The organism is Olivibacter sp. CPCC 100613, from assembly GCF_036959255.1.
In the GTDB taxonomy this organism is placed as follows: Bacteria; Bacteroidota; Bacteroidia; order Sphingobacteriales; family Sphingobacteriaceae; genus Olivibacter.
The window spans coordinates 1-230,686 of record NZ_JAWMTI010000001.1; the positions used below are offsets into that span (position 1 = coordinate 1).

Below are 230,686 nucleotides of genomic sequence, written 5' to 3' on the forward strand. Positions count from 1 at the left end.
TCGCCTGCTTTGCTAACTTGGCAAAGCGTCGGAGAATGCCTGATAAAAGATGCACCAGATCCAAGCCTTTTAAATCTAAAAAAACAGGTAGTGCAACAGCCACTCAAGCCAAAAGTTAAATAAATTTTATCAAGAACCTTCCCGTAGGGAAAGCTTGAATGCCTTCGAAACGAACTAATGATGAAAAAAGTTGATTAAGAAAAACCTTCTTTTTTTAAAGCGAACTCCTATTGTTTTTAGGTGTTATATCCGATATACGCTGTTAAAATAAATTTATTTGTTGGTGAAGTTCTCCATAATGGCAGCAACCGCTAACGCATCCTCTATAGGACATGGATTCGTACCTTCACCACGCAAATAGCGAACCACCGCTTCTATCATAGGTTGTTGCACATGGGGCAATGGATCGAAATGAAAATGTTGAACGCCATCTTCATTCACTAGTTCGAGTGTATGTGGCGTAAAAAAAGAAAAAACAAGTTTTCCCTTGCTACCAACGATCTCACAACGATCCATTTCTTCATTTGTATTGAAGGCCCACAACCCGTTAAAAAGCACCTTACTTTCAAATAGAATGCGACCGGTTACGACATCATCGGCCAGATACGCTTTACCTTGGTTGAGGGCCAAACCATCACTTTGTTCGATCGAACCAAAAAGTCGATAGACAATATCCAACTGATGCGGCGCTAAATCATGGAACAAGCCTCCACCCGATTTGGCCGGATCTAAACGCCAAGCGATTTTAGGATCTTGCAACATCTCTTTAGTCAACGACTTTTTAAGTAATTGCAGTGTAACTACACGCGTATTACCAATTAGTCCATCGGCAATAATTTGTTGAATTTTCTTAAAATACGGCTGTTCTCTTCGGTAATGTGCCACAGATAGGCGTCCACCTTCCTTTTGTAAATAGGCGTACAAACGTTCAGCTTCCTCTACATTGACCGTAACCGGTTTCTCCATATAAACGGCCTTTCCTGCTCGCAACGCCATGATACCGTATTGAAGATGGGTGTCAGGTGGGGTTGCAATATAAACCGCATTTACTTCATCGTCATCAATTAATTTTTGCGCATCCGTATACCACTTGCGGATACCGTGGCGTGCTGCATAATCTTGCACTTTAACTTCATCACGACGCATAACGGCCACTAAATCTGAATGGGCTACTTTTTTAAAAGCCGGCCCGCTCTTTACCTCGGTAACATCTCCCGCGCCGATCATTCCCCATTTTATTATTTTAGTCATAAGCTCCTCTTCAGTAACGCTAATGTATGATTTTTCCTCTTCTATACGAAAGGTTAGCAGTCAATATACGGTTTACAAAAAATAACGAACGTTAATGCAGGTTATTCCACCACCAACCAGGTATATCCTTCAGCCGGAATCACAATTTTTATTGCTACCTTATCATGCCGATCCAGGTGATAAGCCTTTGCCGGCCCCTCCTCCTGCCGAACAGAAACACTTCCTTCTTTACCTGTATAATACAAGGGTAGGTGGATGGTTCGTTCGATGGGCTGTTTTAGCGGATTATACAACATCGCCAAGCCTTTGATTTCCTCGGTCGGATCCATATGCAATATACCATCCCAATCCCTTCCATCAGCGCGCCGCAAATGTACGATATCAGCATTGAGCACTTTTCGGTATCTTTTATACCAGTTAATCACTTCCTGAACGGTCTTTTTGGTTTCTTCTGTATCATATAATCGAGGGCCTCGGTAGCACGCCTGAATACCCGCGCCATAATATTGCATCATCAATTGCTTGTAATCATTCAGATGCTCATTTAATGGTTCCAAGACCGATGTTGAGTCACCACCATGATAGGCGGTCAGCGGAACGAATCCCCAACCCATTGAGGGAGTTTGCTCCCAAGTACCGTCGAAGATATTCTGTCGGTTTAAAATTCGTTGGTTTTCTCGTGGCAAAGCAAAATTGACCTCTCGGTATCCGATAGCGATTTTATTCGTTCCATCCAAAAAATACCAATCCGGTGCATTTATATAAACACCTCTCGCATTGAGCCAGTGATACAGTTCCTTTTGCATCGCAAATTGTTTCCATTGGCTATCTTCCACATCCTGGTGTCCGGGATGCGATGTCGAAGCACACTGGTCGCCCGGATAGGGACCATCATTTTCCCAGATATCAAAACCTGTCTGGTCAAAAAATGTTTTGATTTTCTGATGATAAGCGATGCCCCACTCGCTTCCAAAACAGGGTGCATTTCCGAAAAATGCATCACCGGTTTTACCGGTCTTTGGATTAATGACATCATCCTTTTCGCTGATCTTTCTCGAGCTGAACAAGGAATATCCACCAATTTTAATCTGTCGTTTATGCGCATAGTCTGCTAATTCTTTCCATCGTCTTAAATTATTTGACGAGGTATCCTCCATGTTAATATGGCTACCAAAGCTTAAAATAAGAGCTTCATATCCCGTAGCTGCACATTGGTCAATCGCGCTTCTTACTTCTTGATCGTTCTTACTTACTAAATGCATAAAAATGGGATTAGCCGTGGTCCAAGGGGCGATCGTCCGATACATTTTTCGAATAGCCAGCCCACGTCGTTCCCGATCATAACTGTCCATCAGAAGCTCCCAGCTTCGAATCGATGTTAAGGAATCGTTTGAAGCTAAAGCTACCCCTACACCGTTTTCAGGATATATTTCCAGCAAGGCCGGTGTATTTAGATCATAATTTACCTGAGAGGTATAAGAGGTATCTCTTTTCCAATGCAAGGTCTGATCGCTCAAATGATAACGCATCGCGTTGTTAAAGGCAAAATTACTTTCTACATAGAGGCCATGTTGTTTAAGCATGGCTTCGGTGCTTCCAACCACTGCGCTTTCCTCCTCAACGAGTGCTAATTGTTCGTGAATAATCTGATTCACTTTAACGATACGCCCCGTCTGATTTTGGATCGTAAGCCATTTAGCGATCAGCGGAAGACCACTGTAGATTGCATAATGCACCTGAATGTGAAAACCCTTCCATTGCGGCATGGATAATTTATAATGAAAAACCAGTTCCTTTCCAGTTGCAGCTTGCTGACCCGTTGCCCACCAATTGGTTCCTTTCCAGGCTAACAAGGGCTTTAGGTCGTGCACTTCATAGTGGGAAAAAGTAAAATCGCCGGACGACTGTTGAAGTGCATCCAACCATACAGGCAAGAAATAGGCTTTTTCTTGCTGTCCCTTTAGACCGCCTACTTGATACCACTTACCGTCTAATTGAATGCGCGCTTCCGGTGTTACAGCTCGAATAAGTTGTTGACCGGTTATCAAATTGCTGAAATCATAACAGGCTACATTAGGTTGCAAGCGGAAAACTCTTCTAACAAGTCCATTTTCTAAAATCAGATCCTGTTCATCTTGGCTCTTGATCGCTATAGCCTGATAGCCATCGGAGCTTAATAGCCAATCGTCATTCTCCTTGTATGCAAGGGCTCCACATGTTATTTGCCAAGCGAACATCCAACAAATGAACATATGAAGGTGCGCAAAACGTGTGCTCATAAATCAGGTTCTTTTATCATTTTCGAATGAACATATTTACGCAAAAAAGAAAAAGAAGTATTCAACTAAATAAACTGTTTGATCAATGATCTTAGCTATTTAATGCAACCGTCTGCGTTCACTTAATCTTATCCTTTGAATTGCTGCCTTTAATTAAAAGAAAAGCGATAACCAAGCAAACTAAGCACGCATTATATTTGTTTAATCTATTATCAAATTAAAGCATCATGAAACGGCCTTCCTGCCTTCTTCTATTCGTTTTTCTTTCCTTCGTTGCTTATGCACAAAAACGAGATACAACGGATGCTTTGCAACGGATGTTGAAGAACTTGGATACCTTCCAACAAAAACATCCCCAGGAGCGTGTTTATCTGCAGACTGACAGACCCTATTATGAAACAGGCGACGATATTTGGTTTAAGGCCTATGTTACTGTCAGTCAGTTCAATTTACTTTCGGCCATTAGCAAGATTATGTATGTGGAGCTATTGAATGATCAACAAGAAGTGGTACAATCAAGACGCTTACCAGTTATTTCCGGCTTGTCCATGGGTGATTTTAAGTTACCTGAAACACTTGTTGAAGGTCGTTATCATATCCGCGCTTATACTAATTGGATGCGAAACTTTGATGAGGGCCTATTTTATCACAAGACAATTACCATCAATGATAAAAGTTCGCCGATCGTCAGTCGCAGCAGTTTTATTTACAAAAATTCATCAAAGAAAGATAAACAGGTTGATGGCACTGTTCAATTGTTAGATTTTAATGGCAAGATGCTACCGAATCGACCGGTTATTTTTGAGTTAAAGAATAAGGGTAAAACCATCGCCAAGCAACAGGTGGCAACCGACGATATCGGACGCTTGCGTTTTCAATTTCCCTATGAAAGCCGAAAAAAAGATCAGCCGGATTTGTTGATACTCAACATCGACGGCGGTAATCAGGGAACACTTGTAAAAACGATTCCGGTGGTCATTCGGCCAGACAAACGCGCTGTACACTTCCATGCTGAAGGTGGAGCTTTGCTAGCAGGTGTCCAAAATCGTGTGGGTTTCCAGGTAGTTCGAAATGTGATGGACGAAGAAGAGGAAGTGCAAGGGCAGTTAGAAAGTAGTGGGCAAGTCGTCACGAAATTTAAAAGTGATTCGGCCGGTTTAGGGAGTTTCGACTTTATTCCCGAAAGTAATAAGGAATATACGGCATTCGTCCGTTTTGCCAATGGCGACACGATTCGGACTCCCTTGCCGGAAGTTGGAAAAAGTGGATTTCATTTAGCGGTAAATAATTTAATGGAGCAAGGAGTTGCCGCTCAACTATCGGCTTCAGAAGATCATATTCAACAACAGCAAATTGCTTGCATTATCCAAAGCCAGGGCATGGTATTTTATGCGGCTAAACAATCGCTGAACAAACCGGAAATCAGCTTTAATATTCCAAAAAAGGACTTACCGTCGGGTGTACTCGGATTAGCTATTCTGGATGAACAGATGAATGTAATAGGTTCCCGTAAAATCTTTATCCTAAACCCACGTGACAACCTCCCGCTTCAGGTCGAACCTACACAGGAAAGTTATGGCCCCCGGGAGCAAGTTACCCTTAACTTAAGAGGAGTGATGCCTGATACAGCGGATATCGGTGCCTTTTCAGCATCAGTGGTAAATATCGATAAAATACCCAAAATCTCGCTGACCGATAACAATATACTTTCGACCTTATTACTCCAAACCAACACCTACAATACCATTGACCAGCCGATGATTCCTTTTGATTATCAAAACAAACGGATACAACAACAAATTGAAATATTGATGCTTGCACAACCGGTTGATCCTCGTTTTTGGAAAGAGGTAAAGGCCGGCAAATTTCCGGAAATAGCCTATAAACCGGAGAAGGAATTAAGGATTAGTGGCATTGTAACAAACAACCAGGATGAGCCGATTGCCAACGCCAAAGTGACCATTGCGTCCTTTAAACCAACCACCACGGTTCTAGATACGGTGACGGATACTGCGGGGCGTTTTAATTTTGATAAACTTTTATTCTATGATCAGAGCGATTTTCTTGTTCAAGCAAGGGATGCCCGAGGTAAAAAAAATGTAAAAGTGAAGCTGGATGAAGTCCCCAGCCAGGCAATATCACAAGAAGATAAAGAGGGAGAGGTGAAAGTAACGGCTAAGGAAGGTACCTCAAACCAAAATAGCGAAAAATCACTCAGCGAAATACAGCAATATGGCTTTTCAGGAAAAAGCATTGTGTTGGAAGAAGTTGAAGTCAACGCAAAAAAAGAGAATCCCGCCAAGCATTCTGCTAACTTGAACGGAGCAGGGAATGCTGATCAGGTGATCAGCGGTGATGAACTCTATTTCAATGGTTGTCCTACGCTTGACGTATGTCTACAAGGCCGACTTGTTGGGGTTCGTTTCGTTAATGGTATTCCTTATAGTACACGCTCAATGAACCGCCCAATGCAGATCATCTTGGATGGGATGTATATGGATCCCTCGGCACTCAATATTATTAATCCCTTTGATGTGGCTTCAATAGAAGTGTTACGAACGGTAGGCAATACCGCCATTTATGGCATGTGGGGAAGCAATGGCGTGCTTGTGATCACTACGAGAAGGGGTGATCAACCGAGACGTTTCGGTCCAGAGCTCTACACACCCGGACTGACCACTTTTAGCCCGCAAGGGTTTTACGAAATTCGTAGTTTTGAATCACCTGATTACAGCTCAACGCAGGACACTGAAGGAATAGATCATCGTACAACCGTCTATTGGCAACCTGACGTGGTCCTTCAAAAGGACCACCCCGCCTCGCTCTCTTTCTATACGGCAGACCAACCGGGAATTTATCGCATCGAAATAGAAGGGCTTGATGTTAATGGAAGATTGGCTAAGTCTACATCTTATATTCGAGTAGAAGAAAAATAAATAGTGAATAAGGGATTGCTTAACATATTTGGTGTGTGTTCTATTTCGGTCATTAAACCCTAAAGGCACAAACAACTTAAATTAATTTTCAACCTTACATACTGAATCTTTTAGAAAAGGAAATAAGTCGGTTTCACACCTGCCCAAAATAAATTTTCTGGACAAAAAAGAGGAGGTTCTCGGCTATAGAGGCGCTATTTTTATTGGGAAAGCTAAAGTATCCCTGGGTGTTGGTATAAATTTAATAGGACTCTCGGCTTTCTGACCTAAAACAGGGATCAATTTAACACATAGATGAATTGTTTATATTAAAGGAACGATTATTTTGTCACTTTCTTCCGAAGACCACGAAGTAGCTTGAATACTATTGAAAACTAACAAATGATGAAAAAAGTAACCAAAGACTCGTCGCTTGGAACTTTGCTTTAAACGGTAATGCATCAACGTGCAAATCGCAAATTTCCTAGGCGACATTGCAGCAGAACGGGGACTTTTACTTTTAACCGGACGTATTATTATTTTCAGCCCTAATATAGCCCTGCGCGTGGGTAAAACGGCCTTGGAGGATACCGATGCAACGAGCAGTAAAGCATTTGCACGTCTGTTCATATGGCAATATGCAAGCGGATTGAGGAAGTGAAACGGCTCCAATACGCACCATGAATGCTTTGCCATCAGGTGCAAGGTAGCCTACACGGCCTTGATGTTTATTCGCTAATGTTTGTTTTCGAAGGAGCTCATGAGCTCGTCGTAAACTCCTCGGTTGCCTCACTTTGCATCGAAGGTAAAGTGAGATGAAACCGAGATGTAAATAATAATGGACACACAGGGCAATTATTATTTACTCGAGCTCTCATCAACCATTAAAAAGAAAACAATAGGATGAAATTAAAGAAAACAAAAATATGACTAAAATAATCGTTCTATTTTTTAGGTAAAACCGACCAACGGAGCTCCATATTTCCTAATTATTATTTAACGTTTTGGACGGATGTGCGTCAGTTTATTAAACGTTGAAGTCAATATGACTGAACAGTTCGCCAAATAAACTCAATAGAGATCCCTTAAAAATAAGAATCTTTGTTTAAGATATTCCAAAAAACCTTCTATGAAAAATCGTTATCAAAAACTCTTTTTTGTTCTCTTAATAGGTCTCTTATCCTTCAACAGTTTTGGGCAAACACGGCAATTTTATGTTTCTATGGATGGAAACAACACGAATAATGGAAGTGCCGAACAACCCTTGCGCACACCTAATGCTGCAAAGGAGCATGCTTTAGCCTTAAGAAGATCAGGTTATAAAGGCCGGATTGAGCTCATCGTGCGGGCGGGAAATTATTATCTAGATCAACCGCTCGTGTTTACACCGGAAGAATCGGGAAGCACAGAACAACCCTATATCATAAAGGCTCAAAATAATGACCTGGTTTATTTCAATGCCGGTCAGTACCTTTCATTACAATGGGAACCCCATACAAAAACCATTTGGAAGGCGAAGGTACCCGAGGGAGTTCAAATCGAAAGCCTTTTTGCCAATCATGAACCCAAAATTCGAGCTCGTTATCCAAATTATGACGCATCGATACTTCCTTTTCATGGATATGCGCCCGATGCCATAGACCCGCAAAGGGTAAAAACCTGGAAAAATCCGATAGGTGCCTATGTGCATGCTCTTCACCAAGGTCGTTGGGGTGGATTTCACTACCAAGTGACGGAAAAAAAGCCCGACGGAACATTAATACTCGAAGGTGGAAAACAGAATAACCGTCCGAGTGAAATGCATGCCACTTATCGTTTCATTGAAAATGTTTTCGAAGAGCTAGATAGTCCGGAGGAATGGTATTTTGATAAGAATGAACGTATCCTCTATTATTTTCCCAAAAAGGGAGAGAACATTCACCATTTAGTTTTCGAGGCCGCCAAATTGGAAAATATTATCACCCTTCTTGGTCATGAAAAACAACCTGTTCATGATATCAGCATCGAAGGTATTCGTTTCATTAATACACGACCTACGTTTATGAAGACGGCCGAGCCCTTGCTTCGTAGCGACTGGACCATCTATCGACAAGGAGCGATAAAAATAGAGGGAGCGGTTCATTGCCAGATCGTGAACAATAAATTTTACCATTTAGGAGGGAACGCTCTTTTTTTAAGCAACTACAATCGCGCCATCACCATAACTGATAATTTGATCGAAGATATAGGAGCAGGCGCTATCAATGTGGTCGGCAATCCTCAGGCAGTACGCTCCCCCTCCTTCCGGTATGAAGATTTCGTTCCAGCCGACCAAATGGATCTAGCTCCCGGGCCTCAATCGAATGACTATCCCGCTGGTTGCATCATACAGGATAATTTGATCCGACATATCGGACTCATCGAAAAGCAAGTTGCTGGTGTTCAATTGTCAATGGCATCTGAAATAAAGGTTATTCACAACACGATTTATGATGTTCCCCGAGCAGGTATTAATATTGGTGACGGTACTTGGGGAGGACATGTCATTGCCTTTAATGATGTCTATCGAACGGTTCTTGAAACAAGCGATCATGGTGCGTTCAATTCCTGGGGGCGCGATCGTTTCTGGCATCCTAATAGAAAAATAATGGACTCGATCACAGCTGTACATCCCAATTGGGTATTACTAGACGCTATTCGTCCAACACAGATTCACGATAATAGGTTTCAATGTGATCATGGCTGGGATATTGATTTGGATGATGGTTCTACAAATTATGAAATTTTCAACAACCTGTGCCTCAGTGGAGGCCTAAAACTAAGAGAAGGTTTTCATCGAAAGGTATACCATAACATTTTACTAAATAACGGATTCCATCCACATGTGTGGTTTAAAGATAGTCACGATATATTTAGGGATAATTTAGTCATGAGACCACATCAGGACATTCAGATTCAGTTTTGGGGTGACACGGTTGATTACAACCTGTACATGACGCAAGCGGACTTAAAGGCAGATCAAGCGAAGGGAATCGAAAGCCATGGAAAGGTATTGGATACAAACGTGATCAAAGTCTTAGATGGTACATTAAAGCCTTCAGGAACAATACCGGCTTGGTTTGCCCAACTGAACTTTCCGGAAGTCGGTGTACGCTCCCCGCTCTTAAAAAGACTTGTCGAAAAGCAAGCGATACCTAGGTTACACCTATCTAAAACGCCTCATACACAAAAGACCTTTCGATGGCAACAGGCTACTTTAAAAAACATTGAAACACTCGGTGAGCAGTCAGCCGCTGGCTTACCGGGTATTTCCGGTATATTAGTCGCCGGAATCGAGCGAACTTCCCCTCTTTTGAATAAGGGGCTACTCGTAGGAGATGTTATTATAGGTTGTAATGGGAAAAAAGTAGACACATTTCAAACTTTCGAGCAGATCATCAACGAAGCAACGCCTAAACACGTTTTGAAACTGACGATCTTCCGAAATCAACGTCAACAGGTGTTAACCATTCAAAACAACTAACTACACTCGTAGGAGAATAAAGGCTCTTATTGGAAATGAATATCAATGCTTATTGTCTGATCAACGGCCATCTTTTTCCACGCAGGCCCATTTTGTAGAATTTCGATAGCCCGCTTGTCAAGCGCCGAATCGATGCCTTTTACAAGCTGTATCTTTTCCGGTTTACCATCCTTGTTTAACTGAAATACAAGTATTACCTTACCTGCTTTACCTTTCATGGTTGTTACCGATTCTTGAAGATACTTCTCGTAAGCCTCCCATCCAATAAGTGGTTCGGCAACCAGTCTTGCTGAAGGGATCATCAACGAATCATTCATCACGTAAATACCCTGTTTACGACTTGCCAATTTCGATGATACCGTTCTTCTTGCTTTTGGCGTGGCACGGCTTGAGATAAGCACTTCCTCTAGTTCATTATTTGTCGCTTGCGCAACCATCAAATTACTATCCAGCGTCCTATTTCGACGGGCATATGCTTGATAGGCTACTTCGGGCATTTCGGCCTTTTCAACAACCGCATCTACTCGCGATTCCTTGCTATTCTCCTCGCCTATAGCCCCCTGCATCGGGCGGGCTGTCGGTTTTTCTTTAGGCACCACAGCTGCGATTGCCGTTTTGGCGTTAACATGTAACGAAGAGTCTGATTCGTTCTCTTTAGTAGCTGATAACTGCTGCTCTCCACGCTTATTTGGCGAAACTTCCGGTGCACCTTTCAACGTCGCGCGCGACCGAACAGACGATGGGCTCTGCGGGTTTGTCTTGCGTTCCTTAGCCGGTTTCATAGCCACCAAGGGTGTGGAATCTGCTTTAATAGCGGGCTGCGAATCCGTTATCGTTTTTTGTTCCTGTACAAGGGTTGGCGTCAGCATAGGTTCTTTGCGCAAAAACCAATATCCGACAAAGACGAGAGCACCCATTACAGATGCGGCCATCCACCACATCAACGACGACTTGTTTTCGGTGATTTCGCCCTGAAGACGTCGCCGCATCCGATCTTTAATATCCGACAAGTTTTCAAGATGCATACGCGTATCTCCTTCCTCCATTCCTTGCAATAGATCCATAAGCAAGGGATCGTTCTGTGCCCGCCGTTCCAAACGATACATTTCTTTGGCACTCAGCTCTCCCTTTAGATACCTTTTAATTAGCGCTATGTCGGACCTATGCTTTTTCACGATGATTATCCATACAATTCTTTAAATTCCTCTTGCCATTTTGAATATAACTTTTAACCTCATTGAGTGAATACCCAGTTATATCCACAATATCTTTATAGCATTTCTCATTTAGAAAAAAGAGATCGATGCTCTTTTTTTGTTTTTCAGGTAACTTTTCCAAACATTTCTCCAACGCCACCAAGGAAGTTTCCTTTTCTTCCCGGTCCTCAGGATGCACATCGACCGGAAATTCCACAAATTCTTGCATAGAAACCCATTGCATTTTTTTTTCTGAGCGTAATTGCATCAGACAGAAATTTCTGGTCAGCACATAAAGCCAGGTCACAAATTTCTTAACTTCTTGTTTCTCGACTTTTATTATCAGTTCCTCAAAAAGCTGCATTACGGCGTCTTTCGCCCGCTCCCCATCTTTCAAATAGCGAAAGCAAACATAATACACCATCTCGGTATGCCGTTCATATAACTCGCCTAGCAACGCTAAATCACCCGTGCTTTGATAGCGCGTTAACAGCGACTCATCGTCTAATGCTGTAGTTGATTTTTTTGAGCGTTGAAACCAATTCATTCTGCGGGTTAAAATAATGCTTTTTTTTGTGATTAGTGAAGTTGTCAATTAGTGAAGTAGCGAAGTAATTGAGTAGAAATAGTACCGGCATAAAACAGGTCTATGCCACAGCCGAAAAAAAATTATGGAATTATAGTTGTCGCTGCATCCTTGGGCAAAATTCACGATTATGAATACAAGAATAACAGCAATTTTGCTCCTCTTGAGCTTGTTTTCTTTCAAGCCAAGTCAAGAACTGATGGTCAGTGGCACTGTTTACAATCAAGAAGATCAACAGGCGATCGCGGGTGTTTTGGTTCTTATTGAAGGCACCAATATCCGTGCTCTAACGGATTCAAAGGGGCGATATAAAATCAAACGAAGTCCACAAGCGCAATTTTTAATTTTTTCTAAATCCGGTTTCGAAAGTTTACGCATGCCGATTGGAACAAAGGAACACATCGATGTGCGACTAAGTCCTTCCCTCGCATTGGATGAAATCGTGGTGGCTGAGCATGCACATGTCAAAAAAAGGGCTGTACGAACTTTGTTGGCCGCTTCGCCCGGTTTACAGGGGCGTCACGCGTTTCTTTTTAATCACCCTTCTTCAACCGAAGACTATCAGAAAATCACAGAAAACGGATTTCTTAATCCTAAAAAAGAACCCTTATCTACTTTTGCAGTGGATGTAGATGGTGCTTCTTACAGCAACGTTCGTCGTTTTATCCACATGGGCCAATTACCTCCTAAAGATGCTGTACGCTTAGAAGAGATGATCAATTATTTTCAGTATGATTTGTCAGGACCACGAGACAACGAGCCGGTAGCAATTCATACCGAATTGTCACAAGCCCCTTGGAATCCACAACACCGCTTATTGCGCATCGCATTGAAAGCAAAAGCCATTGAGGTTCCAAAGCTTCCCGCTGCCAACTTCGTTTTTTTAATCGACGTGTCTGGTTCAATGGATGGTCCGAATCGACTACCCTTGGTAAAGGCTTCCTTAAAAATGCTTGTAGACCAATTACGAGCAGAAGATCATGTAGCACTTGTTACCTATGCCGGTACCGCACAAATCAAACTGGAAAGTATTTCAGGAGCCGAAAAGACACGCATAAAAAATGCGATCGATGAACTTGAGGCTGGTGGTTCAACGGCGGGTGAAGCAGGTCTGAAAATGGCCTATCGTTTAGCCAAGGAACATTTCAAAAAGGCGGGTAACAACCGAATTATCTTAGCTTCGGATGGGGATTTTAATGTAGGACCTTCCAGTAATGAAGAGATGGAAAGCCTCATCGAGAAGGCGCAACAGAGTGGTGTGAGTTTATCGGTATTCGGCTTCGGAATGGGCAATTTAAAAGACAGCAAAATGGAACTTTTGGCAAACAAAGGACATGGAAATTATGCCTATATCGACAATATTATGGAAGCAAAAAAATCGATGATAAACGAATTCGGTGCAAGCTTCTTTACCATCGCTAAGGATGTCAAAATGCAAGTAGAATTTAACCCTGGAACGGTACGGGCTTATCGCTTATTGGGTTATGAGAATCGATTATTGGAACAAGAAGATTTTAACAATGATCAAAAATTGGGCGGTGATATGGGTACCGGACATACGGTGACTGCTTTTTACGAAATTGTACCCTACGGTACAGAAGAACCTTATGTCGGTAGCGTAGATCCCCTAAAGTACCAATCGGAAAAAGTCGAAAAAAGCACGAATATCTCCAATGAACTGGCTACCGTTAAATTTAGGTACAAAGAACCTACGGAGGCTAAAAGCAAAATGAAACAAGTAAGTATTTTAGATAAACCCCTGTCGCTGACCAAAACCAGTGACGATTTCCGATTTGCCAGTGCCATTGCTGAATTGGGAATGCTACTGCGTAATTCCAACTTCAAGCAAGAGGCTGATTATGACGCACTTATCAAGCGCGCCAAATCCGCTAAAGGAACAGATACAGAAGGCTATCGGGCCGAATTTATACAATTAGCTGAAAGTGCAAAAATACTTGCAAAAAATGGTGATTAACTTCGGAATCTTTCGGTTTGGCTAGATAAACCAAACCGAAAGATTTGCTTTTTATTCCGATAAAGTGCTTGGATCTGTAGCAGGTACCGGTAATCCTAAATTAGCCATTTCAGCATAGACGCTTTCATCTACTTTGAATCCCCATTTTCTAAAGAAGCTACTCAGGTTTTCCCCCGAGATCGCACAAGCTTTTAGCATAAAATAACGCATTTTTTCAGCATCCGTGCTTACCGAAGGAAGTTCTATGCGCGTTTGCTTATGTAGCTGTTTGTAGAATGAATCGCCATAAGCCAGCCATAGCTGATGAAACATACACAGTCGAACCCAAACACCATTAGGCATAGAGGAGTCATTAAAGTCCTTGTTCACACTGGTATCCGCTAAATAACTAAGTGCGGTCGGCCATACATTGTCTCTTTTCAGTCGAGAAGGTGTGACACCCATGGCCCGTTCAACGGCCAATGAATAAATATTAACCGTGACTTCGCCAAGCGTACTCCATTTCCAGGCTTGCTGTTGATGCATATGGCCTAATTCATGCCATGGCCCCCAGCCATCTACTGATCCGATTAAAGGAGTGAAGGCGTATGGTGCTGCATCGGTGTAATAGGCAGTTCGATAATAGGTGGCTACCATCCAATAATCTGAATTATCTGTTTCTGTCAGAAGCAGCCTAGTATTGGCGTTTGGTTGATGTTGTGGTGCCGATCCATCCAGTCCACTTAAGTCGTCTTCTACATTCATTGTTTGGTCTGCCTTTTCCAGAACATAATTATTGTCTTGCGTTTTTGTGTCAATGGCTCTTGAACGAGCATATACAAAGTATACACGGTCACCCACCAGGACCACATCTGGAGCGTTGGTATAGGTATTCAATTGATTCGCCCAATCGCTTAATGTGGTTTGGCCCTTAATATATACCGGCGATCTAACAGCGCCACTTACAAAAGTGATTTTTGCCTTGCTGGCAGGCGCCCCCGAAGTTCCATACCGTATCCATATAAGCCCGCCGAATTGATCGGCGGTGATCGTGTTTGTACCGGTGGTAAGCTGAACTTCTTGGGGATTCCATTTATTAACATATCGCGAGTAGGTCCCAATCAATAACTTCGGCAACGAATTTCCAGTTACTTGTTGCACATCTAATTGCAATGTTGTATTGGGCGCGAGGTAAAAACCCGTAGGCTCGAAATCAGTCCAATAAGATCCTAACGCCAGTCGGGTATTTTCAACAGCAGCACTCTTTTTCTCTTCAAACTCCTGTACAGCAGCGCCTATAGTGGCCAGATTCAGGGTTGATTCACCTGTTTTTTGTGCCATCGCAACACGTTCATTCTGCGGAGTTTCTGCCTTTTTACAACTATATAAAGCGAAAAAGCAGACGAATAAGGCCAGTAATGTTTTAATTTGATGAAGGTACATAATGATTTAAAATTTAAAATAAACATTCATTAATAAGCACTTTACATACATTAAGCAGGTGACAGGTTAAGTCAGGTATATTGGAGAGCGTATGTTCATATTTCTTATTATTGATGTGTCACGCCTAAGACGGTAACGGTGACTTTGTATGACCCAGGCACAAACACGCGCAACGAGAAGCGGGCATTGCAGGAATAAGCATCGTCTTCAAGCCCTAAATCCTCGTCAAAATGGACATATTGTGTCGGAATTCTATAATAATAATTAAAGCCATTGCCCAATGAATTCAAGGGAAAGGGAACAACACCGTAGGTAAATTCCATACGATCCTCAAAAGCTTCATAAGCCAACGAATAATCCTGCATGGTTTGTAACCACCCGCCCGTATTACCTGATGCCGGCCTGCGGGCAATTTCTCCCTTTGCAGGATTGAAGGGAACACCATTTTTATCTACAATCTCCACCGTGATTTTATCCGGTGCATCCCCTATTCTTTCAACAGAAATTGTACCCGTCGGTAGGGTTTTAGTGGTCCCTTCTTCTCCTACTTTCATGGCCACTGTACTTCTAACTGCCGGTATTTCAAAGTCGGGTGCGTCCGTTAAATCAAATCGACCAATCTTCTCGAAAACCCTGGACCCATTGCTGTTAGTTATCGCTAAATCGAATAAATACGAACCCGTGGGTAACTCCCTTGTGTTTATGTTGGATTCTAATTGCCCACTACGCTCATTGATCGTAATAGCTTTCATAAGCGTATCCTTCTGTTTCGCAGCGATCAAGGCTAAGGTCGTGTCACTTTTGGGATCGTAAAGTGCCGTCCATTTCTTTACAGGAAATTCTTTCGCAAAAATATCATCCACTAAATTGCCGGTCGACTGATCATATATATGAAGTAATTTCACTTGAAGGGGTTGACTGGATCCTTCCAAAAGCAAAGGTGTACTTAGCTTTACGCGCCCTTTCTGTATAATAACCGGATATTCTGTATAACGGATAATATCGCTTAAGTATCCATTCGGAACTTTTTTACATCCCGTATAGGTGATGATCATAATGGTAAAAATCACACCAAGCTTCGTTATTTTACTGTGCAACATCTTTTATAACTTTGGTTTTGAGAAAAATAATATGTGGGCATTGCTCAAGACATTCACATTTCCGGTGGTCGAAATAATCCCCGAGGTTTGCACAATCGTCCTTGCCCCATCTGAGCCACTGATTTCACTTGCAATAATGGGCGGTGTTATGGGTTTATATAAAAAAGTATAATACATTACCTGTGGCAATACAGAACTATTCTCATTATAGCCTAGGGCAGGATCGTCTGTAGACTCATAGGAGATTACCGCACGCGCGCCAGCTTTCGCGGTCTGAAATAAAATGCCATTCTGACTTAAATCCGCGTAGGCAATACGATTGGGAACAATATAGATATCGATAGAATCTCGAACCTTCTCGATTTCATACTTTAATAAAGAATCGATCGTCCATTTTCTAAAAGGGTCTATTTCCTGTTCTTCCAGGGCTCTTAAACTTAAATAACTGTTAATCGAATAATCAGTAGGTGCAAAAAAGGTGATGTCGGTCTGATTGATTTTCTCCTTTAACCCGGCCGCATCAATAACCATGAGTAGCGTATCAAAAAGCCCCCTGTTATTATTCTTCAGAAAATCGTATGTGCTCATATGAACGTTGGGATCGTGTAAGTTTCCACCGATAAAATAATCATCCTTTTTGCACGACTGGAGGCTCAACAGAAAGCCAACAAGGATTAAAAGAAACTTGAAATTCGTATTCATAAATTACTTATTTGGTTCATATTAATTATTAGACCTCCACCAATCATTTTGCGTCAATAAGGGCGCTTGTGGCAACAAAGTATTTAAGTCCAGCGGCCAATAATATCCCTTTTGTTCGATTCTTGCTTTCGTATATGAATTCGGGAACACGCGCTCCAACTGCTGCATTCGGATAGCATCATAGGCAAAAGTGCCTTCACCAATTAACTCCCTTCTCCGTTCATCTAAGATTTCCTCAGCCAGTAATTCACCACTCCCCCCATAGCTGGGCAATCCCGCTCTTGTTTTAATAGCATTTAAATCCGTAAGTGCTCCCCCAACGTTCCCATTCGCAAGGCGCGCCTCTGCCCGGAGCAATAGTATATCCGCTAATCTCATCAGCACCAAGTTATTGCTGACCACATAAGTGTTTTCATTGTTTGGATCATAATAGTCCACCTTATCATATTTTATCAAAATATAATTGCTCTCCCCAAATACGGGCGCTATTATTTTTGGGAAACGCAAATCACCTGAAGGAAAACTATTGATTATCTTTTCACCAATATAACAGACAGCGGCTATCTGGCGGTTCTTTATATAAGGTTCCGTTAAGAACAGGTTAAAAAAGCCATTTGTTGCCTCATTACTTACGGGATCAAATTGCATGAAAAGCTCAAAGATGTTTTCATTCGAATTACCCGTCCAAATATTCTTGTAGGTTTCAATATTTTCTAATGCATAGTTACCCCCATTGATCACCTCGTCACAAAATTTTTCTGCATTCGCATAATCATGGCGCCATGCATAAATTTGAGCCATTAATGCTTGTACTGCGCCAAGATTAGCATGTGTAGTAGCTGCACTATTATCGAGTAAATCCAAGGTAGTCTGTAGATCATCCATACAGAAATCCAAGGTTTCCGCTTCCGGTGATCTGCCTAAGGAGGGAACATTCCCAGGATCAGCGAAAGATTCCTTAACCAAAACCGGATCGCCCCAGGTACGGGCAATATAAAAATAGGTATAAGCCCGTAAAAATCGCGCCTCCCCTTCCAGACGCTTCTTTTGTGTCTCTCCACCGCTAAACTTAGCAATGTCAATGTTATTGATATTTTCTATTATTAGATTGCACTGGTTGACAATGGCGTAAAATCGTGTCCAATTATGTACCGAACCTTCCAAATAGGACGCATTTGACAGCCGCAATCCACCATCTTCGTCTTTGAAGCTTTGGTAATTCCATAGATCGGCTCCCATTAAAAAATTGTCACCGGCAAGATCTCCTGTAATAAAATAACTTCGATCCAGTCGGAAGGCTTCACGTAACATACCATAGGCACCGGCCAAGGCTTTCTCGACATTGGATCCGTTCACCCAGAATACTTCATCATAAGTTGCGTTTATAGGCGCTAGATTTAAGTATTTTTGACAAGAACTGCTTAAGCTTAACAGCAATAAGCACATCAGTTTCATATTATACACTATTTTTTTCATCATGGTCTTTTTTGTGAACTAAAAGGTAACTTCCAATCCCAGGGTATATTTTTTGGGCAATGGATATGCGCCTCCGCTATATTCACCCTGTGGTGTAACCAACTCCGCATCGGGCACGGACGATGATTGAATGATAAAAACATTATCGATCATGCTATAAAGTCGTGCACGCTTTATCCCCCAGCGTTGCAATAAGCTTCCTTCGAAATTATAACCAAGACTGATCGTTTTCAGGCGCACAAAATTGCCGTTTTCGTTCCACATGGTACTGAATGGAAGAAATTGATAATAGCTATTGCTGTAAGGATTTAAGGATGGAAAATCTGCTTGGTAATTTGGATCTTGCGCTTTTGAGGGAGTCCAGTAATTCACATCATCAAAATCAGGCAAGCGTCTATTTGCGAAGTCATTGATATTACCATAATTCCATACCCCCGCATATTGGTTGGACATAAAATTATTAATGATATCTCTTCCCAATGTAAACGTAAACAAAGCAGAAAGCGAGAAATTTTTATAGCTAAATTCGTTGTAAAGCCCGCCTGTAAAACTTGGATTAGGATTTCCTGTCGGTTGCAGATCCTGGCGATCCCAAACATCATAGTCGCCATTTACATCAAACCAGTTCGGATCGCCGGGCACGACTTGGCGATTACCGGTCCAATAGGTAAGTTTCTCACCGGTAATTGGATTAATGGGAATTTGATCCAAATGAGAATAAATCCCCTGATAAATCATTTGTCCCCAGGTATAGACTGCGCTACCGACGTTAAATAGCAAAGACTGGTTATAACCTTGTGAACTTTGATAAAAACCCCGATTACCGTTAGGCAAGGAAGCCAATCGGTTTCTATTATAACTTAGGTTAAAATTTGTATTCCATTGCAGCTTGCTTGTACTAGGTAAATTTTTGGTCTGAATTAAAAGATCGATACCCTCATTAAGAATATTCAGCGGTACGTTATAGGTAAGTGTAGTAAAGCCCGTGTAAAAGGGGTAAGGGAAACCCATAATTGGATTAATCGTTTCTCTTCGATAAGCATCGATGGTTACATTTAATCTACTATTAAAAAGATAAACATCGGCACCAACGTTGAGCTGTCGGGATTTATTCCATGTTAAATCGGGTTGTGTAATAGGGCTTGTAAAACTTGGGTTCGCCATGGTAACCCCATCGTAAGTTGCCGTTGAAACTTCCCATACATTGAACGGTGCATAAAAGTTCTCCGGTAATGTCCCTGATAAACCATAGCTTGCTCTAAACTTCAACAAACTCATCCAGGTAATATCTTTCATAAAATCTTCATCGGAGGCCACCCAACCTAAAGAAGCTGCTGGAAAATATCCCCATTTTGTATTTTTCCCAAAACGCGAAGAAGCGTCGGCACGAAGCGAAGCACTTAGTAAATATTTACCTTTATAATCATAAGCTACTTGTCCCAAATACGAAAGAAGGCCCGATTCCTGAAAATCAGAGAGGCCCGTCAAATCCCGCTGCGCAATTCCCTGCACGACCTGAATATCATCGGTTGGCACATTATTACCACTAACGTAAGTGCGTTTTTTCTGATCATATTGGAACGACTGCATGGCAGTAGCGGTTAAACTATGCCGGTCATTCCAGGTGTTTGTATAAGTCAACACATTGGCCAGATAATACGAGTTGTATCGAGAGGCATTGCTGAAAGCATTCGACACACCATTCGCGTCCAGTTCCGCCGGAAAAAAGCGATCCCTACTATCCACATTGGTAGAAATTGAACCTTGAAAGGAATAGCTCAATCCTTTTGCAAGTTGGAGGTTTGTCTGCGAGTACAAACTGAAGGCATCCGAAACATTTTTGTCCCGTAATTTGTCATATAAGCCATAATAAAAATCATAATCTGCCTGATCTAATCGTACAAATGAAGCTGGTAACTGAGCGGGGTTAACGGGAAGATTTTCGTCTACGAGCCCACGACTTCTACCTAAACCGCGTAACCTATCCGTTCTTGATGCAGAGACTATCAAATTGGAATTCAATTTCGGTGATAGACGAAAATCAAAATTTCCCCGTAAAGCATATCGTTTCAGACCGGTACTACGGATGATTCCTTCTTCATTATAATGGTTTAAAGAAAGTCGATAATTCATGATATCACTACCTGCCGAAATATTTGCATCATAATTTTGCAGCATACCCGTTTGGTAAAAAAGGTCTTGCCAATCGGTCGCATTATTATAAGACGGATTCAAACTGTCTGTCAACATTTGAGGTATATTTTGAAGCTGTGCATGACTGCCATAGGTTGTCAATAAACCCATTTTTTGACGCCGTTCTTCTGCCCCAGCATAAGTACGTTGCAATTCCGGTCGTTGTGTAATACCGCTGTAAGCAGACACCCGAATCTGCGGCGTTCCCTGACTCCCCTTTTTGGTCGTAATTACAATAACCCCGTTCGCACCACGAGAACCCCAAACCGCAGTCGCAGCAGCGTCCTTTTGTACAACAATCGTTTCAATATCGTTCACATTAATACCTGCCAAGTAATTTGTCCCGGTAGTAGAGGATCCCTCTAAATCTGTAATCGTCAAAGGAATCCCGTCAATAATGTACAAGGGTGTACTCATCGTTCTTGCCAGATCGAAGTCATCTGTATTAAATCCAGAAGAGATGGTTGAGTTCCCTCTAACAGTGAACGTATTACGCACACCCGGGGCGCCTGAAAAGTTTTGGATATTCACGCCCGCCACTCTACCTTGCAACAACGCTTCAAAGCTTGGAGCGGGCAAATTCTCAATCTGCTTTCCCGAAACAACCTGTACCGCACTGGTCGTTTTTCGTAACGATTGTTGCTGATAACCAACAACAACCACTTCATCCAGGCCTTGTCCCTCATCTAATTGAAGTGATACATTGAACGAAGTACCTTTGACCGGCAATGTTTTCGTTTTATAGCCCACAAAGGAAAAGCGAATGCTATCACCCATCGAAGCATTAATTTCATACACACCTCTGTTGTTTGTTACCGTGGTATAATTCGTACCTATTACTCGAACCGAAACTCCGGCGAAGGGCTGATGACGTTCATCACGCACCATTCCTGAAACAGCATGCTGTTTTGGTTGAACAAGGGTTACTTTTCGCCTTTTTACAATGACCGTTCCCTCGTATATCTGAAAGACGAACCCTTGATCCGTTAACGCTTCTTGCAATACGGTTTCTAATGGCGTCGCTTTTTTGATAACGGTTACGTTCGAACTATGATCCAGTAAACCTTCTTCATATAGAAAACGATAATTGGTTTGTGTTCTGATCTCTTTGAAGAGCTCTTCCAGCGAAATATCTTTGCGATTAAGTGTTACCTTTTGGGCCAGTGCATGAGCATGCACTCCGAGGCCGCAAGCTAACATCAAGATACATGTTAACTTCATGATAATAAGATTTTTTATGAAGGTTGATGCATAACCATGCCGATTCCGGTATTGGTCAATACGGAATTTATCCATAAATTTGTTTAATTAAGGTTATCGAAATATTTACACGAATCACGTATGCCTTATTGTATTCCCGGAGGTATGCCAGTACTTCCGGTTTTTTTGCATACTTATGGTGCTGTCAATCTAATGCATAGGCGCTCCTTTCAGGTTAGGTTACAATTAGTTTTCTACCATCAATCACAAACTGATGACCGCTTAAATCGCTTAACATCTTACAGACATTACCCAAAGTAACATCCCGTTTGATGCCTCCTTCATATCTTTTTTTTGTGATATCGCTTTGATATTCTACATCCACATCATACCACCTTGCCACTTCCTCTAATATTTCGTTTAAGTTTTTACCCTTGAAATAGAAATAGCCTTCCTTCCACGAAAGTGCCTCTTCTACATCCGCTTGTTGAACCACAAGTTTTCCTTCCATGAGACAAACGGCATAACCCGGTTCGATCGTTTTTTGCTCTTGCCCATTCTGTACACTGATCCTTCCTGCTGTCAGAATAGCTTTTATACGTTTATCCGACTGTACATTGATATTGAAAGCCGTGCCTAAAGCCTCTACACGCATGTTCCCTAATTCCACGAAGAAAGGAGATTGCTTTTTTGGAGCCACCTCGAAGTAGGCTTCACCCGCAATTAATCGTACGGTTCGCTCCGTCTCTTTAAACTTCTGTGGAAACGCCAGCGTCGTTTCGGCATTTAACCACACATCTGTCCCATCAGGCAAAGTCATTTGAAAAGTCCCCCCTTTTGGGACATGAATTTGATTGAGGCTTAGTGCTATTTTTTGATTTTCATATTCGGTAGGTGAAATTACTTTATCCCCCAACCAAGTTTTGTCATTTTGAAAATGGAGGGAATCACTTCTAAGCATAACCATTTTCCCATTGGAAAAAGTCAATGTTGCTTTTTTACTTGCCGGAAGTACATCATTATGATATCCAAAACGATGGTCAGGAACGATTCTTTCCGACTGATTGGTTTTAATCTGCCACCACGCTACGCCGCAAAACAACAATAAAATGGCGGCAACCCGTAACCATCTTTGCCTGAGCCAGCTGATTGATTTTCGCTCCGTGGTAACGGCCGCAAACTTTCGCATCACCTGATCCCAGTCCGATTCCTTATGGATGCTTTCGATCACGGCGATATCTTCGGCAAGTATCTCACTTTCCTTGTATTGTTGCAGCAAAGCCGCTACATGCTCATCCTCTTTGGCCCAATTGGACAAAGCAGTTTCTTCTTCCACACTGAGTGTCTTCTGTAGATATTTGGCGATGAGCTTTGCCAGCGCAAATTGTTCCTTACTCATAAACCTGCTAGGCTTCTTTCTTTCTAAGGAACCTGAATAGTAAAAAGGGGTGAAAAGATTTTTAAAAAAAAGAAAAATGAGCGATAAATAACTGTTTATCAGATCAATTATTTAAAAACAAATAGAGGATTACCGATAGAGCCTGCGGCGACAATTTATCTCTCAATAACATGAGTGCACGTTGCTTTTGCGTTTTCACTGTGTTGATGCTAATATTCAATGCTTCTGCTATTTCGAAGTTTTTCATACCTTCCAGATACCCCATTTTGCAGATAGTAGCACAGCCTTCCGGTAAGGTATTAAGAGCCGCCAATAACTCACCAACAACCTCCGCCCTTACCATTGCTTGCAACACTTTCGCCTCCTCCATTTCATCCAAGGGATATTGCTCGTGAACGCGCGTAACAATCTGCTGATGTCTTACACGATTTAAGGCTGCATGTTTTACTGTGCTGTAAAGATAGCTCTTTATAACATCGTTGCCACCTGCTATACGCAGTCCGTTCTCCATTAAGACAACGAAAGCATCTTGTGCTAAATCACGTGCTGTTTCACGACAATTTACTAAACGAAAAGCAAAAGTGCATAATCTAGCATAATATAGATCAAACCATTCTTTTACTTCATCAGGTGACATCCTATTCATAGTATACCCGGTTAAAAAGTACTTCTCCTTTACGCTGTAATTGTCCCTTAGTTCTCGGTTTTATTGGTCAGCCTCGCTATTAACGAACTAAATATGAAATCAATGTTAAGCGATAAAAACGACAATAACAAATTGGTTATAAACGCAATCGATTGCGTTTATAACCAATTTGTTATTGTCTTCTTAGGCGTTTTCTTAAAGCAATCTATTTGCCAAATCAAGCTCTTCTCTTGAAATACTATGCGCTTTGTTTTTATAGAGCTGCAAGGTTATCTGTCCACCAAGTTCTTCTAAAAGACTAACAGTTTCTGTTACACGTGAAACAGGTACGTGCGGATCAGGATCACTGCTTGTGATTAGAACAGGCGTATTTTGAAAATCTCCTTGATAACGTTGCCGAATCAATTGCTCTCCAATCAAACCACCGGTAAAAGCGATAATACCGCCATACTTCTTCGCATGCCTTGCTGTATATTCAAGGGTTAAACAAGCTCCCTGCGAAAAACCGAGAAAATAAATCTGCTCCTCTTGAATACCATTTGCTTTAAGCTCTTCTACGGCTTCTCCAATGGTGGCTATTGCCGAATCGAGCGCGGGCTGATTATCTTGTTCAGAAGCCATAAAGCTGTAGGGATACCAGCTATTATTAGTAGCTTGAGGGGCATAAATTGCCATATTCCCCAGCTTCAAAAAGCGACCAAGTGATATCATATCCTCCGCATGCCCGCCCCGGCCGTGAATCAAAACAATCGCTTTATCCGTTTCATTGAACGGCTTTCCTGCCTTTATAAATTGTTTATCGTGTGTGTACATGTTATTAAATGATGAGTTTTGAACGATGAGTTATGAATTTAGCCGTAGCACGGGCAGCGGCGGTTACAGGAGTTTAAAGCGTACACCTTATACCCTAAACCCAATACCTTCCTCAGCTTATACCAAAGAAGGAAGCACTTTTTCCAATTGTTCCCGATAGGGTTCATATTGTGAAGGCAATTTCAATCCTTTACCTAAATCTTCCACTGTTTCATCCGTGGCAAAGCCCGGATTGTCTGTTGCGATCTCAAAAAGTACACCTCCTGGTTCCCGGAAATAGAGTGAATAGAAATAATTTCTATCTATCTTTTCTGTAATCTGTAAACCAGCTTCCAGCACTTTCTGACGGTAATACATTAACACTTCCTCATTTTCTACACGGAACGCCACATGATGCACTGAACCTCCAGCCACGTGTCCAGCACTTTCACCCGGTGCTTCAACCAAATCGACAATATTGGCTTGTGCAGCATGATCGGTAATGAAACGAAAACGGTTAACATGCTGCTCGGCTAAATGATAGCCCAATATAGTTGTTAGCACATTTGCAGTAGCTTCGGCTTTATTCGTTGTGATTGTAATATGGTGAAAGCCTTTTGTCGCTACGAATCCGCTCACCTCATCTGTAGTCCAAGGCTGGCGTGTATCCTCCTTCTTCGGAACGGTCAATTCAAACTTGAGCCCATCAGGATCTAAAAAGGTAAGATATTGTTCACCGAATTTTTCGGCCACCTTGTTATAAGTTACATTATTGGCGTCGAAACGTTTCATCCAGAAATCCAAACTCCCTTCAGGCACGGCATAACCGATTTCGGTCACCTGACGTGTCCCGCGTCTTCCAGCCGAAATTCCACCCCAAGGAAAAAAGGTTAAAATACTACCTGGCGTACCAACTTTATCTCCATAATAAAAGTGATACGTTTCAGGGTCATCGAAGTTCACCGTTTTCTTTACGAGTCTTAAACCTAATACCCGTGTATAAAAATCATAATTCTTTTTTGCATTGCCTGCGATTGCAGTGATGTGATGTATGCCTTTTATTTGATTGCTCATGTTTTTGTCCTTTCTGTTATCTTATGATACAAAAGTCGGCATCTCATTGTTCAAAAAACTTAACCTAGGACAAGAAAATAATACAGCGAGTTTATTGATAAGTGCTAGCAACTATGTTTTCGCCTTTTCATATAATACATCACTATCTTGCTCTTTTTCATTCGTTTCTAATACAATAACTTTTGGCTCAGTCAGACGCTCTTTCAGGTAAATAAAATATTCGTCCCCTTCCACTTTACTGCGATGTATTTCCTCCGGATTGTAAGTCGTCGTTTTATTCGCAAGATCATAAAGTTTTGCGATACCCGCACCTGAAGCCACTTTGATCCTTAACGCGCCGGAAACGGGTGTATTGAAAATAATCAGGTAATATTTACCTGATTTTCTACTCCTCGTAATATACCCCCAGTCTTGTTTTTCCAAGTCAGCATAACCACAATCATAGATAGCTTCGTGATTCACCTTCATCCATTCCCCAATTTCTTTGGCCAGCTTTGTTTCTTCGACCCGGATTGCCCCCTGCCCATCCGGGCCGAAATTGAGCACGAAATTTCCGTCAAGAGATACTGACTTAGCCATCATCTCTATCAACTCCGTACTGGTCTTCACATGACCTCTCCATTCCGAATGGTAACCCCATTGATTTTCGGGCACGGTCATTACACAGTCCCAGTCATTACCATGTACATCTTCAATGGTGGCAGGCAGCTTACGTTCCCAACCTTGTTCATAATCTCCCATCAAATCACCATTGCTATCGAAATGTCTTCTACCAAATTCATCGGCCCGAAAACGGCTTCCGATAATCAGGCCGGGACGCATTGCGCGAAGCTCAGCTTCCAAACTATCTGCAAAGGCAGCCTGTTCAACCCATGCTTTATCCCAGCTTCCGTCAAACCATAAACCTTTCGTACTGGGATAATTGCTTAACAACTCTTTCAACTGGTTAGCAGTAAATTTCTTAAAGTCTTCATACGCCTGTTTTTCCTCCGGCGTTTTCGGCACATCCGAACGATAGCCTTTATGATGCCAATCGATGATTGAAAAATAGAGGTACACATCGATCCCTACGGCATCATAAGCCGCTACAATCTCTTTCAGCGCGTCTTTTTTATAAGGTGAATGGGCAATCGTATAATCGGTGTACTGACTTGGCCAAAGGCAGAAACCATCATGATGCTTTGTGGTGATAATGACATAACGAGCGCCCATATCTTTCGCTTGTGCCGCCCAAGCCTTCGCATCAAATTGTTTGGGATTAAATTGCTTGTAAAGATGATCATAGGCATCTTTTGGCATCTCTTTCCAAGAACGAATCCATTCGGCAGCACCGGCATAATACTTGCCATTCCAATGTCCGCCGGGAATGGCATAAAGCCCCCAATGTATAAATTGGCCCAATCCATAATTTCTCCACATTTCCATTTGAGCGTCGGTCCGTTTACCTAAACGATGTGCGCCGTGTTCTAGCGCTATCGAGGATCTTTTTTCAACCGCACCGGGAAATTGTGCCATTAAGACACGAAACGTTCCTATAAACAGAAATAAAGTGATGTATGTTCGTTTTTTCATGATCGATTTCTAATTAGCCAATGTGATCATTTGCTAATTGGCTAATTGTAAAATTGGCTAATTATTAATTCTCCTTCGCGTTTAAGTCTTTACGGTCTTTCTTAAAATAAACCGGTTCCGGGATCTCATCTGGCTGAAACGGGTTGTAAAAATAGAGCTCTTGTTTTCGGTATAGCTGGAGATGTTCTTTTAAACGCTCCTCAAAAGAGCGGTAGTTTTTTACCTCCCTACTACTCCAAGCAGCTTCTGCTAAACCGGCCAAGCGTGGGAAAAGCAGATAATCCACTCGATTTAAATTGGTAACGGTCTCAGTCCAAAGGTTCGCTTGTAAACCTAAGATCAGTTTTCTTTGTTCTGCATTTGAAACAAGACTGTCTGCAGAAAATGTATAAACATCCCTGAGGGAGCTGTATAACTTTCCCCATTTTCTTCCCGCACGATGGCTGCTGTCTTGCACAAAATCAAAATAAAAGGGTAAGCGTGGGCAAAGAATCGTTTGATAGCCTTTATCCAGTGATTTTTGCAATTGTTCCGGTTTATCATGCCGCCACCAACATATAATGGTACGATCCTTTGGTAAATTAATATCAGCCATTTCATCCCATACCAATAATTTTGCCTGAAGCTGGTAAACGGAATCGGCCATCCGTTCCATAAAATAGCGTTCCACATCTTTTAGGTTCTGTAGATGATGCTGATTCATCATTTTCTTAATCCCTTCATTTTGCATCCATTTATCCGATCCGAAACTCACTTCATCACCTCCGAGATGCAGCATATCGACCGGAAATAAGGCCTTTGTTTCACGAAGGATCGCTGATAAATAGGCATAGGTCTCTTCTTTTCCCGGATCAAAGGTAAAATCGGGATGCTGATCGCTACCACCACCACTATATTTCGGATAAGCTCTATTGGCAGCGGTAGCATGCCCAGGCATATCAATTTCCGGAATCACCTGAATATTCCGCTTACTAGCGTAGTCAATTACCTCCGCAATCTCTCTTTGTGTATAATAAGCCGCCGGTTTCAGCGGATTATTGTGATCACCAATCCCTCCGATCAGCGCTAGTTTAGGATATTTTTTGATTTCCAGTCGCCAAGCAGGTTCATCCGTTAGATGCCAATGCAGCTTATTTAATTTATAAAAGGCCATCCAGTCGATTAAATCCATCACCTTTTCTTTGCCAATAAAGAAACGTGATTCATCCAACATCAATCCACGCCAGGGATATGCAGGTTCATCTTCGATTTGCCAAGCCGGGATTAAAATCTTATTCCTATTTACATCGATATTAGCAACCAGCTGCATTAAACTGGAAGCTGCATTAAAGACTCCAGCCACCGAGCCAGCTTCAATGGAGATACCTCGCTCGGTAATCATTAAGCGATAAGCTTCTTCCGCATTGTTTTTCTTTTCAGCCAATCTTAAATGAATGGCAGCAGTATTTGACATTTTTTTGCGACTTGTAGCTAAAGGCAAAAGCTTCAAACGCAGCAACTCCTGTTGCAAATAAGAAGCGACATCCGCTAATGCAGGATCTTCCACCAACAAAGGTGTATTCATATCCAAGATAAATGCTCCCGCCTGAAGATTCGCTTTTAGCGGTGCGGGAATAATCGGACAATGCTGTTGTCCGTAACCGGGAAGCGTTAGCGCTAAAAGCACAATCCAAGTTAAAAGTCGGTTTATCATATCGTTGTAAGTTATTATCAGCTATCAGAAATCGGTTATCAGCCGTTCACACCTCCTTCGGTTGTTACAAATTATAATTAGCTAATCGGCTAATTATTACATTGGCTAATCAACCAAATCCCACACGATCGCATCTTTTAGAATTTTCTCCCTGCTTTCACCTATTGCTTCTATTTCATTCATACCTTTTTGTAATTTCACTTTGTCGAACAGCCAATGTTGTTTATTTACCCCTTGTTTTCCTACATAATATTGTCCATTCACGGAAAGCGAAATTTTTGTTAGATTAGAAAAGACTTGTATATGGGTAATTTCCTCTTTACGTTTATTATCTCTTCTATTAGCAATATAAATCATTGGCTCCGGATTCCAATTGGCCTTGTACCAATAAAAGCTATCTTTTTTTCGCTTCCGATCAAAGGTGATAAGTCCTTTTAGATTACGTGCATTGACGCCTCCGCGATTCCACATAGGTACTGCAAATTCAAAGGCATTCCATAGATAAGAAGCTAAAATATAAGGATGTTTTTCGATAATTGCCCATTGTTTTATATGCGTTTCTGTTTGATAGTTTTCAGGGAAGAATTCACCGCTTACCGGATTGATATCTTTTGCCGAAGGCAGTATTTCCGAAGATTGATCTATGTTTCCGTCAGCGCCATACTCCGTCAACATCACTTTATATTGTGGATACTCCTTTTCCAATCCGCTTGCCCATGATTCCAAATCGCCAATTTCCCCTTCATACCAGCCATAATAACGATTCATCCCTTGCACATCGCCCGCCAAATTTGCAGGTCTTCCCATTTCGCCATAACCGCTTACAGCTGCAGTAGGCCGATCGGGATCGTTCGTTTTGGCGATATCGTTCAGTTCCCTTGTTAAAACCGGCACATGTTCGTCCCTTGTTTTTGAATAAACTTCATTATGCATTCCCCAAATATAAATAGAGGGGTGGTTTCTGTTTTGGCGAATGAGTTCTGTCATTTGCTGCTTGGCATTCTCCCCCTCGGTCAGGGAAGTGCTGTTGACAAAAGGAATCTCCGCCCAGATGAGAAATCCTATACTATCCGCCAAAGCGTACATATCTTCTGCCTGCTGGTAATGCGCCAAACGAATTGTCGTAGCCCCCATTTCCTTGATCAAGTTCATATCCTCCAGGTGTTGTTCATGACTTAATGCATTGCCATGTTCCCAGCGATCCTGATGCCTGGTAACACCATACATGGGATATTTTTCTCCATTTAAGAACACCCCTTCACCAGCTCTCAGCTCAAAATACCTTATACCTAATGGCTGCTTAACTGCATCTAGCTCCTCTCCATCGGCTAATAGACTGGTTGTTAAGGTATAGCAATAGGGATCTTTTACTCCTTTCCACAAGTGTGGTCTTTGAATGGAGAAAGGCTGTTCTACGACTGTCATCCCTTGTGGACTTACTGCTACTTCTTTCTTTGTCTGTAAAACCTGTCTGCCGTTTGCATCCTTCACCGTCGTTTGCACCGTAATGTTTTTCAGTGTTTTTTTCCTATTCTCCAATTTGGCTTCTACCACAATGTCCGCCTGCTCAGCCGAAACGTTTTTTTGACGGATATAGATGCCGGGTGAAGCATAATCCGTTGTACTGATATTGACCTGATTTGTAATGATCATGCTAACAGGTCGGTAAATACCTCCGTATATCGGAAATAAGAACTGGTTTATGGGCAATACATCCTTTCTTGCTTCGTTATTTGTTTTTACCAGTAAGATATTCTCTTCCTTCCAATCGATTGAATTGGTGATTTCAAAAGCAAAAGCTGCATAGCTTCCTTTATGTGTACAAAGGTATTTGCCGTTCATATAAATTGTTGCAACCGAGCCCACGCCTTCGAACCGCAGGAAGACTCGTTTTTCCTTCCATGCAGGGTCGGGTTTAAACGCCTTCCGATAAAAAGCATCTCCGGCATAAAAGTTTTTGTCAAGCTGCATATCCGTTCGATTATAAGTATGCGGAACAGTAATGTATTCCCAATCGGCGCTCGTAAAATCAATTTCTTTGCTGTAATCAGCGGCACCTTTTTTAAATTGCCAGTGATCGTTGAAAGGAATCACTTGTCTACCACCCTGTGCCTGAACAGTGAAATACCCAAAGATAATGGTACAACAGATTCCAATGGAAACGTATTTAAAAAATTGCTGCATATGCATTTGTATATGAACACCGATGTATGTATCGTGGTATTCCCTTCTTTTGAATAATTTTTAGATTTTTAATGTGATTAATTCTTTCTTCACAAGATAAACAGGAATCTTTGCTTAAACAACTGACAGGCTAAATCAATCGGTTGCGCAGATTACGACAACCTTTTCGCTATGAGCCAATAAGTCTAATGTTTCACGTAACGCCTGGGTATAAATAACTTGCTCTGCAAATCATTTATACCAATTCGCACCGAACGATTAATACTTTTTTATTGGTTTAATTATAGCCCGGGTTTTGCGGAAATTCGGCTCCACTGTTCGCATCTATTACTTCCTGCGGAATAGGCCAAAGAACGTGATAATCTTGAATAAGCGATCTGGATTGCTCATTTAAAGTCCTTACACGATCAAGGAAAACCTGTTGCCCGAATCGGGAAAGTGTTATTCTGCGCATTTCCTCACCAATTAGTTCGCGAGCTCTTTCATCTAGCAGGTAATCAACATTCATTGCTGAGGGGGAAACAATACTGGCATTCGCCCGACTTCGAACTTCGTTAACAGCTTGTGCCGCTGCCGGCAGATTGTTCTGTTGCAGATAGGCTTCTGCCAATAATAGGTAGGTCTCTGCTAACCGTATTTTTACTCGATCTTTCATGTTTCCCTCAAAAGCCGGGTTATCTGCAGTTTTACCATAAAAGAATTTTGTCGTGGTAGGAAATAAATTTCCTGAATTGATCATTTGTTGAGTAATCGTAACTTTTTGACCATATAAAGCAGAAGTAGGATCATTGTAATACCAATTCCGTTTTATATTATACTCCGAATTACGGATGTCAGTTGTTTCGTAGCTGTTGAGCCACCAATCGAAAGGTCGAATTTGTCCAAGGCCACGTCCACCTAGCGAGTCAGCCAAGGTAAAACCTCCTACGTTGGCATAAAAGGGTACCCATGCTCTTTTGCTCCAGTCCGTATACAAGTCGCCTCCACCTTGTGTATTATACTCCAGTTGAATTGCCCATATGGTTTCCCGATTACCCGACTTTCTATTTTGGTTATGTTCGATAAATAGATCATGGAAAACGTCTCCTCCTTGATCTTTCTCCGCACCAAATCGCTCTCTATTCAGCGTATAGTACCCCGATTCCACAACCTGTTTGGCTGCAATGATCGCTGAATCGGGTTTCCGGGCTACTAAATAATCTTCTGCGAGATAATGCAATGCTGCCCACTTCGTAAGCTTGCCGTCTTCAATCGCGTCTGGATTCTCCGGTAAATTAGCCGATGCATATTTCAAATCGTCTATCATGTGTTGCACCACTTCAGCACGAGGGGTACGTGTAAAATCTGTTCGAGGATCGGATGAAATCTCCTCTACCCACGGTACATCCCCATATAAGTTGATGAGGTAACGATAACCATACGCTCGAAAAAACAGAGCGGTAGCGCGTACACGATTGGGGTCATTCGCCGGGTCGTCCCATACAATGTCGTGATGATCCAATGCATAGATAATACTGTTGGCATTACCTATTAAACCGTAAGCAAACCTCCAATAATTGCGCACATAACTGGAGGCATTGTCGAGCGTATACTGTGCAAAAGGAATCAGCGAACCGTCAGGTCCATTGGATTTGGTCGTTACAATATCAGTTCCTACTTGCAATGCTTCCTGCGGTGTCGCACCTTGCGAAAACAAATCATTATTCCAGGTTTGAAACTCTAACCGGGCATAGGCATACAGACCATTTAATCCAGCTTCAAATCCTGCCGTGGTCGTATACGAATTATCAGGAGATAAAAACCCACTGGTATCCTCATCGAGAAAATCCTTTTTGCAACTGCTGGCTGCTGAGAGCAGCAATGCGCTATATACTAGTCTATGTATTACTTTCATCTTGAATTTAGAATTGAACATTTACACCTAAAGAAAATACGCGAGCGACCGGATAAGGCGATAAAATATTTGTTGTTGTTGGATTTCCGGTTGCCGTATTAACACTTAAAGCTTCTGGATTATATCCTTTTACCTTGGTGAAGGTATATAAGTTACGCGCGTTGATAAACGTGCGAATACTGCCGATGTGCAATTTATCCAGTTGCTCTCCGCTGAAGGTATAGCTTAAAGTCAGATCCCTAATGCGCCAAAACGCAGCATTAATATAATACTTGTGGGTATTCACCGGTATATAGCCGGGAGATGGTACATCCTGACTCGGATTATCGGGTGTCCAGTAGTCCATATCCGAAAGATAGTTGGCTCCACTGCCCGGTATGAAACGCTCTACATTTGTAAAATTGTCTTCTTTGGTCACGCCAAATGCCCCGTTCATAAAGAAAGACAGATTAAATTTTTTATAGGTAAAATCATTACCGAAACCCAGGGTATATTTTGGGATTTTTGTACCCATCACCGTCCGATCGTTCGCGGTAATTTTTCCGTCACCGTCTAAATCGGCCAGTTTTGCATCTCCGGGTTTTGCATTTGGCTGCCAGGAATTAGCAATATCATCACTTTCCTGCCAAATACCAATTACTTTATAATCATAAAAGATGCGGATCGGTTGACCGATAATATAACCACTGGAAAGATTACTTTTTCCATCACCTGTCAATTCGACGATCTCATTGTCATTATAAGCAAAATTGATATTGGAATTCCATTTAAAATCGTCTTGCACGACGTTTTGTGTATTCAAGTTGATTTCAATTCCGAGGTTTTTCGTTTTTCCAATATTACTAACGATCGTGTTATAGCCGTTCATCACAGGAACTTGCCTGCTCATCAGTAGATCATAGGTACGCGTTTTATACACATCGATGCTCCCATTGATCCGATTGTTCAATAAGCCGAAATCAAGTCCTGCATTTAATGATTCGGTGGTTTCCCATTTCAAATTTTTATTACCAATCGCGTCGAAGGCTAAGGCCAAGCCATTGACCGCCATTCCGCCATCACCAAATAAATATTGAATATTTGTTAGCCGATCGTAAGTCTGATAGGCACTGATGGCTTGATTACCGTTTTTCCCATAGGATAATCGCAGTTTCAGGTTATTAATCAGCGAACTGGTAAAAAAATCTTCAGAAGAAATAACCCAAGCTCCTGCTACAGAAGGAAAGAAAGCCCATTTATCGCCTTCGGCGAAGGCCGAGTAGCCGTCCGAACGTCCTGTTAAGGTTAACAAGTATCGATCTTTATATCCATAATTGACCCTTCCCATGTAGGATAAGAGCGCTGTATTAATGAGTCCCGATTCAATTTGTTTATTATTTGAAGCTGATTCGAGGTTATTATACCCATTATCTGTGACAAAATTTTCGCCATAAAGCCGATTGTCTTTAATATTCGACTTCTGCGCGCTATACAAAGCCACTACATTGATTTTATGGTCACCAAAACTACGATTATATGTCAGGAGATTTTCCCAAGTCCAATCATAAGCATTCTGCCCTTCGATTTCACCATAGCCGTTTACTCCTTGTCCGGCCAAGGTGTTTGAGCCATAATAACTTCCGGTTTCCGTATTACGATAATTAATCCCAAAAGTGGTCTTAAAGTTTAGGCCTTCTACAGGCAATTGTACGTCTAAAAAAGAATTAGCGTATACGGAGCGTTTGGTTTGATTGTAAATACCATTTTCATCTGCAAATGGGTGCGCATAAAGCGTCTGTGCATACATCGGATAGATGGCAATATCCCCATTATCTTCACGATCTTTTCCATAAGGACTCATTTTGACGGCATTATCGATGGAAGGTTGTACACCGTTATTATCAGACTGCATCAGTTGTGCCATCAAACCGAGTTTAAGCCATGAACTCAAATTTTGGTTGAGATTCAAATTCACATTGTATCGCTTAAAAGGTGAATTTCTCACCACCCCCTCTTGATTAAGATAGGCAGCAGAAGCATAGTAAGTTGCGTTTTCATTTCCACCTGAAAAACTAACTTGATGCTCTTGCATTGGTGCATTGCTATTGAAGACACGGTCCTGCCAATCTACTTCAACGCCTTTTTTTGACTGCTCCAAGACATTGGCGAAGAGGTAATTTTCAGGATTAAGCTCGTCTCCCGTACGCCCCATCGCTACTTGGTAATCATGCATATATTGCAGGTATTCGGCACCATTCATCAATGGTAAACGCCTAGCTACGTTTTGTATACCGAAATAACCATTGTAGGTTATTTTAGGCCCGCCGGATATCCCTTTTTTAGAAGTGATCAGAATGACGCCGTTTGCGGCACGTGAACCGTATATGGCCGTAGAAGAAGCGTCTTTTAACACAGAGATATTTTCAATTGTATTAGGCGAAATATCACTCATGGAACCACTAAAAGGAATACCATCCAAAATAATCAGCGGATCGTTCGAGGCTGTAATGGAATTTTGCCCACGAACGTTCATCATCGCGGTTGCTCCCGGACTTGCATCACCGGTGTTTATGGTTAGACCTGCTACTTTTCCCTGTAATTTATCTACAATGTTAGGTGAATTCACATTTTCCAACTCTTTTGCTGAGACTGTCGCTATACTTCCTGTCAAATCGGATTTTTTTTGTGATCCGTATCCCACTACGACCACTTCATCCAACACGTCACTTTCCTGACGTAAGATGACGCGCATTGAGTCTTTTGTTGCCGGTAATTCTTGTGCCACGCTTCCAATGTAGGAGAAGATCAATAGCTCACCTTCTTTTATATCCTGAAGGACGAATCTCCCTTCGGCATCTGTCATCGTACCTTTACTTGTTCCTTTCTTCCGAACCGATACACCTGCCATAGGACTTCCTAACGAATCGACAACAACACCGCCAACCTTCTGTAGCTGGATGATGTCCGACTTAGATTGAACTATTCCCTGCTTGGGTTTTAAGGTAATTGTCTCCTCTACGATAGCATACACAAAAGGCTGATTGTTGAAAATCTGCTGCATGACGACTTTTAAGGCCTGGTTTTTTACCTGAATAGTGACCGGTTTGGCCGCAGCCAAATACTTTTGATCGTAAAAAAAGGTGTAACCACTTTGCTTTGTAAGGGCTTCGATCACTTCTTTTAACGAGGCGTTCTTTAGGTTCAACGAAATTTGTTGTGCATAAGCTGCGTAGCCAAATTTCCAACTACATAATAGCATGAAACATACCCAATATATAACATGACTTGGTTTGCTCCGCGTTTTCAATAGTTTTCTAAAATTCATATTTCATTTTGTTCGGTTAGATTAATGGGTATTTTCCTTTAGCAAAACCCACTTGCATTTAATTGCATGGAGAATGATTCAACACAACCCTTCTTTTTCAAGTCTATTCATATGTTAGTTTATTAATGAAGACGGGTGAAGGATGAGCAGGGGGGATGTAATTTGGATTTTTTTGACTTCAAAGGCCGCATTCCCTACTACAGACGCAGCTTCAAGCGCTCATCATCCCCTGTCAAATAGCTCTTTATGCGTATTTTACTGAATGAGTCGTATTTGTTTCCCTTTATCGGCGGTGCTTCCTTCTTCAATAGTAAATTTCAGCTCACTGGTCAATTCCAGAATCCTTAATACTTTTGATAAATTAACGGCACGTTTCATCTTACCATTGTAGGTATTATTTGGGAACTTGTCAAGATCGACCACTCGTACGTCATACCATCGTTCAAGCTGACGCATGATCGTCTTTAAGTCAGTATTATTAAAAACAAACTCGCCGTCTTTCCATGCGATGCTTTCTGCAGGATTTATCTGACGCACGGCTAATCGGGTTCCATTTTTGGGTAAAGAACTTTGTTCGTTCGGCTGAAGTACAACCGATGAAGCAAGATTGTTCGTTAAGATTTTTACCTTTCCTTCCACTAATGTCGTCCTTGTAGCTAGTTCGTTTTCATAAGCATTCACATTGAAATGTGTACCGAGCACAAGGACTTCCTGTTGTTTGGTTTGAACAATAAATGGCTTATAGTGATTGTGCTTCGTTACTTCAAAATAGGCTTCTCCTTCAAGTTCCACTCTTCGTTCATCTTCACCGAAATGAAGTGGATATTTAATGGAAGAAGAGGCATTTAGCCATACCTTGGTACCATCTGGCAGTTGCAGTTGAAATTGACCGCCCTTGGGGGTATGAACTTCATTAAACACCATGTCGGTAGCATCTTCGCGACTTTCTTTTATTGGTTTAGCTGTATATACTAATTGGCCATTCTCCTTTTTCAAGATATAGAATCCATCCTGTTCAATTGATTCACCGGGTTTTAAAGAGGTCAAGTCAATTTCCGAACCGTTCGCTAAAGTCAAGCTTGCCCGATCTCCTCCGGGGTGCACATCGTGCACTACCAGTCGATTTTCAAGCTTATCGGTGGAATGAGTTACATAATATTTGTACGAGAAGAGAAAAGTAACAAGGGTTATACCGGCAGCCACCATCCACTTTAAATAAGGGTTTAACCGTATGCGCTTTGCCGATTTTTTTTCAATTGTCTGCCACATTTCCTGTTCCGCTAAATCGAAATCCACTTCCGCTAAGGGCATATCTTCGTTATGCCAAGCTTCATACCAATCCATCAGCAATTGCTTTTCTTCTTCGGTACATAGCCCCTTCCTAAATTTTCGTAAAAGTCGATCGGCCTGTTGCTTTCTTCTCATTATACCCACAGTATTTTTGTATATGACGGTTGAACCTCCTTGAAAGGGGATACGAAGATTTTATTTGCTGAAAATAAATAAGAGGTATACTAGGATGCCCAATTTAGATCGTAAAATCTTTAAGGCTTTTTTTATCTGATCCGTAACTGTTTGATCCGAGATATTTAACTGTTGAGCAATTTCCTTGTGGGAAAGATGCTCCTTGCGACTCATTTCGAAGACTAAACGCATTCGTGACGGAAGCGACAGAATTGCCCGATCGATATGTTCTTGCAACTGATGTGTACGAACTCGATCGTCCGTTCGTTCCGAACCTTCATCCAGGAAAGTTTGGAGAGAGTTTAGGTAATCGTTCGCATGCTTGCTTTTTGATAGGGTATCAAATACCCGGTTTCTTACCGCCGTATGCAAATAGGAAGCCAAATTCAACGGTGCAAAATCTGCCTGTTGACTATAATTCCAAAGCTTTAAAAAGATATCCTGTACCACATCTTTTGCTTCTTCTTGATCCCTCAATTTGTTGTAGGCATGCGCGAAAAGTGTGCGATTGTATCTTTTAAAAATTTCCTTAAAGGCCAAATCATTCCCTGCTCGAATCAAATCGATCAAGGCCAGATCGGAAAGATGAATCAACGTATCCATGTGCATTTTTCTATTGCGTTCCGAATCAACAAATGAGGATTACAACCTATTGACCCGATAAAAAAACAGATATGCTCTCCGTGAAGTATAAATTATAAATTGGTTAACAGCTGTTGTAAGAAGCAATAATAGAAAGAAGCAGACTGATCTGCAATAGGTTTGTTACACGCAATCGATTGTGTATTTTACGAAAACGTTGTAGTTCGCTTAAATCGCGTTATCAGTCGTTGGATAATCGACGTTACTCGAAAATTTAACGGTAGAGAAGGAATAGAAACGACATGAAGGCATCTCAGCAGTCTGCTAAGATGCCTTGTGTGTCCGCTTATTATTCATCCCTTAGTAGGGTCAGATCTTCTGTGGGGCTTGGTAAGTTCAAATGAGCGATTTCATCATATACCGATTCATTCACATTAAATCCCCATTTACGGAAAAAATCACTTAAGTCTTTTCCACTGATGGTACATGCTCTCAACATAAAATAACGCATCTTTTCTGCTGTCGTTGATAAAGTCGGTTTTTCTTCACGTGTTTTTCTACTAAGCTGTATGTATAGTTGATCACCAAAAGCTAACCAAAGCTGATGAAACATAATCAGTTTTAGGTCGTTATCACCGGCATTGTAATCGCGCTCGGCAAGTGGTTTCGCCAAAAATGTGTCTAGCTTTGGCCAACTATTATTGATTGTGATACGACTATCAGGCAAAGCAAAGAGGCGTTCCGAAGCCATCGAATAGACATTAACCGTCGTTTCGGTTAAGCCGTCCCAGGTCCAGGCAGCCTGCTGATAGGTGTGTCCCACTTCATGCCAAATGCCCCAACCATTCACATTACTTAAGTATTGCGGCTGCAACATTCGATAGCTCAAACTCTGTGTAAAATAGATAGCGATACCGGCCGCCATATATCCGCCTGCAGCACGATCACGAACTGTAATTAAATGTTTATAGGGTGGTTTTGTGTGATCTGCCGAAGAATTATCCAAACCACTTATTGCATCTTGCGACTCAATGATGGAATCCAATCGACTCACTATCAGATCCTGATTTTCATCTTTATAAGTAATCGCATCTGTCAGCGTGGTAACCAGCACGGTACGATCTGATTCGAACACCACATCTGGTACGTTATCGATCGAATCCAAGGCTGCCAACCATTGTTGATGCGTAGTAACTCCTTTTTTATAATAGGGAACCGGTTTGCATCCCGCTTCAAATTTCACCTTCGCAGCAGCGCTCGGAGTTCCTGCTGTTACATAACGAATATAAATTAGCCCGCCATACATGTCGCCAGGCAAAGTCTGTGTTCCAGCTACCAAATTGTGATACGTACGCACCGGCCTAATGGCATCTCGAAAGGGAGTACCAACTGCCAGCACGGGTAATGAAGTGCCAGCTGTTGGTGTAACAGTAACGGTAATGGAATCACCTGGTGCGACATAGAACCCCGTGGCCTGCATATCATTATGCTGTCCTCGAAACCCCAACCGGGCTGCAACAGCTTCCTGTGTTGGACCTTCTCGAAATTCATTTTCGGAAGGTGCGAGTGCAATATCGCTGCTCGTATTACCTTCCGCATCTACGGAATGGAAGGTTTCCTTTTTACAGGACAAGAGTATACCGGAGAGGCATACAACAAGAAGTGCTTTTTTTAAGAAGGATTTTCTCATCATGAATCTAAATTTTGGTTTATGATAAATTTTCATGATGGCCACTTACCGCTAATGAAGGGCCATCTCATTAGTAAGACGGCCGGGTGCTCTAATGGGGGGATTCAACTAACGCATCTGTCGCATGCCGCGTCCACCAAATTGACGCAGATTATAGGTAAAGCTCAACAGAAAATACCGCTGCAGTATATTGGACTGTGAATCCTCAATATAACGTTCCGTAATATTCCGGGTAATTTGTGTATTACTGTTAAGCAGATCGAAAGCAGTAAGTGTTATCTCTGCTTCTTCCTTCTTAAATAGCTTTTTGCCGATGGAAGCGTTCCATAAAAGGAAACTTTGATCATAACCGGCAGCTAGACCGGTATTGTAGCGATAGTTTAAACTGGACGCCACACGCAGTCCCTTCCAAAAAATATAGGTGATATCATTTCGGATTTGCTGATTGTATGAATTATTGCTGAGATCGCTGTTGCTACTATTTCGCACCATATTATAGTTCCCACTATAGGAAAGACTAAAAATGATTTTCCGACTAATGTTGCTATTAATGCCGATACGCTGATTGATACCGAATGTATTGGTATGCGTCACGAGCTCGTTCAATATACCGACATCGCGGTTATGATGCAAGGTGGTGTTCGCATTTAAATTGATCTTTAATGCTTCTATCGGGATTCCGAATGAAGTATTGGCGCGTAAACTGTAATAACCATTTACGTTAACGGGCCGTGTAAACTGTGCGCCCTTTCCTAACAATACATTATCCAGGATAAAGGTATCAACCGCCGCTATGATCGTTGAATTCACAATACGATTATTCGTAAGCTCACCATTCATGCCAACGGAGAAGTTGGCACCCGACGCTCTATTTACGCTGTTATAATTTAACGAAAAGGTATGTCGGAATTCTTGCTTTAGGTTTGGATTTCCACCGGTGATATTCAACGGATTTTGGTTATTGATTACATCTTGTAACTGTAATACATTGGGTGGATTGGTAGAAGTATTGTAATTAAAACGAATACGGCGATCGCGTGAAAACCGATACATCAGGTTCGCATTGGGCAAATAATTGATAAATTGATGCGATGCATTCGTTACTTCCGGAAAAATTCGATCATTCGCCATTTTAGCCTGTTGATAATCGATCCCCAAATCAAACAGAAAACTTTCCGAGCTGTATTGGTAGTTTAAACCAGCTCCGTAAAATTTGTAATCATTTCTGAATTCATTAGAAAGCTCCCGATTTAATTCACTGTACTGTCCGGTCTCCAGCAAAAAGTCATACATTCTACGGTCTGAATAACTGTTATTGGTACGATGACTTACATTTCCCATAAAACGAGCATGCGCTCCGAAAGGTTCGGTATAAGTAAGCCGTGTATTCCAAAGTGTGCTGGTGGAACGGCTATCGTTTCGATTATTCACGGTGTCTGAACGGTTCATTGCACCCCCTTCGTAGAACATGTTATAAGAAAGCGCGAAAGCTTCATTTGTGTTTCGGTTGTAATTATTTTCCAAATGAACCGAGACGGATCGCCCTTTGTTATTTAATCGAAGACCATAATCGATACTACCACCTATTGTAAAAGCATCGTTATTTCCTCTATTCTCTCTATTTGATGTGTTGATCAATTCTTGGAGGGCATCTAAGGTTCGCGTATCGTTGGTATTGGTTGTTTTACCGCTACTGAAATTGATGCGGGGATTAACGGTTAAACGTTGCGTAGAATCACGTTTAAACACAACACGGACACTCGCGGCATGGCCCTGATTATTCCGATTGGTTTGCTGTGATGATAGATTAAACTGATTGGCCTCATCAGTCATTAAAACCTCCCTATTCGCCGTTCGGATCAATTCTTTATCAGCATTGTTAAAATGGTAATCGGCATTGAATTCAACTTCCTTCCACCAAGTATTATTATAATTGATAGCCATGCGATGGTTCGGACCGATGCCACCTCCACTCCCACCATCACCTCCCCGACCACCTCTGCTGCTGGCGCCGACCAATTCATTGCTCGAAAAACTTCCCTGATTGATGTTGTTGGAAAGAATATTACCGCTAATACGACGATCACCGTCAAATGCATTGAGAAAGCCCCCCGTATTGTAGCGATCCTCATTACCGATAGCACCTGCCATACGGCCGAAATAGCCGTGTCTTCTATCCGGTTTTGTTACGATGTTAATAATTTTACGTCTATTACCATCGTCAAAACCCGTTAGCTTTGATTGTTCACTTTTTTCGTCAATCAATTGAATTTTATCGATTACGTCCGCCGGAAGTGTTTTTAAAGCGACCGCTGGATCAGAACTAAAGAATTCTTTCCCGTCAACGATTATTTTTTGTACATCTTCGCCTTGTGCCTTAATTTTTCCTTCTGCATCAATTTCAACGCCGGGAATTTGGGCAACCAATGCATCCGCATCCGCATAGGCTTCTGTTTTATAGGCCGCCGCACTAAATTCGGTCGTATCTCCTTTAACGATCACGGGTGGCGGAGCAACTGTAATGCTAACTGCATCGAGCATGGTAAAAGCAGTACTTAAAGAAAGCTTTAGATTTAGGTCCTCATCCTCAATTTTCACCGACTGGCGACTTTGCTTATAACCGATATAAGTCAGCACGAGGGTATAGGCTGCATTCGGTAGCCGGTCCAACACAAAATGCCCTCCCACTTGTGCAACAGCTTGCTTGAACACCGAATCTTTTGCATTTAGCAAGCTAATTCGAGCCCCCTGAAGCCCATCGCCATTCGTACTATCGACAACGGTACCAATAATTTTGTGCTGAGAAAAAGCCAGGCAGGATGAAAAACAAAAGATTAGACAAATAAAGGTTCTTAAATGTATCTGACGCATTTATCATAAATTGGCGTGGATAAAAAAGAGCGACCTAACCTAACCGAGTTATTGACTAATTAGATACGCTCTTTTTTGCCTACTCGAGGCATCTATCCAGATGAATTAATGTTCTGTTCGTTTTAGTATAATTAAGACTGCAAATCATTTGCTTCGTTTAATTACCACTTAATTGTTACAAATTCTTTGTTAAACTTTGTACAGATTTATACCTTCGTAGATGCTGTGCCAAATTTGGCATAGCCAAAGCTAATATTTTCATCCTATTCACACATGAAAACAATTCATCTATTTACTTGGCTCCTTTTCTTTTGTCTGTATACACATGCACAGGAATTAACAATCATTAAAGAAAACAAAGGTACAGCCGTTAAGAATCAGGGCCAAAGCGGCACCTGCTGGAACTACTCCACCACTTCTTTAATTGAATCCGAATCCATTCGAAAGGATTTACTGCGCAATCCTGACTTATCGGAAATGTTCACTGTTCGCAATGTGTACATCGAGAAAGCAAAAAATTACCTGCTTCGTCAAGGCAAAGCTCAATTTAGCGAAGGGGGTTTAGGCCACGACTTAATTCATGCGATTGAGTTGTATGGGGCGATGCCTCAAATCGCTTTCAAAAGTGTAAATGGAGAAATTCCGAATCATGAAGGCCTCGATAAGCAATTGAAAAGCTATCTTGATAATGTATTGACCCAACGTCCCATCGCTGCCAATTGGTTGGACGGCTATACTAAAATTCTAGATGAAAAGATTGGAGTCGCCCCTGCAGAATTCGTTTATGAAGGGAAGAAATATACCCCGCTGTCCTTCGCAAAGGATGTATTGCATTTTAACGCGAATGACTATATCAGTTTGACATCCTTCACACATCACCCCTTTTATCAACAATTTGTATTGGAAGCGCCTGATAATTTCGCTAATGGTCTCTTCTATAACGTACCTTTATCCGATTTACTACAAATTACCGAAAAAGCAATCGATAACGGCTATACAATCATGTGGGACGCGGATGTAAGCAATCAAGGTTTTCAGCAAAAGAAAGGTTATGCCTTATTTTTCGAGCATCCCGAAGATGCGAAACAAGAAAAATTAAACCCCGATGCACCGGAAGCACCTTACACCCAAGACGCTAGGCAAGCCCTTTATGAAAATCTGACCACGCAAGACGATCATTTAATGCATATTGTTGGGTTGGAAAAATCTAAAGAAAACAAACTCTTTTTTAAGGTAAAGAATTCATGGGGGGAGGTAGGTCCTTTTAAAGGGTACATTGCGGTATCGCAAGCGTACTTCGCCATCAACACGGTGAGCATCGTGCTGCCTAAAGCCGCCTTATCCGAAGAGCTCAAGAACAAACTACAGGTAGAATAGCCAATGCAAGTTGATTGATCCGACATCGAATCACTGAAAACAGTGATTTTTAACACGAAACATCAAATTTCGCCTTAAAAATTTGGTGGGAGTTTGTTAAAATACCTAGCTTCACTCCTATATGAAATATACGAGTTCGGCCCTTCTTTTTTCGCTACTGCTGTGTGGATGTCATTTAGTGAGCCTTTGTCAGGACCAAAAGAAGCTATTTTACTTTCTCTCAGCTGACAGCTTATTAGGCGTTAAGGATGAGAAAGGCACCATCATCATTCCTGCTACCCACTACTTTCTTCCGATTGCCTACGATGATTTCAGTTTGCCTATCCAAGATAGCATCCTTATCCTCGTTCCAAAACCAGCCATCAATTTGAAGGATCCGAAGCCTTATGGCCTGGCTTATGATCGAAGCGGAAAGGTCTTGTACGCACCTTATTTATTTGACAACGGCCCTGATTATTTAGAGGAAGGGCTATCCCGTTATGTTGAAAATGACAAAATCGGCTTTGTCAATCGATGGGGTGAAAAGGTGATTAAGGCAAGGTGGGACTGGGTCAGTCCATTTGAATATGGCATTGCCAGGGCCTGCAACAACTGTCCCATTGATTATAGTAAAGACACCGAGCACCCCAGCTTAGACTTATCCAACGCACGCATTTATTACATCGATAAAAAAGGTCGGACACTAAGGCCACTTAAAACAAAACTGTCTGCACATGACCAAACATTAGATAGCCTCTACCTCCCTTACCAATTTACTTATAATACGTTTGAAACGGATCTATTAGAAAAAATAAGGGGTCTAGATTTAATCAGTAAGGCCTTCTTTGCCAATTATTATAACCAGCTGACCGACCAGGAAAAACAGTTACATTTTGAAATCGTGGAGAAACCGAATAAGGATTTCCCCTATTATGTTATCAATGCTTTTCGCTACGATGCAGATGGTTCCTACCATAAAGTCGATAACCCTGATTTATTATTTTACGCGACCAAGAAAGGCCTTATTTACCAGATTCCCTTTGATAATTTAGAAGAAAAAGTGCCCTTGAACGAATGGCTGTTGCAATATGACATAAAAGCTCGGCGCTATTTAAAAGAACATCCCGATGCACCTAATCGATACCCCTAAAACTCCATTTCCAAAAAAAGGCCGCCTCAAAAAGTTGTAGGCGACCTTACCAAACACATCTCTTCTATTCGTTATTAGTTGTGCTTTGCCGGTTGCGTGTTATTGACTATTAGTTACTCGTTACTCAACTACTCAACCATTTAACTACTTAACGACCCCACCACTTCCCGACTAACTCGAGCGTCTTCTTGGATATCTTTTAAAAAAGCATTCAACTGTATCTCATCCACACCTGGCATACAGACAACGTGGCTCAAGCCATTTTCGGTTGCCAATTGCCATTTTTGGCGTAGGCTCTTCGAAGGTTCAGGAAAAACCACCGTAATTGCAGAAGGATTTCGCCAAGCGGGTATTCCCATTTCCACCAGTCTATTTTCGAGTGAAGCTGCCATCAACAAACTATCTTCTGCCCTTTTTTTAAGTCCTCCTGTTCCCAATTGTTTAATAGCATACCATAAAAAAATCGGACTATGCCCGTTTCTGCTTCCCGTAATGGTTGTATCCACCGTTCCTATATAGGGTATCGCCTTTCCAATCCGTTCTTTGTAGTTCTTTTTTACCAATACCAAACCACAGGGTATAGGAGAACCGATAAACTTGTGGCCACTTATTGCTAAGCTATCCGCACCATGAGAAAAGTCAAATCCAGGTTTCAAATCCAACAAGGCGCTATAAACACCTGCAAGTGCTGCATCGCAATGGATATAATAGTTTTTTATCGCCGCCATCCGCAGTCGACTCTTAATTTCGAACAGGTCATCTTTAGCCTCCGTCATGGTTGTCCCGATGTTGGCAAAAATAATGGCAGGCTGATCACGGTGCATATGCAACATTTGTGATAGATCGGCATAATCCATTTCGCCTCGTTCATCGGTCCGGATAACGATACTTCTCAAATTAAGAAGCTGAATATTTTTTTGAACACTGTAATGGGTAGCTTCTGAATAATATACAATGCCGTTCGGATAAAGCTCTCGTGCGACGTAGAGCCCATATAAATTTCCCTCTGAACCACCATTCGTTACATAGCCCCACCAGTTATCGATCGGTGCGCTAAACAAATCAGCAAAAAAACGCAAAACCTCTTGTTCTAAAGAGCGCGAATTAAGATCATACGTAGATTCTACCAACGGATCACCTATGTTGTTTAAAGGTAGTTTTAGCAACGGATATAAAGCCGTATAATCAAAATCACGTGCAATGGGATATCCCAAAAAATACTGTGCTCGTTCCGTTGCCTTTTTTATATAACTGATCAGTCGTTCTTGATCAATAGCCTGTAAACCCATACTCCTATTAATGTTTGGCAAAAATACCATTATAAAAAATTATCATCTAACTTTATTTTCATATCAGAAAATAAAACTGAAAACAAAGATCACTCCAGAATTAAATACTTTTTACTTAGCTTTGCCGCGATTAAATCAGTAAAAATTTATGATGGATAAAATCGATAAGATGGATGCCCGAATTCTGAACATCTTACAACGAGATGCTTCACTAGGTGTTAAAGAAATTGCGGCAGAGATCGGTTTGAGTGTTTCTCCTACTTTCGAACGCATCAAACGCCTGCGAAAAGAGGGCTATATTGAACGCTATGTGGTGCTTGTCAATCGTGAAAAACTGGGGAAACACCTTTTGGTAATGTGTACGGTAACCCTCAAGCAGCAATCATTGGAAACACTTAAAAACTTCGAAGTGGCGGTTAAGCAGTTCAGCGAAGTATTAGAGATTATGTGTATTGCAGGCAATCATGATTATTTACTTAAAATTGCTGTAAAAGATGTAGAAGATTACCATTTATTCGTTATGCAACAGCTGTCCAGTATTCCCAATGTAGCCAATGTAAGCAGCAGCTTCGTATTAAAAGAAATCAAAAAGGAAACCGCTTTTGAAGTGAAAATCTGATCCTTTCTATTGAATACAGATAGGTACCAAATTACGACCTATTGTTCGTTAATCTTCAATTGCCGAGATATAGGGCCAGAGTTTCAGAAATAATTTTTCAGAATCCTTATCTTTGAAATGATCTTCCAGGCAAAATACTTCCCCTTCATTTTGAATACCGGCACCGACGGCAGCAGGCGCTTCGCTGTGTACTTTTTCTAAGACCTCTACTAAACATTCGCTTAAAAAGGTAGTAGGATGTCCGTCCTTTTTTAGGTCGGCAAAATCTTTGTACGGAGACAGTTGTACATTGGTAATAGACATGAGCACCTTTGCTACATTATCCAACTTAGGGCCCATAATTTGTTCAAAATCCACTTCTCCTGACTCGAGGCATCTACAATCAATGGAAGAGATCAGAATAGTCAATTCCAAAAATGCCTCCGGATTCTTTTCCCAGTCAGGGTGGTAAGACATCAATATACGAATTAAATCGATTTCTCTCAACATAGCGTTCTTGGTATAATTGGTTCAACAATCGTTTCTTCCTGCTTTTTGGAAATAGCATATAACAGATAACCAAACTTACTAATCTATGTTGAAGATTCCAAACGAACTTATTCACATTGAATGCTTTACAAAAATCTATTGCGCAACAACAACATTCCCTAGAAACACTTTGGCATCAGCATCGTAGCTAAAGGGTGCACTGAGATAGAAATATTTAACGGCTTCGGGCTTGAACATATCTGTATCGAGCATTTTTGATTTATTAACAAAAAGACGCATTCTCTTTCCTTCAACAGCGATAGCCACATGAATCAGGCCATTGGAATAACTATTAAAAGGAAACTTAAGTGTATTGTAGATTTCCGTATCACTACTTGCGTTGGTTACCTCCCGATTATGAAAATGAAACTGGCTGCTCGTGATTGCATTGTCATTATAGGCATCCATAATATAAGAACGATTGGAATTATCACGACCAAAACCAAAATTCATGCTGCCGATATCTTTGGCTTCAACACTTCGGGTAACTAAATCAAATTCTACCGTAAAGTTTTCAGGTAAATTAAGCAAGCTATCCATACGATAAGTTGTATAAGGAGCTAACAAAAGCCATTTCCCGGGAACGCCGGATATCGAAACTACACTTCCTCCCCCACTTGTTTTCCAATGTTTCGCCATACGGCCATCATCACTTGTTTTGAAGTCGTCTGCAAATAGGATATGGTCACCTGGCGTAAACGAATATACTTCTTCCAAATTGGGCAAACTTGCCGATTCAGCCTGTTCTTCCGTATTTTTAGCTCCTTGGCCGTTAAGTACATCGTCCACTTTTTTTTCCACTTTATCTTCCAGCTTCTGTTGCACTTTCTTCCAGATCTGTGCTTGTGCCATTGCCGTGTGCATAACCAACAGCAGCAGGGTTATCATTACTCGTTTATTCTTCATATGACTATTTTTAACGATTAAAACAGTCAAATTTAATAAACGAAGAGGCACCGAAACCGTTGGATAGCATGCTACCTTGTAATCATTGGAATCTTTTTTGTATTTGACTATTTCCAGGATAAATTGTTGAGGTAGTCAATAACAAGACCTCGCTTGCTTAAGGCTACAGGGATATCCAATTTATCCTCCAACACCAACAAATTACTTTTCTTCTTGAAGGATTTAACCGCCGACATGTTAACTAAATAAGATTGATGCACACGTAAAAAGCCAACCGCACTCAATTGTTTATCAAACTCCTTTAATGGCTGTGAAACGAAGACGCTCGCCCCTTCTTTAAGATGAAACTTGGAATAGGTATTATCGGCCTCTACCGCCAGAATATCTTTCACAAAAACTACTTGTATTTCCTCCAAGGTCTTCAGGATAATTTTTTTATCTAAAATACGCTCCTGTTTATAGTTATAAAAGAATGTCTCTAACTGCATTCTTGTTTTTCGATCATCCAACGCCTTCAATCCTTTATGTAAAGCCACAATGAGTTCTTCCGGCATAAAAGGTTTTAATATAAAATCCAAGGCACTAAATTTAAATGCCTGAATCGCATAGTCGGCATAAGCTGTTGTAAAGATAATATGCCCATCAAAGCCTTGCTGATACAACTCGGCTAACCAATCGAAAGATAAGCCGTCGGGAAGATTAATATCCAAAATCAGAATTTGCGGATTTTGCTGCCTAAATTCCCCCCTCGCTTCTTCAATGTCAGTGGAAACCGTCAATTTTACATCACGGAAAGAACCGTGAATGATGTCGACAATCATTTTCGCAGACATTACATCGTCTTCCAACAACAAACAGCTAACCGGGTTTATAAGCATTTTCTATCTTGATATACGCAAATGTACACAAGTTCCCTGAGAAGCCCCATCCATTTGTTTATTGGAAATTTCCATGCTAATCTGATATGGACCCGTTCTATTAAGCACCAAAATGCGTTGCTTCAATATATCCATGCTCATGGAACGATGAAGGGAATTGGCGTTTTTATTTACAGGAATACCATTACCGTTATCCTCGATTAAGAGATGAAGGGCAGCACCTTCTTTTTCAACATATATACGGATTTTGCCGTCTTCACGATTTTTGACCCCATGTACAATCGCATTTTCCACAAGCGGTTGTAACAACATGGAAGGAATAAGTACCTCTTCCTCCTTCAACTCAGGAGAAAATTGGATATCATAGGTAAAGGACCTACTGGCATTCAGCTGCTGAAGGTGCAGGTATTTATCAAGAAGGTCTAACTCCTCTTCTAACGGAATCAATTCCTTATCCGAGTTTTCAAGTACCAATCGAATCAGGCGGCTAAAGCTACTCAGGTATTGCATAGACAATGCACTGTTATTTCTGTAAATGTATTGCTGAACACTCTGAAGCGCATTGAAAATGAAATGCGGGTTAAGCTGCAATAATAAAAATCGTCTTTGCAAGATCGCTGTTTCCAACTGTTGTTTTACTTTCAGGTTTCTCCATCGGAGTACAATGAGTCCGATCAGCAATAAAACGATCAAACAAACCGCGAAGATCAAATACAACTGCTGTCGAAGCTGTTGCTTCTGAATGGCGTTTTCTCTTGCCAACTGCTCAATTTTCCGCTGCTTCTCTGCACTTTGATAAGCCGCTGTAAGCGCTGCCACTTTTTGTTCATAATCCAAGGTCGCAAGCGAATCTTTTATATTATCATAGGCTTCGATTGCTTTCCAAGATAAGCGATCACTCCCCATGCTTTTATAGGCTGTATATAAATTGTAGTACAATTGCTTTTTTTCGGACAGACTCGCATAGGGTAAAGCCTTTTTGAAAACATGGACCCCTTGTAAAAATTCACCTTTGCGGATGAGCGCATATCCCAAATTGTTGAGCGTGATAACAGAGGGCGTCTGACGCAACGATTCACGTATTGATAGACTTATTTTTGCATGTTCGATAGACTGGTCCCACGCTTTTTCTTCGATATAGAAATTGCTTAGGTTGGTGTAGAGAATCGCCTCTACCAGTTTATTTTTTTGGTTTTTTGCAAGGTGTAACGCCTTCTGAAACGTCAGCAATGCTTCTTTTCTCTTCTTTTGTTCGAGGTAAACACCAGCCAAGTTTGACAAACACTTCAATCGTAAAGCCGCGGGTAGATCTTTCGTTAACGCTTTTTGTAAATAGTGTTCAGCTAACGAAAATTGCTTTAGCTGTGAATACAGCGTACCTAAATTAATAAACACGGAAGCTCTTTCCTTGGCATGTTGTTTCCCAACTAAGTAATCTATGCTTTTCAGGTAAAAGGAAAGTGCGCTATCCGGTTTACCTTGTTGTAACAACACACTGCCCAGCCCCATATAACTCCGGCCCATCAGCCCATTATCACGAACGGTCTGACCTCGTTGGAGCAAGTGGTACAAATTGTTTTTGGCTTGTTCATAGTCCTTCTTTTGAAGAAGGCTATCCACCAAACTTAGCTCCTTCTGATAAGCCAGGGGCTCCACTGCTGCCTGTGCAAAGAAGCCCACAGATAAAATAATGTAAAAACCAAGAAGTCGTATAGGACCTTCGCAATAATTTGATGGGGACATATCGTTTGGTTGCTATCGCTTTCCAAACCTACTTATTTTTAGCCCCCTTTCAAAAGCTATTAAAAAATTTTGTGGTATTCAATTCCTTTTTTATCCCAACGGTGATAAAGATTTGTTAATCCCTTTTCGAAGCGGTCAAAATCCTTATTGGCTTTGCTGGTCCAACCGACTTCGGCATATGCAGCAATGCGTGGGAAAGTTTGCTGATTCATTGCCTGAACGGAAGGTATCCACTCGCCCCACATTTGTGCGCCCAAACCAAGTATTTGCTTATGGTAACGACGATCTAACCCTTCAGGTATGGGATCAAAATCATAGGCTTTCTTCAATGGAATTGTTTTATAATCATAATCTAAATACGTATACAGATGGTACGAGTTGACGACATGATAACCTTTACTCACCGCATCCTTTACCATCGCTAATTCCCCCTTCCAAAATTGTACAATGGTAGACTTCGACAAGGTGCCGGTAACGGGTGCAGTTTGTTGATTATAGTCATGCAACTTGGCTCCCATAATATCATTCCATCCCATCATCTGACGATTCTTTCCAGCAATATAGTTCGATATGGCGTTCGTGAAAGCTATTTGCAAATCGGCTGGCGACGAGAGTTTATGTGCCCTCATGTAAGCTTGGACTTTTTCCGACTTTAACCATTGATCGTATTTTACCTCATCACCGCCTATATGGATCACTTTCGAAGGAAATAACTCAATCACCTCATTTAACACCTCTTGCAAAAAGCTGATCACTTTGGGATCCGTTACATCAAAGATATCGTATTTGACACCGAAGCTCGTTGGTACCGAAATAGGCTTCTTAGTCACTCCCAGCCATGGATATGCGGCAATAGCAGCACTGGAATGTCCAGGCATTTCGATTTCAGGTACCACTTGAATATGTCGTGAAGCAGCGTACGCTATAATTTCCTTTACATCTTCTTTACTATAATACCCCTGATGGACCTTTCCGTCATATACTTTACTCTCCCAACTGCCAACTTGAGTCGAATCACGTTTTCCGCCAATACTTGTTAGTGCCGGATAGTTGTCAATTGCCAAACGCCATCCTTGATCTTCGGTCAGATGCCAGTGAAAAACGTTCATCTTCAGTAAGGCCATTTCGTCCAATATCTTTTTCACCACCTCTTTCCCTTTAAAATAACGTCCTTCGTCCAGCATGTAACTTCGCCATGAAAATCGTGGCTGATCCTTAATTTCCTGAAATTGAACTTGCCAATGTGCCGATTTTTTCATCAATTGCCGGAGTGATTGTATGCCGTAAAAAATACCGGTAGGGGTTGCTGCTTTAATTTCCACGCCCTGCTGATGAACCGATAACTTATAACCTTCCTCACCCAATTCAGCTTGTAAAGCTTGGTCGCTTTTAAGTAGAATGCCCGTCGATATAGATGTTGTCGATCGGTTCACAATCACACCGAAATCGCTTTGCCATAATGTAGATAAATAATCGACTTCATTCGTCAAAGCTTCATCTGCATAAACTGCAACCGGTGTATTAAAAGAAAAAAAACCTGTTTTAGTCACCACTTCCAATGGCTGAGGGATGATTTGTTGTGAAAAGGAGGGATGTATTCCTATTAGACAAAGTAAACCAAAGAATATCTTTTTTGAGTTTATCATTTTATTTTGTTTATAGTGGTCGATGCAATGTAAAGCTATTTGTATCCGGTAAGCATTTTACCGGAAAAAACAAGTATAAGAAGCCCATTGGACAAAACCAATAAACGTGCAAACGCAATCGGTTGTCTAATTTTCTGTAAAAAGCAAAGGCCGCCTTTCTCGGGAAAGGCGGCCTTTGCTTTTTACTTTTTAATTTTCATTTTTTACTTTTCTTCCCGTATACTTCGAGCTCTGCAATACTAAATAGAGGTTTACCATTATCGGAAACTGACTGCTTGGCTACCAATTTGACATATTGTCCGGTTACTTTATCCACTAAGGCCGTATATTGCAAAATGGGATTTGCTTTGATATTGGAAAATTCGCCACTTACTGCCAACCTCCAATCTTTTCCATTATCGCTCACATAGTATTCATATTTTTCCACGGTTCCTCCGGATTTGCCATCTTGCCGCGGCAAGTAACCGAATGCCGATATATGCTGTTTCGCTCCCAAATTCACAATGATTGCGCGCTGATCTGTAAGAACGAAGGTTTGTTGATCATTATCGAAGGCTTTTTTTGTTTCACTCGTTTCGCTTGACCAGCCAGCTTTATCCAAGCCTTTACGTTTAACAAGCGTTTGCTTTTTTAACGTGGGTTCAGCAAAAAGTCCCATATCACTCAGTGCAATGCTCACCGGTGCAAACACACGTAGCCGCAATTTGCTTGTTGTAATGGATTCAGGCAGTCGGATAATGCGATTGGCGCCTATACTTGTTACGCGCGTTACCCGCATCCAAGCACCCGATTTCCATTCATCCACCAAAACACTATCAATCCGTTGTCCTAATTTTATATTCTCGCGTAAGCGAATAATATTGAAAGTCCGTTGATTTGGCAGCTCTATTTCGAGTTCAGCTTGATGCACATCATCGTCGGTAGCCCAATAACTATATCGATCTTCATCTGTTAAGCGCTGTACACCATAACGCTGGTTATTATCATTCCGTATATTGGACGCTTTCAAACGGGCTCCTTTCAATAAGTTCTTATCAAAAACTTGCTTTAACAGGCTCCCAAATTCCTTAAGCGCCTTCACATCATTTTCATGTAAAAGACCATCTGTATTGGGAGATAAGCCCAAATCAAAAGCACCACCACGACCTACACTTTTACAATATAAGTCGAATAAGATTGCCGGTGTTTTCACCTGATCATCTTGCGAAGCATGGTAAAACCAGCCCGGTCGTAGTGGGACATCGCATTCTGTCGGGATCCAACTGGCACCATTTCTGGTACCCGTTCCCAAGTTGCTATCGTCCATATAACCTGGCATCGGATCCTTTCCTTCTTTACCAACAAGGGTTATGGTTGACCAGCTGGTTTCAGCGGCAACTCCCTTTTCATTACCTACCCACCTTACATCTAAGCCGATATCGCTGAAGATATTGGCACTTGGTTGCATGGTACGGGTTATTTCCCAGGTGTTCATCCAGTCATAATAGGTTGACTGGTCTACTTTACGTTTTTCTTTCTTTCCACCATAATAGCCATCACCTCCATTGGCACCATCATGCCAGCTCATAAAAAGCTCACCGTAATTGCTATAAAGCTCTTTCAATTGATTGCGGTAGATCGTCACATACTCGGGTGAACCATAGGCAGGATTGTTTCTGTCCCAAGGAGAACAATAGACCCCGAATTTCATTCCCAATTTTTGCGCCGCTAATTGAAACTCCTTTACCATATCGCCTCTACCGTCTTTCCAAGGACTCTCACTGATGTTATACGCAGCCGTTTTAGTTGGCCAAAGCGCGAATCCATCGTGATGCTTGGCAACAGAGATAATACCTTTAAATCCACCCGCCTTTGCCGCGGCAACAATTTGCTCCGCATCAAACTTTTTGGGATTAAATATAGCGGGATCCGCATCGCCATACCCCCATTCCTTATCTTGAAAGGTCGTTGGTGTAAAGTGGATAAGGCAATACATTTCGGTTTCATGCCAGGCTAATTGACGTTTACTGGGTAATACGCCATAAGGTTTAGGGGCATCATCAAAATCCTGCGCGAGACTGTTTGCTCCAAACAGACATGCTGCAATAAGAGTTAAAAGGCTTCTTCCTCGGTACATGTTTACAAACATAAAGGGTATCCAAAGTTAAACATTCAGGGAAATTAGCCTAATGCTCAGCTATATTAACTATGTTGGTTATTAGTTGTTAGTTACTGGTTATTTGTTGTCGGTTATGGGTTATGGGTTGTTAGCGATTCGTGATGACGTCCGTAAAGGCAATACTAATAAACATCTCATTAACAATATTTTAGCAATAAGCCATCCGTTTTCAGTCGCACGAACCTTCCCATTATCACCTTAACTAACCGACCCTAGGGAGCTCATGAGTGCCGAAAAAGCAAACACTTATGAATAATTGGCCAATCGGCTAATTTCCTACTCAACTACTCAACAAATAAACAGCCAAGCTTCGTGGCCCGTGTGCTCCTAATACCAAAGATTGTTCAATATCGGCCGTTTTAGAAGGACCTGCAATAAAAACCCCGAAGGGATCCTCACCCAGGCCCATCTTTTCATAAGCCTGATGCATATTGCTTATTATTTGTTTCTTGTCGACAAGCAACACTAGATGCTGACAAATAAAGGGTAATACGCGCACCACCGTTTCGGGCACCCATAATGCGCTATTTTCAGCTACGCCGAATTGCGCAGTCATGATGGCTATATCAATATCCTCCAGACTATGTGGATCAACATCAGCATCTTTTATTGGTTCCGCCAGATCTGCCATCTCCGATAAGGTAGACACCACGCGCAGCTTACGTTCAATAGACCACCTTGTTCGTATTTCAGGAATGTAAGTTTGTAAAAGGTGGTCCTTTACCGCTTGCTGCTCGGTCACTTCTAGCACACTGGTACCACCAGCCTTCGCAACATCCGAAAATTTTCGTAGCGGATCATCGAAAACAAGGGCATTACTTACTTCATCAGGTAAGAAAACCTCTTCAATCTGCGCAGCCTGAATGGCTTGTAATATTTTTTCTTTACTGGTCATTTTTATTTACTATCAGCTATCCGTATGCGATTTCAATCTAGTTTCTCCCTTGTTGTTAAGCTGTAAGCATAAAGCCTTCAATGCCGCATACCTCAAGCCTATGCCTTCCACGTTACACGTCCTTACCTCTTTCTTTATACCACTCACTAAAGGATTGCTTCGGAGGTGCCGGCATCTCACGTCCTTTGTACCAAGGATTGAGGCTATTATTAACGGTGAAGGGAACATATTTTAAAGCAAGACGCCCCATTTTTCCTGCCAGTTTAAATTTGGAAGGCGACGATAATGTATTTGCCATGAGTTTCATCGCTACGGTCTTTTTCTTATCGGTATATCCCGCCTTTACCAATTCTTGACGCCACTTATACAACTGATTATGGATATCAATTTTCACTGGACAAACATTGCTACATGAGCCGCAAAGCGTTGAAGCAAAGGGAAGGTCGGCAAATTTATCCATATCTAAGTTAGGTGCTAAGATAGAACCAATCGGACCCGATATGGCGTGATGGTAACTATGTCCGCCACTCCGTCTATATACGGGACATGTATTCATACAAGCACCACATCGGATACATTTCAGCGAATTTTTGAAGTCGGGCCTCGCCAATTGCCGACTTCTACCGTTGTCTACTAAAATAACATGCATCTCCTGCCCCTTCCTTGGTTTCCTAAAATGGCTAGAATAGGTAGTTATAGGTTGTCCCGTAGCGCTTCTTGTTAACAAGCGCAAAAACACCCCCAAGTGGGCTCTTTTCGGAATCAACTTTTCTATCCCCATACTGGCAATATGTATATTGGAAAGATGCGCCCCCATATCGGCATTCCCCTCATTGGTACATACAACCATTTCACCTGTTTCCGCAATCGCAAAATTCACCCCCGTCAATGCGGCCTTACGTGTAACAAAGACATTCCTTAAATGTTGTCGGGCAGTCTCGGTTAAAATCTGCGGATCAGACACCCCAGCTGCCGTTCCGAGGTGTTCATGAAAGATGTCGCCTATTTCTTCTTTTTTCTTATGAATACAAGGTAGCACAATATGGCTCGGCATTTCCTTGGCAAGCTGCACAATGCGCTCACCTAAATCAGAATCGATCACTTCAATGCCATTTTCAGCCAGGTAATCGTTCAAATGGCATTCTTCTGTCAACATCGACTTACTTTTCACCATCCGCTCGATACCTTGCTTTTTTAACAACGCACAAACGATTTGATTATGTTCTTGGGCATCTGCTGCCCAATGAACCTGTACACCATTTGCCAAGGCATTCTTTTCAAATTGGAGCAAATAATCTTGCAAACGGGATAATACGTGATTCTTGATTTGTGAAGCGGTATTCCGTAACACTTCCCATTCGGGGAGGTCATGCGTTAAACGATCACGCTTTGACCGAACAAACCAAAGCGTTTCATCGTGCCAGTTCACTCTGGCTTCATCTTTATTAAAGATATCCGCTAATGCCGCGTGTTTTTTATCTGTATGCATTTTTTGTGCGTTGTGTGTTATGCATTGTAAGTGGGCGTTCAAACTGCCAAAGGCAATGCATAAGCGGTAACTTATAGCTGACTATTCAATATCTCGGCAATATGTATCACTTTGGTAGCACTTTTATTTCGTCGAAGAATGCCTTCCATATGCATTAAACAAGACATATCCGCCCCTGTAATAAATTCGGCTCCATGCCGCAAGTGATCGGCCACTCGGTCCTTACCCATTTTTACGGAGACGGCTTCCTCTGCCACACAAAACGTTCCGCCAAAACCGCAACACTCATCTTTCCGATCCAGCTCAACTAATTCAATATCTTTGACCATATTTAACAGTTTACCTGGTTTTGAAAATGGTGCCGCTGTTAATTCGCTCATCTGTGAAAGCATCAAACCTCGTTGTCCATGACAACTTTGGTGCACTCCTACACGATGTGGAAAACGCGCATCCAGTTTCTCGACTTTCAATATATCTGTAAGGAACTCTGTTAATTCGAAGACACGATGACGAACCTCATCACTAAGTCCAGGAGATGAATCCGTATGCAGGTGATCTTTTAGATGTAAAACACAGCTTCCTGAAGGTGAGACGATATAGTCATATCCTTGAAAACATCTGATAAAATTCTCATTACATCCACCGGTAAGGTGCTCGTAACCCGAATTGGCCATCGGCTGCCCACAACAGGTTTGTCCATCAGGATAAGCAACCTTAACGCCTAGCTTTTCTAAAAGTTCAAGTGTGGCTCGGGCTGCTCCCGGATAAAATTGGTCTACATAACATGGTACAAATAAGGCAACCTCCATGTGTTATTCTGTTTAGTTAAAAAAGGATAGAAATACAAAGTAAAGAACTTTCAATATAGCTTCATTTCACAATCTTGACTATTTATTAAGCTATCTTTACTAGGTTTCCACGATCCCCCGCGATCGTTCAAAACAAAATAACAAATTTCTTCATTAACAACTGTCATGGGCAGTCAGCCTTGTCGTCTTATCAGTTGTTAGTTGCCGGTTGCGCGTTGTCAGTTGTGGGTTATTGGTTATTGGTTATTTGCAGTAACGTTCCCAAGGGTAATACTACGCAACGTCTCAATCCATTAACTAACCGACCGTAGGGAGCTCATGAGTGCCGAAAAAGCAAACACTTACGAATAATTGGCTAATTAATTAACTACTCTTCCCATAAACGGATCACTTTTGGAAGCCATACCATTTTCCACCCTACCGGCATAACGTCGCTCAAAGGTGGATTGCCCTTTAACAAATATTGAAAAATCGTACCATCCATAGTTTTTCGAGGTATCCAAGACTATACGAGTTGCTTCATGGCTTTTTATTTGCTTGCGAATTAGCTCCTGACCATAGGACCAATCACTAATCTCCACCTCTAACGTTGCTGCTTTTGTTTCTAGTAGTAATTCGATGTTACCCGTCAATTGTTGCGTAGCTTTCTTTTTTTCATAAAGACATCTTACCGAAATTCCATCATCGCTCAAGATGCCTTTCAACTCTCGGAAAAAACCATTAGGACCATACACCTGTAGATGATATTTTTCCTTATCAAAGTGATTGATAGGCCATCGATAATTTAATCTATCTCCTGCTTTCACTGCAAAAGCCCAGGTTTTTACCGTTTCCCATATGGGATGCCCATTAGAAACGGTCTTCAGGTAGTTACCTGGCGCATAAACATTAAAAGCCGCACCCGCCGCATGTTCGCCAAAAAAATCGTTAGCAGCAAGGAACGTAAGTTCAATCACGCTTGCATCTATCCGTTGTTCTTCCACATACAGCTCGTAGGGCAATGCGTTCGAATCCTTGATCCCTGTCTCTTGTTTTGGTAAGAAGGGCGAATCAAAAGGATGCCTATTAATGGAAGCGATTTCATTTTGTTCAAGTGCTTGGAAGCCTTTTGGCAGGTCTTTCGATTTTGCTTCATAAATCGCCCGTACAAATGCATTGCGTTGAACCGCATCGGGAAAGGAGAGCACCTCTCCGTTATAAGGACGGAATGCAGAGGTTAAATCACCGGTAATAGCACGTCTCCAACTGCTGATATTCGATTCCCGAACAGACTTCCCGGTTTTCTTTTCCACAAACTTCTCCATAAAACGAATGGTAGAAGTAATATCGCAAAGCTCCGAGTTGACCCATCCGCCGCGTGTCCAAGGAGATGCGATAATTAAGGGAACACGATATCCAAGGCCAACAGGGCTTTCACGAAGGTCTTTTTTATCTATTCCCTCCCGTTTCAATTCTTCCTCGATGCTGACATATTCGTCGCTGACATCCAATCCTTCTGAGATGCCGCCACTATGTATATCATTGGGTTTAGGAGCAACAAATGGTGGTACGTGGTCAAAATATCCATCATTTTCATCATAAGTAAGTATAAAAATAGTCTTCTTCCAAGTTTCAGGATTTTTGGTAAGAATATCCAAGACTTCCGCTACATACCACGCGCCAAACCAAGGAGAACTTGGATGATCGGAAAATGCTTGCGGTGCCACCAGCCATGATATCATGGGAAGTTTCCCTTCATTTACATCAGCTCGAAATTGATGTAGAACATCTCCTTTTGGTACTTGCATTCTCTTTTCCGCTCCCTGATCCATATAGGAAATCTCCTCAATCTCATAGTAGTTTGGATCATTTTTATTCGTGGTAAAAGCCCTTTCATGAAGATGTCGTTCAAACGGGCTAAGCTTTGCAAAATTCGCCGGATTGTATTTGGCCAGCTCCTCCTGGTATTTTAACAGTTGCGCTTTCTTTTGCTCCCGTTTTTTTTTGATCGCCTGTGTTTGGCTTGGTTTCATCTTCTTGATCTGCTCTTCCAGTTCGGCTATCTCTGCAGGTAAAGCTTTTTCCCGTTTCGTTAAGAATCGATGGTGTCCACTACTAAAACGTACGTGATATTGTTGAAACCATTCCAGGTTATTATCCGTAAAATTAGACAGCCAATACTCCCTATCACCTTCCAGTTCGGTTTGTATACTCAATTCATTCTGATATACCCGCCAGCTGATACCTTGCTCTTCCAATCGCTCCGGAAAAGTCTTCCAATTTACTTCTCTATTGAAATAAACATCTGAGTTTCTAACATTAGCCTGTGCTCCCGCTGCCCCTTTTAACGTTCCGCTCCAGAAGAAAAGGCGATTGGTTGTCGTACCCGTCAGGGAGGAGCAAAAATGCTGATCGCAAACGGTAAAAGCATCAGCGAAAGCATAGTAGAATGGGATATCTTCACGACTAAAATATCCCAGGGTAAGCGGCATATCCTTATAGGCTTTGTTTCCGGACTGTTTTGCTTTCAACCATCCGTCATACTTACCACCATTGCGCGCGTCTACCTGATTTTCCCACGAGTGAGGAAGCCCTCCCATCCAAGTGGATTTGGTCTCCTTCATATTAAGGCGAAAAGGGGCAAATGTATGACCGGCCTCATCCGACTGCAACCATACCAGGTTTTTATTAGGCAACCTGATCGCTCGGGGATCATTGAAACCGCGCACCCCTTTTAATGTTCCAAAGCAATGATCAAATGATCGATTTTCTTGCATCAGCAGCACGATGTGCTCCGCATCTTCGTAGGTGCTTCCCGGTGCTGGATTAATTTCCAGAGCTCTTTGCAATGATTTTGGTAAGGCGTTCCACACCCCCGTACTTCCCGCTAAAAATGCGGCTTTCTTTATAAAGTCTCTTCTATTTTCCATTTTATTAGCTATAAGTATCAAGACACCTGCCTGCCGGTAGGCAGGTAAGTATCAGGTATCAAGACGCCCTATTCATCACTCATTTCAGCTATTAGCTATCAACATTAGGTGTTCGATATTTGACTTAAGTCTGGCAACGTAATTCATCACTCATAGTTCATAACTCAACACTCATCACTACTTAACTATTTCCCAACTCCCTATTTACTACCTACCAAATGCCACCCCTTCGGCTTGGTAAATGCTCTTAAACCCTGGTGCGATAGCGTTGCTCCGATACCCGAATGCTGCCTACCGCTCCAAGGCAAGGCAGGGCTCACACGATCGCAACAGTTCCAATATCCCGATCCTACGTTTAGCTGTCTCAATATGGGCAATGCTCTTTCCTGCTTATCGGCGTACACACCTGCAGTCAACCCATAGGCTGTATCTTGCATCAATGCCAGTGCTTCGGCATCATCTTTCACTTTCATGATACCGATAATAGGCCCAAAGCTCTCTTCCCGCATAACGAGCATGTCATGTGTTACATTCACCAATACGGTGGGTTCAAAATAATAGCCTCTTCCTTTGATCACCTTGCCGCCTGTCAACAGCGTCGCTCCCTTAGCCAGGGCATCGGCCACCTGAGTTTCCAAGACCCGGAGATGTGCTTCTCGGGTGATCGCTCCAAAATAAACGTCATCTCTTGTTGGATCCCCCAATTTCCAAGCTTTAACTTGTGCAAGAAAAGCGGTGAGGTATTCCTCGTAGATTTTCTCATGCACGTAAATACGTTCTACCGAACAACAGCTCTGTCCATTATTATAAAACGCGCCATCCGCTGTTGCTTCCGCCACGGCTTTTAGCTCGTTGATATCTTCCGTAATATATATCGGATCTTTCCCCCCCAATTCCAGCTGACAAGGCACCATCTTAGTCGCTACCTGTTCATAGATATATTTACCTGTTGGATAGGACCCAGTGAAAAAATAACCATCCAGCGGTAATTTCAGCATTTCTTTACCAATGTCTCCGCCACCAACCGCGACCTGAAATATCGCTTCCGGAACCCCCGCTTCCCGTAATAAGCGCCCAATTTGTAAACCTGTATTGGCAGCAAATTCTGATGGCTTGTAGAGAACAGCATTACCCGCTAACAATGCCGGCACAAACACATTAACGCCTACCAAATAAGGATAATTCCATGCTGAGATATTGCCGATCACACCCAGTGGCTCATAACTGATAATTTCAGTAAACACTTCGTTTTTGCGTAAGACTTCATCTGAAAGGTAAAGTAGCGCATTCGCTGTCAACCATTCCACACGCTTTATGGCGCCGCTGATTTCATTGTTTGCTTGTTGCAATGGCTTTCCTGTTTCAGCTGTTAAGGTCGCCGCCAGCAAGGATTGTTCTTGGAACAATTGCTCTTTAAATCGCATCAATATGCTGACGCGCTCCGCTAAGGAAACATTCGCCCATTGTTTTTGCGCGTCCTTTAGTTCGCTGTATTTTTTTTTCAAGCTTTCTACAGAATCCACTGTTAGCGTGGCAATAATTTCTTCGGTTGCCGGATTAATGATATTCATTTTGTTATTGCTTATTCGTTACTGGTTATTTTTGTCAGTTGTGCGCTGCCAGTTCTGAGCTAATTCGTTTATTAGTTATTGGCTGTTTGTTATTCGTAATAACTTTCCTAAGCGTAATACGACTCAACCATGCAGCTACTTAACTCATTAACTAACCGACCGTAGGGAGCTCATGAGTGCCGAAAAAGCAAACACTTACGAATAATTGGCTAATTCACTAATTGGCTAATTAACGACTTAACTACTCCCCTACTCAACTATTCAACAATTTTACTTCCCTCAAAAAAGATTCCCTTATATTTTTCACAAAGGGACTCGCCACATCTTCCATTCGCTCAGGATGCCATTGCACCAGACATAAAAATGGCTTACCCTGTTTATCTTTCCATTCCAACGCCTCTACCACACCATCGCTGGAAATTGCCGACGCAACCAAATCGCCGGCAATTTTATCAGCACTTTGATGGTGTAAACTATTTACAAGTCCTTCTGTATATGCTACGATGTCAAATAGCTGCGAATACCGATCTACGTGGATAAGATGTTCCCGCAACCTGCCATCCGGCAACTTTGCATGATGAAATTTCCCCCAAGCAGGAATATCCGGAATTAAAGTACCTCCAAAGTACACATTGATTAGCTGTAGCCCGCGACACACACCTAAAATCGGAAGTTTACGTTTCGTTACATCGTTTAACAATTCCCACTCAAATGCATCCCTTTGCTCATCAAAATCCACCGGAACACAGTAAGGTAAATAATCCAATCGGTCATAATACTTGGGGTGTACATCTTCACCACCGGTAAAGACCATGGCCTGACATTTTTCTACCTCTGAAAAATTATCAAATCCATAACCGATTCGGATGATTTCGATCTGTTCCTCATTCCCTTTGATCCACTCGGCATACAAATCGTACATTCTGCCATCAGTCATTCCTATTGTTATCATGTTCTAGGTTAGTTATCCGTTACTAGTTATTCGTTGTTTGTCATCCTAATCCCCTACTTAACCACTTAACTTCTCAACTAGGCAACCAAATCTAAAGCGCTTCTTCATACAGCCTTTTAAAATCTGCTCTGCTAACCGGTTTTGGGTTATTAGGATGTGCAAAATCTGCTATCGCCAGATCGGATAGCGTCTCGATATGATCTTTTTCCACACCTATATCGCGTAACTTTTTAGGGATTCCTATACGCGCATTCAAATCAAAAAGATAGTCTACTACCGCCTCACCGTGCTCTTCCGAGAGCTCCAATGCGCGGGCGATTCTTCTGAATTTCTCTTCATTTCCTTCGATATTAAAAGCCATCCCATATGGAATATTAACCGCATTTGCCAACCCATGATGCGTATCCAGTAAAGATGACAACGGATGCGCCAACGAATGCACTACCCCCAAACCCTTCTGGAAAGCAATCGCTCCCATCATAGACGCCATCAACATATTGCTGCGTACCTCCTCATCGGGGGTCAGCACTGCTTTTTCCAGCGATTGCGCGATTAACCGCATACCTTCTAAGGCTATACCATCGCAAACAGGATTCGGATTTTTCGCCAAAAAGGCCTCCATATTATGGGTCAGTGCATCCATACCGGTGGCAGCCGTAATATGAGGAGGGAGCCCCATTGTTAACAAAGGATCTGCAAAAACGATACGCGCCATCAATTTAGGAGAGAATAGAATTTTTTTTTTATGCGTTTCGTCGTCTGCAATAATGGCGCTGCGTCCAACCTCACTACCGGTTCCTGCAGTAGTCGGAACAGTAATAAAAGGAGGGACCTCATGAATTACATACACGTCACCCCCTATCAAGTCATCGTATTTAAACAGATCATCCCGATGATTAACACGCAATGCAATGGCCCGGGCGATATCCAAGGCTGCTCCACCACCAATACCGACAATACTGTCACGATCTGTCTGATCCCATATGTCTGCCCCCTTATAAACATCCGACTTAACCGGGTTTTTGTGCGTATCAGCAAAAATTGCTACATCGACCCCATGTGTCTCCAGGTCCTGCACTATTTCCTTAAAAAAAGGGAGTGTTACAATCATGGGATCCGTCACCAGCAAAGGTCGTTTCAACCTATTTTTTTTTAAGTAATCGGGCAGTTCCTTTACCGCTCCGCATCCAAAGCGGATCGTTGTTGGAATATTGATTTGATGAATCATTTTTGTTGTTTGTTGCTGGTTATTAGTTGTTCGTTATTCGCTTCCACCTTTTCCTTTGCCACTTTTTTAATTTTTTTAAATTATCTCAAAATATCGTTTCATTTCCCAATCGGTCACCGCTTTCGAGAACTGTTGCCACTCCCATTCACGCGTACAACAAAAATGATCGACAAACTCCGCTCCGAAAAGCTCCTGTGCAATGCTTGATTGCCTCATCTGTTTCGTTGCCTCATTAAGATTCGCAGGCAATTTTCCATTTGAAAAATCCCGGTAACCATTACCCACCGTAGCTGGTTGGGACAAAACGATTTTATGCTTGATTCCATATAGGCCGGCGGCCAGGCAGGCAGCGATTGCCAGGTAAGGGTTCGTATCAGCCCCAACTACCCGTGTCTCAATTCTTGCCGATTTTGCGCCCAGCGGAAGAACACGCAGCGCCACCGTTCTATTATCTAATGCCCAAGTTAATGTAGTTGGCGCCCAAGCACCTTCAACCAATCGCTTATAGCTATTTACCGTTGGTGCAAATAGGGGTAAAATATGAGGCAGACAGTGTAATTGACCCGCTATATAATGTTTCATCAGGGTACTCATTCCCTGGGCTTCGGTATTGTCAAAAAACAAATTTGATGTGGAATCTTCATCCCATAAACTCTGGTGCACATGTCCGCTACACCCTGGTAAGTCTTCTCGCCACTTTGCCATGAACGAAGCCATGATGCCATGCTTATAGGCGATTTCCTTTACCGCTGTTTTAAAGAGTATCGCGCGGTCAGCAGCCTCCAACGCATCCGAGTAAGTAATAGCGGCCTCGTACACGCCAGGGCCTGTTTCCGTATGGAGTCCTTCCAGAGGGATGTCAAATTTAGCTAACAAATCGAAAAGATCATGGAAAAAATCACTTTTTAAAGCACTTCTCAAGATGGAATAACCGAACATTCCCGGTGTTAAGGGTTTGGGATCCTTAAAGCCCTTTAGGGCAAAACTATCCGGTGTCTCCTCAAAATTGAACCATTCGAATTCTTGAGAAAAATAGGGTTTAAATCCCAGCGAATGGCAGTCGGCAATCACTTTTTTAAGCACCTGACGGGGGCAAACATGAGCAGCCTTCCCCGTTGCATCATAAAAATCCCCCAAAAGGAAAGGTATATCATTTTCCCAGGGGATTTTTCTAAACGTGCGTGGGTCTAACTTCAGCAGCATATCAGGGTAACCCGAATGCCAGCCCGTAAACCTTGTGTTTTCGTAGGCCAAATCCTGTGCATCCCAACCAAATACGACATCACAAAATCCCAGATCACCTTTTAGCGTGGCACTGAATTTTTCAGTTGATATATATTTCCCTCGCAAAATTCCGTCAATATCCGCCGCCGCAAGCTTCACCTTTCCGGGAGCATACTGCTTAATATATGCTTCTATTTCTGCTGTCGTCATCTTTTAAAAATTTTAAATAATACATAGGAAATAAGTATAATAAGCAAATATCCCAAACCTATCTCCCAATTATACACAAACATGGAAGTTAAGGAAATAATCCCCACAATTAACACAATAACAGGAAATAAAGGATAAAGTGGAACACGGAACGGACGATACAGATCCGGATCTTTTTGGCGGAGTTTGATCAATGCAATCATGGCAATCACATATAAGGTTAAAGCGCCAAAAACTGACAAAGTAATAATTTCCGCTGTTTTTCCCGAGAGCAACGCCAGTACTCCGACCAACATGTTACCGATCAGTGCAGCAGCCGGTGTTCTGAATTTTCTGGAAACCGTTCCAAAAACGCCGGGAAAATTATGCGCCTTGCCCATTTCGTAAGTGGAACGACCAGCAGCGAGTATCAATCCGTGAAAAGAAGCGACTAAACCAAACAAACCCACCGTAATCAATAAATGGTACAACAGGTGATTATTACCGGTTATCATTGATAGGGCCAAAGGCAATGGCGAGTCAGCGGTTTCCCCTTCTTTCCCATTACGGAAAACAATGGTTTCCCAGCCACCAACACCCACAGCTGAAACGAACACCAGTACACATAACATAGCCAGCGTAAAAATCGCCCAACCAAAACCCTTCTGAATATCCCGTTGTGGGTTTTTAGTTTCCTCAGCCACATTCGCTATTCCCTCAATCCCTAGAAAAAACCAGATAGCAAAGGGTATAGCGGCAAAAGCTCCTCCCCAACCGTTGGGAAGCGCATTGCGAAGCAGGTTTTCTGCCTGGAAATGGGGTAAGCTAACCCCCACAAAAAGCAGAAGCTCAGCCACGGCCAAAACCGTAATGACCATTTCAAAGGTAGCGGCCGCCTTTACTCCTAAGATATTCAAGGCCGTAAACAATAAATAAGCAATAATGGCCACCTGAATGATTGAAGCTTCCGGAAAAAATGCATTAAAGTAAGCACCGATAGCAAAAGCAATTGCCGGCGGGGCAAAGACAAATTCAACGGTTTGGGCAATACCGGAAATAAAAGCCAGGTCCTTCCCAAGTACTTTTCCGGCATAATCAAAAACGCCACCGGCTTTGGGAATGGCACAGGCAAGTTCCGTGTAACTGAAGGTAAAGGTGATATACATTAACATCACCACAAGCGTAGCAGCAGCCATACCCAGTGTCCCTCCTTTTTCCAAGCCTAAATTCCAGCCGAAATACATGCCGGAAATGACGTAACCTACGCCGAGGGCCCAAAGGGCAAAAGGGGTCAATGTTTTCCTTAATGTTGTACTCATTCACGATGGGTTTAATGTTTAAGACGGTGTCCCCTCGTCTTTTTATCGGTTATTTAGCTAGCATTTATTTAAAAAATTCAGCTTTACGATACACATCAATAGCGTTTCAACAAACTATTCAAAACAGCATTGCTATCCGCCGAAATCCTGTCGCTTTTTTCTACCCATTCCCGCCGTTCTTCCATTGAATTATTGTTAAATATAGCAGAAAAATCACCAAGATCGTCGCCTAATAACATAATAATATTGAACTTATCTGCTACATGCGCCCGTCTGCTTTCTTTTGATGAATCATCTGCCAATAACAGCAAATGTGCTCGATCTGCATGCGTAAATTACATCGTTCTTATTTTAATAGCCACATTTCCTGATTCACATGATCGTTCCCGCCAAATTGCCGTTGTATCGCGTCAGAAACGTGCTCACCGTTATAATTTAACTCATCCGCCGGATACAACCATCTCTTTGGAAAGGTATTCGTCGGATCATTTAGATTGGTAGCTGCATTCAGGATAAAGGTCGGGTATCCCGTCCGTCTATTTTCAAACCATGCATTAAAATCACAAGCTTGTAAGAAATTAGCCAAGTATTTTTGTGTGATGATCTGCTCGATGTTTTGTTCACTTGATCCCTGCAAGGGATGCTCCTTTACATATTGCTGAATGTAGGTATCGGTAAGGGGCATATCATGATGATATTTTTCATTATCAGGCGTATAATGTGCCAAAAATTGCATAGAGGCCGTAATCCCCGCATCATAATAAGCTCCGGCGTCACCACTGATCCAAGTTCTCACACTAGCTTCTGCCAAAATAAACTGCAAGTCCCAATAATTGAATAAACCTACCGGTTCTGCATTAAATAAATCAGCATAACGATCGTTTAAATCACTAAAATCCTTCGAAGCATGAATCGTTTGCAAACTATTAAACGATGCCGATGCTTCTACTGCAGGATAAGCATCCCAGTCCGAAGCGTCCTTTCCTGCAGCTAACTTGACAACAGAAGGCTTCGCATAATAAAACAAACGCCTGTCTCCCATAGCCTTTAACGGATTGATTAAGTTTGCCGTCAACATTGGATATATGGTAAACGGATTCGAACTATTGATATTTACCCACGGATATTTTTGATTATCTTTATCCAGATAGGTGAGCGCAAAATTATCCTCATAGTTCCGCATTAAGGGGCGGTTATTAACAATTTCTCGAAAACGTGATATCACATTCAAATCGGTATCATCTGTCTTTTTGTAGAGGTTGATCAGCACATACAACGCAAAGCTATTGACTAAACGCCGCCATTGGTCGATATTTCCATTATAAATAGGATCACCGGCAAAATTTTCTCCCAGCTCAAACAATGCATCGGCTTGATCCAACTCAGATAGAATCCCTAAGAACACCTCTTTTTGTGTATCGTACGTTGGCTTTACCAAGCCCTCCGTCTCTCCCTTGATAGTCTCAGTATAGGGAATATCACCCATTTGCATGGTCAAAATAAAAAACTGCCATGCTCTAATAAAGTGACCCAAAGCTGTATAGGAATTTTTTAAACGCTCAGTCTCCGCATAACCAATCATCGGATCAACATTACGGAGTAATGATAAACGACTAAAATCACCACGTGTAATCCGGTTATATTGGTAATTTTCCTGACCTTCTTGCCAGGTGACATATTTCGCCAATAAAAAGGGTTGCATGAAAGATTTCTGTGTACCAATGTCTGTCCGCGTAATGTCGAGAATCATATTACTGGCTAACATGCCCGAAGTGACCTGGCCAGTGGCATTGGGATTACTGTTAATCTCATCAAATTTGGAACAGCTTACTAACAGCATAGCCAGCATACTCCATGCGCTGATATATTTTAAATATTTTTTCATTTTTATCACATTAAAAATTCAATATCCTTTATTTAAAACCCAAGACGTATATTTAATCCCAGCATACGTTGCGAAGGCGAATTTAAATTCTCCGTGAACACGTCCGGATCCGAAAATTTAAATTTGGTAAACAAGAGCACATTTTGCCCTGTTAGAGACACAGAAGCATTTTTAATACGTGTTTTGGACAAAAGCTTTGCTGGAAAATTATAACTGATTGCGATTTCTCTTACCTTAACGAAACTTTGCTTTTGCACACCATGCTCACCATCACTATCATTTAATGATTGTGCATAGTCCTGGTAATTTACCTGAACATCATTTGGTGCATATACACGCGTATCGCTCGTAATCTGACCATATTTATCATAAGTTGCCTCCCCGGATATTACTTTTACTCCCTCACCCACATAATTTGACAAACCATTCACTACTGCATCGTAACGGTATTGGTTATCCGTTTCAGGATTGGCACCGGTATCGAACATTTTATCCCAAATATAATTGTACATCAAACCGCCGATACGACCATCGATCGTGATTCCCAGCATAAAGTTTTTATAACGAAAGTTATTCACGAAGCCGAAAGTAAAATTGGGATCACCGTATCCCATCTTTTGCTCATAATTGCTTGTTTTTGGAATTCCGTTTACATGAATGATATTGCCTTCCGGATCCCTTTCCCACCGATTTTTGGTATAAACATCCAACCGACCACCTTTCTTTGTCCATAAATCATCTGCTGAATAAACCGGGTCTAGATTTACATAATAACGGTGATTGTTCGACCAATTAATGGTGGTATTCCACTCAAAGTTCTGATGCTTTATGGGACTTCCTGTCAAGGTAATTTCCAAACCTCTGCGTTCATAGGTCTCTGCCGTATTGACAAGTGTTGAAGAAAATCCAGCGGCAGAAGAAATGGTCACTGCCTTTTGCTGATTGTAATAATACTTGTTAAAGTAAGTGATGTCGAGCCCTATTCTTCGTTGCAGCAAAGCGATATTTGCACCGAATTCGTAAGTACGATGGGCATTAGCCAATAGATTGTTCCCCAACAAGTTGCCAGGATAATCCGCCGTATTATAATTATCCCATACACCCGGGGATACCGAATAGGTTCTATTATTAGCATAAACGTCCAGAGGTGATTTATCGACAGCCCAAGAGCCTCGTAGCTTAATCATGTCAATAGCCTCCGGTAGTTTCAGGTATTGCGAAAGGATAAAACTGGCTGCTATGGAAGGATAGAAATAGGATCTCGCCGATTTAGCCTGTGTAGAACTCCAGTCATTTCTGGCCGTCACATCCACAAATACGGCGTCATCCCAAGACAGACCGACTTTCCCGAATACACTATTAATTTGCCGTCTATATTCGGTTTCCGCAACCAAGGCTTTATCGACAGAAGCAGCCAAGGAATACCAACCCGGGACGCTCAGACCATTTTGCGTGGCCGCATCTAATCCACGGTCATTGTAGTAATAAATGGTTCCCCCACCGAGCGCGTTCAACCCAAACTTACCCCAATTTTGATTATAGGTTACGATCAAATCATTATTTGTACTAAAACCCCAATCTTTATTAATTGCGTAGGTACCCAATGAATTAAAGGGCACATTTATTCCAGGTGTTAATGCCAGGGATGGGTCTTCTCTTGAATAATATCTTCCCACATAAAATTCGCTTCGGGTTGAGTTGACACCGTTCGGATTTCTGATGGTCTCCACATTGCTATAAAAATCATATCCTGTACGGAACAGCACATTTAGATTTTTATTAACCTGATAATTAGCGTTGAAGCTGGCATAGAGTTTATTCTGCGTTATCCCATTCAATTTCTCATAAGCAATTAAGTAAGGATTGTCATACCAGGCGTCGTATAACCAGTTCTGCTGTTGGTTAGGTGTTACCCAATAATCACGATACTGCCGGATATCATAATCCGGACCCGTCCACATTAAAATTTGGTATAGATATCCTTGATTTCCATACCCGGTACCCCAAACCTGCGGAGAATTCTGCCGAGTGTAACCGGTTTGTGCACCAATTGTAAACTTATCGCCCAATTTCATCTCACCACTATTTGTAAAATTGATGATATTGAGTTTGGTATTTGGATATTGGCCCTTGTTCAAAATATGGTTCAAGCTGGTTCGAAAAAAACCGTTTTCACCGGTCTGCGTAATGCTAATGTTATTATTGGTAATAATCCCTCTTTCTAAAAAATTTTTGAGATTATCTTTTCCGCTCGATACAAGGGGCATTTCTTCATTTTGCTTCGTAAGTGGATTCCATTGTACGGCCGTTTGACCAATATCCAGTTTAGGTCCCCACACATAATCATCCGCAATGGCACCATTGATTCCGTGCCCATAGGACGTTTGTACCTCGGGAAGTGCCAAAAAGCCCATTTGGGTCATTGTATTGCTATTCACATCAATCGAGAACCCTTCCGTTTGCCCCCTTTTTGTAGTAATAATGATGGCTCCGCTCCCTCCTCGTGAGCCATATAACGCTGAAGCCGTTGCTCCTTTTAAAATGCTCATGTCGGCAATATCGTCTGTGGGAATATCCCGCAAGGTCATATTCCCATAGGGCACACCGTCAATAACGATAAGGGGTGATTCACCACGCAGTTCGATCGTAGGCTTGGCATTGAATTCGGTTGAATTCTTTATCACTAAACCCGAAACTTTACCACTCAACGAAGTTCCTACGTCAACTCCCTTGACCGTCTGTAATTGTTCGCCGGATACTTTTTGTACCGCATAACCCAGAGATTTTTCTTCCCGTTTAATACCGAGTGCTGTAACGACCACTTCTTCTAATTGACTTTCGCCGGGACGAAGCTGCACCTCTATGTGCACTCTGCCATTGACGACTTCTTCAATCGGCTGGTAACCCATATAGGAGAAAACAAGTACCGCATCGTTGCCAGCGCCCGTTAGTACATAGTTACCAGCGGCATCGGTTACCGTGCTTCTTGTTGTTCCTTTGATCATCACGGTTACACCTGGCAAGGAGGAACCATCCGCGGCGTCTTTTACAGTACCTGTAATTTCATCCTGCACTTTGCTGCTATTAGATCGTGATTCTACCGTTTGCTTTCTAGTTGCATTCTTTACGTGGTTGGCGGGCTTCACGACATAGAGCATGTCATCAATCTGTTCAACGATTAGTTTTCCGGCAACTATTTTTTCCAGAAAGGAAGCGATATCGCTCCTCTTGAGCTTACTTACATCCGGACTTTCGATCATTGCGGGACCAATCAGATCTGCGCTGTAGTTAAACCGTATGTTAAATTTTTGTTCCAGTGAACCGAGTAAATCCCGGAGGGGAATACGTTGTTCCGCAGCCTTTACCGAAAATAAGATGCCAAAAGTAAGGGCAATAAGGAGCATGATAGGCATTTTTTTGCCTAGTAAAACTAGTTTCATAAGTCTCCGTTTTTGTTAATTAATTTGGTTGATTGTTATTTTTTTATTGTCATGTATTATTATCTCGCAATTTAACGCCGCTGAAAGTGTTGCCACCGCCTTGTCGATATTATTGGAAGGCAAAGCACCTGTAAAATGTCTCTTTTCCAAACCTGTTTTTTTAAAGGACATCTCATAACCGTAAACTTCTTCTATAATACGGGCTATATTCGCTAATGACTCATTGTCAAAAGGAAGCAGATCATATTGCCATGCTGCATAGTAAAGTGTATCGACAGACTTTTTTACCCAAGTATCATCCTTGTCCAGCAAGATCATTTCGCCCGGAACCAGTACCTCCGCCTTTTGGTCTGCACGTTCCATTGCTACTTTCACACTCCCTCGATTCAATACGACATGGGTTTCCATATCTCTGGCCTTTAAGTTAAAGGCGGTCCCCAGTACCTGTACCTGCAATCCCGCTGCTGTGTGTACAACAAAAGGCCTTTTTTGGTTCGGTGCAATATCAAAGAAGGCTTCTCCGACTATCCAAACTTCCCTTTTATCCCGATCTAAAAACTGTTGATACGTCTCGACAGATGTGTTGGCATTCAGCAATAAGCGGCTACCATCGGGTAATACGATGGTTTTCTTCTCGGCAAAGTCTGTGCTATAAATGGTTTTGGCTGGTCTGAAAATTGTATAGCCCAAAATCCCCATTAAGAATAAAATGATAAGGCTGGCGGCTACCATTAACGTGGGTTTCCATCTATTTTCCGACAAGCTACTTTCTTCTCGTTTTCCACGTGGCGTGATAATCGCCTGAAATATAGCTTCCGATACCTGCCCATCCATGTAGACAGTCTCCTGTTCCAAAGCTATTATTTCTTCAACGGTCGGTAATCCTTCTTCGTGTTCGGTCGACTGTAACAGCTCGATCAACAAATCAATCTCCTGCTTGGTGCATTCCCCTTTAATAAATTTTAGATAGAGATTTTTTATTTGTTGATTGCTCATTGACTTCCTGTATACCATCTTATACAAAGAAGTAAAGGGGAAGGACGATTCAAAATAAAATATTTATCAATTATTTTGAATCACTTGCCTATCAAAAATAAGGTACCGATCAGCCCCATGGTGAGTTCTGTACGGGTCAGCATGTATTGCTTTATAAATTTGAGTGCTTTTACTATTTGATCTTTAACTGTATTTTTCGATATCGCCAATTGATCGGCAATTTCCTCATGGGAGAGAAATTCGACGCGACTCATTCGAAAAATCAATTGTCTTTGCTTAGGTAGTTTGTGAATGGCTTCTTCGTATATTTCTCGCAGCTCTTTACAATTCATCCAATCTTCCACCTCATTGTAGCTAGCCATCTGACTATAAAAAACATGCGAAATATACTGTTCTTGATGCGCGATTTGCTTTAATTTATTGTAAATATTATTCCGAGCAATACGATAAGTATAAGCCTTTATGTTTTGTTCCGGATCTATCCGTTCCCTGTATTTCCATATTTGCAAGAATACATCTTGAACGATTTCCTGGGCCAAATCTTTCGATCTGAAAAAACGATATGCATAGGTGTATATATCCTGCTTAAACAGGTCATAAAATACGTTGAACGCGTTGGCATTTCCGGCCTTAATAGCAGTGATCATACGGGTATCCATTCCATTCATATTGAAATTCCAAAAATAGCATATACACGTTTACCGCGTTTTAAATTCTTATTAAGTTAATAAGAATCTTATTTTCAATACAACCTACAGCTTATTGGTATATCATTGGTCAGCCATGCCTCACAGGCAAGGATTGGGAGCAAGTATATCTCTTCATTTTTTCTTTTCAAAACAATAGTGAAACGCAACCGATTGCGTAGATGAACAAATGCCCGGTTATGTAACAAACCACACCACCGCTTATTCGTTAAAAAAGTCGCTCATCGCTTTTAGAAAAAATTGTTTCCATCAAGGATGGCATATTGACTTGTCCTGCTAAGGCTTCTTCTATTAACTTCTCGTTCATTGGTTCGAGCTTTTGCTGTTTTCTTTTCATCAGCCAGCTTTGCATAAACTCATTGGCCTCTGTTTTTCGTTCCAATCTTACCAGAGCGGCTGTTTGTAACAACGAAATTGGTGATAAAACAGCTCCTTTTGCATTGGCAACTTTTTCCAATGCCTGCGTATACAAATCAGTTTTCCGCATTTCTTTATAAGCCTGTGCTGCCACCCAGTCGGCCATGCGTTCGTCCTTCTCTTCGGTGTAAGGTTCACCGACTCCTAAATTCAAGGGCCACAATTTGGTTTCTTGCACTTTTTTTAAGGTGAGATCAAGCTGCCCTTTATTTAATGCCGCTATTGCTAACAACAATTTAGTCTGTTCATACAACTTTCGTCCATCTGTAGCCCCTTCAAAAGGCAAAATATTGATTCTTTGCAAAACTCCTTCAGCTTCTTTCGCCTTTTTGTTCAATAATAGTGCACGTACATAATCTAAACCAATAACATAGTTTTCGGGTTCTTTTTTATAATAGGCTTGCAACACTTTTTCTGCGGCGGGATCCTGTTGATCTGCCTGTAAATAGTTGGCCAATAACTGCCCATAACGCCACTCCTTTTCATCGATTTCAATCGCTTTTTTTACGTTATCTATTGCACTGTCGAGCTGCGACGCATGCAATAATTTTGCTCTTAAAATATAAAAGGGAGCGAAGTCAACCGGCCCCTGTACTTGTTGAAGCAGATTTTCCGCCGTTGAGCGATTATTTCGAAACTGTTGAAGAAGTGCCATTAGATAAAAGCTTTGCCAAGAGGGATGTTTTTTTATCCCCCACTCGAAGACCATTGCACTCTCTTCTCTAAAAGGGAAATTATAGGCTAAATCAATCTCATCCACCTGCTTGAGCCAGGCTTCACTTTCTGCAGGATGCTCCCTACTGAGCCAAGCTAGCCAGTATAATACTTCGGCATTTTTTGGCGCCAAGGTCAACACCTCACGGGCCTCCTCTGTTAAATGTAGGTTCGCATACCAAACAGCCAGCTCTAAATAGGTTTCTGTCGGCAACTCGTTGCGTATTAAAGAGACAAAATCCGCTCTAGAAGCATTTGACTTATTGGCAAAATACTGCTCAAAACGCAAAAAATGATTGAGGGGATCTACGCTCGATAACCGTCGCTTTACGGTATCACATAAGGCCACTTTTTTAGACAATCTCGCGCCAAGATATTGAAGTTGAAGCGTAAACACATTCTCTTCATTTCGATCCAATGCTTTTTGCGAATAGCTTAGTGATTTTACGTACTCTTTCCGTTCCATATAAAGTGCACTGAGCCGTGTATAGGCTGCGCTTCGCCAGGAAGGATCAAGTGAAGCCACCTCGAAAGCATCCATGGCATCGTAGATTTTCCCTAAATGTGCCGCAGCAAGACCATAATAGTAGTTCGCCTCGCCGAAATAGGTATCAACACGTAATGCCTTCTGCGCATATATATAGGCAGAATCATATTGCAAATGAAAGAGCTTCAATTTTGTCATCTCCACCAAGGCGGGTAATAAGAACGGATCGCGTTTTAACGACTGTCTTATTTTAGGGAGCGCCTCACGATAATTTCTAAAACGCATCAAATCTCTTCCCTGTAAGTACAAACCATAAGCCGTGCTGCTGTCTACGGCTACTGGTTTCGTCAACGGGCGATTCAGTCTGTTTTGCTCCTGTTGCGCTGCTATATCGAATACTTCGTCCTGCAATTTTAATTTGGCGACAACTGCGGTGGAAGCTAGGGGAATATCTTGCTCCAATCGCCCGCCCGTGGGCAAGTCAATGGAAATGGAATGAATAGGTTCATTCGCGGTGTTGTACACAATTAAACGATCACGAATGGGACTATTTGCTTGTAATCGCAAGCGCATCCCCTCGTTTTGTCGACTTAATCCAAGAGTGGCCAAAGGGCGGCTAACGGTCGGTTTTCCTATACCTTGGTAGGGATACCAATACTCGATCCAAGTATCTGTTTGATACGGTGCAAATCCAATTTGTTTAAAGGGTGTGAAGCTACTTTTAAACATATTTTGATTAAAGAGGCGCCCGCTTTGAATTTCAACATATTGCCCGCTTTTATCTGTTAACAGTTGCTCCCATATTTTTCCCTCCCCAGATTGCGCCCATAGAAAGATTTTCTTACCTAATTTATCTTCCCGATCAGCAAAGCGGATCATACCATAATCGCTAGCTTCCCAATAAGCACTAAAATAATTGCTATGTACACCTAGCACATGGTACGATTTGGAACCGCCAAAATCGTTCTCTTTATAACGCGACAAATTTCTACCCATCTCATCGATCGGCCAGGAATGACTTTCTCCATCATGTCCGATATAATGTGAACCTGGATAAAGAAACTGTAAATCATCGCCCGCAGGTACACCTAAATTCATCCAAGTATAATAAGGTTGTTCTATCGGGTTCGAATTGGTCCAAAAAGATCGCGTGGAGAAATAGGCCTTATCTTTTTCCAACTTGATCTCGATTGTCCATCTTGTTCTTGTTAGTAAATCCAGTGTACTGATAAAACAGCTAACACTACCGTCTTTATTTTTACGGGTGAGGTAATCTACAGGTGTGGAGGTGTTGGGCGTATGCCCGATAATTCCATAATTCGCTTCAATCCCTCCACTTGTCCAAGGTCCTCGCATCGCGATATCCCGAAACTTGATCACCTCATTATTATAAATAAAATCACGTTTTCCTTTTTTATCGTAAGCCGTCCAAATTTTACCACCTATCTCCGGCATAATCTGTAGCTTCAAAAAATCGTTCTCCAGCTCCACGATCTTCCATTCCTTTGATATTGCTTTTTCAGTGAAACCATCAAAACGAAAATACGGATAGATTTTTTCCGAGGGGATCGGATCGGGATCCGAAAAAGGGTAAGTTGTATACCGCTTCATGGTTTCCCTTATGCTTGCTTCCTGTTGGGCTTGTGCCAAGAAAGGGAGCAGCCATAGCAACAATATCAATCTACAATTCATGGTTTAGTTAGTTAATAAAGATCAATTATTCTATTACCAGTAGCCAGCCTCGATTTTTCTCAACCGGAATTTTATCACCTACCTTAAACGTACGCATCGACTGAAAACCATTAATCTGAGGTGCCCGAATCAATGCTTTGTCAGGATTGATTCCGAGACGTTGCCAATCAATCACCAAATCAATCAGTGTCTTTTCATCTGCCCAGCTTGCCAAAGCAATCATTACTTTATTTTCTCTCTTATAAATAGTCGCTAAAACCCGCTGATTATTCGTTTTAATAGGGTTGTTTTCCACCCAGTAACCAATCATTTGAGATTCCTTGATACCGAAATCATCCCAAGCTTTCCAAAGGGCCTGCGGACCACTTTTCTGATACGGCAGCCGATTGGTCATGCCATAAATCATACCACGCCAAGGATTCCCACCATCTTGTAACATCTCTCCCATTAGGCCAAAGGGAATGCCACTCACTTCTGTAAGGAAAAAATCGGGTGTATTATTTTCATAGTCAAAATATTCACCAAACCAAAGTCTATTGATATAGGGAAAATGTTCGAGATAGAGATTTGCACTGTTGTTAAATCCGTCGCGCTCGTTATATTGATTTGCCGAGTGTAGGTCGATCAGGCCCGGATGACCGCCTTTGGTCATAACTCGCTTAATCCTTTTCATTGTCACACGATCAAAAGCTACATCGTCCAAGTAAATACCGTCAATACCAACTTGATCTACCAACCAGTTCATCCCTTCAACGTAATAATTATGCCATCGGTTCATTCCACTGTTAATAATTGCCGCATCCTTATAGAACGGAACGAACCAAGCAGCGATATAATCGTCATGCAAGTGCTCTTGAAGCCAGGAATATCCTTTTCCCGGCCCAGGAGAGAAAACCTCATGTCCCAGACTCCGTAGTGGATAGAGTTCATACATCCGATTAGAAACTTCCCGTACGGTATTATAGATTTTCACCCGAAGGCCTAACCGATGTGCCGAATCGATATAATTTTTCATCTCGTTCGTTGCAATAAAAGGATAATTGATATAGGGATTTAAGGCGTTGCCATGATGGATATTGATAACATTGGCGCCACTTTGCTTCACCGAATCAACGGGTTTATATGCATGAAAATAGCGTTCGCTCCATTGTGCTTCTGTATGAAGTGGGTGAAAAGGGGTCAACAATAGGGTAAAATTATAATAAAGGGTATCCCCTTTCTGCATCGTCCGTTCGCCACTATAGTTATTTACCAGCATTGCAGAACCTTTCATACCGATATCAATCCCTCCTTTATGTTCATTACCCCATGATTTCGGGAGCAACAAAGGCTTCTGCAAATAGAAATTTGTATTCAGGGGTCTTACATAATTTTCATCACGCAATGAAAATTGCATACCTGCGTTCACCTCACCAATCCAGGCACCATCTTGATTCTTCTTAGCAACGTCCCATTTCCAAGCCAGGTGCTCGGGTCGATAACCGCCCTTTCTACCAAGTCCTAACAGATAAGAAGCAGCTTGCGGTCGATAGGGTATATGCATTGCAATATCCTGTAACGCAATATTTTTTAAGGCAGTAAGTTGAACCGTGTAGCTCACAAAACCATCAAACTCCAGCGAAGCCTTCACATCCATGCGCAATTCATCTGATACATTGCGGCTCTCCCAGCTTACAAGCCCAGCCTGTTTTTCAGTAAACGAAAAATCACGTTGTTTAAACGGAATATCTTTGCCATCCTTTTGACGTTTCACATGAAAATGAATGGGTTCTGTTAGCAAATTGGTAGGCGCATCTCCAATACCGGTCATTTCCTGCGTAAAATAGCTCGACACTTGTTTAGGAAAACCTGCTGAATCGAGGATAAGCTTCCGCCCTAAGAGTGAGATCGCCGTGTCGCCCGATACGACGAGAGGTATGTACGGTTTTATTAAGGTGTTTTCTTGTGCCAGGGTTGAGTTCAACCAAGGCAACCTTGTCATTTTCCATGGTTCGTTTACACCTTTATTGACAGCAAGGGTTGATGTGATCTTTAACTGTATCGCCACTTTTTTTTCAGGCGCATTAGCCGAACGAACATGTAAATAACCTTCGTAAATACCCGGTTGGGCATTTTTCGGTATCATCACTCCACACCATAGGGCCTGAACTTTCAAGCGGGGAACATTCACTACTTTTGATAACTTTTCCCCGGTGTAGGTCGTCCCTTCGGTATTGAGACAATCAAAGGCTTCTGCCGGCAATGTAACTCCTTGTTCATTTTTTAAGGCTGAGAAATGAACAGTAACTTTTTTTAAATCAGCTTTTACGGGCCATAAGCCTAGCTGAAAAGCATAGTAAACGTCGCGTTCCGTTTCTCCTTTCAACGAATCATTGGTACGAGTTGGGTCCATCCATCTTTGCGGCACGTGCGACTGCATTTTAATCGGATGGGTGTACAACTCCGGGAAAACGAAATAATGATCATGCTCGTTTTTCCTCAAATAGGTTTGTATTTCAGCTTGTGTAGCGATCACTTCCATGGGGTCGTTCCTATTGAAACGATCGACCGATTCTAAACGTAAAAGCTCCGCCTGATTAGGAGGCTCGATGTTTGAACGTGTCGGATTGTTCGCCGAATGCTTGAGGTATGCTGCATCTGGGTAATACCGACTTCTACCACCCAAATGATAAGGTAAGTAATAAACATAATAGATTCCAGGACCAGCTGTAGCTTCAAAAACGAAATCGCCTTTCTCTTCGGATAAAGGACCATATATGATTGTTTCGACAGGTTGATTTCGTGCACTATCAACAATGATCAAACGCTGATCGGCTTTTACCGCTCGATTTCTCCAAGCGACAGATGCCTTTACAAATTTAGCCTTTCCGTCTACCCGTAAAACAGCCCGCTGGTTACCCAATGAATCAGCGTTCCATTTAGGCTCTTCCGCTGGATAGGGATGTTGTGCCCAAGCAATTAGGCCATTACCTAACAGGCAAAGCAAAATTAATAGTCTTGTTGTTTTAGTATCCATGATTCAGTTTTAATTCGGAACGGTCTGTACATAGTCATGCCAGAATCCAGCCGGTACGTATTCTGCACGATAGGGTATAAAATAGGTATTAAGCTCCCAGAGTACCTTGCCTCCTTTGTCGGATATGAGTACACTCCCTGTCTTTGAACTTGTTTGTAGCACGTGGCCATTGGGTAGGAAATAAGCGCTTCCCATTCTTGCCGTGTACTGTTTGCCCGGTAGCGGCACATCCATTTTTTTCGTCGCTGTTTTTGTTTTTTCGTTCAGGGAGAAAGACAAAGCTCTTGATCGCTTATTAGTTGTCGAAGAATCACGAGGAGAAAAATCTCCGTTATCAAAAAGCATTAAATCGCCATTTTGATTAATATGCGGTGCATGCTGAAAATAGAAATAAGAGGATGAATCTAGCCGAAAATCACCTCCCTTCCCGAGTCGCCACATCGTTTTACCCGTTTGCGCATTAACCTTCCATACTTGATTTTCAATCGGGGAGGATACCAGGTAGTTGCTGTCTTTATCAAATGATATGGTATTAATATGGAAACGATCATGTTTTAAGCTGTCTAGTCTCGTATCTTTTGCCAAATCCCAATGATCCCATGCCGACCATTTTTTCAAAACCTTTCCTGTGGTATCCATAACGACAACGCCATCGCCCCATAAAGTATCGGCAGGCTTGCCAATCTTTTCAGCCAGTATATAATCTCTTACCACCGCTACGATATGATTTGACTTATCCATTCGCAGGTCATGGTGAACGATTAATCCGAGTTTGTCGACATTCAATCGCCAACGCACCCGTCCCGTCAAATCGATTTCCGCTAGCTGTGATCCGCCCATATAACCCATTTTACCCGTTCGTAAACTATACCCCATACCACTCTTCACAAAAGCCTTATTAGGCTGTGGTTTATAAAACTCGTCTTTTCCGACCGGGGCCAAAAGGGCCAATATCGTACCACGTGGCGTAAGCGATGCGATTCGCACACCCATTTTCTCATCTTGCCAATACCATTTGATATCCCCTTTTCCATCAACCATAGCAATGTATCCGGGAAACTCCCGATAACAGAGCATGGTTAACCCATCGCCCATGGCGAGCGGATCGTGTGGATGGTCCTCCTTAATCCAATCATGCACCATCCAGGGCGACTGCTTTCGGGTTTTGAAATGCAAGGTTTTCGATTTAATGGGAATCAATCGATCCAGCACAATACGATAATAATAATCGGTACCTGCATCCAATAGCAATAAATTAAACGTGTGCTCCTTTCGCACTTCTTTTACAGTCGTGTAGCGATGGGCACCACTTCCGGTCCAGTACTCAACATAGGCTGCTGCCGGTCTGTTCAATTTGACATGAATGTTCTCTTTAATGGCCGAATTATCCGGTGAAGATAATTGAATATCAACGAGCTGCACCTGTTGACTATAAAAGTAGTAGCAAGCATATAAGACTGCTACCGACACCAGCCCAATAACGATTTTCTTTAAACGCATCATAAAAAGAACTAGGGTAGCCGTTGCGCATTCGCTGCAGCCATTTCAGGATGTAGATTAGCCTCATCCAAGGGATAAGGAAAATAACGTAGTTTTTCGGTCACCTTTGGTGCCATGCCACGCGCTGTTAAATACGCATTGCTAATTTCTTCGTATTTACCCAAACGAACCAGGTCCGCCTTCCGTTTATATTCAAATACGAGTTCGAACCCACGTTCATCAACTAAGGCATCGATGAACGCTTCTTTCGTTCCAGGAGCCGGAAAATCGGCACTTTCACCTAAAAGCGGTGCACCGGCTCTTCTTCTGATTTCATTGATATAAGGCAAACCTGCCGAGGGTCCTGATAGCGCATTTTCTATTTCGGCTTTACAAAGAATCACATCGGCAATACGAAAGACTTGTATAGTTCGACCATCCAGATAAGAGCCATTCACCATTTCATACGAGTATTTTTTTGTAGCCACATTCTGCAATAATTTTGTGGTATCATTGGGAGCGGTTGTTTGTCCCGGATTGGGAATCATATAATAAAAACCACGAGCGGTGGAACCATCCCGAGCTGCCTTTCCTTCGTAATTATAATAGAAGAATTGTTTTCGCGGATCGCGATCGTCAAATTTACGCCAGAATTGCAAAGAAACACCATAATATTGCCAACGATCCGTCACTTCTGGATGATCCGTTGGACCAAAGTGATTGGTAATCTCACCTCCATTGAGGGATGACTCATGGAGAATACCGAATATCATTCCTTTATCCATTTTATTTGACTCCGACCATTCATTTTTAAAATCCGTGTTCAGGACGTAAACACCTTTATCGCGCAATGCCAATACTTGGTCGATGTATACCTTCGCCTGTTCATAGTTATGTGCACGCATATAATTCTTTCCCAACAGCGTTAAGGCAGCACCTTTAGTTGCGCGGGCTAAGCCCAATTCACTTGTCCAACTCTCGGGAAGTACTTCGGCAGCAAAAAGACAATCACTGTGGATTAACGAATCTACTTGCTCAACGGAGGACAGAGGTGTATTATAGCTCTCCGCCGGATTTTTTGTTGAGGTGATTAACGGGACCGGCCCCCAAGCGTCCGTCAAATCATTATATGCCAAAGCGCGTAAAAAGCGCGCCTGGCCCGTCACTAGGTTTTTGCTTTCCTCACTCATTCCAGCCACAGCACTGATATTATCAATCAATAAATTCGCATTAGCGATAACTTGATACATGTTTTGCCAATTGCTCTTAAAATACCGGTTATTTTCATCGTAAGAAAAATTGCTTAAGTGAGTTGGGTTTCCCGCAGCAGTAGAAAAGCCCATATCCGTTGCATAATCGGTAATCATAACCAAGTACCCCGCATAGTAAAGATAAGCATCTCCGGGGTAGGGTCCCAAACTCGCATAGGTACCCGTAAGTGCGGCATTGATATCGCTCTCCGTTGAATAAGCATTTTCCGTTGTCAAGTCACTGTACAATTCCGGTTCCAACTTCGTACAGGCATTGATCGTTAGCCACACCGCAGTGAGACATAAAAAACGTTGACTTAATTTTATGACGTTCATTTTTTCTCTTTTTAAAAGTTAACATTCACACCAAAAGTAAAGGCGCGCATACTGGGATAGGAATTAAAATCCAGACCGGCACCTGCATTGGCTGTTTGCGCATTGGAGTTGTATTTAATCAATGCATCATTTTCATAACCTTTCGTATCCACTTCCGGATCCCAACCCGAATAACCGCTGATTGTAAATAAATTTTCGGCCATTACATACATACGTAAAGATTGCATAACCTTCGTTTTAAGGGGTAGTGTATATCCTAAGGTTAAGTTTTTCAATCGTAAAAAAGATGCATCTTCTACAAAATGATCGTTTACATAACCACCATATTCGGTATAATAGAATCCATTTCGGGGTAAATCCGTATTTGTATTTTCGGGTGTCCACCGGTTTAATGCATCCGTAGAGCGATTCCATTCCAAATTCATGCGCGTCATGTTCAATAGGTCGTTACCCAAATTTCCATAAACGAACACCGATAAATCAAAATTTTTATAGGCGAATGTATTGGTAATACCGTAAGTAAGCTTCGGATAAGCCGATCCGATAATGGTTCTGTCGGCAGCTGTTATAATACCGTCTCCATTTACGTCAGCAAATTTCGGATCACCTGCTTTTGAATTGGGTTGCGGTGAATAAGCTTCTCCTTGTTGGATAACACCCAAGTATTTATATCCAAAAAGCGAACCCAGTGGTTCTCCTTCACGAATGATTGCGTATGCTTCTTCGGAAACCGTTCCCATTGGTTTTGCAGAAGTGATAAAGATATCGTTATCCCCTCCTAAATCAAGTACTTTGTTGCGATTCATCGCGAAATTCAGTTTCGTATCCCAAGTGAAGGCGCCTGTCAAATTCTTCGTTGTAATAGCAAACTCAAATCCTTTGTTGGAAACCGAACCTACATTACTTTGACCAGAGGCATAGCCTGAATACAGCGGTAAATTCAATTTAATCAACAGGTCACTGGTCTTTTTGTAATATGCATCCATCGTAACAGCAATACGGTCGTTTAACAATGCGAAGTCCACCCCTGCATCATATTGACTGGTCGTTTCCCATTTAAGTTTTGTATTGGCCGGTGATGTACTATTTAGGTAAGTACCACTGGTATTGTTGATACCATCAAATGTATAATTGGCGTTGCTCATCAGTCCATAGGAAGCATAATTTCCAATGCGTTCATTTCCCGTTTTACCATAACCTAAGCGAAATTTAAAATCGGAAAACAGTTGCTGATTACGCATAAACGGTTCATTGATCAGTTTCCAAGCGAAAGATCCCGAAGGAAAAGTACCCCATTTATTGTCAGCACCAAAGCGAGAAGAGCCATCGTGTCTTACCGTAAAAGTGAATAAATACTTATCGTCAAAGGAGTAATTGGCGCGGCCAAAAAAGGAGATCAGCATATTTTCCGATTTATAGGAATTGACACCCGAAATCGTAGAAGCGGCACCTAAATTATTATAGCCATAGAGATCCGTCGAGAATCCGTACACATTAATCCCCTTATTACTGTTCGTAAACTTTTCATAAGAATAGCCACCCATTACATTTAGGTGATGTTTACCAAAACCTTTATCATAGGTGATAAACATATCGGCCAAATTATGCGTCAGATTATAGTCCGACTGTGAAGCCACACCTTTATCAATACTGCCTTGATAAGAATCTTGCGATAAGTAGGTTCCCAATTGATCGTGTAAGATTTCGGTTCCGGCATCAAATCTTGCGGTTAGGCCTTCAAATGGTTTTATTTCTAAATAAACATTCCCATTAAGCTTGTCTTTTTGCACATCGTTTTGACGGGCCATCAGGTTAGCTAATGGGTTATCGCCTCGACCACCGGGAGGACGACCAAAAGCACCATTTGCATCATAAACCGGAACTGTCGGATCGTAGGTCAAAACACTGTAAAGCACATTGGAATTGAGTATATTTCCATCATAAATTTGATAGTTGGAATTTTCCCGTTGACCAAAAATGGAAGCTCCGGCACGCACATAATCATTAATCGTTTGATCGATATTGACTCTTCCCGAAACACGTTTGAAGTCGGTGGTTTTCAAAATCCCCTTTTGATCGAAATACCCTACGCTACTTAACACCTTGGTTTTCTCACTTCCACCGGTAAACTGTAGGTTATGACTTTGTACGGTAGCTGTTCGAGTAGCCTCTTTTACCCAATCGGTATTAATCGTAGAATTCAATTGCGATTGCGTATAAACGCCGTTCTCAATTCCTTCCTGTCCGTTGATCTCTTTATATAGTTCATTTGCCAACAACATATACGATTTACCATCGAGCAAATGATAAGGATTAATTGCCTTTTGTGTTCCCACATAACCATTGTAAGCTACATTGCTTTGTCCTGCTTTGCCACGTTTTGTGGTAATCATCACAACGCCATTCGCTCCTCTGGAACCATAAATAGCAGTCGCTGATGCGTCTTTCAAAATTTCCATGGAGGCAATATCGTCGGGATTGATATTAACGCCATTATTGCTTGGAAAGCCATCAATGACGTATAGCGGCTCGTTGCTACTGCTTACCGAGTTGGATCCACGTATGCGAATAGACATACTTCCGCCAGGGGCTTTTGAATTCTGCGTAACGACCACACCGGAGGCTCTTCCTTGGATAGCCTGTGCTACATTGCTGATCGCTCCCCCTTTTGTTAAGTCATCTGCACTGAGCGAGGCAATGGAGCCGGTCAGATCACCCTTCTTTTGTGTACCATAACCAACAACGACTACTTCATCTAAGCGTGATTCCAAGTTACTTAAGACAACATCAATAGCCCCTGCACCTGTCACGGGTACTTCTTTCTCTCCGTAGCCAATAAATCTGAAGACAAGGGTAGCCCCTGCGGGTACTTTCAATTGGTATTGTCCACTCCCATTGGTTGTCGTACCACTGGAAGCGCGTCCCTTTACAAATACCGAAACACCTGCAAGCGTAGCTACCGAGTCACGCACTGTGCCATGTATTTCCAATTCCTGCTGCAGGGTTTCGTCATTTAAGATTTCCTTCGGTATCGGAGAAATCGTAATGGTGGTATTATGTCTTCTGTATTGCAATTGCTTGTTTTTTAAGGTTCTCTCTAGAACCTCCTCCATCGGTACATTCTCCAATTGTAAGGAGACCGTACCTGCACGCTTCAATTGCTCTTCATTATAGAGGAAACGGTAGTGCGTTTGCTTCTTTAACAGCGCGAGCACCTCTTTCAGTGGTGCATTCTTTAACGATACACTCACCTGCTGTGCATTTCCTGCTGCATATACACCGCACGAAAAGACCAAGACCATCAGCCATGTTAATTTCATAATCCTTACGATTTGTAAGGAAAGCGCCTTCCTTCTCGACGCCTTCTCTCGAGATAAACGATTCATATCTTTTTTGTTGCTACGTCCATATGTAGGCTCATGCCTATTATTGTCCAAGATGCGGTGAAGCAGAAATACATCGGCTGATTTCACAGAAACATGTCAATAATTTCATATTTTCGTATGGTTAAGGGGTTGGTTATTATATCCTTCAATCATAATACGAGCGCCTAACATTTACCGGGAGTGTTGGCCCACTTCCGGTACTCTTATGACGCAATGTAAAATCTAAGGTGGTTTTGCTTTCAAATTTATTTCCATTAGGGATTCACGATCGTTTGGAGCTTTCGTCCATCGATTTTAAAGTCCAGTCCACTTACTTCTTTTAACATTTCAAGTACTTCGCTCAGGTTCTCTTTCCGGCTAATACTTCCACCAATATGAATATCAGGTAGGCTTCCTTTGTACGACAATTCGAGGTCATACCAGCGAGCAACTTCCTCCAAAATTGGCTTAAGTTTATCTTCATTAAATAAAAAGTATCCTTCTTTCCAAGAAACGGCTTTCTCTACATCGGCGGTTTCAACGTGGAGATGTTGACCATTCACCGTGGCTTGCTGTCCGGGTTTTAGATAATAGGCATCATTTCCATGATGGATTTTAACGGCGCCACTGAGCAGGGTTGCTGCACGTTCCCCGTGATATGCCCGCGCATTAAAGCGGGTACCTAATACGGTAATTTTTGTATCGTTCATCACTACCGCAAATGGATGCTCTTGGTCCGTTGCAACTTCGAAATACGCCTCACCTTCTAACTTGACTAAGCGTTCATTCGCTACGAAATCGACAGGAAAGATAAGTTTGGACGCAGCATTGAGCCATACCTTCGTCCCATCCGACAGGGTAAGACGGTACGTACCTCCAGCTGGGACAAAAAGGGTATTATAAATCAGTTGATTTTTGCTTTTCGTTTCTGTTTGGTAAATCAGCTCATCTTTGGTTCCGCGCATATGGGTCCCATTATGTTCATTAAGTCTTACCGACTTACCTCCGAGCTGAATGGCACTACCATCCGAAAGAACCAATTGCGCCTTACTCTCGCCTGGCAAGACATCATTGGCATAGCGATGTGAATGATCAGGAATCACCTTGGCATCTTGATGATAGAAATACCGAGCCGTAACGACAAAAAGCAGGACGATGGCCGCCGCATACCCTATCCACAAAGGGCGTATCTTTCTTCTACGCCTTTTACTTGTTTTTTCTTTAAATCGATCCCAAGCCTCTTCACTGCTTCGACCTTTTAAAGTGCTAATACGGCTTTCTACGGCTGCGGTATCTTGGTACGCATTTAAAATATCTTGCAAGCTTTTATCACGCTGTAATAAATCTAAAAACTGCCTTTCCTCTTGTTCAGAAAGGGTACCTTGTATATAAGCAGCCATGAGTCGCGCCTTTTCTAACGGATCGTCGTACATACCTTAACATATTTACAACTAAAGCACCTTCAGTTTAAAAAAGTATGGAAAGAAATAAAAAATTTATGAAAAAATACTGGTTGCTCAGGAAAAGCAACTGCCTAATAAAATCAAACGATTATTTTATTCAACTTTTTTCATCATTAGTTAGTTTCAAAAAGGCATTCAAGCTTTCCCTACGGGAAGGTTCTTGATAAAAGTTGAGCAAACCGAAGAACGTAGTGATGAGTTCATGAACACCTTTAAAAATAAACAAGCGTGAATAAATCAAGGCTCTGTAGGTTCCCTTGCATCTGATTGCAAAGCATCTCACTGGCGCGTATTGGAGTCGTTTCACTTCGTCAATCCGCTTGGGTAATGCAACATGAATAGAGGTGCAAATGCTTTGCTGCTCGTTGCATCGGTATCCTCCAAGGCCGCTTTACCCCACACCCGAGGCCCTGTTGGCTGCCCGCAAAAACCCTCCGTTCTATTAAAATATCACCTAGGAAATTTGCGGTTTGCACGTTGAGGCACTACCTTTTATAGCAAAGTTCCAAGTGATGAGTTTTTGGTTACTTTTTGCGGAAAAAAGTGACTAAAATAATCGTTCTTTTAATCTAAGCGCCATTACGAAGTAAATGCGATTGAATACTCGTGGTACTGCAAGCTTATTTTAACAAGCTTACAAGAAGTACCGTAAAAAGCTCGGGTTTCAACTGTTCTTTAAGTAGGTGAAGGGCACGCTGTTTTTGACTTTTTACAGTATGAATACTTAGGCCCAAAAGCTCAGCAATCTGTGGATTCTTCAGCCCTTCTAAGTAACCCATCCTACAAACCATAGCACAACCTGCAGGAAGTTTATCTAATGCTGCCATTAATTCTCCGAGAACTTCGGCATGAATTAAAAATTTATCGATCTGAAAGTCTTCCAATAACTGATTAGGTTGTTGTTTTTGATATTTTTCAACTACTTTATCATGTCGAAACCGATTGAGTACATCATGCTTAATCGTTGTATATAAATACGATTTAATGGCTTGTTCACTCCAAAATATACTATTTACCTGTTCACAGAATACAACGAAAGCGTCCTGCACCAAATCTTCGGCCTCTTCTTCCTTACCCGAAAGCTTATACGCGAAGTCGTATAGACGCGGATAATACTTTTTGAATAAGTCTTCGACTGACAAACGATTCGGTTGATCCATGTAATTGGGTTCATTCATCATAAAGCACCTATGTATTAGATAATCAATATCTAGTAAATACCCTGCTTAGTATTGGTTAATATAATTGAACTAGCGATTCTTATCAGAAAGATTGATTGTTATCAATCAAGTGTAGAAACTTTTTAGATGAAATGCAAATCCTTTGCAAACGCAACCGATTGCGTGTTTTTTATATCAGCTGAAAGCCATAAGCTTTAGGTCTTAGGCAGCCCCCGCAAATGGAAAATTTTCGCAGCCGGCTATCAGCGATCGGCATAGACAATAAGCTTTAAGATTTAGGCCACCCTATTGCTCCTGCCGCTGTTATGAATAAAACCTACTCAACCACTCCTCTACTCAACGATTAAACAGCTCCCTACTATCGCCCCAGTAGCTTAATTTCAAATAATTTATCCCAATTCTTACCCGTCACATACAGGTGTTTCCCCTCTTGATCATAGGCAATCCCATTCAGTACATTGGTGTCTTCCGTCACATCTTTCTGCGGTAGCAGCCCAATCAAATTGATTTCTGCTTCCACCGCTCCGGAATGCGGGTCGATAACGACAATTACATCAGAATAGTAAACATTGGCATAAATTTTCCCATCGATGTATTCCAGCTCATTAAGCTTGTCAACAGCTCCTTTATTGTTATATACCTCGATAAAACCCTCCTCCTTATAATTATCCTTATTTAGAAAATAAAGACGATTGGTACCATCTGACTTGATAAGGCGCTGCCCGTCAAAACACAATCCCCATCCTTCTTTACTCGCCTGATAAGGGAATTCGCTTACCTTTTCAAAAGAGTTTTTATCATACACCAAGCCAACGCCTTCTTCCCAAGTTAGCTGAACAATTTTATCACCCACAATGGTCATTCCCTCTCCGAAGTATTTTGACGGAAGATCAATTTTCTTGACCACCTTGCCGGTCTTCAATTCCACCTTTCTTAAAGTCGACTGTCCTCGTTGCCCTGTACTTTCGTATAGAAAGCCATCACGATATTCCAGGCCCTGTGTATAGGCATGTGCGTCATGAGGATAGGTATTTACGACCGAAAAGCTATACTGTTCCGGTAGCTGAGACGGCACCACTACAATATTGGTATTGGCACTTTCCATTTGGCCTTCTTTAAAAACATTCGCTGTAATCAGCTGACTTCCCATGCCAAGACTATCTGTTTTCAACCAAATGGCATCACTATCTTTCGCTGTTATATAGGGCTTATCATTCAACAAATAAGTTATCGAATCAAAAGATACGTCAGTCGGTAAATTTAATCGTAAGGAAACGCTATCTCCTTTATTCACTAAAGTTCCTGACTCAATAGCACTAAAATTCAATGATTTATTGGACGAATCACCTGATTTTTCCCGATTACAAGCAGCTACACTACATAAAGCAGTCAATGCCAGAAGCAAAAATTTGTTCATACACAAATATAGAAGATGTAGTGTATATGACATAATTTATTCCTATGATACAAACTTAGCGAAAAGTAATGGTTAAATGGTTGAGTAGTTAAGTGGTGGAGACGTTGAGTTGTTGAGAAGTTAAGTGGTATTACGTTTCGGAGCATTGCTACGAATAAACCAACAGTGAATAATCAGTAACTAAAATGAACATAACTCACAACTGGCAACGCGCAACTAATCACCAGTAACGACCCAACCAATAACTAAGAATATCTCGGCCAAAAGGCATCTTTAATGTGCCTAATATTGTATTTTTTTTCTTTATTAACAAAAATAGAAACAATGTCGAATCTAATTTCTCCTTCATAGCGATGTTGGCGAATATAGATCGTGGCAGCTTGCGATAGTTTACGTTGTTTTTGCCAGTTAACAGCCTCATAGGGAAGTCCAAAATCACCTCCCGACCGAGTTTTTACCTCAACAAAGACCAATTCTGATCCGTCCTTCATAATTAAATCGACTTCCAGGTGTTTATAACGCCAATTTTGTTTCACCAGATAATGATGTTGTTGCAATAGGTATTGCAAGGCCGCCTGTTCTCCGTCCGAACCGATTATCTGATGTGTAGCCATTCCGAGAGAATCATTTTACAATAACAGTTCCCAGGAAACCGGTCAATTCCTTTTCCATCATCTTCAATTTTTGATACTTATCCATCAAAATCTCCAGATTGGCCTCGTTGTGTTCCACCTTCAATGTTTCTCGAATTTCTTGCATATTTTGCTCTACTTTTCGTTTCTTAATGCGATAGAGAGCTCCCAGTACGGCATTTTTTAAATTATCGGTTTCCTGTGCCACATAAATCTTTCGCTTCTCATCATTCCAGTTGGGACTTAAGCTATAAGGTGACGAAAGCAATGAAATAGCCAAATCGGCAATTTCCCGATCCCCATGTGTAATAAAAAATCGCTCATCCGGTAGCTCCTCCCGCTCGATAAATTCCAGGTAAATGCTTATAATTTTTTGACATAGGGGATCAGCAAATTCAATATCCTGCAAACCGGCAAATAGAACGAAAGCAATCGGATAATCCTGCTCCCACTTGGCGGGTGTTTGACCATAATTAATGAGCAGACGGATAATTTCACGCTCCTGTAAGGCAATTGATTGAGAAATAGCGGGAACCAGTTCATCCGTCGATGAAACTTCCGTCTCATCTCTTGGATCCATAAACAGATCAGGAGGTGGTTCATCGCCACCATAGGACGTGTTTACCTGCGAGGAGGTAGCTGCTGAATCTGCAGACTTTTGACTTTTCTTGAATGCCTGCAGTTTCTGCTTGTTCAATTCTGCAATCAACAGACGTTCCTCGATATCGAGTAACCGGCTACATTCCCGTATGAATACAGAAGCTTTGATATCATCCGGAATCAGTGCAATACTATCCACAACATCGTGGATTACACCCGCCCGCTTCACAGGATCATTTCCGGCATCTTTGAGTAAGATGTCCGTTTTATAAAAAATAAAATCCTTGCTATTTTCTGCGATATATTGTTTGAACAGGCTTGCACCATGTTTCATGGCAAATGAATCGGGATCATCGCCATCTGGAAAAAGAAGCACTTTTACGTTCATTCCCTCTTCCAATAACATATCCATTCCACGTAGTGACGCTTTGATACCAGCGGCATCCCCGTCATATAAAATCGTTACATTCCGGGTAAATCGTGCGATTAATCGGATTTGCCCAGTCGTTAAGGAAGTACCTGAAGAAGCCACGACATTTTCTACGCCGGCTTGATGCATCGAAATTACATCCGCATAGCCCTCCACAAGAAAACAATTATCTTGTTCTATGATCGCCTTTTTGGCAAAATACAAGCCATATAAAACATCGGATTTATGGTAGATTAAGCTCTCAGGTGAATTGACATATTTTGGAACCTTTTTATCGGTTTTCAGTGTCCTACCACCAAAACCTAGTACACGCCCCGTTAGATTATGTATCGGAAACATCACACGCCCACGGAAGCGATCATAACGTTTTCCATCATCTTTACGGACAATCAGACCTGTTTCCTCCAAAAATTCTTCACTGAACCCACCCTTTATAGCCTCTTCAAATAGGGCTTCCCAGGCTTCCGGTGAGTAACCCAGCTCAAATTTCTTAATGATATCATCCCGATAACCCCGCTCACGAAAATAACTGAGACCGATAGCCTGCCCATCTTCGGTGTCCCAAAGACGCTCCCGGAAAAATTTAGCTGCCCAATTGGTGATAATCAGTAGGCTCTCCCGTTTATCACTGGCGGCCACCTGTTCCGGTGAGCGTTCGATTTCTTCTACTTCGATATTATACTTCTGCGCCAGATAACGTAATGCCTCGGGATAGGAATATTTTTCGAGCTCCATCACAAAACGCACAGCGTCTCCCCCGGCACCACAACCAAAGCATTTATAGATACCTTTACTGACAGAAACATGAAAAGAAGGTGTTTTTTCATTATGGAATGGACAAACACCGATTAAACTGGTTCCTCTCTTTTTTAGATCCACAAAGTCGCCCACTACCTCTTCTATTCGAGCAGCATCTAAAATTTTCCCGATTGTCTCCTGCTTAATCATTGGAGTAAAGATAGTAATTTTAGTTATTGGTTATTCGTTGTTAGTTGTTCGTTGCCGGTTATTCGTTACTAGTTATTCGTTGTTTGTAGTCATGTTCCTAAGAGCAATACTACTTAACGTCTTAACCACTCAACTAATCGGCTACTTAACTACTCAACACTCCACGAGTTAACTTTTCACTTCCAGCTCATTGGTAAACTTGATACCGAACACATCCGAACCTGATTCTACCTCAAAGATATTCAAATCGAAATAAGGTACCGCCGCGATCAGATGGTCAAAAATATCGGCCATAATATATTCATATTCCGCCCATTTAGTGGTATTGGTAAAAGCATATAGTTCTAGGGGCAGGCCATTTTCTGTTGGAGCCAGCTGTCGAACCATTAAGGTCATACCTTTATGAAGCCCAGGATGATTATTTAAATACCAATCGATATACTTTCTATAAAGCCCAAAGTTTGTAAAATTTCGACCATTCAATGCAACACTTCGATCCGCCCCTATTTCCTCATTATGTTTTCTAATCACTTCGGCGCGTTCTGTAATATAGTCGCGAATTCCTTGTATCTTTTGAAAACGTGGTAATTCTGCATCGCCTACAAAACGGATACTTGCCTGTTTGATAATGATGGAGCGTTTTATACGACGTCCACCGGATTCCTGCATTCCCCGCCAATTTTGAAAGGAATCGGAAATTAAGGTATAGGTCGGTATAGTGGTAATCGTTTTATCAAAATTACGGACTTTTACTGTTGTCAGATTAATTTCTTCCACATCACCATCCGCCCCATATTTAGGCATCGTGATCCAGTCGCCAATCCGCACCATATCGTTCGTGGTCACCTGTATACTCGCAACAAAGCCCATAATGGTATCCTTGAACATGAGCAATAGAATGGCTGAAGCTGCTCCCATAGCGGCAAAAAAAGCTGTTGGAGATTGACCCGTTATGCTTGAAAAAATAGCGACTGCACCGAATAAAAAGAAAATCATTCGAATAACCTGCAAATAGCTCTCCATTGGCTTGGCCGAAAACTCCGGTTTCTCGCGTAATACGTCAGTTCCCGACCTGATAATTGCCATCACAATAGAAATGATCATAAAGACCATATAGATTTCCATGGCAATATCAAAGGGCTTTATCAAATGTGGAAAGTCGTTAAATACGATAGGGATCGCATTCTTTACCAGGCTAAAAGGAGCGATTAAGGCCAGGAAATGTGGGAAGCGATTTTTTAACAAATAATCAAAAAACCGTAGTTGTGTACCTTGATAGATCTTGGTGAAAGCAATCTTAAGCGCCTTTCGGACAATATACTGTACGATATAAACTAAAAAAACCAAAATCGCCAATAAAACAAAAACATTGACATAGGTCGCTATTTCTTTATTTACACCGAGATCAATAAGTTTGTGGTAGGTGAACTCGCTAATGAAGTTGGAAGATTTTTCTAAACTGTTTTCTAAGTTATCCATTGTGGAATAGGTTTTAAATATCATCCAAGTCCTGTAAGACCGGATAAATTAAATTAAAAGCACGATTTAAGCTCAGAACTACAGAAGATATCCGTTAGAGCCAATAGATCTATAGCACAGCGGCTATAGCAAACAAAGATAATAATTTTTGGCTAGTTTCCTAGTCGTTTTAGCGCAATGTAGGCCATTAAGCCAGTGCTTATCGATAAGGCATTTTCATCGACATCGAAATTGGGTGTATGTACAGACGCCGTAATTCCCTTTTCTTCATTACGTGTACCTAGGCGATAAAAGCAGGCATCGATAACCTGCGAATAGAAGGCAAAATCCTCACCGGCCATCCAGAGGTCTAAATCCAATACATTCTCTTTCCCGAGGTATTCTTCGGCATAACCACGTGTCTCGTGAGTTAGCGCTTCATTATTTACAAGATAGGGATAGCCGTGATGTACTTCGAAATCACAAGATCCCCCCATACTTTCCGCAATGCCTTCAGCCATTTTTTTCATTTTTTTATGGGCTTCCTTTCTCCACGCCTCATCAAAAGTACGGAATGTCCCTTCCAGCTTTACCTCATTCGGGATAACGTTCGTTGCGCCCTCTGCATTGATCTTACCAAAGGACAAGACTGTTGGCATTTTTGGATCAGCTACGCGACTTACAATCTGTTGCAGTGCTGTAATAATATGTGCCGTGATTACAATAGGGTCGATGTTTTGTTGTGGTTGCGCACCATGGCCCCCTTTTCCTTTCACCGTTACATAGAGTTCGTCAGTAGAGGCCATATATTTTCCGGGCCTAAACCCAACTTTACCGGCAGCTATTAAAGGCATCACATGCTGGCCAATAATCGCCTGCGGTTTCGGATTTTCCAGCGCACCTTCTTTAATAAGAATACTTGCACCACCCGGCAGCTTTTCCTCACCCGGTTGAAAAATTAATTTTACGGTTCCTGCAAAACGGTCCTTCAAAGAAACTAAAATCTTTGCGGTCCCTAATAAGGATGCCGTATGCACATCATGACCGCAAGCGTGCATAACGCCTTTATTTTTCGAACCATACGATCTTCCCTCTACCTCGGTAATAGGTAAAGCATCAATATCAGCTCTTAATGCCACTACTTCGTTACTCGGCAATTCGCCTTTTATCAGTGCGATAATACCGGTATTCGCCATTTCCTGCCAGGAAATATCCAATGCATTCAGTTTCTCTTTAATATAAGCAGAAGTATTATATTCTTGAAAAGAAAGTTCAGGATTGGTATGGATATGTCTACGGGTATCCACCGCTTCGGCGAAGATATTTTGAGCGATTGCTTGGACAGATTCTTTTAACATGCTAATACTCTACGTTAATCGTTTCAGTAAATATAAAGACGGAATTGAAATCACGCTTAAGTTGGCTCATTAGTGCCTGTGCTTGGCTCCGGCTCGTAAAATCACCAACCTTGACCCTATAATTGGGTTGTTGATAACCAACATAGGTATTCAAATCCTTATAAATCTGTTTAAATCTTGCCTGTGCACTATAGGCTTCGTTACGATTACTGCCAGAGTATATTTGTACGCGATAACCACGCGCGGTTACTTTTCTGCCCGTTTTTAAAGGAACCCCCGGTTTACTCGATTCATCGGTAGACGATAAAACCGAATTACTCCCCAATAACATACGTTCCTTCTGTAGTCGTTCAATTAAAGCACTCTTATGTTCCTCGACAATCCCTTTATCATCCTGAGCGATTGCCTTTCCTATAAAACAGAAAAACAACAGGCTTAGTGTGATGAAAATTTGTTTAAGGCAAGATGTTCTTAACATATTCAAACGGTTATTCGTTGTTTGTTATTCGTTCTTAGTCAATGACCAATAACTAAGAACGAACAACTAAGAACTAAACGTGTCCTATACCGTGACAATTTTTATACTTCTTCCCACTACCACAAGGGCAGGGATCATTTCTTCCTATTTTATTATCATTTCTAATGGGCTGCGTCTTTTGAACCTCTCTAGTATCCTCAATAGGAGGAAGACTGCCCCCGGAGGTTGCTGTCGCTAATTCCGGCTTCGACACCTGTACCTTTGGTTCCTGCACAGGTCTACGTGCTTCACGAACTTCTTGTGGTTGCTGATGCGGAATTTCTCCCTTGAACAAGAAAGCGACAATGTCTTTATTCATGGTCACCAACATATCCTTAAACAAGTTGAAGGCTTCCATTTTATAAATAATAATAGGGTCTTTCTGTTCGTATACCGCATTTTGCACAGACTGCTTCAAGTCATCCATTTCACGCAAGTGCTCTTTCCAAGCTTCATCTATCAGCGATAAGACAACACCTTTTTCAAATGCTTTGAATACTTCCTTTCCGTTTGTTTCAACTGCTTTCTTTAAATTCGCTGCTACCTGTAAGCCTCGAAGGCCATCGGTAAATGGTACGACTATATTTTCAATCTGCTCCCCACGTGTTGCAAATACATCTTTCAGAACCGGTAAAGTTTGACTGGCGATTTGCTCTGCCTTACGATGATAGAACTCGATGACACGACTAAATAAGGTATCTGTTAAATTTGCAATGTTGCCACTTAAAAAGGCATCTTGGTTCAATTCAGGATCCACAGAGAAAACACGAATAAATTCCAATTGAAAGTCTTCATACGTTCCCGTTTCCTTATATTCTGTCACTAAATCTTCAACTACATCATAAATAGTATTATTCAGATCGACGTCTAAACGTTCTCCAAATAGTGCGTTTTTACGTTTGGCATAGATTACTGTACGTTGCGAATTCATTACATCATCGTATTCCAACAAACGCTTACGTATACCGAAGTTGTTTTCTTCTACCTTTTTCTGCGCCCGTTCGATTGACTTGGTAATCATGGAATGCTGAATTACTTCCCCTTCTTCAATGCCCATTCGCACCATGATATTGGAGATACGTTCTGATCCAAATAAGCGCATTAGGTTATCTTCCAGCGAAACAAAAAACTGAGAAGATCCCGGGTCACCCTGACGACCTGCACGACCACGTAACTGACGGTCCACGCGACGCGATTCATGCCGTTCTGTACCAACAATAGCCAAACCACCGGCATCTTTAACACCAGGACCCAACTTAATGTCAGTACCACGACCGGCCATATTCGTTGCAATGGTTACAGTACTTGCCTGACCCGCTTCGGCCACAATATCCGCTTCCCGTTGGTGAAGTTTCGCATTCAATACATTGTGTTTAATACCGCGCAACTTCAACATACGGCTCAATAATTCCGAAATCTCTACGGAAGTGGTACCTACTAGTACCGGGCGACCAGCCTCTGTCAACTTTTGGATTTCCTCGGCAACCGCATTATATTTTTCGCGAGCAGTACGATAAACCAAATCTTCCCGATCATCCCGCTGTATCGTAATATTTGTTGGTATTTCTACCACGTCCAATTTATAGATTTGCCACAATTCACCTGCCTCGGTAACCGCTGTACCGGTCATACCCGCCAGCTTGTGATACATTCTGAAGTAGTTCTGTAAGGTAATGGTTGCGTAGGTTTGCGTTGCATCTTCCACCTTCACATTTTCTTTCGCTTCGATCGCCTGGTGTAAACCATCTGAGTAACGACGTCCCTCCATGATACGCCCCGTCTGTTCGTCGACAATCTTTACCTTTGCCTCATCTATAATATATTCTACATCCTTCTCAAAAAGCGTGTAAGCCTTTAATAATTGATTAACGGAGTGGATACGTTCAGATTTAATGGAGAAATCGCGCATTAGTTCATCTTTCTTTTGCGCTTTTTCTTCGGCAGGGATCTGCAGCTTTTCAATCTCAGCGATTTCTGTTCCGACATCAGGCATGACAAAGAAATGAGGATCTTCGCCCGATGTAGTAATCAATTCGATTCCTTTTTCCGTTAGTTCTACCTGGTTGTTTTTCTCATCGATCACGAAGAACAATTCCGCATCTACTTTCGGCATGTTCTTGCTTTGCTCTTGCAAATAGTAGTTCTCGGTTTTCGTCAGCACCTGGCGATTACTTCCCTCGCTCAAAAATTTAATAAGTGCTTTATTTTTGGGTAAGCCTCTATGCGCTCGTAATAACGCCATGCCTGCACCTTCTGCATTGGTATCACCCGCACTAATCCCTTTTTTTGCCTCATTAAGAACCGTATTGATATAAGCCTTTTGTGCATTTACCAAACGCTCAATCCGCGGTTTTAACTCATAAAATTCATGTTCATCGCCACGAGGAATTGGTCCTGATATAATCAAAGGTGTCCGCGCGTCGTCAATTAACACAGAGTCAACCTCATCCACCATTGCAAAATGTAATTTACGTTGCACCAAGCCTTCCGGTGCTTGTGCCATATTATCACGTAGGTAATCGAAACCAAATTCATTATTCGTACCAAAGACAATATCTGCCGCATAAGCATTGCGACGAGCGGCAGAATTTGGCTGATGCTTGTCGATGCAATCTACTCGTAAACCATGGAATTCAAATAGAGGCCCGTTCCACTCCGAGTCACGTCGTGCCAGATAGTCGTTCACAGTTACGATGTGAACACCTTGTCCCGATAGCGCATTTAAATAGGCTGGTAAGGTACCGACCAAGGTCTTACCCTCACCGGTTGCCATTTCGGCGATCTTACCTTCGTGCAACACAATACCGCCAATTAACTGGACATCATAATGCACCATATTCCACGTCACCTGGTTGCCTGCAGCAATCCAGTGATTATGCCAAACAGCTTTATCGCCTTTAATTTCAACATTCGGCTTTTTTGCTGCTAAGTCGCGGTCGAAGTCATTAGCTGTTACTTCCAATGTTGGATTTTCAGTAAATCGACGGGCAGTTTCCTTTACAACCGCAAATGCCTCCGGGAGTATTTCCATCAATACTTCCTCGAGTTTTTTATCGCGATCTTTGATCAGTTTATCTACTTTGTCATAAATGGCATTTTTTTCTGCCATTTCTACTTCCGGTTGTTCGGCGTCGGCTTTTAGCTGGTCAATTTCAGCATCGATATCCGCTAGGTAGCTGGCGATCCGCTGTTTAAAATCAAGCGTTCTTGCACGGAGTTCATCATGACTTAATCCCTCCAGCTTCGCAAACTCTTCCTTGATTTTATCCACCAAAGGCCGAATATGTTTTATATCACGATCAGATTTACTGCCAAAAATTTTACTTAAGAATCCTAACATGTTCAATAATAATCTAAAATATACGCCATTTGTGTCAACAAATGCGCCAAATCTTTCGTTGCGTCATATTGACATCAATACAATTGACAAAGTTAGTGATTTTTTGTTAATAGTTGTGAGTTGCCCGTTGTTGGTTATTCCTTATTGGTTACTGGTTGTTAGTATTCGTGATAACGTTCGTTAAGCGTAATACTACTCAACTACTTAACTGCTCAACCCATTAGCTAATTAGCTAATACAGCCCAAATGGTATTTCCCACGTCATCAGCAACCAGCATATAACCTTGTTTGGCAAAGGCTATTCCTACAGGCCGTCCATAAACTTCTGCTTTCTCTTCATCCGCAATAAAGCCAGTCAAGAAATCTTTGTATTCTCCTGTCGGCATTCCTTTTTCAAAAGGAATGAAGAGCACTTTATAACCGACCAATTTGGAGCGATTCCAAGACCCATGCTGCCCCACATAGGCACCGCCGGCAAACTTACCGGATGTCCCAAAAGCCAGGCCCAGTGAAGCTGTATGCGATCCTAGTGCAAAATCAGGAATGATAGATTCTGCTACTAAATCCTCTCTTTTTCCTTTCAATCTAGGGTCTGGATTTTTACCCCAATAAGCATAGGGCCATCCATAGAATCCATTCTCTTCTACCGATGTGATGTAATCCGGAACGATTTGATCCCCCAATTCGTCTCGCTCATTCACCGCGGTCCACATTTTGCCCGTAGCCGGCTCCCAAGCCATTCCTACAGGATTTCTCAGCCCCCCTGCAAATACGCGTTCTCCACCTCCATCCGGATTGATTTCAAGAATATTCGCTCGTCTTCTTTCATTCTCCATCCCATGTTCGCCGACATTGCTACCGGATCCCACACTAACATAAATTTTCGAGCTATCGGGTTTCATCAATAAATTTCTTGTCCAATGATTATTGTATCCACCTGCGGGCAAAAACAATATTTTCGTTCCTTTTCCACCGACTTTGGCATCGCCTAACTTATAAGGATATTTCAAAACACCATCGGTATTAGCCACGTAGAAACTATTATCCATGACTAACATACCTAAAGGTTTATTCAATCCTTCCAAGAAAGTGGATTTGCTATCGGCCACACCATCTCCATTGGTATCTTTAAACAAGGTAATTCTATTCGCGCCGGCACCCTGAGTCTGCGATTCGGCGACAAAAACATCGCCATTTTGGGCAACATAAATCCACCTGGGATTTTGCAAAGCCTCCGCAAACTTAACCACTCTATAGCCAGCCGTTGCAATCGGTGTTTTTTCTGACGGCCATCCCACCACCTTTGAGTTCTTGGTACTCGACGGTGTTGCCAATGGTTCAGCCAGCGTAATATTTAAACCATATTCACCAACTGAGTCTGTTGGTGCTTCCGTTGCCGCTGTCTGATCTTGTCCGTTGCCTTTACAGGCGACAAACAGAATCAAAAGAGTAAAAAACAAACAATTTCTATATCGATTCATTTTGGGTGAATTTATTGCATGCTAAAGCAACATATAGTCACCCAAAATGTTTTTAACGCCACTCCTTATACTGATTAATCAAACCATTGGTAGAGCTATCGTGCGAACTTACAGGGCTTTCATTTCGCAGTTCAGGTAAAATCTTTCCGGCAAGTTGTTTGCCAAGCTCCACTCCCCATTGATCGAAGCTAAAAATGTTCCAGATAATTCCTTGCGTAAATATCTTATGCTCATAGAAAGCGATCAGACTTCCTAAACTTCTGGGTGTTATCTTCTTTAACAAGAAAGAATTGCTTGGTCTGTTTCCTTCAAAAACTTTAAAGGGTGTAATAGCGGCAATCTCTTCATCTGACTTGCCTGCCTTTTTCAATTCGATCGCTACTTCTTCCTCCATCTTTCCATTCATTAAAGCTTCCGTTTGGGCGAAAAAATTGGAAAGTAAGAGCGTGTGGTGTTCGCCTATTGGATTATGTGTTTGGGCCGGGGCGATAAAGTCACATGGAATCATCTTCGTCCCCTGATGAATCAATTGATAAAAAGCATGTTGCCCATTCGTCCCAGGTTCTCCCCAAATGATCGGTCCGGTTTGATATTCGACAGGCATCCCATTTCTATCCACATACTTACCGTTACTTTCCATATCACCTTGTTGAAAATAAGCGGCAAAACGATGTAGATATTGATCATAAGGCAAAATAGCCTGCGTTTCCGAATCAAAAAAATTATTGTACCAAATACCCAAAACCCCCATAATCACCGGAATATTTTCCTCTAAAGGTGTATTTCTGAAGTGATTATCGGCAGCATGTGCACCGGTTAACAGCTCCTTGAAGTTATCAAAGCCAATACTCAATACGATGGAAAGGCCAATTGCACTCCATAATGAATAGCGCCCACCAACCCAATCCCAAAATTCAAACATATTCTTGGTATCAATGCCAAAGTCTTGCACTGCTTTTGCATTGGTACTCAGGGCGACGAAATGTTTGGCGATATCTTGCTCGGTTCCACCTTCAGTCAAGAACCAGTCGCGCGCGCTGTGCGCGTTGGCCATTGTTTCCTGGGTTGTAAACGTCTTGGAAGCAATTAAAAAAAGTGTTGTTTCCGCATTTACTTTACGCAAGGTTTCAGCAATATGGGTTCCATCAACATTGGACACAAAATGTAAGGTCAAATGATTTTTATAGGGTTTTAATGCTTCTGTCACCATAACCGGCCCAAGATCTGAGCCACCAATACCAATATTAACGACATCTGTTATTGCTTTGCCACTATAACCTTTCCATGTGCCGCCAATCACTTCCTCACTAAATTCCTTCATGTGATTTAATACTCCGTTCACCGCAGGCATCACGTCTTGACCGTCAACAAACACCGGTGTATTGCTCACGTTTCGCAACGCCGTGTGTAATACGGCTCGGTTCTCTGTTTTATTAATAGGCAATCCTTTAAACATCGCATCGATTGCCTCTTCTAAACGACATTCCCGAGCTAGTTGCACCAAAAGTGCAACCGTCTGCTCATCCACTCTATTCTTTGAATAGTCAAACAAGATATCCTCGAATTGCAAAGAGAATTTTTCGAATCTATTGGGATCGTATGCGAACAGATCGCGGAGATGTTTCGGTGCAATGTTTATATAATGATTACTCAGGTAGTTGTAAGCATCGGTCTCGGTAAAATTTACAGTTGGTAACATAAGCGAATCAAAATTTTCACGAAGCTACAATTTTAGTTGCAGAAAAGCGAAATGCATTTGATTGTCCGTGCTTAGATTTACTTTCCTAAGACAGAATCGAATCGTCACTTAAAATCTCCGACTTTTAGCACCAAGTATTTTGCCGACTTTTAACACAATTTGTTATACAACATAACAAAAAATTCGATATCTTTATCCAAACAAATCCTATATTAGTCAGTTAAAATTTATAGGGGATTAACACAGGCGATTTAGCCAAAAAATATTAATTCATTAAAGCGGATTAAGGTATCAACCATCTTAAAAACGTATTCGAGATGACTGATGTAAATTATGACAATATTGAGCGCTACCTATCTGGAAGTATGACGGATAAGGAGCGTCATCATTTCGAGGCCGAGCTTGACGAAAACGAAGACTTGGCTCAGGAACTTCATTTTTACATGTATGTGAATCAAAGCATCTCGGAATGCCTATACCACACCCCCATTGAAGAACTGACATTCGGCAAGGCTAAAAATAAGGATCAGCTGGATCTGGGAAGAATAAAATGGATCGCCTTAATCGGCATTGGTATTATTTTTGGCGCCATGCTTTTCTGGTCGCCCTGGAAGATTTATAGGCAGATCGACGCGTCAGCGGTACAAATGGGCACCGTCAATACAGAGGGATTGCCTGTTGGTAATAAATATGCCGACATTATCCAACTTTTTAATGACGGCAAATATGAAGAAGTCTTACCTCTTTTAAATAGTGCATTAACGGAACAACCGAATGATCTTTACATTCGATATTATAGAGGTCTTACCTTTTTAAATCTGAAATATTTGGGCTCCGCTCGTCGTGATTTATTGAAGATCTACACCGAAAATACCCCACAAATGTATGATGCTGCCTATTATATTGCGCTATCTTATTTAGAAGAACAGGATGATTATAAGGAAAGTGCACGCAATTGGCTTGATAAAATCCCCTTGGATGCACCTATTCATTCGAAAGCCGAAGCACTTCGAAAATTGTTGTAACGAACATTATCCGAATACTAACAACGAACAACCAGTAACCAATAACGAGTAACTAATAACCGTCAACGGACAACACGCAACCGGCAACTAATAACGCGCAACTGGCAACTAAAATTACTACCTTTGCCTTATGACGAAAGAAAACATTCAGGAATTAAGGGATAGAGCAGCTTCCCTGAGGAGGCATCTTTGACATCGATGCAAAACAAAAGGAAATAAACCAAGAACAGGAAATAACCTTAAAACCGACTTTTTGGGATCAGCCAAAAGAAGCGGAAAAAGTATTGCAATCGATCAAGAGTAAAAAAGTTTGGACAGATAGTTTTGACGAGTTAGCACAGTCCATTGACGATGCTGCTGTTATGTTCGATTTTTACCAAAGCGGTGATGCCAATGAACAGGAAGCCGATGAACTTTTTCAAGAAGCATTGAAACATGTTGAAGAACTTGAATTCAAGAATATGCTCAGTGCAGAAGAAGATCAATTAACGGCCATTTTGCAAATTACGGCCGGTGCCGGGGGTACAGAAAGCTGTGATTGGGCAGCCATGTTGATGCGTATGTATATCATGTGGGGAGAGAAAAATGGCTATAAAGTTACAGAGCAAGACTTCTTAGAGGGTGATGTCGCCGGCGTAAAATCAGTTACTCTTCAGTTCGATGGCAGTTTTGCCTACGGGTATTTGAAGGGAGAGAATGGCGTACACCGTTTAGTGCGAATTTCTCCGTTTGATTCAAATGCGAAACGACATACCTCCTTTGCGTCCGTATACGTTTACCCACTTGTTGATGATACCATTGAAATTGAAGTAAAGGATGCAGATATTGAATGGGACACCTTCCGTTCGGGCGGTGCAGGTGGACAGAACGTGAATAAGGTAGAAACGGCAGTAAGGTTACACCATAAACCTTCAGGAATTGTCATTAAGAATCAGGAATCCCGTTCTCAGCTTCAAAATAAGGATAATGCCATGCGTCTTTTAAAATCGCAACTTTATGAAATTGAAATGCGTAAACGCATGGAAACAACGGCCGCTATCGAGGGTAGTAAGAAAAAAATAGAATGGGGTTCCCAGATCCGTAATTATGTCTTACATCCGTATAAATTAGTAAAAGATTTAAGAACCAATCACGAAACATCGAATACCCAAGCCGTATTAGACGGAGAGTTGGATGAGTTTTTGAAATCGTATTTAATGGAATTTGGCGGAAGTTAGAATTCATTTTTCCACATCATGGATTCCACGGGCCGCGTTGTCTTTCTATTGTACTTCGCGTTACCCTTTGTATGATACATGGTGTGGACATCTCCTTCTACTGCAAAATAAATCAATTGTCCAATTGGCATGCCGGCATATACACGAACAGGTTGTGCCACAGAAATCTCGAGTGTCCAGGTATTACAAAAACCTACATCGCCTTTTCCTGCGGTTGCGTGGATATCAATACCTAAGCGACCTGTACTGCTCTTACCCTCCAAAAAAGGGACGTGATTATGTGTTTCTGTATACTCCAGCGTAACGCCTAAATATAAGGTATCGGGTTCGAGAACATAGCCCGATTTTGGGATTTCGAAGTGCAAGATCTCATTATGAAGTTTTGCGTCCAGCACTCGATCCTTATAAGTAGCCAAATATTTACCTAAATGTACATCATAAGAATTTGTACCCAAGCATTCTCGCTTAAAGGGTTCAATAATAATCGTACCTTTATCAATTTCCTCTAAAATCCTTTTGTCTGAAAGTATCATCGTGCTTTTTTCTGCGAGGTACAAACTTAAGGAATAATTAGCCAATTTGTAAATGAGTTGTGTTGTTAAATCGTTAAATAGTTGAGTTGTTAAGTAGTTGAGAAGTATTATACCCTTATGAACGTTATTACGAATAAACCAACAGCGAATAACCAGTAACTCATAACTGGCAACTCGTAACGCATAACTAATAACTATTAACAAAAAATTACTACTTTTATTTATGGGTTTAGTATATCTCAAGGAAGTTGATCCGCATACACGTTTTGCCATCTGGCAAATTGAAGAAACAGCGGAAGAACTATTGGCAAAATTACAGCTAAACAGAAGCGAAAAAGCCTTTCTGGAGCGACTTAATAAAGGAAGAAGGACGTTAAACTGGTTAGGTACGCGCGTATTGCTCCGTAAGATGCTGGATACTCCAGGTTACATTGATTGTCCATCCGACGAAAACGGTAAACCTTATTTAGTTAATTTTCCACATAGGATATCACTCAGCCATTCTTTCGATTATGCTGCGTGTATGCTCAGTACACGCTATGAAGTCGGAATTGACATGGAACTGGTCAAACCCAAAATCGAAGTGATTGCCAAAAAATTCATGCGCGCCGAAGAATTGGCGCAATTACAGCCGGACCATCAATACATAGAACAACTATTAACCTGTTGGACCGCGAAAGAAGCCGTCTACAAACTACAGGGCAAAAAGGGTGTATCATTCAAGGACAACATCTACGTTGAACCCTTCACTTACCAAGATCAAGGCGGTAATATTACCGCTCATTTACAAGGTCCGCATCAGCAGGCAACTTATACTGTCTACTATGAGCGTTTTCGGGAGTTTATGCTGGGTTATGTGATGGGTTAGTGGCGGCGTCATTCTCAATGCAACCATAAACCCCAATTTATTATTTCTAAAAAAGTTCCTTAAAATGTGGTTTCAACCGCTCCCAGTATGTATTTCCAATTACTATTTTTTCTGCATTAGGCAAAATAGTTTCGATGCGCATATCCTGAATCGAGCGAATCGCATTTTTTCTAACGATACAAGAACGGCTAACCCGTAAGAATTTAGGTAGGCATAAGATGTTTTCCAAGCGAGCCATTGTAATATGTACTAGAACTTTACGGTCTGGCAAAAATATTTCCATATAATCTTTTAGTGCTTTCACCATCACCACTTCGTCTAAAGGAAAACGCACCAGTTTCTTCCCTTCTTTCGCCCAAATATAATTATCGTCTATACCATCGCTCTCCTGCCTTTTAATATCTTGAATTGTATTTGCCGCATCTTGTTTTAGCTTAAAAAGCTCAAAACATCTGCTTACAGCTTTGACGAATCGATCAAAAGGGATGGGCTTTAATAAATAATCGGTTATATCGAGATCAAAACCATCTATTGCATATTCGGGGTAAGCTGTTGTAAAAATAATTTGGCAGTGACATCCACGAAAAGTTTTGAGCATTTCAACACCAGTCATCTCTGGCATTTGAATATCTAAAAAAATCAGATCGGGTTCAAGTCTTTGCATATCAGTTAATGCTTCTATAGCATTATCATACTTACCTAAAAGCTCCAAGAAAGGAATACGATTGACAAATTTCTCAATTATGTCTTGTGCCATAGGTTCATCATCAACAATGAATACTTTCATGAATCTTCGTTTGGGTTAATAGCAATATGATCATTTTTTTAAATAGCAGCACTATTCACCTGAATACCATTCTTAAAGAAATTCTTCACTGTACTTTTCAGTAAGCGGCGGAATTAGTGCAAATTATAATTATTTTGGTCATTTTTTAATTTTAAAGTTAAAACGACGTCATAATGATCAGCGGCCTCCTTTAAACTCAAGTCATAATATTCTTGATATTCCAAATCCAAGCGACGTTTCACATTCACTAAGCCTAAACCTCCAGCTCGCCGTTGATGACTTGAAGAATCTAAGCTGTTGGAAACAGAAAATGTCACAACATGATCTTCTTCCTTCAAAACAATATTTACCCACGAGGATGCAATACTTGCGTTCACGCCGTGTTTGAAAGCATTTTCTACGAAGTTTACAAGAATAAGCGGTGTTACTTTTAAGTCAGGATGTTCTACCGCAGCAAAATCATAACGGATCGCAACCTTGCTTTCTTTATGACGCATTTTCTCTAAACTAATATAGTCTGTTAAAAATTTAATTTCATCCTTTAAAGTGATTGCGCCTTTCATACTATCGTACAGCGAAAACCGCAATAGATCAGCGAGCTTCAATATTGACTGGCTTGCACGTTCATTGTCAATCACTTCTCCATAAATATTATTTAGCGTATTAAATAGGAAATGAGGTTGAATTTGCGAACGAAGAAAGTTGAGTTCCATCTTATTTTTCTCTTCCAAAAGAAGCATTTTTTCTCGCATTGATGTAAAATAATTCAGCACAAGTTTTAACGAAAAAGTAATGGTATTATTAAGAACTACAACGGTATAAACCCAGATAAATGCCTTGTACGTAAATATATCAAAAGGACTTGAAAGTTGGTATCGCTGGCTTTGCGTCTCAAAAAAGGGGTTGTCTGGAAATAAGATAGTCAACCATTTTAGCGGCTTAACCGTAAAAACAACTGAGAAAATATAGAGTAAAAACAGGTGTAGAACAACCTGAAACCACCTACCCTTATTCAGTTGCGGAAGTGTTTTACTTACAAAAAAATAGTGATTGCCAATTGTAACCAACGTAACGATTATTCCATAAAGCACAGTAGGTGGAGAAAAAACATCATTGCCAAATAATAGCCTGGACATATTTAGGAAAAAAACGAAAATTAACATTCAGAATAAAATGTGCACTAGAATTCGCGTTCGAATATTTCTATAAATTGAATAGCTTATTTCTTCTGGCATATCTTTTAGAATACGATCATGATAATGAGGAGTAGCTTAATCTTCATTCCCTCTGCAAAATAAGCAAATCAATTGATTTTAATTTTTTCTGCTAAGAAGATAAGATCAAGTCCCTATACGATTCCATATATCAACATCTGTTTTTCCACAGTCATTTTTGTACCTTTGTATGTCTTTCACTGGCGAGGCATCATGAACAAACAAGTATTTTTCCAAGATTGGGGTAGGGTAGATTATCAGAAAGCGTGGGACCGGCAGGAGCATATTTTTGCGCAGATCGTTCAGCAAAAAACAGACAATCGGCTTAATAACACCACGAATGCTACCGACAATTATTTAATTTTTGTAGAGCATCCACATGTTTATACTTTAGGAAAAAGCGGTAAACCCGAGAATTTACTATTAGACGAACAGGGACTGCTCGACAAGCAAGCTAGCTATTATAAGATCAATCGTGGTGGGGATATCACCTATCATGGCCCCGGTCAACTCGTTGGTTATCCTATTTTGGATCTCGATAACTTTTTTACTGACATTCATTTATACATGCGTACCATCGAAGAAGCCGTGATTCGTACGCTGGCAGATTATGGTCTTGATGCGGGTAGGTATCCAGGCTATACCGGTGTCTGGCTGGATCCCGATAATGAAAGAGCCCGAAAAATCTGTGCGATTGGTGTTAGGGCAAGCCGGTGGGTTACGATGCATGGCTTTGCGTTTAATGTCAATACGGATCTAAACTATTTCAACAATATTGTACCCTGCGGGATAGATGACAAGGCTGTTGCGTCTTTGCAGGGAGAACTGGGGAAGGAAATAGATCTAAAAGAGGTAAAAGAACGCTTAAGAAAACATTTTGCTGATCTATTTGGGATGGAGCTAATACATGTTTAACTTACCCTCCCTTAAATCACTCCGCAGTATACACTATCGGAAATTTCCTCTGTAAGAAGATTGCGAAAAGCGGCATAGACATGTATTGGTCCATTAGCAGAATGCAAATTCGACTGTTCCCAAACTTCCCGCTCTTCTTCCCTTTGCGCTCCTAGCTCTCTAAACTCGCGATACATGTTTGTATCATACAAAAATACCGTCAACCGATGATCTCCCCCAGATTTTGCTGACTCCCATTGTAACGTAATCTGATTTCCTTCTCGCAACACCGTGCATCGATGTGGCGGATCAACCGCTCCTTTGCTGATCAATACTTTCTCCGGATTAACAAAAGGCTCTCCCTCTGGATCGATATCGATCGCATATTTACGGGTATAGGATTGCGCTAGCTGAAAAGCTCCTACGCGACTTCCTTTCTCGACTTCTCTTCTGAAACCAAATTTTATGAAAGGCCTAATGGGCGCTAAAAAGTTCGAGACAACCTTCATCTTCTTTTGATTCAGTATTTCCAAGGGGCTGAAAGGTTTCCGTCGCTCCCCTACTGTACGAATTACATTTTGATCGCCCAATTGATAACCAATAATGGACCCCACTTTCCCACTGAATTTACCATTGATTCCATTTTTTGCTATTGCCATATTGTTTAGGTTAATAATATGCCATAATTAGTTTATACTTTCGTTATACCAAATATACCATAAGTAAAGCAAAAAACAAGCTTTTATCTAGCCTTCATAGTGGGTTAATCAAGCTTATACCTAGACTAACCCTTTGTCAACCCCCTGTTAACCCTTTGTTTGAACTACGTGAATAGTAAAGTATATACAGCTTTGGTATGGCCTTACTATACAGCAAAGAGATGCGCTGTGGCAAAAAAGATGCATGTTCCTAACACTCTGGCAAACTCAACGGAATATTGGTTGCTAAGCCTCCATCAGAAGTTTCTTTATATTTAACGTTCATATCCAAGGCCGTTTCCCACATGGTATGTACAACGCCATCCAAGCTTACCTTTGCTTTTTCAGGATTTGATTGCAACGCAAGCTGAGAAGCGGTGATTGCTTTAATTGCCCCCATTGTATTTCTTTCGATGCACGGAACTTGTACCAAGCCACCGATCGGATCACAAGTCAATCCTAAATGGTGTTCCATGGCAATTTCCGCTGCCATTAACACTTGACGTTGGGACCCGCCTAAGCATTCGGTTAAGGCTGCCGCTGCCATCGCCGAAGACACCCCTATTTCAGCTTGGCATCCACCCATTGCGGCCGATATAGTCGACCCTTTCTTGAAAATACTACCAATTTCAGATGCGGTTGCTATAAATTGAATGATCTTTTCTTCGCCAAAACCATTACAGAATGTTAAATAATATTGCAGAACAGCAGGAATTACACCGGCGGCACCATTTGTCGGTGCGGTAACGACACGACCGAAAGAGGCATTCTCTTCATTCACGGCCAAAGCAAAACAGCTGACCCAATCCAACGTATATTGAAATCCAGTCCCTCCTTCGCGAATCGCCTGCATCCATGTTTCAAAATCAGTATAGGTTCGTCCACTCAGTAATTTCTTATTTAGCTTGGCTGCCCGCCGCTCCACATTGAGTCCGCCCGGCAGCACCCCCGTGGTGTGACATCCCCGGTAAATACAATCCCGAATCGTATAAAAGATATTCAGAACTCCTTTATTCGTATCCTCTTCACTTCGCCAAGCATGCTCATTTTCCAATACGATTTCCGACACCTTAAGCCCCGTACGCATGCACCAAACTAATAAGTCCTTTGCATTCTGTATGGGAAAAGGCAAATCCACCTCTAAGGTGTCATCAACAGGCTGGTTTTCCTCTACTACAAAACCGCCACCGATAGAATAATAAGTTTCCGATCGAGCCGTTCCATCCTTAAAAAAAGCCTGAAGCGTCACCGCATTCGGATGATAAGGCAAGCTCTCTGTCATCAGGAAAAGCAAATCATCTTCATAATTAAAATTAATTGCGTGCGTCCCTGTTAAAAACAGTTGGCAATCCCGCTTAATCCGATCAACCGTAGGCTGAATTTGGCCAACGTCAAAAGTTACCGGATCGCCACCGCTCAAACCTAAAAGAATTGCTATATCAGTCCCGTGTCCTTTACCTGTTTTAGCTAGAGAGCCGTATAGTAGAATTTTGATACCTTCCGTTTCAGCGAGCACCTTATCGCGCTCAAGTTTACGGACAAATTTTTGCGCTGCACGCCAGGGACCAAGCGTGTGCGAACTTGAAGGGCCAACACCGATCTTGAAAATATCAAAAATAGAAATCTGTTCTTTATTCATATAAATAACGCACACGAAGTTAAGCGTAATAATTGTGATTTCCTTATTCGTTCGCGTGTACGGAATTGATATTGTTTTAAAAATTTTAACTATCGGAAAACATTTTGCAGGTTTTATCAGTTGCTTATTTTATATTTGTTTATTATAAGCCAAAAAAATTGATAATAGACAAAATTTTCAAGATCGTTAATTTGTTATTGGAAGCAATAAGCAATCGATAAACAGCCATATTTTTCATCTTATATCATATTAAAAGGAGATGGAGTTTGCATGAACTATTCAAATCCTTTTCAAACAAAAGTTCATGCAGGTTTCACTTAAATTACGAATCATATGAACAATTACGATTACAACGATTCAGTCGGTTCCGGTGTATTTGCAGCTATGGGTATTGGTACAACACTTGTTTCTCTTGCGCTCAGCATTTTAGCGATTGCCGGTTTATGGAAAATGTTTGAGAAAGCGGGTAAACCGGGTTGGGCGGCGATCATTCCTGTTTATAATCTCATCGTTATGCTTGAGATTGTGGGAAAACCCATTTGGTGGATATTTTTCTTTCTCATCCCCTGTGTAAACTTCGTGGTGATTATTTGGGTACTTAATCTGCTTATGAAAAGTTTTGGAAAGGACTCTGTTTATACTGTATTGGCGTTTTTCTTCTCGTTTATTATTTTTCCAATGATCGGCTTTGGAAGCGACCGTTATTTGGGTCCCTCCGCTGCTGAAGCAAAAGGTGGTAACTCTTTTGATCAATTCAAAAATTACAAGAATCCATTTGACGATCCGAATACGCCTAAAGACCCGACAGCTTAAACATGGCCTGTTCTCTTGTTCTTTCTATTTTCAGTAGCCAGTTGCTAACAGACTGGCTACAACATCATCTTCTTCCCTGTCCTTTTAAATGGCTAACGGGCGTCGATTGTCCTGGTTGTGGCTTTCAGCGGGCATTTTTATTATTACTTCGAGGAGAATGGAAGGCTAGCATTGCACAATACCCACCCACAATCCCCCTGCTCCTGCTGGGTATATTTTTCTTAGTAAAGAAAAGCTATTTCAACAAGGGCAATTCTTCAATAAGCGGCTTTTCACAAAAAAAACGCCATAATCTCCATACTTATTCGCGCTCCTTCTATGGGGCAAACGCGCAGGAAAATCTCACAACGGTTTTGTCTTGTCTGGTCGGTTTCTTAATCATTGTGGCCTATGTTAACAAGATGTTGTTAAGTTAATCGCGACACCCTTAGTCGACCCGAGAAGTAAGGTATGCATAATCCTGAACAATTTGCTTCAAAAACTCCCATTCATTCATCTCTTTCGGTATATTCACATGTAAGACCTCCTTTGCCTTCATCGCCATCTTATACACCAGCATATTATTACCCGATTTATTGAAATTGGCCAAGACATCATGAATAAGTGCAATATCTTGATCGGCAAGATTTGCCACCTCCGGAAAAAGCGGATTATATTCTTCTTCGCGAGGAGCTTGGAAGACCAAGGCATCCAACTGGGTTCGAGGGACAGTTTTTATCAGTGTTGTACCCGCAACAATATCACCTATACGTTGCTTGTTTTCAGACACTGCCACGCAAATCAGCCCCCCTATTTGCATGGTTAATGTAAAGTCGATAAACCGAAACAACCATCGAAGAAAATACTGGCCTAAGCTCGGTTGATAGCCGTCCAGGCTGATCACCTTGATTTTTAACATTCGCTTTCCAACACTTTGTCCGTTAAAGAGTGTTTCGCATAGCAGATCATAAAATACAAATAATAAACCATACAAAATCAAAAGTATGAGATAACCGCCGTTACCAAAAACCAGTCCTAAGGACGAAACTATCAGTATAAATAGCAGATAAATAAGAAAGAAAAAGGCCAAGTCAATGATTCTGGCCGCTATTCTCTCTCCCACGCCGGCTACATCATAGTCAATTGATACATTTTGAGAAGTAATTACGTTTACATGATTCATCAAAACGAATTTAGTGAAATCTAACGAGATGGAAGCGCATGATTTTTATTATCTTTATTTCCATTCAGAATTGACATTAATTTACCAGCACCTATGCGAGAGGCACTGTTCGTTAAGCAAAATAGCGCAAAATGGGAAAGCTATGAAAAAATAAGCACAAGCCATCCGGATGAGTTAGCCGCGCGCTTTATCGAAATCACCGACGATCTCGCCTATGCCAAAACCTTCTATCCAAAGTCTAAAACAACCGCTTATCTTAACGGATTGGCTGCTCGTCTCCATCAATCACTCTACATCAATAAAAAAGAAAAAGCAAGTCGTTTTATAAGCTTTTGGAAAATTGAGCTGCCCATTATTTTTTATCAGTATCGTAACCAGCTAATCTATTCCGCGATATTTTTTCTGTTCTTTGCGTTTATTGGTGCTTTTTCCGCGGCAAACGATGAAACGTTTGTACGACTTGTTTTAGGGGACGATTATGTCAATATGACAAATGCCAATATTGATAAAGGAGATCCCTTTGGCGTTTATAAACAGCAGGACCCATTCATGATGTTTTTGATGATTGCTTTGAACAATATCCGTGTGTCCTGCCTTGCCTTTCTCCTTGGCATTTTATGCTCCGTTGGAACCGTTGTGCTACTCATGTATAATGGCATTATGCTGGGTTCTTTTCAATATTATTTTTTCAGCAAAGGCCTGGGCCTTGAATCGGTACTTGTAATCTGGATACACGGCACGTTGGAAATATCAGCTATTGTTTTAGCCGGAGCCGCAGGCTTGCTATTAGGGAACAGTTTATTGTTTCCAAAAACCCATAGCAGACTGCGGTCTTTCAAACGCGGAGCGAAGGATGGCCTAAAGATTGTTATTGGACTGATTCCGATATTTATTATCGCTGCTTTGTTGGAATCTTTTGTTACCAGACATACCGCTATGCCCTTATGGCTGAGTAGTGCTATATTAATGGCATCTTTCTTCTTTATCATTTGGTATGTAGCAATTTATCCACGCAAATTTTCTAAACTTGTGTCATTATGAATGAAGAACCAATTGAATTAAGACGGGTAAGGGATTTCAGTGAAACAATGAATGATAGCTTTGGCTTTATCAAGCAGCATTTCAAAAATCTATTTAAACCCCTTTTATATCTGGGTGGTTTTTTCATTGTTGCAACCATAGCGAGCAGCGTAGCGCAACAAATGAAAACGATTAAACTGATGGGCTTGGCGAAAGCTGCATCTTCGACCGTTTTCGCCGAAAACATGACAGGGTATACGTTCGGGGTATCCTACTTTCTTTTACTATTATTTAGTGTTTTATCCGTTAGCGTCGTTTATTTGGTGACCTATTGTTATATAAGGCTCTATAAAGAACAGCCGCGTATGATCCCATCCCTACAGGCGATTTGGAATTTATTTAAGCGTCATATTATATCCTTTTTTATCGCAACCCTTTTATTGAGCATATTTGCCGTCATTGGTTTCCTATTTTGTCTAATTCCCGGCTTTTACTTAATCCCCATCATTAGCCTTACCTTGCCCATTATGATTATGGAAGACAAAGGATTGTTTGAGGCCCTATCCCGGAGTATACAATTAGTGAAAGATCATTGGTGGAAAACGTTTGGGTTGCTATTTTTAGCCTCCGTTATTGCCTACTTTAGCATGGGGATATTAAGTCTTCCGTCTGCACTACTGAGTATCGGGGCCCTATTTATTGAAAATTCTCCAGGTTTAGTTCTTTCCGGAAGTATCTTCGGTTCGATTTTGACCGGTTTAGCCCAGTTATTCTATGTTTTGCCGGCCATCGTGAGTGCTATTTGGTATTTCAGTCTGTCGGAAGAAAAAGATGGATTAAGCCTGATGGAACGGATAGATACTTTTGGAAGCGGAGGAACAAGATCAAGCGATCATTGGCCAGAAGAGGAATATTAAATCATAGTCGATGTACCGTATTTATTTTGTTTTATTAAGCATATTGTTTTTCGGATGGCCTACACGAGCTGCTAGCGTAGATTCTACCTTATCGGAAAAAGACAAAGCACAACGAGTACAGATTGATACCGCTAAGCTCATCCTACGTTCATTCGATACTGCCAGGTTAGCGCAGTACAAAAAAGATACTGCCTTTGATTACGAAGAAGAATTGGCTCCGGTTGGGTGGTGGCAGCATTTTAAACAATGGTTTTACGAATTATTAAATCGTATTTTTTCGAACCGCCAATCAGGACCTGCCTTTAAATGGCTGCTCATTATACTGGGTAGTACCGCCCTTCTATTCCTTATTTATAAAATAGCAGGCATGGATATCCTACAGGTATTTGGAAGAAGGAACCGGCTAAGCACGACTGCGATGGCTGAAGAAGAAAACATCCATTACATCGATTTTGAGCGAGAAGTCGGAATGGCGATCGAGAAAAAAAATTTCCGTCAGGCGGTTCGGTTGCTATACCTTCAATTGCTAAAAGAATTAACCGATCGGGCGTTGATCGACTGGCAACCTGGAAAAACGAATAGGATTTACGTGCAAGAATTGGGAGAAAAGCCATTTAGTGCCGATTTTCGAAACTTAACGGGCTTATTCGAGCAAGCTTGGTATGGCGCTTTTCCGGTAAGAGAAAATGACTTTTTCGATTTTAAAAAGGATTATGTAAAGTTAAAAGATCTCATTTAGTGAACAGCCATGAAAGATCTTAAATTATATCTTTTTTTAGCATTTTCTTTATTAGGCGTCTATTTATTCATTGAATATAACCGGCCGGCCCCTGTTAATTGGTCCCCAACATACCAGCGGACTGATAAGATCCCTTTTGGAACTTACATAAGCTATCGTGAACTACCGCAGCTTTTTAAGGGCGGTATATCCAGTAGTCGGCAATCCCTTGATGAAACACTTTCCAAAGCTGACGGATCCAATTTACTCATCGTTGCACCAAAGATTTCCATAGGCAAAGACGATTACCAAAAGCTGCGCAGGCATATAGAGCAAGGAAACGACGTTTTTCTGGCAGCGAGTGATTTCAATCAAAGCCTTTTAGATTCACTCCACTTACAAATCCATATGCGAGACCTTCTTTTCGCAAAAGACAGTCTCCAATTTCATTTTGTAAATAAGCAATTAAACCCCGACCATTACTTTCGGTTTAGCAGGGGAATTGCTCCACAATATTTCAGTAAGATCGATACACTGAACGCAATTATTTTGGGAACCAACAATAAAAATGAGGCTAACTTTTTACGTTATACAATCGGGAAGGGTTCTCTTTACGTATTGGCATCCCCTGATTTTTTCACCAATTACGTATTATTAGCGGCCGATGGTGCATCATATACCGCCAAGGCACTTTCATACCTCAATCCGGATCGACCGCTGATCTATGATGAATATCAATTACTCGGCATGCCGGGTGAACGATCTCTCTTACGCTTTATTTTCAGCAATCCCTCGCTCAAATGGTCTTATTACATCATGCTCGGTTGCCTCGTCCTCTTTGTTTTATTCGAAATTAAACGACGCCAGCGAATTATTCCACCGGAAGACCCTATGACAAACACCAGTGTAGAATTTGTCAAGGTAGTAAGTGGTGTTTATTTTGGCCAGCATGACAACAACGATATTATAAACAAAAAAGCTCAATATTTTTTTCATTTTATCCGCACGTATTATCGGCTTAAAACAAGCGATTTAAACAAAGAATTTAGCGACTTGCTTATCGAACGCTCAGGTGTGGCACCTGATATTATCCATAAGATCTTAGGCTATATAGAGACGGTTCATTTAGGGAAACCGTTAGGCGACCTGGAATTAATCGATTTCAACAATTACATGGAACAGTTTTACGAACAATCCAATATATTATGGAACAAGAATTTTTCGAACAACGCACTGATTTAGGTGAATTACATCAAGCGGTTCAGCGCATTAAAGAATCCATTGGCGAAGTCATCGTCGGACAGCACAAGCTTGTTGAATTTTTAATTGCCGGAATTTTGGCCGACGGCCATTTATTGATTGAAGGGGTGCCCGGCATTGCGAAGACCTTGACCGCCAAATTAATATCGAAATGTATTGATGCCAAGTTTAGTCGCATCCAATTTACCCCCGACCTCATGCCTTCGGATGTATTGGGCACTTCGATATTTAACCCGAAAAACACAGATTTTGAATTCAAAAAAGGTCCGATATTCGGAAACATTATTCTAGCAGATGAGATTAACCGAGCCCCTGCGAAGACACAATCGGCATTATTTGAAGTGATGGAAGAACGTCAGGCGACCTTAGACGGCGTTACGCATCCGATGGACGACCCCTTTATTGTACTCGCGACCCAGAACCCAATAGAGCAAGAAGGCACTTACCGCCTACCGGAAGCGCAACTCGATCGATTTTTATTTAAAATCGAAGTCGGCTATCCCTCCTTAATAGAAGAAACGGAACTTTTAATACGGCATCATCAAGCCGATTCAGCAGAAAAGATTCAAAACATACGAGCCGTGCTTAGCACCGACCAGATTAAGTCGCTACGCAATACCGTAAGGAAGTTACATGTGGAAGATAAACTCATTGAGTTTGTCGCGAAGATCGTCTATCAGACAAGGAACCATAAATCTTTATTTTTAGGAGCTTCCCCTCGGGCATCATTGGCTATTATCAGCGGGGCAAAGGCCATGGCTGCCATGAATAACCGCGATTTTGTTACGCCAGATGATATTATAAGCGTTACACCTGCCGTATTGCGCCATCGGGTAATTTTAACCCCTGATCGGGAAATGGAAGGCATAAGCCCGGATGAGGTTATTAGTCAACTTATTAAAAACATAGAAGTCCCGAGATAGGGTTCGGTTTTAAGGTACAGAATGGTTTAAGGCAGGTGATGCGCAATAAACTGAAAGCCATGATTCGATTATTTTATATAGACTTGTTTCTGGGTAAGCGATTTTTTGTCGCATGGGGAATAAGCGCATTTTTGTTTTTACTTGCTTATTTTTTTCCTTGGTTCGGTATTATACCGCAACTTTTCGCATTAACATCACTTTTTATTCTAGTAGCGGATATTGTTTTATTATATGCAACAACTAAAGTGGGGGTCAAAACAAGTCGAAATGCACCTACCCGATTAAGCAACAGTGACGTCAATGATATTTGGATTACAAGCGAGAATCATTATCCCTTTGTTGTGCGGATAGGTATTATCGATGAAATACCTTATCAATTCCAAAAACGGGATATTTGGTTTGAACAAACCATAGGAGCGAAGGAACGACGCAGCTTTTCTTACCCATTACGTCCCGTTAAACGAGGTTTATACGCCTTCGGTAAATTACGGACCTTTGTACAGTCGCCCATTGGTTTTATACAACGTAGATTCAATGAAGATGTAGCAATCGATATACCTGTTTATCCTTCTTTTCTTCAAATGCGCAAGTACGAAGTGCTAGCCATTTCCAACAGGTTAACGGACTATGGTTTGAAGAAAATTCGCCGTTTAGGTCATAGCATGGAATTCGAACAAATAAAGACCTACGTCCCCGGCGACGATTATCGTACCCTAAACTGGAAAGCCTCAGCGCGCCAGGGCAGTTTAATGGTGAATTCCTATATTGATGAACGCTCACAGCATATCTACTGTATCATTGATAAGTCACGAGCGATGAAAATGCCATTTCACGGCTTAAGTTTATTGGACTATGCCATTAATGCGAGCTTGGTACTGTCCAATATTGCGCTCAAAAAAGAGGATAAAACCGGGCTTATCACCTTTTCCGAACAAATCGGAACCGTACTTTCTGCAGATCGACGTCCAACACAGCTCAATTACATTATGGAAGCTTTGTATAAGGAAAAAACACGTTATTTAGAAAGCAATTTAGAGGCTTTATATGTGACGGTGAGACGGACGCTAAAGCAGCGAAGTTTGGTGATCCTATTTACAAATTTTGAAAGCATATCTGCACTGAACCGCCAACTCCCCTATTTAAAAAAAATTGCCAAATATCATTTACTAGTGGTAATATTCTTTGAAAATATTGAATTGAAAAGCTTAAGTCAGAAAAAAGCGCAAGATGTTGAAGGCATTTATCTGAAAACAATTGCGGAAAAGTTTATCTACGAGAAAAAACTGATTGTGCGGGAACTAGCGAGACATGGTATACAATCCGTGTTGACATCCCCTGAACTTCTAACGATCAACACCATTAACAAATATTTAGAGATTAAGGCCCGGCAAGGAATTTGACAACTAACGATGAATGAGTTGAGTAACGAATTTAGCTCACAACTGACAACTCGCAACGCATAACTAATAACTGACAACGCACAACTGGCAACTAATAACGAATAAATTTATTATTTTAGTCGCTAAAACCAAGAAGAGGTCCTAGTATAAGAAAATGGCAATTGTCAATTCAATTATTAATTGGATAATGAAAAAGCGAATCCATCAGATTGAACTTTTCATGAAATATCCTCATGAAGTTCAGGAAGAATGGTTCCAAAGCCTGATTACTACAGCACAAGCAACAGTGTGGGGTAAAAAGTTCGGATATGAATCGATTTGCAATCTAGAGACTTTTAAAGACCGTGTACCTATCCAGGATTATAACAGCTTAAAGCCTTACATCGATCGAATGATTGCCGGCGAGCAAAATTTATTGTGGCCCTCGGATATTAAGTGGTTTGCTAAATCTTCGGGCACAACTGCTGATCGAAGTAAATTTATACCGGTAAGTGAAGAAGCGTTGGAGGATTGTCACTTTCAGGGCGGTAAAGATCTTCTTTCTATTTATTGCCATAACAGACCAGATGCCAAAGTTTTTACCGGAAAAGGAATTGTGTTGGGAGGCAGCCATAAAATAAATCAATTAGGTAATGGCGAATCCAGTTCAGGTGATTTGTCGGCTATTCTTATACGAAACCTACCGTTCTGGGCAGAAATGTATAGAATACCCGATCTGGAAACAACACTTAACCCTAATTTTGAAGAGAAAATTGAGCGGGTAGCTAATTTAGTTATCCATGAAAATGTTACCAATTTATCAGGTGTTCCTACGTGGAATGTGGTATTGGCAAAGCGGGTTCTTGAATTGACAGGGAAAGATAATCTTCTTGAAATATGGCCTAACTTGGAATTGTACCTGCACGGTGGGGTGAGCTTTAAACCCTACAAAGAGCAGTTTATGCAGCTCATCCCCTCTGATAATATGTATTATTTGGAAAACTATAATGCTTCAGAAGGTTATTTTGGTATTCAAGATCAGTCTGATTCGGAAGATTTGCTATTGATGCTCGACTACGGCGTTTACTACGAATTTCTCCCCGTTGAAAATTTGCAAGACGAACACCCACAGACTTATACGCTTGATCAAGTGGAACTTGGGAAAAATTATGCCTTGATTATTTCAACCAACGCAGGTTTATGGCGATATATGATCGGAGATACGATCAAGTTTACTACGTTACACCCTTACCGTATACAAATTACAGGCCGAACAAAGCAATATATCAATACATTTGGCGAGGAATTAATTGTCGATAATGCTGATAATGGCATTGGAGAAGCCTGTAAGGTGACGCATGCTATTGTGCGTGATTATACAGCAGGCCCGGTTTATTTTTATAACAACGAAGCCGGCGCTCATGAATGGATTATAGAATTTGAAAGAGAGCCAGATGATTTCAGTAAATTTAAACAGGTATTGGATGAAAAGCTTAGGGAAGTGAATTCTGATTATGATGCTAAACGCTTCAAGAATATGGCTCTGAAAGAACCGATTATTCATATGGCCCCTTCGGGTACCTTTTACCGGTGGATGAAGAACCGTGATAAATTGGGCGGACAAAATAAGGTGCCACGACTGGCAAACGATCGTGATTACCTCGATAGTATATTACCTTTATTGAGTAAAAGCTAACTCATTAACCACTCACCTATCCCAGTTTCTTCCTTCTCAACTCAAAATGTCTTCCCAAATAATAAGTCCGAGCCATTTCGTTGACTGCAATTTCTTCAGGCGTGCCGGTTAGCATAATTTTTCCTTCGGTCAGTAAATAGGCTCGATCCGTAATCGATAAAGTTTCCTGTACATTATGATCGGTTATCAAAATACCAATATTTCGATGTTTCAGTTTGTGCACGATGGTCTGGATCTCTTCCACCGCAATTGGGTCGACCCCTGCAAAGGGCTCGTCCAATAAAATAAAGTGAGGACTAGCCGCTAAGGCACGGGCAATCTCCGTACGTCGACGCTCTCCACCTGAAAGCAAATCCCCTCTATTTTTTCTGACTTTATGTAAGCTAAACTCGTTGATCAGTTCTTCTAGCTTTTCCTTTCTGATCGTTTTATCCTTATGATGTATTTCCAGCACTGCCATGATGTTATCCTCGACAGAAAGCTTTCGGAAAACCGATGCCTCTTGTGCCAAATAGCCAATTCCCTTTTGAGCTCTGCGATACATCGGATCTTCAGTAATGTCGTCATCTTCTAGAAAAACATGACCTTCATTCGGTTTGATCAAACCGACAATCATATAAAACGACGTGGTTTTACCAGCGCCATTTGGCCCCAACAATCCAACAATCTCTCCTTGTTCGACATGAAAAGACACATCATTCACAACGGTCCGTTGTTTATATTTTTTTACCAGGTGCTCTGCTTTTAAAATCATATATCAGCTATTAGCTTTTAGTCGTCAACAGTTAGCTTAAAGCGTACAGCTTATAACCTATGTCAACTTAATCCCCTTTAAATTCAACTGAATATTTTTCTTATCGCGCCATACATTTTCTTCGACGGAAAAACAAGCGGTAAAAGGTATTCCTTTGTTAATCGAGGAAATATATTCTCCCAAACCGAATCCAATACAATCAAATGCCGGGGCCCCTTCTTGTGTAATATACATTTTTAAGTGGTTCGCACCTACCAATTGTGCCGGTCCGACAGAATATACATTTTTTGCGATAAAAATCGGCGCATTATTTTCAGGCCCGAAAGGAGCAAATTGTTGTAAAACCCGAAAAAATTTGGGAGTAATATCTGTTAGATGAATTTTTGAATCGATGGAAATCTCCGGCTCCAATAATTCAGGAGTAATGCTCTGTGCAACCACCTTTTCAAATTTCGATTGCAATGCAGGTACATTTTCAGCTTTCATTGTCAATCCTGCTGCATATTTATGTCCACCGAACTGTTCGAGCAGATCGCTGCATTCGGCCAACGCTTCATATAAGTCGAACCCCGCTACGGACCTAGCGGATCCCGCTACGTGACCGTTCGACTTCGTAAGCACAATGGTTGGTCGGTAATATTTTTCTGTTAATCGGGAAGCCACGATACCAATCACTCCTTTATGCCAATCTTCCTGATAAACAACCGTTGTCTTACGCTTAACAAGCGTTTCACTTTTCTGGATAATTTCTAAGGCTTCTGCGGTAATACGTGCATCAAAATCTTTGCGTTGCATGTTTTGCACATCGATCAATCCGCAGCAGTTTTTCGCTTCCTCTAAGCTTTTTGAGATCAAGAGCTTGACGGCATCTTTCGCGTGATCTATTCTACCTGCCGCATTAATCCGTGGACCGATTTGAAAAATAACGTCCGTTAAATTCATATCTCCCGCCTTTGTGGAGAGATCAACCAGGGCTCTTAGTCCAAAGCTTGGATTATTGTTCAATTTTTTTAATCCATGATAAGCCAGTATCCTATTCTCTCCCGTTATGGGGACGATATCGGAGGCAATACTTACGGCAACCAGATCAAGATATTGAAAAACTTCTGCTTCCTCCAATTCATTGGTTCTTGCAAAAGCGTGAATAATTTTGAAAGCAATCCCACAACCCGAGAGTTCCTTATAAGGATAACTGCAATCCTTCCGTTTTGGATCTAAAACTGCGGTTGCTTTAGGTAATTCATTGCCCGGTGTGTGATGATCCCCGATAATAAAATCAATACCCTTGGTGGCTGCATAGTCAATCTTATCGACCGATTTAATGCCACAATCCAATGCAATGATAAGTGAATAGCTATTTTCAGCCGCGTAATCGATTCCTTGGTTGGAAATGCCATAACCTTCTTTATAGCGATCAGGGATATAATATCCGATATGATTATAAAAGCGTTTTAAAAAGCTGTAGAGCACGGAGACGGCTGTTGTACCATCAACATCGTAATCCCCATAGATTAAGATGTTCTCTTTCATACCGATTGCTTTTTCAATACGTCGAATAGCAACGTCCATGTCTTTCATTAGAAAGGGGTCATGGAGATCATTAAGTGAGGGTCTAAAAAATTTCCGTGCCTGTTCAAAATCGGGGACGTTGCGCTGCGCCAGTAATCTTGCCAAGACCTTATGTATATTAAGAGCCTTTGATAAGGAAGTAACGATATCTGTATCAACTATATTTCTTTCAACCCACCTTTTTTGCATATACTTTTACCTATTAAAACATCTCCCCAAGGCTAATAAGCGCGTGAAGGACACCGCAGCAATTTGAACACTTGCGAAAAAAAACCATTTTATCTAAGTTTGCGCTTATCAAGGGGTAAATATACGCTTTTTAGTTTTACGTTCTAAGTTGTACGTTATACGTTTATTTGTAGATGGCTAAAGTAGTTAAATAAGCTACTCATAAAAGACCTGTGCGAGAGGCAGATCATTTTACCATTCCTCGGAAGGTACACATTTTTACTTTTTAATTTTACTTTTTAATTATTCGCATGCAAGCATTCTCCTTATACGAAGGTTCCTATTCGGTTGATAACAGTAAGAAATTTATACCTTTTGATCCGTCAATAGACGATCCAAAAGAACGAAAGGGTTCATTGTTCATTCACATTCACCCTTTTCTCCTGAAAACCAATAAAGATTTGATTCTTGTGGATACCGGATTAGGTTATCTTGATGAGCACAAACAGCTCGTATTGCATCATAATATTAGAGAAGCCGGATTTGACCCGCGCGATGTATCGTTTGTTTTGATGTCACATTTACATCAAGACCATGCCGGTGGAATGGTTTTTGAAAATCAGGGCAAATTGCAACTTGCATTTCCAGAGGCAGAATATATTGTTTCACGTGGAGAGTGGGAAACAGGGTACAGCGGCAAGTCAACTTCCTACAAAACCGCGGCTTTTGATGTTCTTCAGCGTAGCGGAAATTTACAGTTGGTGGAAGGCAATGGACAGATCAATGAAGCCATAAGTTATGAACATAGTGGGGGGCATACCGAATTTCATCAGGTCTTTCATATAAGTGAGGAAGGCAAGCATTACTTTTTCGGAGGAGACGAGCTCCCTGAACCCGAACAGCTACTTCGAAAATTTGTTGCCAAATACGATTTTGACGGCAAGAAAGCCATGCATCTTCGAGAGGAATATGCCTCAAGAGCCACTCAAGGAGATTGGATCTGCCTTTTTTATCATTCAACAGGGGCTCCATTTGGTAAGGTAGGTAAGCAAGGTGAAAATATAACAGTTAAGCCAGTAAGTTCTTAAACGCTTCACTGTAAATGGATTTAAATGACCTGTTGGCTTATCCAAATAGGCAAACCAACAGGCAATAGGCAGTCAAAACATGCGGGTTTAGTAATAATAACTACCGACTTCTGCTAAACCAGGTTGTCGCTGTGCATCATGACCAGACCGTGGTATTAGCTTAAAGTATCTGAATGATTTTTGTTGCTTCAAGTCTATATATTGATATTCACGATCAATCGCTGCTAAGCTAAAAAAGCCAATGCTCTCCCAAGATTCATTATTATTACTAATTTGTATTTCCAATTCGCTGATCTTCCGGTCGCCATTTTTTTGAGCAAAGAAAAAACCATCCACATCCCTTGTTTCACCCATATCCACGGTGATCCAATGATCAGGATAATCCGTAGGATTAGAAGAATACCGTGTAATCCAGGATGTAGTGACATCTCCATCGATCAGTCGATCTGCTAATCGATTATTATTGGGTTCTTCTGAACTGGCAGCAACGATCGACCAAGATTCCTTCGGATGGAGTATTCGCTCTGTTGTGATATAGTCTACAGGATTGATGATTTGACGTGCTGCGTAAAATGTATCAATGGCTAAAGATGTTGGTTTATAAAGGGTGTGAAAGCTGAGTTCAGTCGTCGATTCAAATTGAGGAAGGAACGTTTCGTTAACATTGGAACCTGTAAAGATCCTAGCAGAATCTCCGGTATTTGTTATGTAAGAAATTACGGTACCCAACAAGCTCGAATCCGCTGATTCCGGAAACCAATTGACCGTTATACCTTCCTCCGTTTGCCTAATATTATCAACGATTCTATTGTTAAGATTTGCACTATAAATCGCGCCATAACTTGTTCCGAGAACCTCCGTTCGCATCGATTGGTTACCTTCAGCATCAAAAGTACGGATATCAAAGGTATACGTTCCTTCCTCTATTTCCGGTATAAGTACCGTTTTATTCTTAGCTATTTCATCAGGTGCTATGTTTGCATCAAAAACATGCTTATCACCCCATCTAATCTGCATACGTACGACCCTTGGATCTGTGCTGATTAAACTCCGAATTGCGCCACGGTTATATCCTGACAGAAATACCACGGAGTCCACTCTGCCAGGATAGGCTTTTTCGGCATTATCTAAAAAATCTTTATAATGCTGATCAATTGGTGTACAACGTAAAAGGAGGCAGAAGATCATCAAACACCAAAAAGCCTGCATCGCTAATTTGTTATATTTTTTGTACATATTATTTCGTTTGAATTCTTTGGACATTATTTTAAATCATTATAGGTCATTTTACCCGATTTTTCAGCATGCTCCCTTCCCTTCGGTCAGTCTACTTTCGTTTCCCCATAGAACGTGAGTTCCGCCATGCTTACGTCCGAATTTCCACCCCAGGTTTCCAGTGTCTTCCAACGCCAATAACGAAAGGCTTGGCCTTCCATTTCTACATCAAATTCTTCTCCTGCGCGTGCATATGCCAGGTCATCCGCCGTTTGCTCACCCAAGGGCAAGCCCGACGGCTTTATAGAGCTGAAGGTGCCGATAAGTGTCCAGGAATCCCAACCACCATCACTTGTAGGTTCATTAGAACCCCAAAGCTCAAAACGTTGTGGATGATTAAAACGATATTCGTGGTTTCTTCTGGAATGCATCACAAACCTACTGAGTGTAGCTTTTACGCCCATATCAAAAGTAAAATGTTGCGGCATACCGGTACCAGGTCGGGTATGGAATATATTAGTTCCCCCATCAGCATCTGAAACACCGTTCCAAAGGGCATTTACGGTACCGAAACCAGCATGAGCGGTGTATTCATCCGTAGCTAAATTATAGGTCTTGAACAAAGATTTGTCCATCATCATCTCAAATATCGGAAGATAGGTACCCGTTAGGGTATCAGAACGATTGTTCCATCGATCCGTAATATAGACACCAAATGTTCGTTCTTCCGCAGGATATCCCCTCACATTTACTACGCCATTTGGAAGTCGAGTATAATGGTCTAAAGCCGGTTTCCATTCACCTCCATCATCTTTTGCCAGAATGTGGATAACAATGGGTGCTTCGGTTTCGTTTTCAAATTGTAAACGGATCCCACCAAAAGTTGACATCATATTGTTTTCTTTTCCCAGCAATTCCAGCGTTCTCAAATAGGGAGGAGTAAGCGTCGTCACGTTTAACGATGTCGGGTCTGATTCTATCTCTCCAACGCCCACCGCAATCAACTCAACCGGATACTCACCCGCCGTAGCAAAACCATCTACTGTAATTGTATTTTTATACAATGACGATTTATTTTCCCGTATACTTCCGTCACCTAACGTATATACTGCTTTCACATACCTTAGATCTTGACTGACCGGCAGATCGTAGGTAATAATAGCTCCACCGGCAATTGGTTGCACCTTATAAGCAGTGATTGCTTGTGGTTTATCCCCGCTTCTCAAAGGAGCAGGTTCCAGTGTATCTTTGCAGCCATTGAACAGGATGCATAAAAAAATACAGCCTATGTTTAACATATTTCTTATTAACTCTCTCATAAGATTTTTTTGTAGCTATTTTTCAGATTTTACCAATAGGGGGTTTGTAATAAGCGATTATTTCTCCGCAGCTCATTTAAGCTGATCGGCCAAAAATAGTCGCGCAGCGCAAATGTTCGATTAAATAAAACCGTTGGCCTGTAATAAGTTTGCGGCGTGGTTTGTCTAATATCCCAGCCATAAATGGGGGTATTTAATTCTGTTTGTGCCGCTTTCCATCTCCTTAAATCCCAAAATCGTTGAGATTCAAAAGCAAGTTCGATGGTACGTTCTCGATGAATAATCTGCCGCAAGCCCTCTTTTGTTGAAGGTTTACCCGGTAAATTGGAATAATTATTCCAAGAATCGACTACGCCTTCCAGACCGCTTCGCGCACGTATTTTATCAAGATAGGTATAGACTTCAGCAGTAGGTCCGTTAAACTCATTCAGCGCTTCGGCATATAGTAAATAAAGATTTGCTAAACGCATTATGGTAAATGGATAAGGATAGGTGGTATAGGCATTAGACTGTCCAATTGCGTTGAAATAGCTGACCAACTTCTTCGGCGTGTAACCCGTTCCGGAATAGCCTGTTGGGGAGTTCGTAGCAGCCGTATTACCCCCTGGTCTATAATTCGTCGGAAAGGCCTGTTGATCATCATTGTGATTACTCATAAAATACCGACCACCATCAAAAGACAGCGAGGCATAAAAGCGGTCTTCCCGATCAAAATGCATTTGTACGGTAGTATGCCCAGGCATTAAATTGTATTGATAAGGGGACTCACCTCCGGGAACTTCCCGGAGTTCAAAACGATTGGAATAGTTATATGTTTTATCTTCTTCAATCGGCACACCATGTTTACTATAGAACTTCAGTGCCATATTTAAGGTTGGCGCCATGAAACCACCCGTTGAGGTATTCGTAATTCTTGCAGGATCGATACTGCGCGGTGTAAAGGCTGATGCCTGCTGTGATTGTTGTGCAGAACTGCGATTATTGACCCAAATAAGCTCCGGGTTATTTTGTCTTTCGGTAATGGCCTGTCGCAAACTCATTTGCCGAATCGTACTTTCTTGGGGAGGGCTAGTCATATTAGACGTTGGGGTCCAGTGATACAATGCCCGTCCATGTCCTTCAGCAAATCGAATTGCCTCCGAACAAGCATCAGCTGCACGTTGCCATTTTTCGTTATCGAAGGCGCTATTAAACAATTGTTGCCCATCCGCATTTACATAGCTAGCATAATCGCCATTTCCATTGAAGAGCGGACTGGCTGCCGTCACCAAAATTTCCGCCTTCATCGCATAGGCGACTACTTTTGTAATCCGCCCATTTTCTTGTACAGCAAGGGTAACGTCATCCATCAGCGCAGGCAATGCCTCGTCGATTTTATCGATTAGGTAGGCAAAAACCTCGTCTACCGGCTGACGCTCAAAAACCACCTTTTCAGGGTCTTCAAAGGTAGGCGTATTAACATCCACTATGGGTATAGGGCCATACATGCGCAAAAGGTAATAGTGAAAATAGGCTTTAAGAAAAGTCACTTCGGCAGCCCATCGATTTTTTTCCTCCGCATCCATATCGGGAACGGATTGGATATTTTCCAGAAAAATATTGCATTCGCGAATACCTCGCCAAAGGGGCGTTGGATTATCTCCACTTTGATTATTACCATCCCAATAATTTAATAATGGACTATTTACATTTTGTGTTCCCAAAGCGATGTACCAATTCGGATAGTTTCCTTGGCTGTAATTAGTAGTTGAATTCAACCAAAATTCATCACCTGCCAACAATGCAGGATTTGCACCGAGATCAAAACCGCGAGGTATCCAGCTATAGCAGGTAAACAGAAATCGCTCAGCCATTGTTCGCATAGAGAATGCCTGCTCCAGTTCAGCCACATTATCGGGTACGATATCCATATACTTATTACAAGCTGGAAGTAACATTATACTCAATAAACATATCTTAATATAAAATCTTTTCATCCGTATATTTCGTTAAATGATCTATGTTCAATTTATTTCATATATAGTTGACAATAATTAAATGGTAAGCAAAACCCCCAGGTTGAAGACTCTTTGCAAAGGGTATTGTAATCCAGCTCCTCCCATCTCTGGGTCCCAAAGCTTAAAGGAGTTAACGCTAAATAGATTCGTACCACTTCCGTATATCCTGAAATTCTGAATCTTGTATCTCCGCGTAAAGGTTGGATTAAGTGTATATCCGATCTCTACTTGTTTTAAGCGTAAAAACGATCCATTTCGCATCCAGAAAGTACTTGTTTGGGTATTATTTTCAAGCGGTGTCTGACTCAGGCGTGGCCAAAGTGCATAAATATTACGGTTATCTTCAGACCAATAGTTATCTGCCCAAACCTGTAATACCGCATTTGGCGAATAAATATTACCAAATGGAGCCGAACCATTATTGTTTTCATCACCATTCGTAGCATTAATATGCAAAGAAGTTCTTGCCATACCGCTGAAGAAAAAGGAAAAATCAAAATTTTTATACCCTGTAGTTAATCCAAATCCATAATTAATTTGCGGTGTTGTTGGGTAACCGATTGGTACCATATCATTGGCATCGATCACGCCATCGCCATTGATGTCTAAATATTTTATATCGCCGCCCATCACAACGTCGCCAAATGATTGCCGTGGACTGTTAAACACCTCCTCATTATCAATAAACAATCTTTCAGCTACATAACCGAAGCGTTGATTTACGTCCAATCCTATCCGGCTTAAATAAGCGTATTCATAATTCGGTTCTTCATAATAGATGTATTTACCTTTCGTGAACGTAAAGGTCCCCCTTCCTTGGAACCATAAATACTGATTAACGCTGTGCATATAATTCAATTCGGCATCAAAACCTTCGCTACGGTATTTTCCAAGGTTTGCTAACACAGGAGCAGACAAGCCCATGGAAGAAGGTAAAGCTGCTCGCTCTTGCACTACATTACTGCGGTTCTGTCTAAAAAAATCACCTGTAAAGCCTATTTTTCCATTAAATAGGGCCAAATCGATACCCAAATTGGTTTGTTGAGATATTTCCCAAGTGACATAAGGGTTTGCATAACGATTAATAGACACCCCATTTCGCTGATAATCGCCTGGGGTAACACCAAAATTAAAGCGCCTGCTTTCATTGTCTAGATTAACTTCGGAAAGATAGAAAAAACGCGTATTACTGATATTGTCATTGCCTACTAAGCCGTGTGTGAGTCTTAACCTTAAGGTGCTAACAATATTCTTTAAAGGTTGCATGAATTTTTCGTTGTGAACAGTCCAAGCCAAGCCTCCTGAGGGGAAAAACCCCCAGCGATTATTAGCTGCAAAACGTTCAGAGCCATTGTAACCAAACGTAAACTGCGCATGGTACCTATCATCGTACACGTAAGTAAAATTTCCGGAAAAGCTAGCGTTTCGGAAGGGCAATGTAGATATGAGGGAACCAGGCTGGTCAAAAGGTAAAGTGATCCGATTCCTAATCGTACTGATCAGCATTCCGGACACGTGATGTTTCTCTTGGAAAACACGATCATAATTGATGGCATTTTCCATATAAAACAGAGCTTCTTGCCCCCTTCCGTTTTCATTGAAATTAAGGTATTCTGTTCCAGTGTCGGGGTTGATATTGACAAAGTTGTAAGTTCCAGTGTTGTTATTAAAAATTGATGGGGCATAATAAAAAGGATTATATTGCCTGATATACTCCATATAAGAACCACGTGAGATATTGGCCAATCCACGGTAACTTAAGCCCTCGATGAGTGAAGACAGGTTTTGTCTAAGCTCGACCTGGACCTGCATGTTGCTTCGTGACCACTCAGAGTATCCGCGAACGATCTCAGCATAAGGATTCAGGTATAGATTTCCACCATCATCAAAATTACCAAAAAGAGGATGGCTAATATATGCTTGTTGCGGTCCGGGTTCATATACGGGATTGAACAGTACCGGGTTTGCACGCAACGCGCTACGAAACGCTTTACTGCCACCAACGGGAGGGCCATTATAGTTTTGAAAGTTTGCCACCGTCCGAACCATTAATTGGGTAGCCTTCGTTATATTAATATTAATATTACTCCGTAGATTATAAACCTTAAAGTCGACATTATTATTAAAATTATTAATAGGATTAACACGGAGTAAACCGTTATCCTGCGTAAAATTCCCACTAACGGCATAGTTTGCTACCTGTCCGCCACCCGAAATACTGAGGTTGTAGTTTTGTGTGCGTGTAGTTGGTTTGGTCACCAGGTCTAGCCAATCAACAGCTGGATACATAATCGGATCATCCCCTGCCATTGTTCGCGCTATTTTTTCGTCACTATAAGGTGTAATAGCCAAGGGGTCTCTAGTGAGAATTGCTTCATTATTCATTTTCATAAAGGTGATGGGATCAGCGATGTCAACCCTTTGAGTAGGGGTCGACACCCTTTGCTCTGCTCTGAAGCTGATTTTTGGGGGACCTTCCTTTCCCAGTTTTGTCGTGACCATAATCACGCCATTGGCTCCACGAGATCCATATACAGCAGAGGCCGTGGCATCCCTCAAGATGGAAAAGCTAGCGATATCATCTACGGGTATACGCGCCAAATCATCGGTACTAACTTCCATATTATCAATCAATATAAGAGGCCGTTGGTTGACCCCAAAGGTGCCTAAACCACGAATGAAAAAATCGGCGTTATCCAGTCCGGGTTCGCCGCTCCGTTGGAAGGAAATTAACCCTGCGACTCTACCCTGAAGTGCAGCTGTCAAATTGCTGCTGGGCACTCTCAATTCTTCCGGGTTAATAGAAGAAACTGAGCCTATTAAATCGTTCTTCCGTTGTTTTTCACCAAAAGCGGTTATAACCGCTTCTTCCATAACCGAGGCCGACTCAGCCAGGATAACATCAATGATCTCTCTATCAGCGGCATTAAACTCCTGCCTTTCAAAGCCGATCATGTTAAAGACGAGTACGGCATTTGCGGGGACATTGAGGATATAACGTCCATTTAAATCCGTCGTCGTACCTAAACTGGGTTTGCTTTTAACAAAAATGGATACGCCTGGCAGAATAGCTCCGGTAGTATCTCTGACAATTCCACGCACCTCGTGATCTTGTTGCAAGGCAGCTGTGGCGGAAACTTGTTTTGGTGCTCTAGAAGGAACGATTGTAATAATACCTGAACGTCGGTGAAAGCTTAAATTTTTCGTTGTCAAGATTGTCAGTAGCGCTTTATCAAGTTCCTCCTTGTGCAATGTGATGGTTACCGGAGAAGCCCTTCTAATCAGTTCCTCTTTATAGAAAAATCGCGTTTCTGTCTGATCTGTGATCGCCTTAAGTACGTCTTTTAACTTCGCATCTTTAACATCCAGTGTGACTTGTTGCGCCTTCCCCGTAGCATGTACTCCCATGCTTAAAATAAATAACATCAATATGGTAAGCTTCATAATTCGAAAAAAAAGACAAAGGGCAGATGTTCCGTGTTGGGCACACGGCCTTTTATTATGAAAAAAATATTTCATACATTCGTAATGTTAGGTCATTTAGTTAATGGATTATACTTGTTTATAATTAGCCTAATACATGCCGAAAGTGGTGACGCACTTTCGGCATATTTTCGTCTTCACGTTTCAGGTTCTTTTCATCGTATTTTCATTTTTTAGGTTATACATTTGTTCGTTCATTTTTACTTCAATTGTTGTAAGGACTGTGCCGAAATGATTCGGCCATCGATAAGAAATCGCATATCGCTTACGTCCGCAATAATATCTAAGGCTTCACTCAGGTTTACGCTACGGGGTATACTCCCTGTAAAGGTAGATCCCTGTATTATTCCCACGTATTTAACGTCTATATCATACCAACGCGCCAACTCTTCGAGCACCAAGGAAATATTGTCATTTTCAAAATGAAAATAACCATTTTTCCAAGCGATCACTTTTTCCAGATCCGCTGGTTGAACAGCAATTTTTCCCTGTTTAATCACTGCCTTTTCCCCGGGTTTAAGCTCTTCTTCCACTTCCTTAAACGCAATTCTAACTTTTCCGCTGATGAGGGATGTTTCCAAACGTTGTCTATAAGCATTTACATTGAAGCTTGTCCCCAATACGGTAATCTGACTCCCATTCACTTGTACTTTAAACGGTTTTTCAGGATCAGTCATTACTTCAAAATAAGCTTCGCCGGTTAGCGTTACATCACGGGATGTACCGGAAAAACGTGTAGGAAAGGTTAAGGAGGACCGGGCGTTGAGCCATACGCGACTCCCATCCGGCAGTACCACTTGGTAGGTACCAGCTTTTGGCACCTCGATGGTATTGTAAAATGCTTCCTGATCATTTTTCAAATCGTTGTTTTGATAACTTATTATGCCTGCAGACCCACCAAGTGCTGTACCATCCTTTTCCTTCAGGTTAATATTCCGATCTTCCAACGCTATGATTTTTCCAGTTGAAAGTGTTAATGTTGCACGATAGGTTCCAGGTAACACATCATTCTTATAGTGTGATGCGTTGATCGGGATCACGCCTGGATCTTTCTTATTTTGCATCACAAGAAAGACACTTACCGTGAACAAGATCGAAGCGGCAATTCCGATCCACCAACGTCTGGCGTGTAAGTTCAAACGCTTTACCTTAGTCATACGCTTAGCCTCCACTTTCATCCATGCCATGTTCAGGTGATGGTGCTGCATATACCTCAATCGTTTTAGCACTTCTTTATTATCTTTGTATCGTGCAATGATTGCCTGTAATTCGGCATCCTTTTCCAGCTTTTCTAGCAGCCTATGTTCTTCCTCCGCATTGAGTTTTCCCAATAAGTATCTGCTGATTTCAGAAGCGATATGAAAAGGTTTATTGGTCATTTTTACAGGTTCTATATTACTAAGAAACCTGAGCAGTAAAAAGGGGTGGAATTTTTTTTTAATTTTCCAAAAGGGCTAAACAGCTAAGTAAAATCGCGAAAGCCTCAGGCGATAGTTTTTGCTTCAGCAGCATCAAGCCACGCTGCTTTTGACTTTTAATGGTATTGACACTTACCCCTAATTTTTTGGCTAAATCCTGGTTACTTAGTCCTTCGAGATAGCCTTCTTTAAAAATCAAGTAACAGCCCCTAGGCAGCTCCTCAATTGCCTTGTGGATTTTACCCATAATTTCTGCATGGATGATACCTTCGAGGAATTTCGGATCTTCAACAGGATCGGCATCTATTGTAGCTTCAACACGGGTCTTAACCTTCACATGTCGTAGGCGATTAAGGCATGCAAACTTTACACAGGAGTACAAGAAGGCCTTTTGAGCATTGTTATCTGTAGCAACTTGATGCCTATTTTCCAAAAAAGAAACAAAAGCATCTTGCACCAAATCCTCCGCTGCATGTTCATCCTGTATATACCTTAGGGCAAAATCACATAGTCGAGGGTAATATTTCTCAAAGAGTTCCTTTTCTGACAGCTCATGTATAAGATTTTTACGCTCCATATACGCCCTCTATTTTCAAGCAATAAATAAAATTAGCTACTGCGATTTATAATCTTTTAGACCATCATAATCCTAAACGTTATTATTGCAAAAACGTATAATGGCGCTCTAATATAGCGATCTATCTAAAATTATCGAAAACTTTATCGTAATTTTGGCAGCTATTGATCGCCTGCCCATGATAGGTGCAAACTCTTTCTTGTATTATCTCAATTGCATTTAGAAATCATTAGCTAATTTAGTTTTGGGTTTAACCGTGGCGTGGTTAGATAGAGAATGTTCAGTTGGTACGTCGAGAAGTAGTTAGGTTGTAACGCTTGGAGCTACTTAACCACTTAATTACTAAACTATATAGCTAGATTAACTGATATTGCGTAGCCACTCGGATGAGTGCTGCAGCATTGGATACCTCAAATTTTTGCATGAGGTTTCTTCGATGGGTTTCAACCGTATGCGGGCTGATAAACAACATTTCACCGATTTCCACCGTCGTTTTTCCTTCCGCAATGCACCGCAGTACTTCCTGCTCGCGCCGGGTAAGCTTTGGTAAGTTCATGGGATCGTGCAGGGCCGCCTCAAACAACGATTGTTGCACCTCAGGACTAAAATAAAGTTTTTTGTTAACAACAGACTGAATTGCATTGATAATCTCCTCAGCACTTGCGTTCTTTAGCACATAACCATTCGCACCATTCTGCAGCATTTTGGTTATCATACTTCGCTCATTATAATTACTGATACCGATCACATGCATATGTGGATAGAGGCACTTAATCTGTTTACATAAGTCAATGCCACTGATATCAGGCAAGTTAATATCGAGTAAAATTACATCGATATCGGCTTCCGCTAAAAAGCGCAAAGCACTTTCACCGTCATGGCAGCAAGCTTTCACTGTGACCGAATCGTTATCAGACAGCAAAGCCTTCATACCCTCCAATACAACGGGATGATCATCAACTATAAGTAGGGATATATGCTTTATTGACATTGAATTCTATATTAATTGTTGTTCCCACGTTTCTTTCAGACTGGATATCTAGTTGACCATTCAAATAAGCCACCCTATTTTTTACATTATGCAAACCTACACCTTTTCGTTCTTGATCATTGGCATCAAAGCCACATCCATCATCTTCAACCGTAATAAATACCTTTCCGTCGTTTTGAATACATTGAACCAATATGGTATTTGCCCCAGCATGGCGTACCGCGTTATTAATCAATTCCTGCAAAATACGGTATACCATAATTTGCCGATCCTTGTCATCCTCTAAACTAAAGCCATAAGTCTGTAAGGATATATTAATACCCGATCGTTCAAGATCTTCACAAAAATCGCGAAGCGCCGTTACCAGTCCAAAACGCAATAAAGTCTCCGGCATCATATTCCGGGCGATTCTTCTCAGTTCGTTTACGGCGATGTCCAGTTTATTAAGAATAATTTGGTGTTGTTCTTGCGCTTTCGGTTCAGGACTGATACAGGGATTTTTAGATAGCAGTAATTTTACATTTGACAGTAATCCACCCAAACCATCGTGTAAGTCGCTGGCCAAACGCTTTCGCTCTTGCTCCTGTCCCTGTAGCATCGCATCAAAAAAACGTATTTGTTGTTCTTTCTGCATGCGCTGGAGCTGCTCTTCATGTAAATCACTTTGTTGTTTTGCCAAGCGCTGTTTATTTCGATAAAGTAAATATCCAAGAACCAATAGAATCAATAGACATCCCAATACAATGCAAATAAAAACCAACATGGCCCGATTATATTTTAAAGCCGCCGAATTGAGTTGGTTTTCGGCTCTTAGTGCAACAATTTCCTTCTCTTTTTTTGCATCTTCATATTTCCGTTCGATGAGATTTATCTTAACGTCAGTTTGTTTTTCATTCACTGTATCCGCCAACGCCACATACTGCTTCAACAGATCAAAAGCCTTCGTTTTATTTCCCAGAGCGTCTTCTACATTGACCAGGTTTTTCAAGCTAATCAATTTATTTCGGGTTAGCGCATAAGCTTCATTTTCTTTATAAACGATATAAGCCATTTCCCGCGCCTTCTGATATTCTTTGTTGTCAAAGTATAAGTAATATTTGCGGATAAGGAGCTCGATGCGATTATAATCCTCCTGACGTTTATCAGCAAAGGCAATACCCTCCTCATATGTTTGCAGGGCACGAGCAAAATTCTTTTCCACGTACTGTTGATACATGCCGGAAAGGATGTAATAGCTTGTCCAGGGATAGGCTTGCGGATGGTCTTTCAACTGTTCATAGGCAAATTGAAGATGCGCTTGCATCCGTTGCTTGTTAGCCGGCGAAAAATCCTCCTGATAGAGCAAGGCTTTCACAATACCTAAATGGCTGCTCACCGCATCCGCATATTCGTGATGATTGGCAAAAATATTAGCTGCCCGTTGAAAATAGGAAAAAGCTTTGTTATATTGTTTGATGTCGGCAAAGACATTTCCGATATCATAGTAATTATTTGCCAGTAGCAATGAGTCGCCAATCCGTTCGAGAATTGGACAAGCTTTTTCAATCAGTAATTTCAGGAAGGTCTCGGTATCATCTTCACGTTGACTTATCGCTCCTAAATTGTGCCATACCCGTGCGAGGTATCGCTGTGCAGTATGGGAAGTATCCACTTCCAGTAAAGTTTTTGCCTTCTCAAATTCTTTTCTCGCTTCCGGTAGGTTATAGTGTTCCATATAGACACCTGCCACATAATAATGTCCGATGGCACGTGTCAATGCATCTTTTAATTGAACACTTCGACGAAAAGCCTCTCGTGCAAATTGCATCGATTTGGCAGAATCGATGTAAAGCCAATGATCGGACAGATCTTGAAGAGCCGTTATCTTTTGATGCTCGCTTGCATTGCTTTTCAGCACCCTTTGCAAACTATCTTCATTAAATGCCAGCTTTTGCTGGGCATAAAGTGAATAAGTGCATAAGAATGATAGATAGAAAACCAAAAAATAACGCATAAGCAACGAGTAACTAACATACAAATTTATTGATTCTCTAAAGCATAATTATAACGAAAACAAGAATATACCTGAAAACCATTAGAATAAAATCCCGAATGTATAGGATGGTATAAAAGAAAATAAAGCTTCAATTTTGACCTATGGTTTTTCAAAAAAATAAATAATTCTAACTTAATGATGAAACAATTTCTTTTACTTTCAACCTTTTTGGTGTTGCTCGGCAGTCTAACTACAAAAACGGCCTCAGCACAAAGTGGAGCACCTTACAATACCGGCTTTGGTTTATTTCTTGACTTAGGAAATGGAGGTACGTTCGTTGGTCCACACGTGAAACACTTTTTCACGGAGAACAACGCCGGACAAGCGATGGTATTATTTGGTAACGACATAACGATTTTGGGTGTAGAATACTCTTATAATGAGCGCATCCCCAACGCAGGAGGTTTGATGTGGAATTTAGGCATCGGCCCACAGGTTTTATTTGGTGATGGTGATACCGGTTTTGCTGTCCGTCCGCAAGCAGGTCTTGAGTTCAAGGTCCCACAGGCACCTCTAAGTGTTGGTTTTGACTGGCGTCCTTACTGGATTGTTTCACCCGATTCAGAATTCGAAGCAGGTAGATTCGGATTGACGTTCAAATACACCCTTTAGGGTATAGGATAAGGTGTAGGATTGATGACCCTACACCTTATGTGCTAGAATCTTTCTTTCATTGTTTTTTCAAGAGCAAACATTTCGTCGCGTAGCTTTGCCGCTTGTAAAAAGTCCATATCCTTTGCCGCTCGTTCCATATCTTTTTTAGCTGTATCGATCGCCTTCTGCAATTGCGCTTTACTCATATATTGAACAACAGGATCTGCCGCAATACTACTAGTTGGATCAGGATCGACGTAAGCTTTCGCTGCCCCCCCTTTAAAATCAGCCACGGAGGTTTGTTCCATAATGGCTTCCCTAGACTTACCGACCGTACGCGGTACAATCCCATGCTCTTCGTTATACTTGATCTGTTTTTCCCTTCTTCTATTTGTTTCATCGATGGTTGCCCGCATACTGTCTGTCATGTTATCTGCATACATAATAACACGACCACGATCATTTCTGGCAGCACGACCAATTGTTTGAATGAGTGAAGTTTGAGAGCGTAAGAAACCTTCCTTATCTGCATCTAAAATAGCTACCAAAGTTACTTCGGGCAAATCTAATCCTTCCCGTAGTAGATTGATTCCCACCAAAACATCAAATTCCCCCAGGCGGAGTCCGCGAAGAATTTCGACCCGTTCCAACGTTTTGATTTCGGAATGAATGTAGCGCACTTTTATGCCCAAGCGGCTCATATATTTTGTAAGTTCCTCTGACATTCGTTTTGTCAATGTAGTTACCAAAACTCTTCCACCTTCTTTGGTTACTTTATCCACCTCATCTAAGAGATCGTCCACCTGATTAACGACGGGCCTGATTTCAATCGTCGGATCCAACAAACCTGTCGGTCTGATCACCTGTTCTACGACCACCCCCTCGGTTTTTTGCAATTCGTAGTCGCCCGGCGTAGCACTCACGTAAATCGTTTGTGGGGCCATTGATTCAAATTCCTGAAAATTCAAAGGACGGTTATCCAAAGCTGCCGGCAAGCGAAAACCAAATTCTACGAGCGAAATCTTTCGGGAGCGGTCGCCTCCGTACATAGCCCGTATTTGCGGAACCGTCACATGGCTTTCATCGATCACCATTAAATAATCGTCGGGGAAATAGTCCAATAGGCAGAAAGGGCGCATACCAGGTTGCCTGCCATCAAAAAAGCGAGAATAGTTTTCGATCCCACTGCAATAGCCCAGTTCACGCATCATTTCCAAATCATAATTCACCCGTTCCTCTAAACGTTTTGCTTCGAGCATTCGTCCGTCCTTAACGAGCTGTTCCTTTCGCTGCACCAGTTCATCCTGTATAGCCCATAGCGATTGCGTGAATTTTTCTTTTGGTGTTACAAAAAGATTGGCAGGGAAGAGCGCTAAGGTCTCCATTTTTTCCAAGGTTTTCCCAGATACAGGATCAATGACACTCAACTCTTCAATTTCATCACCAAAAAACGTAATCCGATAGGCATCATCCATATAAGCTGGAAAAACATCGATGGTATCGCCTTTGACTCGGAAAGTACCCCGTTTGAAGTCAGCAGTTGTTCTGGCATATAGGATTTCAACTAAACGATGTAAAAAAGCATTTCGGCTAATGGAGGTTCCCACACCGAAACGAAATACGGAACGTGAAAAATCTTCCGGGTTCCCCATACCATAGATACAAGAAATCGATGAAACGACCACGATATCGCGCCGTCCCGACATCAAGGCAGAGGTGGTGCGAAGACGTAACTTTTCAATCTCATCGTTGATTTGCAAATCTTTCTCTATATAGGTATTCGAGTGGGCGATATAAGCCTCCGGCTGGTAATAATCGTAATAAGAAACGAAATAGTTCACCGCATTTTCAGGGAAAAACTGCTTCATTTCACCATAAAGCTGTGCGGCCAGGGTTTTATTATGACTTAATATCAGTGTTGGTCGTTGTGTCTGCTCAATTACATTGGCGACTGTAAAAGTTTTACCTGAGCCCGTTACGCCGAGCAGTGTTTGGTAGTGTTCACCAGCTTCCACCCCTTCCACCAGTTGGCGAATGGCTTCCGGTTGGTCACCGGTGGGAACATATTCAGAAGAGATTGTAAATTTCATCCTGTTATTTTCTTTTATTCATTTTTGCTTGTTTTTATAAGCATTCATGCTAGAACTCGCGTAAATAATAGTATTAATAATTGCCTGGTGTGTCCATATTATTTACATCTCGGTTTCATCGGACCATTTTGTTTAATGGCAGTGAAGGCTCACGTACAAGCATTATTTTTTCGCACGCATTATTCGGTGCTTTTATAGATATTCGCTGTTGCTTATTCAATTACGTTAGCAAAACGACGTAAATGATACTTATTTGGACCGTTAACGAATTCTGTTATCGTTAAGGTAAACAAAGATACGAAAAAGGTGTTTGATTAGTGCAGATGAACCAACACTAAAATACAGAATACATATGACGTTTATTCTAAGTAAAGAAAACAGCATTGCGAATCATTTTATTGCAGAAATGCGCGATGTCACTATACAGCAGGACCGGATGCGTTTCCGCCGCAACATGGAGCGGCTGGGTGAAATCTTTGCTTATGAGATCAGCAAAAGACTAAGCTTCAAAGCTGCAGCGATAGAAACACCTTTAGGTATTGCCGAAACATCGTTGCTCCTGGCATCACCTGTATTGATCACCATTGTTCGAGCAGGACTTCCGTTGCATGAAGGCTTACTAAACTTCTTTGATCGCGCCGATTGCGGTTTTATTGGTGCTTATAGAAAAGCAAAAAAAAGCGGCGCATTTGAAATTGAGCGAAAGTACTTAACGTCTCCCGACTTGAAAGATCGGGTGGTGATCGTAATCGATCCTATGATTGCTACCGGCAGCAGTATGGTATTAAGTTGCCAGGAGCTGCTCGCCACCTATGACATCAAAGAATTGCATATCGTAGCAGCCATTGCCAGTGAAGAAGGCGTTGAGCACATAAAAGCTTATTTACCGAAGGCTCACCTATGGATAGGTGCGGTAGATAGTGAAATGACGAGCAAGGCTTATATTGTTCCAGGACTTGGAGATGCGGGTGATCTAGCTTATGGAGAAAAGGTTTGAGGTGGTTGAGTAGTAAATTGGCCAATGTGATGATTAGCCGATTAGCCAATTACTTAATGAGTTGAGTAGCGAGTAACTAATAGTCAATAACACGCAACTGACAACCGGTAACTAATAACTAATTTAGCTATCTTTGCATTATGTACGCAAATAAGAAGCATCTTTTTTTTGATTTAGATCATACCTTGTGGGACTTTGATAAAAACGCGGAGGAAACACTCAACGAGCTTTTCGTCACGTATAAATTTGTTGATTTCGGCATACAATCGGCGGATATTTTTATTGAGACTTACACGCGTAATAACCAACGTGTATGGGCGTTATATCATAACGGAAAGATCGACAAAACGGAGTTACGGCGAGCTCGATTTGCAGATACTTTCCAGGAATTAGGTTTATCTCCAAGTTTATTCCCCAGTTCTTTCGAGACTGATTATCTTCGTTTATGTCCACATAAAACGAATTTATTCCCCGGGGTGCATGACACACTCACCTATTTAAAAGAGAAATACATTTTGCATTTAATCTCCAATGGTTTCAAGGATGCCGCTGAAATAAAGGTTGTAAAAACGGACATAAAAAAATATTTCTCGCAAATTATTATATCAGAAGATGTGGGTGTACATAAACCGCATCCTGACATCTACAATTACTCCTTAACTATTGCCCAGGCCTCAAAAGAAGAGAGCGTGATGATCGGGGACAGTATTGAAGCTGACATCCGCGGAGCGCAAGCTTTTGGTCTGGACGCTATTTACTTCAATCCGAACGGACTCGAAGAACCCCTTGATGTTAAACGAAGTATTAACGCGTTAACGGAACTAAAGCAGTTATTTTAACATATCGGCGGCGCCGTAAATCGCGGCCATCTCTCCAAGCGCTGCTATTTCTATTGGCAAAGAATATCCTTTACGTCGCAATAGTTCATGTGTATGATTAATAAAAAGAGCATGCGCTTTGCTAATATTTCCCCCCAGCACTAAACCTTCGGGAGCTTTCAGAAGCAAGTAATCAGCAATAAATATCCCCAATGTTTCACCAAATTCACGAAAAACCTCTTGGGCTACTTGGTCAGAAGGTACCAGCTCACATAGTGCCTTCACGCTTTCCACATTACGTCCGCTTCGCTTGCAGTAACTATCTTTCAGCCATCGCCCAGCCAAATAATCCTCAGCAATCCCCTCTCTAAAAGGAGCACACCAAAGATCACCATCCTCTGCATGTCCATTCAAAAACAGGGCACTACCCAATCCCGTTCCCAATGTTAAACCAACCGCTTTTTTGAAGGCAGTGCCCGCTCCGGCAAACATCTCCCCTTGAAGAAAACTGGCTGCATCATTTATAAATTTAATTTTCAAAGGATCAATTCCCAGTTCATCAGCCAGCAAGTCCCGCACATTCACTTGGTACAAAGCTTCATACTTATTCTGGCCTTTCATTAAGCTAATACCCTTATGATAATCAAAAGGTCCGGGAATAGCAATTCCTACAGCGAGCCTTTCAAAACCACCTTTCTCCAGAGAAGCCTTTATGCAATCAGCCCAAGCAGTAATAACCGCGGGAGCCGTGTCGTGTGAATTTACCGTGCGTCGTTCAAAGGTGTCATCGACCAGTGATTTGCGATCTAGGTTGACCAATGCTGTTGAGATATGTGACCCTCCGATGTCGCAACCTACTACAATTGTATTACTCATTAACGTGTTTATAATTTTAATGGAACGTGAGGCAAATATAATTAAAGCGTTTTAGCAAAAAAATAAAGCTGCAAAATATTGTATACTTTTTTGTTAAAAATGTCATATCGACGGCAATAATAGCTAATTTCAATGATAGACAGCGATCTGTCTTTTATCATTAAGGGAATTTAAAACCAGCATTGACATTTAGGTTATTCATTGTTAACATTTTATAGCGCTTGAGTGCCAGTATATAGTAATAATCGGCATAAGGAAGCGGCACATCTACCTCCGCCATCACAGGAATATAGCCTGCCCCATGCATTAAGATAAAACCACCATTGGCGCCCAGTAAGGCTGTATATTCCGGTGATGCCAGAGACTCGATCATGGCTTCACCTGTTTTGAAATAAGCTTTACCATTATTAATGCTATAACCGCTTAATTCTAAAAAAGCGGCCGACATTATCGCTGCAGCAGAGACATCTCGATACGTATTCGGGATTTCCGGGCTATTAAAATCCCAATAAGGAACCTTGTCTTTTGGCAAGTTTGGATTATTCAATACGTACTGTGCAATATGTTCAGCATAGCTTAAATATACAGGGTTTTTCGTTTCTCGGTAAAGTACGGTAAAGCCGTATAAAGCCCAAGCTTGCCCACGCGACCAGCAAGATTCATCATTGTAGCCCTGGGCATTACGTTTATGCTTCACCTTTCCTGTTTTGGTATCAAATGTTACAATTTGACAGGTACTGTAATCGGAACGTACGTGATTCTTCCAAATTGTTTCGGCCTCATTACATGCTGCTTTATAATAGGTGGAATCGCCCGTCGCGTGGGTAGCCCAAAAGAGAAGTTCGAGATTCATAAGATGATCGATCACCACCACAAACTCTTTATCATTTTGTCTCGTATCCCAAGAACGAATCGCTTTCACCTTAGGGCTATATCTTTTCATCAGCGTTTTGGCGCTCGCGATAAGCGTCTTTTGATAGGATACCTGTGGATCTATTTTCATGGCTGTACCAAAACTATTGTACATAATCGGTCCTAAATCCGCCAATTTACTATTCGTCTGTTGCTTCACTAAAAGTTTCAGACTACGTTGTGCTTCCTTCAATAGCACACTGTCCTTTGTTTCTTCAAAGAGCGCCCATAGCGTACCAGGATAAAAGCCGCTCGTCCACCAATCAGGACCACTTGTTTCAAGAAAGTTGGTTTTCTTAACGTATGTTTTCGGCAATTTATCATCCGGCAAATCTTCCATGAGTAATTTATACTGCGTACCGGCATGTTTAAAGCGTGGGGTGATCGTTTCAGTTAAGGGCTTACTGCCCTTTGTGGCAACTTGTTTGTTGGTACTGCAGCTAGCAATTGTAAAAAGAGATAGCAGGAGTAGTAAAAGGTTTTTTTTGATTAATAATTTTCTTGTCATACTTGTATTCAGTACCGAAGTCCGGGTATAAAAAAGTGCAACCCTAAAGCGGGGTTACACCTTTCTTATAACGTTCGCTTCGCCTTTTTGTTGTATACGTGCTACGCTTCTCTTCCATTGCAAAAAAGAACAATAAAAGTCAGGCCGGGCAGGCCGCCTTGCGCTTATAGGTTGATCCGCTAAAGAAGATTTACCGTCCCATCCAACCGCCATCTACGGTGAGAATCGTGCCATGCACATAGTCGGCCGCTTTAGAAGCCAGAAATACAATCGGACCTTTAAAGTCGTCCGGGTCTCCCCATCTACCTGCCGGAATCCGCGCGAGAATTGATTGGCTTCTTTCTTCATCGGCACGTAATGCCGATGTATTATCCGTTGCAATATAGCCTGGTGCAATTGCATTGACATTGACCCCACTGCCCGCCCATTCATTAGCGAAGGCTTTAGTAAGTTGTCCCACAGCTCCCTTTGAAGCGGCATAGCCCGGCACATTGATTCCTCCTTGAAAAGTAAGAAGTGATGCTGTGAATATAATTTTCCCACTGCCTCTTGTCACCATATCCTTTCCAAATTCGCGCGTAATAATAAATTGCGCCGTCTGGTTAATAGCAATAATCTCATCCCAATAGGTATCCGGATGTTCCGCGGCCGGTTTTCTAAGAATATTCCCCGCATTATTAACCAAAATATCGATGGAAGCGTGTTCCTCTTTAACTTGTTTGATAAACTGATAAATAGTATCGCGATTTGAAAAATCACATTGATACGCATAAAATTTACGCCCCAAGGCTACTACCTCTTGTTCCACGGTACTTCCCGTTAATTCGAGCGTTGCTGATACGCCAATAACATCAGCACCTGCCTCCGCCAATGCCACCGCCATTGCTTTGCCAATCCCTCTTTTGCAGCCCGAAACGAGTGCAAGCTTCCCTTTAAGATCAAATTTATTGAGTATAGACATATTCTTATTTTATTGATACGCGTAATGGATTATTTAATTTTTCTTTATACGACATCAGGTATTTTTCCCAATCATTCGCATTGTGAATCATTCCAGCCTTATCCCAAGCTCCCCCGTTATAATACACCAACGGTTCCCCTGCAACTGTACTAAAATGAGCAAGCAATTGCCCTTCATTTTCGGTAATTTCAGGTAAATCGATTTGACCAATTACCGCAACGCCCAAAGTCCCATCATTTCCATGAACAGGTTCCCAATAGGCTGCAATCCCCTTACTAAGATTTTTTATAATTTTACCGCCTTCTTCGCGAAGCACCATACCGGCAACGAGTGGAAGTTTATCATCTCCCTCATATTGGTAAACAGCTTCTACTCTATTCAATTGCGACCCTGCATCCAAGGTGATTGTTTTCGTAACAGACACTTCCTTACCATTCACTTGCCAAGGCTCGTAACTTAATCGAAAAGTGCTCCGCAAAGGACCATTATCCAACACTTCTTGTTTACGATAATGCTTTGAATATATTATTTTATTCGCGATATAAGGCGCTATATCCCCAGCACCGAGCGTCATTCCAACAGCATAGTAATCCAATCCATCACCATGATCTTTATGATAGTCGCCTGTTTTATACCAAGCATCAACAATTAGCTTCTCCGTTCGCTTGGCCCAAATATCAAGCCCTTGCGCATCATCCGGTCGTCCCTCCAATGCTTTGCCATACATTCGAAAGGCAATCCTATCATTTTCCCATGCGAAATCATCATAGCGCTCCGGTATATAGCGAGCAAATGTCTTTGCTGTCACTGGTGCAGGTTTTCCCGCTACAGCATGCAGCTTAACCTCACTATTTGCCGCGATTTTCACCCAAATCAGCACATTCACGACATGATCACTCCCCATCCTCTCCAACTGATAAGCATACTCATTACCTTGATCATCAAGCAACTTAAATTCTTTTGATTCCTTACCGTTCTTGTATAATGTCAAAAACTCCTGATAAGGAATACTCGCTAATTCGGCCCGCTCAATAGCTAAGGTATTGGCTATGACTAATTGCTTTTCTCCTTTATCTTCCTGATTACAGGAAAGCAGCCCAAGCGCCGTCATGAACAGAGCGAGCCATCTATTACGCTGGATTTTTACCCTCATTATATTATCTAAGCTCGGTAATGGCACAACCATCCATATCACCATAGTCCATATTTTCGCCTGCCATTCCCCATATAAAAGTATAATTAGAAGTAGCTGCACCCGCATGTACGGACCAAGGAGGGGATATCACGGCCTGTTCATTTTGCATCCAAATATGCCTAGTTTCCTGTGGTTGGCCCATAAAATGACAAACCGACTGACCTTCAGGTACTTCAAAATAGCAATATACCTCCATCCGTCTATCGTGTGTATGTGCCGGCATCGTATTCCACACACTACCCGTTTTGAGCTCCGTCATTCCCATTTGGAGTTGACAGGTTTCCACAACGCTTGAAACCAATAATTTATTGATCACACGATGATTGGCTGTTTCAAGACTTCCCAATTCGACGATCTCCGCTTCCGCTTTCGTTACTTTCTTGGTTGAATAGGTGTGATGTGCGGGTGCGGAGTTGATATAGAACTTAGCTGGGTTATTTTGATCTTTACTTGCAAAAATCACTTCTTTTTTACCTTTACCAATATACAACGCTTCCTTAAAATCGATATCAAATAATTCACCCTCTACTGATACGACACCAGCACCTCCTATATTGATCAATCCAAGTTCTCTACGTTCTAAAAAGTAGGGTGCTTTCAACGGATCGATTGTCTCCAAACTCACCTTTTGCGCAATAGGCATCACTCCTCCAGCAATATATCGGTCGTAATGTGTATATACTAAAGTGACTTTGTTTTCTTCAAATAGTTTTTCGATTAAGAAATTACTTCTCAAGGCTTCAGTGTCCATCCCTTTAGTTTCCGTAGGACTCGAAGCATAACGGGTTTCATACGTAGTGCTCATTATTTCAGTTTTATATTTCGCCTGTTCATTGGCCTTCCAAAGGGCTAATATACAAAAAATCAATAAAAGCGCAAACGTTTACATATGGTCAAGTGGTTTAGTATATAAGTAGTTGCGTAGTCAAGACAGAATCCACTTGATGTTTATTCTTTCATGTATAGTTTTAACACGCGTATGGCATTATCATAAGGATCTTTTTCAGGTAATGAAATAATAACTCCCTTGTTTCCATCACGCTTTACATTTCTAATTTCTCCTGTTTCGACTAATTGACAGCGCTGAATCTTATCTTTAGCTAAAGCAAGCTTTAAGGTATTATCAGGAAGTTCATCCAGTATATGAACATAAATAATTTGGCTCCCTTCTATTCTCTTTTGGGTAAGAACAACCCCCTTGTCCGTTGATACGTCACGAAGGGGTTGAGTAGCATATACGGCTTCCCCGTGGGTAAGCATCCAAGCCCCCATTTCCCGTAACCTTCTACGTGCAGGAAGCGGTAGCGTCCCATCCGGTTTAGGCCCTATATTTAGTAAGTAGTTTCCGCCTTTGCTTGCGTTACTCACAAGATAACGTAGCATTTGCCCTGATGATTTCCAGTTAAAATCCTTACTATGCCATGCCCATGTATGATTCATAGTTGCCGGTGTTTGCCAAGGTTTCTCAAGCAATTGCTTAGGATAAGCATTATCCATCATTTCCAGAAAATCGATTTCCTCTCCGGGATCATGCATGGCTATACGGCCATTAATCAAGCATTTATTGCTCAATTTTCGAACTAAGTGAATCAGCTCATCCCTTCTTACCGTTGTAATCAAGTCCTTGGCCTCTTCATCCCAAGTATCGAACCACAGCAAATCGGGATCATAGCGTTCTATTAATTCTTGAACCTGCGGCAAGCTTTTCTCTTTCCAATATTTTTCAAAGTCTTGGCTTTTCCTGGCTGGTTTCCAATAAGGAACAGCCCCGTTCGGGTGTTCCCAATCTTGCCAGTGTGAATAATAAAAACCATACTTCAACCCATATTTTTTACATGCTTCTACGAGTTCTCCTAAAATATCGCGTCCTTTAAGTGGAGTAGAAGCGATATCATAGTTTGACACCTTGGAATCCCAGAGGGCGAAACCATCATGATGTTTGGCCGTAATCACGAAATACCTCATCCCGGCATTTTTCGCTTCTTTAATCCATTCATCCGCATTAAAATTACGTGGATTAAATTCGTTCACTAGCGCTTGGTATACCTTATCAGGCACCTCCAATCGTTGCTGTATCCATTCGGCATACCAGCTCTTACCGTTCTCCAGTGTTGTATCAGGCATTGTTCTACCCCCATAGCTGCCACCCAACACACTGTAAAGGCCCCAATGTATAAACATACCAAACCTCGCCTCTTTAAACCAGGTAACCTGATCTTCTGATGGTTTCGATATTTCTTGTGCGCCCGTTGAGTAATGAAGACAAGGCAAGAGGAATATTACAACGAAGAATTGCCTCATTATTATTGATTTTGAATTATTATATCTTTCCTTAATCCGTCCAACCATCTCTTACAAATACCAATCCTTATAACGTTTCAGTGCTTCCAAAAAATAGTAGTCGGCATAAATAATCGGTCTATCGATCTCCGAATTCAAAGGGAAGGCCCCTGTACTATGCTGTAAAAGAAAACCACCGTTTTCGCCCGGTTTAGACCGGTAGACATCACCCGCTAAAGAACGCAGCATTTGTTCCGCATTCTTCACATATAGTTGTTTTTTATTCCCTTCTACAAATTGTCCCAGCTCCAACAAAGCAGAAGCAATAAGAGCGCCTGCCGAGGCATCCCGCTCAGCATAAGGCATAAAAGGCGCATCAAAATCCCAATAAGGAATTTTATCTTCTGGAAGATTAGGATGATTCAGGATAAAGTCGGCGATACCTTCTGCCTGCTTCAAATAGGTTTTATTCTTTGTATCTCTGTACATAAGTGTATAGCCATACAGTGCCCAGCCCTGTCCCCTTGCCCAAGCAGAACTGTTAGCGGCACCTTGCCAGGTAGCCTTTCTTCGCACCGATCCATTCTCGGGATTGTAATCAATCACGTGAAAAGAGCTGAAGTCAGGGCGAAAATGATTCTTCAATGTCGTATTGGCATGTGTAATGGCGATTTCTTTATATCGTTTGTCGCCACCCTGATCACTCACCCAATTCAACATCTCCAAGTTCATCATATTATCAATAATCACCGGACACTCCCAAAATTTATTTTTATTCCAGGATTGAATCGCTTTGATTTCAGGTTTATAACGTGTTGCCAACGAAGAAGCCGATTGATACAGGATATCTTTGTAAGCCTGTTCTCCTGTAATGCGATAAGCGTTTCCAAAGCTACAGAACATCATGAAACCTAAATCGTGATTACCTGTAAACGTCTTATTCGGTTCAATCAGTTTTAATGTTCTTAACGCCTCCCGTAAGATCGTTTCATCTTTTGTTTGCTCATAAATCAACCACAGCGATCCGGGATAAAAGCCACTGCACCACCATTGAATATCGCGAGCATCAATTTTACCGGTTTTTGGATCTAGGTTTTGAGGTAGTTTATCTGCCGGTATATTTTTAGCAAGCACTTTATATTGTTCCTTCGCAAAATCAAAATTCGCTTGAATGAGTTCTTCCATACCTTGATTTTGCGCAAAAGACCGGAAGCCGAAGGATAAAGTGGCTATCAGTATAAAACTTAGCTTGGTTATTTTGGTCATCCTTGTATTGGTTAAGATTCTGTATTTATGATGGCCAAAATAACAGAAATAAGCAAGAATTGCAATCGATTACACGACACAATCGTTTGCATAAAATCGATTTTAGGTTGTCATCCGCCTCACCAAGGTTACAGGAACGATTTCTTGTGTATCATTTACTGCTCTCAACGATTTATCTTTCAACAAATTCAGCAACTTCTGGGCAACCCGATGAGCCATTTCAATAGGGTGTTGATCTATTGTTGTGATCGGTGGTGAAATAATAGATGCTCGCGGATCATTTGAATAACCGATTATTTTCAGTTCGTCGGGGATTTTAATACCTTGCTCACGCGCAAACTCAACGGCTGCTAAGGCCGTTGTATCATTCGACGCAAAAATACCATCAGGTCTTTCTTGACCTGAAAATATCTGCCTTAGGCTATTCCATGCATTTTCCGCTGTCAGTTCCTGATAAAAGCACCATTTTTTATTGAGTTTTATTTTTGCTTTCCCTAAAGCATGTTGAAAACCTTCGGTTCGTTCTTTATAGATACTGCACGATAAAGGGCCGGAGATATAAGCAATTTTTGAACAACCCGTTTCTATCAGGTGATTACCGGCCAATAAACCACCACGATAATCATCCCCTTTGATAATATGGGCCGGATACGCTTTCGTAGGAACACGATCGTAAAAAATTAACGGGATGCCTTGTTTCGTAAAACCATCAAAGTGTTTATAATGCTCTGTATATAGCGCTAATGATACAACCAATGCATCTACCCTCGAAGAATATAAAGTAGCCGCCAATTTCTGTTCGATTGATTCCGCGTCATTCGACTGGCAGACCATCAGACTATATCCCTGGTCCTGCAATCTATTTTGTAACGCAGTAATAAATATCGCGTGAAAATACATAGAGATTCTAGGTACAATCATCCCAATGATATTGGACCGCTTATTTCGTAATGAAGAGGCCATACTATTATGGCGATAGCCTAATTCTTCGGCCTTTTCCTTCACCCGCTTGCGGGTTGCCTCGCTTATTCGAGGATTATCGTTCAGTGCCCTTGATACCGTTGCGGCTGAAACACCCAGGGACTCTGCTATATCGACGATACTGATTTCCGACTTTTCCGGTTTTTGTTTTCTCATACAACCCAAACATGGTGTTTATCGTTATCTAATATTGACCGGTACTTAATAAGACCAGCGTGCAGGCATAGACAGGTTCAATGCCGTTCATTTTCGCCAATGTGGCCAACTCGTCATTTTCCGTACCTGGGTTAAATATAATACGTTTAGGTTTAGTTTTCATAAGATAGTCATAATATTGTGGTTGCAACTTCGGTCCGATATACAAGGTAACGGTATGAATATCGGGTAAAGGCGCTCCCGCTGGAACAATATTTACGCCAGCCACGCTTCCCTTTTTGATTCCTATATTAACGATTTCGTGGCCTGCGGCATTCAGCCGATTAGCCGCCAAGTAGGCATACCTTGCCGGATTTGTAGTTGCACCAAGAATAAGAGTCTTCATGTTTGTTGTTTGTTATTTGTTGTTAGTTGTCCGTTGCGCGTCATTGACTAGTCATTGACTATTAGTTACTGGCTACTCAACTCATTAACTAACCGACTGTAGGGAGCTCATGAGTGCTGAAAAAGCAAACACTTACGAATAATTGGCTAATTCACAAATTGGCTAATTTCCTATTCAACCACTCAACTATTTAGCTACATAGCCATCCCTTAGAGCTATTTTACTAACACAATTCATACCATCAATAGCAGCAGAGACAATTCCGCCGGCATAGCCGGCTCCTTCACCACAAGGATATAATCCGTCAATTTCCGGATGCTGCATCGTGTCTTTATCTCTCGGTATCCGTACAGGAGAAGATGTTCTAGACTCTACGCCCACCAAAACGGCCTCATTTGTATAGTATCCATGCATTTTTTTCCCAAAAAGCGGTAAAGCCCCTTTCAGTGCACGATGCACAAAGTCGGGAAGTAGGTCCACAAGCTCGACGGATTTCAATCCGGGTTTATAGGAATTCACGGGTAGGTCAACGGATAGCTTTCCTTCCACAAAATCGACCATCCGTTGAGCAGGAGCGACCAAGTGTCCGCCACCGACATGATAAGCCTTCTGCTCGATCGTTCGCTGAAACGCAAGTAAAGCAAAGGGGTTTTCATATGCCTCTGCAACGTCTTCTAAATTCACTTGCACCACTGTTCCGGAATTCGCATGCGGATTATTTCTTTTAGAGGGCGACCAACCGTTCACCACAACTTCCCCTTCACTGGTAGCACAGGGGGCAATAATACCGCCGGGACACATACAAAAAGAAAATACCCCGCGATTACCAACCTGTTCAACCAAACTATAATAGGCTGGAGGCAAATGCTCACTTCTAACCGAGCAATGATATTGGGCGCGATCAACAATTTCCTGCGGATGTTCAATACGTACCCCTAAAGCAAACGGTTTCGCCTCTACCAACCAATTATTCTTTTCAAATAGATAGAAAATGTCCCTAGCGGAATGTCCTGTAGCCAAAATGACATGTGGGCCGGCAATTTCTTCCCCATTTTGCAAAACAACACCCTCTATTTTTCTATTCTTTACCGTTATATCCACAACTTTCGTGTTGAAACGTATCTCGCCCCCGAATGAAATGATTTTTTCTCGAATCGCTTCAATAATATGCGGTAGTTTATTCGTTCCGATGTGTGGGCGGGCATCCACGAGAATATCTGAGGTAGCGCCATGATCTACCAGTATTTGTAAAACCTTTTGTACATCTCCCCTTTTATTGGAGCGCGTATACAACTTACCGTCTGAATAGGTACCAGCGCCTCCTTCACCAAAACAGTAGTTTGATTCCGCATTCACTAAACCTTCTTTATTAATTACCGCTAAATCTCGGCGCCTTTCTTTCACTGATTTACCGCGCTCCAATACAATTGGTTTAAGTCCGAGTTCCAAGCACTGCAAGGCAGCAAATAAACCTGCAGGCCCAGCACCAATGATAATAACGGACTGACTTTTTGAAACATCAAAAAAGCGTTGATTATCAGCCACTAAAGGTGCCGTTTCATCTATATAGACAAGAAGACGCAGTCGATACACCACTTTTCTTCCACGTGCATCGATCGATCTTTTTCTAATTTGAAGAGACTGGATGCGCTTTGGTGTTAGTTTTAGTTGGGAAGCGGCCTGAAGGAGGATAAAATGATCGTCCGAAATTTTTTCGGGATCTACCGCTATTTCGATTTCCTTCTGCATATTGTATTGCCCGGTTGTTATCCAGGATCTTACAAAGATATAAAATTTTGTTGTCAGTTATTTATCTAAGATAAATCCTCCGGGATTTGGCTTTAATGTAAAGAGGTTGTTGTTATATTAAACGAACGTTTATTTTAACTTCTTTCTTTTCACTAAGTTTTCGTTTTTTAAGGCATTCAAGCTTTCCCTAACGGGAAGGTTTCTTGACTTTTTTATTTAAATTTGGTTTGATCCAAAAGTTACAAAAGATCAAGGCTGTGTAGGCTACCTTGCACCTGATTGCAAAGCATCAACGGCGCGTATTGGAGCCGTTTCACTTCCTCAATCCGCTTGGATACTGCACAATGAATAGAGGTGCAAATGCTTTGCTGCCCGTTGCGTCGGTATCCTCCAAGGCCGCTTTTCCCGCGCACAAGGCTATAGTACTGGGCTAAAGCTAATAAGTCGGGTTAAAAGTAGAAGCCTTCCGTTCTGCTAAAATATCGCCTAGGAAGTTTGCGGTTTGCAAGTTGATGCGCTCCCGTTGTAGCAAAGTTCCAAGCGATGAGTTTATTCGCGTTCTGTCTATTTTTGGTGCTCATGAGCTCCCTACGGTCGGTTTTTGTTTCTTTTTTGCGGACCTTGAAAAAGCTTGAGCTCCTTTAAAAAGAATTAATTAGCGAAAAAACCACGAAGTAGCATGAGTGCTTTTTAAAACAAACAATAACGAATAAAAAGAAAAACAAAAACGTTCTTTTAAAATCATTCCATCATGAAAATAATACGTATTAACCTGAGAAAGCTGGACTGACAAAGCCGGTTGATTACAATAAATGGCAGAACATTTGCTATAGCAAAATAAGTTCCGGAGATAATAGCAACAGCCTGTACTTGTGAGTGGGCTAATTTGTATTTGTATTCGTGAATAACAAGCATTTTACATAAGTTTGTTAACCAAGTAAAAATGATCAACACTTAAAAGAGAAGACAATGATTAAAAGATTTATTTTTGGTTTAGTTGGCCTGATTGCCACCTTATCACTGAGCTCGTGTGGCTACAATAGCATGGTTAAGTTGGATGAGAATGTTCAATCCAAATGGGCAGAGGTAGAAAATGCCTATCAACGCCGGGCCGACCTGATTCCTAATTTAGTGAATACGGTAAAAGGTGCCGCTAATTTTGAGCAGCAGACATTGACAAGCGTTGTGGAAGCTCGTGCGAAAGCGACATCCATTAATATCGATCCATCAAACCTAACACCGGAAGCCATCAAAAAATTCGAGGATGCCCAGGGCGCCCTTACGGGATCATTAAGCCGTTTAATGGCTGTAGCAGAGAACTACCCGGAGTTAAAGGCTACTGAAAATTTCCAAGGGTTACAGGCTCAATTGGAAGGTACTGAAAACCGGATTGCCGTTGCACGCCGCGGCTTTAACGAAGCAACACAGCAATATAACTCAACGATCCGATCTTTTCCTAATAATTTAATGGCAGGTATCTTTGGTTTCAAAGCAAAGGGTTATTTCACTTCGCAAGCCGGAGCAGATAAGGCTCCTGAGGTTAAATTTTAAACAATAAAGTACCTAATAAGGAGGGTTTAGCTAGGTTGAACCTTCCGACTTAACCTTCTTACTAAGAAATCATAAAAGAGATGAATATTTTCAATAGCGAAGAACAAGAACATATTGCACATGCCATCGGGTTGGCGGAGGCACACACCTCTGGAGAAATCCGTATTTGTGTGGAGAAGAGGTGTGATCAGGAGGTACTTGCTCGTGCAGCGGAGTGTTTTGACAAACTGGGCATGCACAAAACCAACCTACGTAATGGCGTGCTTATTTATCTCTCTATTGATGATCATAAATTTGCCATTATAGGTGATGCCGGTATCAATAATAAGGTTGAATCGGACTTTTGGGACACCACAAAAGATAAAATGCTGACACATTTTAGGGAGGGCAATTTAATGGAAGGCATTATAGCGGGCATCGAATCTGCGGGGAGAAAACTGAAAGTTCTATTTCCAAGCGAGCAGGATGATGTAAATGAATTACCCAATGATATTGTGTTTATGAATCGCCAAAAATAAAGCAAACATGAGAGCTTACCAGACTTTGTTCTTTTCTTTTATACTCTTTTTATCAACTTTAGCAAAAGCCCAAGAATTTCCCGCTCCTTCAAAAACATTGGTAACCGACTTTACCGGCACATTGACAGGTTCTCAGCAGCAGCAACTAGAGCATAAGCTAGTTGCATTTGACGATACCTCTTCGACACAGATAGCTGTTGTGATCATGCGTTCGGTAGGGGATTACGATATAGCCGATTATGGTGTTCGACTGGCCCAGCAATGGGGTATTGGAACTAAGGGGAAAGACAACGGGATTTTATTACTCATTGCCAAGGAAGACAGAAAAGTAACCATTCAAACGGGTTATGGCGTGGAAGGAGCCGTACCTGATGCGATTGCCTTTCAAATTATTCGAAATATTATTACACCCGCATTTCGGCAAGGTGACTATTTTACCGGCATTAATCGGGCTACAGACGCGCTGATTTCCTATACAAAAGGAGAGTTTAAAGCTGAACCAAGAAAAAATAAAGGCGGTGGGGGCAGTGGAGGTCTTATCATAACTGTGATTATCATTGCTGTGGTCATAAGCCTACTCGCGGGAAGAGGGGGTGGTAAAGGCGGTGGTGGACAAGTTATTGGTGGACGTGGTGCATCTGATCTATTTTGGCTTACCATGTTAAGCGGAATGGGTAGAGGTGGGAATCGTGGTGGTGGTTTTGGCGGTGGCGGTGGCTTCGGCGGCGGAGGCGGTGGTGGCTTCGGTGGCTTTGGCGGTGGAAGTTTTGGCGGCGGGGGAGCTAGCGGAAGCTGGTAGGTAGTTGAGTGGTTGAGTAGGAAATTAGCCAATTTGTGAATTAGCCAATTATTCGTAAGTGTTTGCTTTTTCGACACTCATGAGCTCCCTACGGTCGGTTAGTTAATGAGTTGAGTAGCCAGTAACTAAATAGTCAATGACGCGCAACTGACAACGCGCAACTAATAACCAATAACGGGCATCTCAAGGAAATACGGATAGTAACAGAAAACTGATATCTTAAAATGTTAAAAAGAGATTCTTTAACCGCACAAATGCAGCAATTAAGCCATACACTGGCTAAGGTGAAACGGCTAATACTGGAAGATCAGGAGCCGAAAGCGCTGGAAGAGGTCACTTACACGCTGGGGCACTATTATGGGACTTCGCAAAAAGAGTTGATTAAGATGTCTACCGATGTGTTTATCGATCGAATTCGTGAGCAAGCCTATAAGTCGGAAGAACTGAATATGTTAGCAGCCTTTTTAGACGAGCTTGCGGGTCTCAATGATGATGGAGAAACCCGAAAGAATTTATGGGCTAAAGTTATTACATTATACGATTTCATCGAAGAAGAATTTCAAACACTTTCCTTTGATCACATCGCAAGAAGAAATATCTTAGTCAAGGCTTTGGGCATCGAATAGTATTTTCGGAAATTAGAATTACTTTGTCTAGGGTCATTTTAACTGAATATCCGAAGTGGGGTCCCTGGGTTTCCACTTTTTAACATATAACTTTTAGAAGCTTTATAAACCTTATGAACTTAAAAATCAAAATGTTGATCCTTTCGTGCATGACATACCACTTAGTAAGCGCGCAAACAGGTGACTTTCACCCCATCTATCCAAACGGAAAAATTCCTAATGAACGAATAGACAAAACGGAGCTAAAAGAAGTAAGCGAGATCGGAAAAGATAGCATTGAACGAATATCGGCCGTTAGTACCCCGGCCATGAAGTATTATGCTCCCAATAAAAGCAAAAGTAAGGGTTCTGCCATTATTATTTGCCCGGGCGGTGGTTATAGCATTTTGGCAATGGGACACGAAGGCGATCAAATAGGAAAAAAATTTGCTGAAAATGGCATTGCTGCTTTCGTTCTAAAGTATAGATTACCTAATGAAGCCTTGATGCAGGACAAAAGTATTGGCCCCTTACAGGATGTGCAACAAGCATTCAAGCTTGTTCGGGAACAAGCAAGCTACTATGGCATTAATCCACAAAAAATAGGTATCATCGGTTTTTCCGCGGGAGGGCATTTGGCCTCTTCAGCGGGTGTGCATTATCAAGATGTCAAAATTGACAATCCCAACAAAACCAAACTTCGTCCAGACTTCATGCTATTAATTTATCCGGTTATCAGCATGGACGCCAGCATTACACATGGTGGTTCGCGCACTAATTTGCTGGGAAAAATGCCGGACAGTGAGATGATTAATTATTTTTCCAATGAAACGCAAGTTACCGCTGATACGCCGCCGACGCTTTTAGTCCACGCAGAAGACGACACAGCTGTTCCAATCGCCAATAGTCGCCGTTTTTACGATGCATTACAAAAACAACATGTTCCATCCAAGCTCATCACTTATCCCCGTGGAGGGCACGGTTTTGGTTTAAATAATAAAACGACCAGCGATAAATGGTTTGACCATGCCTTGGTGTGGTTACATGACATGGGATTTTAGTGGTAATCAAGATAATTTCTGAAATGTCCGCCACCAGAGATCGGGCATTTCACCTTCTATAGCGAGCAGATAATCTTCATATCGGCAAGGTACAAGATGAAAGCGCTCATTTACTGATTTGGTATTAGGGTAAGGAACCTGCATCCACCAACGATCTGTTTTTTTACTCTTTATAAATACCAGTTCATAGCTGTCGTCATTTAATGAAGCGCGATAGATGACATAAGATGATTTTGGCTGTAGTGGAAAATCTTTCTTTCGATTATAGAAACCATCGATAAAATACCAGATCATCTGTGCCACTAACATAGCTGTCTGGCCATTTTGGTCATAGGCTGGGTTAAATTCATAAAAACCAATGGAACTTAGCTTATCGCTCATTCCCGCATAACGACATAGTTGACAAGCTTCCTCACCATAGAAGCCGTTTGGTGTTGCATTTGCATTTGCACCAGCATCAGAAGAGCGAATGGCACTTATATCGAAGCTTAGTAAATCAGCGTTTCGGATCACCGGTTCAGCTTGATCTGTTTTTCCGGCAAATAAACCCAATCGATACGAATCAAAATAGAGCTTGTCCATTACTTTCAAACTATCCTGACTTACGAAGTAGGTTTGATAGCCTATATTGCTATAATTAAAAAGGTAATTCGGTTGATGTAATAATATTTTCGTCAGATAGGTTTGCGAGGTTGCCTCCCGTTCATTTTCAACAGACTCATCTAAATCGAAGTGTGGATCGATCACCACCAAGTCTACCTTTTGTTCGAGTTTTTCATAGCCTTGGAACTGCGCATATGTTAAATCCTGCCCCCCTCCGATAATAACAGGAAGGACATTTTTTTTTATCAACTCTTCAACAACCGTTTTTAAGGCTGCATAGGTATCGTTCACGCTCGCTCCTGCCTGTATATTCCCGAAGTCTGCAATGCGTAAGGGGTAATCTCCCCGGTGCAAGCTGTATAATTTCTCCCGTACATGATTCGGGGCCAAAGCACATCCTTGATTAGCAATTGCCCGACGATCTTCCGATACGCCAATAAGAACAAGATCGAAAATTTCTTCTTCCTGATCCGGAAATTCCGTTTCAAAAGCCTTTATATGTGCCCCTAACTGGCTTGTTAAAAAGCCATTTGCGGGCGTTAATTGCTGAACATCAATAGGAGAAAAAAAATCGATCAATGACATGAAAAAAGGATTAGCTAATGCAATTTACGTTAAGATTGTGCAAATATCCATTTATTAACTTACTTTTGAAAGTATTAATGATCAATCTATAGGAAATAAGACGGTGATATTAGTTACTGGTGGAACAGGATTTTTAGGTTCAACGCTTCTTAGACGGTTACTCGCCGACGGTCATGTGATTCGAGCGACTAAACGCCAAACCTCAGTCATTCCTACGGATCTGCTTACCCATCCCAATCTTCAATGGTTAGCGGTCGATATTAACAACTATTTTGATTTGGAGGACGCCTTTGAAGAGGTGAAAGAGGTTTATCATTGTGCCGCAATGATTTCCTTTGATCCAAGAGATAAACGGAAAATTATTACCACTAACCGTAGTAGCACCGCTCATATTGTCAATTTATGTATACAATATAACGTTCGTTTGTTGCACGTGAGTTCAGTAGCTGCTATAGGCAAGCCAAAACCCTCACAAACATTATCCGATGAAAACGATATTTGGGAATTTGATGGTTCACAAAACGGTTATGCGATTTCAAAATACGAAGCAGAAATGGAAGTTTGGCGAGGTACTGTCGAAGGCTTGGACGCCGTCATCATCAATCCTTCGCTGATTATTGGTCAACAAAGTGGACAGGAAAATACCGGTGCTATTTTTAAGCTTTTGAAAGATGGCCTACGGTATTACCCAGAGGGCAGTGTGGGCTTGGTAGACGTGGAAGACGTAGCAAGGGCCGCCATCATTCTAATGAACAGCAGAAACATCCGAGCGGAACGTTTTATTATTAACAATGAAAACATGACTTACCAAGAGCTTTTCCGTATTTGTGCGGATTACCTTGGCAAACCTGCCCCGAATAAGCTAGCAACACGAGGCATGCTGGGCTTGGCCTGGCGGGCAGCAAAAGTTTCGTCATGGTTTACAGGTCAACAGCCAGGATTAACACATGATACTGCGCATGCCGCTCGTGAAAAGCAAGCTTATTCCAATGCCAAATTTAAAGAAAAAATAGGCTTTTCATTTAGGCCCATAAGAGAAACGCTAAAAGAAATTTGTGAGCATATTTAATCCCATTACGCAACATGAAACATTATTACATCATTGATTTCGACAGTACCTTTACACAAGTTGAAGCACTTGATGAATTGGCTCGGATTTCCCTAGAGCACCATCCGGCCAGCGAATTAATCTACACGGAAATCGAGCGACTTACCAATGCAGCCATGGAAGGTAACATTTCTTTCCGTGAAAGCCTTGCAGGCCGTGTTAAGCTTCTTCAAGCCAACAAATCGCATTTGGAGAAACTAATCAGTACCCTCAAAAAGAAAGTATCTTCCTCTTTCTCTCGAAATCGTGTATTCCTTCGTGAGCACAGTGAAGATGTATTAATCGTTTCTGGCGGATTTAAAGAATTTATAACACCCGTGGTAACACCTTACGGCATCAAAACAGAAAACATTTATGCCAATACATTTACGTTTGATGAGGAAGGTAATATCACTGGCTACGACGAAGACAACCCATTGTCCGATGAAGGAGGTAAAGTAAAATTACTCAAGACCATGAATTTGGACGGTACTATATATGGTATCGGTGACGGTTATTCCGACTTTCAATTAAAAGAATCCGGCCTCATTGAAAAGTTCTTTGCCTTTACAGAAAACATCGAACGTAAGTCCGTATCAGAAAAAGCTGACCACATCACGCCGAGCCTGGATGAGTTTTTATACGTCAACCATCTCCCCAGGGCTATTTCTTATCCAAAGAACCGTATTCTTTGTCTTATCGTTGGCGATGTTCCGGAAATCGCCATTCATTTACTTAGAAGAGATGGTTTTTCAATCCGTCATAAGGAAACGTTGGAAGAAAAATATGTAAAAGATATCGGGATGCTTCTATTAGCCAACGGGATAGCAATAACGGATGAGGAATTATCAAAAGCGGAGAAGTTGAAAACGATCGGTTATCTTGGCAATAGCAAAGGGCATTTGAATCGGGCACTATGCAATGAGATGGGCATTGTTCTTTTTGATGATAAAAAGGGTAAAAAGAGAAGTGAAGAGTTTATTCCTAAGCGGATGGCTGACTTCATTAACAAAGGAGATACAGCAATGAGCCGTAATTTCCCCAATATGCAATTGCCACGTATGCATCAGGCACACCGTCTTATCCATATACATAAAAATGTACCGGGAATTATGGCGCAGATCAATAATGTATTTGCCGAGCATCACATTAATATTGTAGCGCAGTTTTTAATGACGAAAGGAAATATCGGTTATGTTATAACCGACATCAGCAAGGGTTACGATGATTTGCTTCTGAAGGAATTAAGACAGATTACAACGACTATTAAACTTCGGATTCTATACTAGTCTTTTTGTTTCATCTTAACACAAAAAGAACCAAAATCGAGAAGATGTTCTTCGAGTTCGTGTCTGTCCCGATCCTTTCGAGGCTAAAGATTTTTAGGTCTCGTCTCAAACACAATCCCGTGAGGCTGTTCTGTCCTGTGCGGGTATACTGAAATTTATTTCTATTGAAGTATTTCAGCTAATTTAGTGTGCAACTCCTCTCCGCGTAGATTTTTCCCAACAATTTTTCCCTGTGGATCAATTAAAAAATTGGCAGGGATACCCCGTACACCGTAGAGTTGTGCTGCCGCGTTATTCCAAAATTGTAAATCGGAAACTTGTGTCCAAGCTAATTCATCATCGGCAATAGCTTTTAACCAAGCATCCTTTCCATTCGGTCTATCCAGCGAAACTCCCAAAATAGTGAAATTTTTATCCTTATATTTATTAAAGGCTGCCACCACATTTGGATTTTCCTGTCTACAAGGGCCACACCAACTTGCCCAAAAATCGATCAATACATATTTACCCTTAAAAGAAGAAAGTGTTACGGGTTTACCTGTCGTGTCATTCATGGTAAAATCCGGTGCAACGGAACCAATACTTGCCGTTTTCGCTGTCGCCAGCAATTGACCATATTCAGTGCCTATTTTGCTTTCCTGCACATCCTTCGATAAGCTACTATATAGTTGTTGTGCTCGCTCATAATCTCTTCCCGGATCCACTGTAGAACGTAACGTATACATACTTACCAATGAACTTGGCTTACTCTTTATGAAGTCTCCCACGATTTGTAGCTGCTTATCCTGTAAGCCCTCGTAAAGCGCCTGAAATTTCTTTTGAAATTCTTCCGAGCTTCTTTCTTCATCCGAAGCACCATAATAGACATTCATGATATTTGCCTGATCCTCCTTCAGCACATCCATTGCTTTGTTTAACGCCGCTTGATCTACGTTCAGTGTCGTTCCACCCAAATTTGCTTTACTCAAGGAATCTGCTGACTGCACGGTAATTGTCCCCTTTTCCAGAAAGATTGGAATCATATCAGGTGCTTCCAATTGCATGACAGGTTCGCCTTGATGCGCTAATACCAAAACGGCATTGACAGGATCCTGCACCGTACCCTTAAAAGAAAAAGCGCCATTTACAATATTACTGGAATCAAGTTGATTCGCACCATTTAAGCGATAGGAAACATAAGCTTTAGCAGGTGCATTTAGATTTCCTACATTTCCTTTAATCACATAATCTTGTTGAGCGCTTGCAAAAAAAGGCACTGTTATTAATGCACTAATAATAATTTTTTTCATGTATCTAGCTTATTTATACCGTTGCTTGCCACAAAATAAAAAGGGCGTGTTCGTTCACAAATGTAACATTAAAATAATGGAACGAAAGGAACCCATGCTTTAATCCATCAAATTTAGCTAACATGTTACAAGTATTTATCTTCTTTTCCTTTTTTTTCCTAAATTGCACGGCATACAACTTATATATATTTTACCGTGGCACATTCTTATGAAATCAAAGTAGAGTTAACGAAAGACTCACAGTTGGCAAAGGTTGATTTTAACAACCTAAAGTTCGGGCAGATATTATCCGACCACATGTTGGTAGCAGATTATGATGATGGTGAATGGAAAGAGGTCAAGATTGTCCCTTACGCTAATCTTAGTCTGAGCCCCGCCACCTCAGCCTTACATTATGGACAAGCTATATTTGAAGGTATCAAAGCCTACAAATTTGAAGACGGTCGTGTCAGCATTTTCCGACCTGACAGAAATTTGGAGCGTTTTAATAAATCGGCCGTCCGTTTGGAGATGCCCGAGGTTCCACAAGAAATCTTCATGGATGGATTAAAAAAATTGATTGATATTGATCGTGACTTTGTACCACCAACTGCGGGGGCCTCTCTTTATATACGCCCTTTTATGTTCGGTACAGAACCAGCCTTAGGTGTTCATCCTTCGAAATCTTATAAATTTATCATTATTACAGGTCCTGTTGGTTCCTATTACAATAAACCTTTACGAGTGAAAGTAGAAACTCATTTCACTCGGGCTGCCGCAGGAGGTGTAGGCTTTTCGAAAAATGCCGGAAACTACGCGCTTTCGCTCTACCCGACCCGTTTGGCACAAGATGAGGGCTTTGATCAGTTAATTTGGACCGATGCGAAAGAGCATAAGTACATCGAAGAAGCCGGTACTGCGAATTTAGTATTTATGCTAGAAGACACCTTGGTAACACCTGGTTCCGAAACGGTTCTGCAAGGAGTAACGCGGCACAGCATTATGGACGTCGCAAAGCGTTGGGGAATCAAGACGGAAACACGTGATGTTAGTGTGCAGGAATTAATCGAAGGTATTGAGGCCGGCAAGGTAAGTGAAGCTTTCGCCGCAGGTACTGCTGCTACATTGACACCTATCTCGGAGATTGGATACGAAGGAAAAATATACAAACTCAGTGACCCTGCAACGCGTGAGTTTTCGAATAAAGTATTGGACTATCTCAATCAATTACGTTACGGCAAAATTGAGGATCCTTTTGGATGGAACTTCATTGTGGGATAGAACCACCACCATCGGTTATCGGAAACTTGCTGATAGCCGATGGCTGAAAACTATCTTCTGAGGCTGTCTTGTTCTTTACCCTCCTTTTTGCGAAATATTCCTTTGAAAAACTTTTTCACCTTGCCAACGGCCTTATCTGCCTCTTCGGCCGCCACGGTTAATTTAGTCTCTCGCTTCTTGTCGATTCCTACACTCGCCTTAACCCCTTCAAACAAACTCTTCCATAAGAAATTAAAAAAAGAAGCCGTTAACGGCCGTTTATAATGAATAGGTCCTGGATGGAATTTCTCGTTTGCATCCGGATTACTATCATTAATCAAAAATTTGTTCGTCAGGATAGAAACCATTCCATTTTTTTGTTTCGCGCCATTGCTCTCCTTAACAATGATCTGCACCGCTAAATTTCTATAAAAGAAATCGACCCGACCCACCGCCTTATATTCATCTGCTTTCACATTAAAGTGAAGCCGATCAAAATACCCGGATGATACCTCTACCATTGCTAAAGGTTTTGTGAGTGGATTTAAGGCCTTCGCATTCATTGCCGTTAATGAACCTTTATAGGTAAAAGTCCCGAGTTTATCAAGCATATTAAAGCCGAAATTAATATGGAGTTTACCATTATTCATAAATTTAGAATGAATATCCGCTGTCATATAGGGATTATTGACCAATGCCGACGAGTCGTTCGTAACATTATGAAAAGTACCCTGTGTATTATTAAAGCTGACCTTCCCTATTTGGTTGCTCTTTTGGTTGTACTCCAGATAAGTGATCATTAGCTCATTTAAGGTCAAGGTATCAACCTTGATCGGAAAGGCCAATTTCCGAAATTCCTGATGGGGATATTTTCCAATTTTTGCTTCCGCTTTCTTCTTCGGATAGGCGGTATTTTGGTAGATCTCTACCCTTGATTTTCCAAGAACGACTTCACCTGCATATAATTTCTGTTGCTTTAATAGCTTAAAAAGGTCAATATGATGAATACGAATTGTATCAAATGCCAATTCAAAGCGTTCCTGTGCAATCTTCGTTTTTTTATAAAAATCTACTTTATTGTAACGCGGCATCATTTGCAAACCATTTAATACCATACTCCGATCGGCCGAAGTAAATTGGATTTCCTTCAGATCAATGTAATATAAACTATCCCCCGTGGCAATGCGGTAATCATTCATCGTAAAATCAACAGAACGTGCATTATAGAAACGTAAACTATCTTCACGTGAGGTCGAATCAACCCGGAGGTCTTTGATATTGATGTTGACATTTTTTAAACGTGTCGTCTTTTCCTTCTTTTCGTTCCGGTTCGTATAGGCAATATTTACATTTTCGAACGCAATATGTTCAACTGTTAGTTCATTTAGTATTTTAGAAATCTTTTGATATAAAGTCCGTTTATCTTTCGACTGAATAGTATCGTTATAGGCATGCGTTTGGTTAACAATTTTAATATCAGGATTTTCAATAATGATTTCGTCTATATTGAGTTTTCTTTCCGTATAAATCCGTTTAGGATGGAAATTGCGAATAGCCAATCTCGCTACTGACACCTCATATACATTATCGGGTGCTTTCTTCTGCATTATCAATTCCTTATATACATTGGTATCCGGAATGAGTTTAAAGTTATAGAGATATGCATTACCTGTGACCATGTTAAAGTCGAGATCATCATATGAAACCCGGTACAGGCTATCACTCGAACTCAACGCAATCGCATGTATTTTCTCATTTAATAGGGGGCGCCAGTGATTTCCCAAATACCATAAACTAGCGACGACTATGAGTATCAGCGTTAACAAAATGCCGATTATCCACTTCAAAACAAGCTTCATAAAATTTATTTCTTCATTATGTAATATTCCAATCCATAACCTCTACACCGATAAAAAAGTTTGCGCCTATATACTTAAATCTCCGGTAACCCTAAATTAACTTTTAAACCAGTATAAAGTGCTTTCCACATCAAGTTAAAAAAAGTTTTTTCGGGCGGATGTTTATAGTAGAGATGGGCGATACGTGGCAATTCTCCCTTCTTCGACGGATTATCCGCTTTTATCGCCAACCAATTTACAAACAAAGAAAGAAAGCCCTTTTTCTGCAATTCACCACTACTTGCATCCAACATAGCTACTTTCAAATCATTATATAGCATTTCCGTTTCCACCTTAGCGCCGTAACGATTCGCTGTTATGCTGAATCGAACCGAGCGGACATAACCATCTTCCGCTCTTGCCAAGGTAACGGGTTCAAGTAATTGGTTATAAAAGTTTGCAGGAGCTCCTTCTAGCGTCCCTTTGTACCGAAAAGCACCCGTCGTATCCAGCACGTTAAAATCCAAATCCAATGTTAACTTTGGCTTTCCCAGAAAGAAAGTCGAAAAATGTCCCTTCACCCAAGGATCATGTTGTAGCTGCAAGCTGTCATTACTGACATGTTGCAAACGCGCGTTTAGCTGCTTAAAGAATACCAAACCGGCCCTGCCTGATTTCGGATTCCGTTCCTTATAGTATACATCTGTATTTCGTATAAAGATCTCTTTAATGGTAAGCGGCACCCCTAATCGTTGAAAAGCAAGGGAAGGAAAATTATCAGACGCCTGTGTCGTTTTTTCCCGCATACCTTTATCGGCATATACCTGGATAGTTGCTCGATCAATGATCAAACTGTCCGCTTGTAAATATCCCTTATTTAACCATTCTGCAAAGCCCATCCTAAAGGCCTCGATTCTTGGAAAAACCATCGCATAGCGATCTTTTTTATATAATAGCGTCTTAGACCATTGCTCTTCCGTATAGTTAGGAACAATGGAAAAGGAATCAATAAGAAGCTTATTGCGTTCCGAGGAAATATCCAGATGAGCCATACGTAGTCGGTATAGTTCATCTCCGGAAAGGTAAACCACATTATTACCATAAAAATGAAAGGATCCTATCCAATTTACATTTGTAGCATCCTGCCGCTTAGCCTTTTGTCCAAATTGAATTTCACTTGCATGAAAATTTATATTTTTTAGCCAAGCACTTTTTTTCGTTTGCATATCAACGATACGATATTGAATTTCCGACAACGTGATTTCTTTTATAGCAATTTGGTTCTTGATTTCCTGCAGTTCTTGTCGCAGGCCTTTATCCTTTTTTTTCCTTACAGACGCGAACGTATATTGTATAACCGCGGGTTGGTTTATAACAATATTAGAAACATGCAGTTCATCCCTCCAAAAGAATTTCAATAGCTGAAACCCACCAATCGCTATTCGTTTGGCTTTTACCTCAAATAGAGTAGTCAGTCCTTGTTCCTTTAACTTTTTTCGGTTAGCGGTATCGGGCACTAAATGTACACTTTCTGCAATGAAAGCTCCTTTCCATAAATCCAGTTTGACCTCTCCAAAACGAATTTGATAAAGGCCCCCGCTTTGATCCCTGATAGCCGATTGCAAGCTTCCAGGCAACTTACTTTCTACTATTTTCTTTGCCGTTAAGATGGCTAGCAAAAAAATCAGGAGCGCAATCCCCACCCATAACAAACGCCCGGATCCTTTACTTTTTTCTTTCATTTGTTTTGGCATAAACAATAATTGATGCGTCCCATGCGTAGGCTAACACGACATCGACAAATAGGTTTAATATTATTAGTAAAATAAAAACACACCTAAGTTAAATATCTTCTTCTCAATTAACACCAATTTAGTCGGATTGTTCATTCCCTATTGTATAGTCCGTAATTTCAACAATAACTGACAAAGTGTCATTAAAACCAAAATTATTTTGTAGTTTTGTAGCCTTAAATCATGGCCATGATAGAGACAGAAATGAGTTTAAAAGAGCACGATGAATCGCGGCAAGGCGAAGCAGTAATGTTATCCGGTGAAAAGGAAGAGACTGGACGTAAGCTTTACATTGAAAGTTACGGTTGTCAAATGAATTTTGCTGATAGCGAAATCGTTGCTTCTATCTTACTAGATAAAGGTTTCAGCACGACCGCGGATTATAAAGAAGCCGATGTAGTTTTTATCAATACATGTTCCATTCGGGAAAATGCAGAACAACGCGTACGGAACCGGCTAAAGGAGTTCGAATCCGCTAAATTGAAAAGGCCGGGAATGATCGTAGGCGTGCTGGGATGTATGGCCGAACGTTTAAAATCGAAATTCTTAGAGGAAGAAAAATTAGTCGATGTAGTCGTTGGTCCGGACGCTTATAGGGACTTACCTAACTTGATTGAAAAAGTAGACGATGGTACCCGGGCCGTTAATGTGTTACTTTCTCGTGAGGAGACCTATGCAGACATCAACCCGGTGCGGTTAAATACCAATGGTGTTACCGCTTTTGTTTCCATCATGCGCGGTTGTGACAATATGTGCTCCTTCTGTGTTGTCCCCTTTACCCGTGGAAGGGAGCGCAGTCGCGATCCCCATTCAATTGTTAAAGAGGCCCAAGAACTGTTTAATGCAGGTTATCGGGAAGTGACCCTATTAGGACAGAATGTGGACTCCTATAAATGGTTACCACAAGAAGATGAGCTTGTAAGAGATCGTGCGCCAGTTACTTTTGCCAAACTGTTGGAAATGGTAGCGGCTATTGATCCCCTGCTTCGCATACGCTTTTCCACCTCACATCCCAAAGACATCACCGACGAAGTTCTTTACAGCATCGCGAAGCATGAAAATATTTGTAACTATATACATTTACCCGTCCAATCAGGAAACAGTCGTATATTAGAATTAATGAATCGCACCTATGATCGGGCTTGGTATATGGAGCGTATTGACGCCATTAAACGGATTATCCCTGATTGTGCAATATCGACAGACGTAATTACCGGTTTTTGCAGTGAGACAGAGGAAGAACACCAGGACACCCTCTCGATCATGGACTATGTTCAATATGACTATGCTTATATGTTTGCTTACTCAGAACGCCCCGGAACACTCGCGGCAAAACGCTACACGGATGACATCCCCGAAGAGGTAAAGAAAAGAAGGCTAACAGAAGTAGTTGGGAAACAGCGTGCTCATAGCCTTTTCAGGTTACAACAACAAGTAGGCAAGATACACAAAGTTTTAATAGAAGGTTTTTCGAAACGATCAGATAAAGACTATTGCGGCCGTAATGACCAAAATGCGATGGTTGTTTTTCCGGTTAATAGCCGATATAAAGTGGGCGACTATGTCAACGTTATAGCGGAAACCTGTACATCAGCGACCTTAATTGGTAAGATTGATGAGTAAGGTATACATACGGAAGGAAGATTATCAACCCCATTCAAGTCTGTGTGAAGCAGCAATATTTTAGAACAAATGGATATACAAGATATAAAAAATAGATTTGGTATCATTGGCAACTCCCCCTTATTAAACAGGGCAATAGACGTTGCCAGGCAAGTAGCTCCTACCGACATCTCTATTTTAATCACGGGGGAAAGTGGTAGCGGTAAAGAAGTATTTTCGCATATTATCCATCAATTAAGCAGTCGCAAGCATGGTGCTTTTATTGCTGTAAACTGCGGTGCCATTCCTGAGGGAACCATTGATTCCGAGCTGTTTGGTCACGAGAAAGGTTCTTTTACGGGAGCTCATGAGGCAAGAAAAGGCTATTTTGAAGTCGTTAATGGTGGCACCATTTTCTTAGACGAAGTCGCTGAACTTCCCTTAAGCACGCAAGCACGTTTACTGCGCGTACTCGAATCCGGAGAATATTTACGGGTAGGTTCGTCCAAGGTCCAGAAAACCAACGTGCGTGTCATAGCAGCAACCAATGTGGATGTTTATGATGCGGTAAAAGCCAATAAATTTAGAGAAGATTTATATTATCGTTTAAATACCGTTCCATTGCGCATTCCGCCATTACGCGATAGAAGAGAAGATATTCATTTACTTTTCCGCAAATTTGTAGCAGACTTCACGGATAAATATAGAAGCCCGAGCATTCAGCTGACAGACGATGCACAACAATTACTGAGCGACTACAACTGGCCGGGGAACGTAAGACAGCTGAAAAATATCGCTGAACAAATTGCTGTACTTGAAAAGGAACGTGTGATCACTGCGCAGATATTACAAACTTATTTGCCCACAGAACGTACAAGCACCCTGCCCATGCGTTTAGAGAATAAAGCCAGTGAAGATTTTTCTGAAAGAGACTTACTTTACAAGGTTTTGTTCGACATGAAGAAGGACATGGTTGAACTGAAAAAATTAGTGGTTGAGCTGTTAAAAAATGGCATCAATGCCAATACTATTTCCGACAATTCTCCGTATTTAAATCAATTGTACCAAGAAGTGCAACCCAGTTCGTCGACAAATAATGAAACATTTTCGCCGCTGACGATCCACCAGCCTTCTGTAAATAAAGAGAATTATGAAATTGCACCACATGCCGAAGAAATTGAAGAATCGTTATCGCTGGTGGAACGGGAATCGGATTTAATAAAGCGAGCCTTAAAAAAATACAAAGGTAAACGAAAATTAGCGGCGCAAGAATTGGGAATTTCGGAGCGTACGCTGTATCGCAAAATCAAGGATTTAAATTTAAGTTAGGAAGATCTCCGGATCGCCAGAAAGTAAAAAAATGCTTAGAGCTGTCAGATTATCATTTTTATTGGTTCCCTTTTTTGTACTTCTCCAGTCATGTGGAGTATACAAGTTAAATGGGGCATCCATTCCGGAAGGAATGAAGACGTTTAATGTGCAATTTTTCGAAAACTCTGCCCCCATCGTTGTTCCCTATTTGAGTCAACAATTTACGGAAGCACTAAAAGAGCGTATCCGTAATCAATCGCGCCTTAGTCAAGTGACCTCGGAAGGCGATGCTATTTTTGAAGGACGTATAACCGGCTATGCTATCACTTCGGCAGCCGTAGGCGGACAAGACCGTGCACAAGCCAATCGATTATCAATTACCGTGAGCGTAAAATATGTTGACAACATCAAACCTGATAACAGTTTTGAGCAGAGTTTTACCCGTTATCAAGATTTCACCGGCACGGTGCAGGCACAGGAACAAACGCTTATCGAAGCCATTAACAGGCAATTAACCGAAGATATTTTTAACCGCGCTTTTGCCAATTGGTAAGCCCAAAATTGTTGACAGTGGAGCATCAATCATCATTAAGGCATAAGTTTAACGGATTACTGGCAGATCCGACCCAAATGAAGCAAGAAGATTTGGCCGTACTGCTGCAAGCGTATCCCTACAGTCATATATTATGGTTTTTAGAAGCTAAACGTTGTTCACAGCATCATGGTGATCAGCAAGCCATTTTTAAGAAAGCATCGCTCTTTACGAGCGATCCCGAGCAGCTTTATAGTTTTATTTATAATGCTCCATTAAATGACCTTACCCTAAGCCAGGACGATGCCGTTGCCAAACTCGATCAGGTTTTGGGACAAGAACGTCTTAAAGAAAATTCAGCAGAAGAGGTGTTAATTTCTGAATCAGCTTTTTTGGAAGAAGACCCGGCGGCAACAGAAGAAATGACCGAAGCGGTAAACCATTTGCATGCAGTAAACACCGATGAGGACCAGGAAATTTTAACGATCGATACGCTTTCTTCAAAAGAGGAAACCGAGCATAGAGAAGACGTTTCCAAGTATGATGATGATTTAATGCCTTACACTTTTGTATGGTGGCTTCACAAAACCCGTCTGGCCTATGCGGACACCTACCAACCTTATGCTTCAAAAAGGAAACCTTCCTTAAAAAAATTACAAAGCGATATCAGTGATCTGGTGTTAGATCAACAAATTCGGGAAAACATTTTTCATCTACAGGAACCCGAAGAAAAGTTAAGCATTAAAGAAAGTAAAACCATTACATTTAAAGTTCCCCAAAAGACCGATGAGATTATCGAACGCTTTATCAAAGAAGAACCGCAGATCCGGCCACCGCAAGCCAGTCAAATAACACTGGAGAACAAAGCCAGACAAAGCGCCGAGGATCAGTCTACTTTTGTATCGGAAACCTTGGCACAAATCTATGAAGAACAGGGACTTTATCATAAGGCGATTGATACTTACATGAAATTAAGTTTGAAATATCCCAAAAAAAGTGTTTATTTTGCCGACCGTATCAAAGCGTTAGAAAGTAGAATTAATTAACCACATAAAGAAATGTATACATTACTTATCGTATTAACCATTTTAGCCTGCGTGCTTTTGGTCTTTATCGTTTTAATCCAAAATCCGAAAGGAGGAGGTTTAGCCTCTGGTTTTGCCGGATCTAACAACCTTATGGGGGTACAACGGACCGGAGATATTTTAGAGAAAGGAACCTGGGTTTTAGTCATTGCGATCATGGTATTTTCGCTATTACTTAATATCACCAGCCCGGGGGCAGGCGTTGGCTCTAATCCAGGGCTCGAATTACAAAAGCAAATTACACCAACGGCCACGCCGACAACTCCGTTACAGAACCCGGCAGCCACCCCAACGACTCCGCAAGGACAGAAACCAGCATCGGTAGATACAAGCAAGTAATTCCGTGAGGATAAAATAAAAAAGGGGGCAGTTTTGGACTGCCCCCTTTTTTTCTGCCAAATATTCAGCCAAGCTGACAAGTTGAAAAGTGATTTTATGGTTACCACGTCATCGGCGTGAAAAAATGACAACAAAAACTGTCTTTTCAATTTTGGCACAGTTCATGACTTAAAATTTCCCGGAAACGTTAATCTAATATAAAACAATAATATCTAGTACAATTATGGCATTAAGTATCAAACCGATTGGAGACAGAGTAGTAGTAGAAGCTGCTGCTGCTGAAGAAAAAACCGCATCAGGTATCTACATTCCTGATACCGCCAAGGAAAAACCGCAACGAGGAACCGTTGTTGCTGTTGGTGAAGGAAAAAAAGATGAGCCTATTACCGTTAAAGTAGGGGATCAAGTGTTGTACGGTAAATATGCCGGAACAGAAATAACCTACGAAGGACAAGAGTATTTAATTATGCGCGAGTCCGACATCTATGCTATAATCTAGTCCCTATAGCTTTTTAGAATAGATTAAAACGAACAATAACCATTAAAAGTGCGTATACTTAAGAAGAAAGTAGATATGCGTAATTTTAAAATTAAAAACTATGTCAAAACAGGTAAAATATAACGTAGAAGCGCGTGATGCCTTGAAGAAAGGTGTTGACATTTTAGCAAATGCTGTAAAAGTAACATTAGGTCCAAAAGGACGCAATGTAATTATTGAGAAAAAATTTGGTTCTCCTTCCATCACAAAAGATGGTGTGACTGTAGCGAAAGAAATCGATTTAAAAGATGCGCTAGAGAATATGGGAGCACAAATGGTGAAAGAAGTAGCGTCCAAAACCGCTGATCAGGCAGGTGATGGTACAACAACGGCTACTGTTTTAGCACAAGCAATTGTTACTGCAGGTATTAAGAACGTTGCTGCCGGTGCGAACCCAATGGATTTGAAACGCGGTATTGACAAAGCTGTCGCTACCATTGTTGAAAACCTAAAAGCACAATCACAAACTGTAGGTGAAGACAACAGTAAAATAAAACAAGTGGCTACGATCTCCGCTAACAACGACGAGGTAATCGGGGAACTGATTGCTGAGGCGATGGAAAAAGTTGGAAAAGATGGTGTTATTACTGTTGAAGAAGCAAAAGGCACCGAGACTGAAGTTAAAACAGTTGAAGGTATGCAGTTTGACCGTGGTTATTTATCGCCGTACTTTGCTACCAACACGGAAAAGATGGAAGCGGAATTGGAGAATCCTTACATATTGATCTATGATAAAAAAATCAGCAATATGAAAGAGTTGCTTCCTATTTTGGAAAAACAAGTACAAACCGGTAAGCCACTATTGATTATCGCTGAAGATTTAGACGGTGAAGCGTTAGCTACTTTAGTAGTGAACAAAATCCGTGGTTCATTAAAAGTTGCGGCTGTTAAAGCACCAGGCTTTGGCGACCGTCGCAAAGCAATGCTTGAAGACATCGCCATCTTAACCGGTGGTACCGTAATTTCAGAAGAAAGAGGCTATAAATTAGAAAATGCTGACCTTTCTTACCTAGGTCAAGCAGAAAAAGTAGTTGTTGATAAAGATAACACAACCATTATCAATGGTTCGGGTGAAGCAGAGACTATCAAAGGTCGCGTTAGCCAAATTAAAGCACAAATCGAAACAACTACTTCCGACTATGATCGCGAAAAATTGCAAGAGCGTTTAGCGAAATTAGCAGGTGGTGTGGCTGTTCTTTATGTTGGTGCTGCTACAGAAGTAGAAATGAAAGAGAAAAAAGACCGTGTAGACGATGCCCTTCATGCAACACGTGCAGCTGTTGAAGAAGGTATTGTTGCAGGTGGTGGTGTCGCCTTTATCCGTGCTATCGAGTCACTCGAAACGCTAAAAGGAGAAAGTGAAGATGAATCTACCGGTATCAACATTATCAAACGTGCTATTGAAGAGCCATTGCGTACAATTTGTAATAATGCAGGCGTAGAGGGTTCTATCGTTGTACAAAAGGTAAAAGAAGGTAGTGGTGATTTCGGTTACAACGCCCGCTTTGACAGATATGAAAATCTAATCGGTGCAGGTGTTATCGATCCTACCAAGGTTTCGCGTGTTGCTCTAGAAAACGCAGCCTCAATCGCCTCCATGTTGTTGACGACTGAGTGTGTATTGGCAGACGAGCCGGAAGAAGAAAAAGCCGGTGCAGGCGCTCCTCCAATGGGCGGCGGCATGGGCGGCATGATGTAATAATCATGCCCATAAAAAAAGCCGTGGTACAAAATACCACGGCTTTTTTTATCGGAAATAGTTATAAGTTATTATACATTAGCCCTTCAACCTGTTATTAGATTTGAAGATTTAGAATCCTGACCGCCCGCTAATTAATATGTTTCGCTATCAGGAGGGATACCAAAATCGTAATCCCTTCGGTTACGATTTGAAGGTTTTGCAGATTTTCCTTTTTTACTTGATTTTTTAATCCAAGAAGTAACAGCATCTATCCCTTGAGCAAGGCGTTCTTTATTGAAGAAGCCTGCAGCTTGACTCGAAAGCAGTCCCATTAGAATGCGTTTGAAATAACCTGCCTTTCTAAAAAAAACACGATTAACAAGAAACGGTAAACCAATGCGCAGGCTTTTCGTTAACCAATCACCTTGGAAGGCACCTCCCTTTGTGCCTATATTACCAAAAAGGCTAGCTGTATTCGGAAGAAAAGAAAACATATTCTGAAAAAAATGTACAGGTTTATTTATCTTATCCTTCAGCAATCCAAATTGATGCTCCAAATACGCTTCCTGTTCCATTTTCATCGTTTTCAAGCGCGCAATCTCAGCCTGTAATTCCTCTATATTAGTTATTTTGTTCTTCATCGTCATCGTCTTTACGTAAACCAATAAAAATTTTGATAAAAAAATTGGCTATTCCCTTTTTGATTGCTTGCCTAAACATTGCTACCAGCAATATGAGTAAGATAAACACCAGTCCGGTGACGGCAAAACCCAATGCATAACTATCCAAGAGTTCCCCAATAAAGAAAGCGAGCGCCATACTTAGATAGAATACCACAAAAAAGGCAAATAAGAAGCTGATAACGCTGACAGCAATTCCAGGAAGTATTTTGGAGATGCGTCCGACGAATTTTAAATAGGCTAAGTCAGTATAATTTTCGACATATTCCTTTAGCTTCTGAATAACACCTTTAATTGAAAATGTATCTTTTTCTTCCATAGATTATGTTTTTCCATTATAGATGTCGTTTTAACATCTATAATGGATTTCATTTATATTCACGCGTGCTCTTCTAAAGCTTCTTCTACGCTTGCTTCACCCTTATTTACTTTTGACTTGATAGTAGATACCACACGTTCTTTCAGATCATTAAACTGCTCCACTTGTTCCGCCGTGCGTTCCTTAATAGCATCGCCCAGATCTTTTAAGGAGTCGCTTAGCTTATCTCTGGTGTCAGAGCCTTTCTCAGGTGCGAATAAGATTCCCAAGGCTGCGCCTGCAGCTAAACCTGCTAGCAAAGCAGCTACTATTTTTCCATTATCATTCATGACTTTTAAAAAATTAAATGTTAATTAATCGTTGTAAGGCTACCTGAAGCGACCTTTTATATATACAATATACTAAGCAAACAGTTTGCCAACAATCTCAATTGTCATCATTTTTTTTCCTTAAACGCATTTCTGCCAGTTTATTTGTTTCATAGATCTTTACGGTAATCAAGAAATACGAGAGAAGTAATGGCCCAAAAACAAGCCCCATAATGCCGAACATTGGAATGCCAATAATAACCCCGATAATGGTTATAATGGGATGTATATCTCCTACCCGTTTTGCGATCACCAAGCGTAGTACATTATCGATATTCGACACCAAAAGCAATCCCCATAGCAACATGCCAATCGCATTGAAGGTATCCCCATCAATAAATTTAATGATACAGGCGGGGATAAAGACCATTGGGGCACCTACCACCGGTATAAAAGATAAAATAACACAGATCACGCCCCAAAACAGTGGGTCAGCGAAATCAAACATCCAATACCCCAAAGCAACGGCGCTCCCCTGTATCAAGGCAATCAATCCCTGCCCAAGAACATTCGAATAGGTGATATTCCTTAGTTCAACACCAAAACGAACCGCATTTTCATCCGAAAATGGAGAATAACGTAAAACGCCCTTCTCAAACGCTCTACAGCTCACAAACAAAAAGTATAGCAGGAAATACATAACGGAAATATCGAGCAGGATATTTGCCGCACCACTTAGAATAGAGGTCATGAGATTCCCCGCGTAGGTCAATCCTTTCTGTAAGTTATTGGTTATCAAATCAGGTTGTTGCAATTTATCGCCTAAGAAGCTATTGATTTCGTCGATTACCCGCTGAATTTTTTCAGGGTGTCTCGTCAATTCAATGACCCGTTTAGCAATCATATTAATTAAACCGTAAAAAGGGAAGACGATAATAAAGAAAGAAGCGACGATGATCAGTATGGCTGAAATTGATTTACGCCACTTCAGTCGTTCCGTCAAGAATAAATTTAGCGGCCTAAAGATTGTATACATAATCATTGTTGCCAGCAATGCACCGAAAATACCGCGCAAAGAATATAAAATAAATAAACCTAGCGCAAGAATAATCAGTAAGGTGATATTATTTCGCTGTTTCTGATCAAACAAATCCAAAGACATGCTTTTTTAATTCAAAAGTAAAAATAGAACCTGAGGAATCGGGTGTGCTCCTTGATGCCTTTATTTTTCCCTAGAAAATTCAGGTTGTCGCCTTTCAAGAAATGCAGAAACCCCCTCTTTGAAATCGGCTGTTCCAAAGCATTTCGCAAATTCATCGATTTCAATATTAAAACCTTGTTCGCCCGCAACAAGGGCGGCGTTAATCGCACGAATAGCTGCGGCCACAGCACGTGGAGAACGCTTTGCAATATCGTTAATAATTTCTTCCGATTTGCTAATCACTTCATCTGCCGGTACCACATGATTTACTAAGCCCATCTGCAAAGCCTTCTCCGCATTAATCATATTACCCGTTAATATTAATTCCATCGCGTTTCCCCTACCAACCAATTGTGTTAAACGCTGCGTTCCTCCATACCCCGGAATAAGACCGAGTGATACTTCAGGCAACCCCATTCGAGCTGTATGACTTGCAATGCGTATGTGACAAGCCATTGCGATCTCGAGTCCTCCACCTAAAGCGAATCCATTAATAGCCGCAATAATTGGCTTTTCTGCTTGATGAATCAAGTTAAAAACCTCCGCTTGCCCGCTCCTTGCCAAGTCCCCTCCCTGTTCTTGGTCAAAATTGGCAAATTCACTAATATCAGCTCCTGCAACAAAAGCCTTTTCGCCCGCACCTGTTATAACGACCCCCATAATCTTTCCATCCTTCAAGCCTGCTTCAATCGCTTGATTTAATTCCTTCAGCGTGTCTCTGTTCAATGCATTAAGTTTCTGCTCACGATTAATGGTTATCCTTAGAATTCCATCTTCAACCGTTGTTAACAAATATTGATATGCCATATGACGTCTTAATTTATATCCAAACAATCAAACTGACGAATGTTTTTAAAATTCGATAAATATAAAACCTACTTGTCTGTTTTATGCATAAAGATACTGTTTTCAATCTTTTCTTAGCAGTACGTTATCAAATTGTCAGAATAGTTAAATTATTTCTTACAACTATCTAACTTTAAAATTATTTATTCTATTTTTGTAACACAATAAATTTGGACAATGATCGTTTTCAAGAAAACATCTTTTGTTCCCTAACTTGCAAAAGAGAAAAGTGGAGAGATATATGAAGTTGAGAAAGAGCATTTTAGTGCCCAGTGTTATTTTTTTGTTTTTAGCAATCATTATTAGCATCAGCTGGCGTTCCATTCATTCAACTAGACCTACAAGTGATAACGTTTCTGATGCAAAAAAGAAAATCAAGCACAGTTCCCTGTTATCCTATAAGTTTGAATCTGTTTACGAGCATATTCAGCAACTAGCACCTACCCTAGATAGTACCGTATTCAAGCAAGCATACGTTGGTTATTTAAATTTAAGAGAACAGGGAAAAACTGATTCCCCGATTTTGACAATAGCGGACCTCAGTGTACACAGCAGTAAACCACGCTTGTGGATTATTGACTTAGAGCGTGACAGCGTGCTTCTCAACACCTTTGTTGCACACGGTCGTGGCAGCGGCATACAAGAGGCCAATCTATTCTCCAATCGCCCTAATTCAAACCAGAGCAGTTTAGGATTTTATTTAACGGGAGAAACCTATCAGGGGAAGCATGGCCGATCATTAAAGTTAGACGGTTTAGACCAAGGGTTCAACACAAATGCCCGAGTACGGGGTATCGTGCTTCATGGTGCTTGGTACGTGGGGGCAAACATATTAAAAGGCCAGGATCGTATGGGTGTTAGCCAAGGTTGCCCGGCCGTGGCCGAACCTTTAAAGAATAAGATTATTGATCTTATCAAAAACAAATCGGTGCTCTATATTTATGGTAAATCAAAAAATTATCAGTCGGCCTATCTAAATGAGCAAGCAGCAACACAAAGTCTGATGGCAGCCACCATGGATGCGGATGAATCGTCGGAAAATCCCGATTCCATGTCAGTAGCTGAAGCAGGAAATTTACTTTAACTGTCGATACAAAACGGAGTCCAGTTTATACACATCTGGATAGAACTTTAAGGACATGCTGCTATCTACTTTACAAGTGACATAATCCAATACAACAGGAATTTGAGGTTTAAGACCAATTGTTTTAGCAGTCGGTTCATCACTCGACATTTCTTCCTTAATCAGTTCATATTTATCGCCCTCACCAAATAAAGCATACGCTAAATCCAATGGCTTTTCCACCCTTACACAACCATGGCTAGCAGCACGCATTACCCTACTAAATCCTGCTTTTGCCGGTGTATCATGTAAATAGACGCTGCTTCCATTTTTAAATAAAAACTTAATGAGTCCAAGTGAATTTGTATTTCCAGGTTGCTGTTTAAAACTGTAAGGCAAATTTTCTTCATTATAGACGCTCCAGTCAATGGTGTCCGGATTTACAATCTTGACACCCCTTCTATAAACGTCCATTCCATGATTTGCCAGGTAATACTTATCGGCCTTAGCCTGTACCAATATTTCCTTTTTTGCGATACTAGAAGGTATATTCCAAATCGGATTTACTTGTACACTATGAATCTTACTTAATAGCATCGGTGTTTCATGCCCATCGGCCTTTCCCACAACCACCTTCATTTGACTGCTAACATCTCCATTTCGGATAATATATAACTGATAGGCCGGGATATTCACATATACAAAATGCGTACTATCAACCGTATACTTCCAGCGCAAACGTTCCATATTTGCAATCAATGTTATCCTTTTTGCTTCGTTGTCCTCTTCGGCTAATGCCTGTTGCAACACCCTGTATGCATTGCCCTTGGGTTGTATACTATCCAGGTAATCGCTCAAATTTTTTGCGTTCAATATCCTATCGAAAGATGTGCTATCGGGACGATCAACAGGAATGTAATAACGTGGCAGCACCTTTCTTGGATTTGTCATTCCATATTCTAGCGCAAAACCATAACGCGTAAGCGCCTCGGCAGCCAGTAACTCTGCACGTACAATATGCTCATAGGCCTGATGAATCGTGCTCGTTTCCTTTTGGTTCGTCAACTGAACAAGGGCCTTATACAAAGGCTCCACTTGATAGGACTTAGCTGAAAGACCATGTTCATCGGCATTTCTCAAATAATCTATTAATCGGAAAAGCGACGAATCAGCATAGAACTTGCTGATTAATACCGGTTCAAAATCCGCCTTCGTATAAAAGCGATTCAAATATTTTGGATTCTTAAATGTTGCTGCGCTTGTCGTTAAATAATGTTCAAAATAAGCATGCAACGAATCTGCATTGACTTCTTTGTATACTTTATTTTTAGTTTGTTTAAACAGCATATCACCAATTGGCGAACCTGATCGCGTACAAGCAGCCAATAGTGTAATCAAGAAAATACAAGCAAGTTGTTGGGGTAATGTTTTACGCATAGAAAATCTTTGGCTTTTCCGCCTTGGTTGATAAGGCATAAACCATGCCGATTATTTCGCAATGTTTTCCGGGATCACACAAATTCCCACATCGCTAACCCCCTTCAAAGGGCTATCCCGCATATTTTGTTCAATTTTAAAGTAGTATGTCCCGGTATCGGGAAAATGATAATTAGTATTATATGCAATCTGATAACTATACAGACTTCCAATACCCTTACCCAACCAACGGCCGTCTTTGTCAGCCATCTTCAATTCTACACGTTTACTATTCGATTCGCCTTTTGCATTTCTTTGATGCACTAAAACAAATAAATTTGCGTATCGATAATCCGTCGTCAATCGTACATTCATTTTTAATCGATAGGGTACCTTATTATCTTTTACATCAACTTTGAATTCCGGGTTAAACGCATAATTCCATGCTTGATTAGGTACCGGCCTAAATTCATCTATAAGTGCACTACGATTACATGAGAGCAGGCAAAACACCGCTATAACACCTATGGCCGTGTAGACTTTAGGATTTTTCACCATTTGCAGCACCTCCGTCCTTATTCGTCTTTTTGCCCCTGTATCGTCTGCGGCTATTTTTCGCTTTTTGGCCATTACTATCCGTCTTTACGATCTCCTTATCGCCCGCTACATTTTCAGTTGAAAGCTTACTCTCCTTTTTCTGAGAAACTGTTGCTTTTTGCTGTTGCCTTTGTCCTGCATTCGACGTCTGTTCCGCTCCCATCGGCCTATCAGCGGTCTGTTGCTTATTTTTATTTCTTTTTTTTGAGGGACGCTTTTTCTTTTTGCCTTTTTCGTCTAAACGTGTTAGACTGTCTTGCCCCACTACATTTTCATAGTCATAGGTAATGGGTTTGGCAACAACAACCTCTTCCTTGATTTCCACAAGATCATCTGGCCTAATGCCTTCTTTATTTCCTTCTGCTATTACCCGTACCTGTTCAATTTCGAGTGGGATCCAGTTTTCATCCTCCGGAAAAGAAAACCACATTAATCGTCTAAATATGTCCGTTTTCTGCAAGCGCGCGGTCCCTCTTTTCGTCTCTAAACGGTCAATATCATTTGGAATATCTTTCAGGGCATCCATATAGGTATCCAGTTCGTAATTGAGGCAGCACTTAAGTTTTCCACATTGTCCTGCTAGTTTCAGCGTATTCAAGGACAGGTTCTGATACCTTGCTGCAGCGGTTGAAACCGTCTTAAAGTCGGTAAGCCAAGTGGAACAACATAGTTCCCTTCCACAAGAACCGATACCTCCTAAGCGGCTGGCCTCTTGTCGCATTCCGATCTGCCGCATTTCGATGCGGATGCGAAAGGCTTCCGCCATCTTTTTTATGAGTTCCCGAAAGTCGACGCGCCCTTCTGCTGTATAATAAAAGGTCGCTTTCGTCTTATCTCCCTGATAATCCACATCGCTTAACTTCATGGACAGTCCCAGATCCAAGGCCAATTTTCGTGCACGATGCATGGTTTCCCATTCCAAATCTTTGGCAGCCTGATACTTATCCATATCATTACCGGTGGCTTTACGAAAAATTTTGCGCTCAACACTTGCCGGATCGACCTTATTCTTCTTCAACTGCAAACGAACTAACTCACCGGTGAGTGAGATGAAACCAATATCATAACCACCCGTAGCCGTTTCTACAGCAACAGGTTCACCCATTTCGAGATAGAGGTTGTCCTGATTGATATAAAAATCTTTCCTTGACCCTTTGAACCTTACCTCTACGATATTAAACGGTATATAATTTGTTGGCATATCCATGTGGCTTAGCCAATCGTACACATCCAATTTATTGCATCCATTTGTCATGCATGAACCGTTGCTTTGGCAACCTGCAGGGGCACAACCTCCTCCGGATGAACAATTATCACATCCCATATTTCTATATATTGAGTCCCGTTTATCACGGGAGCGTTTAGCGTTTAAATAATAAAACTAATTGCAAAGATACATCTAAAAATAAGATTTTAGGATTTGCATTGCGTTCCACATAATAACTCGTTTTTTCAAATATACCGATACAAGCTTCCAATTGTGCTGTTTCGTAAAGCGGGCTGAACTTTTCAACAAAAGACATTTCCGCGTCAGGGAGGTGCACCAACGCTCCTACTCCCTCTTTAAATAATACGACATCGCGCATCATTTGAATAGCGTAAAGTAAGAAACTTTTTTGGTTTTCGCGTCCAAGCTTTGACAAATCTTCTTCCACCAAACGCATAAGATCAAGTATTCGAGCGCCAAAACAGAAACGCAACCATTGCACAAAGAGCTTAAAATACCCCCCACTTTGATCATCCGACAAAAGAGAAAGTGCCTGCTGTACATTCCCTTCGCTGATATAAGCCAGCTGTGTCGCTTTCTCTTGCGGCACCCCCTTCTCTTGCATCAAAAAACCTGCTAAACTCGCTTTATCAAGCGCATTTACTTTTACCAATTGCGTCCTAGATATGATAGTATTAAGCAACTGATCCTGATTCTGCGTCACCAATAAGAATAAGGTTTTCTCAGGTGGTTCCTCAATTAACTTCAACAGGGTATTTCCTTCCTTATCCAAAAACTCAGGCAACCACATAATCAGCACCTTGTAGGGGGCTTCAAACGCTTTTAGACTTAATTTCTGAATAATATGATGGCATTCAGCAATGTTGATATTCGCTTGTTTGTTACCTGCATCGAGGCTGTTCCTCCAGGTCTCAAGATTGAGATAAGGGTTTTTCAGAAAGCTGTTCCGCCACTGATCGATGAAAGTGCTGGCGGTATCTTCTTTGTGTGACGCAAAAAAAGGATAGGAAAAGTGCAAATCTGGATGGATAATTTTTGCATACTTCCTACAAGAACTGCAACTTCCACAGCTATCGTTTTCCTGCTTATTTTCACAATTGATATACTGCGCATAAGCGACAGCTAGCGGTAAACTTCCGCTTCCTTCCGGGCCTAAAAAAAGTTGCGCATGACTTATTCTATTTTCCTTTATCGTGTTGATCAAGTGCGCCTTTACTTTTTCCTGTCCTATTATATCTTTAAACTGCATATTTTCCTTTGTGGGCTTAGACCTTTCCGTATCTTTGCGAACAGATGTTCAAAAATAAGAATTTATGCGGATAATGGCCTTTGATTATGGAACAAAGCGAATCGGTATCGCTGTGACTGATCCACTGCAGATCATTGCGACTGCCTTAACCACCATTCACCCAAAAGATGTTATTGAGTATCTAAAAAAATACATAGTGCAAGATCCTGTAGAAACTTTTGTTGTGGGCCTCCCTAAGCAATTAGATGGATCGGATTCCCAATCGGCCGTTCACGTGAGAGGTTTTATTCGTTTGCTAAAAAAAACGTTCCCGCAAACACCTATTGTCACTATGGACGAACGCTTCACGTCAAAAATGGCATCTGCAAGTATTGCTGAAAGCGGACTTAAGCGATCAAAAAGGCAAGACAAAGGTTTAGTTGACAGCATTTCAGCCGTCATTATCTTGCAGGATTATCTTAAGACGATTCAGTCTTACTAGTAGCTATCTGTTCGATCCCTATCAAGGGACCGCCAAATACTTTTTTTCCCGCAAAAAAATATTCAAGTTTGTTCCTTGTTGCCAAGAAACCTTCCCGTTAGGGAAAGCTTGAATACCTTTAAAACTAACTAATGATGAAAAAAGTTGATTAATAAAAACCTTCCTTTAATACTAACACAATAATACATCAAAGGAGCTTGCCAACAAGAACTCGTCTCGCTATAATTTATATTAGTGGTATTCGAAATACGGAGCATTTTCTATATGTTTGCTTTATGGAGATAATGGACAATTTGCTTAGTGCTTATCTAACAAGCACCTGCGACGATGAGCCCTCACTTTTAAAAGCAATTAACCGGGAGACTTATGTAAAAGAGACCCAGCCTCACATGCTTTCCGGGCATTTTCAAGGCCGTTTTTTGAGTTTTATAAGTCACCTCCTGGAGCCGAAAAGAATTCTGGAAATCGGCACTTTTACCGGCTATGCGAGCCTTTGTTTAGCAGAAGGACTTGCTGCGGACGGGATACTACATACGATTGATATTAACGAAGAGTTAGCCGAACGTGTTCAAGGATACTTTGATAGCTCATCTTATGGCACTAAAATACGCTATCACCTTGGCGAAGCTATAAAGATCATCCCCACGCTTGAGGAAACATTCGATTTAGTTTTCATCGATGCAGATAAAAAGAACAACCTAAATTATTTTGAACTGGTGTTGGACAAGGTCAGAACAGGCGGACTGATTATGATCGATAACGTGCTTTGGAAGGGAAAGATAACAGATGCTTCCCCCGATAAGCAAACGGAGCAAATTATGGAGTTGAACAAAAGTATCGCTGCCGATAAGCGGGTGCAGAAATTGATTTTACCCATACGTGACGGCATATTTCTCATCAGAAAGTTATAATAATGAAAGCCCTTCGGTTTTTTATATTCCTACTCAGTTTTTCTTTTTTATCGCAAAAGGGCTTTGCGCAGGGAAGTGCACAGGTTTACATTGAAACCCATAAAGAGTGGGCCATTGAGGCAATGGAGGAATTCGGAATTCCGGCAAGTATTATTTTGGCAGTGGCTATGCATGAAAGTGCCAATGGAAGCAGCAAAGTTGCTGTTCATCTCAACAACCATTTTGGTATTCGCGGTGCAAACGAGAGCAAAACAATCCGATCATCCTACAAGGGCTATGACAATGTAAGAGCGTCGTACGACGATTTCATTCATTACCTCAAAACCCGTAAGCAATTCCAAGCCCTCTTTGATAAATACAGCGCTTACGATTATCGTTCGTGGGCTTATGGCATTATGTATGGTGGTTATGCAGGTAGCAAAACCTGGGCCTCTCACATTATTGCCATTATAAAAAAACATCAGCTTTTTACGTTTGATAACAGACCGGCAGACTATACGGAACCACCGTTTGCTGTTTCCGAAGAAAAGAAACCTGTTGCGGAAAACAGCCGTCCACACTACACCGTTAAAAAAGGTGATACCTTGGGTGCAATTGCCAAGAGATATAAGACCTCAGTTCATCTTATTAAAAGCAAAAATCAACTTCAAAGTGATCGACTAAAAATTGGTCAGCGTTTAAAAATTTAACATAGATTCACCTATGGATACGTATCTACAGAAAAAAATCTTTTCCCTCCCTTCATTCATATACCTTTTCTTATTCCTTTGCATTTCTCTTGGGTTAACATCGTGTTTGCCGAAACAAAAAGTATTGCAAAGTACTAAATCGAGACAACAAGGCGCATATGGCCGTGATCATTCAGGGCAGTCGCATCATCATCCGCATCGACCCAGCAATAAACCCACGGCTATCAGTGCCTCCGCGCAAGATTATATCACTCGTTACCAAACAATTGCTATCCAAGAGATGAACACCTATGGGATCCCCGCCAGTATTACACTTGCACAGGGCCTATTAGAATCCGCAAACGGCAACAGTACCCTCGCAAGAGAAGCTAACAATCATTTTGGCATCAAGTGTACGCCCGATTGGAAAGGTGAATCCTTTTTTAAGGATGATGATGCCATTGACGACTGTTTCCGTGTTTACCGTTCACCGGAAGATTCTTTCCGGGATCATTCCGAATTTCTTTTGAGAAAACGTTACGCCCCGTTGTTTGACCTTGATAAAGACGATTATACCGGTTGGGCGAAAGGCTTAAAAAAAGCAGGTTATGCAACCAATCCACGCTATGCGGAATTGTTGATCGACCTGATTGAACGTTATGGGCTCTATGAATATGACCGTGGAGAAAAGGCCCCTGAAAAGATAAATCGGGAAGAACGGGTATTAACGGAGATTGCAGACAACAGTCCGCAAGAACCCGAAAAAGCAGAAGCCAAACCACCGGTGGAAATGAAAATCCACGAAGTGAAGCAAGGCGATACGATTTATAGTATCAGCAAGCAATACGGACTGAGCACCGACGAATTGAAAAACCTCAATAGTTTAGATGGTGATGATCTTGTACTTGGGCAATTACTGCTAGTTTCAAAGTAAGATACCCATTACAAGACTGTATTATTCCTGTTGGCATTGTTAAAAATTGCAAAATGTTTTTCAATGCCATGGGCCATTCCCTATCTTTGTTAACTTGAAAATTCTCGCAACCATAATCGTCTTATTATTTACCTCTTCCTTCTTTGCTTTGGCGCAAGAGCGAGAAGGGATTGTATTTGACAGTTATACCAAGCAACGGATTGCACGAGTTTATATCTATAACACAGCGAACGATGCGATGAAGTATAACGATAAGCGTGGAGAATTTGCCATTAAAGCAAACCCGGGCGACACCCTCGTTGCCATCGTTAAAGGATATCATGCCGATACGTTGATCGTAAAAAAAGACCCTGTCATTGTCTTTAAATTACAACGATCAACCATCTGGTTGGATGAAGTAAGTATCATTGCCAAGCGTTCTCCCGCAGAAATCCTCGAAGATCGAAAACGCGAATACAATTCAGCCTACAGAAGAGGCAATCCGGGCAGTTTATTATCAGCCGGCCCTACAGGGGCAGGTTTGAGTATTGACGCACTATATTCCTTATTGAGTCGCCAGGGTAAAAATGCGCGCTTTTTGCAAGAACTTATTCAACGCGAATACGAGAACAATGTAATCGATTCTCGGTTTACGCAGGCTACTGTTAAACGTTTGACCAATTTAACCGGTGTCGCCCTGGAAGATTTCATGTTACAGTATCGACCTTCTTATCATTTTATTACGCAGGCGAACGACTATGAACTGGGTAAATATATACAAAGTTCTTACAATATGTATCGTAAAAACCCCAGTGCATATCGATTACAGCCACTGCCCAGGGTCCAACCCGGTAAAGAAGAGGTGAAGATCGAGCGATTAGATTCCAATTAGAGGCATTATTATTGCTAAAGAAAAGCAAGTAAAATGCTTTTTATAAAGCCTGCATTCGATTGTGCTTGGCATATAAGATCATTTTATCTAAGTTTGTGATTTGGATTGGAGTCAGCCGAACGCATTGCATTTGGCAAAGGCAAACCAGCGTTAACAATAAAACTATTCTGATGAACGTACGACATTTACTTGTTGCTTTTATTTTTACGGGCACATTTTTCTTTGCGAAGGCTCAAAATTACGATCTGAATGATCTCCGCCAGGCTCCGCCCAAAAATAGTTTACCGGTAAGAACCCCTCAAATGGGCATTCATGATGTCGAAGTAGAAAATCCTGATTTGAATTTAAAAGTTAACTACTGGCGGAACTGGACCAGTTTCTCGATAAACGCCAATCAAGCCTCTTTTAGTGAAAGCTGGAACAGTGGTGGCGTAAATTCTATCTCTTTAGGTGCTTTTTTTAATACGAAATGGGATTATACCAAAGAGGGCAAAAACTTTGTATCTGAATTAGACTTAAGATACGGAAAGATTAAGAATGAAAATCAACTTGCACGTAAGAATCAGGACCGTATCTGGTGGGATAATAAATACTCCATTAAATTTTCTCAGAAATGGGCGTTATTTGCAGCCTTGACCTTTGAAACACAATTTGATGCAGGCTGGCAATATTCGAACATTGATGGTGTAGACACCAAATCTAGGAAAATCTCCAATTTCATGGCTCCGGGTTATCTTACACCGGCAGTCGGTCTCGAATATAAACCGGATCAATTTAGTTCCATCCGTTTCGGTCCCGCGACCCGTATGACCTATATTTTAGATGACAATGTTCAATCGGTCAAGGAAGAAGATACTACTCGTTTCGGCGTAATAATACCCGGAAGATTCAAGAATGATGTGAGCTTTCAATTATTAGCCGGTACCGATCGAGATCTAACGAAATGGTTGCATTTAAAAACCACATACGAATTTTTAGCTAATTTTGAAGACCTTAGTACTTCCAGACATCGCCTGGATGCCATCTTAGGCGTACGCGTTTCGAGGGTAATAAGCTTTTTGTTCAATGCGACCCTATTGTATGATCCTAATCAAATAAAAGAACTGCAACGTTCTCAAAGCATTGGTATAGGTCTGAATTATAAATTCCCAAGATAATCTATGCTAAAACATATTGGCACATACGGATACATAGCCCTGATGCTATTCTTGTTAAACGCTTGCGCCTCAAAAAAGCAATTTGCGGAGACTAACAAAATATACGAAAAGCAGGTGGAGCAGTTGGCGGAAGTTATTAAACAGCCGCTGCCCGCGCCTCAACCCATGGCTTCTGCCGGTTTACCATCCCCTGGAGCGGAAGGCCAACGAAAAGATTTGGAGTGGGTAGGTACGGTTAACTTTAATATGCGCAAGCCTAATTTTGTTATACTTCACCATACAGCCCAAGACAGTATTCAGCAGAGCCTGCGCACTTTTACATTAGAACGCACACAGGTTAGCACCCATTATATCATCGATAAAGAAGGTAAGGTTTATCAATTGCTCAATGACTATTTACGCGCGTGGCATGCCGGTAATGGAAAGTGGGGATCGGTTACGGATATGAATTCTGCGTCTATTGGCGTTGAAATGGACAACAATGGTATTGACCCTTATACGGAACCGCAGATAAGTAATTTGCTCGTGCTACTTGATACCCTTAAGACCAATTATAAAATTCCAACAGACAACTTTATCGGTCATGGTGATATCGCTCCAGGACGTAAGGTCGATCCCGGTGTTAATTTCCCGTGGAAACGTTTAGCTGAAAGAGGTTTTGGTTTGTGGTATGATGATATCTTGCAAGCTCCTCCAACGACCTTTAACCCCTTAGACGGCTTACGTATATTAGGTTACGATACACGGAATGCATCGGCCGCAATTTTAGCATTCAAACGGCACTTTATTCCAAACGAAACCACAGAAGAATGGACCCCATTCGCGCTTAGCGTGCTTTATAATCTTTATATAAAGAAAACAACCTTATAACATGAGCTCGACTCAATAAAAAGAGCCACTTCTTTCGAAATGGCTCTTTTTATTTTCTATGAACGCAAGGTTCGACGTTTTTCCGACATCAGCCTTCTTTCTGGGATTCCTTGGCCCAAGTGTCCCGTAAGCCAACGGTACGATTGAAAACCAATCGGTCCGGTGTCGATCGTGTATCAAGCGTAAAATATCCCTTGCGAATAAACTGATACCCTTTTCCCGGTACGGCGTTTAATAGATCAGGTTCGATGTATACTTTTTCCAAGATTTCCAAGCTATCGGGATTAATAGATTCTTTGAAATCGCCGGTTGTGGCTAAGGGGTTTTCCGCTTTAAATAAACGATCATAAAGCCTGACTTCCGCTGTTTTCGCGTGTGGCACACTGACCCAATGAATCGTTCCTTTCACCTTTAAACCACTTGTATCCTCTCCGCTTTTTGAGTTTGGGATATAACTACAGTGAATTTCCGTAACATTACCCACTTCATCTTTTACGAAGTCATCACATGTAACAATATAAGCATGTTTTAAACGCACACTTAATCCGGGGCCTAATCGGAAAAATTTCTTTGGTGCATTTTCCATAAAATCCTCCCTTTCGATCCATAACTCATGACTAAACGGAATTATCCTTTCGCCTTCGCCTCCCTCTACTTCCGGGTTGTTTTCCCCATGTAGCAGTTCCTCTTTTCCCTCCGGATAGTTTGTGATAACCAATTTCACCGGATCTAAAACAGCCATTCTGCGCCAAGCCGTTTTATTCAGATCTTCACGGACACAAAATTCCAACAGGCCTACGTCAATAACGTTTTCCCGTTTGGCCACGCCGATTCGATCGCAAAAATTTCGGATACTTGCCGGGGTATATCCCCTTCTTCTCAAACCGCTGATCGTCGGCATTCGAGGATCATCCCAACCTTCAACATGTTTTTCATTCACCAATTGAAGTAAGCGACGCTTACTCATGACCGTGTAAGTCATATTTAACCGTGCAAACTCATATTGCTTAGAAGGGAAAATACCAATATGTTCAATCAACCAATCATACAATGTCCGGTGGGGTACGAATTCCAAGGTACATACGGAATGTGTAATATGTTCGATCGAATCACTTTGTCCATGCGCGAAATCATACATCGGATAAATACACCAAGCATCACCTGTACGATGATGATGGGCATGTTTGATGCGATAAAGTAGCGGGTCGCGCATATGCATATTCGGATTCGCAAGATCGATTTTTGCCCGTAACACCTTACTACCATCCGGATATTTCCCTTCCTTCATTTCAGCGAATAAGCGAAGATTCTCTTCCACCGATCGATCTCGATAAGGTGTTGGCTTACCCGGTTCGGTAGGCGTCCCCTTACTCGCAGCAATTTCTTCCGGTGTACTATCATCGACATAAGCAAGGCCTTTTTCAATTAAGCTCACCGCATAAGCGTAAAGTGTATCGAAATAGTCCGATGTATATAGCTCATCAGCCCATTGGAATCCAAGCCATTTAATATCATTTTTAATGCTCTCCACATATTCAAGGTCCTCTGTTACCGGGTTAGTATCGTCAAAACGGAGATTGGTTTTTCCTTTATATTTTTGTGCCAAGCCGAAATTTAAGCAAATCGACTTTGCGTGGCCAATATGTAAATAACCGTTCGGTTCCGGAGGGAATCTGGTGAGAACCCTACCCTCATTCTTTCCATTTTTTATATCTTCTTCAACAATTTCCTCTAGGAAATTCAATGATTTCTCTTCATTCATAAGGCACAAACTTAGCTAAAATTCTCAGATGAAAAAGCCTGTCAAAAAATTTTCGTTTAAAAAAAGAAAGGCTGCCCTTTCGGACAGCCTTCATACGATTTATATTATTACTATCCTAGATAACTTTAACATTTACCGCATTTAAGCCTTTCTTTCCCTGTTCAACTTCGTAAGATACGTTGTCATTTTCACGGATAGAATCAATAAGGCCAGATGAATGAACGAAGATATCGCCTCCACCAGCATTTGGAACGATGAAACCAAAACCTTTCGTTTCATTAAAGAATTTTACTACTCCTTCTTGCATTGTATTGTATTGAATTTATTAATAATAAGTACAAAGGTAAGGATATTAATCTAAGATTTTCTTAATAAAATATTTATTTATAAAATCTTAACAAGCAATTTGCCTAGTTTACTTTGCTTTTTGTTGCCCTGCTGGCCTAAATCGACGTTTTTTCCGATTTTTATTGCTCCCTTGTTTTTCTGACTTTTCATGTAACGGCCGTTTGGGCAACGGAACTGCGACAAAGGAGTCACGGGTCGGAAAAGGGTGTTCATTAATGACCGGGATGGCTTGATTGGTTAAATTATTAATGCTCTGCAAATACGGCCGTTCTTCTAAATCGCAAAAAGAGATAGCTTTCCCGCTGGCACCCGCTCTACCCGTACGTCCAATGCGATGTACATAAGTTTCGGGTTCATTTGGTAAATCAAAGTTAATCACGTATTTTAACTCTTCAACGTCAATGCCACGCGCGGCAATATCTGTTGCAATCAGCACCTTCAACTGCCCGTTCTTAAAAGCTTGCAGTGCATTTTGACGCGCGTTCTGCGATTTATTTCCGTGAATAGCCGCTGCTTGCACACGTTGCTTTCCCAGGAACTTAACTAAACGATCAGCCCCATGCTTTGTTCGTGTAAACACCAGTACATGGTCTCGCACTTCGCTTTTTAACAGATGTAAGAGCAACTTCGGCTTATTTGGTTTATCAACGGAATACACGACTTGCGTTACCTTCTCGGCCGTCGATGAAACCGGTGTCACTTCAACGCGCGTAGGATTTTTTAAGAGCGTATTGGCCAATTTAGTAATTTCAGGCGGCATAGTAGCAGAAAAGAAGAGTGTTTGTCTCTTTACCGGTAAAAGGGCTACTACCTTCTTAATATCATGGATGAACCCCATATCCAGCATGCGATCGGCCTCATCCAGCACAAAGTAGGAAACGGCTTGCAATGTAAGCACGCGTTGACCAACCAAGTCTAAAAGACGGCCGGGAGTTGCCACCAATATATCCACCCCCTTTTTTAACCCGGCGATCTGCGTATTAATATTGACGCCACCATAGACAACCTGATGCTTTAAAGGCAGCAGTTGGCCATAAGCAGCGATACTTTCATTAATTTGAATGGCCAATTCTCTCGTGGGGGCCAGCACCAAAGCTTTCACTGCCTTTTCTTTATTCGGAAAATTGCTTAGCTGTTGTAAAATGGGCAGAATAAAAGCGGCTGATTTACCAGTTCCGGTTTGAGCACAGCCCAGCAGATCTTTACCGGAAAGGACAATGGGAATAGCTTGGGATTGTATAGGCGTTGGATTTTCGTAGCCTTCCTTATGGATTGCCTTCAATAAGGGATCAATAAGATTAAGTTCTTTAAATGACAATATATCAATGTATTAGTTGGAATAAAAACCATAGTCCGTTCGAGGACATACGTTGCCGCGCAAAGATACAATTTAACTTTCAAAAAGCTTCAAGGAAAGCCAGCTGTATTCTTGAATGAAGTTATCCAATTCTATAGCTGATTTCAGGGATCTTCTCACCTTATTTTGGAGCTATGAAAAGTTTTATGGTATTTTGTTTTGCTATCAATTTAATGTACAAATAACATGCATATGAAAACAATTCAATTTACCTTTTTTTCCATGTTGGCTTTAATGTGCCTACATGCGCAGGCACAATTTAAAGTAAATACCAAAAGTATCAAAGCGGCTACTACAGCGGCAAAGGCCGTTACGCTTTCAGACGATGAGGTAATCGGCTATGCAAAAGAATATATGGTGTGGATGGATGAAAACAATCCAGTTGCACCGGACGATGATGAACTTGCCCAACGTCTAGCTAAACTAACCAGTGGTTTAACCGATTATGATGGTTTAAACCTGAATTTTAAAGTATATTTAGTACGTGATGTTAATGCCTTTGCCTGTGCTGATGGCAGCGTGCGCGTATGTGCCGGTTTAATGCAGGTAATGGATGATAACGAGGTGCTCGGTGTAATTGGTCATGAGATTGGCCATGTTAAAAACAAAGACTCCAAGGACGCTTTTCGCACCGCTCTACTAAGCTCTGCGCTAAAAGATGGTGTCGGATCGCAGGGGGGTACCGCGGGTGCACTGAGTGATTCCAAATTAGGTGAGTTAGGGACTGCGGTTGCAAACTCATCCTTTTCCCGCTCACAGGAAAGCGCTGCCGACCTTTACGGTTATGCACTATTAAGAGCGCAAGACGTTAATCCGTGGTATATGGCCACTGCTTTTGAAAGCTTAGCCGAACAGAGTGAAGGAGCCGAAAAGGCTTCCACCATGCAACGATTGATGTCTTCTCATCCAGATACAGAAAAACGCATTAAGGTCATGTCAGAAAAAGCGACAAAAGAAGGTTTCGAAAAGCCCGCTAAATAAAATCAAAAAGAGGGAGCAAAAGCTCCCTCTTTTTGATTACTTCTGCCCATATTTATATTCAAATCGCTCGAACAATTGTTTATGCAAATTATCTAAATTAATGTTCCTACCAGCAATAAAGGCCTTCTCAAGCTGATTGCCCTTCATATCCAAGGCATCCCCAACGGAAAGGAATAAATTAGCGTCTTTTCCGATCTCCAGACTGCCGGTTGTTTGATCAATTCCCAAAATTTTTGCCGTATTCATCGTGATTGTAGCGAGCGCCTTTTCTTTATCTAAGCCAAACGCTGCCGCAGTACCAGCCATAAAAGGCAGGTTACGTTGCTGCCAAAAACCATCCATCCCATAAGCTACGAGAATTCCCGCATCTGTTAAAAGCTTCGCTTGCTTATAAGGTAGATTGACATCATCATCCTCATTGGAAGGCAGTGAATGTGCTTGATGTATAATGACGGGAATATCATTTTCTTTTAAAAAGGTACTGACTAGATGTGCTTCAGCACCTCCTACTAGTACCGGCTTCAAACCGTAGCCTTTGAAAAATTGTACGGCCGCAATGATATCATTCTTTTTATCGACATGAACCATCACCTTTTTTGCACCATCAAACACCTTTTGAAAAGCCTCTAGACGACCATTAAATACATCCGGTTTATTAACGGCGCAATAGGCGCTAGCATCTGTCAACAAATCGGCCAAGACAGTCCGTTCCTTTTGAATACGTTCCTTTTGCTCCTCTTCATTAGTTGGACCAAAGCGTGCATAGCGAATACGAGGCCAATTGATATGGATCGCATCATCCGTTTTATAGGCGGCATCTTCCCAATTCCACGCATCTAACTGCACCACAGACGATTGACCCGGAACCAGACCACCTTCAGGGCTTATCTGTGCTAACAATATACCGTTTGAACGCAACGTATTAATCACTTTTGAATCGGTATTATAAGCAATTAAGGCGCGTACATGAGCATTGTTCTCCCCCACCTCGGTATTATCCACAGTTGCTCTTACGGCCTCAATTTCCACCAAACCTAAATTGGTAACCGGTGCAATAAATCCGGGATAAAGATGTTTCCCCTGTGCATCAATCGTTTCGGCTGCAGAAGGTGCACCTGAACCATCGCCCACATAGGTAATTTTCCCTTGATCAAAAACCAAGGTACCATTTGTTATAATTTGCCCATTACCTACATGAATGGTAGCCCCTTTTATGCTAATAGCAGCGGTTTGGGCTTTTGCCGGATAGACAGTTGGTTGGGCCTGTACGCACAATCCAGTCAATAAGCATAAACTTGCACTATATATATATTTAAAAAATAATCGCATCATTATCGTATTAGTTATGGTTAACATCTTCGTTCATATCCTCTGAAAGCGTCTCGCAATGATAAACAATGCTTGGTTTTTCTACCGCCTTTTGTGTTGCATTTCCTTTACCCTTTTCTTCCAGCGATTTTGCAATAAGTCGCGCTTTCTCCTTTTGTTGCAGGTTCCGAATCGCCTGATCTTCATCCACATCCCAATATTTCACTCCATCTACAAACGTTTTTTCTGCACGAGCATAGATACTCAAGGGGTTCCCGCTCCAGATAACGACATCTGCATCTTTACCTACCTTTAAACTGCCGACCCGATGATCGATGTGCAACATTTTAGCCGGATTAAGTGTCACCAACTTCCATGCTTCCTCCTCCGTCAAACCTCCGTATTTTATTATTTTCGCAGCTTCCTGATTCAAGCGGCGAGCCATCTCCGCATCATCTGAGTTGATGGCCGTTACAACACCTTGCTTCTCCATTAGGTAAGCATTATAAGGGATCGCCTCTTGCACTTCCATTTTGTAGGCCCACCAGTCAGCAAAGGTAGCACCCGCAATACTTCTGGCAGCCATACGATCCGCTAATTTATATCCTTCCAATATATGCGTAAACGTATTCACCTTAAAGCCGAGGCTATCGGCCAAATGCATCAACATATTAATTTCAGATTGCACATAGGAGTGGCAGGTGATAAAGCGCTTATTGTCCAATATCTCTACCAAAGCATCCAATTCCAAGTCGCGACGTGTAGTGCTACCTTTAGCAGCCATTTTCGCCTTATATTCTTTGGCCCTTGTAAAGGCGTCAACATAAACCTGTTCAACACCCATTCGAGTTTGCGGGAAACGCACCCTTGCGATATCTCCCCAGTTGCTTTGCTTTACATTTTCACCAAGTGCAAATTTTATAAAGCCATCATTTCCTCTAAATTTCAATTCTTCCGGAGATTGGCCCCACCGTAACTTAATCAACTGCGATTGTCCGCCGATCGCATTTGCAGATCCATGCAATATATGAGAAGACGTAACACCCCCGGCCAATTGTCGATAAATATTAACGTCTTCCGAATTGATAATATCACCGATGCGCACTTCAGCAGTAACCGATTGCGTTCCCTCATTAATTCCCCGAGAAATTGCAATATGCGAATGCTCATCAATAATACCTGCCGTAACATGTTTGCCTGTTGCATCAATTATCGTTGCACCGGAAGCATTCAGATTTTTTCCTACTGCCTTGATTTTTCCATTGGCAATCAGCACATCCGTCTCCTCCAATACACCTTCCTTTTCATTGGTCCATACCGTTGCGTTTTTTAACAAAACATTGGAAGCGTTAGGTGCTTGCTCATGGCCAAAAGCTACAAAAGGGTAAATAACCTTTCCTATCTCAAGCGCTTTGTCAGCCATCTTCTTCTCCATCTTTTCCGTATAGGTGCCCGTATAAGATGCCGACCATGGCGTATTACTACCGTCCTCATGTCCTAACTCTCCTTTGAGCTGAAGCGGTTTAACTGATGCAATATAGGCGCTGATCCGATAGCTTTTTTTTGTTCCTTTTGGGTTAAAGCTCAAACTTAGCAAATCGCCGTCCACTACCAAGTTAGCTTTAATTTTCGTTGTATCTTCTACCTTACTAATATACGCTTCGTACTTACCCGGTTTTCCACCGATCAGCAATTTAATTGGGCCAAAATCATCTACAGTACTTGCGTATTCACCTCTCAGATCTTTACCATTACTTTGATTCGCGATAAATTTTTCTCCTTCAATCCAATTTTCGTAGATAATATTCCCCTCTTTGAACAAGCTGTCCGATGTAATAATAAAACTGGCCAATTTTCCGGCCTCTAAAGTTCCTAAACGGTCATCGGCCCCCAAAAATAAAGCGGGTGTTTCCGTTAATGCCCGTAATGCAGCATCCTGGCTCAGTCCGTATTTAATCGCTTTACGCAAATTGGGCCAAAAGTCCCGAACATTTTCCAAACCGCTCGTCGTCAAGGCGAAGGGAATAGCGGCTTTCTCCAATGCAGCAGGATTGCCCGGTGCAAGTTCCCAGTGTTTCAGTTGAGCCAATGACAGCTTATTAGCATCATAAGGATCTTCCACGTCATAGGTTTTAGGGAAGTTCAATGGGACGATCAGATCTGCACCGGTAGCCTTCACTTCCTTGATCCGTTGATAATCGTTTCCTCCGGTTTTAATGATATACGTCTTTCCAAACTCTTTAGCCACCTTGTCCGCTCTTAGCACATCCAAGACATCATTTACCTCAAAAAATTGGGGCAATGATTGCCATTTATTAAATGCTTCCAGTGAAATATTGAATTCCTTTTTCTGCTGTTGATACCATTGCGCATCGTAATAGGTTTGGCGCAGCAAAGCAATACTACCCATTAAAGAAGACGGATAGGATGTTTTTGCAGAACCTTTATCAAAAGAATAATGTGCAGCTGCATCCGGAATAATGACAAATCCATTATCCGCATTTGTATTCAAGGCAATTAAAGCACTGCTGCCACGCGCGATCCCATCTTTCACAACCGTTTGTACAGCTCCAAAACCGATTTTCTTTAATTGCTCTGCTTTCTTTTCATCTTGCGTAAAAATATCGATGGCTCGTGTTTCCGGCCGTATCGCTTCATTCCAAGCATAAGGACCATTCTTGGTAGAAGTCAGGACTTGTGCACTTCTTCCAAAAGAACGAGAGTCTTTGCTTTCGGGCACACCATAGCTAGTAAACGGATCAATTAACGCCGGATAAATAAATTTGCCTTCCAAATCAATCGTTATATAGCCTGTTGGAACTTTTTGATTGGCTCCTACAGCTTCAATAAGTCGATCATTTACCAACAAAGTCCCTTTTTCAAGGAACTGACCGGCTTTTGTAACAATATGGGCATTTACAAAAGCATATTTTTTCGGTCGCTTATCGTGCGAACCGTTAACAGGAAAAGTTTCCTGACCTTTCAGGAAGTAAAAACTAAATAATACAAAGCAAAAGGGTAAGATTTTCCGCATAATATATACTAATTAAAGAATAAAAAGTTTAAGTTATCAAAAAAAAGCATCCATCTGGTGGATTTTTCTGTTATTGACAATCAAAAGCCAACTTCCGCTAACTTTTTCACTAAAATACCTTTTTTAGTGAAAAAAAAATTGTTTTCATCCTCTCCCATAAGAATGTTACTTTTTTACTGTATAAGTTCTACCTTAGCTCAAAACATCAATATGCGAGATTCATTCATACAAGCAATCCATCACATTGCGGTTATCTGTTCAGATTATCAGCGGTCTAAACAATTCTACACCGATGTGCTTGGTTTTGACATCCTAGCCGAAACATATCGAACAGAACGGCAATCTTATAAATTAGATCTAACATTAAACGGTCATTACACCATTGAGTTATTTTCCTTTCCCAAACCACCGAGACGAGTAAGTAGGCCCGAAGCCTGTGGTTTGCGCCACTTAGCCTTTGCCGTTGCGGATCTCGAAAGGGCGATTGCTCACTTAGGACGCCATCATATACCCACCGAGCCTATTCGGGTTGATGAGCTTACGGGAAGACGCTTTACGTTTTTTGAAGATCCGGATGGCTTACCTTTGGAATTCTACGAAATCACTTCTTAATTGTCATGCCATTGAAATAAAGTTTAAAGATGACCAAACACATAATTTAGTATGATTGTTATCAAAACATATTTTATCTCAATAAGGTAGCTTTGATAAGTGAATAGAATTCGCACTGAATTTATTTAACTATTATTTATATGGCAGCATTGATACAAGAAATCAAACGTGAAGTCAAAAATTGGTGGATTTTCACGGTTATCGGGATTTTACTATTAGTTGCCGGTTTTTATACCATATCCAATCCCTTAGCCAGTTACTTAGGTTTATCGGTATTTTTTGGTGGACTCATTTTCGTAAATGGCATCATGGAGCTTTCCTTTGCATTAGGCAATCGAAATCGTCTGCATCATTGGGGCTGGACACTAGCTGCCGGCATCTTGGACATTGTGCTTGGTTTCATTCTACTGTTATATCCAAGTTTATCGATGAGTATTCTCCCCTTCATTGTCGGCTTTTATATATTGTTATTAGGCGCTTCACTTAGTAGTTATGCCTTTCAACTTAACAATCTGGAGGTAAGTGGCTGGGGATGGGTACTGGCGGGAGGGATCTTAACCGTACTGTTCGGTTTAAGCATGATTTTCAATCCAGTGATCGGTATTGCGACCATTGTAGGTTGGACAGCCTTTGCTTTCATTCTCGCAGGAGTCGTTAATATTGTTTTCTCCCTGCAGCTCAAAAAAATCAAGGATCACAGCCAACCTTAAACAAAAGAACTATCAATATCTCCATACACTATAATAAATTTTAATCATGACACTTGTAAAAACTGCTAAAATTGACATTGGCATCTCTGAAGATAATCGCCAAGCGGTAGCAAACAAATTGAATCATTTGCTTGCTGATGAATTCGTATTATACACAAAGACCCGAAAGTTCCACTGGAATGTAAAAGGCATTCATTTCCATGATCTCCACTTATTTTTTGAATCGCAATACAAGGAGCTTGCAGAAATTATGGATGAAGTAGCTGAACGTATCCGTAAGCTGGGTCATTATTCATTAGGTACGTTACAACAGTTTCTCAATGAAACCGATTTATTGGAACATACTGATGATGGTTCTTCAGCCGAAGTGATGATTGAGGCTTTATTAGAAGATCACGAAACCATCATCCGCGAAATTCGTAACGCCATTGATCCTATCCAGGACAAGCATAAAGATGCCGGTACGGCTGATTTCTTGACAGGGTTAATGGAGCAGCATGAGTCAATGGCCTGGATGTTGCGTTCGATGATTCAATAAATAAAAAGGACAGCGTGTTTCTGACACGCTGTCCTTTTTATTTACTATCATTCGTCCTCATGCAAACGCAATCTATTTTTTAGCTGATTGATTTCCATCTTCATGCTTCTGATCTTCCCAATCAAATGCCGCATAGCATCTATCCCCTCTACATTAATATGTAAATCATAATGCCACTGTCTAAATTGCTCCAGATCCTGAAGCTGATCCTCCGTAATATACCATTCCTTCGCCTGTACGTTTATCTCGATTAAACCCTCGTCGTAGAGCGAGCGGATGAAAGCTTCTTCTACGGAACTTTGTGCACAATATTCCTTAATTAAAATATAGCTGGTAGCCATGTGTTTATTTATTAGTCTGTAAATCAGCCAACTGTTTAAAAAGCTTCTTTTGTTCCTCGTTCAGATCTGTCGGTATTTTTACCTGATACGTTATAATGAGGTCGCCGAACTCACCGTCTTTTTTATAAATGGGAAATCCTTTGCCTTTTAGACGCACCTTGCTGCCATTTTGTGTTTCCGGCTTGACTTTCAATTTAACTTTTGAGCTCAACGTATCAACCATCACCTCTCCACCCAAAATGGCGGTATATAAGTCAATTTCCATCATTAAGTAAAGATCATCTTTTAACCGTTTAAACATCGGATCATTGCCTATAATGAACGTAATATAGAGGTCACCTGCCGGGCCTTTGTTAACACCAGGCCCTCCTTGCCCCTTTAAACGGATTTCCTGTCCGTTTTCAACACCCGCGGGAATTGTAATACGAAGCTTCTTTCCGTTAACTGTTAATGTTTGCTTATGTGTTTCAGCGGCATCTCGTAAACTCAAATGTAGTTCGGCACGATAATCCTGTCCTTTAAACTGGTTCCGGTTCCTCTGTCCTCGGCCGAACATGGAGGCGAAAAAATCTGAAAAACCGCCTGAAGAAAAATCGCCTTCCGATCCGTCAAAACCGCTTTCGAACGGATTTTGATTACCAAAGGGATTTCCACGTGCGTAGTAATCACCTCCAGGTTGCGACTGTCGGGCCTGTTCATAAGCCTCCGCTTGCTTCCAATCTTTTCCATATTGATCGTACTTCTTCCGCTTTTCAGGATCACTTAGTACCTCATTGGCCTCATTTAATTCCTGAAATCGCTTATGCGCTTCTTTATCATCCGGATTTAAGTCGGGGTGTAATTTTCGAGCAAGTTTACGGTATGCCTTTTTAATATCATCTTGAGATGCGTTTTTATCGACGCCCAATATTTTGTAATAGTCTATATATTCCATAATTAAACCTACAATCTAGATACAGTCATACGTCCCTTTTTGTTTGGGATTTCCGGATATTCCTATTTTCCTTTTAACTTGAAATGAATCATGATTTTAATTTTTCGTTTTGATCAATTTTGTTCTCGTTATGGCTTGATCCAAACCAACGCAAAGACGTGGGCTTAATCTGAATGAAAATCATTAAGTTTGCACACATGTCGCTTTACGTCACCTCCATCAATTCGGGAAGTAATGGCAACTGTTACTATGTTGGTAATGGAAACGAGGCTATTTTGATAGACGCAGGCATTTCCTGCCGCGAAATAGAGCGAAGAATGGCCCGTTTAGGATTATCTATTCAGCGTATAAAAGCAATCTTTATATCCCATGAGCATAGTGATCATATAAAAGGACTGTGCCGATTAAGTTTAAAATACCATATCCCGGTATATATCAACCAGGAAACCCTGAGGGCAACCGGTTTTTTCATTCCCCCGGACCAGCTTCGGATATTTCATTCGTCCGCCCCTATTCAAGTTGGCGATTTACAGATCACTCCTTTTGCCAAATATCATGATGCCGTTGACCCTTATAGCTTTGTAGTAGAGGGAGGGGATATTCGAGTTGGTGTTTTCACCGATATAGGTCGAGTCTGCGAGCGCGTACAATATCATTTCAGCCAATGTCACGCTGTTTTTTTAGAGGCCAATTACGACGAGGAATTATTAGATCGCGGGCGCTATCCCTATTTTTTGAAAAACAGAATTCGAGGAGGACATGGTCATTTGTCCAACAAACAAGCATTAGAGCTTTTTCTAAACTATCGTACACAAGCACTCAGCCATCTTTTTCTATCCCATTTATCCAAAGACAATAACTGCCCGGATTTGGTTGCTGAACTTTTCTCGGCCCATGCCAATGGTATAAAAATAATGGTTGCCTCACGCTATGAAGAAAGCCCAATTTTTGAGATAAAAAAAAGTTTACAGCCAGCAGCTATTATTCCCGAAATTCCGCCTTTTCCCAAGACTCTTTTTTAAAAAAATGTAAGAGTAAAAAGAAAGTTCCAGTTGCTAGTACAGCAAGCGTCCATACTAACCATTCGTATTTAACTGCCAGGTAATGGCCAAAGCCGATTGCACTAATCAATCCTATTAATAGCAGGTTGGCGATAAATCGACCTTCCGTTTTCTTGATCGGCTGGCTGAAGGGATAGCCCGTTACCGTAAACAAACAGATGAGCACTGCAGCAATTCCACCTACTGCCATGGAAAGCAGCAAATCATTTATTACCGGCACCCCAATAAAGACAAGTCCCAGTACTGTAAACCCAACCATAAAGGGCATATAAAATTTCACAAAAGCAGCCTTTAGCACACCCGACATAAAGAGTCCTGGCTGCCGAATTGGGGCAACGAAATAAATCCAGGCTGCCTTGTATTTATCACTCTGCGTAATGAATTGAAATACGGTTAATAATGTAAATAATGAAAAATAAAAAATAAAGAGATAGGTATGCTGGGCTAAAATACCCTTCCATTTCTCTGTCCATGGCAGACCTGCATTACCTTTATTTCGTACAAAAAACATGAAAAAAAAATAAACAGGAACATAAGCCATAGACGGATATACTTTTGTCTTAAATTCGCGTGTACGCCCGGTAAGACGCCATACCAATTTAAACCCGGCATTCTCCAGCGGACTTTTCGTTAACATGTTCGCAAGCTGATCGCTCCATGTTTCTCGGTGATAAACCTCGGCATCCCCGGTCGCTGTCTCGTCACTTACCTGCAAACCTGAAAGCATCCTATTAAAGCCTTTTGTGAGCTTCCCGGTCATCAACCATAAGGCTGCTAAAGGTGCTATCATCGCAGCAGCAGAAAGACCACACGTTAACACCGAGACATCACCTCTGCCCAATTCTTGTAATCCACTGATCCATGCACTTGGTGTAGCCCATAACCAAGGAGTAGTCTTAAAATCAAGCTGCTGCACCATTGCACTTTCCAAGATATTCGGCATTGTATAGTAGAGCGCGAAAATAAGCACCGAAAACAAAATCTGTAGATAGGCCACGATATCTTTGAAACGTTGCACCGATACAAATCGCATGGTCATCAGATAAAACAAATTCACAAATAGAACGCAAAGCACCGTAGCAATGATCACCTGTACAATAAAAATCAGTCCCGCTATTCCCCCTCTATTGATAATCGTAAAAGCAAAACCAGGTAAGGCCAAACCAATCGCTTGCTTAAAAACGCTAATGCCGATATGCAGGATACGGGCCAAGGCAATAGTACTGTCATCCACAGGGCGCGGTAAGATGATGAAGTTATCCCTATTATCTAAAAGAATGACCGAGAAGTCAGCAATTAAGGTTAAGCATAGCATGGCCATGAACACCCCGAAATAGATTGTAAACGATAAATATGGCTGATTAACTGAAAACAAGAAAAGAAGCAATACGCAACCCATTACGGCCAGCATTAGGAAATTAATCCAAGAACTAAAATTGTTTTCTTTTTTCGCTTTATTACCAAAAGCAGTCAAGGGTCTTCGATCATCCATTAACAATTTAGTGCGAAGGATGACCTCCAACTGACGCGTGTTTACGCCCATTTTATGGTACAAGGAGTTAAAGAGCAGTGTTAACCTGATGATGAAATTATTCATAAATATCGCGCCTATACTTATTGTCTTCCGGTTATTCCAAAGCTGACATTATATTAGAAGCACTTCCCGATGTTTCCGAATGACCGGTTAATTTCGCAAATATATGTTCTAACGAATCACCGTGCTGTGTTTTTAATTGTTCAAAAGTACCATTAGCAACAATAGCACCTTTATTAATCAATAGGATTCTATCAGAAACTTTTTCTACAATATCCATCATGTGTGAACAATAAAATATCGTTTTACCTTCTTTCGCAAGTAAGGAAATCAATTCTTTCACAACAATAACAGCATTTGCATCTAAGCCGGACAGCGGCTCATCCAATACGAGGATTTTAGGATTATGGATAATTCCAGCGGTTAATAACACTTTTTGCTTCATGCCCTTTGAAAACGTATCCATTCGTTTGTTGAGCGAGTCACCAAGGCCAAAAGCTGTAAGCAATCGCGTTGCCCGTTCAGCAATATGCGAAGCTTCCATACCATAAAGCTTTCCTACGAAGTCCAAGTATTCCAATGGAGTGAGTACGTCATACAATTCGGCGTTTTCCGGAACATATCCTATAATTGACTTAACAGCCAATACATTTTCTTTCAATTCAACGCCATTAACCGTAATACGCCCCTCGAAATCACTTATTAATCCTGTAAGGATTTTTACCGTAGTTGATTTACCGGCACCATTCGGACCAATATAGCCAATAACTTCACCTGGGTAAATTTCGAGATCAATCCCCTTTAAGACCTCTTTATCATCATAGTTTTTATGAAGATTCTCAATACGGATGATAGGCTCACCTTGGTTCATTCCTTTTAGCTTCTTGTTACTTAAAGCAAGATAAGAAATTCTTTAGATTTTGTGAACTTTGGAAATAGAAAGCTAGAACCCGGGCTTAAAAAAGAAGCTCTTCTTTACTTATAAGATCTTACATTTGCTTCAGCGAAAGCTAAAGGCCATCCCCATATTTAAAAAAGCTATTAATGGTTACGGGCAATTTACCATTCGCCTCCAATTCTCCGCTCATTAACCGCGCTACGGCATGCTGAAAAGTTACATCGTTTTGATAAGCGACCACGAGTCCGCCCGCCTGCTCTAAGCCAGGGAATGTAGCGATTGCATATGGATTTGCAAAAACGGCAAATATGGCTTTTCTTCCGGCCAATTGGCTAATTAAGCCGTTCACGTCCTGACTATAGTTCAATTTGCTTTGCGGACGCAGACGTGTATCGTGAATTGCAATGATAATCTGCTTATAATTTTTAAGTTCATCAACCACCTTGGCTACGTCCATCGCGGTTGCCCGGGCCGACAAAACAATGTTCAAATGGTCACCAAAATGACTAGCCAGCCTTTGCTGGAAGCCTGTGGCACTATCAACGCCAATACTGATCAAAGCGGTTCGTTCCTCGGGGCTCAGTTGATGAATTAACGTATCTCCTTTCAAAACAGTGATCGCGGCTTCCGCCAATTGTCGGTTTAACGCTTTTGCAGACTCGTTATTAAGTTCCTGATAAAGATTATCGGTTGTAACCGGCTGCCATTTATCCAAAGCAAGCCAATATTTAGCCGCCAATATTTTTTTCACCCGCACATTTATGTCCTCCCACGAAAGCCTCTTTTTACGGATAGCTTTCCTCACTTTCTTGATAGCGCGTTTGCTATTTTCTGACAGCTCTAACACGTCGTTTCCTGCCATAATCGCCCTTACATCCGCTTCTCCATCCGGGAAGTATTTTACCACTCCCTTCATATCCATGGCATCTGTAAAGGTCAGCCCACGGAATCCCATATGCTCTTTCAAAACCGTGGTAATTACATTCTTTGAAAGTGACGACGGTAGATGCGCTGTGCTATCCAACGCAGGAATATTCATGTGGGCAACCATCACACCAGGTGCTCCCTGACCGATCAGTTCCTTAAAAGGGTACATCTCCAACGAATCCAAGCGAGCTTTGGTAAAACCCAAACTAGGTAAATCATAATGAGAATCTACATCGGTATCACCATGACCTGGAAAATGTTTCAGCGTGGTAATGAGGCCTCCATCCGTCATGCCTTTCATATAAGCTCCACCTTTTCGAGCCACGTTCATTTTGTTCTCACCAAACGAACGGAAATTAATTACCGGGTTGTTTGGGTTATTATTCACATCCACGTCCGGTGCAAAGTTTACGTTTAAGCCCATTGCCTTAAAATTCTTGGCAACTTCCTGTCCCATCTGGTAAATTAATTGCTCATTCTGTACGGCCCCTAAAGCCATTTGGTAAGGAAATGCAATCGTCGAATCCATCAAACGCATTCCCAAACCCCACTCCCCATCCAATGCCGTCAATAAGGGCACTTTTGCTAGCTTTTGATAGCTGTTAATAAGGTTAGCGTGCCTAATAGGACCACCTTGGAACAGCACCACTCCTCCTAATTTTTGCTTTTTAATTACCTTTGCCACCGAATCGCTATAGGCCTCGCCCAAGTTGGTATGTGCACGTACCATGAACATCTGCGCGATACGTTCTTTTTTACTTAGTTTATTGAAGACCGAGTCCACCCAAGAATGTTCCTGGTTAATAAACTCAATAAATGTCGGACGTGATTGAGCAGAAGTAATCCGAGATGCGAACAGCACGATCAGGAACAGTAGACTGGTTTTTCTTAACATAATGAAAGCGTGAATATCAAACATAACCATAATTGCTCCTTTATGCAAAAAAAGAAATCAGAAAAGACAAATAAAGCATTAAAAACTGTATTGCTTGTGCTTAAAATCAGAACAAAGCGCAACAAAACGCATCCTGCCATTATAAACCATCACCATATTTGAAGAAGGTATTAACCGTTACAGGCAGTCTACCACTTGGTTTTAAGCTTCTCAATATAACTTTCGCACCTGCCCGTTGCAGCTCATCGCTATTCTGGTAAGCAAGAATTATACTCTTACAGGCTTCTATACCTGGCATACCTGCCAACGCGTAGGGATTGGCAAAGACGCAAAACACGCTATTCATATTAGCTAACTCATTGATAAACAAACGAACCGTGCCACTAAAATTGATTTTACTTTGCGGTGATTTGCGCACATCATGTAAGGCGACAATAACCTGATTATACCTTAACAGTTCAACCGACACTTTTGCGATATCATTTGGTTTTGCATCCGGTGATATCACGAATTTCAATGCATTATCGAATCTATTTTCCAATTCTTTTTGAAAAACAGTCAATTCTCGGGCCCCTATGCTAATAATAGCGGTACGTTTCGTATAATCGATTGCCCGAACGAGTTTATCTCCCTTCAATAGTGTAATCGCTGCATCGGCCAACTGTTGATTCAGTTTTTTTGCTTCCGGCCGATTTAACGCATGATACAGTCCATTAAGCATTACCGATTGCCTTTTATCTAATCCGAGCCAGAGTTTTGCGGCTAAGATTCTTTTCACTTTAGCATCTAAACTCGCTTGGCTAATACGTTTATCTTTAATGGCCTTAGCCACCATGGCAATGGCCCTTTTACTGTTTTGAGACAGTTCCAGTAGATCATTACCGGCAATAATCGCACGCACATCAGCCTCGCCGTTTTTAAAGTATTTAACCACGCCATTCATATCCATCGCGTCCGTAAAAACCAGTCCTTTAAATCCAAGTTCCTTTTTAAGCAAGCCATCGATTACGGCAGGTGAAAGTGAAGAGGGTAAGTTAGGTGTTTTATCGAGCACAGGGATATTCATATGAGCGACCATTACACCCGGGGCGCCTTCCTGAATCAGCCGCTTAAAAGGATACAGCTCCAGCGAATCAAGTCTTCCCCTGCTAAATGCAAGTTGGGGCAGGTCTTTATGTGAGTCGACATCCGTATCACCATGGCCTGGAAAGTGTTTTAAGGTTGATAATAGGTGTTCATCCATCATTCCATGCATGTAAGCATTTGCTTTACGCGTTACATTCTCTTTATTTTCTCCGAACGAACGAAAATTAATAACAGGATTTCTCGGATTATTATTTACGTCGACTACCGGTGCGAAATTTACATTCAAACCAAGTCGTTTGAAGTCTTTTGCAATTTCGCGGCCCATATTATAGAGTAGCTTTTCATTGCGAATGGCCCCCAGTGTCATTTGAAAAGGATAAGAAATAGCGGAATCCGCGAGCCGCATTCCCAAGCCCCATTCCCCATCGAGTGCAACCAATAATGGAACTTTTGAGATCGCTTGATAGGCATTAATAGCCGCTGCATGACCACGAGGGCCGCCCTGAAAGAATACGACACCACCGAGTTGCTCATCCGCAATTATTTTCGCAACAGAGTCGATATAGCGCTTTCCTAAATTTGTATGCGCTCTTACCATAAACAACTGTGCGATTTTTTCGTTTTGGCTTAGGCTATTAAAGGTAGAATCTACCCATCGATGAGGGGAATTTATGAAGGTAGTAAAGTTTGCAGGCTGCTGAGCGACGGATTGCCAAGCCTGAATAAGAAATAAATATATAAATAAATACTTTTTAAGCATGGGTATTATCTACCTCAAAGATAATACCCATGCTTAAACTTTCTCGAAAATATTTTGGTTAATCTTTAGCCCTTACACGATCTCTATCCACCACATCATGCTTATCTCTCCATAATACCAATACCAGCGCACAAAGGATGGCGATACTTACCCAAACGGCAGCGTAAGGATTCAGCACATCCTTAGCCAGATCTCTAAATAACAGCGCCATCAGAATAACGGGCATCTGCAATATACAAGCAATACGTACATAGCTTCCCGTGAAAAGTGCTATTGCACCAAAAATATGCGCCACAATAATAGTGTGTACAAGCACGCTCATTAGAATAGCAAGCGGCACTGTACTATTCATCATGATATCTGTGAACACATGTATATTCGCAATAAATTCAATTCCCTTCCAAAGGATAACCAATGAAAGTACGATTCGGGTTATTTCCAACCAAAGGGGGTGATGCCTTTCACCCTTGTGGGATACGTGATGGGTAAGCATAGCATTCAGTTTTAAGTGTTTATGTTAAGTTAGCTTTAATGTAATATTAAAGTTACGCTTTTTTTATTAAAAAACAAATGAAAATGCCTCCTGTTTTTTTATTATGTAAATTTATAATTAGTTGGTTATTAACTATTAATAGCGATCTACGTTAAAACATTCTATTTCCCGGGCGCCGATTCCCGTACTATATTTTGCAGTTCTTTTTGGGTGATTTTAAAGATTGTACCATGCCGTATCCCCTTTGGTAAACGGACCTTTTCCGAGACCTCCTCCCAGTCTTTCAAGTTTGTAGAAGCAAGGGCACCGTACTGATGCGCTGTATACTTATCAAAATAAAGTAACCACGTAGAATCGACCTTGGTCAGCGTTGGACCTTCCGCCCAATAACCCTCGGTTATCGGCTTACCGGCAGCAGAATAGGGTCCTTCTAATCGAGCAGCATGAGCCATTTTTAAGTTTTTTTGAACAGGTTCCTTCGTCTCATCCTTCAGGAACATAATCCATTTATCATTAATTTTAGCGATGGTTGCATCAATTACGTTAAAGCCGGGATCATACAATAAGCGTGTGTCGCTGTACGTCTTAAAATCCTTTGTGGTTACATAGTACATTCTATGATTATAGGCATTATCGGCCTCAATTTGTGTTTCAGGAAATTCACCTTGAATAGTCGTTGCCCAATAGATCATGTAGGTTTTCGAACCCGAATCGTAGGTGATTTCAGGGGCCCAGCAATTTCTAGCTTTGGCTTCCCCTTGCATGACGGGTATATATTGCTGGTCTGACCAATGGATCAAATCTTTGGACGAAGCATAGCCAATCCCCTTGTCTGTCCAACTGATGGTCCAAACCATGTGAAACAAACCGTCGGCACCTCGGATAATACAAGGATCACGCATCAGCTTATCCTTACTCAATTCAGGCCGTAAAAAAGAAGTATCATTTTTCAAGGCTTCCCATTGATAACCATCCTTACTATAGGCCAAATGGAGTCCATCTTCTCCATTTCCTTTAAAGTAGGCAAAAATGTAAATCGCTTCCACATCATTTTGAGCAAACGCATGCATCCCACTGAACAGCGCCAACGATAAGGCAAAGACTCGGAATAATTGACGATCAAGCAACATATAGAAAAGTAAGGTTAAGGTATGGCACGTTCACTAATCCCATGAAGACTTGGTTTTACCGGTAGAATTGCACCTTCCTTATCGAAAAATAATTGATCCATGCATACTTCCCGATGATAACCCGCTGCGTCCCCCATATTGATTCCATCCGGTCGACTAAAACGGTGATAAACAATATACCATTCATCTTTCGCCGGAATTTGCAATACCGCATTATGCCCCGTACCATAAATACCTGCTGCCGTATCTTTTGCTAAAATCAAATTTTTTTCCGGAACAGTTATAGGTCCTACAGGCGATTTGCTCGTACCATATCGAACGCGGTAGTTTTCACTTCTGGTATCATCTTCCGACCACAGAAAATAATACAATCCGTTTCTATAAAAGACGTAAGTCCCTTCTCGAAAGGTTTTATCAGGCGTAATCACCTTCAAGGTATTTTCTTTGATCGAAACCATATCTTTATTCAATTCCGCCACAGCCATATAGCCATTTCCCCAATATAAGTAGCTTTTTCCTGATTTGGGGTCTGTAAATACGTCGGGGTCAATTTCCTGTCCACCACGAATGCCTGCAGGTTTACTTGCAATCAACGGCTTTCCGATATCCCGAAAAGGCCCGGTAGGTTGGTCAGCTACAGCTACTCCAATTTTTTGCGCCCCGGAGTAGTAATAAAAATAATGATACTTCCCTTTTATCATCTTCTCCTCAATAGCAGGAGCCCAAGCATTTCTGCCCGCCCAAGGCACATCTGCCTTTAGGTCCAGGATTAGCCCTTCATCTTCCCAATCCACTAAATTAGTAGACGAAAATGCCTTAAAATAATACCCTCCCCATTGATCAAAACCATCACTGGTCGGATACAAGTAGTATTTTTTATTCTTCTTGGAATAAAGTATCTCTGGATCGGCATAATAGCCTTCAAGAACCGGGTTATGATGAAGTGCTTTCAAGTTAAAATCAGTTGGTGTGCCCCACGTATCGACAAGGCGGTTTAATTCTGTTCTTGTAATCGGAATTACTGTACCATGACGTGGATGAAAGTCCATCGACACCTCATCATCAATCACCGAAAAGTGTTCCAAATCAGTACTTTTTGTAAACTGGTATCTTCCCTTTCCATACACATCATACATCAACACGTAGCGATCGACGCCAATTAATTTAAACACACAGGAACCCTCCACCGCCTCTTTTGTTTGCTGCTTGTAATCAAGAGACTCCTCCCATTTACCGCTTGTAAGCGCGTTTGTCTTCGCCACTTTTAGTCCATTTCCATGCCCTTCGGTTTTATAGAACAAGTAATAGGTACTATCTTTCAATACAATATCTCCATCTATGCACGACTTTCCATTTAAAGGAAAAAACAACTGTTTAGGTTCACTCTCCAAATCAGAAAAATCTGCATTTGCGTAAGCATAATAGATCTTATCCGGTTCATCTCCATGTTTCATTGACCAATAGATCATATATTTTTGCACCTGCGGATCATAGATTGTTTGCGGAGCCCATACACGTAATAAATTTTCCTGGTTTGGATATCGTTTCTGAATATTAACTACATGGGATGTCCAATGAATCAGATCCGTTGACTTTAATAAGACCATGGCACGATTGGCGTCCCACCCTTCCGCAGAAACCATATCAGTAAGTACCATATAAAAAGTTTTCCCATCCTGTCCGCGAAGAATATGGGGGTCTCTCACACCGCCCGTGCTGCTGATTTTTTTTGAGTCCAATATCGGCAAACCTTTATTTAACGCTTTATAATGATAACCGTCCAAGCTAATTGCAAAACGTACCGCCTCCTCCTCGATGCGGTTTCCGGTAAAATAAGTAAAAAGATAGGCTATATAATCTTTTTCGTCTACCGCTTTTGGTTGCTGTTCCTGTTGAGCAAAAAGCAATTGATTCGTTGTGATCACCAAAAAGATGGCCAAAACAAACATCAAAATTCGTGATGTGTTGGTTGCGTGCATGTAGAATTCGTGTAATTAAACTTGTGGTATTTTATACCCGTTGTTGTAAGATGCTGTAATCAATTTATCTGCTTCAGCATCGTTAAATAATCCTTTTGCTTCATCCCAATAAATCTTTTTGCCCGTTCGATAGGCTATATTTCCCATCTGCGAGAATATGGCAATATGAGCACCCGCTTCTATTGGTGTATTCAAAGAAGCTTTATCGCGACTTTTTACCGCTTCGATAAAGTTAACTGCATGCAAATCCAATCCATTATCTACTTTCTTCTGTAGCGATATTGCTTGCATACGGTCACCTTCAGGTATCACTTCCCAACCTTCCCGATTTACGACCAAGGTACCTTTATTACCAATAAAAGCGACCCCGTGATTTCTGCCATAAGGCCCTCCGTCAATACCGTTTGCATGTTCCCATTGGATATTAAAATCATCAAACTCAAATACGGTTGTCAAGGTATCGGGTGTTTCGGCAGCATCATCAGGGTAAGCAAATTTACCACCTGCAGCCATAATTGATTTTGGTGTAGTCGCCTTCATCCCCATGAGTGCGTAATCCAGCATATGAACCCCCCAATCGGTCATCAAACCACCCGCATAATCCCAGAACCATCTAAATTCAAAATGGAAGCGATTGGGATTAAACGGACGCTTTTTGGCAGGCCCTAACCATAAATCGTAATCTACTCCTGCGGGCACCGGGCCATCGGGTTTAACTGGAATACTTTTCATCCATCCCTGATAAGCCCAGGCTTTTACTAATCGTATTTTACCCAGCTTTCCTGAATGCACAAAGGCTACTGCATCTTTAAAATGTTGTTGGCTCCGCTGCCATTGCCCTACTTGTACCACGCGATCGTATTTCTTGGCCGCAGCAACCATCGCATTGCATTCGGTAATTGAGTTTCCTAGGGGTTTTTCGACATATACGTCCTTTCCGGCCTGGCAGGCCTCGATCATCTGTAAACAATGCCAATGATCCGGTGTACCGATCACGACAACATCTACGTCTTTGCTCGCTAATAAATCACGATAATTGTTATATCCTTTCGTATGTATACCTCGATCAGCAAGCTCCTTACTTCGCTTATCCAAAACATTTTTATCAACATCACAAAGCGACGTACATATAACATCCGGGTGTTTCAATATGGCATTTAGATCCGCCCATCCCATCCCATTGATGCCGATGGCACCCACTCTGATTTTTTTCTGCGTCTGTGCAGTAGCCATACTATAAAGGCTGGGAAAAGTGGCTGACAAACCAGTTACAGCAGCCAATGCTGTCGATTTTTTAATAAAATTTCTTCTCGCGTTATTCATAAATGGTTACGTTTATGGTTACCATTCAAAAATATAGCTTTTTTCCAATAATGCCAACGTTTTCAAAAATGTAAATACGACATTTATTATTTAGGGTAAAAACACGGTTAGATTTTCTAAATTGAAAATTACAAAAAAAGAAGTTCCTTTAGGAACTCTCTACAAAGAAAGCTTCATAAAAATCAATACAGTAAATTATCTAAGCTAGCTGCTTCAAGCGGCAATCTTTCCCCTTCTTCATTAATATAGAACCACTTATCGTCATTAAACACCGGTAAAGGAAACCTGTCAGCACCGTCATCCCCCACATAAAAACCATTATTTCCCAAACCGATATTTCCGTATTGTACCGCAACCAGCATCTTTCCTTCCTTACTAGCTAAACCGAACTTCGTCCCTTTCTTTAGTAAGAAGCAACTGTCATTCTTAATAGGGATAATATCATTGTAAATAGGTTCTAACAGCACCTGTCCCGCAGCATTCGCTAAACCTATTTGCAATTCATTCGACTGTGGCAACCGCTTAAAAAGCAATATCTTGTCATCCAGAAACAATTCCGAAAAATCGGAATACTGCAAATCCGGTGACAGGTAGTCCTCCCGAAACAGAACTCTTCCCTGTTTATCTACAAAATTAGCAGAGAACAAATCATTATTATAATCTATGCTCTGCTGTTCTTGGCCTTTTATCACTACTGCAATACCCCTTGTATTGAAATTTGATACGATTGCATATTTAGAAGAAAGAAATTCCTTACCCTGTTCATCAACAAAGCCATATTTTCCATTTTTCAACACCTTTGCAACGCCGTTTTGAAATGGAAAAAGCGTGGGATAGTTGTTATTTCGTTCCCCATTCAATTCAACATTAAATTGACTGACATCATAAAAGCTTGTCCCTTCTTTTCCGCTTAAGGCATCGAAAAGCGTACCGGTTCTTCCATCAGTTGATACTAGCAGTAGACTCGATGAGCCCACCGTCCAAACATAAGGATAATTGAGTAGTCGAATTTGCTGCGTTTCTACATCAAATAATGAATAATTTTTATCCTGTTCACTTTGCAATAAGTAACACCGAGCGTTCAACGTATCCTTTTTACTAAAGGTCTTATCTATAATTTTATGCCCCTGCAAGTTCCAAAATTCATAAGATGATTTATCATAGGGCCCTTTCCTAGTAAGTAGCAATTCATTTTGTTTACCGATCAGCTCAAAATCCTCGTAAACGGCTGATATCACTTCTTTTTGTGATCTCACATTGTATAAGCCGACCTTTTTACCCCGTTCCACCTTCACCAAAGAATCTGGCAGTTCATCTAAAAACGAAAAGCTATTGTATCGGGCAGGGAGCAACAAATTCCCTTCCATGTCAAATACGGTCAACACCCCCTGCTTTTCTCCTATAACCAGATTACGATCTCCCCTTTCGAGCCTGGCGTTAACATCTATGTCATAAAATTCCGGCGGATAGTACTTTGCCGTTTTTGCAAAGTAGAGACCATAATAAGCCTTTTGTTTGATCTTAAAAGCAGCTAAACCATCGCTGCCACTCGAATAGAAATATTCATAGGCATGCGTAATATCAGCATTATCTACCTTTAATAATTCTTGTTGATTTTTGTTAAACAAAAAGGCCTGATTGTTCTTTTTAGCAACAAAATAGTCATCGTAAACCATTACCTCATCATATTCAGCGGGTAACATCCAAGTGCCTGTATGATCTATAACCCCGGTCTTCCCATCGGATTTTGCCAAAAAATACGACCCATCATATCCCAAATAAGAATTGGCGTTGGGTTCATCAATCCATTCATACTGCGCCGGTGCGATTATTGTTCCGTCCTGCCCATAGATACCGTACCGCACCACAGAATCAACAGGCTCTGTCCCCTTTGCCTTTTGAGATCTTTCTTTTATGGTCTCGTTAAAGAGTAAGAGACCTGCAACTATTTTTGGATATTCTCCGCTTTCATCGGTCAGAAATTCCTTCTTTGTTGGAATATGTACAATCAGACGCTTCCCATTCTTGGCAAAAGACTCAACCCAATTATCGCTGCGCATGCCGAAATGAGCATGTTCGTAAATAAAAGGTAGTAATTCCTTGCCATCCCAATCGATGATCCCCCACTTACCTTGACGGCTTGCATATACATAAGATGGGCTTCGTCCACAACCGCCACAATAGTCAAAGGCATCAAACTCGGCAGGTACAATCAGCTTTTGTTCATGGAGGCTATAAATTCCCCACTTTCCGGCTTGCTTCACATCAAAATGATCACCATCCAAATAACCGATGTCCTCATAAAAAGGCAACATATTTCCACCCTTCAAATAGAAAGAAACACGATTCCCTATTTTTAATTTCCAGTAATATGGATTTTCCACGCCCACACTATCGTAAGCTGCCGGCAATAAGATTTCGCCCTCCGGACTCATTACACCCAGCTTTCCATTCTTTAAAAAAGCAATTACTTTAGTTGGAAGAAATTCACTATTGATCGATTCTTTATAAGTTGCAATGTCGTCTTTATTTCCCAGCATCGCGTTTGTTCCCGGAATCAAGGCATCGAAAGCTTTTTCGCCTTGTCTATTTATATAATATTCCCTCTCCCCTTCTTTAATACGTGCATAACCATGATAAAAAGATGCTAAACTCGTGACCTGTTTAATTGAATCAGGTGTTGATTTCGGGTGGATATTATTCTTCATTTGCGTTGAACCAAACAGTGGAAACAACAGGCAAATAACTATGTAAAAATATTTTTCCATCTCAATAACTATTCTTTGAATGCGCTTTTATCGGATAAACGACGCCCTGCTTATTCACCAAACGATACCACTCTCCATCTTTCACTAATACGGGCCAAGTATCTTCCTCTCCCTGATAATTTCTGGACAAGTCCTCATACTTTGGAGGGATTACGATTTTTCCTTCTTTGGTCGCCAAACCCTTCTTCCCATCCTTCACAATCCGAACATATGATTGTGAACTATTCATCTCGATATCGTCGTATTCGATGTTCAATACAAATTCCCCTTTTCGACTCCACAAACCACAACGATTATGCTGTCGCAGCAACAATAAATCAGGATAACCATACAGTGTAGTTACCTGTTCCAGTTCCAAGGGTATTATCTCTTTACCTTCTTTGTTGATAACACCATAACGATAAATGCCATCACCTGTCTTCTTCATGACAAAGGCAAGTCCTTTATAAAAACTTCCGACAGCGGTATACTCCATAAATTGCTTTTCTTTACCTTGCAAATCGATAAAGAGATTATCCAATTCACCATTTATTTTAAGCAAACCACTTTCAAAGGGGCTTGCGTCTGGATTTTCATTTGCCGGTAGATCGAAGCCATACGGCCGAATGCCATTTCGCCAAGCGATATTTTTATAAACAATATGTCCTTCACTGTCCATCAACTGAAAGCTTTGATCTTCGCGCTCGAGTAAGAAAAGATTCCGACCAGCATCATGAATGTCATACACCTCGGCATCAAAATCTTTGATGCATTTACCTTCACTACTATAGAGGGCCGTCTCATAAGCATAATCGATATCTTTCCGTTTACGACTCACAACCATATACTGCTTGCTAATCCAACGGACTCTCTGATCTGCTATGGGAACGATAAACGTTTTTCGCAGCAAGTCGAACACGCCCAACTTCTCACCGTCATATACAGGTGTCGAGGATAAATCAGGCAAATTCGTCTCACCTCCGCTATAATTCGTGGTAGTCATGGATTGGTCAGCTGGAACATGATATTGTATCGGTAAAATTTCTTTCCCTGTTGCATCGTAAACACCATACAAATTCTTTGAGAATACACGATAATATGCCTTTCCTCCTTGTATAAAAGGACTACTTGTCCAAAACTTATTATGTGGAAATATGGGCTGACCAGACCAATCGAACCTATACTCTTGTTCGCCCTGTCTTACATAAATTGTATAAGGCAGTGCAGCTATTGCTTTTTCGGTTGCTTGCTGTTTCAAAGCAGCATCCGATAGTTTAGTCCCGCCCGGTGTCGGCAACATTACTGCAGCAAAGGCCGGGAATACCCGTTGCCCAATAGCATTCTGAAATTCGATCTCCCCCGCTCCAAAAGGCACCAGCAATTTCCCACGATCATCTACCACCGCTTGCTTTCCCGCCTTTGTTACAAGAGCCAAACCCTTAACAAAATCCTCCATCTTATCGAATTCAGCACGTATAACCCAGTTTCCATGTGGATCGATGGCGCCAATCTTTGCTCCTTGCTTCACCTTCATCAAATCCACATCACCCATCGATTCCAGCGACTCAAATAGCGGTGGCGTAATCACTTTTCCCGATTGATCCAAAACACCATACAATCCCTTTTCAAAATAAGCGACATAAGCCGCCGAGTGGGTGTAGATATTCGAGAGAAAGTCATACTTAGGAGGGATAATAACCTTTCCATCCTCCTGTGCCAGCCCTCTTTTATCACCCATTGCAATGGTTACACCACCTTGGTGCAAATAGCTTTTACCAACTTCATCGTAAATTGCCTGCTGCACGATTCGACCATCCTTTGCGGTCATCCATCCCCATTTACCCTGTTGTTTAATTCCGATCAGCTCTCTATTAATAATCGTGATTTCTTCATATTGTGGTGGGCAAATCGTATGTCCTTCGACATTAATAACCCCATATTTACCTTGCTTTTTGGTGATGATAAACTCATAGTCGTAATGAATACCTTCATACCATTGCCCTTGATATTCATCTTTGAGATCAATATCGTCATATTCAAAAGCTGCAAGAATTTTCCCGTTTTTATCCACAGCACCGTACATGCCATCCTTTATTACACTTAGCATATTTCCCGTGCTATTCGCTACTTTATCGATCAGTAGGTTTGCCTCTGGTAAATACAGAAATTTCTTACCGTCAAATTGCACTTCCGGAAAGGTTTCATACGACGAGAAATCAATCACATCCACCACATCCACAGTTTGGCCAACAAGGGATAAATGCGCCGTTAAGAAAAAAAACAGTAAGTACAATTTGTTCATAGCTCAAAAGTAAGCAGTGAACAGGGTTCAGCAAATCCCTGATTTCGGGGAAATTTTAATCTTTTTCACTCGCGTAATTCAGTATATTATAAAAAAGCCAGCATATGGATGCTGGCTTTAAATTTTCCGGGAGAATTCAATCCCATGCGAAGCGTCCCTTATAAAGCTTCACATAGGGTCTATAACAGTTCCTTCACCAGTTCTCCTTTTTCGTTCAGGAATTCTACTTTGGCTCGGTTTTGAGCATCTATATAAATTTTTATACGCGGCCGCCCTGTATCATCCTTAATAAAAAGCCCCACATTCTTATTAAAATCGCGTCCAAGAAAAAGGCGATCTTCCGATAAAAGGCTATCGGCTCGCATACTCGCAAGCATTTGCTTTTGCTCCTCCTTGCTCTTGCCTTTTAACTGATTAAATTTAGGCAATAGTTCTTTATAGCGTACTTCCTTTGGATATTCCCATAACTGCAGACCATACTTACGATCTTTGTTTTCGGTGTTTTCCATGTATTGCAACTGCATCACCTGATCATTTCTGAATTGATCTACTGATAGAACGAGGCCAGCATCTTTCTCATCACCATTAAAGACCAGTCCCCCGCATTCATCTCCTACCGTATTGAAGAAAATAATACCTGCTTCTCTTTTACGTGGTTCCGCAGCTATGCCGTCCAATACACCATTATGTTGGCGCGTTTCATTACTTATGACCATCCTGATATCGCCTTTCTCACCCACTACATTAATCCGCTTTACCTCCAATTCATCGAACTTTTCTTTTCGTTCACTTGTCCTGAATGCAGAAAAAGCCAAAAACAAACAGATTGAGGTGGAAATAACAACGTAGGCCGTTAGAATATTGATTCGTTTTTTCAGATTTTGCTGTTCCATCTTGATATCAATTTTAGGTTACCTATCCAATAGTACGATTTAATCCTAAAAAGTTCAAGATTGCAATGGTTTTATTCATTTTTGCTCGACGATGGTTCGCGTACGTCTTGCATGTAACCATTTTCGAATGGGTAAATCATATAACATCATTACCAAATATGCTAAAACGAGGGAGAAGATGGTCCCAAGCAGCATAATGATCGTCAGCTCTTGCGTCCCTACTTGATGACTGGCATAATAGTTTCCAAATATCCAAATCATGGGAATATGCGTCATATATAAAGGGTACGATATTTTGCCAAAAAAAACACAAAGTGATCTCATACCGTTCGAAAGCTTTGCTCCCACACCCAACGCAAGTAACAAGGGGAAATAAAACACAACAATACTTGCTTCCACCAACCAGTTCCATTTAAAATAAGGAACCAAAAAAGCCAATAAAAGCAGTATAGAAAGACCAATAAAACCTAATTTATTCTTAATGATCCAAGTCGACCTAAACACCAAGAGCCCGGCCAAAAAAGAATAAGCAATGCGGGCGGCACCATCCCAAGCACTTTTTCCATCCCACCCTCCAATCAACGTACCTGCCTCATAACTCACCCAGCCCAACCAAATCGCTGCAATTGACCATAAAAGGAATAAGGATCGTCGACTTATCTTATAGAGCCAAAGACCGTAAACTATATTCGCCACATACTCAAAAAATAAAGACCAGGAGGGGGTATTTAGGCCAAACAGACCAAAACCACGGTCGGGCATTACAGGATAAGGGATCAATAACCCCGAGCAAACAAAGATGATCGCTAATTGTCCTGAACTATAGGTAGTATCCGAAAAAGGATCGATCCATACACCAATCAATCCCAATATAGATCCCAATAAAACGAGCGGATGCAAACGAATGAGCCTTGCCTTAAAAAACTGCCAAAGACCGATTTTAGTTATGCGTTCATCATAGGCGTAACCAATAACAAAACCCGATAAACAGAAGAAAAAATCAACGGCCAAAAAGCCGTGGCCCAAAAAATTTTGACTATAGTCAGGGTATACAAATTCCAGAAAATGAAAAACAACAATAGTTAAAGCAGCAGTGCCTCTTAAACCATCTAATAAATCATAATGGGGTTTACTCTGTAAAAAACTAACGTTAGATTCCTGCACCATTTCGGCTTATTTGGTTCAGGTACATAGATAAGGTATTTTCGTCAAAAACCATTCAAATATCTTGGCTAATCATTCAGTTAAATTGTTTGGTTGGAAATAAGCGTAGTTGACTATAAAGGAGCCCGATAGGATGGGCCTTTACAAAAAAATCCCTCCATGATGGAGGGATTTTAGTGGAATATTACAATATTAATTGATTTCCAGATCCACCATCACCGGAAAGTGGTCTGAGGGAAACTTTCCATGATAAGTATCCGTCAGCACACCCCACTTAAGGGTTTTAAAATCTTTGGTTATAAAAATATGATCAATGATCGCTGTTGCCTGTAAGGATTTTTCATTGCCGAAACCATTAAATGAAGCATTCAGTTTATAAGGTTTCTTTACCAGTTTCTCTGTATCTTTCAATAAAGTGGACTGTGCTAAAGTCTGATACCATTCTGTGTCCTCGGAACCGTTCATATCGCCGGTTAGAACAGCGGGATCGCCTTGCGCGATGTCTTTTATCTTTTTCAAGATCAACTTGCTGCTCTCCTTACGGGCCTGCACACCCTGATGATCATAGTGGGCGTTAAAAACAAAAAACGCCCTTCCACTTTCCTTATCTCGTAGTTGTACCCAAGAGCAAATCCGTTTGTGTGATTGCGCATCCCAACCAAAACTGGGTTTATCGGGTGTCTCGGACAACCAAAAATCCCCTTTTTTCAATAACTCAAACCGATTTTTCTTAAAATAGATGGCCGAGTGCTCGCCCGCATCCTTCCCGTCGTCTCTACCCACTCCGTAGCGTTCATATTCAGGTAAAGCGGCACTGATATCATCCAACTGTCCTTTTAGCGCCTCTTGCGTACCAAAAACATCAAAACCATGAAAATCGATCAACGCAGCTACCACTGGTGCCCGATCTATCCACAGATTACCTGTATCACCAGGATTAGCATAACGTACATTAAAAGTGGCTATCCTTAATTGTTGTGCCTGTAAAATACCTACTCCTATCAATAAGAAGCATAGTGTGACCATTATTTTCCTTTTCATTATATCCATTTTATTCCGATAAGTTATCTCTTTTCTTTGTATTTACCATCCTGGATTTTGACTCAAGTTGTTATTTTTAACAATAGCGGTCGACGGGATTGGGTACAAGTATTGACGGCCATCTTCGTACCATCTTCTAGGTTGCGCTTTAAACCACTCCAGATGCCCATTGGCCGTCAATGTCTGATAATTGGTACTGGCCCCACCAATGGCCACTCTGGCACAACCCGCAGGAACCGTCACAGTTGGTCCGCCGGTATTACCATCATAGAACACGACATCATAAGTACCATTATGATCGAGATCCATAAGTACATTCAAAGCCGGAACATAAATTCCTGACCATTCCAAATTAGCCATTAGCTCCCCATGTTTCCAGCGTTTTAAATCGTTAAAACGAAATCCTTCGAGCGCCAACTCCACTTGCCGTTCGCGACGAACCTCTAAGATAATCGGGTTATTGATATCCGGAAAGAACGTTTGCTGTAAATAGCTGTCTACCGTTGTCGGCAACGTATTCACACCCCCTGTAACACCTGCTCGGGCACGTAATGCGCCAATTGATTTAGCCCAATCTGCGTCCGTTAAAGTTCCGAGTTCCGCTTTAGCCTCTGCAAAATTTAATAATATTTCCGCGTAGCGCATTAAAGGGATCGCGTTCGTATTATATGCTCCATTATCATAGTAGGGATCGTCCAAGGTATACTTGATCGGTTGGTAGCCAGTATAAGTATGACTACTGAAATTCGGAGGTGAAGCCACTCCTTTGCGCATATATCCAGGTGTACGAATCAGTTGCGCTAAACGATAGTCACGGTTCTGGCATTCCTCATAAAACTCTTCTGTCTGAAAATCCGGTCTATTGGTATAGGGAGTTCCGTCCAAATTTAAGATCGTATTAATAAAAGGACGTACTAAACTATAACGTGGGCCGTAGGTTGCTGATGTCCACCACCAGTTAGCGCTACTCATTACTGCCAGATCTTCGCTCATTGTCACCGCCCACATTACTTCCTGCGTAAGCGGCGCGTCATTGATAAATAAAGCCCGCTGCGAGCCTTCCGCACCCGCGCCCGTGTACAAAGAATAAGGCCCATTTTCCATTAATTCCGTAGCCGCATCCACTACATATTGATAAAAAGTATTGGCGCTTTCCTGTAAATTTAACTCCGTATGATATTTACGATAGGAAGCTTCAAATAGGGCGGCTCTCGTTTTCAAACCTAAGGCTGTCCATTTTGTAATCAGTGATCCATCCGAGCTGGTAGATGAAATATTTTGCGAAGCGAAATCCAAATCTTCCATCACATGCTCCATCACCACCGTGCGTGAATCTCTTGTGCCGTATAAAATATCCGTTTCGTCAATACCCAACGCATGATCTACCCAAGGCACATCTCCAAATCGCATGACCTTATCGAGGTAAAAGTAGGCTCGGAAGAAACGTGCAACTCCTATGTAATTGTTGCGTACCGTTTCGCTGACATTGGGATCATTGCAATGTTCGATGAAATAATTGATATTGCGAAGATCGCCCCAGCTCCAGCCATCACTTGTCTCCGCAGAGTAACCGCCTTCACGAATGAAGCTATTGAGGTTATTCACCGCTCCATAATCCGCCATTGCATCGCTATTATAAGCATTGCCGGCATCCGGCAACATGTCATAGAACGAGCGACTATAAGCCGCTAAACCATTTTCACTCCCAAAAACATCTTCCTCGGTTGCCGTAGCTTTAGGCGTTTCATTCAATTCGCAAGATGAAAACACCAATGCCGTCATGGCCAATAGAACCCAGCTTTTTTTCATCACACTAAACGTACCATTACGTTTCGATTTTTTGTTTTGCGACCTGCTATCGCTATATATTTCTTTCAACATGATTGTTTGTCTTAAAAGTTGATTAACAGATTAAAACTTACACTGCGCATCGTTGGATAATTAAAACCATCTCCTGAATTATCGCCACTGACATCTTCATCCGACTTACCAATATTTGCTACATCAATGTCCTTGGTATGCTTATATAAAGGTGACCAAGTAAAAAGGTTCTCACCTGATAAACCCACCCGTACCGCTTGCAAACCGGCTTTTTGCACAAAGGCCTTCGGTAAATTGTATCCTACCTGCAAATTACGCAAACGCAGATAGGCAACGCTTTGCAGGTAACGCGTTTGTTGTGTATTTTGTATGGAAGTATTATAACCTGCGTAACGGGGTAAATAAGCGTCCCGATTCTCTTCTGTCCAGTAATTGTTCAGGTGCCAAGTTGGCAAGTTATTATAAGGGCGGTTGAACTGCCCCCAGAAAATAGACTCATTACTTGGATACCAATCCTGTTTACCTACCCCTTGAAAGAAAGCCGACACATAAAAGTTGCTATAATTTAAATTCAGGTTGAAGTTATAGATATAGCGCGGTTCGGTATTACCAATAATGGTTTTGTCACCATGGTCATCCAGCGTATTCGAACCATAATCAATAACACCATTACCGTCTAAATCCGCAAAGCGTACATCTCCGGGATATACCACACCCGAGTTGGAAGATTTAATCAAAGTTTGCTTAGGTGCTGCGTCAATTTCTTCCTGCGATTGGAAAAGACCTTGGGTTACATAGCCCCAAATATCACCTACACGTTGTCCGGCATAATAATCAGTAATTGCTCCTGTAGTATTGTTATACCGATCGATGGTTGAACGGTAATCTGCCAAACCAGCTTTCACACTGAAACGAAAAGGTTTGTTCGCTATATTAAATTGGTCATTGTAACCGATCGATATCTCGTATCCATTTGTGGTTAAGTCGGCATAGTTGCCTTTTGGTGACTCTGCTCCGAAAATATCCGGCAAAGTCGGACCAACCGTATACATATTCAAGGTTTTGCGCGTATAAATATCACCTGTAAACGTTAATTTACTATCCAGGGCAACCAGATCCAGACCAAAGTTAGCCGTGCGTGCAGTTTCCCAAGTCAGGTTGTCGGGTCGTATCGTTGGTCTTGAGGTTACCGGGTTTTTAGCGCCATTCAAAATAATGCCCTGTGTTGAAATATTATACGTATTTAAGAAGGTATAAGGATCGATGTTTCCATTTCCGAGGGATCCATAGGATGCCCGTAACTTCACATCTGAAATGGCCTTCGGATTTACGTTCCAGAAAGACTCCTGGGATAGACGCCAACCAACCGAAGCCGAAGGGAAGAAAGCCCATTGTTCGTCCGTTGGAAATTTCGAAGAACCATCGTAACGCCCGTTTACTTCAAACAAGTATTTATCTTTGAAGATGTAATTCGCACGGAAAAACACACCAGCAATCCGATATTTATTATATCCCGCTGTGGCTGTTACTGATTCACCCAAAGCCAAGTTAATATTCTCCGTATTTTCGGTCAGCAAGCCATTCTTTGTAATATAATTCGCATCATACGTTCGTTGTTCATAGTTATAACCTACCAAACCTTTGAAGTAGTGATCGCCCCAGGTTTTTTCATAATCGGCATACAGATTTGTAAATAAGTAACGCCATTTTTCGGAAATTTGATAGATATTATCATTGAAAGAAGTACGTAAAAGCAAGGTTTCTCCTTCCTTTACGCTGTAGGGCACAGGTACGCGGATACGTGTTGAGCTGAGATCCCGATTACGGAAAGTCAAGTCGCCCCGGATATGAAAACTATTATTAAAGAACTTCGTTTCAAAAGAAGTGGTATTCCTCAGGTTATCGTTTTTGCTATCCACGCCGTTCTTACCATAGATAAAATCACCTACCGTATAAGCAGCTGAGTAAGATAACGTACCATCCGGATTAAATATAGGCGATGTTGGATGTCCTTCATCATCAATATTCCGCCATATATTTCCTCCTTCACCAGCTGTTTGCGGATCATGGTATTTAGACAAGTTATAGTCCATATTATTGCTGATCCTTAACCAATCAGTCACCTGCAAACCGCCTTTTGCTCGTAGATTATAGCTATTATAATCATCTGTATTATAGCGATAGATGCCATTGTAATCATACAAGCGTCCGGACAGATAAAAATCTGATTTTTCCGTTGTGCCCGATATGGACAGGTTATGATCCTGTGCCCACGTTCTATCCTTTAATAAAGTACCAAAGTAGTCTGCATTACCATAATATACATATTCACCGTTATCGTTTACGGTTACTTCTTCAGTAATGCCCTGCTCTTTCCTCCTTTTAAACTCTTCCAGCCAGTCTAACGTAAAGATTTGTGTCTTGTTCAGCTTACTTGGCACTGACGAATAGTTGTTCCATGCATTGTAGGCTTCAAAGAAGTGTGAAGCGTAAGTATAGCCATCGGTCACAAAATCCGGCTGCGTCGCTAATTGTTGCATGGACGTATTCCCGCTATAAGTAAAGGAGGTCTTTCCTAAGGCTGCTTTTTTGGTTGTAATCAACACGACGCCAAATGTACCCCGCGAACCGTATACTGCTGCAGAAGATGCGTCTTTTAGCACCGATACTGACTCAATATCGTTCGGATTCAAGGTAGAGGGGTCCCCCTCAACACCGTCAATCAATATCAGGGCGCTTCCCCCCTGACCAATAGATGTGGTACCGCGTACATTATAGCTTGGCGAACGGGTAGGTTTTCCGTCCTGTAGATTGATGTTTAAGTTCGGTACAGCACCTGCCAACATTTGCGTGGCATTGGCAGCCACGCGTCCTTCAAACACTTCACTGCCCACTTGATCTACCGCGCCGGTTAAGTTTACTTTCTTTTGTGTACCATATCCGACAACAACCACCTCATTCAATTCACCACCTTTCGCTTTCAACTGAAAGTCGGCTGTCGTTGGCTTGCCTTCCTCCACTACTACTCCGTTTCGTACTTGTGTTTCAAAAGACACATAAGTTACCTCCAGGGTATAAGTCCCTGCAGGAACAGAAATCAGGTAATTTCCCTCCTCATTAGCGGCAGTACTTCTATTCAACTCGCGTATGCGTACACTTGCACCCGGTAGTGCCATGCCCTGATCATCCACAATCTTTCCAGAAAGTGGCATCATTTGCCTGGGAGGGTTATAGGTTACCACTAAATTATTCCCTTGTTGCTCATACGTCGTGTATGTTTGCGCAGCAATCTTATTGAGAGCTTCGGCCATTGTTCCCTCCATCTCGAGTGAAAGGGATTTATTTTTTGGGATAGCCCCATCGCTATACACGAAACGGAAATCACTTTCCCTTTCCAGCTGTTGCAACACTTCTTTTAGCGACTTGTTGCGTAGATGAAGTTTCACCCGTGTTTTCGATAGCTCTTGGGCCTTCGCAGTATTGGCACAAACAAGGCTGTAACTCCACAGCACAACCAACAAGGCAAAGCAACCCGCGCTGAACGCTTTCAGCATAAAGTTTAGATAGTTAGGTATTCGATTGTTCATCCCTGATTTTGATTTAGCAAATTTTAACTTATTTAATATAGACCTGATTCTTTTCTATCCTATAGGAAAAGGAACTGCTCTTACTTAGCATATCCAGCACCCTATTAATGGGTAAATCTTTGAACTCACCGGTAAAACGGCGATTTAATAAAGACTTATTGTTAACATGAATCTCTACACCGTACCATTTTTCCAGTAAGGACACCACTTCAGCAAAGCGCTGTCCGTTGAAAGCCAACACCTCCTGACGCCAAAGCCCCCAATAGTCCTTTTCGTCAATTGGCGACACCCTACATTCTTCCGTTAATTTATCATAGTTGATTTTCTCACCAGGTTTTAATAAAGAGGACGATGAACCATGATCAACGCGTACAGATCCTGTTATTAGCGCTACAAAAAGATGTTCATCGTTGTCAAATGCCCGCACGTTGAAAGAAGTACCCAAAACATAGGTCCGTAACGCTTGACTGCGCACAACAAATGGCCTTGTTCTATCCGGCGCTACCTCAAAAAAGGCTTCACCCACGAGTTCGACCTCGCGATTCTTTTCATTATAGGTATTGGTATAGCGCAATACACTTCCCGCATTGAGGTAAATTAAGCTTCTGTCCGGCAAGGTGATCTTTTTCTTTTCACCAAAATTGGTTTTGATTTCGACTAGCTGTTGCACTTCAGGTGCTGATGATTTTATCGAACGAGCAGAATAGTAGAGTATGGCCAAACCAAATACGAGGGCTATGCTGGCCGCTACGGCCCAAAAGGGGGAAAACTTTCTCTTAATTTGTATTTCAGGAATTTCGATTCGAGTCATTACTGTTGCAATCCGCCTTTTCCCGGCAGCCGTTAACGGCATCGCTTCAAAGTGCGCAGTCTCTATCCAGAATTGGCATATCAATTCTTCTACACGCTCCTTATATGCGGGGTCATTTAGCAGACTAAAAAGGAGGTCCTCTTCCGCTGGATTTAACGATTGCGCTTTGTACTTCCTAAATAACTCTTGTAGTAATGTTTCATTCATCTATTAAGATGACAGAATGACCTATTGAAAAGAGCTACGCTCAGAGATTAAGCTTCGTTTAAAGATTTGTTAATAAAAAGTAAAGTAAGTATCTGTAAACTCCAGTTTCACTTTTCATATAACAGTCTGGGTGTTTATATTAAAGGGACCTTTTCTTTAGTCACTTTTTTATATATGTTCTTTTTCTTGACAAAAAGAACGAAAAGTCAAGGCTATCCAGTTCTCACTAAAAATTCGGTTCCTATCCCTCTGTTCTGCGGAGCCGCCCCTATTCACAATTCCTTCCCTTCGCTTTTTCGCATAACACTTTAGCCCGCCCTGCCAACCGAATTTTCTTTACGCTCACCCTGGAAGGCCGTTGTGCCCCGCACTATGGCCCCTTTGCAAAAGCGTTCCGAAGGATGTCAATGGCCTAGTCTATGGAGGCGGCAACTGGCAGTCAAAGATGGCCCTCCCTGATTATTAAGCGAAGCAGGCGGTAATCAGTGAATCGACGAACGAAGGGGATGGCCATTATGCAAGAGGGTGGCTCCGATTCACGGATGGGCATCTGACCACGGGTTGCAACGGAATAGACAAGCCGAAGCACCTTGCCACTTGGGTGCGTCCAAGTGGATCTATAAAATAAACCTTCGTTTTACACAATCACTGAACGTAACATTAAGATAATATAGCATTATTACTT

174 protein-coding genes are annotated in these 230,686 nt (G+C 41.4%); 52 read left to right on the forward strand and 122 right to left on the reverse strand.

All coding sequences use genetic code 11. The annotated features are described in order from the left end of the window. Positions 1-273: 273 nt before the first annotated feature. Positions 274-1,251 (reverse strand): Gfo/Idh/MocA family protein, encoded by a 978-nt coding sequence (locus RYH73_RS00005; protein WP_335311189.1) that lies wholly within the window; start codon positions 1,249-1,251, stop codon positions 274-276. Positions 1,252-1,352: 101 nt separating this feature from the next. Further along, positions 1,353-3,530 carry an alpha-galactosidase gene (locus tag RYH73_RS00010; protein WP_335311190.1) on the reverse strand — a complete coding sequence of 726 codons (2,178 nt, stop codon included), beginning with the start codon at positions 3,528-3,530 and terminating at the stop codon, positions 1,353-1,355. 227 nt (positions 3,531-3,757) lie between these two features. On the opposite strand from RYH73_RS00010, the gene RYH73_RS00015 reads away from it, so the two are divergent. The 3 genes from RYH73_RS00015 (at position 3,758) to RYH73_RS00025 (ending at position 9,947) form a co-directional block, all read left to right on the forward strand. Beyond that, complete coding sequence (locus tag RYH73_RS00015) at positions 3,758-6,466, forward strand: carboxypeptidase regulatory-like domain-containing protein (RefSeq protein ID WP_335311191.1); 2,709 nt, start codon at positions 3,758-3,760, stop codon at positions 6,464-6,466. Between the two features lie 445 nt (positions 6,467-6,911). Then, complete coding sequence (locus RYH73_RS00020; protein WP_335311192.1) at positions 6,912-7,106, forward strand: hypothetical protein; 195 nt, start codon at positions 6,912-6,914, stop codon at positions 7,104-7,106. A 468-nt stretch (positions 7,107-7,574) separates the two neighbouring features. Beyond that, positions 7,575-9,947, forward strand: coding sequence for a PDZ domain-containing protein (locus tag RYH73_RS00025; RefSeq protein WP_335311193.1), 2,373 nt, complete (start codon positions 7,575-7,577; stop codon positions 9,945-9,947). 26 nt (positions 9,948-9,973) lie between these two features. Here RYH73_RS00025 and RYH73_RS00030 read toward each other — a convergent pair whose 3' ends face one another. Beyond that, positions 9,974-11,122 (reverse strand): energy transducer TonB family protein, encoded by a 1,149-nt coding sequence (locus tag RYH73_RS00030; protein ID WP_335311194.1) that lies wholly within the window; start codon positions 11,120-11,122, stop codon positions 9,974-9,976. Continuing rightward, the gene (locus tag RYH73_RS00035; protein ID WP_335311195.1) at positions 11,109-11,690 is read right to left on the reverse strand and encodes an RNA polymerase sigma factor; all 582 of its coding nucleotides are present in this window, start codon (positions 11,688-11,690) and stop codon (positions 11,109-11,111) included. The genes RYH73_RS00030 and RYH73_RS00035 overlap by 14 nt, the downstream gene beginning before the upstream one ends. Positions 11,691-11,859: 169 nt before the next feature. Here RYH73_RS00035 and RYH73_RS00040 point away from each other — a divergent pair, with 169 nt between their 5' ends. After that, positions 11,860-13,704: a YfbK domain-containing protein gene (locus RYH73_RS00040; RefSeq protein WP_335311196.1), complete on the forward strand. Its 1,845-nt coding sequence runs from the start codon at positions 11,860-11,862 to the stop codon at positions 13,702-13,704. A 51-nt stretch (positions 13,705-13,755) separates the two neighbouring features. Here RYH73_RS00040 and RYH73_RS00045 read toward each other — a convergent pair whose 3' ends face one another. The 18 genes from RYH73_RS00045 to RYH73_RS00130 form a co-directional block, all read right to left on the reverse strand. Continuing rightward, on the reverse strand, positions 13,756-15,126 hold the full coding sequence (locus tag RYH73_RS00045) for a M60 family metallopeptidase (protein ID WP_335311197.1): 1,371 nt from the start codon (positions 15,124-15,126) through the stop codon (positions 13,756-13,758). A 107-nt stretch (positions 15,127-15,233) separates the two neighbouring features. Next, complete coding sequence (locus tag RYH73_RS00050) at positions 15,234-16,226, reverse strand: hypothetical protein (protein WP_335311198.1); 993 nt, start codon at positions 16,224-16,226, stop codon at positions 15,234-15,236. A gap of 3 nt (positions 16,227-16,229) precedes the next feature. Beyond that, on the reverse strand, positions 16,230-16,928 hold the full coding sequence (locus RYH73_RS00055) for a fasciclin domain-containing protein (protein WP_335311199.1): 699 nt from the start codon (positions 16,926-16,928) through the stop codon (positions 16,230-16,232). Positions 16,929-16,949: 21 nt separating this feature from the next. Beyond that, positions 16,950-18,407 (reverse strand): RagB/SusD family nutrient uptake outer membrane protein, encoded by a 1,458-nt coding sequence (locus RYH73_RS00060; protein WP_335311200.1) that lies wholly within the window; start codon positions 18,405-18,407, stop codon positions 16,950-16,952. Between the two features lie 15 nt (positions 18,408-18,422). After that, a complete protein-coding gene (locus RYH73_RS00065) occupies positions 18,423-21,818 on the reverse strand; it encodes a SusC/RagA family TonB-linked outer membrane protein (RefSeq protein WP_335311201.1) in 3,396 nt (1,131 codons plus the stop codon). 214 nt (positions 21,819-22,032) lie between these two features. Further along, positions 22,033-23,196 (reverse strand): FecR family protein, encoded by a 1,164-nt coding sequence (locus RYH73_RS00070; protein ID WP_335311202.1) that lies wholly within the window; start codon positions 23,194-23,196, stop codon positions 22,033-22,035. 103 nt (positions 23,197-23,299) lie between these two features. After that, positions 23,300-23,842 carry an RNA polymerase sigma-70 factor gene (locus RYH73_RS00075; protein WP_335311203.1) on the reverse strand — a complete coding sequence of 181 codons (543 nt, stop codon included), beginning with the start codon at positions 23,840-23,842 and terminating at the stop codon, positions 23,300-23,302. A 195-nt stretch (positions 23,843-24,037) separates the two neighbouring features. Next, positions 24,038-24,655 carry an alpha/beta hydrolase gene (locus RYH73_RS00080; RefSeq protein ID WP_335311204.1) on the reverse strand — a complete coding sequence of 206 codons (618 nt, stop codon included), beginning with the start codon at positions 24,653-24,655 and terminating at the stop codon, positions 24,038-24,040. A 117-nt stretch (positions 24,656-24,772) separates the two neighbouring features. Beyond that, positions 24,773-25,708: a ring-cleaving dioxygenase gene (locus RYH73_RS00085; protein WP_335311205.1), complete on the reverse strand. Its 936-nt coding sequence runs from the start codon at positions 25,706-25,708 to the stop codon at positions 24,773-24,775. 111 nt (positions 25,709-25,819) lie between these two features. After that, positions 25,820-27,280, reverse strand: a complete 1,461-nt coding sequence (locus RYH73_RS00090) for an alpha-L-fucosidase (RefSeq protein WP_335311206.1) — start codon at positions 27,278-27,280, stop codon at positions 25,820-25,822. A 64-nt stretch (positions 27,281-27,344) separates the two neighbouring features. Beyond that, on the reverse strand, positions 27,345-28,973 hold the full coding sequence (locus tag RYH73_RS00095; RefSeq protein WP_335311207.1) for a beta-N-acetylhexosaminidase: 1,629 nt from the start codon (positions 28,971-28,973) through the stop codon (positions 27,345-27,347). Between the two features lie 105 nt (positions 28,974-29,078). Next, positions 29,079-31,157 (reverse strand): glycoside hydrolase family 2 protein, encoded by a 2,079-nt coding sequence (locus RYH73_RS00100; protein ID WP_335311208.1) that lies wholly within the window; start codon positions 31,155-31,157, stop codon positions 29,079-29,081. Positions 31,158-31,434: 277 nt separating this feature from the next. Further along, positions 31,435-33,051 carry a RagB/SusD family nutrient uptake outer membrane protein gene (locus tag RYH73_RS00105; RefSeq protein WP_335311209.1) on the reverse strand — a complete coding sequence of 539 codons (1,617 nt, stop codon included), beginning with the start codon at positions 33,049-33,051 and terminating at the stop codon, positions 31,435-31,437. Positions 33,052-33,058: 7 nt separating this feature from the next. Further along, entirely contained in the window at positions 33,059-36,355 is a 3,297-nt protein-coding gene (locus RYH73_RS00110) for a TonB-dependent receptor (RefSeq protein WP_335311210.1), read from the reverse strand. A 255-nt stretch (positions 36,356-36,610) separates the two neighbouring features. Further along, positions 36,611-37,780, reverse strand: a complete 1,170-nt coding sequence (locus tag RYH73_RS00115; RefSeq protein WP_335311211.1) for a FecR family protein — start codon at positions 37,778-37,780, stop codon at positions 36,611-36,613. Between the two features lie 60 nt (positions 37,781-37,840). After that, positions 37,841-38,422, reverse strand: a complete 582-nt coding sequence (locus RYH73_RS00120; RefSeq protein WP_335311212.1) for an RNA polymerase sigma factor — start codon at positions 38,420-38,422, stop codon at positions 37,841-37,843. A 328-nt stretch (positions 38,423-38,750) separates the two neighbouring features. Next, on the reverse strand, positions 38,751-40,094 hold the full coding sequence (locus RYH73_RS00125; RefSeq protein WP_335311213.1) for a M60 family metallopeptidase: 1,344 nt from the start codon (positions 40,092-40,094) through the stop codon (positions 38,751-38,753). A 105-nt stretch (positions 40,095-40,199) separates the two neighbouring features. Beyond that, on the reverse strand, positions 40,200-42,962 hold the full coding sequence (locus RYH73_RS00130; protein ID WP_335311214.1) for a TonB-dependent receptor domain-containing protein: 2,763 nt from the start codon (positions 42,960-42,962) through the stop codon (positions 40,200-40,202). Positions 42,963-43,235: 273 nt separating this feature from the next. On the opposite strand from RYH73_RS00130, the gene RYH73_RS00135 reads away from it, so the two are divergent. Then, positions 43,236-44,339 carry a C1 family peptidase gene (locus RYH73_RS00135; RefSeq protein ID WP_335311215.1) on the forward strand — a complete coding sequence of 368 codons (1,104 nt, stop codon included), beginning with the start codon at positions 43,236-43,238 and terminating at the stop codon, positions 44,337-44,339. Between the two features lie 121 nt (positions 44,340-44,460). Next, positions 44,461-45,468: a WG repeat-containing protein gene (locus RYH73_RS00140; protein ID WP_335311216.1), complete on the forward strand. Its 1,008-nt coding sequence runs from the start codon at positions 44,461-44,463 to the stop codon at positions 45,466-45,468. Between the two features lie 140 nt (positions 45,469-45,608). Here the strand turns inward: RYH73_RS00140 and RYH73_RS00145 are convergent, their stop codons facing one another. Beyond that, a complete protein-coding gene (locus RYH73_RS00145; protein ID WP_335311217.1) occupies positions 45,609-46,757 on the reverse strand; it encodes a histidine decarboxylase in 1,149 nt (382 codons plus the stop codon). 148 nt (positions 46,758-46,905) lie between these two features. On the opposite strand from RYH73_RS00145, the gene RYH73_RS00150 reads away from it, so the two are divergent. After that, the gene (locus RYH73_RS00150; RefSeq protein WP_335311218.1) at positions 46,906-47,376 is read left to right on the forward strand and encodes an Lrp/AsnC family transcriptional regulator; all 471 of its coding nucleotides are present in this window, start codon (positions 46,906-46,908) and stop codon (positions 47,374-47,376) included. Between the two features lie 48 nt (positions 47,377-47,424). Here RYH73_RS00150 and RYH73_RS00155 read toward each other — a convergent pair whose 3' ends face one another. From RYH73_RS00155 to pgi, 36 genes are all read right to left on the reverse strand, one after another. After that, entirely contained in the window at positions 47,425-47,865 is a 441-nt protein-coding gene (locus RYH73_RS00155; RefSeq protein ID WP_335311219.1) for a hypothetical protein, read from the reverse strand. Between the two features lie 135 nt (positions 47,866-48,000). Then, entirely contained in the window at positions 48,001-48,810 is an 810-nt protein-coding gene (locus RYH73_RS00160) for a hypothetical protein (protein WP_335311220.1), read from the reverse strand. Between the two features lie 107 nt (positions 48,811-48,917). After that, positions 48,918-49,688 carry a LytR/AlgR family response regulator transcription factor gene (locus RYH73_RS00165; RefSeq protein WP_335311221.1) on the reverse strand — a complete coding sequence of 257 codons (771 nt, stop codon included), beginning with the start codon at positions 49,686-49,688 and terminating at the stop codon, positions 48,918-48,920. A 3-nt stretch (positions 49,689-49,691) separates the two neighbouring features. Further along, positions 49,692-51,431, reverse strand: a complete 1,740-nt coding sequence (locus RYH73_RS00170) for a tetratricopeptide repeat-containing sensor histidine kinase (RefSeq protein WP_335311222.1) — start codon at positions 51,429-51,431, stop codon at positions 49,692-49,694. A gap of 59 nt (positions 51,432-51,490) precedes the next feature. Next, positions 51,491-53,077, reverse strand: a complete 1,587-nt coding sequence (locus tag RYH73_RS00175; protein WP_335311223.1) for a beta-N-acetylhexosaminidase — start codon at positions 53,075-53,077, stop codon at positions 51,491-51,493. Between the two features lie 196 nt (positions 53,078-53,273). Continuing rightward, entirely contained in the window at positions 53,274-55,205 is a 1,932-nt protein-coding gene (locus RYH73_RS00180) for an alpha-L-fucosidase (RefSeq protein ID WP_335311224.1), read from the reverse strand. Between the two features lie 310 nt (positions 55,206-55,515). Further along, positions 55,516-56,130 (reverse strand): LutC/YkgG family protein, encoded by a 615-nt coding sequence (locus RYH73_RS00185; RefSeq protein WP_335311225.1) that lies wholly within the window; start codon positions 56,128-56,130, stop codon positions 55,516-55,518. Between the two features lie 112 nt (positions 56,131-56,242). Then, the gene (locus RYH73_RS00190; RefSeq protein ID WP_335311226.1) at positions 56,243-57,619 is read right to left on the reverse strand and encodes a lactate utilization protein B; all 1,377 of its coding nucleotides are present in this window, start codon (positions 57,617-57,619) and stop codon (positions 56,243-56,245) included. A gap of 71 nt (positions 57,620-57,690) precedes the next feature. Then, on the reverse strand, positions 57,691-58,428 hold the full coding sequence (locus RYH73_RS00195; protein ID WP_335311227.1) for a (Fe-S)-binding protein: 738 nt from the start codon (positions 58,426-58,428) through the stop codon (positions 57,691-57,693). Positions 58,429-58,787: 359 nt separating this feature from the next. Next, positions 58,788-61,337 carry a phosphocholine-specific phospholipase C gene (locus RYH73_RS00200; RefSeq protein WP_335311228.1) on the reverse strand — a complete coding sequence of 850 codons (2,550 nt, stop codon included), beginning with the start codon at positions 61,335-61,337 and terminating at the stop codon, positions 58,788-58,790. A 200-nt stretch (positions 61,338-61,537) separates the two neighbouring features. Beyond that, positions 61,538-62,908 carry an aldehyde dehydrogenase family protein gene (locus RYH73_RS00205; protein WP_335311229.1) on the reverse strand — a complete coding sequence of 457 codons (1,371 nt, stop codon included), beginning with the start codon at positions 62,906-62,908 and terminating at the stop codon, positions 61,538-61,540. 253 nt (positions 62,909-63,161) lie between these two features. Further along, the gene (locus tag RYH73_RS00210) at positions 63,162-63,860 is read right to left on the reverse strand and encodes a gamma-glutamyl-gamma-aminobutyrate hydrolase family protein (protein WP_335311230.1); all 699 of its coding nucleotides are present in this window, start codon (positions 63,858-63,860) and stop codon (positions 63,162-63,164) included. Between the two features lie 91 nt (positions 63,861-63,951). Continuing rightward, a complete protein-coding gene (locus tag RYH73_RS00215; protein ID WP_335311231.1) occupies positions 63,952-65,088 on the reverse strand; it encodes an iron-containing alcohol dehydrogenase in 1,137 nt (378 codons plus the stop codon). Between the two features lie 75 nt (positions 65,089-65,163). Then, on the reverse strand, positions 65,164-66,522 hold the full coding sequence (locus tag RYH73_RS00220) for a glutamine synthetase family protein (protein WP_335311232.1): 1,359 nt from the start codon (positions 66,520-66,522) through the stop codon (positions 65,164-65,166). Then, positions 66,519-67,820 carry an ethanolamine permease gene (gene eat, locus RYH73_RS00225; protein WP_335311233.1) on the reverse strand — a complete coding sequence of 434 codons (1,302 nt, stop codon included), beginning with the start codon at positions 67,818-67,820 and terminating at the stop codon, positions 66,519-66,521. The genes RYH73_RS00220 and eat overlap by 4 nt, the downstream gene beginning before the upstream one ends. A gap of 95 nt (positions 67,821-67,915) precedes the next feature. After that, positions 67,916-68,131 (reverse strand): hypothetical protein, encoded by a 216-nt coding sequence (locus RYH73_RS00230; RefSeq protein WP_335311234.1) that lies wholly within the window; start codon positions 68,129-68,131, stop codon positions 67,916-67,918. Between the two features lie 35 nt (positions 68,132-68,166). Next, positions 68,167-69,705 carry a SusD/RagB family nutrient-binding outer membrane lipoprotein gene (locus tag RYH73_RS00235; protein ID WP_335311235.1) on the reverse strand — a complete coding sequence of 513 codons (1,539 nt, stop codon included), beginning with the start codon at positions 69,703-69,705 and terminating at the stop codon, positions 68,167-68,169. Positions 69,706-69,737: 32 nt separating this feature from the next. After that, positions 69,738-73,145, reverse strand: a complete 3,408-nt coding sequence (locus RYH73_RS00240) for a SusC/RagA family TonB-linked outer membrane protein (RefSeq protein ID WP_335311236.1) — start codon at positions 73,143-73,145, stop codon at positions 69,738-69,740. Between the two features lie 15 nt (positions 73,146-73,160). Continuing rightward, on the reverse strand, positions 73,161-74,141 hold the full coding sequence (locus RYH73_RS00245) for a FecR family protein (protein WP_335311237.1): 981 nt from the start codon (positions 74,139-74,141) through the stop codon (positions 73,161-73,163). An 80-nt stretch (positions 74,142-74,221) separates the two neighbouring features. Continuing rightward, a complete protein-coding gene (locus tag RYH73_RS00250) occupies positions 74,222-74,800 on the reverse strand; it encodes an RNA polymerase sigma-70 factor (RefSeq protein WP_335311238.1) in 579 nt (192 codons plus the stop codon). A gap of 256 nt (positions 74,801-75,056) precedes the next feature. Next, entirely contained in the window at positions 75,057-78,158 is a 3,102-nt protein-coding gene (locus RYH73_RS00255) for a DUF5107 domain-containing protein (RefSeq protein ID WP_335311239.1), read from the reverse strand. A 25-nt stretch (positions 78,159-78,183) separates the two neighbouring features. After that, a complete protein-coding gene (locus RYH73_RS00260; protein WP_335311240.1) occupies positions 78,184-81,174 on the reverse strand; it encodes a glycoside hydrolase domain-containing protein in 2,991 nt (996 codons plus the stop codon). Between the two features lie 9 nt (positions 81,175-81,183). Continuing rightward, on the reverse strand, positions 81,184-82,677 hold the full coding sequence (locus tag RYH73_RS00265; protein ID WP_335311241.1) for an aryl-sulfate sulfotransferase: 1,494 nt from the start codon (positions 82,675-82,677) through the stop codon (positions 81,184-81,186). Positions 82,678-82,685: 8 nt separating this feature from the next. Beyond that, positions 82,686-84,239 carry a RagB/SusD family nutrient uptake outer membrane protein gene (locus RYH73_RS00270; RefSeq protein WP_335311242.1) on the reverse strand — a complete coding sequence of 518 codons (1,554 nt, stop codon included), beginning with the start codon at positions 84,237-84,239 and terminating at the stop codon, positions 82,686-82,688. An 11-nt stretch (positions 84,240-84,250) separates the two neighbouring features. Further along, on the reverse strand, positions 84,251-87,559 hold the full coding sequence (locus RYH73_RS00275) for a TonB-dependent receptor (protein ID WP_335311243.1): 3,309 nt from the start codon (positions 87,557-87,559) through the stop codon (positions 84,251-84,253). 320 nt (positions 87,560-87,879) lie between these two features. After that, positions 87,880-89,037: a FecR domain-containing protein gene (locus tag RYH73_RS00280; RefSeq protein WP_335311244.1), complete on the reverse strand. Its 1,158-nt coding sequence runs from the start codon at positions 89,035-89,037 to the stop codon at positions 87,880-87,882. A gap of 650 nt (positions 89,038-89,687) precedes the next feature. Further along, on the reverse strand, positions 89,688-90,248 hold the full coding sequence (locus RYH73_RS00285) for an RNA polymerase sigma-70 factor (protein ID WP_335311245.1): 561 nt from the start codon (positions 90,246-90,248) through the stop codon (positions 89,688-89,690). Positions 90,249-90,606: 358 nt separating this feature from the next. Continuing rightward, positions 90,607-91,665: a glutaminyl-peptide cyclotransferase gene (locus RYH73_RS00290; protein WP_335311246.1), complete on the reverse strand. Its 1,059-nt coding sequence runs from the start codon at positions 91,663-91,665 to the stop codon at positions 90,607-90,609. Between the two features lie 245 nt (positions 91,666-91,910). Beyond that, positions 91,911-92,279, reverse strand: coding sequence for a YraN family protein (locus RYH73_RS00295; protein WP_335311247.1), 369 nt, complete (start codon positions 92,277-92,279; stop codon positions 91,911-91,913). 10 nt (positions 92,280-92,289) lie between these two features. Then, complete coding sequence (gene dnaG, locus RYH73_RS00300) at positions 92,290-94,275, reverse strand: DNA primase (RefSeq protein WP_335311248.1); 1,986 nt, start codon at positions 94,273-94,275, stop codon at positions 92,290-92,292. Between the two features lie 168 nt (positions 94,276-94,443). Further along, positions 94,444-95,754: a mechanosensitive ion channel family protein gene (locus RYH73_RS00305; RefSeq protein ID WP_335311249.1), complete on the reverse strand. Its 1,311-nt coding sequence runs from the start codon at positions 95,752-95,754 to the stop codon at positions 94,444-94,446. Between the two features lie 152 nt (positions 95,755-95,906). After that, positions 95,907-97,091 carry a M20 metallopeptidase family protein gene (locus tag RYH73_RS00310; RefSeq protein ID WP_335311250.1) on the reverse strand — a complete coding sequence of 395 codons (1,185 nt, stop codon included), beginning with the start codon at positions 97,089-97,091 and terminating at the stop codon, positions 95,907-95,909. Position 97,092: 1 nt separating this feature from the next. Then, positions 97,093-97,569, reverse strand: coding sequence for an SPOR domain-containing protein (locus tag RYH73_RS00315; RefSeq protein WP_335311251.1), 477 nt, complete (start codon positions 97,567-97,569; stop codon positions 97,093-97,095). Between the two features lie 73 nt (positions 97,570-97,642). Then, the gene (gene secA, locus RYH73_RS00320) at positions 97,643-100,948 is read right to left on the reverse strand and encodes a preprotein translocase subunit SecA (RefSeq protein ID WP_335311252.1); all 3,306 of its coding nucleotides are present in this window, start codon (positions 100,946-100,948) and stop codon (positions 97,643-97,645) included. A gap of 224 nt (positions 100,949-101,172) precedes the next feature. Further along, positions 101,173-102,429: a PQQ-dependent sugar dehydrogenase gene (locus RYH73_RS00325; protein WP_335311253.1), complete on the reverse strand. Its 1,257-nt coding sequence runs from the start codon at positions 102,427-102,429 to the stop codon at positions 101,173-101,175. 52 nt (positions 102,430-102,481) lie between these two features. Beyond that, a complete protein-coding gene (gene pgi, locus RYH73_RS00330) occupies positions 102,482-104,128 on the reverse strand; it encodes a glucose-6-phosphate isomerase (protein WP_335311254.1) in 1,647 nt (548 codons plus the stop codon). A gap of 317 nt (positions 104,129-104,445) precedes the next feature. Here pgi and RYH73_RS00335 point away from each other — a divergent pair, with 317 nt between their 5' ends. Continuing rightward, positions 104,446-105,153, forward strand: coding sequence for a tetratricopeptide repeat protein (locus RYH73_RS00335; RefSeq protein WP_335311255.1), 708 nt, complete (start codon positions 104,446-104,448; stop codon positions 105,151-105,153). Positions 105,154-105,283: 130 nt separating this feature from the next. Continuing rightward, a protein-coding gene (gene prfB / locus RYH73_RS00340; protein ID WP_335311256.1) for a peptide chain release factor 2 occupies positions 105,284-106,370 on the forward strand; the annotation gives its coding sequence in 2 pieces (ribosomal slippage) (positions 105,284-105,343 and positions 105,345-106,370; 1,086 coding nt in all). Here the strand turns inward: prfB and dcd are convergent. Continuing rightward, positions 106,367-106,903 (reverse strand): dCTP deaminase, encoded by a 537-nt coding sequence (gene dcd / locus RYH73_RS00345; protein WP_335311257.1) that lies wholly within the window; start codon positions 106,901-106,903, stop codon positions 106,367-106,369. The genes prfB and dcd overlap by 4 nt on opposite strands. A gap of 223 nt (positions 106,904-107,126) precedes the next feature. Between dcd and RYH73_RS00350 the strand changes: the two genes are divergently transcribed. Further along, positions 107,127-107,771 carry a 4'-phosphopantetheinyl transferase family protein gene (locus RYH73_RS00350; RefSeq protein WP_335311258.1) on the forward strand — a complete coding sequence of 215 codons (645 nt, stop codon included), beginning with the start codon at positions 107,127-107,129 and terminating at the stop codon, positions 107,769-107,771. Between the two features lie 46 nt (positions 107,772-107,817). Here the strand turns inward: RYH73_RS00350 and RYH73_RS00355 are convergent, their stop codons facing one another. Both RYH73_RS00355 and RYH73_RS00360 read right to left on the reverse strand, forming a co-directional pair. Beyond that, positions 107,818-108,558, reverse strand: coding sequence for a LytR/AlgR family response regulator transcription factor (locus RYH73_RS00355; protein ID WP_335311259.1), 741 nt, complete (start codon positions 108,556-108,558; stop codon positions 107,818-107,820). 113 nt (positions 108,559-108,671) lie between these two features. Continuing rightward, positions 108,672-109,694, reverse strand: a complete 1,023-nt coding sequence (locus RYH73_RS00360; protein ID WP_335311260.1) for a sensor histidine kinase — start codon at positions 109,692-109,694, stop codon at positions 108,672-108,674. Between the two features lie 291 nt (positions 109,695-109,985). On the opposite strand from RYH73_RS00360, the gene lipB reads away from it, so the two are divergent. Then, positions 109,986-110,687 carry a lipoyl(octanoyl) transferase LipB gene (gene lipB, locus RYH73_RS00365; RefSeq protein WP_335311261.1) on the forward strand — a complete coding sequence of 234 codons (702 nt, stop codon included), beginning with the start codon at positions 109,986-109,988 and terminating at the stop codon, positions 110,685-110,687. Positions 110,688-110,698: 11 nt separating this feature from the next. On the opposite strand, the gene RYH73_RS00370 is transcribed toward lipB, so the two are convergent. Both RYH73_RS00370 and RYH73_RS00375 read right to left on the reverse strand, forming a co-directional pair. Further along, a complete protein-coding gene (locus RYH73_RS00370) occupies positions 110,699-111,325 on the reverse strand; it encodes a DUF6266 family protein (RefSeq protein ID WP_335311262.1) in 627 nt (208 codons plus the stop codon). Between the two features lie 250 nt (positions 111,326-111,575). Beyond that, positions 111,576-113,003, reverse strand: a complete 1,428-nt coding sequence (locus RYH73_RS00375; RefSeq protein WP_335311263.1) for an L-serine ammonia-lyase — start codon at positions 113,001-113,003, stop codon at positions 111,576-111,578. A 333-nt stretch (positions 113,004-113,336) separates the two neighbouring features. On the opposite strand from RYH73_RS00375, the gene RYH73_RS00380 reads away from it, so the two are divergent. Together RYH73_RS00380 and RYH73_RS00385 are read left to right on the forward strand one after the other, a co-directional pair. After that, positions 113,337-113,816, forward strand: coding sequence for a DUF5684 domain-containing protein (locus RYH73_RS00380; protein ID WP_335311264.1), 480 nt, complete (start codon positions 113,337-113,339; stop codon positions 113,814-113,816). Positions 113,817-113,818: 2 nt separating this feature from the next. After that, a complete protein-coding gene (locus tag RYH73_RS00385) occupies positions 113,819-114,232 on the forward strand; it encodes a DUF2752 domain-containing protein (protein ID WP_335311265.1) in 414 nt (137 codons plus the stop codon). Positions 114,233-114,243: 11 nt separating this feature from the next. On the opposite strand, the gene RYH73_RS00390 is transcribed toward RYH73_RS00385, so the two are convergent. Beyond that, positions 114,244-114,978 carry an RDD family protein gene (locus tag RYH73_RS00390; protein WP_335311266.1) on the reverse strand — a complete coding sequence of 245 codons (735 nt, stop codon included), beginning with the start codon at positions 114,976-114,978 and terminating at the stop codon, positions 114,244-114,246. A 93-nt stretch (positions 114,979-115,071) separates the two neighbouring features. Here RYH73_RS00390 and RYH73_RS00395 point away from each other — a divergent pair, with 93 nt between their 5' ends. The 7 genes from RYH73_RS00395 (at position 115,072) to RYH73_RS00425 (ending at position 122,891) form a co-directional block, all read left to right on the forward strand. Then, positions 115,072-116,019, forward strand: coding sequence for a stage II sporulation protein M (locus RYH73_RS00395; RefSeq protein ID WP_335311267.1), 948 nt, complete (start codon positions 115,072-115,074; stop codon positions 116,017-116,019). Beyond that, positions 116,016-116,915 (forward strand): glycerophosphoryl diester phosphodiesterase membrane domain-containing protein, encoded by a 900-nt coding sequence (locus tag RYH73_RS00400; protein WP_335311268.1) that lies wholly within the window; start codon positions 116,016-116,018, stop codon positions 116,913-116,915. Before RYH73_RS00395 ends, RYH73_RS00400 begins: the two co-directional genes overlap by 4 nt. Positions 116,916-116,925: 10 nt before the next feature. Continuing rightward, entirely contained in the window at positions 116,926-117,654 is a 729-nt protein-coding gene (locus RYH73_RS00405; RefSeq protein ID WP_335311269.1) for a DUF4129 domain-containing protein, read from the forward strand. 9 nt (positions 117,655-117,663) lie between these two features. Beyond that, positions 117,664-118,875: a DUF4350 domain-containing protein gene (locus RYH73_RS00410; RefSeq protein ID WP_335311270.1), complete on the forward strand. Its 1,212-nt coding sequence runs from the start codon at positions 117,664-117,666 to the stop codon at positions 118,873-118,875. Beyond that, positions 118,839-119,816: an AAA family ATPase gene (locus RYH73_RS00415; RefSeq protein ID WP_335311271.1), complete on the forward strand. Its 978-nt coding sequence runs from the start codon at positions 118,839-118,841 to the stop codon at positions 119,814-119,816. Before RYH73_RS00410 ends, RYH73_RS00415 begins: the two co-directional genes overlap by 37 nt. 59 nt (positions 119,817-119,875) lie before the next feature. Continuing rightward, the gene (locus RYH73_RS00420; RefSeq protein ID WP_335311272.1) at positions 119,876-121,216 is read left to right on the forward strand and encodes a DUF58 domain-containing protein; all 1,341 of its coding nucleotides are present in this window, start codon (positions 119,876-119,878) and stop codon (positions 121,214-121,216) included. Between the two features lie 154 nt (positions 121,217-121,370). Continuing rightward, a complete protein-coding gene (locus tag RYH73_RS00425; protein WP_335311273.1) occupies positions 121,371-122,891 on the forward strand; it encodes a GH3 auxin-responsive promoter family protein in 1,521 nt (506 codons plus the stop codon). Between the two features lie 16 nt (positions 122,892-122,907). Here the strand turns inward: RYH73_RS00425 and lptB are convergent, their stop codons facing one another. Both lptB and recJ read right to left on the reverse strand, forming a co-directional pair. After that, complete coding sequence (lptB, locus tag RYH73_RS00430) at positions 122,908-123,645, reverse strand: LPS export ABC transporter ATP-binding protein (protein ID WP_335311274.1); 738 nt, start codon at positions 123,643-123,645, stop codon at positions 122,908-122,910. 57 nt (positions 123,646-123,702) lie between these two features. After that, a complete protein-coding gene (gene recJ / locus RYH73_RS00435; protein ID WP_335311275.1) occupies positions 123,703-125,403 on the reverse strand; it encodes a single-stranded-DNA-specific exonuclease RecJ in 1,701 nt (566 codons plus the stop codon). 290 nt (positions 125,404-125,693) lie between these two features. On the opposite strand from recJ, the gene RYH73_RS00440 reads away from it, so the two are divergent. Then, positions 125,694-126,470 carry an MBL fold metallo-hydrolase gene (locus RYH73_RS00440; RefSeq protein ID WP_335311276.1) on the forward strand — a complete coding sequence of 259 codons (777 nt, stop codon included), beginning with the start codon at positions 125,694-125,696 and terminating at the stop codon, positions 126,468-126,470. A gap of 87 nt (positions 126,471-126,557) precedes the next feature. Here the strand turns inward: RYH73_RS00440 and RYH73_RS00445 are convergent, their stop codons facing one another. From RYH73_RS00445 to RYH73_RS00480, 8 genes are all read right to left on the reverse strand, one after another. Next, positions 126,558-127,706, reverse strand: a complete 1,149-nt coding sequence (locus RYH73_RS00445; protein WP_335311277.1) for a DUF4998 domain-containing protein — start codon at positions 127,704-127,706, stop codon at positions 126,558-126,560. Between the two features lie 86 nt (positions 127,707-127,792). Then, on the reverse strand, positions 127,793-129,004 hold the full coding sequence (locus RYH73_RS00450; protein ID WP_335311278.1) for a DUF5000 domain-containing lipoprotein: 1,212 nt from the start codon (positions 129,002-129,004) through the stop codon (positions 127,793-127,795). Positions 129,005-129,033: 29 nt separating this feature from the next. Continuing rightward, positions 129,034-130,980, reverse strand: coding sequence for a RagB/SusD family nutrient uptake outer membrane protein (locus tag RYH73_RS00455; RefSeq protein ID WP_335311279.1), 1,947 nt, complete (start codon positions 130,978-130,980; stop codon positions 129,034-129,036). Positions 130,981-131,037: 57 nt separating this feature from the next. After that, positions 131,038-134,445: a TonB-dependent receptor gene (locus tag RYH73_RS00460; RefSeq protein ID WP_335311280.1), complete on the reverse strand. Its 3,408-nt coding sequence runs from the start codon at positions 134,443-134,445 to the stop codon at positions 131,038-131,040. A gap of 239 nt (positions 134,446-134,684) precedes the next feature. Next, positions 134,685-135,863 (reverse strand): FecR domain-containing protein, encoded by a 1,179-nt coding sequence (locus RYH73_RS00465; RefSeq protein ID WP_335311281.1) that lies wholly within the window; start codon positions 135,861-135,863, stop codon positions 134,685-134,687. Positions 135,864-135,921: 58 nt separating this feature from the next. Next, entirely contained in the window at positions 135,922-136,479 is a 558-nt protein-coding gene (locus RYH73_RS00470; protein ID WP_335311282.1) for an RNA polymerase sigma-70 factor, read from the reverse strand. Positions 136,480-136,834: 355 nt separating this feature from the next. After that, positions 136,835-137,470: a response regulator transcription factor gene (locus RYH73_RS00475; protein ID WP_335311283.1), complete on the reverse strand. Its 636-nt coding sequence runs from the start codon at positions 137,468-137,470 to the stop codon at positions 136,835-136,837. Continuing rightward, positions 137,436-139,463, reverse strand: coding sequence for a tetratricopeptide repeat-containing sensor histidine kinase (locus tag RYH73_RS00480; RefSeq protein WP_335311284.1), 2,028 nt, complete (start codon positions 139,461-139,463; stop codon positions 137,436-137,438). The genes RYH73_RS00475 and RYH73_RS00480 overlap by 35 nt, the downstream gene beginning before the upstream one ends. Positions 139,464-139,640: 177 nt before the next feature. Between RYH73_RS00480 and RYH73_RS00485 the strand changes: the two genes are divergently transcribed. Continuing rightward, positions 139,641-140,117, forward strand: a complete 477-nt coding sequence (locus RYH73_RS00485; RefSeq protein WP_335311285.1) for a hypothetical protein — start codon at positions 139,641-139,643, stop codon at positions 140,115-140,117. A 44-nt stretch (positions 140,118-140,161) separates the two neighbouring features. Here the strand turns inward: RYH73_RS00485 and uvrB are convergent, their stop codons facing one another. Then, the gene (uvrB, locus tag RYH73_RS00490; protein ID WP_335311286.1) at positions 140,162-142,189 is read right to left on the reverse strand and encodes an excinuclease ABC subunit UvrB; all 2,028 of its coding nucleotides are present in this window, start codon (positions 142,187-142,189) and stop codon (positions 140,162-140,164) included. Positions 142,190-142,541: 352 nt separating this feature from the next. Between uvrB and upp the strand changes: the two genes are divergently transcribed. After that, positions 142,542-143,186, forward strand: coding sequence for a uracil phosphoribosyltransferase (gene upp / locus RYH73_RS00495; protein ID WP_335311287.1), 645 nt, complete (start codon positions 142,542-142,544; stop codon positions 143,184-143,186). 140 nt (positions 143,187-143,326) lie between these two features. Next, a complete protein-coding gene (locus tag RYH73_RS00500; RefSeq protein WP_335311288.1) occupies positions 143,327-144,025 on the forward strand; it encodes a YjjG family noncanonical pyrimidine nucleotidase in 699 nt (232 codons plus the stop codon). Here the strand turns inward: RYH73_RS00500 and RYH73_RS00505 are convergent. The 10 genes from RYH73_RS00505 to RYH73_RS00550 form a co-directional block, all read right to left on the reverse strand. After that, a complete protein-coding gene (locus RYH73_RS00505) occupies positions 144,017-144,880 on the reverse strand; it encodes an ROK family protein (protein ID WP_335311289.1) in 864 nt (287 codons plus the stop codon). The two genes, RYH73_RS00500 and RYH73_RS00505, sit on opposite strands and share 9 nt — an antisense overlap. A 160-nt stretch (positions 144,881-145,040) precedes the next feature. Then, a complete protein-coding gene (locus RYH73_RS00510; RefSeq protein WP_335311290.1) occupies positions 145,041-146,300 on the reverse strand; it encodes a glycoside hydrolase family 88 protein in 1,260 nt (419 codons plus the stop codon). A gap of 190 nt (positions 146,301-146,490) precedes the next feature. Then, the gene (locus RYH73_RS00515) at positions 146,491-147,255 is read right to left on the reverse strand and encodes an SDR family oxidoreductase (protein ID WP_335312585.1); all 765 of its coding nucleotides are present in this window, start codon (positions 147,253-147,255) and stop codon (positions 146,491-146,493) included. A gap of 10 nt (positions 147,256-147,265) precedes the next feature. Further along, positions 147,266-148,414 carry a DUF4861 family protein gene (locus RYH73_RS00520; RefSeq protein ID WP_335311291.1) on the reverse strand — a complete coding sequence of 383 codons (1,149 nt, stop codon included), beginning with the start codon at positions 148,412-148,414 and terminating at the stop codon, positions 147,266-147,268. 4 nt (positions 148,415-148,418) lie between these two features. Continuing rightward, positions 148,419-149,261 carry a 5-dehydro-4-deoxy-D-glucuronate isomerase gene (gene kduI / locus RYH73_RS00525; RefSeq protein ID WP_335311292.1) on the reverse strand — a complete coding sequence of 281 codons (843 nt, stop codon included), beginning with the start codon at positions 149,259-149,261 and terminating at the stop codon, positions 148,419-148,421. 143 nt (positions 149,262-149,404) lie between these two features. Continuing rightward, positions 149,405-150,757: an alpha-L-fucosidase gene (locus RYH73_RS00530; RefSeq protein WP_335311293.1), complete on the reverse strand. Its 1,353-nt coding sequence runs from the start codon at positions 150,755-150,757 to the stop codon at positions 149,405-149,407. Between the two features lie 51 nt (positions 150,758-150,808). Further along, positions 150,809-152,002, reverse strand: a complete 1,194-nt coding sequence (locus RYH73_RS00535; RefSeq protein WP_335311294.1) for a glycoside hydrolase family 88 protein — start codon at positions 152,000-152,002, stop codon at positions 150,809-150,811. Positions 152,003-152,104: 102 nt separating this feature from the next. Further along, entirely contained in the window at positions 152,105-153,139 is a 1,035-nt protein-coding gene (locus RYH73_RS00540) for a LacI family DNA-binding transcriptional regulator (protein WP_335311295.1), read from the reverse strand. Positions 153,140-153,167: 28 nt separating this feature from the next. Continuing rightward, positions 153,168-153,524: a CoA-binding protein gene (locus RYH73_RS00545; protein WP_335311296.1), complete on the reverse strand. Its 357-nt coding sequence runs from the start codon at positions 153,522-153,524 to the stop codon at positions 153,168-153,170. Positions 153,525-153,710: 186 nt separating this feature from the next. Further along, complete coding sequence (locus tag RYH73_RS00550) at positions 153,711-155,273, reverse strand: FAD-dependent protein (protein WP_335311297.1); 1,563 nt, start codon at positions 155,271-155,273, stop codon at positions 153,711-153,713. A gap of 969 nt (positions 155,274-156,242) precedes the next feature. Here RYH73_RS00550 and RYH73_RS00555 point away from each other — a divergent pair. The 5 genes from RYH73_RS00555 (at position 156,243) to RYH73_RS00575 (ending at position 159,807) form a co-directional block, all read left to right on the forward strand. Next, positions 156,243-156,824 (forward strand): LemA family protein, encoded by a 582-nt coding sequence (locus RYH73_RS00555; RefSeq protein WP_442946041.1) that lies wholly within the window; start codon positions 156,243-156,245, stop codon positions 156,822-156,824. A gap of 80 nt (positions 156,825-156,904) precedes the next feature. Further along, the gene (locus tag RYH73_RS00560; protein WP_335311298.1) at positions 156,905-157,342 is read left to right on the forward strand and encodes a TPM domain-containing protein; all 438 of its coding nucleotides are present in this window, start codon (positions 156,905-156,907) and stop codon (positions 157,340-157,342) included. 7 nt (positions 157,343-157,349) lie between these two features. After that, positions 157,350-158,141 carry a TPM domain-containing protein gene (locus RYH73_RS00565; RefSeq protein ID WP_335311299.1) on the forward strand — a complete coding sequence of 264 codons (792 nt, stop codon included), beginning with the start codon at positions 157,350-157,352 and terminating at the stop codon, positions 158,139-158,141. Between the two features lie 224 nt (positions 158,142-158,365). Continuing rightward, entirely contained in the window at positions 158,366-158,767 is a 402-nt protein-coding gene (locus RYH73_RS00570; RefSeq protein ID WP_335311300.1) for a hypothetical protein, read from the forward strand. A 113-nt stretch (positions 158,768-158,880) separates the two neighbouring features. After that, complete coding sequence (locus RYH73_RS00575; protein WP_335311301.1) at positions 158,881-159,807, forward strand: alpha/beta hydrolase; 927 nt, start codon at positions 158,881-158,883, stop codon at positions 159,805-159,807. 6 nt (positions 159,808-159,813) lie between these two features. Here RYH73_RS00575 and RYH73_RS00580 read toward each other — a convergent pair whose 3' ends face one another. Further along, positions 159,814-160,995 carry a formimidoylglutamase gene (locus tag RYH73_RS00580; protein ID WP_335311302.1) on the reverse strand — a complete coding sequence of 394 codons (1,182 nt, stop codon included), beginning with the start codon at positions 160,993-160,995 and terminating at the stop codon, positions 159,814-159,816. Between the two features lie 103 nt (positions 160,996-161,098). On the opposite strand from RYH73_RS00580, the gene RYH73_RS00585 reads away from it, so the two are divergent. Together RYH73_RS00585 and RYH73_RS00590 are read left to right on the forward strand one after the other, a co-directional pair. Further along, positions 161,099-162,064: an NAD-dependent epimerase/dehydratase family protein gene (locus tag RYH73_RS00585; RefSeq protein WP_335311303.1), complete on the forward strand. Its 966-nt coding sequence runs from the start codon at positions 161,099-161,101 to the stop codon at positions 162,062-162,064. 14 nt (positions 162,065-162,078) lie between these two features. Further along, positions 162,079-163,371, forward strand: a complete 1,293-nt coding sequence (locus RYH73_RS00590) for an HAD-IB family phosphatase (RefSeq protein ID WP_335311304.1) — start codon at positions 162,079-162,081, stop codon at positions 163,369-163,371. 161 nt (positions 163,372-163,532) lie between these two features. Here RYH73_RS00590 and RYH73_RS00595 read toward each other — a convergent pair whose 3' ends face one another. Beyond that, complete coding sequence (locus RYH73_RS00595; RefSeq protein WP_335311305.1) at positions 163,533-164,660, reverse strand: TlpA disulfide reductase family protein; 1,128 nt, start codon at positions 164,658-164,660, stop codon at positions 163,533-163,535. A gap of 195 nt (positions 164,661-164,855) precedes the next feature. Here RYH73_RS00595 and RYH73_RS00600 point away from each other — a divergent pair, with 195 nt between their 5' ends. Next, positions 164,856-165,920, forward strand: coding sequence for a branched-chain amino acid aminotransferase (locus tag RYH73_RS00600; protein ID WP_335311306.1), 1,065 nt, complete (start codon positions 164,856-164,858; stop codon positions 165,918-165,920). A gap of 50 nt (positions 165,921-165,970) precedes the next feature. Here the strand turns inward: RYH73_RS00600 and RYH73_RS00605 are convergent, their stop codons facing one another. Next, on the reverse strand, positions 165,971-167,758 hold the full coding sequence (locus RYH73_RS00605) for a hypothetical protein (protein ID WP_335311307.1): 1,788 nt from the start codon (positions 167,756-167,758) through the stop codon (positions 165,971-165,973). A 74-nt stretch (positions 167,759-167,832) separates the two neighbouring features. After that, positions 167,833-169,479, reverse strand: a complete 1,647-nt coding sequence (locus RYH73_RS00610; RefSeq protein ID WP_335311308.1) for a hypothetical protein — start codon at positions 169,477-169,479, stop codon at positions 167,833-167,835. Positions 169,480-169,719: 240 nt separating this feature from the next. Here RYH73_RS00610 and miaB point away from each other — a divergent pair, with 240 nt between their 5' ends. The 7 genes from miaB to groL all read left to right on the forward strand — a co-directional run bounded on the left by miaB (position 169,720) and on the right by groL (position 176,636). Continuing rightward, positions 169,720-171,153 (forward strand): tRNA (N6-isopentenyl adenosine(37)-C2)-methylthiotransferase MiaB, encoded by a 1,434-nt coding sequence (miaB, locus tag RYH73_RS00615; RefSeq protein WP_335311309.1) that lies wholly within the window; start codon positions 169,720-169,722, stop codon positions 171,151-171,153. 69 nt (positions 171,154-171,222) lie between these two features. Continuing rightward, on the forward strand, positions 171,223-172,461 hold the full coding sequence (locus tag RYH73_RS00620) for a sigma-54 interaction domain-containing protein (protein WP_335311310.1): 1,239 nt from the start codon (positions 171,223-171,225) through the stop codon (positions 172,459-172,461). Between the two features lie 31 nt (positions 172,462-172,492). Continuing rightward, positions 172,493-172,996 (forward strand): LptE family protein, encoded by a 504-nt coding sequence (locus tag RYH73_RS00625; protein WP_335311311.1) that lies wholly within the window; start codon positions 172,493-172,495, stop codon positions 172,994-172,996. Positions 172,997-173,013: 17 nt separating this feature from the next. Continuing rightward, positions 173,014-174,021, forward strand: a complete 1,008-nt coding sequence (locus tag RYH73_RS00630) for a hypothetical protein (RefSeq protein WP_335311312.1) — start codon at positions 173,014-173,016, stop codon at positions 174,019-174,021. Positions 174,022-174,033: 12 nt separating this feature from the next. Continuing rightward, positions 174,034-174,399 carry a preprotein translocase subunit SecG gene (gene secG, locus RYH73_RS00635; protein ID WP_335311313.1) on the forward strand — a complete coding sequence of 122 codons (366 nt, stop codon included), beginning with the start codon at positions 174,034-174,036 and terminating at the stop codon, positions 174,397-174,399. Between the two features lie 223 nt (positions 174,400-174,622). Further along, positions 174,623-174,898: a co-chaperone GroES gene (gene groES, locus RYH73_RS00640; protein WP_335311314.1), complete on the forward strand. Its 276-nt coding sequence runs from the start codon at positions 174,623-174,625 to the stop codon at positions 174,896-174,898. A 100-nt stretch (positions 174,899-174,998) separates the two neighbouring features. Beyond that, positions 174,999-176,636, forward strand: a complete 1,638-nt coding sequence (gene groL / locus RYH73_RS00645) for a chaperonin GroEL (protein WP_335311315.1) — start codon at positions 174,999-175,001, stop codon at positions 176,634-176,636. Between the two features lie 134 nt (positions 176,637-176,770). Here the strand turns inward: groL and RYH73_RS00650 are convergent, their stop codons facing one another. The 5 genes from RYH73_RS00650 to RYH73_RS00670 all read right to left on the reverse strand — a co-directional run bounded on the left by RYH73_RS00650 (position 176,771) and on the right by RYH73_RS00670 (position 179,933). Next, on the reverse strand, positions 176,771-177,259 hold the full coding sequence (locus RYH73_RS00650; protein ID WP_335311316.1) for a hypothetical protein: 489 nt from the start codon (positions 177,257-177,259) through the stop codon (positions 176,771-176,773). Beyond that, the gene (locus RYH73_RS00655) at positions 177,240-177,617 is read right to left on the reverse strand and encodes a phage holin family protein (protein ID WP_335311317.1); all 378 of its coding nucleotides are present in this window, start codon (positions 177,615-177,617) and stop codon (positions 177,240-177,242) included. Before RYH73_RS00655 ends, RYH73_RS00650 begins: the two co-directional genes overlap by 20 nt. A 59-nt stretch (positions 177,618-177,676) precedes the next feature. Beyond that, positions 177,677-177,946, reverse strand: coding sequence for a YtxH domain-containing protein (locus tag RYH73_RS00660; RefSeq protein ID WP_335311318.1), 270 nt, complete (start codon positions 177,944-177,946; stop codon positions 177,677-177,679). Positions 177,947-178,043: 97 nt separating this feature from the next. After that, on the reverse strand, positions 178,044-179,087 hold the full coding sequence (locus RYH73_RS00665; RefSeq protein ID WP_335311319.1) for an AI-2E family transporter: 1,044 nt from the start codon (positions 179,085-179,087) through the stop codon (positions 178,044-178,046). Between the two features lie 60 nt (positions 179,088-179,147). Continuing rightward, a complete protein-coding gene (locus tag RYH73_RS00670) occupies positions 179,148-179,933 on the reverse strand; it encodes an enoyl-CoA hydratase/isomerase family protein (RefSeq protein ID WP_335311320.1) in 786 nt (261 codons plus the stop codon). 280 nt (positions 179,934-180,213) lie between these two features. On the opposite strand from RYH73_RS00670, the gene RYH73_RS00675 reads away from it, so the two are divergent. After that, positions 180,214-181,056: a murein L,D-transpeptidase catalytic domain family protein gene (locus RYH73_RS00675; protein WP_335311321.1), complete on the forward strand. Its 843-nt coding sequence runs from the start codon at positions 180,214-180,216 to the stop codon at positions 181,054-181,056. On the opposite strand, the gene RYH73_RS00680 is transcribed toward RYH73_RS00675, so the two are convergent. The 4 genes from RYH73_RS00680 to RYH73_RS00695 form a co-directional block, all read right to left on the reverse strand. Next, positions 181,048-182,472 carry a L,D-transpeptidase family protein gene (locus RYH73_RS00680; protein WP_335311322.1) on the reverse strand — a complete coding sequence of 475 codons (1,425 nt, stop codon included), beginning with the start codon at positions 182,470-182,472 and terminating at the stop codon, positions 181,048-181,050. The two genes, RYH73_RS00675 and RYH73_RS00680, sit on opposite strands and share 9 nt — an antisense overlap. Positions 182,473-182,523: 51 nt before the next feature. Next, positions 182,524-183,081 carry a gliding motility lipoprotein GldH gene (locus RYH73_RS00685; protein WP_335311323.1) on the reverse strand — a complete coding sequence of 186 codons (558 nt, stop codon included), beginning with the start codon at positions 183,079-183,081 and terminating at the stop codon, positions 182,524-182,526. Then, on the reverse strand, positions 182,993-184,303 hold the full coding sequence (locus RYH73_RS00690) for a PSP1 domain-containing protein (RefSeq protein WP_442946042.1): 1,311 nt from the start codon (positions 184,301-184,303) through the stop codon (positions 182,993-182,995). Before RYH73_RS00690 ends, RYH73_RS00685 begins: the two co-directional genes overlap by 89 nt. Positions 184,304-184,409: 106 nt before the next feature. Further along, a complete protein-coding gene (locus tag RYH73_RS00695) occupies positions 184,410-185,525 on the reverse strand; it encodes a DNA polymerase III subunit (protein WP_335311325.1) in 1,116 nt (371 codons plus the stop codon). A gap of 64 nt (positions 185,526-185,589) precedes the next feature. On the opposite strand from RYH73_RS00695, the gene ruvX reads away from it, so the two are divergent. The 7 genes from ruvX (at position 185,590) to RYH73_RS00730 (ending at position 191,417) form a co-directional block, all read left to right on the forward strand. Beyond that, on the forward strand, positions 185,590-186,006 hold the full coding sequence (gene ruvX, locus RYH73_RS00700) for a Holliday junction resolvase RuvX (protein WP_335311326.1): 417 nt from the start codon (positions 185,590-185,592) through the stop codon (positions 186,004-186,006). 275 nt (positions 186,007-186,281) lie between these two features. Continuing rightward, a complete protein-coding gene (locus RYH73_RS00705) occupies positions 186,282-186,917 on the forward strand; it encodes an O-methyltransferase (protein WP_335311327.1) in 636 nt (211 codons plus the stop codon). Between the two features lie 2 nt (positions 186,918-186,919). Then, a complete protein-coding gene (locus RYH73_RS00710) occupies positions 186,920-187,606 on the forward strand; it encodes a glucosaminidase domain-containing protein (protein WP_335311328.1) in 687 nt (228 codons plus the stop codon). Positions 187,607-187,730: 124 nt separating this feature from the next. Then, positions 187,731-188,519 carry a glucosaminidase domain-containing protein gene (locus RYH73_RS00715; RefSeq protein WP_335311329.1) on the forward strand — a complete coding sequence of 263 codons (789 nt, stop codon included), beginning with the start codon at positions 187,731-187,733 and terminating at the stop codon, positions 188,517-188,519. 94 nt (positions 188,520-188,613) lie between these two features. Then, entirely contained in the window at positions 188,614-189,390 is a 777-nt protein-coding gene (locus RYH73_RS00720) for a hypothetical protein (RefSeq protein ID WP_335311330.1), read from the forward strand. Between the two features lie 170 nt (positions 189,391-189,560). After that, the gene (locus RYH73_RS00725; protein ID WP_335311331.1) at positions 189,561-190,547 is read left to right on the forward strand and encodes a DUF3078 domain-containing protein; all 987 of its coding nucleotides are present in this window, start codon (positions 189,561-189,563) and stop codon (positions 190,545-190,547) included. Between the two features lie 3 nt (positions 190,548-190,550). After that, positions 190,551-191,417, forward strand: a complete 867-nt coding sequence (locus tag RYH73_RS00730) for an N-acetylmuramoyl-L-alanine amidase (RefSeq protein WP_335311332.1) — start codon at positions 190,551-190,553, stop codon at positions 191,415-191,417. Between the two features lie 88 nt (positions 191,418-191,505). Here RYH73_RS00730 and RYH73_RS00735 read toward each other — a convergent pair whose 3' ends face one another. The 3 genes from RYH73_RS00735 to RYH73_RS00745 form a co-directional block, all read right to left on the reverse strand. Continuing rightward, on the reverse strand, positions 191,506-193,179 hold the full coding sequence (locus tag RYH73_RS00735; RefSeq protein WP_335311333.1) for a glutamine--tRNA ligase/YqeY domain fusion protein: 1,674 nt from the start codon (positions 193,177-193,179) through the stop codon (positions 191,506-191,508). A gap of 115 nt (positions 193,180-193,294) precedes the next feature. Beyond that, positions 193,295-193,486, reverse strand: coding sequence for a cold-shock protein (locus RYH73_RS00740; protein ID WP_335311334.1), 192 nt, complete (start codon positions 193,484-193,486; stop codon positions 193,295-193,297). 108 nt (positions 193,487-193,594) lie between these two features. Further along, the gene (locus RYH73_RS00745) at positions 193,595-194,845 is read right to left on the reverse strand and encodes a DEAD/DEAH box helicase (protein ID WP_335311335.1); all 1,251 of its coding nucleotides are present in this window, start codon (positions 194,843-194,845) and stop codon (positions 193,595-193,597) included. 231 nt (positions 194,846-195,076) lie between these two features. Here RYH73_RS00745 and RYH73_RS00750 point away from each other — a divergent pair, with 231 nt between their 5' ends. Then, positions 195,077-195,865 carry a M48 family metallopeptidase gene (locus RYH73_RS00750; protein ID WP_335311336.1) on the forward strand — a complete coding sequence of 263 codons (789 nt, stop codon included), beginning with the start codon at positions 195,077-195,079 and terminating at the stop codon, positions 195,863-195,865. 36 nt (positions 195,866-195,901) lie between these two features. Here RYH73_RS00750 and RYH73_RS00755 read toward each other — a convergent pair whose 3' ends face one another. Further along, positions 195,902-197,197: an amidohydrolase family protein gene (locus RYH73_RS00755; RefSeq protein WP_335311337.1), complete on the reverse strand. Its 1,296-nt coding sequence runs from the start codon at positions 197,195-197,197 to the stop codon at positions 195,902-195,904. A gap of 7 nt (positions 197,198-197,204) precedes the next feature. Then, complete coding sequence (locus RYH73_RS00760; protein ID WP_335311338.1) at positions 197,205-200,207, reverse strand: amidohydrolase family protein; 3,003 nt, start codon at positions 200,205-200,207, stop codon at positions 197,205-197,207. Positions 200,208-200,417: 210 nt separating this feature from the next. Between RYH73_RS00760 and gloA2 the strand changes: the two genes are divergently transcribed. From gloA2 to RYH73_RS00775, 3 genes are all read left to right on the forward strand, one after another. Continuing rightward, the gene (gene gloA2, locus RYH73_RS00765; RefSeq protein ID WP_335311339.1) at positions 200,418-200,819 is read left to right on the forward strand and encodes an SMU1112c/YaeR family gloxylase I-like metalloprotein; all 402 of its coding nucleotides are present in this window, start codon (positions 200,418-200,420) and stop codon (positions 200,817-200,819) included. A gap of 140 nt (positions 200,820-200,959) precedes the next feature. Next, entirely contained in the window at positions 200,960-201,529 is a 570-nt protein-coding gene (locus tag RYH73_RS00770) for an HdeD family acid-resistance protein (protein WP_335311340.1), read from the forward strand. Positions 201,530-201,575: 46 nt separating this feature from the next. Further along, positions 201,576-202,067, forward strand: a complete 492-nt coding sequence (locus tag RYH73_RS00775) for a Dps family protein (protein WP_335311341.1) — start codon at positions 201,576-201,578, stop codon at positions 202,065-202,067. 47 nt (positions 202,068-202,114) lie between these two features. On the opposite strand, the gene RYH73_RS00780 is transcribed toward RYH73_RS00775, so the two are convergent. Further along, entirely contained in the window at positions 202,115-202,408 is a 294-nt protein-coding gene (locus tag RYH73_RS00780; RefSeq protein WP_335311342.1) for a chaperone modulator CbpM, read from the reverse strand. A gap of 4 nt (positions 202,409-202,412) precedes the next feature. Beyond that, positions 202,413-203,342, reverse strand: a complete 930-nt coding sequence (locus RYH73_RS00785; RefSeq protein ID WP_335311343.1) for a J domain-containing protein — start codon at positions 203,340-203,342, stop codon at positions 202,413-202,415. A gap of 173 nt (positions 203,343-203,515) precedes the next feature. Here RYH73_RS00785 and RYH73_RS00790 point away from each other — a divergent pair, with 173 nt between their 5' ends. After that, positions 203,516-204,364, forward strand: coding sequence for an MBL fold metallo-hydrolase (locus tag RYH73_RS00790; RefSeq protein WP_335311344.1), 849 nt, complete (start codon positions 203,516-203,518; stop codon positions 204,362-204,364). Here RYH73_RS00790 and RYH73_RS00795 read toward each other — a convergent pair. The 16 genes from RYH73_RS00795 to RYH73_RS00870 all read right to left on the reverse strand — a co-directional run bounded on the left by RYH73_RS00795 (position 204,324) and on the right by RYH73_RS00870 (position 230,001). After that, on the reverse strand, positions 204,324-206,000 hold the full coding sequence (locus tag RYH73_RS00795) for a hypothetical protein (RefSeq protein WP_335311345.1): 1,677 nt from the start codon (positions 205,998-206,000) through the stop codon (positions 204,324-204,326). The genes RYH73_RS00790 and RYH73_RS00795 overlap by 41 nt on opposite strands. Before the next feature lie 31 nt (positions 206,001-206,031). Further along, positions 206,032-206,808, reverse strand: coding sequence for an ABC transporter ATP-binding protein (locus tag RYH73_RS00800; protein ID WP_335311346.1), 777 nt, complete (start codon positions 206,806-206,808; stop codon positions 206,032-206,034). Between the two features lie 139 nt (positions 206,809-206,947). After that, positions 206,948-208,657 (reverse strand): glycoside hydrolase family 3 protein, encoded by a 1,710-nt coding sequence (locus RYH73_RS00805; protein WP_335311347.1) that lies wholly within the window; start codon positions 208,655-208,657, stop codon positions 206,948-206,950. A gap of 139 nt (positions 208,658-208,796) precedes the next feature. After that, entirely contained in the window at positions 208,797-210,503 is a 1,707-nt protein-coding gene (locus tag RYH73_RS00810; protein ID WP_335311348.1) for a glycoside hydrolase family 3 protein, read from the reverse strand. Positions 210,504-210,561: 58 nt separating this feature from the next. Then, the gene (locus RYH73_RS00815) at positions 210,562-210,996 is read right to left on the reverse strand and encodes a DoxX family protein (protein WP_335311349.1); all 435 of its coding nucleotides are present in this window, start codon (positions 210,994-210,996) and stop codon (positions 210,562-210,564) included. Between the two features lie 161 nt (positions 210,997-211,157). Then, positions 211,158-212,126, reverse strand: a complete 969-nt coding sequence (locus RYH73_RS00820; protein ID WP_335311350.1) for a glycoside hydrolase family 43 protein — start codon at positions 212,124-212,126, stop codon at positions 211,158-211,160. 14 nt (positions 212,127-212,140) lie between these two features. Continuing rightward, the gene (locus tag RYH73_RS00825) at positions 212,141-214,105 is read right to left on the reverse strand and encodes a family 43 glycosylhydrolase (RefSeq protein ID WP_335311351.1); all 1,965 of its coding nucleotides are present in this window, start codon (positions 214,103-214,105) and stop codon (positions 212,141-212,143) included. 15 nt (positions 214,106-214,120) lie between these two features. Then, a complete protein-coding gene (locus RYH73_RS00830) occupies positions 214,121-215,428 on the reverse strand; it encodes a Gfo/Idh/MocA family protein (RefSeq protein WP_335311352.1) in 1,308 nt (435 codons plus the stop codon). Between the two features lie 182 nt (positions 215,429-215,610). Further along, positions 215,611-218,136 carry a WG repeat-containing protein gene (locus tag RYH73_RS00835; RefSeq protein WP_335311353.1) on the reverse strand — a complete coding sequence of 842 codons (2,526 nt, stop codon included), beginning with the start codon at positions 218,134-218,136 and terminating at the stop codon, positions 215,611-215,613. A 61-nt stretch (positions 218,137-218,197) separates the two neighbouring features. Next, positions 218,198-220,477: a WG repeat-containing protein gene (locus RYH73_RS00840; RefSeq protein ID WP_335311354.1), complete on the reverse strand. Its 2,280-nt coding sequence runs from the start codon at positions 220,475-220,477 to the stop codon at positions 218,198-218,200. Positions 220,478-220,656: 179 nt separating this feature from the next. Beyond that, positions 220,657-221,370 carry a hypothetical protein gene (locus RYH73_RS00845; RefSeq protein ID WP_335311355.1) on the reverse strand — a complete coding sequence of 238 codons (714 nt, stop codon included), beginning with the start codon at positions 221,368-221,370 and terminating at the stop codon, positions 220,657-220,659. Between the two features lie 75 nt (positions 221,371-221,445). Next, positions 221,446-222,537: an acyltransferase family protein gene (locus RYH73_RS00850; protein ID WP_335311356.1), complete on the reverse strand. Its 1,092-nt coding sequence runs from the start codon at positions 222,535-222,537 to the stop codon at positions 221,446-221,448. Positions 222,538-222,726: 189 nt separating this feature from the next. Further along, positions 222,727-223,575, reverse strand: a complete 849-nt coding sequence (locus tag RYH73_RS00855; RefSeq protein ID WP_335311357.1) for an endonuclease/exonuclease/phosphatase family protein — start codon at positions 223,573-223,575, stop codon at positions 222,727-222,729. Positions 223,576-223,617: 42 nt separating this feature from the next. Further along, complete coding sequence (locus tag RYH73_RS00860) at positions 223,618-225,456, reverse strand: RagB/SusD family nutrient uptake outer membrane protein (protein ID WP_335311358.1); 1,839 nt, start codon at positions 225,454-225,456, stop codon at positions 223,618-223,620. 11 nt (positions 225,457-225,467) lie between these two features. Next, a complete protein-coding gene (locus RYH73_RS00865) occupies positions 225,468-228,983 on the reverse strand; it encodes a SusC/RagA family TonB-linked outer membrane protein (protein WP_335311359.1) in 3,516 nt (1,171 codons plus the stop codon). A 28-nt stretch (positions 228,984-229,011) separates the two neighbouring features. Next, positions 229,012-230,001, reverse strand: coding sequence for a FecR family protein (locus RYH73_RS00870; protein ID WP_335311360.1), 990 nt, complete (start codon positions 229,999-230,001; stop codon positions 229,012-229,014). Between the last annotated feature and the right edge of the window lie 685 nt (positions 230,002-230,686).

Bases quoted from the DNA above. Each gene is read 5' to 3' on its own strand.
- RYH73_RS00145 (WP_335311217.1), bottom strand. From the start codon at position 46,757: ATGGGTTTACAGGCTATTGATCAAGAACGACTGATCAGTTATATAAAA.
- RYH73_RS00255 (WP_335311239.1), bottom strand. From the start codon at position 78,158: ATGAATTGTAGATTGATATTGTTGCTATGGCTGCTCCCTTTCTTGGCA.
- RYH73_RS00860 (WP_335311358.1), bottom strand. From the start codon at position 225,456: ATGTTGAAAGAAATATATAGCGATAGCAGGTCGCAAAACAAAAAATCG.
- RYH73_RS00505 (WP_335311289.1), bottom strand. From the start codon at position 144,880: ATGAGTAATACAATTGTAGTAGGTTGCGACATCGGAGGGTCACATATC.
- RYH73_RS00110 (WP_335311210.1), bottom strand. From the start codon at position 36,355: ATGAATTTTAGAAAACTATTGAAAACGCGGAGCAAACCAAGTCATGTT.
- RYH73_RS00085 (WP_335311205.1), bottom strand. From the start codon at position 25,708: ATGAGCAATCAAATAAAAGGCATACATCACATCACTGCAATCGCAGGC.
- uvrB (WP_335311286.1), bottom strand. From the start codon at position 142,189: ATGAAATTTACAATCTCTTCTGAATATGTTCCCACCGGTGACCAACCG.
- RYH73_RS00420 (WP_335311272.1), top strand. From the start codon at position 119,876: ATGATTCGATTATTTTATATAGACTTGTTTCTGGGTAAGCGATTTTTT.
- RYH73_RS00660 (WP_335311318.1), bottom strand. From the start codon at position 177,946: ATGAATGATAATGGAAAAATAGTAGCTGCTTTGCTAGCAGGTTTAGCT.
- RYH73_RS00155 (WP_335311219.1), bottom strand. From the start codon at position 47,865: ATGTTGAGAGAAATCGATTTAATTCGTATATTGATGTCTTACCACCCT.
- RYH73_RS00705 (WP_335311327.1), top strand. From the start codon at position 186,282: ATGGAGATAATGGACAATTTGCTTAGTGCTTATCTAACAAGCACCTGC.
- RYH73_RS00610 (WP_335311308.1), bottom strand. From the start codon at position 169,479: ATGAAAGAAAAAAGTAAAGGATCCGGGCGTTTGTTATGGGTGGGGATT.
- pgi (WP_335311254.1), bottom strand. From the start codon at position 104,128: ATGTTACCAACTGTAAATTTTACCGAGACCGATGCTTACAACTACCTG.
- RYH73_RS00305 (WP_335311249.1), bottom strand. From the start codon at position 95,754: ATGGATAACTTAGAAAACAGTTTAGAAAAATCTTCCAACTTCATTAGC.
- lptB (WP_335311274.1), bottom strand. From the start codon at position 123,645: ATGATTTTAAAAGCAGAGCACCTGGTAAAAAAATATAAACAACGGACC.
- secA (WP_335311252.1), bottom strand. From the start codon at position 100,948: ATGTTAGGATTCTTAAGTAAAATTTTTGGCAGTAAATCTGATCGTGAT.
- RYH73_RS00685 (WP_335311323.1), bottom strand. From the start codon at position 183,081: ATGGCCAAAAAGCGAAAAATAGCCGCAGACGATACAGGGGCAAAAAGA.
- RYH73_RS00135 (WP_335311215.1), top strand. From the start codon at position 43,236: ATGAAAACAATTCATCTATTTACTTGGCTCCTTTTCTTTTGTCTGTAT.
- RYH73_RS00075 (WP_335311203.1), bottom strand. From the start codon at position 23,842: ATGAATAGGATGTCACCTGATGAAGTAAAAGAATGGTTTGATCTATAT.
- RYH73_RS00750 (WP_335311336.1), top strand. From the start codon at position 195,077: ATGAAAACAATTCAATTTACCTTTTTTTCCATGTTGGCTTTAATGTGC.
- RYH73_RS00740 (WP_335311334.1), bottom strand. From the start codon at position 193,486: ATGCAAGAAGGAGTAGTAAAATTCTTTAATGAAACGAAAGGTTTTGGT.
- RYH73_RS00535 (WP_335311294.1), bottom strand. From the start codon at position 152,002: ATGACCAAAATAACCAAGCTAAGTTTTATACTGATAGCCACTTTATCC.
- RYH73_RS00440 (WP_335311276.1), top strand. From the start codon at position 125,694: ATGCAAGCATTCTCCTTATACGAAGGTTCCTATTCGGTTGATAACAGT.
- RYH73_RS00315 (WP_335311251.1), bottom strand. From the start codon at position 97,569: ATGTTAAGAACATCTTGCCTTAAACAAATTTTCATCACACTAAGCCTG.
- RYH73_RS00120 (WP_335311212.1), bottom strand. From the start codon at position 38,422: ATGGATACGTTGATTCATCTTTCCGATCTGGCCTTGATCGATTTGATT.
- RYH73_RS00425 (WP_335311273.1), top strand. From the start codon at position 121,371: ATGGCAATTGTCAATTCAATTATTAATTGGATAATGAAAAAGCGAATC.
- RYH73_RS00460 (WP_335311280.1), bottom strand. From the start codon at position 134,445: ATGAAGCTTACCATATTGATGTTATTTATTTTAAGCATGGGAGTACAT.
- RYH73_RS00100 (WP_335311208.1), bottom strand. From the start codon at position 31,157: ATGCAGCAATTTTTTAAATACGTTTCCATTGGAATCTGTTGTACCATT.
- lipB (WP_335311261.1), top strand. From the start codon at position 109,986: ATGAACAAACAAGTATTTTTCCAAGATTGGGGTAGGGTAGATTATCAG.
- RYH73_RS00735 (WP_335311333.1), bottom strand. From the start codon at position 193,179: ATGAATGAAGAGAAATCATTGAATTTCCTAGAGGAAATTGTTGAAGAA.
- RYH73_RS00005 (WP_335311189.1), bottom strand. From the start codon at position 1,251: ATGACTAAAATAATAAAATGGGGAATGATCGGCGCGGGAGATGTTACC.
- dcd (WP_335311257.1), bottom strand. From the start codon at position 106,903: ATGATACTTTCAGACAAAAGGATTTTAGAGGAAATTGATAAAGGTACG.
- RYH73_RS00785 (WP_335311343.1), bottom strand. From the start codon at position 203,342: ATGGAATATATAGACTATTACAAAATATTGGGCGTCGATAAAAACGCA.
- RYH73_RS00355 (WP_335311259.1), bottom strand. From the start codon at position 108,558: ATGAAAGTATTCATTGTTGATGATGAACCTATGGCACAAGACATAATT.
- RYH73_RS00805 (WP_335311347.1), bottom strand. From the start codon at position 208,657: ATGTTAAGAAAAACCAGTCTACTGTTCCTGATCGTGCTGTTCGCATCT.
- RYH73_RS00830 (WP_335311352.1), bottom strand. From the start codon at position 215,428: ATGAATAACGCGAGAAGAAATTTTATTAAAAAATCGACAGCATTGGCT.
- RYH73_RS00325 (WP_335311253.1), bottom strand. From the start codon at position 102,429: ATGAATCGATATAGAAATTGTTTGTTTTTTACTCTTTTGATTCTGTTT.
- ruvX (WP_335311326.1), top strand. From the start codon at position 185,590: ATGCGGATAATGGCCTTTGATTATGGAACAAAGCGAATCGGTATCGCT.
- RYH73_RS00650 (WP_335311316.1), bottom strand. From the start codon at position 177,259: ATGAAGAACAAAATAACTAATATAGAGGAATTACAGGCTGAGATTGCG.
- RYH73_RS00080 (WP_335311204.1), bottom strand. From the start codon at position 24,655: ATGTACACACACGATAAACAATTTATAAAGGCAGGAAAGCCGTTCAAT.
- RYH73_RS00130 (WP_335311214.1), bottom strand. From the start codon at position 42,962: ATGCGTCAGATACATTTAAGAACCTTTATTTGTCTAATCTTTTGTTTT.
- RYH73_RS00195 (WP_335311227.1), bottom strand. From the start codon at position 58,428: ATGGAGGTTGCCTTATTTGTACCATGTTATGTAGACCAATTTTATCCG.
- RYH73_RS00540 (WP_335311295.1), bottom strand. From the start codon at position 153,139: ATGAGAAAACAAAAACCGGAAAAGTCGGAAATCAGTATCGTCGATATA.
- RYH73_RS00455 (WP_335311279.1), bottom strand. From the start codon at position 130,980: ATGAAAAGATTTTATATTAAGATATGTTTATTGAGTATAATGTTACTT.
- RYH73_RS00265 (WP_335311241.1), bottom strand. From the start codon at position 82,677: ATGATGCGTTTAAAGAAAATCGTTATTGGGCTGGTGTCGGTAGCAGTC.
- RYH73_RS00605 (WP_335311307.1), bottom strand. From the start codon at position 167,758: ATGAAGCTTGTTTTGAAGTGGATAATCGGCATTTTGTTAACGCTGATA.
- RYH73_RS00575 (WP_335311301.1), top strand. From the start codon at position 158,881: ATGAACTTAAAAATCAAAATGTTGATCCTTTCGTGCATGACATACCAC.
- RYH73_RS00040 (WP_335311196.1), top strand. From the start codon at position 11,860: ATGAATACAAGAATAACAGCAATTTTGCTCCTCTTGAGCTTGTTTTCT.
- RYH73_RS00410 (WP_335311270.1), top strand. From the start codon at position 117,664: ATGAAAGATCTTAAATTATATCTTTTTTTAGCATTTTCTTTATTAGGC.
- RYH73_RS00445 (WP_335311277.1), bottom strand. From the start codon at position 127,706: ATGTACAAAAAATATAACAAATTAGCGATGCAGGCTTTTTGGTGTTTG.
- RYH73_RS00655 (WP_335311317.1), bottom strand. From the start codon at position 177,617: ATGGAAGAAAAAGATACATTTTCAATTAAAGGTGTTATTCAGAAGCTA.
- kduI (WP_335311292.1), bottom strand. From the start codon at position 149,261: ATGAGCACTACGTATGAAACCCGTTATGCTTCGAGTCCTACGGAAACT.
- RYH73_RS00400 (WP_335311268.1), top strand. From the start codon at position 116,016: ATGAATGAAGAACCAATTGAATTAAGACGGGTAAGGGATTTCAGTGAA.
- RYH73_RS00570 (WP_335311300.1), top strand. From the start codon at position 158,366: ATGTTAAAAAGAGATTCTTTAACCGCACAAATGCAGCAATTAAGCCAT.
- RYH73_RS00275 (WP_335311243.1), bottom strand. From the start codon at position 87,559: ATGAAATTAACATGGCTGATGGTCTTGGTCTTTTCGTGCGGTGTATAT.
- RYH73_RS00670 (WP_335311320.1), bottom strand. From the start codon at position 179,933: ATGGCATATCAATATTTGTTAACAACGGTTGAAGATGGAATTCTAAGG.
- RYH73_RS00680 (WP_335311322.1), bottom strand. From the start codon at position 182,472: ATGCGTAAAACATTACCCCAACAACTTGCTTGTATTTTCTTGATTACA.
- RYH73_RS00390 (WP_335311266.1), bottom strand. From the start codon at position 114,978: ATGAATCATGTAAACGTAATTACTTCTCAAAATGTATCAATTGACTAT.
- groL (WP_335311315.1), top strand. From the start codon at position 174,999: ATGTCAAAACAGGTAAAATATAACGTAGAAGCGCGTGATGCCTTGAAG.
- RYH73_RS00810 (WP_335311348.1), bottom strand. From the start codon at position 210,503: ATGCTTAAAAAGTATTTATTTATATATTTATTTCTTATTCAGGCTTGG.
- RYH73_RS00095 (WP_335311207.1), bottom strand. From the start codon at position 28,973: ATGATAAACCGACTTTTAACTTGGATTGTGCTTTTAGCGCTAACGCTT.
- miaB (WP_335311309.1), top strand. From the start codon at position 169,720: ATGATAGAGACAGAAATGAGTTTAAAAGAGCACGATGAATCGCGGCAA.
- RYH73_RS00310 (WP_335311250.1), bottom strand. From the start codon at position 97,091: ATGTTAAAAGAATCTGTCCAAGCAATCGCTCAAAATATCTTCGCCGAA.
- secG (WP_335311313.1), top strand. From the start codon at position 174,034: ATGTATACATTACTTATCGTATTAACCATTTTAGCCTGCGTGCTTTTG.
- RYH73_RS00870 (WP_335311360.1), bottom strand. From the start codon at position 230,001: ATGAATGAAACATTACTACAAGAGTTATTTAGGAAGTACAAAGCGCAA.
- RYH73_RS00580 (WP_335311302.1), bottom strand. From the start codon at position 160,995: ATGTCATTGATCGATTTTTTTTCTCCTATTGATGTTCAGCAATTAACG.
- RYH73_RS00335 (WP_335311255.1), top strand. From the start codon at position 104,446: ATGACTGATGTAAATTATGACAATATTGAGCGCTACCTATCTGGAAGT.
- RYH73_RS00035 (WP_335311195.1), bottom strand. From the start codon at position 11,690: ATGAATTGGTTTCAACGCTCAAAAAAATCAACTACAGCATTAGACGAT.
- RYH73_RS00380 (WP_335311264.1), top strand. From the start codon at position 113,337: ATGAACAATTACGATTACAACGATTCAGTCGGTTCCGGTGTATTTGCA.
- RYH73_RS00760 (WP_335311338.1), bottom strand. From the start codon at position 200,207: ATGCGGAAAATCTTACCCTTTTGCTTTGTATTATTTAGTTTTTACTTC.
- eat (WP_335311233.1), bottom strand. From the start codon at position 67,820: ATGAGTACAACATTAAGGAAAACATTGACCCCTTTTGCCCTTTGGGCC.
- RYH73_RS00160 (WP_335311220.1), bottom strand. From the start codon at position 48,810: ATGAAGAATAAACGAGTAATGATAACCCTGCTGCTGTTGGTTATGCAC.
- RYH73_RS00545 (WP_335311296.1), bottom strand. From the start codon at position 153,524: ATGAAGACTCTTATTCTTGGTGCAACTACAAATCCGGCAAGGTATGCC.
- RYH73_RS00295 (WP_335311247.1), bottom strand. From the start codon at position 92,279: ATGGCTACACATCAGATAATCGGTTCGGACGGAGAACAGGCGGCCTTG.
- upp (WP_335311287.1), top strand. From the start codon at position 142,542: ATGACGTTTATTCTAAGTAAAGAAAACAGCATTGCGAATCATTTTATT.
- RYH73_RS00270 (WP_335311242.1), bottom strand. From the start codon at position 84,239: ATGAACGTCATAAAATTAAGTCAACGTTTTTTATGTCTCACTGCGGTG.
- RYH73_RS00815 (WP_335311349.1), bottom strand. From the start codon at position 210,996: ATGCTTACCCATCACGTATCCCACAAGGGTGAAAGGCATCACCCCCTT.
- RYH73_RS00500 (WP_335311288.1), top strand. From the start codon at position 143,327: ATGTACGCAAATAAGAAGCATCTTTTTTTTGATTTAGATCATACCTTG.
- recJ (WP_335311275.1), bottom strand. From the start codon at position 125,403: ATGCAAAAAAGGTGGGTTGAAAGAAATATAGTTGATACAGATATCGTT.
- RYH73_RS00285 (WP_335311245.1), bottom strand. From the start codon at position 90,248: ATGATGAATGAACCCAATTACATGGATCAACCGAATCGTTTGTCAGTC.
- RYH73_RS00105 (WP_335311209.1), bottom strand. From the start codon at position 33,051: ATGAAAGTAATACATAGACTAGTATATAGCGCATTGCTGCTCTCAGCA.
- RYH73_RS00850 (WP_335311356.1), bottom strand. From the start codon at position 222,537: ATGGTGCAGGAATCTAACGTTAGTTTTTTACAGAGTAAACCCCATTAT.
- RYH73_RS00385 (WP_335311265.1), top strand. From the start codon at position 113,819: ATGGCCTGTTCTCTTGTTCTTTCTATTTTCAGTAGCCAGTTGCTAACA.
- RYH73_RS00220 (WP_335311232.1), bottom strand. From the start codon at position 66,522: ATGACGACAGCAGAAATAGAAGCATATATTAAGCAGTATGCTCCCGGA.
- RYH73_RS00710 (WP_335311328.1), top strand. From the start codon at position 186,920: ATGAAAGCCCTTCGGTTTTTTATATTCCTACTCAGTTTTTCTTTTTTA.
- RYH73_RS00170 (WP_335311222.1), bottom strand. From the start codon at position 51,431: ATGTCCCCATCAAATTATTGCGAAGGTCCTATACGACTTCTTGGTTTT.
- RYH73_RS00055 (WP_335311199.1), bottom strand. From the start codon at position 16,928: ATGAATACGAATTTCAAGTTTCTTTTAATCCTTGTTGGCTTTCTGTTG.
- RYH73_RS00695 (WP_335311325.1), bottom strand. From the start codon at position 185,525: ATGCAGTTTAAAGATATAATAGGACAGGAAAAAGTAAAGGCGCACTTG.
- RYH73_RS00245 (WP_335311237.1), bottom strand. From the start codon at position 74,141: ATGAGCAATCAACAAATAAAAAATCTCTATCTAAAATTTATTAAAGGG.
- RYH73_RS00060 (WP_335311200.1), bottom strand. From the start codon at position 18,407: ATGATGAAAAAAATAGTGTATAATATGAAACTGATGTGCTTATTGCTG.
- RYH73_RS00415 (WP_335311271.1), top strand. From the start codon at position 118,839: ATGGAACAAGAATTTTTCGAACAACGCACTGATTTAGGTGAATTACAT.
- RYH73_RS00240 (WP_335311236.1), bottom strand. From the start codon at position 73,145: ATGAAACTAGTTTTACTAGGCAAAAAAATGCCTATCATGCTCCTTATT.
- RYH73_RS00150 (WP_335311218.1), top strand. From the start codon at position 46,906: ATGATGGATAAAATCGATAAGATGGATGCCCGAATTCTGAACATCTTA.
- RYH73_RS00520 (WP_335311291.1), bottom strand. From the start codon at position 148,414: ATGAGGGTAAAAATCCAGCGTAATAGATGGCTCGCTCTGTTCATGACG.
- RYH73_RS00795 (WP_335311345.1), bottom strand. From the start codon at position 206,000: ATGAATAATTTCATCATCAGGTTAACACTGCTCTTTAACTCCTTGTAC.
- RYH73_RS00360 (WP_335311260.1), bottom strand. From the start codon at position 109,694: ATGTCCAGGCTATTATTTGGCAATGATGTTTTTTCTCCACCTACTGTG.
- RYH73_RS00690 (WP_442946042.1), bottom strand. From the start codon at position 184,303: ATGACAAATGGATGCAATAAATTGGATGTGTACGATTGGCTAAGCCAC.
- RYH73_RS00465 (WP_335311281.1), bottom strand. From the start codon at position 135,863: ATGACCAATAAACCTTTTCATATCGCTTCTGAAATCAGCAGATACTTA.
- RYH73_RS00070 (WP_335311202.1), bottom strand. From the start codon at position 23,196: ATGAGTAAGGAACAATTTGCGCTGGCAAAGCTCATCGCCAAATATCTA.
- RYH73_RS00395 (WP_335311267.1), top strand. From the start codon at position 115,072: ATGCGAGAGGCACTGTTCGTTAAGCAAAATAGCGCAAAATGGGAAAGC.
- RYH73_RS00280 (WP_335311244.1), bottom strand. From the start codon at position 89,037: ATGTACGACGATCCGTTAGAAAAGGCGCGACTCATGGCTGCTTATATA.
- RYH73_RS00235 (WP_335311235.1), bottom strand. From the start codon at position 69,705: ATGAAAAAATATTTAAAATATATCAGCGCATGGAGTATGCTGGCTATG.
- RYH73_RS00565 (WP_335311299.1), top strand. From the start codon at position 157,350: ATGAGAGCTTACCAGACTTTGTTCTTTTCTTTTATACTCTTTTTATCA.
- RYH73_RS00050 (WP_335311198.1), bottom strand. From the start codon at position 16,226: ATGTTGCACAGTAAAATAACGAAGCTTGGTGTGATTTTTACCATTATG.
- RYH73_RS00140 (WP_335311216.1), top strand. From the start codon at position 44,461: ATGAAATATACGAGTTCGGCCCTTCTTTTTTCGCTACTGCTGTGTGGA.
- RYH73_RS00560 (WP_335311298.1), top strand. From the start codon at position 156,905: ATGAATATTTTCAATAGCGAAGAACAAGAACATATTGCACATGCCATC.
- RYH73_RS00595 (WP_335311305.1), bottom strand. From the start codon at position 164,660: ATGAAAAAAATTATTATTAGTGCATTAATAACAGTGCCTTTTTTTGCA.
- RYH73_RS00025 (WP_335311193.1), top strand. From the start codon at position 7,575: ATGAAAAATCGTTATCAAAAACTCTTTTTTGTTCTCTTAATAGGTCTC.
- RYH73_RS00485 (WP_335311285.1), top strand. From the start codon at position 139,641: ATGATGAAACAATTTCTTTTACTTTCAACCTTTTTGGTGTTGCTCGGC.
- RYH73_RS00550 (WP_335311297.1), bottom strand. From the start codon at position 155,273: ATGCAGAAGGAAATCGAAATAGCGGTAGATCCCGAAAAAATTTCGGAC.
- RYH73_RS00065 (WP_335311201.1), bottom strand. From the start codon at position 21,818: ATGAAGTTAACATGTATCTTGATGTTAGCTTGCGGCCTCGGAGTGCAT.
- RYH73_RS00090 (WP_335311206.1), bottom strand. From the start codon at position 27,280: ATGAAAAAACGAACATACATCACTTTATTTCTGTTTATAGGAACGTTT.
- RYH73_RS00800 (WP_335311346.1), bottom strand. From the start codon at position 206,808: ATGAACCAAGGTGAGCCTATCATCCGTATTGAGAATCTTCATAAAAAC.
- RYH73_RS00625 (WP_335311311.1), top strand. From the start codon at position 172,493: ATGCTTAGAGCTGTCAGATTATCATTTTTATTGGTTCCCTTTTTTGTA.
- RYH73_RS00290 (WP_335311246.1), bottom strand. From the start codon at position 91,665: ATGAACAAATTTTTGCTTCTGGCATTGACTGCTTTATGTAGTGTAGCT.
- RYH73_RS00115 (WP_335311211.1), bottom strand. From the start codon at position 37,780: ATGAGAAGAAAGCAACAGGCCGATCGACTTTTACGAAAATTTAGGAAG.
- RYH73_RS00010 (WP_335311190.1), bottom strand. From the start codon at position 3,530: ATGAGCACACGTTTTGCGCACCTTCATATGTTCATTTGTTGGATGTTC.
- RYH73_RS00450 (WP_335311278.1), bottom strand. From the start codon at position 129,004: ATGAGAGAGTTAATAAGAAATATGTTAAACATAGGCTGTATTTTTTTA.
- gloA2 (WP_335311339.1), top strand. From the start codon at position 200,418: ATGCGAGATTCATTCATACAAGCAATCCATCACATTGCGGTTATCTGT.
- RYH73_RS00825 (WP_335311351.1), bottom strand. From the start codon at position 214,105: ATGCACGCAACCAACACATCACGAATTTTGATGTTTGTTTTGGCCATC.
- RYH73_RS00215 (WP_335311231.1), bottom strand. From the start codon at position 65,088: ATGATTCATCAAATCAATATTCCAACAACGATCCGCTTTGGATGCGGA.
- RYH73_RS00480 (WP_335311284.1), bottom strand. From the start codon at position 139,463: ATGCGTTATTTTTTGGTTTTCTATCTATCATTCTTATGCACTTATTCA.
- RYH73_RS00790 (WP_335311344.1), top strand. From the start codon at position 203,516: ATGAAAATCATTAAGTTTGCACACATGTCGCTTTACGTCACCTCCATC.
- RYH73_RS00835 (WP_335311353.1), bottom strand. From the start codon at position 218,136: ATGAAGAATAATATCCACCCGAAATCAACACCTGATTCAATTAAACAG.
- RYH73_RS00370 (WP_335311262.1), bottom strand. From the start codon at position 111,325: ATGGCAATAGCAAAAAATGGAATCAATGGTAAATTCAGTGGGAAAGTG.
- RYH73_RS00475 (WP_335311283.1), bottom strand. From the start codon at position 137,470: ATGTCAATAAAGCATATATCCCTACTTATAGTTGATGATCATCCCGTT.
- RYH73_RS00190 (WP_335311226.1), bottom strand. From the start codon at position 57,619: ATGCATACAGATAAAAAACACGCGGCATTAGCGGATATCTTTAATAAA.
- RYH73_RS00855 (WP_335311357.1), bottom strand. From the start codon at position 223,575: ATGAAAAGGAAAATAATGGTCACACTATGCTTCTTATTGATAGGAGTA.
- RYH73_RS00675 (WP_335311321.1), top strand. From the start codon at position 180,214: ATGAAGTTGAGAAAGAGCATTTTAGTGCCCAGTGTTATTTTTTTGTTT.
- RYH73_RS00555 (WP_442946041.1), top strand. From the start codon at position 156,243: ATGATTAAAAGATTTATTTTTGGTTTAGTTGGCCTGATTGCCACCTTA.
- RYH73_RS00375 (WP_335311263.1), bottom strand. From the start codon at position 113,003: ATGAATAAAGAACAGATTTCTATTTTTGATATTTTCAAGATCGGTGTT.
- RYH73_RS00165 (WP_335311221.1), bottom strand. From the start codon at position 49,688: ATGCTTATAAACCCGGTTAGCTGTTTGTTGTTGGAAGACGATGTAATG.
- RYH73_RS00205 (WP_335311229.1), bottom strand. From the start codon at position 62,908: ATGAATATCATTAATCCGGCAACCGAAGAAATTATTGCCACGCTAACA.
- RYH73_RS00620 (WP_335311310.1), top strand. From the start codon at position 171,223: ATGGATATACAAGATATAAAAAATAGATTTGGTATCATTGGCAACTCC.
- RYH73_RS00845 (WP_335311355.1), bottom strand. From the start codon at position 221,370: ATGGAACAGCAAAATCTGAAAAAACGAATCAATATTCTAACGGCCTAC.
- dnaG (WP_335311248.1), bottom strand. From the start codon at position 94,275: ATGATTAAGCAGGAGACAATCGGGAAAATTTTAGATGCTGCTCGAATA.
- RYH73_RS00405 (WP_335311269.1), top strand. From the start codon at position 116,926: ATGTACCGTATTTATTTTGTTTTATTAAGCATATTGTTTTTCGGATGG.
- RYH73_RS00185 (WP_335311225.1), bottom strand. From the start codon at position 56,130: ATGACCAGTAAAGAAAAAATATTACAAGCCATTCAGGCTGCGCAGATT.
- RYH73_RS00730 (WP_335311332.1), top strand. From the start codon at position 190,551: ATGCTAAAACATATTGGCACATACGGATACATAGCCCTGATGCTATTC.
- RYH73_RS00250 (WP_335311238.1), bottom strand. From the start codon at position 74,800: ATGGATACCCGTATGATCACTGCTATTAAGGCCGGAAATGCCAACGCG.
- RYH73_RS00125 (WP_335311213.1), bottom strand. From the start codon at position 40,094: ATGATGAGAAAATCCTTCTTAAAAAAAGCACTTCTTGTTGTATGCCTC.
- RYH73_RS00590 (WP_335311304.1), top strand. From the start codon at position 162,079: ATGAAACATTATTACATCATTGATTTCGACAGTACCTTTACACAAGTT.
- RYH73_RS00015 (WP_335311191.1), top strand. From the start codon at position 3,758: ATGAAACGGCCTTCCTGCCTTCTTCTATTCGTTTTTCTTTCCTTCGTT.
- RYH73_RS00510 (WP_335311290.1), bottom strand. From the start codon at position 146,300: ATGACAAGAAAATTATTAATCAAAAAAAACCTTTTACTACTCCTGCTA.
- RYH73_RS00770 (WP_335311340.1), top strand. From the start codon at position 200,960: ATGGCAGCATTGATACAAGAAATCAAACGTGAAGTCAAAAATTGGTGG.
- RYH73_RS00775 (WP_335311341.1), top strand. From the start codon at position 201,576: ATGACACTTGTAAAAACTGCTAAAATTGACATTGGCATCTCTGAAGAT.
- RYH73_RS00665 (WP_335311319.1), bottom strand. From the start codon at position 179,087: ATGTCTTTGGATTTGTTTGATCAGAAACAGCGAAATAATATCACCTTA.
- RYH73_RS00820 (WP_335311350.1), bottom strand. From the start codon at position 212,126: ATGTTGCTTGATCGTCAATTATTCCGAGTCTTTGCCTTATCGTTGGCG.
- RYH73_RS00210 (WP_335311230.1), bottom strand. From the start codon at position 63,860: ATGATAACAATAGGAATGACTGATGGCAGAATGTACGATTTGTATGCC.
- RYH73_RS00755 (WP_335311337.1), bottom strand. From the start codon at position 197,197: ATGATGCGATTATTTTTTAAATATATATATAGTGCAAGTTTATGCTTA.
- RYH73_RS00350 (WP_335311258.1), top strand. From the start codon at position 107,127: ATGGGTTTAGTATATCTCAAGGAAGTTGATCCGCATACACGTTTTGCC.
- RYH73_RS00200 (WP_335311228.1), bottom strand. From the start codon at position 61,337: ATGGAAAATAGAAGAGACTTTATAAAGAAAGCCGCATTTTTAGCGGGA.
- RYH73_RS00180 (WP_335311224.1), bottom strand. From the start codon at position 55,205: ATGTTTGTAAACATGTACCGAGGAAGAAGCCTTTTAACTCTTATTGCA.
- RYH73_RS00840 (WP_335311354.1), bottom strand. From the start codon at position 220,477: ATGAACAAATTGTACTTACTGTTTTTTTTCTTAACGGCGCATTTATCC.
- RYH73_RS00725 (WP_335311331.1), top strand. From the start codon at position 189,561: ATGAACGTACGACATTTACTTGTTGCTTTTATTTTTACGGGCACATTT.
- groES (WP_335311314.1), top strand. From the start codon at position 174,623: ATGGCATTAAGTATCAAACCGATTGGAGACAGAGTAGTAGTAGAAGCT.
- RYH73_RS00045 (WP_335311197.1), bottom strand. From the start codon at position 15,126: ATGTACCTTCATCAAATTAAAACATTACTGGCCTTATTCGTCTGCTTT.
- RYH73_RS00780 (WP_335311342.1), bottom strand. From the start codon at position 202,408: ATGGCTACCAGCTATATTTTAATTAAGGAATATTGTGCACAAAGTTCC.
- RYH73_RS00260 (WP_335311240.1), bottom strand. From the start codon at position 81,174: ATGGATACTAAAACAACAAGACTATTAATTTTGCTTTGCCTGTTAGGT.
- RYH73_RS00865 (WP_335311359.1), bottom strand. From the start codon at position 228,983: ATGAACAATCGAATACCTAACTATCTAAACTTTATGCTGAAAGCGTTC.
- RYH73_RS00530 (WP_335311293.1), bottom strand. From the start codon at position 150,757: ATGAGGCAATTCTTCGTTGTAATATTCCTCTTGCCTTGTCTTCATTAC.
- RYH73_RS00470 (WP_335311282.1), bottom strand. From the start codon at position 136,479: ATGGAGCGTAAAAATCTTATACATGAGCTGTCAGAAAAGGAACTCTTT.
- RYH73_RS00175 (WP_335311223.1), bottom strand. From the start codon at position 53,077: ATGATAAACTCAAAAAAGATATTCTTTGGTTTACTTTGTCTAATAGGA.